Source organism: Ruegeria sp. CH2 (genome assembly GCF_056537065.1).
In genome coordinates this window covers 1-223,060 of the sequence record NZ_JBQFQV010000004.1, presented here as the reverse complement: position 1 = coordinate 223,060, position 223,060 = coordinate 1, and the positions used below count along the sequence as shown (strand labels likewise).

Annotated in this window: 231 protein-coding genes and 2 tRNA genes; 117 read left to right on the top strand and 116 right to left on the bottom strand. The window is 58.2% G+C overall.

Annotation, left to right across the window (positions count from 1 at the left end):
* Positions 1–61: 61 nt before the first annotated feature.
* The gene (locus ACR0M9_RS08855) at positions 62–511 is read left to right on the top strand and encodes a YtoQ family protein (RefSeq protein ID WP_480486567.1); all 450 of its coding nucleotides are present in this window, start codon (positions 62–64) and stop codon (positions 509–511) included.
* Between the two features lie 47 nt (positions 512–558).
* Here ACR0M9_RS08855 and ACR0M9_RS08850 read toward each other — a convergent pair whose 3' ends face one another.
* Entirely contained in the window at positions 559–1,257 is a 699-nt protein-coding gene (locus ACR0M9_RS08850) for a glutathione S-transferase family protein (protein ID WP_480483025.1), read from the bottom strand.
* Between the two features lie 142 nt (positions 1,258–1,399).
* Here ACR0M9_RS08850 and mscL point away from each other — a divergent pair, with 142 nt between their 5' ends.
* The gene (gene mscL / locus ACR0M9_RS08845) at positions 1,400–1,828 is read left to right on the top strand and encodes a large conductance mechanosensitive channel protein MscL (protein WP_480483027.1); all 429 of its coding nucleotides are present in this window, start codon (positions 1,400–1,402) and stop codon (positions 1,826–1,828) included.
* Between the two features lie 130 nt (positions 1,829–1,958).
* Positions 1,959–2,747 carry a mechanosensitive ion channel family protein gene (locus ACR0M9_RS08840; protein ID WP_480476890.1) on the top strand — a complete coding sequence of 263 codons (789 nt, stop codon included), beginning with the start codon at positions 1,959–1,961 and terminating at the stop codon, positions 2,745–2,747.
* A 161-nt stretch (positions 2,748–2,908) separates the two neighbouring features.
* Here ACR0M9_RS08840 and ald read toward each other — a convergent pair whose 3' ends face one another.
* Positions 2,909–4,027, bottom strand: a complete 1,119-nt coding sequence (gene ald / locus ACR0M9_RS08835) for an alanine dehydrogenase (RefSeq protein ID WP_480773369.1) — start codon at positions 4,025–4,027, stop codon at positions 2,909–2,911.
* A gap of 135 nt (positions 4,028–4,162) precedes the next feature.
* Between ald and ACR0M9_RS08830 the strand changes: the two genes are divergently transcribed.
* Positions 4,163–4,621: an Lrp/AsnC family transcriptional regulator gene (locus ACR0M9_RS08830; RefSeq protein ID WP_209506641.1), complete on the top strand. Its 459-nt coding sequence runs from the start codon at positions 4,163–4,165 to the stop codon at positions 4,619–4,621.
* A 3-nt stretch (positions 4,622–4,624) separates the two neighbouring features.
* Here the strand turns inward: ACR0M9_RS08830 and ACR0M9_RS08825 are convergent, their stop codons facing one another.
* Positions 4,625–5,464 (bottom strand): CPBP family intramembrane glutamic endopeptidase, encoded by an 840-nt coding sequence (locus ACR0M9_RS08825; protein WP_480773368.1) that lies wholly within the window; start codon positions 5,462–5,464, stop codon positions 4,625–4,627.
* Between the two features lie 252 nt (positions 5,465–5,716).
* Here ACR0M9_RS08825 and ppk2 point away from each other — a divergent pair, with 252 nt between their 5' ends.
* Positions 5,717–6,655, top strand: a complete 939-nt coding sequence (ppk2, locus tag ACR0M9_RS08820) for a polyphosphate kinase 2 (protein WP_267365547.1) — start codon at positions 5,717–5,719, stop codon at positions 6,653–6,655.
* A 48-nt stretch (positions 6,656–6,703) separates the two neighbouring features.
* On the opposite strand, the gene ACR0M9_RS08815 is transcribed toward ppk2, so the two are convergent.
* Both ACR0M9_RS08815 and rpsU read right to left on the bottom strand, forming a co-directional pair.
* Complete coding sequence (locus ACR0M9_RS08815) at positions 6,704–7,831, bottom strand: CAP domain-containing protein (protein ID WP_480773367.1); 1,128 nt, start codon at positions 7,829–7,831, stop codon at positions 6,704–6,706.
* Between the two features lie 297 nt (positions 7,832–8,128).
* Complete coding sequence (gene rpsU / locus ACR0M9_RS08810; protein ID WP_005614280.1) at positions 8,129–8,335, bottom strand: 30S ribosomal protein S21; 207 nt, start codon at positions 8,333–8,335, stop codon at positions 8,129–8,131.
* A 111-nt stretch (positions 8,336–8,446) separates the two neighbouring features.
* Here rpsU and ACR0M9_RS08805 point away from each other — a divergent pair, with 111 nt between their 5' ends.
* Both ACR0M9_RS08805 and ACR0M9_RS08800 read left to right on the top strand, forming a co-directional pair.
* Positions 8,447–9,139, top strand: a complete 693-nt coding sequence (locus ACR0M9_RS08805) for a COQ9 family protein (protein WP_480773366.1) — start codon at positions 8,447–8,449, stop codon at positions 9,137–9,139.
* Between the two features lie 61 nt (positions 9,140–9,200).
* The gene (locus ACR0M9_RS08800) at positions 9,201–10,187 is read left to right on the top strand and encodes an NAD(P)H-quinone oxidoreductase (protein WP_480506667.1); all 987 of its coding nucleotides are present in this window, start codon (positions 9,201–9,203) and stop codon (positions 10,185–10,187) included.
* Positions 10,188–10,217: 30 nt separating this feature from the next.
* Here the strand turns inward: ACR0M9_RS08800 and ACR0M9_RS08795 are convergent, their stop codons facing one another.
* Complete coding sequence (locus ACR0M9_RS08795; protein ID WP_480773365.1) at positions 10,218–11,075, bottom strand: DUF2189 domain-containing protein; 858 nt, start codon at positions 11,073–11,075, stop codon at positions 10,218–10,220.
* Positions 11,076–11,268: 193 nt separating this feature from the next.
* Here ACR0M9_RS08795 and ACR0M9_RS08790 point away from each other — a divergent pair, with 193 nt between their 5' ends.
* The gene (locus tag ACR0M9_RS08790; protein ID WP_480483039.1) at positions 11,269–12,252 is read left to right on the top strand and encodes a quinone oxidoreductase family protein; all 984 of its coding nucleotides are present in this window, start codon (positions 11,269–11,271) and stop codon (positions 12,250–12,252) included.
* 128 nt (positions 12,253–12,380) lie between these two features.
* On the opposite strand, the gene ACR0M9_RS08785 is transcribed toward ACR0M9_RS08790, so the two are convergent.
* From ACR0M9_RS08785 to ACR0M9_RS08750, 8 genes are all read right to left on the bottom strand, one after another.
* Complete coding sequence (locus ACR0M9_RS08785) at positions 12,381–12,857, bottom strand: YHS domain-containing (seleno)protein (RefSeq protein WP_480773364.1); 477 nt, start codon at positions 12,855–12,857, stop codon at positions 12,381–12,383.
* Between the two features lie 192 nt (positions 12,858–13,049).
* Complete coding sequence (locus ACR0M9_RS08780) at positions 13,050–13,319, bottom strand: hypothetical protein (protein ID WP_209506632.1); 270 nt, start codon at positions 13,317–13,319, stop codon at positions 13,050–13,052.
* Positions 13,316–13,921: a glycerol-3-phosphate 1-O-acyltransferase PlsY gene (gene plsY, locus ACR0M9_RS08775; protein ID WP_480773363.1), complete on the bottom strand. Its 606-nt coding sequence runs from the start codon at positions 13,919–13,921 to the stop codon at positions 13,316–13,318. The genes ACR0M9_RS08780 and plsY overlap by 4 nt, the downstream gene beginning before the upstream one ends.
* Entirely contained in the window at positions 13,921–15,201 is a 1,281-nt protein-coding gene (pyrC, locus tag ACR0M9_RS08770; RefSeq protein ID WP_480773362.1) for a dihydroorotase, read from the bottom strand. The genes plsY and pyrC overlap by 1 nt, the downstream gene beginning before the upstream one ends.
* Entirely contained in the window at positions 15,198–15,584 is a 387-nt protein-coding gene (locus ACR0M9_RS08765) for a hypothetical protein (protein WP_480506675.1), read from the bottom strand. The genes pyrC and ACR0M9_RS08765 overlap by 4 nt, the downstream gene beginning before the upstream one ends.
* Positions 15,569–16,087, bottom strand: a complete 519-nt coding sequence (locus ACR0M9_RS08760) for a hypothetical protein (protein WP_480773361.1) — start codon at positions 16,085–16,087, stop codon at positions 15,569–15,571. The genes ACR0M9_RS08765 and ACR0M9_RS08760 overlap by 16 nt, the downstream gene beginning before the upstream one ends.
* Positions 16,084–17,019, bottom strand: coding sequence for an aspartate carbamoyltransferase catalytic subunit (locus tag ACR0M9_RS08755; RefSeq protein WP_267366053.1), 936 nt, complete (start codon positions 17,017–17,019; stop codon positions 16,084–16,086). Before ACR0M9_RS08755 ends, ACR0M9_RS08760 begins: the two co-directional genes overlap by 4 nt.
* A 59-nt stretch (positions 17,020–17,078) precedes the next feature.
* On the bottom strand, positions 17,079–17,693 hold the full coding sequence (locus ACR0M9_RS08750) for a scavenger receptor class F, member 2 (RefSeq protein ID WP_480773360.1): 615 nt from the start codon (positions 17,691–17,693) through the stop codon (positions 17,079–17,081).
* A gap of 83 nt (positions 17,694–17,776) precedes the next feature.
* On the opposite strand from ACR0M9_RS08750, the gene ACR0M9_RS08745 reads away from it, so the two are divergent.
* The 6 genes from ACR0M9_RS08745 (at position 17,777) to ACR0M9_RS08720 (ending at position 25,268) form a co-directional block, all read left to right on the top strand.
* The gene (locus tag ACR0M9_RS08745) at positions 17,777–18,544 is read left to right on the top strand and encodes a uracil-DNA glycosylase (RefSeq protein ID WP_480773359.1); all 768 of its coding nucleotides are present in this window, start codon (positions 17,777–17,779) and stop codon (positions 18,542–18,544) included.
* Entirely contained in the window at positions 18,541–19,140 is a 600-nt protein-coding gene (locus ACR0M9_RS08740) for a metallophosphoesterase family protein (protein ID WP_480773358.1), read from the top strand. Before ACR0M9_RS08745 ends, ACR0M9_RS08740 begins: the two co-directional genes overlap by 4 nt.
* On the top strand, positions 19,137–19,757 hold the full coding sequence (locus ACR0M9_RS08735) for a LysE family translocator (protein ID WP_480773357.1): 621 nt from the start codon (positions 19,137–19,139) through the stop codon (positions 19,755–19,757). Before ACR0M9_RS08740 ends, ACR0M9_RS08735 begins: the two co-directional genes overlap by 4 nt.
* Positions 19,758–19,763: 6 nt before the next feature.
* Complete coding sequence (moaB, locus tag ACR0M9_RS08730) at positions 19,764–20,306, top strand: molybdenum cofactor biosynthesis protein B (protein WP_480773356.1); 543 nt, start codon at positions 19,764–19,766, stop codon at positions 20,304–20,306.
* 106 nt (positions 20,307–20,412) lie between these two features.
* Entirely contained in the window at positions 20,413–21,861 is a 1,449-nt protein-coding gene (locus tag ACR0M9_RS08725; protein WP_480486830.1) for an efflux RND transporter periplasmic adaptor subunit, read from the top strand.
* A gap of 5 nt (positions 21,862–21,866) precedes the next feature.
* The gene (locus ACR0M9_RS08720; RefSeq protein WP_480773355.1) at positions 21,867–25,268 is read left to right on the top strand and encodes an efflux RND transporter permease subunit; all 3,402 of its coding nucleotides are present in this window, start codon (positions 21,867–21,869) and stop codon (positions 25,266–25,268) included.
* On the opposite strand, the gene ACR0M9_RS08715 is transcribed toward ACR0M9_RS08720, so the two are convergent.
* The gene (locus ACR0M9_RS08715) at positions 25,265–25,684 is read right to left on the bottom strand and encodes an NUDIX hydrolase (protein ID WP_480486596.1); all 420 of its coding nucleotides are present in this window, start codon (positions 25,682–25,684) and stop codon (positions 25,265–25,267) included. The genes ACR0M9_RS08720 and ACR0M9_RS08715 overlap by 4 nt on opposite strands.
* Positions 25,685–25,688: 4 nt before the next feature.
* Complete coding sequence (locus tag ACR0M9_RS08710) at positions 25,689–26,489, bottom strand: protein-disulfide reductase DsbD domain-containing protein (RefSeq protein ID WP_480773354.1); 801 nt, start codon at positions 26,487–26,489, stop codon at positions 25,689–25,691.
* A 157-nt stretch (positions 26,490–26,646) separates the two neighbouring features.
* Between ACR0M9_RS08710 and ACR0M9_RS08705 the strand changes: the two genes are divergently transcribed.
* A complete protein-coding gene (locus tag ACR0M9_RS08705; RefSeq protein ID WP_480483069.1) occupies positions 26,647–27,201 on the top strand; it encodes a YqgE/AlgH family protein in 555 nt (184 codons plus the stop codon).
* Here ACR0M9_RS08705 and ACR0M9_RS08700 read toward each other — a convergent pair whose 3' ends face one another.
* Positions 27,202–28,152 (bottom strand): L-threonylcarbamoyladenylate synthase, encoded by a 951-nt coding sequence (locus ACR0M9_RS08700; protein WP_480773353.1) that lies wholly within the window; start codon positions 28,150–28,152, stop codon positions 27,202–27,204.
* 138 nt (positions 28,153–28,290) lie between these two features.
* Between ACR0M9_RS08700 and ACR0M9_RS08695 the strand changes: the two genes are divergently transcribed.
* The 7 genes from ACR0M9_RS08695 to ACR0M9_RS08665 all read left to right on the top strand — a co-directional run bounded on the left by ACR0M9_RS08695 (position 28,291) and on the right by ACR0M9_RS08665 (position 34,795).
* Positions 28,291–29,994, top strand: coding sequence for an acyl-CoA dehydrogenase (locus ACR0M9_RS08695; RefSeq protein WP_480483073.1), 1,704 nt, complete (start codon positions 28,291–28,293; stop codon positions 29,992–29,994).
* Positions 29,994–31,040 carry an MBL fold metallo-hydrolase gene (locus ACR0M9_RS08690; RefSeq protein ID WP_480486601.1) on the top strand — a complete coding sequence of 349 codons (1,047 nt, stop codon included), beginning with the start codon at positions 29,994–29,996 and terminating at the stop codon, positions 31,038–31,040. Before ACR0M9_RS08695 ends, ACR0M9_RS08690 begins: the two co-directional genes overlap by 1 nt.
* 4 nt (positions 31,041–31,044) lie before the next feature.
* Positions 31,045–31,497 carry a DUF6173 family protein gene (locus tag ACR0M9_RS08685; protein ID WP_267364542.1) on the top strand — a complete coding sequence of 151 codons (453 nt, stop codon included), beginning with the start codon at positions 31,045–31,047 and terminating at the stop codon, positions 31,495–31,497.
* Between the two features lie 56 nt (positions 31,498–31,553).
* Positions 31,554–33,395, top strand: a complete 1,842-nt coding sequence (locus tag ACR0M9_RS08680) for a glycerophosphodiester phosphodiesterase (protein WP_480773352.1) — start codon at positions 31,554–31,556, stop codon at positions 33,393–33,395.
* A complete protein-coding gene (locus ACR0M9_RS08675; protein WP_480773351.1) occupies positions 33,382–33,921 on the top strand; it encodes a hypothetical protein in 540 nt (179 codons plus the stop codon). The genes ACR0M9_RS08680 and ACR0M9_RS08675 overlap by 14 nt, the downstream gene beginning before the upstream one ends.
* A gap of 89 nt (positions 33,922–34,010) precedes the next feature.
* Positions 34,011–34,145, top strand: a complete 135-nt coding sequence (locus ACR0M9_RS08670) for an aa3-type cytochrome c oxidase subunit IV (protein WP_267364539.1) — start codon at positions 34,011–34,013, stop codon at positions 34,143–34,145.
* Between the two features lie 17 nt (positions 34,146–34,162).
* Entirely contained in the window at positions 34,163–34,795 is a 633-nt protein-coding gene (locus ACR0M9_RS08665) for a hypothetical protein (RefSeq protein WP_480475007.1), read from the top strand.
* Here the strand turns inward: ACR0M9_RS08665 and ACR0M9_RS08660 are convergent.
* On the bottom strand, positions 34,784–35,116 hold the full coding sequence (locus tag ACR0M9_RS08660; protein WP_267364537.1) for an AzlD domain-containing protein: 333 nt from the start codon (positions 35,114–35,116) through the stop codon (positions 34,784–34,786). The genes ACR0M9_RS08665 and ACR0M9_RS08660 overlap by 12 nt on opposite strands.
* The gene (locus ACR0M9_RS08655; protein WP_267364536.1) at positions 35,113–35,823 is read right to left on the bottom strand and encodes an AzlC family ABC transporter permease; all 711 of its coding nucleotides are present in this window, start codon (positions 35,821–35,823) and stop codon (positions 35,113–35,115) included. Before ACR0M9_RS08655 ends, ACR0M9_RS08660 begins: the two co-directional genes overlap by 4 nt.
* Between ACR0M9_RS08655 and ACR0M9_RS08650 the strand changes: the two genes are divergently transcribed.
* From ACR0M9_RS08650 to ACR0M9_RS08630, 5 genes are read left to right on the top strand one after another with little or no spacing between them, the layout of a single operon-like run.
* Positions 35,822–36,760: a formate dehydrogenase accessory sulfurtransferase FdhD gene (locus ACR0M9_RS08650; RefSeq protein WP_480773350.1), complete on the top strand. Its 939-nt coding sequence runs from the start codon at positions 35,822–35,824 to the stop codon at positions 36,758–36,760. The genes ACR0M9_RS08655 and ACR0M9_RS08650 overlap by 2 nt on opposite strands.
* Positions 36,757–37,413, top strand: a complete 657-nt coding sequence (gene mobA, locus ACR0M9_RS08645) for a molybdenum cofactor guanylyltransferase MobA (RefSeq protein WP_209506605.1) — start codon at positions 36,757–36,759, stop codon at positions 37,411–37,413. Before ACR0M9_RS08650 ends, mobA begins: the two co-directional genes overlap by 4 nt.
* The gene (mobB, locus tag ACR0M9_RS08640) at positions 37,410–37,901 is read left to right on the top strand and encodes a molybdopterin-guanine dinucleotide biosynthesis protein B (protein ID WP_209506603.1); all 492 of its coding nucleotides are present in this window, start codon (positions 37,410–37,412) and stop codon (positions 37,899–37,901) included. Before mobA ends, mobB begins: the two co-directional genes overlap by 4 nt.
* Positions 37,898–39,967 carry a molybdopterin-binding protein gene (locus ACR0M9_RS08635; protein WP_480773349.1) on the top strand — a complete coding sequence of 690 codons (2,070 nt, stop codon included), beginning with the start codon at positions 37,898–37,900 and terminating at the stop codon, positions 39,965–39,967. Before mobB ends, ACR0M9_RS08635 begins: the two co-directional genes overlap by 4 nt.
* Complete coding sequence (locus ACR0M9_RS08630) at positions 39,964–40,557, top strand: GNAT family N-acetyltransferase (RefSeq protein WP_480773348.1); 594 nt, start codon at positions 39,964–39,966, stop codon at positions 40,555–40,557. The genes ACR0M9_RS08635 and ACR0M9_RS08630 overlap by 4 nt, the downstream gene beginning before the upstream one ends.
* Here ACR0M9_RS08630 and ACR0M9_RS08625 read toward each other — a convergent pair.
* The 3 genes from ACR0M9_RS08625 to ACR0M9_RS08615 form a co-directional block, all read right to left on the bottom strand.
* Positions 40,554–41,549, bottom strand: a complete 996-nt coding sequence (locus ACR0M9_RS08625; RefSeq protein ID WP_480773347.1) for a hypothetical protein — start codon at positions 41,547–41,549, stop codon at positions 40,554–40,556. The two genes, ACR0M9_RS08630 and ACR0M9_RS08625, sit on opposite strands and share 4 nt — an antisense overlap.
* 14 nt (positions 41,550–41,563) lie before the next feature.
* Positions 41,564–42,034, bottom strand: a complete 471-nt coding sequence (gene greA, locus ACR0M9_RS08620) for a transcription elongation factor GreA (RefSeq protein WP_209506599.1) — start codon at positions 42,032–42,034, stop codon at positions 41,564–41,566.
* A 234-nt stretch (positions 42,035–42,268) separates the two neighbouring features.
* Positions 42,269–42,649 (bottom strand): VOC family protein, encoded by a 381-nt coding sequence (locus ACR0M9_RS08615; protein WP_209598670.1) that lies wholly within the window; start codon positions 42,647–42,649, stop codon positions 42,269–42,271.
* 82 nt (positions 42,650–42,731) lie between these two features.
* Between ACR0M9_RS08615 and soxR the strand changes: the two genes are divergently transcribed.
* From soxR to ACR0M9_RS08595, 4 genes are all read left to right on the top strand, one after another.
* Positions 42,732–43,187, top strand: coding sequence for a redox-sensitive transcriptional activator SoxR (soxR, locus tag ACR0M9_RS08610; RefSeq protein ID WP_209598669.1), 456 nt, complete (start codon positions 42,732–42,734; stop codon positions 43,185–43,187).
* A gap of 136 nt (positions 43,188–43,323) precedes the next feature.
* Positions 43,324–44,970 carry an electron transfer flavoprotein-ubiquinone oxidoreductase gene (locus ACR0M9_RS08605; protein WP_480773346.1) on the top strand — a complete coding sequence of 549 codons (1,647 nt, stop codon included), beginning with the start codon at positions 43,324–43,326 and terminating at the stop codon, positions 44,968–44,970.
* Between the two features lie 145 nt (positions 44,971–45,115).
* Positions 45,116–46,786 (top strand): tetratricopeptide repeat protein, encoded by a 1,671-nt coding sequence (locus ACR0M9_RS08600; RefSeq protein WP_480773399.1) that lies wholly within the window; start codon positions 45,116–45,118, stop codon positions 46,784–46,786.
* Positions 46,776–47,597: a 4-(cytidine 5'-diphospho)-2-C-methyl-D-erythritol kinase gene (locus ACR0M9_RS08595; protein ID WP_480773345.1), complete on the top strand. Its 822-nt coding sequence runs from the start codon at positions 46,776–46,778 to the stop codon at positions 47,595–47,597. The genes ACR0M9_RS08600 and ACR0M9_RS08595 overlap by 11 nt, the downstream gene beginning before the upstream one ends.
* Here the strand turns inward: ACR0M9_RS08595 and ACR0M9_RS08590 are convergent.
* Positions 47,590–48,588 (bottom strand): polyprenyl synthetase family protein, encoded by a 999-nt coding sequence (locus ACR0M9_RS08590; protein ID WP_267363260.1) that lies wholly within the window; start codon positions 48,586–48,588, stop codon positions 47,590–47,592. The genes ACR0M9_RS08595 and ACR0M9_RS08590 overlap by 8 nt on opposite strands.
* Positions 48,589–48,644: 56 nt before the next feature.
* Here ACR0M9_RS08590 and ACR0M9_RS08585 point away from each other — a divergent pair, with 56 nt between their 5' ends.
* From ACR0M9_RS08585 to ACR0M9_RS08575, 3 genes are all read left to right on the top strand, one after another.
* Complete coding sequence (locus ACR0M9_RS08585) at positions 48,645–48,860, top strand: putative signal transducing protein (RefSeq protein ID WP_050604033.1); 216 nt, start codon at positions 48,645–48,647, stop codon at positions 48,858–48,860.
* Entirely contained in the window at positions 48,857–49,621 is a 765-nt protein-coding gene (locus tag ACR0M9_RS08580) for a tRNA1(Val) (adenine(37)-N6)-methyltransferase (RefSeq protein WP_480773344.1), read from the top strand. The genes ACR0M9_RS08585 and ACR0M9_RS08580 overlap by 4 nt, the downstream gene beginning before the upstream one ends.
* 131 nt (positions 49,622–49,752) lie before the next feature.
* Positions 49,753–49,917, top strand: a complete 165-nt coding sequence (locus ACR0M9_RS08575; protein WP_083445267.1) for a YdcH family protein — start codon at positions 49,753–49,755, stop codon at positions 49,915–49,917.
* Here the strand turns inward: ACR0M9_RS08575 and yddG are convergent.
* From yddG to ACR0M9_RS08525, 10 genes are all read right to left on the bottom strand, one after another.
* Positions 49,914–50,780: an aromatic amino acid exporter YddG gene (gene yddG / locus ACR0M9_RS08570; RefSeq protein ID WP_209598665.1), complete on the bottom strand. Its 867-nt coding sequence runs from the start codon at positions 50,778–50,780 to the stop codon at positions 49,914–49,916. The two genes, ACR0M9_RS08575 and yddG, sit on opposite strands and share 4 nt — an antisense overlap.
* Positions 50,777–51,724 (bottom strand): transcriptional regulator GcvA, encoded by a 948-nt coding sequence (locus tag ACR0M9_RS08565; protein ID WP_480773343.1) that lies wholly within the window; start codon positions 51,722–51,724, stop codon positions 50,777–50,779. The genes yddG and ACR0M9_RS08565 overlap by 4 nt, the downstream gene beginning before the upstream one ends.
* 298 nt (positions 51,725–52,022) lie before the next feature.
* Positions 52,023–52,745 (bottom strand): acetoacetyl-CoA reductase, encoded by a 723-nt coding sequence (gene phbB / locus ACR0M9_RS08560; RefSeq protein WP_480773342.1) that lies wholly within the window; start codon positions 52,743–52,745, stop codon positions 52,023–52,025.
* Between the two features lie 187 nt (positions 52,746–52,932).
* A complete protein-coding gene (locus ACR0M9_RS08555) occupies positions 52,933–54,108 on the bottom strand; it encodes an acetyl-CoA C-acetyltransferase (RefSeq protein ID WP_209598663.1) in 1,176 nt (391 codons plus the stop codon).
* Positions 54,109–54,298: 190 nt separating this feature from the next.
* On the bottom strand, positions 54,299–55,132 hold the full coding sequence (locus tag ACR0M9_RS08550; protein WP_480773341.1) for an EAL domain-containing protein: 834 nt from the start codon (positions 55,130–55,132) through the stop codon (positions 54,299–54,301).
* A gap of 104 nt (positions 55,133–55,236) precedes the next feature.
* Positions 55,237–55,425, bottom strand: coding sequence for a hypothetical protein (locus tag ACR0M9_RS08545; protein WP_480585514.1), 189 nt, complete (start codon positions 55,423–55,425; stop codon positions 55,237–55,239).
* Positions 55,426–55,515: 90 nt separating this feature from the next.
* Positions 55,516–56,487: a sterol desaturase family protein gene (locus tag ACR0M9_RS08540; protein ID WP_480558781.1), complete on the bottom strand. Its 972-nt coding sequence runs from the start codon at positions 56,485–56,487 to the stop codon at positions 55,516–55,518.
* Positions 56,484–56,870 (bottom strand): hypothetical protein, encoded by a 387-nt coding sequence (locus tag ACR0M9_RS08535; protein WP_480558783.1) that lies wholly within the window; start codon positions 56,868–56,870, stop codon positions 56,484–56,486. The genes ACR0M9_RS08540 and ACR0M9_RS08535 overlap by 4 nt, the downstream gene beginning before the upstream one ends.
* Before the next feature lie 114 nt (positions 56,871–56,984).
* Entirely contained in the window at positions 56,985–57,110 is a 126-nt protein-coding gene (locus ACR0M9_RS08530; RefSeq protein WP_480558785.1) for a hypothetical protein, read from the bottom strand.
* A gap of 73 nt (positions 57,111–57,183) precedes the next feature.
* Positions 57,184–57,750, bottom strand: coding sequence for a TlpA disulfide reductase family protein (locus ACR0M9_RS08525; RefSeq protein WP_480558787.1), 567 nt, complete (start codon positions 57,748–57,750; stop codon positions 57,184–57,186).
* 21 nt (positions 57,751–57,771) lie between these two features.
* Between ACR0M9_RS08525 and argH the strand changes: the two genes are divergently transcribed.
* The 4 genes from argH to ACR0M9_RS08505 all read left to right on the top strand — a co-directional run bounded on the left by argH (position 57,772) and on the right by ACR0M9_RS08505 (position 63,507).
* Positions 57,772–59,160 (top strand): argininosuccinate lyase, encoded by a 1,389-nt coding sequence (gene argH / locus ACR0M9_RS08520; protein ID WP_480773340.1) that lies wholly within the window; start codon positions 57,772–57,774, stop codon positions 59,158–59,160.
* The gene (locus ACR0M9_RS08515; protein ID WP_209598657.1) at positions 59,157–59,357 is read left to right on the top strand and encodes an argininosuccinate lyase; all 201 of its coding nucleotides are present in this window, start codon (positions 59,157–59,159) and stop codon (positions 59,355–59,357) included. The genes argH and ACR0M9_RS08515 overlap by 4 nt, the downstream gene beginning before the upstream one ends.
* Before the next feature lie 304 nt (positions 59,358–59,661).
* Positions 59,662–60,927 (top strand): diaminopimelate decarboxylase, encoded by a 1,266-nt coding sequence (lysA, locus tag ACR0M9_RS08510; RefSeq protein ID WP_480773339.1) that lies wholly within the window; start codon positions 59,662–59,664, stop codon positions 60,925–60,927.
* 96 nt (positions 60,928–61,023) lie between these two features.
* On the top strand, positions 61,024–63,507 hold the full coding sequence (locus tag ACR0M9_RS08505) for a TIGR02302 family protein (RefSeq protein ID WP_480773398.1): 2,484 nt from the start codon (positions 61,024–61,026) through the stop codon (positions 63,505–63,507).
* Positions 63,508–63,510: 3 nt separating this feature from the next.
* Here the strand turns inward: ACR0M9_RS08505 and ACR0M9_RS08500 are convergent, their stop codons facing one another.
* Complete coding sequence (locus tag ACR0M9_RS08500; RefSeq protein ID WP_480486637.1) at positions 63,511–64,233, bottom strand: zinc-ribbon domain-containing protein; 723 nt, start codon at positions 64,231–64,233, stop codon at positions 63,511–63,513.
* Between the two features lie 182 nt (positions 64,234–64,415).
* Between ACR0M9_RS08500 and ACR0M9_RS08495 the strand changes: the two genes are divergently transcribed.
* The 4 genes from ACR0M9_RS08495 to ACR0M9_RS08480 are packed head-to-tail and all read left to right on the top strand — an operon-like array spanning position 64,416 to position 67,321.
* Positions 64,416–65,093 (top strand): cell division ATP-binding protein FtsE, encoded by a 678-nt coding sequence (locus ACR0M9_RS08495; protein ID WP_209506709.1) that lies wholly within the window; start codon positions 64,416–64,418, stop codon positions 65,091–65,093.
* The gene (locus ACR0M9_RS08490) at positions 65,090–65,989 is read left to right on the top strand and encodes a cell division protein FtsX (protein ID WP_480773338.1); all 900 of its coding nucleotides are present in this window, start codon (positions 65,090–65,092) and stop codon (positions 65,987–65,989) included. Before ACR0M9_RS08495 ends, ACR0M9_RS08490 begins: the two co-directional genes overlap by 4 nt.
* Positions 65,989–66,729 carry a lysophospholipid acyltransferase family protein gene (locus tag ACR0M9_RS08485; protein ID WP_267363220.1) on the top strand — a complete coding sequence of 247 codons (741 nt, stop codon included), beginning with the start codon at positions 65,989–65,991 and terminating at the stop codon, positions 66,727–66,729. Before ACR0M9_RS08490 ends, ACR0M9_RS08485 begins: the two co-directional genes overlap by 1 nt.
* On the top strand, positions 66,716–67,321 hold the full coding sequence (locus ACR0M9_RS08480; protein ID WP_480483127.1) for a pyridoxamine 5'-phosphate oxidase family protein: 606 nt from the start codon (positions 66,716–66,718) through the stop codon (positions 67,319–67,321). The genes ACR0M9_RS08485 and ACR0M9_RS08480 overlap by 14 nt, the downstream gene beginning before the upstream one ends.
* 19 nt (positions 67,322–67,340) lie before the next feature.
* Here ACR0M9_RS08480 and ACR0M9_RS08475 read toward each other — a convergent pair whose 3' ends face one another.
* Entirely contained in the window at positions 67,341–67,934 is a 594-nt protein-coding gene (locus ACR0M9_RS08475; RefSeq protein ID WP_480773337.1) for an NAD(P)H-dependent oxidoreductase, read from the bottom strand.
* 102 nt (positions 67,935–68,036) lie between these two features.
* Between ACR0M9_RS08475 and ACR0M9_RS08470 the strand changes: the two genes are divergently transcribed.
* Positions 68,037–68,615: a TetR/AcrR family transcriptional regulator gene (locus ACR0M9_RS08470; RefSeq protein ID WP_480773336.1), complete on the top strand. Its 579-nt coding sequence runs from the start codon at positions 68,037–68,039 to the stop codon at positions 68,613–68,615.
* 21 nt (positions 68,616–68,636) lie between these two features.
* Here the strand turns inward: ACR0M9_RS08470 and lpdA are convergent, their stop codons facing one another.
* The 11 genes from lpdA to mdh form a co-directional block, all read right to left on the bottom strand.
* Positions 68,637–70,025, bottom strand: coding sequence for a dihydrolipoyl dehydrogenase (lpdA, locus tag ACR0M9_RS08465; RefSeq protein WP_480773335.1), 1,389 nt, complete (start codon positions 70,023–70,025; stop codon positions 68,637–68,639).
* A 72-nt stretch (positions 70,026–70,097) separates the two neighbouring features.
* Complete coding sequence (locus ACR0M9_RS08460) at positions 70,098–70,367, bottom strand: hypothetical protein (RefSeq protein ID WP_480773334.1); 270 nt, start codon at positions 70,365–70,367, stop codon at positions 70,098–70,100.
* A 2-nt stretch (positions 70,368–70,369) separates the two neighbouring features.
* The gene (gene odhB / locus ACR0M9_RS08455; protein WP_480773333.1) at positions 70,370–71,875 is read right to left on the bottom strand and encodes a 2-oxoglutarate dehydrogenase complex dihydrolipoyllysine-residue succinyltransferase; all 1,506 of its coding nucleotides are present in this window, start codon (positions 71,873–71,875) and stop codon (positions 70,370–70,372) included.
* 3 nt (positions 71,876–71,878) lie between these two features.
* Positions 71,879–74,836, bottom strand: a complete 2,958-nt coding sequence (locus ACR0M9_RS08450; RefSeq protein ID WP_480773332.1) for a 2-oxoglutarate dehydrogenase E1 component — start codon at positions 74,834–74,836, stop codon at positions 71,879–71,881.
* Positions 74,833–75,375, bottom strand: a complete 543-nt coding sequence (locus tag ACR0M9_RS08445; RefSeq protein ID WP_480773331.1) for a DUF805 domain-containing protein — start codon at positions 75,373–75,375, stop codon at positions 74,833–74,835. The genes ACR0M9_RS08450 and ACR0M9_RS08445 overlap by 4 nt, the downstream gene beginning before the upstream one ends.
* Entirely contained in the window at positions 75,372–76,214 is an 843-nt protein-coding gene (locus ACR0M9_RS08440; RefSeq protein ID WP_480773330.1) for a hypothetical protein, read from the bottom strand. The genes ACR0M9_RS08445 and ACR0M9_RS08440 overlap by 4 nt, the downstream gene beginning before the upstream one ends.
* Before the next feature lie 5 nt (positions 76,215–76,219).
* Positions 76,220–77,101, bottom strand: a complete 882-nt coding sequence (gene sucD / locus ACR0M9_RS08435) for a succinate--CoA ligase subunit alpha (RefSeq protein ID WP_209506539.1) — start codon at positions 77,099–77,101, stop codon at positions 76,220–76,222.
* Positions 77,102–77,114: 13 nt separating this feature from the next.
* On the bottom strand, positions 77,115–77,942 hold the full coding sequence (locus tag ACR0M9_RS08430) for a glycosyltransferase family 25 protein (RefSeq protein ID WP_480773329.1): 828 nt from the start codon (positions 77,940–77,942) through the stop codon (positions 77,115–77,117).
* 131 nt (positions 77,943–78,073) lie between these two features.
* A complete protein-coding gene (locus ACR0M9_RS08425) occupies positions 78,074–78,607 on the bottom strand; it encodes a hypothetical protein (RefSeq protein WP_480773328.1) in 534 nt (177 codons plus the stop codon).
* Positions 78,608–78,686: 79 nt separating this feature from the next.
* A complete protein-coding gene (sucC, locus tag ACR0M9_RS08420) occupies positions 78,687–79,880 on the bottom strand; it encodes an ADP-forming succinate--CoA ligase subunit beta (protein WP_267363198.1) in 1,194 nt (397 codons plus the stop codon).
* 308 nt (positions 79,881–80,188) lie between these two features.
* The gene (gene mdh, locus ACR0M9_RS08415) at positions 80,189–81,151 is read right to left on the bottom strand and encodes a malate dehydrogenase (protein ID WP_267363196.1); all 963 of its coding nucleotides are present in this window, start codon (positions 81,149–81,151) and stop codon (positions 80,189–80,191) included.
* A gap of 161 nt (positions 81,152–81,312) precedes the next feature.
* Here mdh and ACR0M9_RS08410 point away from each other — a divergent pair, with 161 nt between their 5' ends.
* The gene (locus tag ACR0M9_RS08410; RefSeq protein WP_267363195.1) at positions 81,313–82,068 is read left to right on the top strand and encodes a sulfite exporter TauE/SafE family protein; all 756 of its coding nucleotides are present in this window, start codon (positions 81,313–81,315) and stop codon (positions 82,066–82,068) included.
* Here the strand turns inward: ACR0M9_RS08410 and ACR0M9_RS08405 are convergent, their stop codons facing one another.
* Positions 82,069–82,374, bottom strand: coding sequence for a hypothetical protein (locus ACR0M9_RS08405; RefSeq protein WP_480773327.1), 306 nt, complete (start codon positions 82,372–82,374; stop codon positions 82,069–82,071). It lies immediately after the preceding gene.
* Positions 82,375–82,543: 169 nt separating this feature from the next.
* Here ACR0M9_RS08405 and ACR0M9_RS08400 point away from each other — a divergent pair, with 169 nt between their 5' ends.
* From ACR0M9_RS08400 to ACR0M9_RS08345, 12 genes are all read left to right on the top strand, one after another.
* On the top strand, positions 82,544–83,401 hold the full coding sequence (locus tag ACR0M9_RS08400; protein WP_480773326.1) for an HpcH/HpaI aldolase/citrate lyase family protein: 858 nt from the start codon (positions 82,544–82,546) through the stop codon (positions 83,399–83,401).
* A gap of 6 nt (positions 83,402–83,407) precedes the next feature.
* The gene (locus ACR0M9_RS08395) at positions 83,408–83,962 is read left to right on the top strand and encodes an NnrU family protein (RefSeq protein ID WP_480773325.1); all 555 of its coding nucleotides are present in this window, start codon (positions 83,408–83,410) and stop codon (positions 83,960–83,962) included.
* A gap of 12 nt (positions 83,963–83,974) precedes the next feature.
* Positions 83,975–84,181, top strand: a complete 207-nt coding sequence (locus tag ACR0M9_RS08390; protein ID WP_480538983.1) for a DUF1737 domain-containing protein — start codon at positions 83,975–83,977, stop codon at positions 84,179–84,181.
* Positions 84,181–85,209, top strand: a complete 1,029-nt coding sequence (locus ACR0M9_RS08385; protein ID WP_480773324.1) for a MaoC family dehydratase — start codon at positions 84,181–84,183, stop codon at positions 85,207–85,209. Before ACR0M9_RS08390 ends, ACR0M9_RS08385 begins: the two co-directional genes overlap by 1 nt.
* 54 nt (positions 85,210–85,263) lie before the next feature.
* Positions 85,264–85,926, top strand: coding sequence for a DUF1194 domain-containing protein (locus ACR0M9_RS08380; RefSeq protein WP_480585574.1), 663 nt, complete (start codon positions 85,264–85,266; stop codon positions 85,924–85,926).
* 215 nt (positions 85,927–86,141) lie between these two features.
* Positions 86,142–86,528 (top strand): succinate dehydrogenase, cytochrome b556 subunit, encoded by a 387-nt coding sequence (sdhC, locus tag ACR0M9_RS08375; protein ID WP_267363810.1) that lies wholly within the window; start codon positions 86,142–86,144, stop codon positions 86,526–86,528.
* 13 nt (positions 86,529–86,541) lie between these two features.
* Positions 86,542–86,913, top strand: a complete 372-nt coding sequence (sdhD, locus tag ACR0M9_RS08370; protein WP_267363812.1) for a succinate dehydrogenase, hydrophobic membrane anchor protein — start codon at positions 86,542–86,544, stop codon at positions 86,911–86,913.
* Between the two features lie 18 nt (positions 86,914–86,931).
* Positions 86,932–88,737 carry a succinate dehydrogenase flavoprotein subunit gene (gene sdhA, locus ACR0M9_RS08365; protein ID WP_480773323.1) on the top strand — a complete coding sequence of 602 codons (1,806 nt, stop codon included), beginning with the start codon at positions 86,932–86,934 and terminating at the stop codon, positions 88,735–88,737.
* A gap of 96 nt (positions 88,738–88,833) precedes the next feature.
* Positions 88,834–89,460, top strand: a complete 627-nt coding sequence (locus ACR0M9_RS08360) for a sulfotransferase (RefSeq protein WP_480773322.1) — start codon at positions 88,834–88,836, stop codon at positions 89,458–89,460.
* A 31-nt stretch (positions 89,461–89,491) separates the two neighbouring features.
* Positions 89,492–90,271 (top strand): succinate dehydrogenase iron-sulfur subunit, encoded by a 780-nt coding sequence (locus ACR0M9_RS08355; protein WP_152456842.1) that lies wholly within the window; start codon positions 89,492–89,494, stop codon positions 90,269–90,271.
* Between the two features lie 122 nt (positions 90,272–90,393).
* Positions 90,394–90,534: a hypothetical protein gene (locus ACR0M9_RS08350; protein ID WP_480483162.1), complete on the top strand. Its 141-nt coding sequence runs from the start codon at positions 90,394–90,396 to the stop codon at positions 90,532–90,534.
* Positions 90,535–90,824: 290 nt separating this feature from the next.
* A complete protein-coding gene (locus ACR0M9_RS08345; RefSeq protein WP_480483164.1) occupies positions 90,825–91,688 on the top strand; it encodes an urea carboxylase-associated family protein in 864 nt (287 codons plus the stop codon).
* Between the two features lie 24 nt (positions 91,689–91,712).
* On the opposite strand, the gene deoD is transcribed toward ACR0M9_RS08345, so the two are convergent.
* The 3 genes from deoD to ACR0M9_RS08330 all read right to left on the bottom strand — a co-directional run bounded on the left by deoD (position 91,713) and on the right by ACR0M9_RS08330 (position 94,944).
* Complete coding sequence (deoD, locus tag ACR0M9_RS08340; RefSeq protein WP_480486656.1) at positions 91,713–92,423, bottom strand: purine-nucleoside phosphorylase; 711 nt, start codon at positions 92,421–92,423, stop codon at positions 91,713–91,715.
* A gap of 18 nt (positions 92,424–92,441) precedes the next feature.
* A complete protein-coding gene (locus ACR0M9_RS08335) occupies positions 92,442–92,759 on the bottom strand; it encodes an H-NS histone family protein (protein WP_480483168.1) in 318 nt (105 codons plus the stop codon).
* Positions 92,760–92,883: 124 nt separating this feature from the next.
* Positions 92,884–94,944: a methylmalonyl-CoA mutase family protein gene (locus ACR0M9_RS08330; protein ID WP_480773321.1), complete on the bottom strand. Its 2,061-nt coding sequence runs from the start codon at positions 94,942–94,944 to the stop codon at positions 92,884–92,886.
* Positions 94,945–94,995: 51 nt separating this feature from the next.
* On the opposite strand from ACR0M9_RS08330, the gene ACR0M9_RS08325 reads away from it, so the two are divergent.
* The 6 genes from ACR0M9_RS08325 (at position 94,996) to ACR0M9_RS08300 (ending at position 101,904) form a co-directional block, all read left to right on the top strand.
* Positions 94,996–96,360 carry a 1-acyl-sn-glycerol-3-phosphate acyltransferase gene (locus tag ACR0M9_RS08325; protein WP_480773320.1) on the top strand — a complete coding sequence of 455 codons (1,365 nt, stop codon included), beginning with the start codon at positions 94,996–94,998 and terminating at the stop codon, positions 96,358–96,360.
* A gap of 134 nt (positions 96,361–96,494) precedes the next feature.
* Positions 96,495–97,778 carry a crotonyl-CoA carboxylase/reductase gene (gene ccrA / locus ACR0M9_RS08320; RefSeq protein ID WP_480475116.1) on the top strand — a complete coding sequence of 428 codons (1,284 nt, stop codon included), beginning with the start codon at positions 96,495–96,497 and terminating at the stop codon, positions 97,776–97,778.
* A gap of 367 nt (positions 97,779–98,145) precedes the next feature.
* Entirely contained in the window at positions 98,146–98,865 is a 720-nt protein-coding gene (locus ACR0M9_RS08315) for a helix-turn-helix transcriptional regulator (RefSeq protein WP_209506490.1), read from the top strand.
* An 82-nt stretch (positions 98,866–98,947) separates the two neighbouring features.
* Positions 98,948–99,586, top strand: coding sequence for an acyl-homoserine-lactone synthase (locus ACR0M9_RS08310; protein WP_267363827.1), 639 nt, complete (start codon positions 98,948–98,950; stop codon positions 99,584–99,586).
* A 60-nt stretch (positions 99,587–99,646) separates the two neighbouring features.
* Positions 99,647–101,194: an ATP-dependent DNA helicase gene (locus tag ACR0M9_RS08305; RefSeq protein ID WP_480773319.1), complete on the top strand. Its 1,548-nt coding sequence runs from the start codon at positions 99,647–99,649 to the stop codon at positions 101,192–101,194.
* Positions 101,176–101,904 carry an SDR family oxidoreductase gene (locus ACR0M9_RS08300; RefSeq protein ID WP_480486666.1) on the top strand — a complete coding sequence of 243 codons (729 nt, stop codon included), beginning with the start codon at positions 101,176–101,178 and terminating at the stop codon, positions 101,902–101,904. Before ACR0M9_RS08305 ends, ACR0M9_RS08300 begins: the two co-directional genes overlap by 19 nt.
* Positions 101,905–101,907: 3 nt before the next feature.
* Here ACR0M9_RS08300 and ACR0M9_RS08295 read toward each other — a convergent pair whose 3' ends face one another.
* The 14 genes from ACR0M9_RS08295 to trpS form a co-directional block, all read right to left on the bottom strand.
* Positions 101,908–102,675, bottom strand: coding sequence for a TIGR02186 family protein (locus ACR0M9_RS08295; RefSeq protein WP_480483180.1), 768 nt, complete (start codon positions 102,673–102,675; stop codon positions 101,908–101,910).
* A 2-nt stretch (positions 102,676–102,677) separates the two neighbouring features.
* Positions 102,678–103,598: a sulfite exporter TauE/SafE family protein gene (locus tag ACR0M9_RS08290; RefSeq protein WP_480475128.1), complete on the bottom strand. Its 921-nt coding sequence runs from the start codon at positions 103,596–103,598 to the stop codon at positions 102,678–102,680.
* 91 nt (positions 103,599–103,689) lie between these two features.
* Positions 103,690–104,613 (bottom strand): sulfite exporter TauE/SafE family protein, encoded by a 924-nt coding sequence (locus tag ACR0M9_RS08285; protein ID WP_480506749.1) that lies wholly within the window; start codon positions 104,611–104,613, stop codon positions 103,690–103,692.
* A 90-nt stretch (positions 104,614–104,703) separates the two neighbouring features.
* Positions 104,704–105,672: an ABC transporter permease gene (locus ACR0M9_RS08280; protein WP_480773318.1), complete on the bottom strand. Its 969-nt coding sequence runs from the start codon at positions 105,670–105,672 to the stop codon at positions 104,704–104,706.
* Complete coding sequence (locus tag ACR0M9_RS08275) at positions 105,672–106,766, bottom strand: ABC transporter permease (protein ID WP_480773317.1); 1,095 nt, start codon at positions 106,764–106,766, stop codon at positions 105,672–105,674. The genes ACR0M9_RS08280 and ACR0M9_RS08275 overlap by 1 nt, the downstream gene beginning before the upstream one ends.
* A 1-nt stretch (position 106,767) precedes the next feature.
* Complete coding sequence (locus ACR0M9_RS08270; RefSeq protein WP_480475136.1) at positions 106,768–108,297, bottom strand: ABC transporter ATP-binding protein; 1,530 nt, start codon at positions 108,295–108,297, stop codon at positions 106,768–106,770.
* Between the two features lie 95 nt (positions 108,298–108,392).
* The gene (locus ACR0M9_RS08265; RefSeq protein WP_480483186.1) at positions 108,393–109,391 is read right to left on the bottom strand and encodes a BMP family lipoprotein; all 999 of its coding nucleotides are present in this window, start codon (positions 109,389–109,391) and stop codon (positions 108,393–108,395) included.
* 159 nt (positions 109,392–109,550) lie between these two features.
* Positions 109,551–109,964 (bottom strand): GNAT family N-acetyltransferase, encoded by a 414-nt coding sequence (locus ACR0M9_RS08260; protein ID WP_480773316.1) that lies wholly within the window; start codon positions 109,962–109,964, stop codon positions 109,551–109,553.
* Entirely contained in the window at positions 109,961–110,551 is a 591-nt protein-coding gene (gene tsaB, locus ACR0M9_RS08255; RefSeq protein ID WP_480773315.1) for a tRNA (adenosine(37)-N6)-threonylcarbamoyltransferase complex dimerization subunit type 1 TsaB, read from the bottom strand. Before tsaB ends, ACR0M9_RS08260 begins: the two co-directional genes overlap by 4 nt.
* Positions 110,541–111,104, bottom strand: coding sequence for a NifU family protein (locus ACR0M9_RS08250; RefSeq protein WP_267366253.1), 564 nt, complete (start codon positions 111,102–111,104; stop codon positions 110,541–110,543). Before ACR0M9_RS08250 ends, tsaB begins: the two co-directional genes overlap by 11 nt.
* A gap of 69 nt (positions 111,105–111,173) precedes the next feature.
* Positions 111,174–111,767 (bottom strand): DsbA family protein, encoded by a 594-nt coding sequence (locus tag ACR0M9_RS08245; protein WP_480486674.1) that lies wholly within the window; start codon positions 111,765–111,767, stop codon positions 111,174–111,176.
* Between the two features lie 9 nt (positions 111,768–111,776).
* Positions 111,777–112,232, bottom strand: a complete 456-nt coding sequence (locus ACR0M9_RS08240) for a universal stress protein (protein WP_267366250.1) — start codon at positions 112,230–112,232, stop codon at positions 111,777–111,779.
* Between the two features lie 77 nt (positions 112,233–112,309).
* Positions 112,310–113,173, bottom strand: coding sequence for a branched-chain amino acid aminotransferase (locus tag ACR0M9_RS08235; RefSeq protein ID WP_480486675.1), 864 nt, complete (start codon positions 113,171–113,173; stop codon positions 112,310–112,312).
* Between the two features lie 59 nt (positions 113,174–113,232).
* A complete protein-coding gene (gene trpS, locus ACR0M9_RS08230; RefSeq protein ID WP_480773314.1) occupies positions 113,233–114,261 on the bottom strand; it encodes a tryptophan--tRNA ligase in 1,029 nt (342 codons plus the stop codon).
* A gap of 86 nt (positions 114,262–114,347) precedes the next feature.
* On the opposite strand from trpS, the gene ACR0M9_RS08225 reads away from it, so the two are divergent.
* A complete protein-coding gene (locus tag ACR0M9_RS08225; RefSeq protein WP_480773313.1) occupies positions 114,348–115,034 on the top strand; it encodes a rhomboid family intramembrane serine protease in 687 nt (228 codons plus the stop codon).
* On the opposite strand, the gene murJ is transcribed toward ACR0M9_RS08225, so the two are convergent.
* From murJ to ACR0M9_RS08210, 3 genes are read right to left on the bottom strand one after another with little or no spacing between them, the layout of a single operon-like run.
* Positions 115,035–116,576 (bottom strand): murein biosynthesis integral membrane protein MurJ, encoded by a 1,542-nt coding sequence (gene murJ, locus ACR0M9_RS08220; RefSeq protein ID WP_480773312.1) that lies wholly within the window; start codon positions 116,574–116,576, stop codon positions 115,035–115,037.
* Entirely contained in the window at positions 116,573–119,392 is a 2,820-nt protein-coding gene (locus tag ACR0M9_RS08215) for a [protein-PII] uridylyltransferase (RefSeq protein ID WP_480773311.1), read from the bottom strand. Before ACR0M9_RS08215 ends, murJ begins: the two co-directional genes overlap by 4 nt.
* On the bottom strand, positions 119,352–120,524 hold the full coding sequence (locus ACR0M9_RS08210; RefSeq protein WP_480483206.1) for a penicillin-binding protein activator: 1,173 nt from the start codon (positions 120,522–120,524) through the stop codon (positions 119,352–119,354). Before ACR0M9_RS08210 ends, ACR0M9_RS08215 begins: the two co-directional genes overlap by 41 nt.
* A gap of 88 nt (positions 120,525–120,612) precedes the next feature.
* Between ACR0M9_RS08210 and rsmI the strand changes: the two genes are divergently transcribed.
* The 3 genes from rsmI to gshB all read left to right on the top strand — a co-directional run bounded on the left by rsmI (position 120,613) and on the right by gshB (position 122,837).
* Positions 120,613–121,470: a 16S rRNA (cytidine(1402)-2'-O)-methyltransferase gene (gene rsmI, locus ACR0M9_RS08205; protein WP_480773310.1), complete on the top strand. Its 858-nt coding sequence runs from the start codon at positions 120,613–120,615 to the stop codon at positions 121,468–121,470.
* Between the two features lies 1 nt (position 121,471).
* Entirely contained in the window at positions 121,472–121,843 is a 372-nt protein-coding gene (locus ACR0M9_RS08200) for a YraN family protein (protein WP_480538967.1), read from the top strand.
* Between the two features lie 61 nt (positions 121,844–121,904).
* Positions 121,905–122,837, top strand: coding sequence for a glutathione synthase (gene gshB, locus ACR0M9_RS08195; protein WP_480518495.1), 933 nt, complete (start codon positions 121,905–121,907; stop codon positions 122,835–122,837).
* Here the strand turns inward: gshB and ACR0M9_RS08190 are convergent.
* Genes ACR0M9_RS08190 through cobU form a run of 4 tightly spaced genes read right to left on the bottom strand, consistent with a single transcriptional unit; the run spans position 122,834 to position 126,434 of the window.
* Positions 122,834–124,348 carry a YifB family Mg chelatase-like AAA ATPase gene (locus tag ACR0M9_RS08190; protein WP_480773309.1) on the bottom strand — a complete coding sequence of 505 codons (1,515 nt, stop codon included), beginning with the start codon at positions 124,346–124,348 and terminating at the stop codon, positions 122,834–122,836. The genes gshB and ACR0M9_RS08190 overlap by 4 nt on opposite strands.
* A 46-nt stretch (positions 124,349–124,394) precedes the next feature.
* A complete protein-coding gene (locus ACR0M9_RS08185) occupies positions 124,395–125,279 on the bottom strand; it encodes a glutathione S-transferase (RefSeq protein ID WP_480773308.1) in 885 nt (294 codons plus the stop codon).
* Positions 125,280–125,337: 58 nt separating this feature from the next.
* Complete coding sequence (locus tag ACR0M9_RS08180; protein ID WP_480545917.1) at positions 125,338–125,916, bottom strand: histidine phosphatase family protein; 579 nt, start codon at positions 125,914–125,916, stop codon at positions 125,338–125,340.
* Positions 125,913–126,434, bottom strand: a complete 522-nt coding sequence (gene cobU, locus ACR0M9_RS08175; protein ID WP_480545919.1) for a bifunctional adenosylcobinamide kinase/adenosylcobinamide-phosphate guanylyltransferase — start codon at positions 126,432–126,434, stop codon at positions 125,913–125,915. Before cobU ends, ACR0M9_RS08180 begins: the two co-directional genes overlap by 4 nt.
* 100 nt (positions 126,435–126,534) lie before the next feature.
* Here cobU and ACR0M9_RS08170 point away from each other — a divergent pair, with 100 nt between their 5' ends.
* The 6 genes from ACR0M9_RS08170 (at position 126,535) to ACR0M9_RS08145 (ending at position 133,105) form a co-directional block, all read left to right on the top strand.
* Positions 126,535–127,413: an RNA polymerase factor sigma-32 gene (locus ACR0M9_RS08170; protein ID WP_267365420.1), complete on the top strand. Its 879-nt coding sequence runs from the start codon at positions 126,535–126,537 to the stop codon at positions 127,411–127,413.
* On the top strand, positions 127,410–128,234 hold the full coding sequence (locus ACR0M9_RS08165) for a ChaN family lipoprotein (RefSeq protein WP_480773307.1): 825 nt from the start codon (positions 127,410–127,412) through the stop codon (positions 128,232–128,234). The genes ACR0M9_RS08170 and ACR0M9_RS08165 overlap by 4 nt, the downstream gene beginning before the upstream one ends.
* A 63-nt stretch (positions 128,235–128,297) precedes the next feature.
* Entirely contained in the window at positions 128,298–129,494 is a 1,197-nt protein-coding gene (coaBC, locus tag ACR0M9_RS08160; protein WP_480773306.1) for a bifunctional phosphopantothenoylcysteine decarboxylase/phosphopantothenate--cysteine ligase CoaBC, read from the top strand.
* A gap of 15 nt (positions 129,495–129,509) precedes the next feature.
* Positions 129,510–129,965 (top strand): dUTP diphosphatase, encoded by a 456-nt coding sequence (dut, locus tag ACR0M9_RS08155; protein WP_480558858.1) that lies wholly within the window; start codon positions 129,510–129,512, stop codon positions 129,963–129,965.
* Positions 129,965–131,014 carry a HesA/MoeB/ThiF family protein gene (locus ACR0M9_RS08150; RefSeq protein ID WP_480773305.1) on the top strand — a complete coding sequence of 350 codons (1,050 nt, stop codon included), beginning with the start codon at positions 129,965–129,967 and terminating at the stop codon, positions 131,012–131,014. The genes dut and ACR0M9_RS08150 overlap by 1 nt, the downstream gene beginning before the upstream one ends.
* Positions 131,015–131,089: 75 nt before the next feature.
* Complete coding sequence (locus ACR0M9_RS08145) at positions 131,090–133,105, top strand: M3 family metallopeptidase (RefSeq protein ID WP_480773304.1); 2,016 nt, start codon at positions 131,090–131,092, stop codon at positions 133,103–133,105.
* 2 nt (positions 133,106–133,107) lie between these two features.
* Here the strand turns inward: ACR0M9_RS08145 and ACR0M9_RS08140 are convergent, their stop codons facing one another.
* Genes ACR0M9_RS08140 through ACR0M9_RS08115 form a run of 6 tightly spaced genes read right to left on the bottom strand, consistent with a single transcriptional unit; the run spans position 133,108 to position 139,674 of the window.
* Positions 133,108–134,040, bottom strand: a complete 933-nt coding sequence (locus ACR0M9_RS08140; protein WP_480773303.1) for a 2-hydroxyacid dehydrogenase — start codon at positions 134,038–134,040, stop codon at positions 133,108–133,110.
* A 15-nt stretch (positions 134,041–134,055) separates the two neighbouring features.
* A complete protein-coding gene (gene rodA / locus ACR0M9_RS08135; protein ID WP_209506418.1) occupies positions 134,056–135,195 on the bottom strand; it encodes a rod shape-determining protein RodA in 1,140 nt (379 codons plus the stop codon).
* Positions 135,192–137,141 (bottom strand): penicillin-binding protein 2, encoded by a 1,950-nt coding sequence (gene mrdA / locus ACR0M9_RS08130; protein ID WP_480486706.1) that lies wholly within the window; start codon positions 137,139–137,141, stop codon positions 135,192–135,194. Before mrdA ends, rodA begins: the two co-directional genes overlap by 4 nt.
* The gene (locus ACR0M9_RS08125) at positions 137,138–137,674 is read right to left on the bottom strand and encodes a rod shape-determining protein MreD (RefSeq protein ID WP_480483238.1); all 537 of its coding nucleotides are present in this window, start codon (positions 137,672–137,674) and stop codon (positions 137,138–137,140) included. The genes mrdA and ACR0M9_RS08125 overlap by 4 nt, the downstream gene beginning before the upstream one ends.
* Positions 137,667–138,569, bottom strand: a complete 903-nt coding sequence (gene mreC / locus ACR0M9_RS08120) for a rod shape-determining protein MreC (RefSeq protein ID WP_209506411.1) — start codon at positions 138,567–138,569, stop codon at positions 137,667–137,669. Before mreC ends, ACR0M9_RS08125 begins: the two co-directional genes overlap by 8 nt.
* A 58-nt stretch (positions 138,570–138,627) precedes the next feature.
* Positions 138,628–139,674 (bottom strand): rod shape-determining protein, encoded by a 1,047-nt coding sequence (locus tag ACR0M9_RS08115; protein ID WP_039523195.1) that lies wholly within the window; start codon positions 139,672–139,674, stop codon positions 138,628–138,630.
* A 155-nt stretch (positions 139,675–139,829) separates the two neighbouring features.
* Between ACR0M9_RS08115 and ACR0M9_RS08110 the strand changes: the two genes are divergently transcribed.
* Positions 139,830–140,615, top strand: coding sequence for a 23S rRNA (adenine(2030)-N(6))-methyltransferase RlmJ (locus tag ACR0M9_RS08110; RefSeq protein WP_480486707.1), 786 nt, complete (start codon positions 139,830–139,832; stop codon positions 140,613–140,615).
* A gap of 105 nt (positions 140,616–140,720) precedes the next feature.
* On the opposite strand, the gene ACR0M9_RS08105 is transcribed toward ACR0M9_RS08110, so the two are convergent.
* Positions 140,721–142,289 (bottom strand): 2-isopropylmalate synthase, encoded by a 1,569-nt coding sequence (locus ACR0M9_RS08105; RefSeq protein ID WP_267365497.1) that lies wholly within the window; start codon positions 142,287–142,289, stop codon positions 140,721–140,723.
* A gap of 290 nt (positions 142,290–142,579) precedes the next feature.
* On the opposite strand from ACR0M9_RS08105, the gene ACR0M9_RS08100 reads away from it, so the two are divergent.
* Positions 142,580–143,245 (top strand): SDR family NAD(P)-dependent oxidoreductase, encoded by a 666-nt coding sequence (locus ACR0M9_RS08100; protein WP_480773302.1) that lies wholly within the window; start codon positions 142,580–142,582, stop codon positions 143,243–143,245.
* Positions 143,246–143,249: 4 nt separating this feature from the next.
* On the opposite strand, the gene ACR0M9_RS08095 is transcribed toward ACR0M9_RS08100, so the two are convergent.
* Positions 143,250–144,800: an MORN repeat-containing protein gene (locus ACR0M9_RS08095; RefSeq protein ID WP_480773301.1), complete on the bottom strand. Its 1,551-nt coding sequence runs from the start codon at positions 144,798–144,800 to the stop codon at positions 143,250–143,252.
* 153 nt (positions 144,801–144,953) lie between these two features.
* On the opposite strand from ACR0M9_RS08095, the gene ACR0M9_RS08090 reads away from it, so the two are divergent.
* The 3 genes from ACR0M9_RS08090 (at position 144,954) to ACR0M9_RS08080 (ending at position 148,613) form a co-directional block, all read left to right on the top strand.
* Complete coding sequence (locus ACR0M9_RS08090; RefSeq protein WP_480483248.1) at positions 144,954–146,612, top strand: NAD+ synthase; 1,659 nt, start codon at positions 144,954–144,956, stop codon at positions 146,610–146,612.
* Between the two features lie 308 nt (positions 146,613–146,920).
* Positions 146,921–147,145 (top strand): hypothetical protein, encoded by a 225-nt coding sequence (locus tag ACR0M9_RS08085; RefSeq protein ID WP_480773300.1) that lies wholly within the window; start codon positions 146,921–146,923, stop codon positions 147,143–147,145.
* 136 nt (positions 147,146–147,281) lie between these two features.
* Positions 147,282–148,613: an NAD(P)/FAD-dependent oxidoreductase gene (locus tag ACR0M9_RS08080; protein ID WP_480483250.1), complete on the top strand. Its 1,332-nt coding sequence runs from the start codon at positions 147,282–147,284 to the stop codon at positions 148,611–148,613.
* 4 nt (positions 148,614–148,617) lie between these two features.
* Here ACR0M9_RS08080 and ACR0M9_RS08075 read toward each other — a convergent pair whose 3' ends face one another.
* The gene (locus ACR0M9_RS08075; RefSeq protein ID WP_480773299.1) at positions 148,618–149,550 is read right to left on the bottom strand and encodes an MBL fold metallo-hydrolase; all 933 of its coding nucleotides are present in this window, start codon (positions 149,548–149,550) and stop codon (positions 148,618–148,620) included.
* Positions 149,551–149,666: 116 nt separating this feature from the next.
* Here ACR0M9_RS08075 and ACR0M9_RS08070 point away from each other — a divergent pair, with 116 nt between their 5' ends.
* Positions 149,667–150,101, top strand: coding sequence for a DUF1801 domain-containing protein (locus ACR0M9_RS08070; protein ID WP_480773298.1), 435 nt, complete (start codon positions 149,667–149,669; stop codon positions 150,099–150,101).
* 75 nt (positions 150,102–150,176) lie between these two features.
* On the top strand, positions 150,177–151,502 hold the full coding sequence (gltX, locus tag ACR0M9_RS08065; protein ID WP_480773297.1) for a glutamate--tRNA ligase: 1,326 nt from the start codon (positions 150,177–150,179) through the stop codon (positions 151,500–151,502).
* Between the two features lie 47 nt (positions 151,503–151,549).
* On the opposite strand, the gene ACR0M9_RS08060 is transcribed toward gltX, so the two are convergent.
* Positions 151,550–152,119, bottom strand: coding sequence for a gamma-glutamylcyclotransferase family protein (locus ACR0M9_RS08060; RefSeq protein WP_480558880.1), 570 nt, complete (start codon positions 152,117–152,119; stop codon positions 151,550–151,552).
* A gap of 93 nt (positions 152,120–152,212) precedes the next feature.
* On the opposite strand from ACR0M9_RS08060, the gene ACR0M9_RS08055 reads away from it, so the two are divergent.
* Entirely contained in the window at positions 152,213–152,659 is a 447-nt protein-coding gene (locus ACR0M9_RS08055; protein ID WP_267366061.1) for an RrF2 family transcriptional regulator, read from the top strand.
* Between the two features lie 2 nt (positions 152,660–152,661).
* Here the strand turns inward: ACR0M9_RS08055 and ACR0M9_RS08050 are convergent, their stop codons facing one another.
* Positions 152,662–155,190: an ABC transporter permease gene (locus ACR0M9_RS08050; protein WP_480773296.1), complete on the bottom strand. Its 2,529-nt coding sequence runs from the start codon at positions 155,188–155,190 to the stop codon at positions 152,662–152,664.
* The gene (locus ACR0M9_RS08045) at positions 155,187–155,882 is read right to left on the bottom strand and encodes an ABC transporter ATP-binding protein (RefSeq protein ID WP_480773295.1); all 696 of its coding nucleotides are present in this window, start codon (positions 155,880–155,882) and stop codon (positions 155,187–155,189) included. The genes ACR0M9_RS08050 and ACR0M9_RS08045 overlap by 4 nt, the downstream gene beginning before the upstream one ends.
* Before the next feature lie 65 nt (positions 155,883–155,947).
* Between ACR0M9_RS08045 and ACR0M9_RS08040 the strand changes: the two genes are divergently transcribed.
* Entirely contained in the window at positions 155,948–156,574 is a 627-nt protein-coding gene (locus ACR0M9_RS08040) for an arylesterase (protein ID WP_480773397.1), read from the top strand.
* A gap of 18 nt (positions 156,575–156,592) precedes the next feature.
* On the opposite strand, the gene ACR0M9_RS08035 is transcribed toward ACR0M9_RS08040, so the two are convergent.
* Positions 156,593–157,147, bottom strand: a complete 555-nt coding sequence (locus ACR0M9_RS08035; protein ID WP_209506382.1) for a L,D-transpeptidase — start codon at positions 157,145–157,147, stop codon at positions 156,593–156,595.
* Positions 157,148–157,316: 169 nt separating this feature from the next.
* Positions 157,317–157,523, bottom strand: coding sequence for a cold-shock protein (locus ACR0M9_RS08030; protein WP_209506380.1), 207 nt, complete (start codon positions 157,521–157,523; stop codon positions 157,317–157,319).
* Positions 157,524–158,044: 521 nt separating this feature from the next.
* Here ACR0M9_RS08030 and ACR0M9_RS08025 point away from each other — a divergent pair.
* Complete coding sequence (locus tag ACR0M9_RS08025; RefSeq protein WP_480773294.1) at positions 158,045–158,482, top strand: hypothetical protein; 438 nt, start codon at positions 158,045–158,047, stop codon at positions 158,480–158,482.
* A gap of 133 nt (positions 158,483–158,615) precedes the next feature.
* On the top strand, positions 158,616–159,215 hold the full coding sequence (locus ACR0M9_RS08020) for an REP-associated tyrosine transposase (protein WP_480773293.1): 600 nt from the start codon (positions 158,616–158,618) through the stop codon (positions 159,213–159,215).
* Positions 159,216–159,400: 185 nt separating this feature from the next.
* Here the strand turns inward: ACR0M9_RS08020 and ACR0M9_RS08015 are convergent, their stop codons facing one another.
* A complete protein-coding gene (locus ACR0M9_RS08015; protein WP_480773292.1) occupies positions 159,401–160,105 on the bottom strand; it encodes a hypothetical protein in 705 nt (234 codons plus the stop codon).
* A gap of 61 nt (positions 160,106–160,166) precedes the next feature.
* On the bottom strand, positions 160,167–161,834 hold the full coding sequence (ettA, locus tag ACR0M9_RS08010; protein ID WP_010442471.1) for an energy-dependent translational throttle protein EttA: 1,668 nt from the start codon (positions 161,832–161,834) through the stop codon (positions 160,167–160,169).
* Positions 161,835–161,974: 140 nt separating this feature from the next.
* Between ettA and ACR0M9_RS08005 the strand changes: the two genes are divergently transcribed.
* The 3 genes from ACR0M9_RS08005 to dacB all read left to right on the top strand — a co-directional run bounded on the left by ACR0M9_RS08005 (position 161,975) and on the right by dacB (position 164,640).
* Positions 161,975–162,442, top strand: coding sequence for an MOSC domain-containing protein (locus tag ACR0M9_RS08005; RefSeq protein ID WP_480773291.1), 468 nt, complete (start codon positions 161,975–161,977; stop codon positions 162,440–162,442).
* 32 nt (positions 162,443–162,474) lie between these two features.
* Positions 162,475–163,095: a nicotinate-nucleotide adenylyltransferase gene (locus ACR0M9_RS08000; RefSeq protein ID WP_480773290.1), complete on the top strand. Its 621-nt coding sequence runs from the start codon at positions 162,475–162,477 to the stop codon at positions 163,093–163,095.
* 66 nt (positions 163,096–163,161) lie between these two features.
* Positions 163,162–164,640, top strand: a complete 1,479-nt coding sequence (dacB, locus tag ACR0M9_RS07995) for a D-alanyl-D-alanine carboxypeptidase/D-alanyl-D-alanine endopeptidase (RefSeq protein WP_480773289.1) — start codon at positions 163,162–163,164, stop codon at positions 164,638–164,640.
* A 29-nt stretch (positions 164,641–164,669) separates the two neighbouring features.
* Here the strand turns inward: dacB and ACR0M9_RS07990 are convergent, their stop codons facing one another.
* Positions 164,670–165,092 carry a tellurite resistance TerB family protein gene (locus ACR0M9_RS07990; RefSeq protein ID WP_209507905.1) on the bottom strand — a complete coding sequence of 141 codons (423 nt, stop codon included), beginning with the start codon at positions 165,090–165,092 and terminating at the stop codon, positions 164,670–164,672.
* A 118-nt stretch (positions 165,093–165,210) separates the two neighbouring features.
* On the bottom strand, positions 165,211–165,696 hold the full coding sequence (locus ACR0M9_RS07985) for a hypothetical protein (protein WP_480483275.1): 486 nt from the start codon (positions 165,694–165,696) through the stop codon (positions 165,211–165,213).
* A 210-nt stretch (positions 165,697–165,906) separates the two neighbouring features.
* Here ACR0M9_RS07985 and ACR0M9_RS07980 point away from each other — a divergent pair, with 210 nt between their 5' ends.
* The 6 genes from ACR0M9_RS07980 to ACR0M9_RS07955 all read left to right on the top strand — a co-directional run bounded on the left by ACR0M9_RS07980 (position 165,907) and on the right by ACR0M9_RS07955 (position 171,859).
* Positions 165,907–167,481: a lysine--tRNA ligase gene (locus ACR0M9_RS07980; RefSeq protein ID WP_480773396.1), complete on the top strand. Its 1,575-nt coding sequence runs from the start codon at positions 165,907–165,909 to the stop codon at positions 167,479–167,481.
* 48 nt (positions 167,482–167,529) lie between these two features.
* The gene (locus ACR0M9_RS07975; RefSeq protein WP_480773288.1) at positions 167,530–167,931 is read left to right on the top strand and encodes a DUF4864 domain-containing protein; all 402 of its coding nucleotides are present in this window, start codon (positions 167,530–167,532) and stop codon (positions 167,929–167,931) included.
* Positions 167,932–168,069: 138 nt separating this feature from the next.
* Entirely contained in the window at positions 168,070–170,358 is a 2,289-nt protein-coding gene (locus tag ACR0M9_RS07970) for a glycosyl hydrolase family 28-related protein (protein WP_480773287.1), read from the top strand.
* A 141-nt stretch (positions 170,359–170,499) separates the two neighbouring features.
* A complete protein-coding gene (locus ACR0M9_RS07965) occupies positions 170,500–170,826 on the top strand; it encodes an antibiotic biosynthesis monooxygenase family protein (protein WP_209507893.1) in 327 nt (108 codons plus the stop codon).
* A gap of 64 nt (positions 170,827–170,890) precedes the next feature.
* Positions 170,891–171,298, top strand: coding sequence for a universal stress protein (locus tag ACR0M9_RS07960; RefSeq protein ID WP_209507891.1), 408 nt, complete (start codon positions 170,891–170,893; stop codon positions 171,296–171,298).
* A 132-nt stretch (positions 171,299–171,430) separates the two neighbouring features.
* A complete protein-coding gene (locus ACR0M9_RS07955) occupies positions 171,431–171,859 on the top strand; it encodes an excalibur calcium-binding domain-containing protein (RefSeq protein ID WP_480773286.1) in 429 nt (142 codons plus the stop codon).
* A 21-nt stretch (positions 171,860–171,880) separates the two neighbouring features.
* On the opposite strand, the gene ACR0M9_RS07950 is transcribed toward ACR0M9_RS07955, so the two are convergent.
* Positions 171,881–172,588 carry an ORF6N domain-containing protein gene (locus ACR0M9_RS07950; RefSeq protein ID WP_480773285.1) on the bottom strand — a complete coding sequence of 236 codons (708 nt, stop codon included), beginning with the start codon at positions 172,586–172,588 and terminating at the stop codon, positions 171,881–171,883.
* A gap of 111 nt (positions 172,589–172,699) precedes the next feature.
* The gene (locus ACR0M9_RS07945) at positions 172,700–173,491 is read right to left on the bottom strand and encodes a formate/nitrite transporter family protein (RefSeq protein WP_480773284.1); all 792 of its coding nucleotides are present in this window, start codon (positions 173,489–173,491) and stop codon (positions 172,700–172,702) included.
* Positions 173,492–173,747: 256 nt separating this feature from the next.
* Between ACR0M9_RS07945 and ACR0M9_RS07940 the strand changes: the two genes are divergently transcribed.
* Positions 173,748–174,038 (top strand): antibiotic biosynthesis monooxygenase family protein, encoded by a 291-nt coding sequence (locus ACR0M9_RS07940; protein ID WP_209507883.1) that lies wholly within the window; start codon positions 173,748–173,750, stop codon positions 174,036–174,038.
* 178 nt (positions 174,039–174,216) lie between these two features.
* Here ACR0M9_RS07940 and ACR0M9_RS07935 read toward each other — a convergent pair whose 3' ends face one another.
* Positions 174,217–174,867, bottom strand: coding sequence for a hypothetical protein (locus tag ACR0M9_RS07935; protein WP_480773283.1), 651 nt, complete (start codon positions 174,865–174,867; stop codon positions 174,217–174,219).
* Between the two features lie 79 nt (positions 174,868–174,946).
* Entirely contained in the window at positions 174,947–177,133 is a 2,187-nt protein-coding gene (uvrB, locus tag ACR0M9_RS07930) for an excinuclease ABC subunit UvrB (RefSeq protein WP_480773282.1), read from the bottom strand.
* 269 nt (positions 177,134–177,402) lie between these two features.
* Between uvrB and ACR0M9_RS07925 the strand changes: the two genes are divergently transcribed.
* The 12 genes from ACR0M9_RS07925 (at position 177,403) to ACR0M9_RS07870 (ending at position 188,453) form a co-directional block, all read left to right on the top strand.
* A complete protein-coding gene (locus ACR0M9_RS07925) occupies positions 177,403–177,714 on the top strand; it encodes an ETC complex I subunit (RefSeq protein ID WP_480518575.1) in 312 nt (103 codons plus the stop codon).
* Positions 177,715–178,191, top strand: a complete 477-nt coding sequence (locus ACR0M9_RS07920) for a GNAT family N-acetyltransferase (protein ID WP_267366437.1) — start codon at positions 177,715–177,717, stop codon at positions 178,189–178,191.
* Positions 178,192–178,212: 21 nt separating this feature from the next.
* Positions 178,213–178,289 (top strand) — tRNA-Arg (locus ACR0M9_RS07915).
* Positions 178,290–178,677: 388 nt separating this feature from the next.
* A complete protein-coding gene (gene iolG / locus ACR0M9_RS07910; RefSeq protein WP_480773281.1) occupies positions 178,678–179,691 on the top strand; it encodes an inositol 2-dehydrogenase in 1,014 nt (337 codons plus the stop codon).
* Between the two features lie 124 nt (positions 179,692–179,815).
* Positions 179,816–180,736: a sugar ABC transporter substrate-binding protein gene (locus ACR0M9_RS07905; RefSeq protein WP_480625471.1), complete on the top strand. Its 921-nt coding sequence runs from the start codon at positions 179,816–179,818 to the stop codon at positions 180,734–180,736.
* A gap of 68 nt (positions 180,737–180,804) precedes the next feature.
* A complete protein-coding gene (locus ACR0M9_RS07900) occupies positions 180,805–181,911 on the top strand; it encodes an ABC transporter permease (protein WP_267364099.1) in 1,107 nt (368 codons plus the stop codon).
* Position 181,912: 1 nt separating this feature from the next.
* A complete protein-coding gene (locus ACR0M9_RS07895; RefSeq protein ID WP_267364097.1) occupies positions 181,913–182,734 on the top strand; it encodes an ATP-binding cassette domain-containing protein in 822 nt (273 codons plus the stop codon).
* A gap of 151 nt (positions 182,735–182,885) precedes the next feature.
* Positions 182,886–184,718 (top strand): 3D-(3,5/4)-trihydroxycyclohexane-1,2-dione acylhydrolase (decyclizing), encoded by a 1,833-nt coding sequence (iolD, locus tag ACR0M9_RS07890; RefSeq protein ID WP_480773280.1) that lies wholly within the window; start codon positions 182,886–182,888, stop codon positions 184,716–184,718.
* Entirely contained in the window at positions 184,715–185,614 is a 900-nt protein-coding gene (iolE, locus tag ACR0M9_RS07885; RefSeq protein WP_480773279.1) for a myo-inosose-2 dehydratase, read from the top strand. The genes iolD and iolE overlap by 4 nt, the downstream gene beginning before the upstream one ends.
* A gap of 47 nt (positions 185,615–185,661) precedes the next feature.
* Positions 185,662–186,843: a phytanoyl-CoA dioxygenase family protein gene (locus tag ACR0M9_RS07880; RefSeq protein WP_480483299.1), complete on the top strand. Its 1,182-nt coding sequence runs from the start codon at positions 185,662–185,664 to the stop codon at positions 186,841–186,843.
* A 48-nt stretch (positions 186,844–186,891) separates the two neighbouring features.
* Complete coding sequence (gene iolB / locus ACR0M9_RS07875) at positions 186,892–187,698, top strand: 5-deoxy-glucuronate isomerase (protein ID WP_480773278.1); 807 nt, start codon at positions 186,892–186,894, stop codon at positions 187,696–187,698.
* Positions 187,695–188,453: an SDR family NAD(P)-dependent oxidoreductase gene (locus ACR0M9_RS07870; RefSeq protein ID WP_480483303.1), complete on the top strand. Its 759-nt coding sequence runs from the start codon at positions 187,695–187,697 to the stop codon at positions 188,451–188,453. The genes iolB and ACR0M9_RS07870 overlap by 4 nt, the downstream gene beginning before the upstream one ends.
* Positions 188,454–188,468: 15 nt before the next feature.
* On the opposite strand, the gene ACR0M9_RS07865 is transcribed toward ACR0M9_RS07870, so the two are convergent.
* Genes ACR0M9_RS07865 through iolC form a run of 3 tightly spaced genes read right to left on the bottom strand, consistent with a single transcriptional unit; the run spans position 188,469 to position 191,119 of the window.
* Entirely contained in the window at positions 188,469–189,308 is an 840-nt protein-coding gene (locus ACR0M9_RS07865; protein ID WP_480486759.1) for a class II fructose-bisphosphate aldolase, read from the bottom strand.
* Entirely contained in the window at positions 189,305–190,141 is an 837-nt protein-coding gene (locus ACR0M9_RS07860) for a 5-deoxy-glucuronate isomerase (RefSeq protein WP_480773277.1), read from the bottom strand. The genes ACR0M9_RS07865 and ACR0M9_RS07860 overlap by 4 nt, the downstream gene beginning before the upstream one ends.
* Positions 190,142–190,150: 9 nt before the next feature.
* Complete coding sequence (iolC, locus tag ACR0M9_RS07855; protein WP_480773395.1) at positions 190,151–191,119, bottom strand: 5-dehydro-2-deoxygluconokinase; 969 nt, start codon at positions 191,117–191,119, stop codon at positions 190,151–190,153.
* A gap of 124 nt (positions 191,120–191,243) precedes the next feature.
* On the opposite strand from iolC, the gene ACR0M9_RS07850 reads away from it, so the two are divergent.
* Both ACR0M9_RS07850 and ACR0M9_RS07845 read left to right on the top strand, forming a co-directional pair.
* Positions 191,244–192,347 (top strand): Gfo/Idh/MocA family protein, encoded by a 1,104-nt coding sequence (locus ACR0M9_RS07850; protein ID WP_480773276.1) that lies wholly within the window; start codon positions 191,244–191,246, stop codon positions 192,345–192,347.
* A gap of 37 nt (positions 192,348–192,384) precedes the next feature.
* Entirely contained in the window at positions 192,385–193,518 is a 1,134-nt protein-coding gene (locus ACR0M9_RS07845; protein WP_480773275.1) for a Gfo/Idh/MocA family protein, read from the top strand.
* Here the strand turns inward: ACR0M9_RS07845 and ACR0M9_RS07840 are convergent, their stop codons facing one another.
* The 5 genes from ACR0M9_RS07840 to ACR0M9_RS07820 form a co-directional block, all read right to left on the bottom strand.
* Positions 193,519–194,517 (bottom strand): LacI family DNA-binding transcriptional regulator, encoded by a 999-nt coding sequence (locus ACR0M9_RS07840; protein ID WP_480773274.1) that lies wholly within the window; start codon positions 194,515–194,517, stop codon positions 193,519–193,521.
* 225 nt (positions 194,518–194,742) lie between these two features.
* Entirely contained in the window at positions 194,743–195,525 is a 783-nt protein-coding gene (locus ACR0M9_RS07835; RefSeq protein WP_480773273.1) for a dimethylarginine dimethylaminohydrolase family protein, read from the bottom strand.
* 3 nt (positions 195,526–195,528) lie between these two features.
* Positions 195,529–197,133, bottom strand: coding sequence for a 5-guanidino-2-oxopentanoate decarboxylase (locus ACR0M9_RS07830; RefSeq protein ID WP_480773272.1), 1,605 nt, complete (start codon positions 197,131–197,133; stop codon positions 195,529–195,531).
* Positions 197,130–198,314, bottom strand: coding sequence for a pyridoxal phosphate-dependent aminotransferase (locus tag ACR0M9_RS07825; RefSeq protein WP_480518606.1), 1,185 nt, complete (start codon positions 198,312–198,314; stop codon positions 197,130–197,132). The genes ACR0M9_RS07830 and ACR0M9_RS07825 overlap by 4 nt, the downstream gene beginning before the upstream one ends.
* Positions 198,311–198,967 (bottom strand): TetR/AcrR family transcriptional regulator, encoded by a 657-nt coding sequence (locus tag ACR0M9_RS07820; RefSeq protein ID WP_480773271.1) that lies wholly within the window; start codon positions 198,965–198,967, stop codon positions 198,311–198,313. Before ACR0M9_RS07820 ends, ACR0M9_RS07825 begins: the two co-directional genes overlap by 4 nt.
* A 77-nt stretch (positions 198,968–199,044) precedes the next feature.
* Between ACR0M9_RS07820 and ACR0M9_RS07815 the strand changes: the two genes are divergently transcribed.
* Genes ACR0M9_RS07815 through ACR0M9_RS07800 form a run of 4 tightly spaced genes read left to right on the top strand, consistent with a single transcriptional unit; the run spans position 199,045 to position 202,207 of the window.
* A complete protein-coding gene (locus ACR0M9_RS07815) occupies positions 199,045–199,842 on the top strand; it encodes an ABC transporter ATP-binding protein (RefSeq protein WP_480486771.1) in 798 nt (265 codons plus the stop codon).
* 44 nt (positions 199,843–199,886) lie between these two features.
* A complete protein-coding gene (locus ACR0M9_RS07810; RefSeq protein WP_480475308.1) occupies positions 199,887–200,651 on the top strand; it encodes a transporter substrate-binding domain-containing protein in 765 nt (254 codons plus the stop codon).
* A gap of 9 nt (positions 200,652–200,660) precedes the next feature.
* Entirely contained in the window at positions 200,661–201,413 is a 753-nt protein-coding gene (locus tag ACR0M9_RS07805; RefSeq protein WP_480475310.1) for an ABC transporter permease, read from the top strand.
* Positions 201,410–202,207, top strand: a complete 798-nt coding sequence (locus ACR0M9_RS07800; RefSeq protein WP_480773270.1) for an ABC transporter permease — start codon at positions 201,410–201,412, stop codon at positions 202,205–202,207. Before ACR0M9_RS07805 ends, ACR0M9_RS07800 begins: the two co-directional genes overlap by 4 nt.
* Positions 202,208–202,534: 327 nt before the next feature.
* On the opposite strand, the gene ACR0M9_RS07795 is transcribed toward ACR0M9_RS07800, so the two are convergent.
* From ACR0M9_RS07795 to ACR0M9_RS07780, 4 genes are all read right to left on the bottom strand, one after another.
* Positions 202,535–203,950 carry an FAD-binding oxidoreductase gene (locus ACR0M9_RS07795; RefSeq protein ID WP_480773269.1) on the bottom strand — a complete coding sequence of 472 codons (1,416 nt, stop codon included), beginning with the start codon at positions 203,948–203,950 and terminating at the stop codon, positions 202,535–202,537.
* Positions 203,951–204,053: 103 nt separating this feature from the next.
* On the bottom strand, positions 204,054–204,311 hold the full coding sequence (locus tag ACR0M9_RS07790) for a DUF4242 domain-containing protein (protein ID WP_209504668.1): 258 nt from the start codon (positions 204,309–204,311) through the stop codon (positions 204,054–204,056).
* Positions 204,312–204,337: 26 nt separating this feature from the next.
* Positions 204,338–207,934 (bottom strand): adenylate/guanylate cyclase domain-containing protein, encoded by a 3,597-nt coding sequence (locus ACR0M9_RS07785; RefSeq protein WP_480773268.1) that lies wholly within the window; start codon positions 207,932–207,934, stop codon positions 204,338–204,340.
* 146 nt (positions 207,935–208,080) lie between these two features.
* A tRNA-Val gene (locus tag ACR0M9_RS07780) sits at positions 208,081–208,156 on the bottom strand.
* A gap of 243 nt (positions 208,157–208,399) precedes the next feature.
* On the opposite strand from ACR0M9_RS07780, the gene modA reads away from it, so the two are divergent.
* The 3 genes from modA to modC are packed head-to-tail and all read left to right on the top strand — an operon-like array spanning position 208,400 to position 210,974.
* Entirely contained in the window at positions 208,400–209,179 is a 780-nt protein-coding gene (modA, locus tag ACR0M9_RS07775; protein WP_480773267.1) for a molybdate ABC transporter substrate-binding protein, read from the top strand.
* A gap of 5 nt (positions 209,180–209,184) precedes the next feature.
* Complete coding sequence (gene modB, locus ACR0M9_RS07770) at positions 209,185–209,877, top strand: molybdate ABC transporter permease subunit (RefSeq protein ID WP_209598758.1); 693 nt, start codon at positions 209,185–209,187, stop codon at positions 209,875–209,877.
* A complete protein-coding gene (gene modC, locus ACR0M9_RS07765; protein ID WP_480486811.1) occupies positions 209,874–210,974 on the top strand; it encodes a molybdenum ABC transporter ATP-binding protein in 1,101 nt (366 codons plus the stop codon). The genes modB and modC overlap by 4 nt, the downstream gene beginning before the upstream one ends.
* Before the next feature lie 2 nt (positions 210,975–210,976).
* On the opposite strand, the gene ACR0M9_RS07760 is transcribed toward modC, so the two are convergent.
* Together ACR0M9_RS07760 and ACR0M9_RS07755 are read right to left on the bottom strand one after the other, a co-directional pair.
* Entirely contained in the window at positions 210,977–211,864 is an 888-nt protein-coding gene (locus tag ACR0M9_RS07760) for a Hint domain-containing protein (protein WP_480492799.1), read from the bottom strand.
* Between the two features lie 39 nt (positions 211,865–211,903).
* Positions 211,904–212,416 carry a toxin-activating lysine-acyltransferase gene (locus ACR0M9_RS07755; RefSeq protein ID WP_209507836.1) on the bottom strand — a complete coding sequence of 171 codons (513 nt, stop codon included), beginning with the start codon at positions 212,414–212,416 and terminating at the stop codon, positions 211,904–211,906.
* 140 nt (positions 212,417–212,556) lie between these two features.
* Here ACR0M9_RS07755 and ACR0M9_RS07750 point away from each other — a divergent pair, with 140 nt between their 5' ends.
* A complete protein-coding gene (locus ACR0M9_RS07750) occupies positions 212,557–213,006 on the top strand; it encodes a hypothetical protein (protein ID WP_480773266.1) in 450 nt (149 codons plus the stop codon).
* A 3-nt stretch (positions 213,007–213,009) separates the two neighbouring features.
* On the opposite strand, the gene hemF is transcribed toward ACR0M9_RS07750, so the two are convergent.
* The 4 genes from hemF to clpS are packed head-to-tail and all read right to left on the bottom strand — an operon-like array spanning position 213,010 to position 216,089.
* A complete protein-coding gene (gene hemF, locus ACR0M9_RS07745; RefSeq protein ID WP_480773265.1) occupies positions 213,010–213,894 on the bottom strand; it encodes an oxygen-dependent coproporphyrinogen oxidase in 885 nt (294 codons plus the stop codon).
* 5 nt (positions 213,895–213,899) lie between these two features.
* Positions 213,900–214,700: an SDR family NAD(P)-dependent oxidoreductase gene (locus tag ACR0M9_RS07740; RefSeq protein WP_480773264.1), complete on the bottom strand. Its 801-nt coding sequence runs from the start codon at positions 214,698–214,700 to the stop codon at positions 213,900–213,902.
* Positions 214,701–214,737: 37 nt separating this feature from the next.
* A complete protein-coding gene (locus tag ACR0M9_RS07735; RefSeq protein WP_480773263.1) occupies positions 214,738–215,703 on the bottom strand; it encodes a class I SAM-dependent methyltransferase in 966 nt (321 codons plus the stop codon).
* 44 nt (positions 215,704–215,747) lie between these two features.
* The gene (gene clpS / locus ACR0M9_RS07730; protein ID WP_209598551.1) at positions 215,748–216,089 is read right to left on the bottom strand and encodes an ATP-dependent Clp protease adapter ClpS; all 342 of its coding nucleotides are present in this window, start codon (positions 216,087–216,089) and stop codon (positions 215,748–215,750) included.
* Between the two features lie 93 nt (positions 216,090–216,182).
* On the opposite strand from clpS, the gene ACR0M9_RS07725 reads away from it, so the two are divergent.
* Together ACR0M9_RS07725 and ACR0M9_RS07720 are read left to right on the top strand one after the other, a co-directional pair.
* Complete coding sequence (locus tag ACR0M9_RS07725; protein WP_480773262.1) at positions 216,183–216,884, top strand: HAD family hydrolase; 702 nt, start codon at positions 216,183–216,185, stop codon at positions 216,882–216,884.
* 279 nt (positions 216,885–217,163) lie between these two features.
* Positions 217,164–218,558, top strand: coding sequence for a D-alanyl-D-alanine carboxypeptidase family protein (locus ACR0M9_RS07720; protein ID WP_480773261.1), 1,395 nt, complete (start codon positions 217,164–217,166; stop codon positions 218,556–218,558).
* Between the two features lie 55 nt (positions 218,559–218,613).
* Here the strand turns inward: ACR0M9_RS07720 and ACR0M9_RS07715 are convergent, their stop codons facing one another.
* The 5 genes from ACR0M9_RS07715 to ACR0M9_RS07695 form a co-directional block, all read right to left on the bottom strand.
* A complete protein-coding gene (locus ACR0M9_RS07715) occupies positions 218,614–219,861 on the bottom strand; it encodes a hypothetical protein (protein ID WP_480773260.1) in 1,248 nt (415 codons plus the stop codon).
* Positions 219,862–220,011: 150 nt separating this feature from the next.
* The gene (locus ACR0M9_RS07710; RefSeq protein ID WP_480558938.1) at positions 220,012–220,773 is read right to left on the bottom strand and encodes a LamB/YcsF family protein; all 762 of its coding nucleotides are present in this window, start codon (positions 220,771–220,773) and stop codon (positions 220,012–220,014) included.
* Positions 220,774–220,785: 12 nt separating this feature from the next.
* Positions 220,786–221,784 (bottom strand): 5-oxoprolinase subunit C family protein, encoded by a 999-nt coding sequence (locus ACR0M9_RS07705; RefSeq protein WP_480773259.1) that lies wholly within the window; start codon positions 221,782–221,784, stop codon positions 220,786–220,788.
* Entirely contained in the window at positions 221,781–222,530 is a 750-nt protein-coding gene (locus tag ACR0M9_RS07700; RefSeq protein ID WP_480538879.1) for a 5-oxoprolinase subunit B family protein, read from the bottom strand. The genes ACR0M9_RS07705 and ACR0M9_RS07700 overlap by 4 nt, the downstream gene beginning before the upstream one ends.
* 326 nt (positions 222,531–222,856) lie before the next feature.
* A partial coding sequence (locus tag ACR0M9_RS07695) for a hypothetical protein (RefSeq protein ID WP_480492726.1) occupies positions 222,857–223,060 on the bottom strand: 204 nt, incomplete at its 5' end.

Here is a 223,060-nt window from a genome sequence, read left to right as displayed (position 1 = left end):
TTCGCGTTGGGCTTTGGGTGTTGGACCCTTAAATTGGTCGGGAACAACATCGGAGTTTGCCATGGGCCTGAACGTTTATCTTTCCGGAGAAATCCACACCGACTGGCGTGATCAGATCATCGATGGGGCGCAAGGGTTGGACGTGACCTTCAACAGCCCCGTTACCGATCACGCGGCCAGTGATGATTGTGGTGTGGCCATTCTGGGGGCCGAGCCGAACAAGTATTGGCACGACCACAAGGGAGCGATGGTCAATGCGATCCGAACCCGCAAGGGGATTGCGGATGCGGATGTTGTCGTCGTCAGGTTTGGTGACAAGTACAAACAGTGGAACGCCGCCTTTGACGCGGGTTATGCTGCAGCACTGGGCAAGTCTATCATCGTTCTGCACGGCCCGGATCATCAGCACGCGCTGAAAGAGGTTGATGCCGCCGCACTGGCCGTGGCGGAAGAACCTGCTCAGGTGGTCGAAATTCTGCGTTACGTGCTGACAGGTGCTCTGCCCGGCTGATCGATGAAAGGGGCGCCGGTTTGGCGCCCCGTTTCTTTCAACTGTTATCAGTCTCGTGCCGGTATGGCTTTGCCGCGCTGAACCGCTGGGCGTTGGAAGAAACGATCAACATAAGCGACGACATTGGAATAGCCGTCCCAATCAACGACATCCTTCGCGCCATAGAAATCCAGTGCATTCAGCCACGGGGCAAGCGCGATATCCGCGATGGAATATTCGCCCGCGATCCAGTCTTGTCCTTCCAGTTGCGTATTCACCACGTTCAGCAGGCGCTTGGCTTCGTTGATGTAACGCTCGCGCGGGCGCGGATCTTCTATCGCGCTGCCAGCGAATTTGTAGAAAAACCCGAGCTGGCCAAACATTGGCCCGATGCCGCCCATCTGAAACATCAGCCATTGGGTGATCCGGTGCTTGTCTGCTGCGGTTTGGCCAAGGAACTTGCCCGTTTTCTCGGCCAGATACAGCAGGATTGCACCGCTTTCGAACAGGGCCAGCGGTGCACCGTCGGGTCCGTTGGGGTCGATTATCGCCGGGATCTTGTTGTTCGGGTTCAGCGACAGGAACTCGGGACTTTTGACATCCGAGTCTGCCAGGGTCACCAGATGCGCCTCATAGGGCAGGCCGGTTTCCTCAAGCATGATCGAGGCTTTGACGCCGTTTGGCGTTGGATAGGAGTAGAGTTGAAGGACCTTGGGATCTTTTGCAGGCCATCTGTCGGTTACGAAAAAAGGCGCAAGTTGAGACATGGTAACTCCTGAGAAATGCCATTTGGGGAAAAATAGGGTGGCTTTCCCCTAAAAAACATACCCTTATTCATGCGTTTAACGCACAATTCCTATGCGCTCATGCGTGAACAGAAGCGTGGTCTTAGAAAACAAGAGGGATGCTATGCTGGAAGAATTCAAGACATTCATTGCCAAGGGCAATGTCATGGACATGGCGGTTGGTATCATTATCGGTGCCGCGTTTACCGCAATTGTTACCTCGTTGGTGGGCGATCTGATCAATCCGCTTATTGGATTGTTCACAGGGGGTATCGACTTTACGAACAATTACGCCGTTCTTGCAGGCGACGTGGCCGAAGGTGCCAGCCTTGAAGCGGCACGTGAAGCAGGCGCATCCGTCTTTGCCTATGGTGCCTTTATTATGGCGATCATCAATTTCCTGATCATCGCCTGGGTCGTCTTCATGTTGGTAAAAATGGTGAACAAGGTCAAAGACGCTGCCGAAGCAGAGGAAGAAGCGGTTGAAGAGGCACCCGCAGGTCCCAGCGAACTGGACATCCTGATGGAAATCCGGGACGCTTTGAAGAAGTAGGCCTGTCGTTTCGTCGCGACATCGGGCTCCGCACCAATCGCGGAGCCTGTTTTATGAGAATTGACGAACAGAAAACACGAGGAAATTCGAGATGGAACAAACCGCCGACTTGGCCGAGCAGGCGATTGGTATGGCCAATCTATACTTGCCCATTGCCTTGAATGCAGCGAAAGCTCTGATCGTTCTTGTTTTGGGTTGGATCGCCGCCCGAACGATCGCGAGTGTTGTACGCCGCCGGATCAACAAAACACCACAGATCGACCCGACACTTGGGAATTTTGCCGCCAGTGTGATCAAGTGGGCAATTCTGGCCATAGTTCTGGTCGCCGTTCTGGGGATCTTCGGGATAGAAGCCACCAGTATCGTCGCTATTCTGGGTGCTGCCTCGCTGGCTGTCGGGTTGGCACTTCAGGGTACGTTGAGTGATCTTGCGGCCGGTGTGATGTTGGTGGTTTTCCGGCCCTACAAGCTTGGACAGTATGTGGATATCGGTGGCACGGCAGGAACCGTTATGGACCTGAGCCTGTTCACGACCGAGCTTGTGACCCCCGACAACGTTCAGATCATTGTTCCAAACGGTCAGGCATGGGGGTCGATCATAACCAATTATTCAGCCCATGACACACGACGTGTCGATCTGGTGTTTGGAATTGATTACGGGGACAGCGCAGATACCGCCATGCAGATCATTCTGGATGTGGCCAAGGCCGACCAGCGCATTCACAGCGACCCTGAACCCTGGGTGCGGGTCACGAATCTGGGCGACAGCTCAGTCGATCTGACTGCGCGGCTATGGTGTGCCGCAGCCGATTACTGGGACGTCAAGTTCGAGCTTACGAAGGTGGTGAAAGAGGCGTTTGACGCCAAAGGTGTTTCGATTCCGTATCCGCATTCGGTCGAAATTCAAAAACAGGGGTGACAGCTGGCGCTCATTGTGTGGGCGAGCATTCATCCCTTCCGCGTATTGAAAAGGGCACCGCGCAGAAACGCGGTGCCCTTTTTTGTGAAAGCCGTCGGTTCGATACCGACCGCGCCACCCTGTGAATTGCCATCAACAGGCAACTTCAGGAGTGGAGGTACTTACGATTTGACCACCACATTTGGCGAAACAACATCGATGCCAAGGGCCTTGCCAACGGCATAGTATGTCAGTTTGCCAGCATGAACGTTCAGACCTTCCATCAGGTGCGGATCGTCCTGACATGCCTGTTTCCATCCTTTGTCGGCCAACGACAACATGAACGGCATTGTGGCATTGCCCAGTGCGATGGTCGAAGTGCGCGCGACAGCACCCGGCATGTTGGCAACGCAGTAATGCATGATGCCATCGACATCGTAGATCGGATCGGCATGGGTGGTGGCTTTTGACGTCTCAAAGCAACCGCCTTGGTCGATGGCGACATCCACCAGTACTGCGCCGGGTTTCATCGTCGACAGCTGAGCACGCGACACCAGTTTCGGTGCGGCTGCGCCGGGGATCAGAACAGCACCGATGACCATATCGGCGTCCTGGATCAGTTCTGCGGTCGCACCTGCTGTCGAAAACTGGTTCTTGAAAGTTCCGCCAAAGACATCGTCCAAGTAGCGCAGACGCGGCAGCGACCGATCCAGAACGGTGACATCAGCCCCCATTCCGGCGGCAATCTTGGCCGCGTGTGTCCCGACGACACCGCCGCCAATCACAACCACTTTGGCCGGGCCAACGCCGGGAACGCCACCCATCAGAACCCCACGGCCGCCATTGGCCTTCTGCAGGGTCCAGGATCCGACCTGAGGGGCCAGACGACCCGCGACCTCGGACATAGGTGCCAGCAGCGGCAGACCGCCGTTGGCATCCGTTACGGTCTCATACGCGATTGCGGTACAGCCCGACTCCAGCAGGTCATGCGTCTGATCCGGGTCCGGAGCCAGGTGCAGATAGGTGAACAGCAACTGTCCTTCACGCAGCATCTTGCGTTCAACCGCCTGCGGTTCCTTGACCTTGACGATCATGTCAGCGGTGGCAAACACCTCTTCCGCGGTGTCAATAATTTGCGCGCCTGCGGCGACATAGGCGTCATTGTCGAAGCCTGCGCCGATGCCCGCGCCGGACTCGATCAGGACTTGGTGTCCGCGAGCGACCGCTTCCTGAGCAGCATTGGGCGTCATCCCGACGCGGAATTCCTGAGGTTTGATTTCCTTGGGGCAACCGATTTTCATTGGGCTCTCCGTTCATAAGCTGCTTAAATTATGTGCATTTCGTGGCGCAATTTCTGTGAAAGAAAACGTGTCGGTAGACTTTTCTTTGGAAGAATTTCCCGTACTATTCAAAAAACTCGCAAAGGAATTGCAGGAATGAGCCTGGACACGACTGATCGAAAGATTCTGGCCGCACTTCAGAAGAATGGCAGGATGTCGAATTCGGAACTGTCTGAACAGGTCAACCTGTCTCCATCTGCGTGCCACCGCCGCGTTCAACGATTGGAGGTTGACGGCTATATCCGCAACTATGTGGCTCTGCTGGATGCGCGGAAAATGAACGTGCCTACCACCGTCTTTGTCGAGATCACGCTACAAGGCCAGGCCGAAGAGGTTCTGGATGTGTTCGAAAAGGCGGTGGCCCGAATACCAGATGTGCTGGAGTGCCATCTGATGGCCGGAACCGCAGACTACATTCTGAAGGTCGTGGCGGAAAACACAGAAGATTTCGCGCGTATCCACCGGCAATACTTGTCGCGCTTGCCTGGGGTGGCGCAGATGCAAAGTTCATTTGCGCTGCGTACCGTGTTCAAGACCACGGCCTTGCCGGTCTGACCGTCATAACGGGCCGGGATAGGTGAACAGCAGCAGGTGGGTCAGATTGAACCCGAAATGCATCGCAACAGGCACCCAAAGCCGACCGGTTGCAAAATATCCCAACCCGCACCCCAGCCCGAGAAGGGATGCGAATACCACAAGCGCGGGTCCTCCGCCGATATGCGCCAATCCAAAGAGCAGGCTGGCAGCGACCAGACCGCCTGTTGCCCCAAGGCGCAAGGTAATGGCCGACTGCAAGTAGCCGCGAAAGAACGCCTCTTCCGTAAGACAAGTCAGAAACAGGTTGGACAGGCAAAATACCAGCCACCAATAAGGGGCTGAGAGGTCCACGCGCACGGCGCGCAGCGATAGACCCAGCAGAAACAGGCCGGGCAGAATCAGAAAACCCGCTAGCAAAGGTTTTATTCTGGTCTTGATTGGGCTGTTCAGCATTCCGGGCCAAGCCAGAAGAACGGCAAAGAAGACCATGGGTTTGTCCAGATTCAGGTGCAGTGTGAAACTTGTGCTCGAGGCACTTGCCTGCACCTGATCCAGCAGTTTCAAATTGTTGAATCCTGGCAACAGATGTGCCCCCAATGCCAGGCACCACAGGATCAACAGCGTATGCCCCGCAATAGCCAGCAGACCTGTCTGGCGAGGGAGGAAGAAGGCCACGATCAGACCAAGCGCCACCGCCACGATTGCTGTCGGTGACATCAGTCCGGTAACCGAGGCGACACTGACGAACAGAACCAGCAGGGCATACGCAAGTCCGGTTCGTCGCCCCATCGCCGCGACTTGCGCTGTGATCAAGATCAGCCAGGGCCAAGTGACCGGCAATGTCGAAAAGAAATACGTCACGGCGTTCTCGTCTGAATTGTGGACCCAGTCATGCCGCACAAAAACAAGGCAATGCAAGCAACCTGAAAGCGCGTGATTGGCGCCTCGTGTCAATTCTTGTGCTTGTATCCTTTGGGCCAGACGTACAAATTCGGGTAAAAGACCATATACCCGTCCAGACCCTGATTTCCGATATAGACTGCTGCAACGGATCGGCTTCGATTTATCTGATGACATCAGGCGGTTACACAGGCCCGATATGGTTCGAACCCGATGACTGAGAAGGAGCTGATCTTGGCTTACGAGAACGATGGGGGCACCAAGAACTGGCTTGAGGCCGAATTGGAAGACACGCTGGATGAAGACTTCGAAATCGAGTTCAGCGAGCCTATGCTGTCGATGGAAGTCCGCAAAATCTATCGGGACCAGCACCCCGAAATGCTGGATCGCAAAGTCTATTTCCGAAACCTGCTGCGGTTGCAGGCCGAGTTGATCAAGGTGCAGGATTGGGTTCAGCACACTGGCGCCAAGGTTTGTATCCTGTTTGAAGGCCGTGATAGTGCGGGCAAGGGGGGCGTGATCAAACGGATCACGCAGCGCCTGAACCCCCGTGTCGCCCGTGTGGTCGCTCTGCCAGCCCCCAGTCGCCGCGAGCAGAGCCAATGGTATTTTCAACGCTACGTGCCGCATCTGCCTGCTGCGGGTGAAATCGTCTTGTTCGACCGCTCGTGGTACAACAGGGCGGGGGTTGAGCGAGTGATGGGCTTTGCGTCCGAGGATCAGGTTGAACAGTTCTTTCAGGACGTTCCCGAATTTGAACGGATGCTGGTGCGGTCAGGGATCATTCTGCTGAAATACTGGTTCTCGATCACGGATGAAGAGCAACAACTGCGGTTCCTCATGCGTATTCACGATCCGATGAAACAGTGGAAACTGTCACCGATGGATCTTGAATCCCGCATTCGCTGGGAGGCGTACACGAAGGCCAAGGAAGACATGTTGTTTCGAACCAACATACCAGAAGCACCGTGGTATATCGTTGAGGGCAATGACAAGAAACGCGAACGTCTGAATTGTATCGAGCATCTGTTGACAAGAATCCCCTACGAAGACGTGCCACAGGAAAAGGTCAATTTGCCTGACCGGCGGTACAATCCTGAATACGAGCGGCGGGTATTGCCAGACGAGCTTTACGTCCCAAAGATTTACTGAGCAACGCATGCGAGGCCGGCAGGGCCGACCTCGCACAATTTCAAGTGATCAGGCTGCATCCATCATGCAGTCATGGGTGAAGATATTGATCATGAAGACATCGCAGCCATCGTCTTCGGTCGTTTCGGTGTCGACAGGCTCAATCTCGGTCTCCGGAGTGGTATCTATGGTCGGCAGGGTATCGACATCGTCGACATCTGCCACATCAGTGCCGTCATTCATGTCGTCGCGCCAATCAAACTCGTCAAACTGCGTTTGCAGGTTTTCAAGGAAGCTGGCGATTTCATCCAGGAATGCCTGAATGTCAAAGCAGAAGGCTTCCGGCTCACCACCATCGACGACTTCAGTATCGGGCGTTTCAGGTTGCGGGTCTTCGGTTTCGGTAACGTCAGTATCCGGCGCTTCAGGTTCCGGTTCTTCAGTTTCGGTTACGTCAGTGTCCGGTGTTTCGGGTGTTGTTTCCTCGGTACCGGGGGTTTCAGGTTCCGGTTCTTCGGTCTCAGTGACGTCGGTATCAGGTGTCTCGGGGTCCGGCTCTTCCGTCTCTGTGACATCGGTGTCCGGTGTTTCGGGTGTTGGTTCCTCGGTTCCGGGGGTTTCGGTCCCAGGCTCTTCGGTCTCGGTGACGTCAGTATCCGGGGTTTCGGTTTCTGGTTCCTCGGGCTCAGCAACCTCGCCCGGTGTTGTCGGAGGAACGGGCGGGGCGTTTGTATTGCCGTTGTCCAGCATGACAGCCGCGTCGGTTGCGGCAAAGTTTTGCGTGACCATCACGGCATCGAAGCCTTGCATGTCACCGGTTTCGATCCCGATCCCGATATACTTGAAATCCGGGTTCAGGATATTGGCGCGGTGACCCGGACTGTTCATCAGGTTTTGATGCAACTGGGCGACATCGTCGCTGATACCCGGCGCGCCGCGTTCGGACTGCCATGCGATGTTTTCCCCGGTGCGCCAGCTTCCTTCAAGATCGAACCCCGCGTTTTGCATCCGCTGGGTTGCGCTGGAACCGCCTGAACCGGTGTGGCTGAAGGTGTCTGTATTCAACATCCAGGTGCTGTGATCTTCGGACGAGTCGTTCAGCTGCGTTTCAAGCTGCAGCGGGTTGAGCCCGCGGGATGTGCGCTCCTGGTTTATCAGCGCCAGCATCTCGCGTTCGTATGTACTTGCAGTCGACATATTTGCCTCCGTTTGTGTTTGTGTCCTTGCGGACGGGCTCACTTAGAGGCGGGGATGTCGGGGGCGATAGAGGGCGGTGCATATCAGGCGAGTTTTGGCGGCGCGATGCTACCGAGACGAGATTCGCTGCGCTGCAAAGCGCCGGGCAAAACACTGCCTGTACGGAATTGGCAGCTTGCCGCACAACCTGAACCACGAGTCGGCGGATTGTATCCGAGCCCTGAAACGACAAACCCCCGGGCCATGCCTCGGGGGTCGTCAAATAGTGTCATCCAAAGCTGGACGAAATCAAAGATCTTAAAGCAGACCTTCGCGCTGGGCTTTCTTGCGCGCCAGTTTACGGGCACGGCGAATCGCTTCAGCTTTCTCGCGCGCTTTTTTCTCGGACGGTTTCTCGAAATGTTGCTTGAGCTTCATTTCACGGAACACGCCTTCGCGCTGCAGCTTTTTCTTCAGGGCACGAAGCGCCTGATCGACGTTATTGTCGCGAACACTAACCTGCATGTGGTTGTCACCACCTTTCTAGATAGAGTTGCAAGGAAATTGCAGGAGTTGGCCGTATAGCAAAGCCGCCCTAACTTGTCTAGTACTGGGCCTGACAACCGGAGAACCGTCATGACCACCACATATGAAGATGCAAAACGGCAGCTTTTGGACGCGATGCTGAACCATGTTCCTTTCGACGGCTGGTCGGAAGCCAGCTTTCGCGCCTCGGTTTCCGATTGTGGTCTGGATGACGGTTTGGCACGTGCAATCTGCCCGCGTGGGGCGGTTGATCTGGCATTGGCCTTTCATGCGCGCGGCGATCAGGTGATGCTGGACCGCCTCAGGTCCGAGGACATGAGCGGGCTAAAATTCCGCGACAGGATTGCCGCTGCGGTCAGGTTCCGGTTGCAGGCTGTTGAAGACAAAGAGCTGGTGCGCCGGGGCATGACGCTGTTTTCCCTGCCAGCATATGCGGCCGATGGGGCCAAGGCGTTATGGCAAACCTGCGATCTGATCTGGGACACGCTGGGCGATACGTCGGAAGATGTGAACTGGTACACCAAACGGGCAACCTTGTCGGGGGTCTATTCCTCGACCTTGCTGTTCTGGCTGGGCGATGACAGCCCGAACCATCAGCGCACGTGGGAGTTTCTGGATCGCCGGATCGCAAATGTCATGGAGTTCGAAAAGCTCAAGGCTCAGGTGCGTGACAACCCGGTGTTGAAACCCTTTCTTGCAGTTCCGAACTGGCTGGCGGGTCAGGTGAGGGCGCCGTCCAAGATGCGGGGTGATCTGCCGGGCATGTTGAACCCCAGAAAGTAACGCGTCTTGGTGCTGGGCCTTGCCTCTGATGCCTGTTAGGCATTGGGCAAAGGAGGTGCTTATGACCCAGATGATGCGTGCTGTTGAGATCACTCAACCGGGTGGTCCCGATGTTTTGCAGCTGACCGAACGGCCTATCCCTAAGCCGGGGGCCGGACAGGTTGTATTGAAAGTGTCCTATGCCGGGGTGAACCGCCCCGATGCTTTGCAACGCGCGGGCGCTTACGATCCGCCGCCGGGCGCCAGCGACCTGCCGGGGCTTGAGGCTTCGGGCGAAGTGGTTTCAGTTGGTGCGGGGGTTGAAGGACTGTCTGTCGGCGATCGGGTCTGCGCACTGCTGCCGGGCGGAGGATATGCGGAATACGTTTCGACCCCAGCGACCCATTGTTTGCCAGTGCCTGCAGGTATGGGAATGAAAGAGGCAGCGTGTCTGCCCGAGACCTTCTTTACAGTCTGGTCCAACGTGTTCATGCGTGGCGGGTTGAAGGCAGGTGAACGCTTTTTGGTTCACGGTGGGTCCAGCGGAATTGGTACGACGGCAATCCAACTGGCCAATGCCTTTGGCGCGCGCGTTTTTGCCACGGCTGGGTCGGATGAGAAATGTGAGGCTTGCGTCAAGCTGGGCGCGGAAAAGGCGATCAACTATCGAAACGAGGATTTCGTAGCAGCCATGCGCGCCGAAGGTGGGGCAAACCTGATCCTTGATATGGTCGGCGGTGATTACATTCCGCGCAACGTCAAAGCTCTGGCCGAGGATGGGCGGCTGGTGCAAATCGCGTTTCTGCAAGGGCCTGTGGTCGAGCTGAACTTTGCCGTGATGATGGTCAAGCGTCTGACCCTGACCGGCAGCACCCTGCGCCCGCAAAGCGATCTGGCCAAGGCGCAAATCGCGCAGGACCTGCGCGAAGCTGTCTGGCCTCTTTTGGAAGCCGGAAAAGTTGCGCCCGTGATGGACAGCGAGTTTGATCTGACCGAGGCAGCCGCCGCCCATGCGCGCATGGAAAGCTCGGGCCATATTGGCAAGATTGTTCTGAAGATCGCGGGTTGAGTTTTGAATGCGCGGGCGTGTCCCGCGCGTTCACGCAACGGCTCGGCGATACAGATGCCACGTGGCATGACCCAGAACGGGCATCACCACGATAAGACCCAACAGCAGTGGCAAAGCCCCCAGGAACAAAAGCACCGCTACAATGAACCCCCAGGTCAGAATGACTCCGGGGTTGTGACGCAGCACTCTGAATGATGTCACAACAGCAACCGGTAGGCCCACTTTGCGGTCCAGCAGTAAGGGAAAACTGACCACGCTGATCGCCAGAGCGCAAAGGGCAAAAACAAACCCAACCGCAGTTCCGACAATGACCATCGCCCAGCCCGCAGAGGTCGAGAAAACCTGCGTGGCAAATGCGCTGAGCGACGCTGGAACCTCGGGGCCCATCGTGTAGGTGTGAATGCTTTGCGCCACCATTAGCCAAAGCAGCAGCAGCATTACTAGGTAAAACCCCAAAACCAGAATTGCTCCGAACGACGGCGATCGAAGCACACCAAATGCGTCCAGCCAGTGAACCTCGCTGCCCTGTTCACGTTTGCGGCTGATTTCATAGAGGCCCACGGCCGCAACAGGCCCGATCAGCGCAAAGCCTGCGACCAGAGGGGCCAGAAGCGGAACCAGATTGGCATTCAGGGCAAAGCCGAACATCAAAAGCCCGGCGATCGGATAAACCAGGACAATGAATACGACATCCGCTCGGGTTTCGAGAAAATCCTGATACCCCGCCCTCAGGCAGGCCCGTAGGTCTTGCAGGGTCAAGGTCTGCACCATTGGCACTTGCGTTGGATCTGCACTGCCAAGTTGCGAGACGCTTTCGGTGACGTGGTCACTTGTGGCGCCCAGAGCCTGGGCTGCCCAGCTGATCGGATTTCCGATTGTCTTAGCCATTTCTTCACCCTTCCCTGGCGAGACTTGCGCCGCGGAACGGATCCGGCATTCAGTTGCCCGTGGCCGGTCCAACCGGCAACGCCATACCTCAGTATAACATAAATTTGCGAAATCTGGATCAATACTCCGGCATCGGACGGATTGCCCTGTGTCACAGTCATGTTAGCTTGATGGCAGGCAAGAGGAGATCAGGATGCAGCAAACAGCGAAAACGGTTGTGATTCATGAATTTGGTGGGCCTGAGGTTCTGCGGATCGAAGACAGGCCAGTGGGCGACCCCGGTCCGGGTGAGATACGTATTCGGCATCAGGCCTGCGGGTTGAACTTCATCGATGTATATCAACGCACCGGCCTGTATCCCCTTGATCTTCCACATGCTTTAGGCATGGAAGCGGCGGGTACCGTTGAAGCGGTTGGGGAAGGGGTAACGCATCTTCAGCCGGGGCAGCGGGCCGCTTACGCCGCAGCCCCGCCCGGTGCATATTGCGAGGCGCGTGTGATGCCCGCAGCGCAGGTTTGCCCGCTACCGGATGGCATCACATTCGAAGCCGGCGCAGCGATGATGCTGAAAGGTCTGACAGTTGAATACCTGTTTCACCGGACCACACCATTGAAGCGGGGCGATACGGTTCTGTTCCATGCGGCAGCTGGCGGGGTCGGGTTGATTGCATGCCAATGGGCTAAATCCGAAGGCATCACCTTGATCGGAACGGCGGGGAGTGACGAAAAATGCAGCCTTGCCCGGTTTAACGGGGCCGCGCATTGCATCAATTACAGGTCCGAGAATTTCGCCGAACGTGTGGCTGAGATTACAAAGGGTCAGGGCGTAGACGTGGTGATGGATTCGGTTGGGGCGGACACGTTCGAAGGATCACTGGATTGCCTGAAACCGCTGGGCATGATGATTTCCTTCGGCAACGCCTCGGGCCCGGTTCCACCGTTCAACCTTGGGATTCTGGGCCAGAAAGGTTCGCTCAAGATCACCCGGCCCACGTTGTTTACACATATCGCGGACCATGCGGTGTGTCAGGCAATGTCGCGTCGCCTGTTTGGCAAAGTCGAGGGGGGTGAGGTCAAAATCCATGTCGATCAGCGCTTTGCCTTGGATCAGGTTGCTGATGCGCATCGCGCGCTTGAGGCGCGGCAAACGACCGGCAGCACAATTCTGGACCTGTAACGCAGTACCGAAACGCCATTGCCCTTAGAATTGGGATACTTGATGCGCCGGATGGGAAGGACAAGAGGTCTTCAATGACATACGGCGGCGGAAAAACCGCCGCCGCTGTGCCTGAAAAAAATCAGGTTTTACTGCGATTGCAGCTCTGCGGGAGATTTTTCAGCAATCGTTTCCCAGTTTGCGCTCGCGCTTTCGATGAAACCTGGGATGTCGCCTTCCCAGCGCTCCTGAATGTCTTTGGACAGGTTCAGATACAGCTTGTTGTCAACGATCTTCCAGTGGTTCGGGTCGCCGTCGAATTTAAAGCCCATGGCCGCGCCGAAGGCACAATAGCCGCCATATGCAGGCAGGTACGCTTCGGGGTTGGCTTCAAAGGCAGCTTTGTTTTCTTCCGACGCGAAACGGTACAGGGCCTCATCATGCAGCGCAGTGATGCGGTAATCGCCTTTTGTCGCTTCGCCAGCGGTGAAGTACGCCACCGGATCATAACCCTGCATGGCTAGACCGGTCGAGCTTGCGTTGATTTCGACGCCAGCCGCCAGTGCGGAGGTTGCCAAAGTGACAGACAGTGCCACGCCACTGATCAGAGATTTAAACTTGTTCATTGTTTCACCTTTCGTGAAATGAGCCCGTTCAGCACCGCAATAATTGCCGCCGTAAGGCCCAGATTGTTGTCCTGTGTGGCCCGTAATTGACCGTCACGATAGCGATCTGGGAAGCGGGCTGATCACGTTCAAAACAATGATTTGTGATTGTGCGCAGGTGATAGAGCCACTGTTCTTTTTTGCCGAGCCACCTCAGGCATCCGGCCTTAAGTTCAGAACAAATGCGATGACTTTGTTTGCGGGCATTTCACAGGGTCGCAGCAACGCGCCGCTTCCCATGGTCTGATACAGGTTCAGGCTGATATAGTCGGTTCCGCCTAGCTCGTGCGCGACCAGCTTGTGGGATTTACCACCCGCCATTAGTTGACGCACAACAACATAGCGCCGACCGCCGGAGGTTCCGGTGAAACTGCCCAAGGGCAGTGCAAAAAGCGCAGACAGAAATGCGCCTGATGCGGTCACGGCTTTCCGATTCTGGGTTCCGTTCCGGCCTTGATCCGCGCAACGTTCGAGCTGTGCCGCCAGTAGACAAGAAGTGTCAGAATTATCCCAAGGATAAATGTAGTCCCGTTTGTCAGCAACAGCACCCAGGTTGTGGAAAGCGCAGCGGCTGCCAGTGCACCAACCGAGGATATCCGCCAGATTGCCGCCGCGACCAGCCAGGTAAGGCAGCAGGCAACACCGACGCGCCAGTCCAGTGCCAGCCAAAGCCCCAGGAAGGTCGCCACGCCCTTGCCGCCCTTGAAGCCCAGCCAAACCGGAAAGCAATGGCCCAGAAACGCCAAAAGTGCAGCAACCTGGGCCGCATCTTCACCCGCAAAGGCACGCGCAATCAGAACGGCTGCCGCGCCCTTGCCTGCGTCAAACAGCAGGGTCAGCGCCGCAGCGGTCTTGTTGCCGGTACGCAGAACGTTGGTTGCTCCGATATTGCCGGAACCGATCTCGCGCAGATTTCCCAACCCCATGAACTTGGCCAGCAACAGGCCGAAGGGAATAGAGCCCATCAGATATCCAACCACCGCCCATTGGAGCAGTTCGCTAGTTGAGTTGTCGATTGGGGGCATCAGGGTCTCCGGAACACTTCATTACCTGCTACATAGGTCGAAATGACCTTACCTTGCATCCGCTGGCCGTCAAATGGAGTGTTCTGAGATTTCGATTTTAGTGCAAACCGATCAAGCACAAAAGGCACATCCGGGTCGAACAGAACCAGATCCGCTGGCGCGCCTTTCGACAGGCGACCGCTGTCCAGTCCAAGCCGCTTGGCCGGGTTAAGGGCCATGGCCCGAAAAAGCGTCGGCAGATCCAGCTGGCCCGCGTGATACAGGCGCAAGGCCGCGGGCAGAAGCGTTTCCAGTGCGACCGCACCCGAGGCCGCTTCTTCAAACGGCAGGCGCTTGCTTTCTTCGTCCTGAGGGGTGTGCATCGAGCTGATGATATCGATCAGCCCGGTGCGAACAGCTTCAATTACCGCTTGCCTGTCGTCTTCTGATCGCAGCGGCGGCTTGACCTTGAAGAAGGTGCGATAGTCGGCCACGTCAAGCTCGTTCAACGTCAAGTGGTGGATCGACGTCCCTGCGGTTATGTCCAGCCCATTGCGCTTGGCGCGCTCCAGTGCAGGCAGCGCCCGGGCAGTGGTGATTTGGTCGGCGTGATAGGCGGCACCGGTCATCTCCAGCAGGGCAATGTCGCGGTCCAGCCCCATCCGCTCTGCCATCGGTGACACTACGGGCAAGCCGCGCAGTGCCGCGAACTTGCCACTGGTCGCTGCGGCCCCGGCGCTCAGCCCCGGCTCTTGCGGGTGGGCTATCACAAGCGCGCCACAGGATTTCGCATAGGTCAGGGCACGGGAAAACACCTTGGTATTAGTGATGACGTGATCGCAATCGGTGAAGGCGATCGCGCCCGCGTCCATCAGAAACCCGATCTCGGTCATCTCACGCCCTTCGCGCCCTTTGGTCAGGGCAGCCATCGGCTGAACATTGACTGGCGCATCGGCCTGCGCCCGGCGTGTCGCGAATTCCAGCGTTTCCGGTGTGTCGACTGCTGGCAGAGTATCCGGTCGGGTGACAATCGTCGTGACACCGCCAGCTGCAGCAGCAAGTCCTGCTGACCGATAGCTTTCCTTATGACGTTCACCGGGTTCACAGACCTTGACGCCAATATCGATGATGCCAGGGGCGAGGCACTTGCCGTTGCACTCTACGATATGCCCTTCAGTACATGGCGCGCTTCCTTCGCCTCGGGCGGTAATCCGGCCATTGTTCACCTGCAACCAGCCAGTTGACTCTGTTCCGGCTTCGGGGTCGATCAGGCGGGCGTTGGCGAAAAGAACGGAAGTCATGGAACAGCCCTTTCGATGGCGGCCTTCGTGGCGGCGGGATCGGCCTGATACTTGATCAGGTGTTTGTCGCCGCCTTTGGTAACGACTTGGACAAAACTGCCCATGGTTTTAACCGCCTCGACCTGATTCAGCGGTACTTTGCGGGGACCGGGGCCGGTCAACAAAGTGCCGGTCATCTCCCAGTTAGCAGCCAGTTCTTCCGATGCCAGATACCACGCGCGGATGCCAATTGCGGCGAGGCCGGCGGGTGCTCCGGTCCAGACATAAGGGTTGCCGGTCAACCACAAGACAGCCATTGCACCGGCCATGGCAGCCGCCGCTAGCCATGCATTGGTGCGGATATACGCGCCCTTGTCCGGGGCAAAGACTACAGGATCAGCCATAGAATCCCTCCGGTGACCAAAAGTACTGCCAATGCCATAACAGCCGAGCCTATGCGGAGCGGTTTGTTGTCAACCGGCGCGGTTTGCGGGGCGGAGAAAGGCTTGGCACTTTCGGTTTCGATCACACCGCCGGTCCAATTGGTTGCCACTTCCGTGAAAAGACCCGTCAGGTGAAGCCGGGGATCGGGTTCAAGGGTCGTGGCCTGGTCTTTGAACGCCGCGCTGCGCAGAACCATGACCCATCCGCCGATCTGCGCCAGCGCCGCACGGTCCAACTGATCCTCGGACACGCCGCACCCTTCGTTCAGATAGCCGTAAAGCCCAAGTGCTTCGAGGTCGGATACCGGAAAAATGTCGATCTGCTCGGGGTCCAGCCCGTCGACGCCAAGCACCTGATCGGCGGCACCCGGTTCGCGCAGGAACTTTGCCTCTTCCGGGCGCATGTCCAGTGTGAACAGGCGCAGAACGCCGCGTTCATGGGGGGCGACTATCAGAGTGCTCATGCAACCTCGCGCAGGTTGCGGGCCAGAAGGTCCATGGCGGCCATGCGGACAGCGACCCCCATCTCCACCTGCTCCTGTATTACGGATCGATTGATGTCATCAGCCAGGGTTCCGTCGATCTCAACCCCGCGGTTCATTGGGCCGGGGTGCATGACGATGGCATCGGGCTTGGCCAGCGCCAGCTTTTCAGCATTCAAGCCGTAACGGTGGTAGTACTCGCGTTCTGACGGGATGAAGCCTCCGTCCATTCGTTCTTTCTGAAGGCGCAGCATCATGACCACATCGACGTCTTTGAGACCCTCGTTCATGTCGTCATAAACCTCGGCCCCGAACTCGGCGAATTGCGACGGCACGAGTGTGGGCGGGCCGATCAGACGAATGCGGTTTTCCATCTTGCCCAGCAGGATCAAATTGGATCGAGCAACACGAGAGTGCGCGACATCGCCGCAAATGGCGATGTTCAGACGGTGCAGGCGACCTTTGGCGCGGCGGATCGTCAGCGCGTCCAGCAAAGCTTGTGTCGGATGTTCATGCCGCCCGTCGCCTGCGTTCAGAACAGCGCAGTTGACCTTTTGCGCCAGCAGGTCGACCGCGCCCGAATGCGGGTGACGCACCACCAAAAGGTCGGGATGCATCGCGTTCAGGGTCAGCGCAGTGTCGATCAGCGTCTCGCCCTTTTTGATCGAACTGGCCTGCATCGCCATGTTCATCACATCTGCACCCAGACGCTTGCCAGCCAGTTCGAAGCTTGCTTGCGTTCGGGTCGAGTTTTCAAAGAACATGTTGATCTGGGTGAGCCCCGACAACACATCCGAATGCTTGGTCGACTGGCGGTTCATGTCGACATAGGTTTCGGCTAGATCGAGAATTTCGGTGATATCGGATTGCGACAGATGCTCGATGCCAAGAAGGTGACGATGGGCGAAACGCATGGGCGGGCTCCTGTCTGACAATCGGGCCGCTTATAGAAAGCCACGCGGTGCAAAGCAACCTAAGGATCAGAACCCTCTGACAGTTTTTCGCAGCCGCCTTCGGGCAGACATTGTTCACCTGGTTTGCACCATTTGCCGTATCCGCAGTCGATGGCTTTGATCGGCACGCAACCCTGATGGTCCGAGCATTTGAATCCCGGACGGCACTGCGAGCCTGTTTCTTCGCACAGGAACCATCCCGGACGGGAACACCCCCCACCCGGCAGACAGGACGAGCCGCGCGCACAAGTGCGGCCATCCTCGCATATCGTAGGAGGGGCTGTACCCGGATCTGATGTGATCCGTTCACATTCGCCGCGCCCATTGCAAAAACTGTCACCGGGGCAATCCAGACGCGATGTGCATTTGTTCACGCCTGCGGGTGCACAACGCGCTCCTCCCGCTACGCAGCGTTCAAACGGGCCGCAACTGCGCCCGCCACCGCAATAGGTGCCGCCCAGCGGTATGCAGTGCCCATCAAAGCTGCATCTTTGACCACCGGAACAACAGGTGGTGCCGCATTTGAACTGGCCCGCACGGCACTGGCCCTGTGCGTTGTGGAACGTCGCCAATGCCGGATTGCCGGTAAGCACCAGTCCAAGCCCGATCAGGAGGATTCGCAAGGTTCTGAGCATCGTTCTCTGATGGTCGGCGCGACAGAGCGACCGATCAAGCCCAATTCGCTTTCCATCAGCCCTCAGGCGGGTAAATTATCCATATGGAATCGGGCTTGGACTATTATTCTGCGCGGGCCCTGCTGGAATGGCAGGTCGAACTGGGCGTGACCGAGGCAATCGGGGACGCTCCGGTTGATCGATATTCGGTGCCGGACACTTCACCAAAACCCAAGAAGGCAGAGGTTGCGGCAGCCATCCCGTCAAAGCCCGGACAGACCGACCCGGTAACGGTTGCGCAAGCAGCGGCCAAGGGGGCGGGGTCACTGGATCAGCTGCGCGATGCGATGGAAGCTTTTGATCACTGCGAGCTGAAGCGCGGGGCGCGGCAGTTGGTTTTTGCTGATGGAACGCCCGGTGCGCGGGTGATGATCATCGGTGAGGCGCCGGGCCGCGACGAAGACCGCGAGGGCAAGCCCTTTGTCGGGCGCGCGGGCCAGTTGCTGGATCGCATGTTGGCCGCGATTGATCTGGATCGCAGGCAGAACGTCTATATCACAAACGTGCTGCCATGGCGGCCCCCACAGAACCGTGACCCAAAGCCCGAAGAAATCGGGATGATGACGCCCTTCCTGGAACGTCACGTGGCGTTGGCCCGGCCCGAGGTTCTGGTGGTGATGGGCAATATCAGCTGTCAGGCCGTTCTGGGCAAGCGCGGGATTACCCGATTGCGCGGCCAATGGGATCAGGCGATGGACCTGCCTGTGATCCCAATGTTTCATCCAGCTTATTTGCTGCGCCAGCCGCAAATGAAGCGACAGGCCTGGGCTGATCTGCTGGAGTTACAAGCCCGGCTGCGAGGTGAGTCATGAAGATCTTGGCGTTTTCCGATCTTCATATGGCGCGCAACCGCGCTGCTGATCTGGTGGCGGCCAGCGCTGATGCCGACCTGGTTATCGGCGCAGGGGATTATTGCAATATGCGGCAGGGTCTGGACGAGGCGATGCAAATGCTTTCGGGCGTTTCAGCGCCGCTGGTCCTGATACCCGGGAATGCAGAAAGCGCAGAGGATCTGGGCAAAGCTGTGCCCGAGGGTGTGCATGTTCTGCATGGAACGGGAATGACGGTGGATGGATTGCTCCTGTTCGGGCTTGGCTACGGTGTTCCACCCACACCGTTTGGTGATTGGTCCTGTGATCTGACCGAGGGTGAGGCCGCCGAACTGCTGGCGCGCTGCAGCGGAGCAGATATCTTGATTTCGCACTCACCGCCCAAGGGCCATGGGGATGTGACCTCGCAAGGCATGGCTGTGGGCTCGATCGCTGTTCGGGACGCGATCGAGCGGATACAGCCCCGTTTCACGTTTTGCGGCCATATTCACGACAGCTGGGGATATCGCGGCTCGATCGGCCGCACCCGGATCGCCAACCTTGGTCCCAAGGTAAACTGGTTCGAGGTCGCTGTATGATTGAGTTGGTAACGCTGCTTGCCTTCATTCCCGCCGCGCTGGCGCTGAACCTGACACCGGGCGCGGATATGATGTTCTGTTTCGGTCAGGGCCTGCGATCAGGTCCGCGCGCCGCAATTGCCGCAAGTGCCGGGATATCCGCGGGTGGAATGATACAGGTCCTTCTGGCTGGGCTGGGCCTCGGCGCGGCGGTTGCGGCCTTGCCATGGCTGTTCGATGTCATTCGCTGGGTTGGTGTTGCATACCTGTTGTATCTTGCCTGGGGTGCTGTTCGAAATGGCGCAGTGTCGGCCGAGACCCCCGTCAAACCGGCCCGGTTGTCCTTTCGGGATGGGATGCTTGTCAATCTGACGAACCCCAAGGTTATTCTGTTCGTTCTTGCCTTTATCCCGCAGTTTGTAGACCCGTCGCGGGGATCGGTCCTGATGCAGTTTTTGATCTTTGGCACAATCATCGGCATCGGCGGGTTCGTGGTGAACGGGCTGGTTGGTGTATTCGCCGGAAGCGCGGGGCGCCATCTGGTCTCGAATCCGCGCGCCTCACGTATTCTGGGCTGGATTACAGGGGGCATTTTTGCGGCCCTTGCGGTCCGGCTTGCCATTCTGGAAAGGGCCTGACACCACATGTCGCGCATTGACGAAACCATGGAGTTCATTCCGGTTAAGATCGCCTTACTGACTGTTTCGGATACCAGATCGATGGAAGAGGACCGCTCGGGTCAGACATTGGCGGACCGGATCGAAAAGGCGGGCCATGTTGTTGCGGATCGGAGAATAATTCGGGACGAGCGCAGACAGATTGCAGATCAGTTGCGCGCGTGGGTGGCGGACGAACAGATCGACGTCGTGATTTCGACCGGCGGCACGGGTCTGACTGGGCGCGATGTCACCGTCGAGGCGCATCGCGATGTCTATGAAAAAGAGATCGAAGCCTTTGGCACTGTCTTCACGATCATCTCGATGGAAAAGATCGGAACTTCGGCGGTGCAGTCGCGGGCGACGGGGGGCGTTGCGGGGGGGACATACCTGTTCGCCTTGCCCGGCAGCCCGGGGGCCTGCAAGGACGCGTGGGACGGTATTTTGGAAAAACAGTTCGATTATCGCCATCGCCCGTGCAATTTTGTGGAAATAATGCCCAGATTGGACGAACATCTGCGACGGAAGTAGACTGGTCATACGTTCCATTCCGTATAACCGCCTTGTGGCTTGGCATATTTCCTGATCCAGCTACATGTTGTGGACGGCAGCGTGGTGCAACCGGGGTAACTGATTGATGCGATTTCTGCGGCATAGTCTTGTCGGTATTTTTCTGGCGTTTCTGGCGCTGGCTTTGTTGTTTGTTGCCGTGCAGATGATCGTTGGGGCCGTTCAGGAGGCTTTGACGCACGATAACGCGACACCTCCCGCTCGAGAAAGGATCTTTGCTGTTTCGGTTCGGCCTGCCGAGGCGGAAACCGTCACCCCATATCTTGAAGCTTTCGGAGAGGTTCAAAGCCGCCGCAGGCTGGAGTTGCGCGCGGCGCTTGGTGGTCGCGTTGTCGCGCTGGCGGAAGACTTTGAAGATGGTGGAATTGTTGAGGCTGGCGAAGTGCTGGTTGAACTGGACCCGGCAGATGCGCAATCCGCACTGGATCGGGCCAAGTCCGACCTCTTGGACGCTCAGTTTGAAGAGCGCGATGCAGAACGCTCGTTGCTGCTGGCGCAGGACGAGCTGAAATCGGCTGAGGCTCAGGCGGAACTGCGGGAAAGGGCGTTGCAACGTCAACGCGATCTGGAATCTCGGGGCGTGGGGGCCGCCGCTAGCGTGGAAGAGGCCGAACTGGCTGCCGCAGCGGCGCAACAGGCCGTACTGGCGCGGCGTATTGCGCTGGCACAGGCTGAATCCCGTGTGGATCAGGCATCAACCCTGTTGGCCCGCGCCATGATTGCACTGGAAGCTGCGGAACGTGATCTGGGCGACATGACAATCCGGGCAGGCTTTGGCGGTACTTTAACGGATGTGACTCTTGTGGAAGGGCGGCTGGTATCGGCAAATGAAAAGCTGGCTGAACTGGTTGATCCCAACGACCTTGAGGTGGCATTTCGGGTGTCAACTGCGCAATATGTGCGGCTTCTGGATGGCGGTGATCGTCTGATCAACGCGCCGGTCACCATATCGCTCGAAGTGACAGGGACCGATCTGACCGCAATTGGCCAGATTAGTCGCGACAGCGGGTCTGCCGGTGAAGGTCAGACCGGGCGGTTGATCTATGCCCGTCTGCAAGAGGCATCGGGGTTTAAACCCGGGGATTTCGTTACGGTTTCAGTTCAGGAACAACCGCTTGCCGGAGTTTACCGGTTGCCGTCCTCGGCCCTTGATGCATCCGGAACAGTTCTGGTGCTTGGCCCTGATGACCGTTTGGAAAGCCTGCCGGTTCAACTCATCCGCCGCCAGGGGGACGAGGTTCTGCTGCGGGGCGACGGTTTGGAAGGGCGAGAGGTCGTCGTCGGGCGGACCCCCCTGCTTGGGTCAGGCGTGCGGGTGCGGCCCCTGCGGTTTGAGGCGGGTGCAGACCCCGGAATGGTCGAGCTGACGGACGAGAAACGAGCCGAACTTGTAGCTCAGGTCGAAGCGAACAGTGCGATGCCTCCGAAGGAAAAGACGCAGGTTCTAACCCGGCTGCGCGAAGCTCGTGTGCCGACGTCTTTGGTGCGCAGTATTGAAACCAGGGCTGGGGGATAAACGCCATGATGCGCGAGATACCTGGCGCGGCGGGCGGCATTCTCAGTTATTTCACGCGGCATCGGACAGTTGCCAACCTGCTGTTGCTTGTCATGCTGGTTCTTGGCGCGGCGGCAATCCCGAACATGCGGGCACAGTTCTTTCCGGACGTTATTCTGGAACGCGTCGATGTATCCGTAACCTGGGATGGTGCCGGGCCCGAGGACATGGACGCCGGGATCGTGCAGTTGCTGGAACCGGCGCTGCTGGCCGTCGAAGGGGTGACCAGTACCGAGGCCAGTTCGCACCCGGGCTGGACCCGGATCAGGCTGGAATTCGAACCCAACTGGGATGTGTCCCGCGCTGTCGAGGATGTTAGGACCGCCGTAGACGCTGTCACAGATCTGCCGGAAGACGCTGAGGAGCCCAGGATTCAACGTGGTGCGTGGCGTGATCGGGTGACGGATGTGGTGATCACGGGGCCGACCGATACTGCTCAGCTGGCGAAACTGACGGATGAGCTTATCAATCGTTTGTTCGCATCGGGTGTGACACGCACGACAATCCGGGGTGTTGCCGCACCGCGCATCGTTGTCGAGGTCACCACCGCGCAGTTGGTCGCAAACGATATCACGATGGCCGAAATCGCGGCAGCGATAGGTGCCGAAGTCAATACCGACCCCGCTGGCTATGTTGAGGGTGCGGGTGCTCTTGTCCGGGCAGGAGCTGAAAAACGCACGCCGGAACAGATCGAAGGCATCGCGCTGAGGACGAACGAAGATGGCTCCAAGCTGAAGGTTGGTGACATAGCTAGAATTTGGGTTGAAGGCGTCACCCGCGAGCGCAGCTATTATGTGGGCGACAATCCGGCCATGTCCATCAGAGTGGACCGGTCGAACCTGGGCGATGCGATAGGTATTCAGCACACGGTCGAGGACGTTGCCCGCGAGATGCAGGCCAGCCTTCCTGAAGGTGTGAGAATTGATCTGATCCGCACCCGGGCGCAAGCAATTACCGACCGGCTAAATATCCTCGTGGATAACGGGCTGATGGGGTTGGGGCTGGTTGTCATCCTGTTGTTCCTGTTTCTGAATGCGCGCATTGCCTTTTGGGTTGCTGCGGGCATTCCGGTGGCGATGTCGGCGGCGATCGCGCTGATGTATCTGGGCGGTCTGTCGCTGAACATGGTTTCCCTGTTCGGTCTGATCATCACCTTGGGGATCGTCGTAGATGACGCCATTGTCGTGGGCGAGCACGCCGATTATCGCGCACGCCGATTGGGCGAGACACCTGTGGAAGCCGCTGAGCGTGCCGCCCGGCGAATGGCAATGCCGGTTCTGGCCGCCACGGTAACGACGGTGATTGCGTTTTTCGGCCTGACGTTGGTTGGAGGGCGTTTCGGAGAACTGATCCGCGATATCCCTTTCACGGTAATCGCCGTTCTGGTTGCATCGCTGGTGGAATGCTTCCTGATCCTGCCCAACCACATGGCGCACGCAATTGCGCATTCGGCCAAGGAACACTGGTACGACCTGCCGAACCGCGTCGTCAATCGTGGCTTTCGTTGGGTTCGGGATCACTTGTTCCGCCCGCTGATCGCCTGGGTGATCTGGGCGCGTTATGTGGTCGCCGCGCTGATGATCGCCATCCTGGCCAGTCAGGTCGCATTGTTCATTCGTGGCGACGTGAACTGGCGGTTCTTCAACGCACCTGAACGCAGCTCAGTCAGCGGCGGGTTTATCATGCGCGAGGGGTCGACCCGGTCAGATACGCTTGAAATGATGCGCATTCTACAGGACGCAACCAACGAACTGGGCCGGATCTACGAAGAGCGTCATGGCCGAAATCCAATTGACTATGTCCTGGCCGAAGTTGGTGGCAATGCCGGGCGTGCGCTTGCTGCGGCTGATGGCAAGGACGGCAGTGTGCTGGGTGGTATTTCGATTGAATTGATCGACGCCGATCTGCGCCCCTATTCGAGTTTTGAGTTTGTGGGCGAGCTACAGGATTTCGTACCGCGCCACCCCAAGGTCGAAGTGATCAGCTTCCGTGGTTGGCGATCTGGCCCCGGTGGCGACGCCATCGACGTGCAGTTCTATGGCTCGGACGTAAATGTCCTGAAAGCCGCATCTGAAGATTTGCAAACCGCGCTGTCGAAGTTTCCTGAAGTCTCGGCGCTTGAGGACACTTTGGCATATGACAAGGAAGAGTTTCTTCTTGATCTGACGGCACAAGGTCAGGCGCTGGGCTTTCGGATCGAAACGCTGGGGCGGGCTTTGCGCAACCGTTTGAACGGGATTGAGGCCGCAACCTTCCCCGACGGGCCGCGCAGTGCCGAGATCCGTGTCGAACTGCCCGAAGGTGAACTGACAGCAGATTTTCTGGAACGAACTCTGATGCGTTCTCCTGACGGAGTCTATGTACCTTTGGCTGATATCGTTTCGGTCGAACGCAAGTCCGGGTTTTCGACGGTTCGGCGTGAAAACGGCCTGAGGGTGGTTTCAGTAACAGGTGACATTTCGGAAGACGATCCGGCACGGGCCGCCGAAATTGAACGCGTGATGCAGGACGAGATCCTGCCCAATATCGCAGCCGAAAGGCAGGTTGAGTGGCGCATGTCGGGTCTGAGCGAACAGGAAAACGAATTCCTGTCCGAGGCCCGCAATGGTCTGATCCTGTGCCTGACCGGTATTTACCTTGTACTGGCCTGGGTGTTTGCCAGCTGGACACGACCCCTTGTGGTCATGGCGATTATTCCCTTTGGCCTGGTCGGGGCGATTTGGGGCCATTACATCTGGGAGGTGCCACTGAGCATGTTCACGGTTGTCGGGCTGCTGGGCATGACAGGGATCATTATCAACGACTCGATCGTTTTGGTGACCACGATCGACGCATACCAGCAGGATCGCGGGTTGATTCCGTCGATTCTGGATGGCACGGCGGACAGGTTGCGACCTGTCATGCTGACCACGCTGACGACGGTTCTTGGGCTAGCGCCCTTACTATACGAAGGCTCTCAACAGGCGCAGTTCCTGAAACCGACAGTAATCACACTGGTCTACGGGCTTGGTTTCGGAATGTTGCTGGTGTTGGTACTTGTGCCTGCCTTGCTGGGAGTTCTCAATGACGTGGCACGTCCGATGACAGCCATGCGCCGCGCGGCGCGGGCCCCTGACAAGGTTGTTCGTGGCGCGTTGGCCGGAACCGGCGCGATGCTTGGGGTCTGGTTTGCCTTGACGATGATCTGGCCTGCCATCAACGGTGCACCGCTTGCCATATTACAAGGTCTTTATCCCGGTGATGATGGCATTGCCGCATTGAAAATGGGGCTGGGCGCGTTTGTTGCCGGAGCTGTGCCGATTGTGATTCTGAGCATTGCTGCCTCAGGCATGCTTTATGGTCGCCTCACGAAATCGGCAGATGCTTAAACCGCACGCAAGGCATATTCCATAAGCTCAATGACCCGCGCGCTCATGGGCAGGTTGCCCTGGCGTATCTGATCGACGGGAAACCACCGGGCATCCAATGCGTCGTCACCGGCCTTTGGCGTGCCCGAGCGATACTGGCAGGCGACCCCGACCAGCAGGTAATGGGACACGATCAGCCCATCTGGGGTTCGGCGCACAAGGTCCAGATTTTTCAGATAATGTGACGACTGCGCGATCACCGAGGTTTCTTCCAGCAATTCGCGTTGTGCCGCTTCCAATACGGTTTCACCCCATTCGACATGGCCGCCGGGAAACCCCCACAGCCCGGCGTCGGGCTGCTTGCTGCGCTGAACCAGAAGAACCTGATCCTGATGCAGAACAACGGCCAGGGCACCGATTTTTGGTGATTGGGTCATGAATTCAGCCTGCGCTGCAGCCCTGAATATCAACTGCGTGATTGGCGCCCAGAACTGTAATCCGGATTTCAGACCGATCCAGTGCAAAGGGTGTGCCCGATGCATTGATAATCTCGGCCTCGGCCACCAACGTATCACCTTGCCGTTGCGCAACCGGCTGCGACGCCCAGAGGGAGGGATTGCCGGGTTCGATCACAGCCACTTCATGACCACCTGCCGATGGCATGGTCACTCGTGCTTCGATACGCATACCATCTTTAGTCGGCGTCAGACGACAGGTGGCACTGGACACGCGAGCTTCTTGCGCGGAATAAGGGCGTTGCGCCAGTGCGGCGGCAATCGCGGGATGGCGCCCGGCATTGGCGTCGAGTGTGTGGTCAAAGCCCAGACGTTCCGGAATACAAACCTCTTTGCAAACGCCCAGATCCATTTCGCCCTGCAATCGGACCGGCTTGGCAGGGTTGCGCGGCGTAATCTCAATCGGAAGGACCAGTTGGTTCTTGTAACCGATCGACTGCAACCCGTTCTGATCGAAGACATCGGGGGCAGGCCATGTGATTTCAACACGCCCGACATTGCTTGAGCGTTTCCAGTTGATTTCCGGCGGGATGCCAGCATCTCCAGGCGCGCGCCAGTAGGTTTTCCAACCATCCTCAAGCGTCAGCTTCAAGGCGGTAAGATAAGTGCCGTTTGCAGTCCGTCCGCCATCCAGAACATCCAGCTGAACCACGCCGTCCAGACCCTGAGCGGCAACCGGGGCGGATAGATGCAGGCAAACGAGTGCGGCGACAGCAGTGTGTTTCATCGACATCTTCATCCCTCTTAAATGCGCGGCGTTGACCCGGATTCCAAGTCACGTTCTGTTCACTGGGATGAAATCCGCTAAAATACCTGTTGTTCTCTTGCCAATAGACATGCTGCGGGGCCATTGTTGAGGTGTTCTGAGAAAGAGATGGCGGCCCATGGACCTGACCGGAAAACTGTTGATTGCGATGCCCGGTATGGGAGATCCGCGATTCGACCATTCGGTGGTGTATGTGTGCAGTCATGGTGACGACGGTGCCATGGGTTTGATTGTGAACAAGCCCTCGGACCTGCGGATCAAGACTTTGCTGGGTCAACTGAACATCGCCTGCCGTGTTCCGATTGTCGGCGAACGCCTTGTGCATTTCGGTGGGCCGGTCGAGATGTCACGCGGCTTTGTCCTTCACAGCGCCGATTACGAGGCCAACCTGCATTCAATGCAGATTTCCGAGGATTTCAGCATGACGGCGACACTTGATGTGCTCGAGGATTTGGCGTCAGGCACTGGGCCGCTGAACTCGATGCTGGCGCTGGGTTATTCCGGCTGGGGGCCCGGTCAGCTTGAGGATGAAATTGCCATGAACGGCTGGCTAACCACCGAAGCAACGTCGAAACTTGTTTTCGATGTGCCCGATGATGCGAAATGGGAGGCAGCGTTGGCTTCTTTGGGCGTGGACCCGCTGACCCTTTCTGCCAGCGCGGGGCGAGCGTGATCAGCTGTCACGGGGTGCCGCCGCGCGCCGCAGCCGGTCATTGATTGCCGCCCCCAAACCCGTGTCAGGGATCGGAGAAACGGCAATCGGTCGCCCGGTTTCGTTCAGCTGATGCAGAAACGCAAACAGATTTGCCGCCGCTTCGGTCAAGTTGCCAGTGGCGGACAAGTTCAGGTCGCACTCTACCTGCCCAAATCCCAGAAACACCTCGTCACCCTGACGGGTTTTGGCATTCAAACGGACCGGAGCGTCCGGCGCATAGTGTGATTGCAACTGGCCGGGGGCGGTCAGAAGATCACCGGATTGATGCAAATGCAGTCGCGTTTTCAGCGTCTCTTCGACCTGCTCCAGCGCGATGCCACCTGGACGCAAAAGTGCAGGTTCCCCAGCCAGGCCGATGATGGTGGACTCAAGCCCGACATCGCACGGCCCGTCATCCAGAACAGCCGCAATCTTGCCGCCAAGACCCGACCAGACATGATTTGCCGTGGTCGGACTGATCTGACCCGACGGGTTTGCCGAAGGCGCTGCAACCGGGCCATCAAATTCGGCCAGCAGCGCGCGCGCTGTCGGATGTGCCGGAACGCGCACGGCCAACGTATCCAAACCTGCCGTCACCAGCGATGAAATCCCGTGCCCTTCGCGCAAGGGCAAAACCAAGGTAAGCGGACCGGGCCAAAAGGCCTGCGCCAGATGCTCGGCCTGATCTGACCATTGCACATACCGTTGCGCCGCGGCGACCGAAGCGACATGTGCGATCAGCGGATTGAAGCTGGGCCGCCCCTTGGCCTCGTAGATCGATGCCACCGCCTGCCCGTTGCGGGCATCGCCGCCCAGGCCATAGACCGTCTCGGTCGGGAAAGCGACCAGAAGGCCCTGTCGCAACATTTCTGCAGCCCGCGCGATACCGCCGGGATCCGCCGTCAATTCCTGAGTGCCGGTTGAGATCATAACTGGTGACGCCGCGTTTTGGTTGCTTGAAACATAAGGGACAGTAGGTAATTGATCCAAGCTCATACGCTTACCGGCGCTTGCCCACAATTCCAAGCCTGCCGATATGTTCTGAATTGTTAGCCTTCGAGAGTGATCATGCCCTACCGCACCCCAATTTCAGATTACCAGTTCCTGCTGGACCAAGTGGTCGGGTTCGACCAGGTCGCTGCGACGGATAAATTTGCTGATGCCAGCGGGGATGTGGTCAATGCGATCCTGACCGAAGCTGGAAAGATGTGCGAAGAGGTGATGGCCCCTCTGCAGCGCCCCGGTGATCTGGAACCTGCACGGCTTGAAAATGGCGTGCTGCGAACTTCTCCGGGATATGCAGACGGCTGGAAGGCAATTGCCGAAGGTGGCTGGATCGGGATCAGTGGTAATCCTGAATACGGGGGGATGGGGTTGCCTATGACCATCACCACGGCGGTCAACGAGATGATGAGTGCCGCCTGCCTGTCGCTGCAACTTGCACCGCTTATGTCTCAGGGCCAGATCGAGGCGTTGGAGCATCACGCCAGCGACGAATTGAAAGCGCTGTATCTGCCTAAGATGATGACGGGGGAATGGTCGGGCACCATGAACCTGACCGAAGCTCAGGCTGGATCGGATGTTGGCGCGCTGTCTGCGAAGGCTGAGCCGAACGGTGACGGGACATATTCGATCACCGGTCAAAAGATCTTCATCTCGTGGGGCGATACCGATTTCACCGAGAATGTTTGCCATCTGGTACTGGCCCGCCTTCCCGATGGGGTGCCCGGCACCAAAGGGATCTCGTTATTCCTTGTCCCCAAATTCTTGCCTGATGAAAATGGTGATCCTGGCGCGGCCAATGATCTGAAAGTGGTTTCGCTGGAACACAAGATGGGTTTGCACGGGTCGCCCACCTGCGTGATGCAATATGACAAGGCCAAAGGCTGGCTGGTGGGCGCCGAACATGGCGGTATGGCGGCCATGTTTACCATGATGAACAATGCGCGTCTGGGTGTGGGCGGACAGGGCGTGGGCGTGGCCGAAGGTGCATATCAGCACGCGGTGGCCTATGCGCTGGAACGGAAACAAGGCAAAACGCCGTCCGGGACGATCATCGATCATGCGGATGTGCGCCGTATGCTTTTGGATATGCGTGCTGATGTTTATGCAGCACGCGCGATCCTGTTGGCCAATGCGGTTGCGATCGATATGGCAGAGGCCACTGGTGACGCCGATTGGGCTGCGCGGGCCGCGCTGTTGACGCCGATCAGCAAGGCGTTTGGTACTCAGACCGGGATGCGTGTGGCTGAAACCGGGGTCCAGGTGCATGGTGGCATGGGATATATTGAGGAAACCGGCGCAGCTCAGTTCTATCGCGATGCGCGTGTCACTGCGATCTACGAGGGCACCAACGGCATTCAGGCGATGGACCTTGTTGCGCGGAAGATGATGGACGGGGGCGAGGCTGCTTCGAACTTGCTGGATGAGATTGAAGACCAGGCTGAACGCGCCCGTGCAACACTGCCTGATCTGGCGGGCCCTGTTTGGGAAGCCACCGAAACGCTGCGCGAGGCGACAGAATGGCTGGTGGCACAGGACGATATGAATAACCGCTTTGCAGGCGCAGTTGCTTATCTGCAGGCATTTGCCCGGGTGCTGGGCGGGCATTATCACCTGACCGCAGCCCTTGCCGACCCAGAGGGGCCGCGGGCGAAACTGGCGCGGTATTATATCAACGCCCTGTTGCCCGAACATACGGGCCTTTTGGCACGGGCACAGAACGGGGCGGATGACCTTTTCGCGCTGAGCACGGACGAGTTTGCAGTTTGATGGACGGGGATCACGTATTGGGGATCAGATATCCGTGGTCTGAACCGCCCGCGCAGGGCGAAGCCACCGAGATTGCCCAAGGTGTTCTCTGGATGCGGTTGCCCCTGCCTATGGCGCTGGACCATGTAAATATCTACGCACTGGACGATGGCGACAGCTGGACGGTGATCGATACGGGGCTGTCCTCGAACAAGACGCGGCGCATCTGGGAAGCATTGATGGCCGGACCTCTTGCAGGCAAGCCGATCAGGCGGGTGGTGGTGACTCACCACCATCCCGACCATGTTGGCAATGCCGGATGGTTTCAGACGGAACACGGCGCCGAGCTGGTGACAAGCCGCACCTCGTGGCTGTTTGCGCGGATGCTGACGCTGGATGTGCAGGAAACCTGGCCGCAAGAAACGCTGGGTTTCTATCGCAGCGCGGGCATGGCATCCGAAGTTTTGAACAAACGGATGGCGGACCGGCCCTTTAATTTTGCCGACACGGTCTATCCCATGCCGCTGGGTTTTACCGGGATCAAGCAGGGTGACGTGATCCGTATGGGCGGACGTGACTGGGACGTTCATATGGGCAATGGCCATGCACCGGAACACGCCACCTTCTGGAGCCGCGATGACAATCTGGTACTCAGCGGCGATCAGATCTTAAGTTCGATCAGTCCCAATCTGGGTGTCTATGCGACCGAACCCATGGCCGATCCAGTGTCAGGATGGATGGAGGCCTGTGAGAGGCTTCAGGTACTCGCCCGTCCCGATCATCTGGTTTTGGGTGGGCACAAACTGCCCTTCACGGGTCTGCCGTTGCGTATGAAGCAGCTGATTGACAACCACCATGGCGCGCTGGAACGGCTGCTGGATCATCTGGATCAGCCCAAATCTGCCGCTGACTGCTTTATGCCGCTGTTCAAACGTACAATCCGCGAGGGTGAATATGGCCTTGCGCTGGTCGAGGCGGTTGCACATGTAAATCACCTCTACCACATTGGTGCAGTAACCCGGACGCAACGCGCGGATGGGGCATGGTTGTATCAACGCAAAGGGTAGACGAATGCAGGACCAGATCGAAACCTCGGCCGAGGCCGCAGAAGCCGCAGCTTTGCCAAAGTGTTACGAGGTGCACGCCGATCCCAAAGCCGAATCCGGAAGCAAAAAACTGCCCGAGACGTTGAAAAAACCGGTGGCTAGCAAGAGCCCCGCACAATGGGCATACGAGCGGTTAATCCTGTACATCCAGAATTTCGAACAGACGCTGGACGGCGATCATGAGGTCGCGATGGGGTTCACCGGTGGCGATGCAGGTGTAATGCGGATCGAGGGGATGGGTTATTTCGACCCCGACATGATAACCTTTTACGGGTCCGACGGGACCGGAGCCCGCACGCAACTGGTGCAACATGTCAGCCAGTTGAACGTGATGTTGCGTGCGCTTCCCAAATCGGTTGAAGACAAGCCAGCCAACCGCATCGGGTTCCGCCTAGCTGCAGACCTGAAAGACAGCTGACTTGCAATTCACGTTTGCGCGCCTTTGAATGAATGTATCAGTTCGGAGGCGACCGCGTGAGCAGATATTTCCATGCCGTAACACATGCCTACGCGGGGGCCTGGGCCCGGCGTCGGGTTTTTGTGCCTATCTATATCGCTGTCCGGTTGCTGCTTGTGGCGTTGATTGCGCCAGGGGTGGCGCTGGCGGTCAATCTGGCAGTCTCTCTGTCTGACCAGACGGCCTTGACCGATCAGGACATTGCCATGTTCCTGCTGTCTCCGGTCGGGTTTATCTCGTCTGTTGTAGTTCTGAGTTTGTTTCTGCTGGCTGAGGTCTTTGTGTTCTCGGTCATGGCCGGGTCGCTGCGCATGGGCGAACAGGATCCCTGGCGTGCTGGCAGTGCGGCGCTCGCATTGATCCTGTCCCGTTTCCCGGCGTTGTTCGGATTTGCCGTGCGTTTCATCCTGCGTGTCCTGTTGCTTGCCCTGCCATTCGTGGCTGTCGCTGGCCTGATCGCTTGGTGGACGCTGACTGAATACGACATCAACTATTACCTGACCTTCCGCCCCCCCGCCTTCAAGGTGGCGGCTCTTCTGATCGGAGTGGTTGTTCTTGTACTGGCGTGGCTTTTGATCCGCCGTCTGTCGGCCTGGGCGCTGGCCCTGCATTTGGTCCTTTTCGAACGAACTGCGCCCCGAACGGCGTTTGCCCAAAGTGCGCAGAAAATGGAGGGCAAGCGCGGGCGGTTGAAGATCGAACTTGCCTTTTGGCTGGGGATGCGCCTTGTCATCGCCGCTTTGATTGCCGCAGTGGCCAGCCTTTTGTTTACTTTCGTACCCGTGCAGGACGGCGGCAACCTCAAGCTGGCCCTGACCTTCAGCTTTGTCGTCGCTGGGCTGTGGTCATTGGCGGGGCTGGTTTTGGCAGCAACGGCGCTGGGCGCGCTGGCCGTCTTGCTGGACGGGTTTTTCGATACAGACGGAAAAAAGATCGCTCACCCAGAGCCCCGGAAAATTCGGGCGCCTGTATTTGTGACAGTGGGTGCATCCCTAGCCGCGTTGGGTATTGGCCTTTGGTCAGGTCAAAGTCTGCTGGAACGTGTGCAGGCCCCGGATCATGCCGAGGTCATTGGCCACCGGGGTGCTGCGGCCTTGCGGCCGGAAAACACGATGGCCTCGGTTCTGAAAGCCATCGAGGACGGCGCGGATTGGGTTGAAATCGATGTTCAGGAATCTGCGGATGACGTGATCATCGTGGCCCATGACAGCGATTTCATGAAGCTGGCGGGTGTTAATCTGAAGGTCTGGGATGCCACAATGGCGGATGTGGCCGATATCGACATCGGCAGCTGGTTCGACCCGGAATACGCCTCGGAACGCACGCCAACTCTGCGTGATGTGCTGGAGGCGGCCAAAGGCAAGTCCAGGGTTCTTATCGAACTGAAATACTATGGCCATGATATCGATCTGGAAAACCGGGTGATCAAACTGGTGGAAGAGTTGGAGATGCAGGACGAGGTCGCCACCATGTCGTTGAAGTACCCGGCTGTCCAAAAGATGAAGAAACTGCGCCCTGACTGGCGTTCGGGTGTATTGGCGGCCACAGCCGTTGGTGATCTGTCGGGGTTGGAGGGCGAGTTTGTCGCCGTTAACGCAGGGATGGCGACGCCGGGCCTGATCCGAAAGGTTCACGATGCCGGCAAGGATATCTATGTCTGGACAGTAAACGATCCGCTGCAAATGTCTAAAATGGCGTCTATGGGCGTTGATGGTCTGATTACCGATCGCCCGGCTATGGCCAATGAGGTTCTTCGCGTGCGCGCCGAAATGGGACCGGCAGAGCGGCTGATGTTGTGGCTGGCCACGGCGTTCGGATTACAAGTCGACACCAAGGCGATGCGCGATGAAAGCCCTTAATCTGTCGCTGCTGTTACTCATCATTCCGCATGTTGCCTTGGCACAGGACTTGATGCGCCGGTTCGAAATGCCTGCCCATCGCGCCTTGATGGACCAGAGCGACGGAGCCGAGCTGCAACCATTTGAAACAGACGGGTGTTCGGGTGGGTTGTCCGCAAGCTGGCGCTGGGTGGCAAAGCAATTCCCGCAGGTTGGTGAGATTTTTGAAGAACATCCACCTTGGGAAAACTGTTGTGTGATCCACGACCGGGCATATCACAATGCTGGCGGCGCGGATTCGGCCGAGGAAAGCTATGACGCGCGTTTGGCGGCGGATGGTGCCCTGCATGCCTGTGTTGCGGCGCATGGAGATCAGTATGCCGACGAATATGCTGATCGCTACGATATGGAACCTGATCAGATCCGCACCATTCATGCGATCACTGCGGATGCCATGTATGGGGCGGTTCGTTTCGGTGGCGGGCCGTGCAGCGGCCTGCCCTGGCGGTGGGGGTTTGGGTATCCCGGATGCTCGGTCCTCAAGTAAGCGCGCCCTGCGCGCGAATGACGTGGTGACAGGCGTTTTGTTTTCCATTATCCAACAAGTCAAACACGCGAATTGGGATTCTGAGACTCATGGCTGAATACAAGCACGGCGAAATGAACATCGACGTTCAAACCAAAACTTTCAACGGTTTCATCAAAGCCACCACTTGGTGTGTGGTCGCGATCGCCTTGTTGTGCCTGTTCCTGGCAGTTTTCGCCTCGTAAGCAATTCGGGGGCGGCTTTGCTCAGGATATTGACTGCGTGCCTCGTGGCCGCAACGCTGGCTGGTTGCGCTGCATCACAGCGCCCGCAAGCGGATCAGACTGAAATTACGTCCCGCTCCTATCGCGATCCGGGGCCATCGACCCTGACCTTGTACACGATGATCAGCACCCGAACCGGTTCGGGTGCGCATACGTCGTTGATGATCAGCGGCAGTGAGCGGGTTATTTTCGACCCGGCAGGATCGTTCCGGGCGGATGTTGTACCGATCAGGAACGATGTGCTGTACGGTATTACCCCGAATGTCGAACGTGCGTATCGCAGCAGCCACGCCCGCGAAACACATTATGCGCGCATCCAGACGATCGAGGTCACTCCGCAACAGGCCGAAATTGCATTGCAACTGGCCAAGCAGATGGGCCCGGTGGCTGGTGCATTCTGTGCGAACTCTACCTCGCAGCTGTTGCAGCAGGTTCCGGGGTTCGAACAGATCACGACCACATTCTATCCGGTCAAACTGTCGGATCAGTTTGGGGCCTTGCAAGGCGTTCAAACGGCGGAGTACCGTGAAAACGACGACGCGGACCTGCAGAAGGGACTGGCGTTCAACAATGCGCGCCTGAACCAGCTGGACGCGGCTTCATCCAACTAAATACAGCAATATGTAAAGTGTTGCCGCCCCGGTAAAAATGGCCGCCAGCACGTTCTTGGTTAGAATGCCCACAGACAATGCAACCGCTGCGGCCGACATACGGGGGATATCCGGTTGTCCTTCGGTGGCTGCAGGCCAAACCACCAGCGGCGCGATCAGTGCGGGCAGGATGGCCACGGCAGTATATCGAAGGTGACGTAACAACCAGGGCGGCATCGGGCGATCACCGACGAGACCGATGAAGGTAAAGCGCAAAGCATAGCTGCCCACCGCAAGACCCGCGATGATGATCCATATTGTTGTCTGATCGATCTGGTTCATGGCGCGTTCCGCTTTAGCATCAATTCTGCCTGCGCACCGGCCATCATCCCTGCTGCGCCCGCGATCAGCAGGCCCAGATTGAACGGCACACTCACGGTCAGCAGGGCAACAACAATGGCGACCAGGGCGGCGATGACATGGGCCAGCGTACGCATCATTGGCCCAATCATCGCCAGAAAGGTGATCGGCAGGGCAAAGTCCAGCGCCCAACTTTCCGGTATTTGAGCACCCAGCACGGCACCCAGACAGGTTCCCAAAACCCACAGCGGTGTGATCGGAGTGACCGAACCCAGGAAATAGGCCATTCGCTGGGGGATCGTCAGATCAGGCTCTTTTTCGAACTGCGCGATTGAACAGGCGTAAGACTGATCAACGATCAGGTAAGCCGCACATGCTCTCTGCCACAAGGGCGCGGCACCCAGAAACGGCGTCAGTGATGCGGAATACATCGCAACCCGCAGGTTCACTGCCAGGGCTGAGATCAAAACGATGATTGTCGGCGTTTCATCCTGCAGAAGTTGCAGAGCTGTAAACTGCGCAGCGCCTGCAAAAACGGTGATGGAAAAGGCGATGGTCTGCACGATATTCAACCCGGCTTCTGTCGAGAAGACACCGAACAACAGACCAAAAGGCACAGCCACGAAGACAAACGGTGTGCCGTCGCGAAAACCTTTCCAGAAGTATGACTTGGATGTGGCAGAGGCCATGGCTAAATCCTATGGTGACGCCAGCAGCAGTATCGGTCTTGTGGAGGGGTTGCAATTGGTCACCGAAACCGACGTGTCAGACTATGTAATCGCTCCTGATCCGGGCGCGGCCCGCCTGACCCGTGCGGTCGAGGGTGTGGATCAGAATGGCGAGGTCAGCCAGATTTCAGTGGTCGAAGAGCGCCCACTGACGATCTTCCTCAACGCGCAGGAAATTGTGACGGCGATGACCATTGGCGACTATCCCGAATATCTGGCGCTGGGTTTTCTGCGAAATCAGGGCATGCTGCTGGCTAGTGATGAGATTACCCGTGTCGATTACGATGATGATCTTGAAACCGTAGTTGTCCGCACCGCACGCGCGACTTCGTACGAGGACAAGCTGAAGAAAAAGACGCGCACCAGTGGTTGCGCTGTGGGCACAGTATTCGGGGACATGATGGAGGGCCTTGAGGGCGTTCAGCTGCCGCAAGTGCAGGTGCGGACCTCGTGGCTTTACGAACTGGCGGCCAAGATCAACCGCACCCCGTCGCTGTATCTTGAAGCCGGGGCAATTCATGGGACTGTCTTGTGCCGGGAAAACCGCCCGCTGGTTTATATGGAAGACGTGGGTCGCCATAACGCTGTCGACAAGATCGCAGGCTGGATGCTGTCCGAGGGGGCGACGGCAGAGGACAAAATCCTCTATACCACCGGTCGCCTGACATCCGAGATGGTGATCAAAACGGCGATGATGGGCATTCCCGTGTTGGCGTCCCGTTCCGGATTCACCGCCTGGGGTGTTGAGATCGCGCGTGAGGTAGGCCTTACGCTGATCGGCCGGATGCGCGGACAGCGCTTTGTTTGTCTTTCCGGTGAGGAACGGTTGGTTCGTGATGTGGATCCGTCGACGGTTGTGGCCGAAGACAGGAAACACAGGCGGAAGAGTAGCCAATGAGTGATGAAAACAGGAAACCCCTCGGCGTCATCCTCGCAGGCGGGCAGGCCACCCGGATGGGCGGCGGTGACAAAGGTCTATTGCAGATTGGTGGGCAGAGCCTGCTGTCCCATGTCGTTGACCGGCTGTCTCCGCAAGTCGATGGTTTGGCCCTGAACGCAAATGGCGACCCCGAGCGTTTCAGCGATCTGACGCTACCCGTTCTGCCTGACTCGATCGAAGGCTTCGCTGGCCCTTTGGCCGGTGTTCTGGCGGGGCTCGATTGGGCGGCAGATCAGGGGGCCGACAGCATCGTAACGGCTGCCGCAGATACACCGTTCTTCCCGCGTGATCTGGTGGCGCGCCTGCAAGAGGCGGCAGCGGGGCAGGTGCATCCTCTGGTCTTGGCCACTACTCCGCGAACGGGCGACGAGGCGCTGAAATCCGGTGGGGGCAGGCGCGTCAACCGGCACCCGACCTTTGGGCTCTGGCCCGTGGCTCTGCGCGATGATCTGCGGGCGGCTCTGACGGACGGGTTGCGCAAGGTCGTGCTGTGGACTGATAAACACGACGGGCGCGAGGCTTTGTTCCAGGCTGACCCGTTTGATCCGTTCTTCAACGTCAATACGCCTGACGATTTGGACCGCGCCCGGACATTGTTGGAGCAGGTATGAGAGTCTACGGCGTCACTGGCTGGAAAAACGCAGGCAAAACAGGGCTGATGGAACGGCTGGTGGCCGAGATCACGGGGCGGGGCTTTGCCGTCTCAACCGTCAAGCACGCGCATCACGGCGTCGATGTGGATCAGCCGGGCACGGACAGTCATCGTCACCGCGTTGCTGGCGCCAGCGAGGTGTTGCTTGCGTCGGGGCAGCGCGTCGCCTTGATGCAGGAGCTGCGCGGCGCACCCGAGCCGCCATTGGGCGAACTGCTGGCGCGGCTTTCACCGGTTGATCTGGTGCTGGTTGAAGGCTTCAAGCGGGAAGGCCACCCAAAGATCGAGGCGTTTCGCGCCGAGGCGGGAAATCCTCTGATTGCGATTGAAAACGAAACTATTCGTGCCGTTGCCAGCGACACGGCGCTGGAACTGGATCGTCCGGTTTTCGACCTGAACGACACAGTCAGGATCGCGGACTTCATATTGGATGAGGTCGGTTTGTGACCCCGTTCCAGACCTTTGCCATGGTGGACTGGTCTGGTGGAAATGACACCGGACCAACGCCGCGCAAAGACGCGATCTGGGTCTGTATTGTGCGTGAAGGGCAGGCACAGGAACCTGAATACCTACGCAACCGGGCGCTTGCCGAGGCGTGGCTGGATGCCCTGATCCGCACCGAACTGAAGGCAGGTCGCCGCCTGTTTCTGGGGTTCGATTTCCCTTTTGGATACCCGAAGGGCTTTGCCCGCGCGATCACCGGAACGGATGACCCCTTGACCTTGTGGGACTGGTTCGAACAACATGTCGAGGACGGTCCGAAAACGAACAATCGTTTTGACTTGGCAGGCCGGATCAATCGACAATTCGGAGGAAGAGGCCCATTTTGGATGAATGGCCTCGGGCGTGACATTGATGGTTTGCCGCGAACCAAGACGGGCTATTCCAATCCGTTTTCCGACCGTCGTGCGGTTGAAGCCTTGGCAAAAGGCAGTTTCACCTGCTGGCAGATGGCGGGTGCAGGCGCGGTCGGTGGGCAGGTGATGATGGGGCTTCCAGTTCTGAGCAGGCTCCGCCATCGCTTTGCCGGACAAGTCGCGGTCTGGCCGTTCGAGTCGTTGGATAGACCCATCGCCTTTGTGGAAATCTGGCCGTCGCTCACCTTGGGTGCGCCACCGGACGGGCGGATCAAGGATGCTTGGCAGGTCGAACTGATCGCCTTGACTCTGTCGCGTTTGACAGAGCAGGAGTTGAAAGCGCAATTAGATGTTTCAGCGGCAGAGGAAGGCTGGATATTGGGTGTGACTCAGAAAAAGCCGAACATAGTCCCGCCACCATTGCGCAACGATTGTTTTGCGCTGCCAGCGGGTGTGGAGTGGACGCCGGTTGATGACGCCTTAGCCTATTTGCGCGACAGGTTGCATCCGATTACCTCGGTCGAGGTGGTCGCGCTGAATAAAGCGAGTGGGCGCATTCTGGCAGAAGATGTGACAGCCCAACGTTCCAACCCGCCGCAGCCGAATACAGCCGTGGATGGGTTCGGGTTCGCTGGTCCGGTTTCAGATGGGCCACAGGTCCTGCCGCTGGTCGATGGGCGTGCAGCAGCCGGTATCCCGTTCGACGGTGATGTTCCCGCGGGTCAGGCAGTGCGCGTTCTGACGGGTGCCGCGCTGCCTGACGGGGTGGATACGGTTATTCTGGAAGAGGATGTCACAGTTAAAGACGGGCATATCGCATTCCACGGCCCGCTGAAAAAGGGGGCAAATACCAGGCAAGCGGGCGAGGATGTGGCCGCAGGCGATCTGGCCCTGCCTACAGGGCGCCGATTGACACCGGCTGACCTTGCGCTGCTCACCGCTTTGGGCATTGCCGAGGTGAAGGTGCGCAAACCGCTGCGTGTCGCCGTGGTATCGACCGGCGATGAACTGATCGACGCCGGAGAGTGCGCCGGACCGGGTCAGATATTCGACGCCAACCGCCCGATGCTGTTGTCTCTGGTCGAATGGCTGGGGTTTGTACCTGTGGATATGGGGCGTGTTTCAGATGATCGGGACGCCCTGCGGGAACGGCTGGATCAGGCTGCGGAACAGGCAGATGTGATACTGACGAGTGGTGGCGCATCTGCTGGTGACGAAGACCACGTATCTGCCTTGCTGCGCCAGGCGGGGGCGATGCAACACTGGCGGATCGCCTTGAAACCCGGTCGCCCTCTGGCTTTGGGGTTGTGGTCCGGAACCCCAGTCTTTGGACTGCCCGGCAATCCCGTTGCCGCCTTGGTCTGCACCTTGATCTTTGCGCGACCGGCGCTGGGCCTGATGTCTGGCGAAGGCTGGATCGAGCCGCAAGGGTTCGAAGTGCCCGCTGCCTTTGAAAAGCGCAAGAAACCGGGCCGCCGCGAATACCTGCGCGCGCGCATACGGGAAGGCCGGGTTGAAGTCTTCAAGTCAGAAGGATCGGGCCGGATTAGCGGGCTCAGCTGGGCCGAAGGGCTGGTCGAAATAGAAGATGGTGCCCGGCATATCCAACCGGGTGATATGGTTCGGTTTATCCCGTATGGCAGTTTTGGGTTGTGAAAATCACGATCTCACGCGGTTTTTCTGATGCGGAACGCCCACTGGTGGCGACCCTGTTCTGGCAGGCATTTTCGGCGAAACTGAACAAAGTCATGGGTCCGGATGAAAAGGGGCTGGCTTTCTTCGAAACTTCGTTGAACCCGGATTTCGCGCTTGTTGCACGGGACAAGGAAAACCGGATTTTGGGGCTTGCAGGTTTCAAGACACGCGATGGTGCATTGGCCGGAGGCGGAATGTCAGACCTAGCAAAGGTCTATGGCTGGCTTGGGGCCATTTGGCGCGCCCTCATCCTCAGTATTTTGGAGCGCGAACTGAAACCCGGCGTGTTTCAGATGGATGGCATATTTGTGGCCGCGGGCTCGCGTGGCAAAGGGGTTGGTACTGCCTTGCTGGATGCCGTTAAGTGTGAAGCGCGGAAACAAAACATGTCAGTGGTTCAGCTTGACGTTATCGACACAAACCCCCGCGCCCGCGCTTTATATGAGCGCGAAGGATTTTGGCCTGTGGGGGAAGAAAAAACCGGGCCTTTAAGTTACGTGTTTGGTTTCAGCAGCGCGACCAAGATGTCTTGGATCGTTTTGCCTGATTAATCAAACGTCCCGGCCACGCGCCCCAGCAACATGAACGCCCGCGCGGTGCGGGTCTCACCCAACGCGCTCAGTTCTGCATCGCTTGCGGTGGGCTCGAACTCGGCCATCATCTTGTCGAAGCGGCGAAGAAAATGATGGGCGGCGTCGCGAAAAATGGGATCCTGTTTCATCCGCGCAGCTGTCAGCGCCAGCGAGGACCGGTCGCGTACACCCCCCAGCGAGGCGACAGCGCGACCCCGCGCGCCCTGCGCGAACTGACGCCAGATTTCGGGCCGGGCCATGTCAGGGCGCAGGTCGTCCATATAGATGCCTTCCTGGCTGAGCAGTGTAAGAACATCCTGCGAGGCTTGCACGATCTGCGCCGTCTTGCGGTCTTTCAGCGCCACGCGCAGGGCATTGAACCCTTCGGTGTCATTCTGAGTTTCCGGGAAGTTCAAGGCGCGGATAAAGATATCGGTGCTCAGCGGTGGCGCAATTTCTTCCGCAGATGTGCCCAGTTCAAGCGAGGTTTGAGCACCCGCAACGAGTGGTTTTGCAGGGGCGTAAGGGGGCGTTGTGCGCTTGGTCGAAAATGTTGCCAGCGCGCTTTCGGTTTTTCGCGTCGCGGCTGCGATCTCATCCAGTTTCTTTGCTACCGTAGGTTCGTAGGTGCTGGATGCGCGCTGCTGCTGCGCCACATAAGCCTGACGGATCGCATCAATCGCAGTTTGCAGCCGCGCGCTTTCCTCGCGCATCACGCGGCTGGCACGCATGGCAGTGGCCGCGACCCAGATCATCGCCACAGGCATGAAAACGGCCAGAAAGGTGACAACAAAACCACCGCTCTGCGCCTTATCTGGCAACACCAGAAAAACAACCGACACCACCAGCCAAATCAGGCTGAGCACCAGTGCGGCAATCTCAATCTCGGTGACAGACGGTGCCTTTGGGCGGTCATAGATGCCCAGCGAAGTCGGTCTTTCAGTTTCCGGGTCAGGTTTGGGCCCCGACATTACATGCGCTCCGGTCAGGCGTACTTGATACTCAGAATTTCATAAGAGCGCACGCCGCCAGGGGTGCGCACCTCGACACTGTCACCTTCGTCCTTGCCGATCAGGGCGCGGGCGATGGGGGATTTGATATTCAAAAGGCCGGCTTCGATATTGGCTTCATATTCGCCGACGATCTGCCACGTCTTTTCTTCGTCGGTATCCTCGTCAACCAATGTAACCTTTGCGCCAAACTTGATCGCGCCAGACAGTTTTGCCGGGTCAATTACATCCGCCAGTGACAGGATACCTTCCAGTTCCTTGATGCGACCTTCGATAAACCCCTGCTTTTCGCGGGCTGAATGATATTCGGCGTTTTCTTTCAGGTCGCCAAGTTCTCGCGCCGATGCGATGGCTTCGATGATCGCAGGGCGTTCGACGGATTTGAGGTTCTTCAGCTCAGCTGCGAGTGCGGCATTGCCCGCAGGCGTCATCGGGATCTTTTCCATACTCTCTACGTCCACGCATAAACTGACTCGCCCCGCCGCACAGAAGCGTCGGGGCGAGTCCTAGGTTGACGATTACCTGACCCAAATACCACGTGAATTGCAAGGGGTGTCAGCAGGTGCAGCGATCAATTTGCAACATTGCGCCGCTGGGATTGTTTCGGGTGTGGCCTATGGCGATGGTCCGGTTGCCCACCCTTGCACCATCGCTTTGAAGGCGTGCAGAGCCACAGCATCTCAATCATATTGAACCACTTCAAACTCGATGCCGTTGTCATCCCTGAAATAGAACCGACGCCCCGGTTCGTAATCGGCATGATTATGGGGTTCGAACCCGGCCTTGCGCACCTTGGCCTCGGTTGCATCGATATCTTCGACCAGAACACCAACATGATTCAGCCCGCCGACGATATCGTAGCTGCTTTCGACCAATGGTTTCGGCGCATCTGGTTTGTAAAGCGCAAGATAGGTGTGGGCCGATCCGACATGCACCGTGTATCCGCCTGATATTGCGGGTCCTTCCCACCGTGTTTTCCAGCCAAAGACCTGCTGCATCCAGGCGGCCGAGGCCTGTGGGTCGCTGACAGTGAAATTGGTATGTTCAAGCGTTGCCATCATGGGATCTCCTTTTTTTGGCTTGTTTCGACTCACCGTAATTTCTAAACCTAACTTTAGGTCAAGGTATTTCTTCGAGGGCGACATGGCTGTTTCAGAAGGGTTGGCAATCGGGGCATTGGCCCGACGTACGGGGTTGGCCGTTTCAGCGATCCGGTATTACGAAGCACAGGGTTTGATTGCGCCCTGGCGCAATGCGGGTGGGCAGCGACGTTACCAGCGGGCGGATATCCGGCGGCTGAGTTTTGTCATGATCGCACAGCAGTTCGGCCTGACCTTGCCTGAAATTCGCGAGGTCTTGTCGGGCTTGCCGGGAAAGCGAACACCGACACCACAAGATTGGAAAGCCATAAGCGTGCGGTTGCGCACTCATCTGGACCAGCGAATCGATACCCTGATGCGATTGCGCGACAATCTGGACGGCTGCATCGGGTGTGGGTGCCTCAGCTTGCCGAAATGCAAGCTTTATAACCCCGATGACAGGGCAAAATCCCATGGTAGCGGCCCCAGATACCTGATGGGTGATGCACCAGAGGACTGATGTGTCGAATAGCGCCCTTGTTACGCCGTGTTTCGATTGACCAAAGTCTTACTGACCATGTAATCAGCCGTGAAACAAAATTGCGCAGATCCTGCAGTGACAGCGCCAATTCGGAAAGTAAGCTAGGGAGCCCGCGATGGCCGAGATTGAACGCGAAGCAATGGAATATGACGTGGTGATCGTAGGCGCAGGTCCTGCGGGCCTGTCGGCGGCCATTCGTCTGAAACAGCTGGATGCGGATCTGAACGTTGTCGTTCTGGAAAAGGGCTCGGAAGTGGGCGCTCATATCCTGTCTGGCGCAGTTCTCGATCCCTGCGGGCTGGATGCTTTGATCCCGGATTGGAATGCTAAGGGTGCTCCGCTGAACATGCCGGTGCATGAAGACAATTTCTACATGCTGGGCGAGGCAGGTAAAATCCGCATCCCCAACTTCCCGATGCCGCCGCTGATGAACAACCATGGCAACTACATCGTTTCGATGGGCAATGTTTGCCGCTGGATGGCCGAGCAGGCCGAGGAACTGGGCGTGGAAATCTTCCCCGGCATGGCCTGTTCCGAACTGGTTTACGGCGATAACGGTGAAATCAAAGGCGTAGTGGCCGGTGTCTTTGGTCTGGAAGCGGACGGCTCTTATGGCCCCAACACCGAGCCGGGTATGGAATTGCACGGCAAATACGTTTTCCTGTCGGAAGGTGTGCGCGGCTCACTGTCCAAGGAAGTCATCGCCAAATACGACTTGTCTGCCGGCAAAGAGCCGCAGAAATACGGCGTCGGCATGAAAGAGATCTGGGAGATCGATCCGGCAAAGCACAAGGAAGGTACGGTCACGCACACAATGGGCTGGCCTCTGGGCGGCAACGCAGGCGGCGGGTCGTTCATCTATCATCTTGAAAACAATCAGGTCTATGTCGGCTTTGTGGTTCACCTGAACTACAAGAACCCGCACCTGTACCCCTACATGGAATTCCAGCGCTTCAAGCATCACCCGATGGTGGCCGAGCTGCTGAAAGGCGGCAAGCGCGTGGCTTACGGTGCCCGTGCGATCACCGAAGGCGGCCTTCAATCGATGCCCAAGCTGGTGGCACCGGGCGTGGCGCTGCTGGGCTGTTCTGCGGGCATGGTCAACGTGCCGCGCATCAAAGGCAACCACAACGCGATGCTGTCGGGCAAGGCCGCGGCTGAGGCTGCTTATGACGCGATCAAGGCTGACCGTTCAGGCGATGAGCTGACCGCTTACGAGGCCGATGTCCGCAATGGCGCAATTGGCAAGGACCTGAAGAAGGTGCGCAACGTCAAGCCGATGTGGTCCAAGTGGGGCATGATCCCTTCGCTGGTGCTGGGTGGTCTGGACATGTGGACCAACACATTGGGCTTTTCGCTCTTTGGTACGCTGGGACATGGCAAGAACGATGCCCAGTCGACCGAGGAAGCCAGCAAGCACAAGCCGATCAATTATCCCAAGCCCGATGGCACGCTGTCCTTTGACCGTCTGACCAACGTGTCCTTTGCGGCAACCAATCACGAGGAAAGCCAGCCCTGCCACCTGCGCCTGACGGACCCGGATATCCCGGTCAAGGTCAACCTGCCCAAGTTCGACGAACCGGCGCAGCGCTATTGCCCGGCAGGCGTGTACGAAATGGTCGAGGATGACAACGGTCCGCGATTCGTCATCAACTTCCAGAACTGCGTTCACTGCAAAACCTGCGACATCAAGGATCCAAGCCAGAATATCACTTGGACCACACCGCAGGGGGGCGACGGACCAAACTATCCGAACATGTAAGCAAAAAACCGGCAATGGCAGGGTCGTGAAGGCTCTGCCATTGCCTCTTGCCGACCGAAGCCCTAGCTTAACCGTCAGTCAACGATAGTAAGGCAGGATTTCGGTGGTTTCCCTGGTTCGTCGCGCGGCATTGTCCGTGCTGCTCATGTCGTCGGTCGCAGTTCCGGCCTATTCGGATTCGGGTGCCGGTTCATATCTGGCCGGGCGTCAGGCGATCTACGAAAGCGACTATTCTGCGGCGGAAAGATACTACGCCCAGGCTCTCAGGTTTGATCCGGAAAACGCGCTGCTCTTGGAAAGCGTTGTTGTCGCCCGCCTTGCGCTGGGGGAAATTGCCCGTGCTTTGCCTGTTGCAAAGCAGATCGAGGAAGCCAACCTTCCCAGTCAGGCCGCGCGCATGGCGATTTCGGCCAATTTGATTGCTGACGGCAAGTTTGACGAACTTCTGGCGCGTGACCCTGAAACGCAGGGGATCGGTCCTTTAGTTGATGGACTGATGATCGCATGGGCCCATCTGGGGCAAGGTGAAATGACAAAGGCCATGGAGCAGTTCGATGCCGTGGCCACGCAGGAAGGCCTCAGGGAATTTGCGCTGTATCACAAAGCCATGGCATTGGCCTCTATCGGCGATTTCGAAGGTGCCGAGGTGATATTTGCGGATAATAACGACGCGGTTGCGCGGTTCTCGCGTCGGGCCGCGCTGGCCCGTACAGAGGTGCTGTCACAGCTGGATCGCAACGAAGACGCCATTCGATTTCTGGACGATGTGTTTGTTTCCGGTAGCGATCCGACCATTGAAGCCTATACCGGCCAATTGACCGCGGGCGAGACGCTTCCGTTCACCCATGCGGGCTCTGCGCTGGATGGCATGGCGGAAATATTCTTTACCGTTGGTGCCGCATTGAACAGCGAGGCTTCGGCTGACTACGTCCTGCTTTACGCGCGACTGGCGAGCTTTCTGCGCCCTGACCACGTGGACGCCATTCTGCTGAGCGCGGAATTGCTGGACAAGCTGCAACAGTATGATCTGGCTGTTGCCGCCTATCGTATGGTCCCGGCAGGCAGCAATGACCACCATGCCGCAGAACTTGGACGGGCCGAAATCCTGGATAAATCCGGAAAAACCGATGCGGCCATCGAAGTTCTGCAAAACCTGGCGCTGCAAAACCCTGATTTGCCCAGCGTGCATGTTTCTCTGGCAGATCTTCAGCGTCGTCAGGAAAACTATGCGGCTGCGGTTGCCTCTTATGACACTGCGATTGCTTTGACGGACAGTCAGGCAGGTGGGAATTGGTTCCTGCACTACGCGCGCGGCATAAGCCACGAGCGGCTGAAGCAATGGGATCAGGCTGAAACCGATTTCCGCCGGGCGCTGGAGTTGAATCCGGATCAGCCGCAGGTGCTGAACTACTTGGGCTATTCTTTGGTAGAACGGAAAGAAAAGCTGGATGAAGCGCTGGACATGATCCAACGCGCGGTCGAAGCCCGCCCGGATAGCGGCTACATCGTGGACAGTCTGGGTTGGGTTCTGTTCCGTCTGGGTCGTTACGAAGAAGCGGTCGAGCATATGGAGCGCGCGGTCGAGCTGATGCCTGTTGATCCGGTCGTCAATGATCATCTGGGGGATGTCTATTGGGCTGTTGGACGTGCGCGCGAGGCCGAGTTCCAATGGAAGCGGGCGCTGTCCTTTGTTGACCCCGAAGACACAGATGGCGAGGCTGACCCAGATCGCATTCGACGCAAGATCGAGGTCGGACTAAGTGCCGTTCTGGCCGAAGAAGGTGCGGAACCTTTGAAAGTCGCAAATGGAAATTAAGGCGTTTGCGCCCGCCAAGATCAACCTGACCCTGCATGTGACCGGACGTCGTAAGGACGGTTATCACCTGTTGGATTCGTTAGTGGTTTTTGCTGATCTCGGCGATCAGTTGACATTCACACCCGGCCCCGAGCTGACTATGGACGTGAGTGGGGAGTTTGCTGAAGGCGTGCCCATGGACAGCCGTAACCTGGTCTGGAAAGCGGCCGAAGGTGTCGGTTGGACCGGGCATATCGACCTAACCAAATCTCTGCCCCACGGAGCAGGTATTGGGGGTGGGTCATCGGATGCGGCCGCCACGCTGAATATGCTGGGCGGTCTGGGCCGTGACATCCCGCCTGACCTGCCGTTGTCACTGGGGGCAGATGTGCCCGTTTGTCTCGAAAACCGGGCGATCAGAATGCAAGGCATTGGCGATCGTTTGGCGGCGGTAAACCTTCCGAACCTACCCGCACTGTTGGTCAACCCGAATGTGCCGGTGCCGACAGGAGCCGTTTTCAACGCGCTGGCGTCCCGAGACAATCCGCCGATGCCTGAGCTGGTCCCTGATTTTGAAGACGCTGAAGCCTGTGCCCTGTGGTTGCGTGGTCAACGCAATGACTTGCAGGTACCTGCCATGGTCGTTGCACGTGAGATCGAGCAGGTTCTGGACGAGTTGAACATGACCAGTCGTGTCCTTGTGACGCGTATGTCGGGGTCAGGATCAACCTGTTTTGCCCTATATCCCACAATGAAAGACGCGCATTTCGCGGCCTATGAGATCGGTGCGGCGCATCCTGACTGGTGGTGCCGTGCGACGCAGCTTAACTAAGGCGCGAGACCACGTAATCGGCCAGTTCGCGCAGCAGGCTGCGAATTTCATGATCGGGCAGAACATCCAAAGATGCCTTTGCCTTATTCGCCCAGCCCAAAGCGTCCTGCCGGGTTTTTTCCAGCGTTGCGTATTTGTCCATCAAACCCAGCGCATGATCCAGATCACCGTCCTGTTGGCGGCCTTTTTCGATCGTACGCTCCCAGAAAGCGCGTTCTTCGGGCGTGGCCTGTGCAACAGCCTTGATGACAGGCAGGGTCAGCTTTCGTTCGCGGAAATCATCGCCCACATTCTTGCCGGTTGTCTTGCTGTCCCCTTGATAATCCAGCAGGTCGTCTGCAATCTGGAATGCGATCCCCAATGCGTCACCATAATCGAACAGGGCCTTGATCTGTTCTTCCGATGCACCGGCGATCACGCCGCCCACCTCGGTCGCAGCTGAAAACAAAGCTGCCGTCTTGCCGCGCACGACCTGTAGGTAAACGCTTTCATCTGTCCGCAGGTCGGTTGCTGCGGTCATTTGCAGCACCTCGCCTTCGGCGATGGTTGCTGAGGCATTGGCCAAGATATCCAGAACCCGCAGCGAACCCGTTTCGACCATCAATTGGAAGCTGCGAGAAAACAGGTAATCACCGACCAGCACACTGGATTTATTGTCCCAAAGTAGATTTGCGGTCGGGCGTCCGCGCCGCTGCGCGCTCTCATCCACAACGTCGTCGTGCAGAAGGGTAGCGGTATGGATGAACTCGACCGTGGCAGCAAGGCGTACATGGTGCTCGCCCGAATAGCCAAAGAGCCGCGCCGCTGCCAATGTCAGCATCGGCCGCAGGCGCTTTCCGCCCGCCTCGACCAGATGCTGGGTCACTTCGGGGATACGTGGGGCATGGTCCGACGCCATCCGGGTGCGGATCAACGTATTCACAGCCTCCATTTCACCCGCCAATATATCAGCGAGGCGCTCATGCGGTTTTGAGATCATGCCGACGGTCATCATTCTCCTGATACAAGGCTCGACTTCCGCCCCGCCTTGCCCTTACATCCATCCCCATGAAAGAACTATTGCGCAGTACCGATCCGACGATCCTGGCCTTTGCATCCGCTCTCCTTGAAGGCGAGGATATAGACTGCTTTCAGATGGACGTAAATATGAGCATCCTCGAAGGTGGGATCGGAATCTTTCCCCGCCGACTGATGGTTCGCGCCGAAGACCTGACCCGTGCCGAACGTGTGATGCGCGACAATGAAATTCCGCTGGGCCGATGACCCGGTTTTCCGATAGTGAACTCAGCTGCAATGATTTCTTGGGGGGCAGGGTTCGATTGCTGCAACCTCAGTCGGGTTATCGTGCCGGGGTCGACCCGGTATTGCTTGCCGCATCCGTTCCGGCCAGCGCAGGTCAGTCCGTGTTGGAGCTGGGGTGCGGCGCAGGGGCTGCCATTCTTTGCTTGTCCTCCCGAGTGCCCGGTCTGCATCTGACAGGTATCGAGCTACAGCCTGCCTATGCGGAATTGGCCCGCAGAAATGCGGAAATCAACCGGATAGAGCTGGAAGTTGTCCAAGCTGATCTGACCGCTTTGCCTGAGGCGTTTCGGCAGCGCCAGTTCGATCACGTCATTGCGAATCCGCCCTATTATCGGGCGGGGGCGCACAGCCCTGCAAAGGATGCGGGACGAAGTGTGGCCCTGAGCGAAGACACCCAGTTGGCCGACTGGGTTGCAGTGGCTGCCAGACGCCTTGCGCCAAAAGGGTACCTGCACATGATCCAGAAAGCCGATCGACTGCCCGACATGCTGGCAGCGTGCCAGGGGTTTCTGGGATCGGTAGAGTTGTTGCCGCTAAGCCCACGGACAGGGCGAGAGGCTGAGCTGATCATTCTGCGCGCCCGCAAAGGAGGGCGTGCGGCATTTCGCCTCCACCCACCTTTGATTGTGCACACGGGTGAACGTCACGAAAAAGACGGCGAAAGCTATACGGATGCAGTTTCGGCCGTGCTCCGGAAGGCCGCTGCCCTGCCCGGGTTTTGACGACGACCGGCAATGTCCAGCCGATTTTGTCGGATTTGTTTTAGATTCTGTGCGTCTGCAGCGTGACAGGGTGGAAACGATGTGATCAACTTCTTACGTGACATTCAGACACGTATAAAAGGAGGATCGCAATGAGCGTGAGCGCACATCTGACAGAACTGAAGAAAAAGCACGAATCTCTCGGTCTAGAAGTAGAACAAGCCCAACGCTCGCCAGGCATCGATGATCTCCACATCGCCCAGCTGAAGAAACAGAAGCTCAAGCTGAAGGAAGAGATCGAGCGACTGTCTGCTTAAGATTTCAAACTGGATCGGGCCGCGATCAAGGCCCCACCGGTAATCAGAAAGGCCGCGATCGCCAGCCCCCAAGATGGGGCAGCGATCCCGGCCATCACCAAAGCAAGTGTCGACAATAACGGGGCCGCGTAAGATGAGGTTCCGAGCATTTGAATATCGCCCTGCTTTACCCCGATATCCCAGATATAAAAGGCCAGTCCAACGGGCCCGAGGCCAAGCGCCAGTACAGAAACCCACCCCAGTGTCGTGTTAGGCAGCACGGCGTCTTCTATAGCCAGATGCAGCAGACCCGAAGCCAACGCAGCCATCAGACAAAAGACCGCAACCGAACTGGTCGGTGTACCCCCCAATTTGCGCGACAGAACCGAATAGCCTGACCATGTCAGGGCGCAAAGCAAGGCCAATGCATACCCGGGTAGATGTTGCGCCTGAAAACCGGCGCTTCCGCCTCCGGTGATGATCAAAGCAGCCCCAGCAAAGCCAAGGCATGCCCCAACCAGATGACCAGCGCGAAGCCGTTCGCCCGGCAGCAGGCCGGAAAACAGAACGATAAGAAGGGGCCAGAGATAGGCAATAAGTCCGGCCTCGGCCGCAGGGGCCATACGCAGGGCCGAAAAATACAATGCGTGGTACCCGAACAGACCCAATGAACCGAACAGGTAGGTCGTCCAGGGGACTTGTTTCAACCCGCTAAACCCACCGGTTGCTGCTGTCCAGATCAACCCAAGCGCCCCACCAATCGAAAAGCAAATCGTGTTCAACAGCAAAGGTGGTGTGGGTGCAGAGCCGACGGTCAAAAGTGCCAGCAAAGCCCATAATAGTACGGCCCCAAAGCCGATGGCTGTTGCGCGCGTTTTGGTCATGATCCGGAAACCTCTTCGATCGGAATAATGTCGAACTCATCCGAAATATGCGCGGTCTTTTCAATCTCGGTCAGGAACCAATCCCGAAAGGCTGCGATCTGAGGACGTTTCTCGGCCCCCGGAAGGCACAGGAACCGGAACCGGCCCTGTGTTTCCAGCGCGACCTTGAAGGGGGCAACCAGCCGACCCTCGGTCAAGTCCTTGAGGATCATGGCGCGCCGTCCAAGGGCGACACCAACACCGGCGACAGCGGCGTCAATCGCGTGATCTGCGTTGGAAAAATGCGCCCCATGAGTGGGGGTGAAATCGATACCCACAGCGCGGAACCAGGCAGGCCAGTCGCAGGGTGGGGTCAGAAAGTTGATCGAATCGTCATGGATCAACGGTGCGTTGCGCAGGCTGTCTGGCGTGGTGAATTGTTCTGCCAGCTCCGGGGTCATGACCGGGGTCAGCCATTCCTTTCTGACAGGAACGGAATACAGCCCGTCATCGGCCGAGTTCCCGAACCGGATGGCGACGTCCACATCGTCCCGCTCCAGATCCATGTTGCGCAACGTGGCCGAGAATTTCAGATCGATTTCCGGATGCGCACGGGCAAACTCGTAAAGGCGAGGCGCCAGCCACTTTGCGGTCAGCGCCGGACCTGCGGTGACGGTCAGTCCGGTGTCATCCTCCTGCCTGCGTACGGCACGCCACGCGGCTTGCAAGGTGGCAAAGCCTTCTGCCGCGCCGGGGGCCAGGGCGCGGCCCGCATCGGTCAGTTCCACAGCGCGGTTCAGACGGCGGAACAGAGGGCGGCCCAGATGCTCCTCAAGCGATTTGATCTGAAAGGACAGGGCCGCTGGCGTCACGTGCAGCTCTTCCGCCGCTTTCGCGAAGGACATGTGCCGGGCCGCGGCATCAAAAGCCCGAAGCGCGGTAAGTGGGGGCAGATAATCACTCATAGCCAAGAAATTCTTAACTGAAGGTTCAGGAAACTTCGTTTGTCACGGCTTTAGGTGACCTTCATATTCACATCAGGTCAAGCAAAACTGAATTGAAAGGCGGCTGCCATGATCGAGATGACAACAAATCCCGCCGCCCAAGTGGCGATCCTGCGCGCTCATGAAGAGCGTGGCAAGGTGGTCCGGCAGATGTGGAATTGGGTATTGGGTTCCCGCTGATCGCAGCGCGCGCGATCTTACGGGATAAGGATGGGCCGGCCCTAATGGACCGGCCCGTTTTCACAATTCTGATTGCAGATCAGACGAAGAACTGGGCGCCGTTGGCCGAGATGGTCGAGCCGTTGATGAACTGAGATTCGTCCGAGGCCAGGAAGGTCACGCAGCGTGCAATCTCTTCTGGTTCGCCCAGACGACCGGCGGGGATCTGGCCAATAATCGATTCGCGTACCTTTTCGGGCACCGCCATCACCATCTCGGTTGCAATATAACCGGGGCAGATCGCGTTGGCCGTGATGCCTGCCCGCGCGCCTTCCTGCGCCAGAGATTTAACGATGCCCAGATCGCCCGCCTTGGTCGCAGCATAGTTCACCTGAGCGAACTGACCTTTCTGGCCGTTGATCGAGCTGATGACGATGACACGGCCAAATTTGCGCTCGCGCATGCCGGGCCAGACAGGGTGCACAGTGTTGAATACGCCGGTCAGGTTGGTGTCGATCACGTCTTTCCACTGATCGGGTGTCATTTTGTGGAAAGGTGCATCACGGGTGATGCCTGCGTTGGCGACAACGACATCGATGGGGCCAACCTCGGCCTCGACCTTTTCGATGCCCGCTTTGGATTCGTCATAATCGGCGACGTTCCACTTGTAGGTCTTGATGCCGGTTTCTTCGGTGAATTTCGCGGCGGCTTCGTCATTCCCTGCATAGGTGGCCGCAACGTTGTATCCTTCGGCTTTGAGCGCCTTGGAAATTGCTGCGCCAATGCCGCGGGAACCGCCGGTAACGAGTGCTGTACGTGCCATTTAGGACTCCTCCAATTTTAGTCGCCTTGGTAATGCTGTTACTTTGAGAGATGTTTGTGCGCAATATTGTTTCGTCATTAAGGTGTTTATTTCGGATGGCAATATCGTCGCATCTAAGGGGTACGACCCCAGTGTAACAAAAAAGGGCGTCCCATGGACGCCCTTTTCTATTTGGTTATTGGCGCACTTAGTCGCGCTCCACACACAGGGCGACACCCATGCCGCCGCCGATGCACAAGGTGGCCAGACCTTTCTTTGCGTCGCGGCGCTTCATTTCGAACAGCAGCGTGTTCAGAACGCGGCAACCTGATGCGCCGATTGGGTGGCCGATGGCAATTGCGCCGCCGTTCACGTTCACAATCGACGGATCCCAGCCCATGTCTTTGTTCACTGCGCAGGCCTGCGCGGCAAAGGCTTCGTTGGCTTCAACCAGGTCCAGATCGTCGACGGACCAACCCGCTTTTTCCAATGCCTTGCGCGAAGCGTAGATCGGGCCAACGCCCATGATCGACGGGTCCAGCCCGGCAGTTGCGTAGGACGCGATGCGCGCCAAAGGTTCGATTCCGCGCTTCTCTGCGTTTTGAGCTGACATCAGCAGGGTTGCGGCCGCGCCGTCGTTCAGGCCCGAAGCGTTTGCAGCAGTGACCGATCCGTCCTTGGTAAAGGCGGGGCGCAGCTTTGCCATGGCTTCCATTGTAGCGCCGTGGCGGATGTATTCGTCCTTGTCCATCACGATGTCACCCTTGCGGGTCTTGATGGTGAAGGGCACGATTTCGTCGACAAATTTGCCAGCTTTTTGCGCCGCCTCGGCCTTGTTCTGCGAAGCAACAGCGAATTCATCCTGCATGTCGCGGCTGATCTGCCATTTCTCGGCAACATTTTCCGCCGTCTGACCCATGTGATAACCGTTGAAGGCATCCCACAGACCATCGCGGATCATGGTGTCGATATACTTCATATCGCCCATCTTGTGACCGGCGCGCAGGGCAGCTGCGTGGGGCGACAGGGTCATGTTCTCTTGGCCACCAGCGGCGACGATGTCGGCATCGCCGAGTTGGATGTGCTGAGCGCCCAATGCGACCGCACGCAGGCCTGAGCCGCAAACCTGGTTGATGCCCCAGGCGGCACTTTCTTGCGGCAAACCAGCGTTGATATGCGCCTGCCGAGCCGGGTTCTGCCCCTGAGCCGCAGTCAGCACCTGACCCAAGATGGTTTCGCTGACTTCGCCTTTTTCAATCCCGGCGCGCTCAACAACTGCTTCCAGGACGGCCGCGCCCAGATCATGTGCGGGGGTGTTCGCAAACGAACCACTAAAGCTGCCGACACCTGTTCGTGCGGCGGATGCGATTACTACGTTGGTCATATGATCAGTCCTTTACCGTCATTGTCTGGCGGAATGTCTGACGGCGCAGGCCGAGAGTTTCCCTCTCGAAACAAGAGCGCCCCGTTATCCCCCGCTCAAGTACTTCTGCAATAGCGTAATGCTGCACTTGCAGCAACGGGCAGCTTGTCTCAGCTTGGGAAATGGCGGAAAAATGTCGATCACCCACGGGTCAACTTGCTGTTTTTGAAATTTTTTCCTGTTTCCACTGGGGCGAAACACTGGGCGCGCCAAACAAAAAGCCCTGCATGCAATCCACGCCAAATTCAAGCAAAAATGCCGCATCCTTCTGAGTTTCGACCGATTCGGCAGTGACCAGAATTTCAAACTCACGCGCTACGGCAATCAGGGCCCGCACCAAAGCCTGGTTGTCGGGGCTGTTGCTGATGCCCCTGATAAACTGACCGTCGATCTTGGCGGCGTCGAACAGAAACTCGCGAAAGTGGCGGAAACTGAAGTTGCTGGCACCAAAGTCGTCCAGCGCAAAGGCGATGCCGCGATCCTGTAGGCGGTCCATGAAGTCGACCACCAATTCCGGCACCTGCATAGCAGAACTTTCGGAGATTTCTAGGATCAGCCGTTCGCCCAGTTGCGGATCCCGTTTCAGAAACCGGTCCAGTATACCGGACCAGTTGGAATAACCGATCGAGCGGGCGGACATGTTGATCGACAGGCGGATCTGGGGGTTGTTCACCAACGTGCGCAGACCAAGTTCCAACGCGACGCAGTCGAGATCACGTCCGATCGGAGTGTTTTCAACCTGTGGCATGAACTCGCGCGCGGGGATAACGCGCCCTGTTTCATCCAATACACGAATGAAGCCTTCGTAAAACGCGATGTCATGCGGCGGGTGCGCCTGAACAACCGGCTGAAAGGCCAACCGACATTGCTTGTGCTTCACAGCATCGGTTGCCATCTGAACCACCGAACGATCCCGTGTTGACACTGCTGCATTCAAAGGGGTGTCCAACCCTTCGGGAAGATTGGTGAGCTTTTTGTTTCCCATAGGCGCAGATTCCCGTGTGTCCGGAACAGGTGTTTTGACACAGTTTCGGGGCAAACAGATGAATCTGCGGTTAAAGCGTCAGATGAAGTTGCTTATTGCGGTTTTCAGCGCGCGGAGTGCCCGGCACGGGCCAGCGACGCCGCGGCTCCGAGAAGGGCTCCTGTCGCACCCAGAATCATCAGGACAAAACCCAATGCGATCAGAGTGCCAACAAAGCTGCCGAGCGCGGCAAGCATGGCCAGCAACAGGCCAAACAACCCCACGAAGGTTGAAATGGTTGCCAAACGTTTCATGCCGCCCCTCGCTCATCTATGCGCCACATTCAATCACTGATATGGCGTGCAAAGACCGGAGTTCAAGTCTAGCGGGGCCTGACGGCTGTATCAGGCCTGTTCTGCCTGTCCTTTGGGCAGGATCTTGTCGACCTGCTCAAAACCGGGCGTTCCCCGGTCCTCGGGATGGCGAGCCAGGTGCTTGGCTTTTATCTGTTCCGAGTTGTCGCGGCTGCCGTCGTGGCTGTACCCCGGAGGCGCGAAACAATAGGCCAGACGTTGCCGTAGTGTCAGGCCGGGCTGCGTGGCGTCGTGCCAGATGCCGACCCATTCGTGAAACGCAACGCGCAAAGGGTTGAAGGTGCCGATATTGTGAACCAGCCCGTAATCGACCCGATCGTTTTCCTGTTCAGGCACAAATGTCCCGAACATCTTGTCCCAGATGATGAAAACTCCGGCGTAATTGCAATCCAGATACCGTGCGTTCCGGCCGTGATGCGCGCGATGATGGCTGGGGGTATTCATGACCGCTTCGAACCATCGGGGCATCTTGCCGATGGCCTCGGTGTGAATCCAGAACTGATAGATCAGGTTCAATCCACCGACGAACAGAACCATGGCCGGATGGAAACCCAGCAGGATCAGCGGCGCGCGAACGACCATCATGAACGTAAAGGTATAGGTCCAAGTCTGCCGCAGAGCTGTGGTCAGATTGTAGTGCTGTGAACTGTGGTGGTTGACATGGCTGGCCCAGACCCAGCGAATGCGATGCCCAAAACGGTGTACCCAGTAATAGCGAAGATCATCCAGGACAAAGCACAGAATGATAATGGGAATTGACGTGCCCAGGTCCAAAGGAGTGATCTGCCACAGCCACATGAAAAACGCATAGGCAATAAAGCCCAGCAAAAAGCCCGACGCGATGTTCCCGGCCCCCATGATCAGCGAGGTTACAGCATCGCGCGTTTCATACCGCCCGCCTTTGCCTTTGACTGCGATCCACAGGAATTCTGCCAGAATAGCAGCGATGAAAAACGGGACGGCCCATTGCACCGCATCGGGAAAGCTTACCTGGTCTGTCATGCGGGCCTCATCAAGTGTTGCCAGTGCTGGCGTTCGGTCTGGTCAAGGTGAAGAGTCGCGCGCGGGGTGCTGAAGTCGTGAAACCGAACTTCGATGCCATTGGCGGTCTCAAACCAGTCGAAGTCCTGGAGATGCCGCGCTACTGTGTCGGCGCCGAAGGACCAGATCAACCCAGCCCCGTTCTGGGTTCTTACCAGCGCCGCGTGACCGTCATGGGCGATTGTCACGTCGATCACCGTGTCTTCAGGGAAATGCCGCAGCCACTGGCGTGGCGCCGTGTCTGGCGTCAGCACGTGCAACCGCGACTTGCCTGTCAGATGCAACAATACCGTAATCCCGGCTATGCCTCCAACGACCAACACCAATAGAATTTCCAGCGGCATTCCATCCTCCTGAGCGCAGAGTGCAAAGGAGGATGGAAACTGTCAAAGGTGGCGTGACGTCAGCTGTGTTGCAAAATCAAGGCTCTGATCGCAGCCATTCGAGAAGCAGGAATACTAGTCGGAGATCGCGTAGGTTACTGGATCTCCCTTTCCCTTCTTGCGTACATCTTTGGCGGTAGCAGCATCAGCGGCTATCCAGAAATCACCCGCCATCGCGGCAATTCCTTCAATTGATTTCATAAAAATATCCTCCGGGTTGAATGCCCGAAGGATATCGCGATTCACTGAACTCGCTGACTATAAGGCTATTTCCTCAGCTTTCTGCGCCAACAAGCGTCGACACGATCGCCTTCGCGCTGTCCGAATTCCATTCGGCGTCGCCGATCAACCGCGCGATTTCCTGACCTTCGGGATTCAGAATGACCGTGATGGGCAATGCGATGATACCGAATTCGCGCGCGGCAGCCGAGCTGAGGTCCTGGTGACGCGGCAGGTTGGATATGCCATTTTCTTCGAAGAACTTCTTGATCCCTGCTGGTGAGTTGCGGCCTGTGGCAAGGGTCAGAACCTGAAACTTGTCCCCCCCGAACTCGTCCTGCAACTCGGCGATCTGAGGCATTTCTTTGCGGCAGGGGGCGCACCAGGTGGCCCAGAAGTTCAGCAGAACATACTTGCCCTCATAATCGGCCAGCGTGCCGACACCCCCGTCATCTTCCAGCTGAAACTCGATCACTTTTGCCGGTTTGGGTTCTTCATGCAGGATAAGGCGCTTCAGACTGCCTTCCCGTAAGGGGCCCAGTGTCGCGGCATCGGTTGCCAAAGCGGCATTTGCACCTAGCGCAAGGGCCATATAAAGGGGGATCAAACGAAATAGGCGCATATCAACTCCGGGTTTTCTTACATGACCGATCAATCCTCGAACCAGATGTGGGGCGGCCGCTTTGCCGCCGGTCCAGACGCGATCATGGAGGCGATCAACGCCTCGATCGGGTTCGATCAGCGGATGGCAGCCCAGGACATCGCAGGCTCGCGCGCCCATGCGGCCATGTTGGCTGCCACAGGCGTAATAAGTGATAGTGATGCGCAGGCCATTCGGGAAGGGCTGCTCACCGTTTTGTCAGAAATCCAGAGCGGCACGTTTCAGTTCTCAACAGCGTTGGAAGACATTCACATGAATGTCGAGGCGCGGCTGAAAGAGATCATTGGCGAGCCGGCAGGCCGTTTGCACACAGGGCGTTCGCGTAACGATCAGGTGGCGACGGATTTCAAACTGTGGGTCCGGGATCAGTTTGATGCGGCGGAGTCCGGTATTCTGGCCCTGATCCGCGCGCTTTTGGCGCAGGCCGAAGCAGGCGCCGATTGGGTCATGCCGGGCTTTACCCATCTGCAAACGGCGCAACCCGTAACTTGGGGCCATCATATGATGGCCTATGTCGAGATGTTTGGCCGCGACCTGTCCCGCGTCCGCGATGCGCGCGCGCGCATGAACGAATCCCCGCTGGGTGCTGCGGCGCTGGCCGGAACCTCGTTCCCCATCGACCGCCACATGACGGCACAGGCGCTGGGCTTTGACCGCCCCACCGCCAACTCGCTGGATGCTGTCAGCGATCGCGACTTTGCACTAGAATTCCTGTCGACCGCGTCGATCTGCGCCGTGCACCTGTCGCGTTTTGCCGAAGAACTGGTGATCTGGTCTTCGGCCCAGTTCCGTTTCGTGTCCCTTTCCGACCGGTTTTCCACCGGCTCGTCGATCATGCCGCAGAAAAAGAACCCGGATGCGGCGGAACTGATCCGCGCCAAGGTTGGGCGCATCTATGGGGCCAATACCGCGTTGATGATGGTGATGAAGGGCCTGCCGCTGGCCTATTCAAAGGACATGCAGGAAGACAAGGAACAGGTCTTTGATGCCGCCGACAACTGGATGCTGGCTCTGGCGGCGATGGAAGGTATGGTCAAGGACATGACCGCCAATCGCGACAGCCTTGCTGCTGCTGCGGGTTCAGGTTTCTCGACTGCAACCGATCTAGCCGACTGGCTGGTGCGGGTGCTAGGCCTGCCGTTCCGGGATGCGCATCACGTCACCGGATCGCTGGTGGCCATGGCCGAGGGCAAGGGGTGTGACCTGCCCGATCTGACTCTGGACGAAATGCAATCGGTTCATGGTGAAATCTCGGGTGACGTCTACTCTGTCCTTGGCGTCGACAATTCGGTAAACTCGCGCCAGTCCTACGGCGGTACCGCCCCCGATCAGGTGCGGGCCCAGATCGAACGATGGAAGGCAATGGTATGACAACCGCGCTACGTGCGATCCTGATTTCGGTTTCCGGCCTGGTGTTGGCCGGGTGCGGGGCTGATGGCGAGCCTGAGCAACCAATTGCCCCTCAGCCCACGGTCAGTGCCACAATCGGGGTTGGATCAAGCGGCGCGTATGTTGGTGGGGGTGTCGGCCTAAGCCGCGGACCGCTGGGCATTTATCTTGGATTCTAATCCTTTTGAATGTTGCGCCATTGGTCTCGACACCTCATGTTGGGTCCACGTATCAATCACCTGTCACGCAAAGAAATGGTACTGAAATGAGAATACTGGGACTGGTTTCTGCACTTGCGGTTTTGGCAGCTTGTGAGCCTTCGTCAGCGCGACGCCCGGAACCTGCAGCTGAACCAAAGCAATCGGGCACCGGCATTTCAATCTCGGGCTACGGCCGCGTTGGTGTTTCAACACAAAATTAAACAAGGGCGAGGGGTTCGGAATCCATTGATCCGAAGTCCTCTTATGGTCTAAGCGCGCAGGCATGGATCACTTTTTGTACCGCGACGGCGCGCTTTTCGCCGAGGACGTCCCAGTCTCCGAAATCGCAGCCGCGGTCGGAACACCGTTCTACGTCTATTCCACGGCTACATTACTGCGGCATTTCAAACTGTTCGATGACGCGTTGGACGGCACCGATCATCTGGTCTGCTACGCGATGAAAGCGGCCAGCAATCAGGCGATCCTGAAGACACTGGCGCAAGCGGGTGCGGGGATGGACGTGGTCTCGGGCGGAGAATATCTGCGGGCGAAGGCGGCTGGTGTTCCCGGTGACAAGATCGTGTTCTCAGGCGTTGGGAAAACAGCGGACGAGATACGCATGGCGCTGAGCGGTGGCATTCGCCAGTTCAATGTCGAATCCGAGCCCGAGATGGAAGTGATCAACGCCATTGCGCTTGAGCTTGGCGTGATCGCGCCGATTACCGTCAGGGTGAACCCGGATGTTGATGCCAGGACGCATGCCAAGATTGCCACGGGCAAGTCCGAGAACAAGTTTGGCATTCCGATTGCCCGCGCCTCGGAAGTTTATGCTCACGCCGCCGACCTGCCGGGGCTGGAGGTGATTGGCATCGACGTTCACATCGGCTCGCAACTGACCGAACTTGAACCGTATGAGTTGGCCTACACAAAGGTGGCCGAGCTGACCGAGCGCCTCCGCTCTGAAGGTCACAACATTAGGCGCCTCGACCTGGGCGGTGGTTTGGGCATTCCATACACCCGGTCGAACGACGCACCGCCCTTGCCGATTGAATATGGTGCGCTGGTCAAGAAAACACTGGGCCATCTGGGCTGTGAGATCGAGATTGAGCCGGGCCGCCTGATCGCGGGCAATGCCGGGATCATGGTCAGCAAGGTCATCTATGTGAAATCAGGTGAAGGTCGCGACTTTTTGATCCTTGATGGGGCGATGAACGACCTAATCCGCCCCGCAATGTACGAAGCTTACCACGATATCGTTTCGGTGCAGGAACCTGTCGCCGGTGTGGAACAGCGCCCTTACGACATTGTCGGTCCGGTCTGCGAATCCGGGGATACCTTTGCCAAGCAGCGCAATATGCCGCCGCTGAAATCGGGTGATCTGGTCGCATTTCGCAGCGCGGGTGCATACGGTGCGGTGATGTCCAGCGAATACAACACCCGCCCGTTGATCCCCGAAGTTCTGGTGAATGGCGATCAATTTGCAGTCATTCGTGAACGGCCAAGCTTTGACGAAATCATAAACCGCGATACCATACCATCGTGGCTTTGACGCGATAACCGCGCGGGCCCGTCCCGGAGGCCCGTCTTGACCAACAGAACGAACCTGCCCATTCCGCGCCTGTCCCTGTGGCTAACCCATCTCGGTATGGTGGCTGAACAGGTGCTGCGCGCGTTCTGGCCTGCGTTCTCGATTGTTCTGGCTTTGCTCGCCGCTCTGATGCTGGGGTTGCAGGATCATCTGCCCGTTGAAATTGTCTGGGGTGCTGGTGCGCTGTCGTTGATATCTTTTGGTGCAGCATCTGTCCGGGGTGTCACGAAATTCAAACTGCCGTCCCGCGCTGATGCGCTGGCGCGGCTGGATGAGGCTCTGCCCGGTCGACCGATTCAGGCTTTGCTCGATGATCAGGCAATCGGTGCCAACGATGGGGACTCGGTTGCCTTGTGGCAGGCGCACAAAGCCCGCATGGCACAGCGTGCGGCCACTGCTGAGGCTGTGAAACCAGATCTTCGGCTTGCGTCGCGCGACCCGTATGCGTTGCGCTATGCCGCTCTGCTGGCATTTGTTGTGGCGCTGATCTTTGGATCGTTGTGGCGTGTGGGTTCAGTGGCGGACATGACCCCGGGCACGGCCGTGGCTGGACAGGGTCCAACTTGGGAAGGATGGGTGGAACCCCCCAGATACACAGGTTTGCCGACCTTATATCTTGCCGACCAAACGGGGGCGGCGCTTTCTGTTCCCAAGGGCAGTCGCATCACCTTGAGACTGTACGGTGAGGTCGGCGCACATAGTCTGACCGAGAGCAGTTCTGCCAGCGGAACCGAGGCGGCAACAGACCCGGAACTGGAGTTTGTCGCCGAACGCTCGGGTCAGTTGCGCATAGATGGACCGGCGGGGCAGGACTGGTCGGTGCTGGTCATTGATGACGCGGCTCCGAAGATCGCGGTTTCCGGAACCGCCGAGTCTGAAGCGGGCGGGCAGATGAAGCTGCCATTTTCCGCCAGCGATGATTACGGCGTGGTTTCGGGCTTGGCCCGGATCGAGTTGGATCAGGCGGCGATTGACCGTCGGTACGGACTGGCGGTCGAGCCAGAGCCGCGCGAGGTGATCGAAATCGAATTACCCATGCCGATCACCGGTGACCGCGCAGATTTCACCGAAGACCTGATCGAGGATTTCTCGCAACATCCGTGGGCGCATCTGCCGGTCAGGATTACCTTGAGGGCAACAGATGCAGCGGATCAGCAAACGTCTTCGGATCCCTATGCGACGGCATTGCCAGCACGGCGCTTCTTTGATCCGCTGGCGGCAGCCGTGATTGAGCAAAGGCGCGATCTGCTTTGGTCGCGATCCAATGCGCCTCGTGTCTCGCAATTGCTGAGGGCTGTGTCGCACCGCCCTGAGGATCTGTTTCGTTCTGACACAGCCTATCTGCGTCTGCGGGTTGTTCTGAGGCGATTGGAAACTTTTCATCGATACGGGTTGAAACCCAAACAACAGGAAGAGATTGCACAAGCCCTGTGGGACCTTGCCGTGGTGATCGAGGACGGGACGCTGGCGGATGCATTGGAACGGATGCGCCGCGCGCAGGAACGTCTGACCGAGGCGATGAAGAACGGGGCCAGCGATGAAGAAATAGCGGAGTTGATGCAGGAATTGCGCGAGGCGACGCAGGATTACCTTCAGCAACTACAACGTCTGGCACAGCAAGATGGAGAAGACGGCGAACGTCAGCCCGGCCAGAATAGTGAATCTTTGCAAATGACGCAGGATGACCTGCAGCGCATGATGGACCGTATTCAGGAACTGATGGAACAAGGTCGCATGGCCGAAGCCCAGCAGGCGCTGGAAGAATTCCAGCAGATGATGGAGAACATGCGTGTAACTCAGGGTCAGGGCCAAGGGCAGCAATCCGAAGGCCAGCAGGCCATGGAAGGTCTTGCCGAAACCCTGCGCGAACAGCAGGGTCTTAGCGATCAGGCCTTTCGTGATTTGCAGGAACAATTCAACCCCGGCGCGCAATCAGGTGAAAGCCAAGGGAACGAAGGTCGCAACGGCGGGCAAGGTCGGGGGCAAAGCCACGAAGGTCAGGGCGGACAAGGTGAAGGTTCGGATCAGGCTGGAGACGGTGAGCAGGGGCAAGGCTCGCTCGCCGACCGACAGCAAGCGTTGAGAGACGAGTTGGGTCGTCAGCAACAAGGTCTCCCCGGTGTCGGCACACCCGAAGGTGACGCCGCGCGCGAGGCGCTGGATCGGGCCGGGCGCGCCATGGACGAGGCCGAGCAGGCCCTGCGTGGCGATGATCTCGCCGAAGCTATCGACCGTCAATCCGAAGCGATGGAAGCGTTGCGCGAAGGGATGCGGTCGCTGGGTGAAGCCATGGCGCAGGAACAGCAGAACCAACCAGGGCAGGGAACGCAGGACGGCGACATGCAGGCCAACAACCGCGATCCTCTGGGCCGAAACCCAGGCGCTGCGGGTTCGATTTCAACCGACGAGAACCTGTTGCAGGGCGAAGACGTTTATCGCCGGGCGCGCGAGTTGCTGGATGAAATCCGCCGTCGGACCGGTGAAACAGATCGTCCCCAGATCGAGCTGGAATACCTCAAGCGGTTGCTGGAGCGGTTCTAGCCCTTAGTTCTGCGCACCGGATCCTGCCTGAGTTTCGAGCCAGATGCGCGCCTGATCCACCAGCGACACATATGAGCTGAGCAACGGATCGGCCTGCGGTACAGCCTCGCTGATCTGGCGGGCATTCCCGTAGATCAGGTACAGAACCACGCCGATGATCAGCATCAGCGCAAAACCGCGCAAGAACCCACCGGACTTGCGAGGCGCCTGCGCCTCATCTTCTGCCGGGTCCGACCGCATGCTCGAGTTGATGGCATCGACATCCGGCAGTGCATCCTTTTGCCCGGCATCTACGGCGGTTTCCGAAGTTGCAGGGCGTTTGGGCCTGACCTTAGGTTCTGGCGGTGCTTCCAGGCCCAGATCGGGCTGGCTTTCCAGACCACCGCCTTCCTGAGCACGTAACTCCGCTTCTCGTGCGGCTTCTTCTTTCAGGATACTGGCGACTGATGGGGCAACATTTCCTGTAGATGCAGCAGGTTTTTCAACCTCTGGCGCTGATTTATCTGCGGGCTCGGCGTCCTTCTGGGCCTCGACCTCGGTGTCCGATGTATCTGCCTCAACAGGCTTGTCCTCGGGCGCGTTCGGTTCATCCGTCGGCTCGGATGGATGCTTGGCCTGAAACCAGGTCTGATCGCAGTTCGAACACTGCACATCGCGGCCTTCCTCGGGGATGACCTCGTCAGGAACTTCGTACTGCGCAGTGCAATTCGGACATGTAAGACGCATACTGCCTCCTCGGCCGGATGAAGGGCCGATAATAGTTTTTTCAGGGATGATATTCCGTTAAGACCCAACAGCAAAGGGCGTTTTCGGTTTCATGGGCCAAGTGTCACCAATTGGACTCGGTAGAGCCATTGAAACCGTCGCCATGCTCGGGCAAGAAGAGCGGCAAAATATTGGGGGCACGTGTGATCGAGCTGGAAAATGTCAGCTATACCTACGGTGGTGGCGAGTTGCTGAGCGATGTCTCGGTTCAATTGCAGCCGGGGTCGTTCCATTTTCTGACCGGGCCATCGGGGGCGGGAAAGACGACATTGCTCAAGCTGTGTTACGGGGCACTGTTACCAACCTCGGGACGTCTCAGCGTGTTTGATCAGGATATCTCGGCCCTTGATCGGGATCAGCTGGCCGTGCTGCGTCGCCGTGTTGGCGTTGTTCATCAGGATTGCCAGTTCCTTGACCATATGACGCTTGCCGAGAATGTCGCCTTGCCACTGATGGTCTCTGGGCGCGGGGAATCGTCCGGGCAAGACAATCTGACCGAACTGCTCAGCTGGGTGGGGCTTGGTGCACGTCTCGAAGCGCGGCCACCGGAATTGTCCGGCGGTGAACGTCAACGGGCGGCTCTGGCGCGCGCCGTCATCCTGTCGCCCGATGTCATATTGGCTGATGAGCCCACGGGCAATGTCGATTGGGAGATGTCGCAACGTTTGTTGCACCTGCTGGTCGAGCTGAACCGTATGGGAAAGACCGTTCTGATTGCCACCCATGACCTGAGCCTGATCCGCGCGGCAAAAAGTCATGTTCAGGCCCGTGTTTTGCGGATTTCGCAGCGAAAGCTGCATCTGGCGGGGGCAGACCTGTGACTGGGGCTGATATCCGAAACCTGCTGCGCGGCGATACCCGTGCTGACCGCGTTGTTCCGCCAACCGGCTACACCGCGCATCTGACGCTGTTTGTCGCTGGTGCCATGGCATTTCTTGCTGTTTTTGCTTTGGCTTTGTCCCTCGCCTCTGGCCGCATCGCGGATCGGTGGGCCTCGGAACTGGCGGGCGCTGCGACCTTGCGCATCAACGCACCGGCCGAGCAGCTTGCTGCCCAGACAGAAGCGGCATTGACCGTCCTCAGCCAGACGCCAGGTGTCGCCTCCGCCCGTGCGCTTAGCACAGAAGAACAGGCCGCATTGCTGGCGCCTTGGTTCGGGCCGGACCTGCCGCTGGATACTTTGCCAATCCCGCAGCTGATTGAGATCATCGAGGGCGAACCGGGACTGGATGCGCTCGGGCTGCGATTGCGATTGGGGGCTGAGGTACCGGGCGCGGTTCTGGATGATCATACGCGATGGCGCGAACCGCTGGTCGATGCAGCGATGTCCCTGCGTCGTCTGGGATGGATATCAATCCTGCTGATCGGTGGCGCGACCGCTGCGATGATTACTCTTGCGGCCAACGCATCGCTTGCGGCCAATGCGCAGATTATCGAGGTCCTGCGATTGGTTGGCGCACAGGATGGTTTCATCGCCGGTGCTTTTGTACGGCGGTTTACCTATCGCGCGTTTTTCGGCGCCTCGGTTGGTACCCTGCTGGGAATGACAGGTGTCTTGCTTTTGCCCGAAGCTTCGGACGCGGGCGGGTTTCTGACCGGAGTTGGATTTCAGGGCAAAGACTGGGTATTGCCGGTTCTTATCCCCGTCCTTGGGGCAGCCGTTGCCTTTGTTGCCACATGGGCCGCGGCCCGACGCAAGTTGAAGGAGCTTTCCTGATGTTGATGGCAATTCAGTGGGTTCGTTCCCTCATCTTCATGATTGTGATCTATGCCTGGATGCTGATCCTTGGCATCGCGTTTCTGCCTTATGCGCTGTTTTCCAAAAACGGTGCCCTGAAAGCGTGCAAAACCTACGCCAAAAGCACCATGTGGCTGGCCCGGTGGATGGTTGGTATTCGCTGTGAGGTGCGGGGCAATGCCCCAACGAATGAAGTGGTCATCGGGGCCAAACATCAGTCGTTCCTTGATATCATCATGATTTTCGACGCCATTCCGCACGGCAAGTTTATCATGAAGCGCGAGCTGTTGTTCACACCGGTCATTGGCATGTATGCACGACGCCTTGGCTGTATCCCGGTCAATCGCGGCAAGCGCGGTGCGGCTGTGGCAAAAATGGTCAAGGACGTCTCAAAAGAGTTTTCCGAACCCGGTCAGCTGGTGATCTATCCGCAGGGCACGCGTGTGGCACCGGGAGTAAAGAAACCCTACAAGGTTGGTACAGCGGTCCTGTATGAAGGCCTTGGTTTTCCATGTGTTCCGGTTGCTACGAATGCTGGCGTGTTCTGGCCCCGCACAGGCGTGATGCGTAAGCCCGGCCTTGCCATTGTAGATTTTCTGGAGCCGATCAAACCAGGTGTTGCCCGCGATGAGTTCCTCGCGCGGTTGGAGGAAGTCATCGAAACACGCTCGAACGAATTGATGCGCGAAGTGGGGTTTGATCCTGATGGAATTCATTGAAAAAGTAGAAGATCTCGAGGCGTTGTACGGAACGCCGGGTGCTGCTTCGTTGCGAAAGGTCGTTCGACACTTAACTCCGCTCTATCGCAAGTGGATTGAAGCCGCGCGCCTTTGTGTTCTCAGTACAGTTGGTCCCGAGGGTGTGGACGGAAGCCCACGTGGGGACGACGGTGCTGTTGTGCGCGAATTGAACCCAAAAACACTGGCGCTGCCTGACTGGCGGGGAAACAACCGCCTGGACAGCTTGCGCAACATTGTTCGGGACCCGCGCGTTTCGCTGATGTTCTTTGTGCCGGGTTCTGACAATGTCGTTCGGGTTAACGGAACAGCCCGATTGACCGCAGACGCGGCATTGCGCAACCAGTTCGAAAAGGCTGGCAAGGTTCCGGCGACGGTTATCGTCGTGCAGATTGACGAGATTTACAGTCAGTGCGCGCGTGCACTGATGCGCGCCCGCACTTGGACTTGTGGCGACGAAAGCAAGGACCTTCCGACGATTGGGCAGCTTTTGTCGGAGGCGTCAGAGGGTGAAGAGGGCGGCGCGCAATATGACAAAGACTGGGCTGCACGCGCCGCCAAAACAATGTGGTAGGTAGCGGACGGTTGTTCAGTCAAGCTGCGGCGGCTCCGATTCTGGACACCTTTTTGATCCAGCGATCAACGCTGCCCGGTTTGGGATAGCTTGCGCCTGCAAAGTAAGTGAATCGCGTTGGTTTGAAGCCAACAAACCCGAGGATCTGGCCCCGAACCTGTCGAATAAGCGCTTGCCTGTACATCAGGCGCATGAACCAGCCCGGCGTATCTGAGGTCAGGATAACGCGTGCCGTGCGTCCGGTCAGCATCGGGGCTGGCAGGCCAGCCATCGTCGTGTTTCGGGTGTCGAATGTCCGCCCCGGTATGAACATCCGGTCAATCAATCCCTTGAGTTTTGCAGGCAGCCCGCCCCACCACATAGGTGTGGTCAGGACCAGATGGTCGCTCCATTCGAAGTCCTGCAACACTTGTTCCAGAACCGGTTCAAGCGGCTTGAAGTCGTGATAGTTGCCCTGACCGAAATCAAAATCGAATTGCAGGTCGCTCAGATGGACTATTCGGACATCATGTCCGTTTTTGCGGGCTGCCTCGCCATAGGTTTCTGCGAATGTGCGTGACAAGCTGCTTTCTGCCGGATGTCCATCGAGGATGAGGATTTTCTTGGGGTGCATCGGGGTTCTCCTAAAAATGACCGCGGTCAGTTTATAGAATCAAAAAATGACCGCGGTCAATATTAAATTTGACCACGGTCAAAAAATGTGCGATTGGGCGTTATGCAAAAAACGATCCAGAAACGTACCATCAAGACCCGCGCCAAGCTTCTATCAGCTGCGGAAGAGGTTTTCCGACATGGCGGATATGAAGCCTTGCGGGTGGATGAAGTTGTAAAGGCCGCGGGTGTTGCCAAGGGGACCTTCTTTGCACACTTCCGCGACAAGGATGCGCTGATGGAAATCTTGATAGCGGACAAGCTGAATGCTTGCCTGGATCAGGCCCGATCCGGTACCCCACCCAAAACGGTACCAGAGATTATCGCTTCGCTGGAACCGGTCCACGAATTCATGACGTCCGAACGGTACGTGTTCGATCTGTTGATCAGATACTCGGGGGCAACGGCAATCGCAGATATTGGGCCGATTGCCTATTGTTTTGAACGGTATTTCCGGGTCGTGATGATGTGGCTTGAAACCGCAGAGGTACGCAAGGATGTACCATCCGAGCTGTTGGCAGAAGGCGTGCAGGCCTTTGCCATTCAGGCCATGTCCTTACAGTATTGCGCGCTGCATTCAGCGACAACGTTCACAGACAGACTGGAAACATATCTGGATGCATGGCTGACCCCGGCAAGCTGATCGCCGCAGGGGTCAGGGGTGTTAGCTGTGGATCGGGCCGTCTCCGCAGGCCAGGGCAGCCTCGCGCACCGCTTCGGAATACGTCGGATGCGCGTGGCAGGTGAGCGCCAGATCCTCGGCAGAAGCACCGAATTCCATCGCCACACAAACCTCGTGGATCAGATCACCTGCGCCCGGGCCGATGATATGGGCACCCAGAATGCGATCGGTTTCCCTGTCGGCCAGGATTTTGACGAAACCATCAGAGGCAAAGTTGGCTTTGGCGCGGCCATTACCCATGAACATGAACTTGCCGACCTTATAGGCACGACCCTGTTCTTTGAGCGTCGCTTCGGTTTCACCGACATTGGCAACTTCTGGCCAAGTGTAGATCACGCCCGGAATCACGCCATAGTTCACATGACCGTGCTTGCCTGCAACCTGTTCGGCAGCGGCCATTCCTTCGTCTTCGGCCTTGTGTGCCAGCATCGGGCCTTCGGTCACGTCGCCAATTGCATAGATGCCCGGCACGTTGGTCTGCCAGTCGGCACCAACCTTGATCTGACCACGTTGGGTCATCTCGACGCCCAAAGCGTCCAGCCCCAGACCATCCGAATAGGGTTTGCGGCCTGTGGCAACCAGCACAGTGTCGGCGTCGATCACATGTTCACTGTCGTCTTTGAGCAGCTTGTAGGTAACTTTGGCCTTGGTCTTGGTCGCTTCGGTTTTCTGCACCGCTGCACCCATGATAAAGGTCAGGCCCTGTTTCTTGAGAATGCGCTGGAAGGTTTTTTGCACCTCAGGGTCCATGCCCGGCGTGATCTCCTTGAGGAACTCGATCACCGTCACCTCGGCGCCCAGGCGGCTGTAAACCGATCCCAGTTCCAGCCCGATCACACCCGCGCCGATCACAACCATTTTCTTCGGGACTTTGTTCAGCGACAAAGCACCGGTTGAAGTCACGACAACCTTCTCATCAACTTCAACACCGGGCAGAGAAGATGGTTCCGATCCAGAGGCGATGATAATGTTCTTGGTCTCGTGGACCTCATCACCCACCTTGACCTGACCTGCGGCTGGGATTGATCCCCAGCCTTTCAGCCAGTCGATCTTGTTCTTCTTGAACAGAAATTCGATGCCTTTGGTGTTGCCGTCGATGACCTCGTCCTTGTAGGCCTGCATCTGCTTCCAATCGACTGAAGGCGCTTTGCCCTTCAGGCCCATCTTGGCAAAGTTATGCTCGGCCTCGTGCAGCTGATGGCTGGCATGCAGCAGCGCCTTGGAGGGAATGCAGCCCACGTTCAGGCAAGTACCGCCCAGTGTTTCGCGCCCTTCGACCACGGCGGTTTTCAAACCCAGTTGAGCGCAGCGGATCGCGCAGACATAGCCGCCGGGCCCGGCGCCGATTACGATGACGTCATAATTTGCCATTACATTCTCCTAAATCGACCGGACGTTCCGGCGCTTCCCCGACCCGATTTGGCGGGTCGGAAATAGTCATTGTCAAACAGGTTCCAGCAGCTTGATCGAGATATGGGCAATTCCGCCCCGCTCGTGATGCATCGCCAATTCTTCGGAACCAAAGAAGGCTTTGGCCTTGTCCAGGTTTGTAACCTCGAACATCGCGATGGCGTGGTCTTTTTGGTTGGGGTCGCGCCAGACATGCAGGTCGCGGATACCCGCGGCCTTGCGCATCGGTTTGTCCTCGCGGAACACTTTCAGCCAGGCGTTGAAATCGGCCACGTCGGCTTGCCAAAGGACATGCGTTGCCATGCTTACAGGTCCATCAGCAGGCGGCGCGGATCTTCCAGCGCCTCTTTCACACGAACGAGGAAGGTAACGGCACCTTTGCCATCGACAATCCGGTGGTCATAAGACAGGGCCAGATACATCATCGGGCGGATCTTGATCTCACCATTGATGACCATCGGGCGGTCCTGGATCTTGTGCATGCCCAGAATACCCGACTGAGGAGGGTTCAGGATCGGCGAGGACATCAGCGAACCATAGACACCACCGTTCGAGATGGTGAAGGTGCCACCCTGCATCTCAGCCATGCTCAGCTTGCCGTCACGGGCGCGCTTGCCCTTTTCGGCGATGGCTTTTTCGATCGCGGCAAAGGACATGCTGTCGGCATCACGGATCACGGGAACGACCAGACCCTGCGGCGTACCGGCGGCAACGCCCATATGCACGAAGTTCTTGTAGACGATGTCGGTTCCATCAATCTCGGCATTGACCTCGGGCACTTCTTTCAGCGCGTGGCAGCAGGCCTTGGTGAAGAAGGACATAAAGCCCAGACGCACACCATGCTTCTTCTCGAACTGGTCTTTGTACTGATTGCGCAGGGCCATGACCTCGGTCATGTCCACCTCGTTGTAGGTGGTCAGGATCGCAGCGGTGTTTTGTGCGTCCTTGAGACGTTTGGCAATGGTTTGGCGCAGGCGGGTCATCCGCACGCGTTCTTCGCGGGCCTCGTCCTCGGCAGCCACAGGGGCGCGTGGGGCTTGGGCCACAGGGGCGGGCGCAGCCGCCGCAGGTACCGGGGCTGAAACTGCTGCAACGGCTTTGGCTACGTCTTCCTTCATGATGCGACCGTCGCGGCCTGTTCCGGTGACCTGATCAGCCGACAGTCCGGCTTCGGCCATTGCTTTCTGGGCGGACGGTGCGTTTGCGACGTCTTTTCCGGTGCTTGTTGCTGCGGGCGCCGCCGCTGCTGCCTGTGCCGGCGCGGCTGCTGCACCAGCGGCAGCTCCGGTGATGACGGCCAGCTTGGCAGCCGCATCCACGGTCGATCCTTCTGGAGCAACGATTTCCGCAAGAACACCCGAAGTCGGTGCGGGAACTTCAACCGAGACTTTATCGGTTTCCAATTCGCACAGCATCTCATCCTGCGCGACGTTGTCGCCAACCTTCTTGAACCAGGTCGAAACGGTTGCCTCCGTCACAGACTCACCAAGTGTCGGAACCATCACGTCAACCGACCCACCTGATGCGGCAGGTGCCGCTGCCGGGGCTGCGGCTGGCGCCGGGGCTGCGCCTTCGCCCGCCGCAATCGTTGCCAGCAAGGCGTCAACACCGACGGTTTCGCCTTCGGCTGCCACGATTTCACCCATGACACCCGCTGCCGGCGAAGGAACCTCGACGGTGACCTTGTCTGTCTCCAGCTCACACAGCATCTCATCCATGGCGACCGCATCACCGGGCTTTTTGAACCAGGTTGCAACTGTGGCTTCGGTGACCGATTCGCCAAGCGTGGGAACACGAACTTCAATCGTCATCGCTTACTTTCCTTCAATGCTCAGCGCTTCGTTAACCAGCGCTTCTTGTTGGGCTTTGTGTTGGCTGGCCAGCCCCGTTGCGGGCGAGGCCGATGTGGCGCGACCGGCATAGGTCGGGCGAGTGTGTTTTGCATCGATACGGGACAGGACCCATTCGATGTTGGGTTCGATAAAGGTCCACGCACCCTGGTTCTTGGGCTCTTCCTGACACCAGACCATCTCGGCATTCTTGAACCGTTCGAGTTCGTTGATCAGTGAATGTGCCGGGAACGGATAGAATTGTTCGATCCGCATCAGGTAGATGTCGTCGATGCCACGCGCGTCGCGTTCCTCCAGCAGGTCGAAATAGACCTTGCCGGAACACATGACGACGCGCTTGATCTTGTCATCGGCCACCAGCTTGGTGTCAGAGTTGCCCTTCTGCGCGTCATCCCACAGCACCCGGTGGAAGCTGGAGCCTGTGGTGAAGTCGTCCGCCGTGCTGACGGCCAGCTTGTGACGCAGCAGCGACTTCGGTGTCACCAGGATCAGCGGTTTCCGGAAAGTACGGTGCAACTGACGGCGCAGGATGTGGAAATAGTTCGCGGGTGTCGTACAGTTCGCCACGATCCAATTGTCCTGACCGCACATTTGCAGGAACCGTTCCAGACGCGCTGACGAGTGTTCCGGGCCTTGCCCTTCAAAGCCATGCGGCAGCAGTGTGACAAGACCGGACATCCGCAGCCACTTGCTTTCGCCCGAGCTGATAAACTGGTCGAACATGATCTGCGCACCGTTGGCAAAGTCGCCGAACTGCGCCTCCCACAGAACCAGAGCGTTCGGTTCTGCTAGCGAATAGCCGTATTCGAAACCCAGCACCGCGTATTCCGACAGCATCGAGTCGATGACATCGTATTGGGATTGCCCGGCACGGATGTTGTTAAGCGGGTAATACCGTTCTTCGGTTTCCTGATGAACAAACCCAGAGTGACGCTGGCTGAAGGTGCCCCGTGTTGCATCCTGTCCGGCCAGACGCACAGGATATCCTTCGGTCAGCAACGAGCCAAACGCCAGTGCCTCGCCCGTGGCCCAGTCGAAGCCTGCACCAGTCTCGAACATCTGTTTTTTATGTTCCAGCAACCGCTCAACAGTTTTGTGCATTGCGAAATCGTCAGGAGCCTTGGTCAGCGCGGCTCCGATTTCCGCCAGTGTCTCTGCCGAGATCGCTGTTTCACCCCGGACATAATCATCCTTGTTCTTGTCCAGATGCGACCAGCGCCCATCCAGCCAGTCGGCCTTGTTGGGTTTATAGTCTTTCCCGGCCTCGAACTCGTCGTTCAGGTGGGCCTGAAAAGCGGCCTTCATATCTTCGATCTCACCCTCGGGGATCAGCCCGTCCTTGACCAGCCGCTCGGTGTACAAGGAAAGCGTAGTTTTATGGGTTTTGATCTTCTTGTACATGATCGGGTTGGTGAACATGGGCTCATCGCCCTCGTTATGGCCAAACCGGCGATAGCAGAAGATGTCCAGAACCACGTCTTTATGGAACTTCTGGCGGAACTCGGTCGCCACTTTCGCGGCGTGAACAACCGCCTCGGGGTCGTCGCCGTTCACATGGAAGATCGGGGCCTCGACCATCAGCGCGATATCGGTGGGATAGGGGCTCGAGCGGCTGAAATGCGGCGCGGTAGTGAACCCGATCTGGTTGTTCACCACGATATGCATGGTGCCGCCGGTTCTGTGCCCTTTCAGGCCTGACAGGCCAAAGCCTTCGGCCACCACACCCTGACCGGCAAAGGCCGCGTCACCGTGCAGCAAAATGGCCATGACCCTTGTGCGATCTGTATCGCCCAGTTGGTCCTGCTTGGCGCGGACCTTACCCAGAACCACCGGGTTTACCGCCTCAAGGTGAGAGGGGTTGGCGGTCAGTGACAGGTGCACACTGTTGCCATCGAATTCGCGATCGCTGGAGGCGCCGAGGTGATATTTCACGTCGCCAGAGCCATCCACGTCTTCGGGCTTGAAGCTACCGCCCTGGAATTCGTTGAAAATCGCGCGATAAGGCTTGCCCATCACGTTGGCCAGAATGTTCAGGCGACCCCGGTGCGGCATCCCGATGACGATGTCACTAAGGCCAAGCGCTCCACCGCGCTTGATGATCTGTTCCATCGCCGGGATAAGCGCCTCGCCACCGTCCAGACCGAACCGCTTGGTGCCCATGTACTTGACGTGCAGGAACTTCTCGAAACCCTCGGCCTCGACCATCTTGTTCAGGATCGCCTTGCGGCCTTCCTTGGTGAACTGGATTTCCTTGCCATAGCCCTCGATCCGCTCTTTCAGCCAGGCGGCCTCTTCCGGGTTCGAGATATGCATGTATTGCAGTGCGAAGGTGCCGCAATATGTACGTTTCACGATTTCAACGATCTGCCGCATCGAAGCGACCTGCAATCCCAGCACGTTGTCGATAAAGATCGGGCGATCCATGTCGGCATCGGTGAAACCGTAAGTCTTCGGGTCCAGCTCAGGATGTGTGCTGGCAGCACGCATGCCCAGCGGGTCCAGATCCGCGGCCAGATGGCCCCGGATGCGATAGGCCCGGATCAGCATCAGTGCTCGCAAACTGTCCAGCACGGCGCGTTTGATCTGGTCGTCGCTGACCTCAGCCCCTTTTTCAGCCGCCTTGTCCTTGATCTTCTTGCCCGCCGCTTTGGCGTCAATCTCGGCCCATTCACCAGTCAGCGCACCAGTCAGGTCGTCTGCTGGCATCGGCGGCCAGTCGGTGCGCGCCCAGGACGGGCCTTCGGCTTCGCGTTGAACATCGGGGGCATCATCGCCCATGGCATCAAAGAACGCGCCCCATGCGGCATCCACCGCACCGGGGTTCTTTGTGTATTGCGCATAAAGCTGCTCCAGATATTCGGCATTATGCCCCTGCATGAAGCTTGAGGCATGAAAGGCGGAATTGGGCGAATGTTCGGTCATAGGGCTACCTCTGTTGGGTTGGGACCGTATTGATTGGTGCCTGGCTGGCTGGGGCGTGTCAGCCACCATAGAACCAGGAGGGGCGACACCACCAGTACCAGTAGTGTCGGAAGAACGATGAGCAACGTGGCGCGGGTGAACAGGATATCTAGCCTGCCGCCATGCTGGAAATGAGAGGCCAAGCCGATACCGAAAACGAGCACAGCTCCGGCGCCAAGGATCAACAGGATCGGCAGCAGAGCATACAGCCCGCTGCGACCGGTATCGTGCATCCGCCGGAAAGCAACTGCCAGATGGGGAAAGAAGACGATCAGGCTGACGATGCCCTGCACCGGTTGCGAGGACGTGGCCGACACGGATTTGGATGTTTCGGTTTCGGTCACTGCAACTTGAGTGAAGAACTGCGCATCGATGATCCCGGCAAGGATGCTCCAGATCACGATGAACAGGAAAAAGAACCAGTATTCGGGCCGAGAGGCACGCCCTGAGAAGGTGAAGAACTTGGAGAAACAGGTGCGGATGGCGTCAGAGAAGGTCATGGCTTTTGCCTTATTGTGCGACGCCTTATGTCCAGAGTTAAGGCGGTATGAGGCGTTCTGCCGAAGGCCTCGTTGAACTCCACTTCGTCAAATCTCCAAAATCTAATTTTTGCGGGGCCGGCACCCAGATCGGGTTCTCGAAGTGGGCGATTTGTCAGTTCGACAGGCTCCCGGTCCAAATCCTGCGCGTTTACGTTGGTTTGGCCAGATGGGTATCCCCAAGTTGTCGCCGAAAGGTACCTAGACGGACCATACCCACGTTCGCGAGTTTCGCCTAGGTCCTTGATGTTAAATGCCCAGATTGCATCTCTTATTTTTTTAGTGTCATCGGTCGAAGTACTGGAATAGTTACAACCCAAACTTTCGCCGGAAGCAGTGCCGCCTTTGCGGTCAGACAGCAACAAAAATGCGATAGAGTCTTGGTCCGTCCACAACACTTCATAGTAGCCTAATTCTGCCCCTTCAGAAATTGCGTTTACGTGATCGAGAATTCCGATAGACACTCCAGTTTCTAGATCCAACTCTAGCGGGTTGTGATCCTTGTAGGTAAATGCAGGCAGTAAATATCCGTCCGCGACAATATTCAGCATTTTGTCAGTGAAGGGTGCTCGGAAAGGCATCCACCCTCTTGCATAAAACTCTTTCGCAACAGTTGCGCTATTCTCGGTCGACCAAGTGCAAAGTTCGATTACGTCCTTTGTTGGCTTGGAGAAGTCAGGCGACGCGGTCGCACTAGCTATTGAGGCGGAGTACAGGCCACCAAGAAGAAAGGCCAAAACATGCCGAAAACGAGGGAACTTCTTCCCCCGCTCCGCAAAGCCTATGCTATGGTGCGCCATCGCGCTTACCCAATCGCTTCCAGTACAGCCTCACCCAGCTGCGCCGGGCTTTCGGCCACGACGATACCGGCCGAGCGCATGGCTTCGATCTTGTCCTCGGCACCGCCTTTGCCACCGGCGACGATGGCACCTGCGTGGCCCATGCGGCGGCCCGGAGGGGCTGTGCGGCCTGCGATGAATCCTGCAACCGGCTTTTTGCGGCCTTTCTTGGCCTCATCGGCCAGGAACTGTGCGGCCTCTTCCTCGGCCGAGCCGCCGATCTCGCCAATCATGATGATCGACGTGGTCTCGTCATCTGCCAGGAACCATTCCAGCACGTCGATATGCTCAGTCCCTTTGATCGGGTCGCCGCCAATGCCCACACAGGTGGACTGGCCCAGTCCTACGTCCGTTGTCTGTTTCACGGCTTCATAAGTAAGCGTACCCGAGCGGGAAACGACACCCACGCTGCCGCGTTTGTGAATATGGCCGGGCATGATACCGATCTTGCAGGCGTCAGGCGTGATGACACCGGGGCAGTTCGGGCCAATCAGGCGCGACTTGCTGCCTTCCAGCGCGCGTTTCACCTTCATCATGTCCAGAACCGGGATACCTTCGGTGATGCAGACAATCACTTCCATCTCGGCATCAATCGCTTCGAGGATCGAATCCGCCGCGAATGGGGGCGGTACGTAGATCACCGATGCGTTGGCTTCGGTCACGTGCTTGGCCTCGTGGACCGAGTTGAACACGGGAAGGCCCAGATGCTCCATCCCGCCTTTGCCGGGGGTCACGCCGCCGACCATCTTGGTGCCATAGGCAATAGCCTGTTCGCTGTGGAATGTACCTTGCGAGCCGGTAAAGCCCTGACAGATCACTTTGGTGTTTTCATCGATGAGGACTGCCATTTTGTCCCTTTCTCTAGGCGGTGTGGGATTGATAGGGTTCAGCCGCTGGAAGAACCTGCGGCGCATAGGTGATTTTCTGAAGCGTGGCGCGACCAAGGGCCAGATCGGCCATCGTGCGCAGGCCGCTGCTGATTTCGGCGATACCGCGCCTGATTTTTTGGCGGACCAGCGGCCAGCCCGTAGGGCGTGCGCGGTGGGCACCCATCTGGATTTCGCCCGGCGCTTCGTTGCCTTGCTCGACCATCGCAGGAACCACCTGATAGACATTGACCCGACGCGCCGCAGCCGAGGCTGACGGGTTGAACAACAGGCCATCCAGCGTGATGTCATAGGGCTTTTGCGCCAGAAAGTGTTCTGCCGCTTGCCGGGTCAACGCATATGCGGCACCGCCGGGGTGGCGTGAGTGCATCAGGCGCAGTTCCCGACCCAGATGGGATGAGCTTTTGCGCTCAAGTGCGAGGAAAAGCTTTGTGCTGCGCCAGCGTTCGAACCGCACGATATCGGCATCCTCTGGCCACCAGGATGCATCGTTCAACCAATCCGCCAGTTCTGGCGACAGGAAAACATCATCCTCAAGTATCAAAGCCTGCTCCGCGCCGGAGGCGACAACGGCCTCCCACGCTTTGGCGTGACTGAGGGTGCAGGCCATGTCCTTGGTATGGAAATAACCCCAGGGTCCCTCAGACCGGCATTCACGCAGGAATTCCTCACGGGTGGCGGCGTCGCAATCAACAGCGTTGATGCGCGTTGCCGACAGGCCTGCCTTTTGCAGCTCCTGCGCCATCAAACGCGCCCGCCCGGTGGCGCGTTCTAGGCCTATGAGGAAGATGGGGATGGTCATGGGGTTACATTTCCAGTCAGATCAGGCAGTCTGTACCAACAGCGATTTGGTCCGCGAGCCGGTAGAGCCCTGACAGATCACTTTGGTATTTTCGTCGATGAGGACTGCCATTTTAGTGGCTCCTTCGCTTGCTATCTTATCTGTTGAAGTTCGATGGACGAGTATTGCTGTCCAGCGGGTTGTTTCGGAGGTTGCCCGGAGACGATGTAGACATTTCGCCCTGCAATGGGTTTGTCGGCTCTCAGCGTAGTTCTCGAAGAGCTTCTGGTCGTCTGATAAGTAGATGAACCATCGATGTGCTTTGCAGCCATCCGCTTTTGTATTTCTTCTACGTCAGTGGAAGTTAGGTTTTTCGACGCTATATAGCAGTAGTCATACTCGACCCTGCCCCTGGCTCCAAAATCAGAAGTTCTGGTTCCGGTGACTGCATAGATCCAATTCGGCTCACTGAAGAACCGAGTTCCTCCCTCGGACGTGTTAGAAATACGTTCAAGGCCTGAGTTCTCCAGCGTTTGAGTTGCTTGAGAAGGATTACCCAAGCTGGCCATGCAGACCGTTTCAAACAGCACACTCGCTTCTTCAATTGCACTGCTTCGTGTTACCGGCGCGTTCGTGCAACCAGCTAAAAGAATTGCGGTTGCCAAGGAGATCTTCTGGAAATTCATTCAATCGGCCTTTGAAAGTGATACTCATCCCGAGGACAGAGGAAGGTTTGCATTTCTGCAAATCTTCCTCCCACTCTGCTCAACCCTTAACCGCCTTCACGATCTTCTCGGCACCGTCTTTCAGGTTGTCCGCCGCGATCACGTCCAGACCCGAATTGTTGATGATCTCTTTGCCTTTCTCGACATTGGTGCCTTCCAGACGCACGACCAGCGGAACTTGCAGCCCGACCTCTTTCACCGCAGCCACCACGCCCTCTGCGATAACATCACAGCGCATGATGCCGCCGAAGATATTGACCAGAATGCCTTTGACCTGCGGGTCCGAGGTGATGATCTTGAACGCCTCGGTCACCTTCTCTTTGGTCGCACCGCCACCCACGTCGAGGAAGTTGGCAGGTTCGGCACCATACAGTTTGATGATGTCCATCGTAGCCATCGCCAGACCGGCACCGTTCACCATGCAGCCAATCTCACCATCAAGAGCGATATAGTTCAGGTCGTATTTACTGGCTTCCAGTTCCTTGGGGTCTTCCTCGGTCGTGTCGCGCAGTTCGGCGATATCCGGGTGGCGGTAGACCGCATTGCCGTCAAAGCCAACCTTGGCATCCAGCACTTTCAGGTCGCCGCTGTCGGATACGATCAGCGGGTTGATCTCGAGCATCTCCATATCCTTCTCGACGAAGGCTTTGTAGAGGATGCCCATAAGCCTGACACATTGCTTGACCTGCGCGCCCTCAAGCCCCAGCGAAAACGCGATGCGGCGACCGTGGTAGGGTTGGTAGCCGGTGGCCGGGTCAACCGAGAAGGACAGGATTTTCTCGGGCGTCGCGGCAGCAACCTCTTCGATGTCCATACCGCCTTCGGTCGAGCAGACAAACGAGATACGGCTGGTCTGACGATCTACCAGCAGAGCCAGGTACAGTTCACGCTCGATGCCGGAACCGGCTTCGATATAGATGCGGTTGACCTGCTTGCCTGCCGGACCCGTCTGATGGGTGACCAGAGTGCGCCCCAGCATCTTCTTGGCTTCTTCGGCCGCTTCCTCGACCGATTTCGTCAGCCGGACACCGCCTTTTTCACCAGCATCGGCTTCTTTGAACGAGCCTTTGCCGCGGCCACCCGCGTGAATCTGCGCCTTGACGACCCAAAGCGGCCCATCCAGTTCACCGGCTGCGGTTTTGGCTTCCTCGGCGCGCAATACGGCGCGACCATCGGAGACCGGAGCGCCGTAGCTGCGAAGAAGAGCCTTGGCCTGATATTCGTGAATGTTCATCGAAATTGTCCCGTCTGACTGCGTTTAACCGTTATAGGCGTGTCTAGCGGGTAAATTTAAAGGGTTTTTTGACCTGTGACGGGAAATTGCCGAAGATTTTCAACATTTGTGATCACGGGTTTTTAGGGTGTGATCACAAAAACTCGAGTGTCATCAATTGATTCGATAATCCTGCACAGTTTTTTGAAATCACATTCGAAAAAAGGGATTTGCGACGTTTGCGCCAACATATGCGGCCGGGTTCCGCGGTGGCAAATGAAAACCGGCCCATAATTGGGCCGGTCTCAAATTCAGATTGTCTGGCAGTTTTACGCCAGTGAACTGTCGATGCCTTTGCATGCCTCGATCAGGCCTTTCACGGCGTTGACCGAATTGTCGAAACCGGCTTGCTCGTCTTCGTTCAGCTTGATGTTTACGATGCGCTCGACGCCACCAGCGCCGATGACTGTCGGCACCCCGACATAAAGGCCGTTAACGCCTAATTCACCGCTGCAGTACGCCGCACAAGGCAGAACACGCTTCTGGTCCTTCAGATAGGCTTCGGCCATTTCGATAGCCGAAGTGGCGGGCGCGTAATAAGCCGACCCGGTTTTCAGCAGGCCTACGATTTCCGCGCCACCATCACGGGTGCGCTGTACGATGGCATCCAGCTTTTCTTGCGAGGTCCAGCCCATTTCAACCAGATCAGGCAGCGGGATACCGGCAACGGTCGAATAACGAACCGACGGCACCATGGTGTCGCCATGTCCGCCCAACACGAACGCGGTTACATCGCGCATCGAGACGTTGAACTCTTCCGACAGGAAATGCGCGAAACGTGCTGAATCCAGCACGCCAGCCATGCCGCAGACTTTGTTGTGCGGCAGGCCCGAGAATTCGCGCAGCGCCCAGACCATGGCGTCCAGCGGGTTGGTGATGCAGATCACGAACGCATCGGGCGCATGCGCTGCGATCCCTTCGCCGACCGACTTCATGACTTTCAGGTTGATGCCCAGCAGGTCATCGCGGCTCATGCCCGGTTTGCGGGCTACGCCTGCGGTCACGATGCAGACATCCGCGCCAGCGATATCGGCATAGTCGCTGGTACCTTTCATCGAAGCGTCAAAGCCTTCGGACGGGCCGGATTCGGCGATGTCGAGCGCCTTGCCCTGTGGCAATCCGTCAGCAATGTCAAACAGGACAACGTCACCCAGTTCTTTGACAGCTGCAAGATGCGCAAGCGTGCCGCCGATGTTCCCCGCGCCGATCAGCGCAATCTTGGGTCTGGCCATTTGGAATATCTCCGGTCGGTTTTGAAATCGCGGCTGTGCTAGTCGCTAAAACGGCATTAGGCAAGAGTTCTGCGACGTGGCATACAACCGCATACCGTTTGCGAGACCCCATATGGTTGCGCTAAAGGGCCTTTGAGACAAGCCAAAACCGGGACCGGTGCATGTTTGAATTAAACCTGATGTTTTTTGCAGTGGCGATCCCGGCGGTGATATTTGCGGGTATCTCAAAGGGCGGTTTCGGCTCGGGCGTGGCTTTTGCGTCATCATCGATTCTGGCCTTGATCCTAACACCCGGGCAGGCCCTTGCCCTGATGCTGCCGATTCTGATGGTGATCGATGTGGCCACTTTGGGCCCTTATTGGAAGCGGTGGAGCTGGAGGGATGCGCGCCTGCTGATCCTGGGTGCTGTACCCGGTGTGGCAATGGGGGCATGGCTTTACCGCTCAACGGATGATGACCTGCTGCGCCTGCTGATCGGCGGCATTTCGGTCGGGTTCGTGATCTGGCACATCGCACAGTCAAAAGGCTGGGTGCGCGGATTTGCCAGACGGTTGCCACCCTCCGCTGGCCTGTTTGCAGGGCTGGTCGCGGGCTTCACCAGCTTCGTCAGCCATGCCGGAGGCCCTCCAGCTGCCGTTTACCTGTTGTCCCAACGGCTGACAAAGACCGAGTTTCAAGCCAGTACGGTATTGGTTTTCTGGGTGATTAATATCGCGAAGTTTGTACCCTACGCTTATTTGGGCATGTTCACGTGGCAGACGGCATGGGCCGATATGCTGTTAACACCGTTTGCTGTTCTCGGTGCGTGGCTGGGCGTCCGCGCACATTTCATGTTGTCCGAACGCCTGTTCTTTGGAATTGCCTATGTGCTGCTAACCCTCACAGGCAGTAAACTGATCTGGGACGCACTTACATGATCAGGCGTTCGGGGGCAGCGCTTCGGCTACAGCCTCAAAAGCTTGCCCCGAAGCGACGAGGCAGGTGACCCCGTTGGGCAAGGTCACCGTGATGGTCCAACTGCCGCTTTGAGTTGAAGCAAAAAGCTCCATGACTGCGCCTTGCTGGGCCAGACCAAAGCCCCTGCGCGTTTCGCCATAAGTGTCGGTCAACCTTTTCAGCACATCCTCTCGCGGTGCGCAGTTTTGCCCCTGGGCCTGTACCTGTTGTGCCGCCAGAACCATGATCCCAAGTCCCATCGTCATCTTGAACATTGTCTTTCGCATCCCGAATCCTTTCGGTTCCCTCTGCTGGTCAGGGTGCGGCGTAGGGGCCGAAATTCAGTTAAGGCAAAGCACGTTGCGCCCTGTTTGCTGCGGTGCGGCAATTTTGGGGTTGAACTTTCCGGTAAAAAATGCCCCATTCCGCGCAACTTTATTTCAATGGGAGTGGTCCATGGATCCTCGTCAGCGCCCCTATCGTTCGGTTCTCTATATTCCTGGGTCCCGGGATAGGGCTTTGGAAAAGGCCCGCATTCTGCCGGTTGATGCAATCATCTTCGATCTGGAAGATGCGGTCGCGGCCGACGAAAAGGACAATGCGCGCGAAACGCTCAAGGCGGCTTTGGCTGCCGGAGGGTACGGGTCACGCGTCAAGATTGTCCGGATAAACGGGTTGGACACCGAATGGGGCCGTGCGGATGCCGAGGCTGCGCGCGAAATGGATGCCGACGTAGTCCTGTTGCCTAAGGTGAATTCGGCGGCTGACGTGGATGCGCTGGCTGCGATCACCGGAGATCTGCCGATCTGGGCCATGATGGAAACGCCGCGTGGAATGCTGAACGCGGCAGAAATCGCCGCGCATCCGCTGATGGCCGGATTCGTGATGGGAACAAATGATCTGGCGAAAGAGTTGCAAACCCGCTTCCGCCCAGATCGCCTGCCTATGATGTCCTCGTTAGGGCTGTGCTTGCTGGCCGCCAAGGCCGAAGGGCTGATTATCATCGACGGTGTTTACAACGCCTTCAAGGATGTCGAAGGTCTGGCTTTCGAATGTGCCCAGGGCCGTGATATGGGCTTTGATGGCAAAACGCTGATCCACCCGGCCCAGGTCGAAGTGGCAAATACTGCCTTCGCGCCATCGGATCACGAGATCGACCTAGCTCGCCGCCAGATCTCGGCCTTTGAAGAGGCCGAGGCGCTTGGCCAAGGGGTCGCCGTTGTCGATGGCAAGATTGTCGAAAATCTGCACGTTGTAACTGCCCGCGAAATTCTGGCAAAAGCAGAGGCGATATTAGCTTTGCAAGCGGGGTAGGCCAGCATGGGCTTTGTTCTTCTGATCTTGGGTGTGGCGCTGTGGTGGGGGGCGCATCTGTTCAAACGTGTGGCACCTGAACGCCGCGCCGCAATGGGTGACGCGGGTAAAGGCGCTGTTGCCCTGGCTTTGGTCGCGTCGATCCTTCTGATGATCTTCGGGTATCGCATGACCGACTTCATCCATGTTTGGGCGCCGCCAACCTTTCTGGTTCACGTCAACAACCTGTTGGTTTTGATCGCGATTTATATGATGAGCCCTGCGGGCACAAAAGGCCGGCTGCTGAACAAGCTGCGCCACCCGATGCTGGGCGGGTTCAAACTGTGGGCTTTTGCGCACCTGTTGGTGAACGGCGATCTGGCCTCGATCATCCTGTTTGGTGGCCTTCTGGTCTGGGCGGTGGTCGAAGTCATTGTAATCAACAAGTCTGAACCCGAGTGGACCCCGGCAGAGCCTGGCACTTACGGCAAGGATGCGATGTTCTTTGTGGCTTCGATCGTTCTGATGGGAATTATCGGATACATCCACGGGCTGGTTGGCCCATCTCCGTTCGGCTCATAAGGATTTGATTTGATGTCGAAACTTTATCGCTTGCTGACCGAAGAAGACACTTCGGCCTTCTGTCACAAGGTGTCCGACGCCCTGTCAAAAGGATGGGAGCTGTATGGCGACCCGGCTTACGCCTTTGATGCCAACGGCAACGTAATGCGTTGTGCGCAGGCCGTGACCAAAGAGGCCGAGGCCGACTATTCCCCCGACATGAAACTGGGACAGCAGTAATGGCGAAAACAAATCCGGGCCGATTTTTCGAGGACTATTCTGTAGGGCAGGTATTGCAGCATGCAGTACCTCGCACCGTGACCGAGGGAGAGCGCGGCTTGTATCACGCGCTTTATCCCGCACGTCACGCGCTTTACTCTTCGGACGAATTTGCCCGGGTCTGTGGGTTGCCGGAAAGCCCGATTGATGATCTGGCCGCGTTCCACATTGTGTTCGGCAAAACCGTGCCTGACATTTCCTTGAACGCGGTTGCCAATCTTGGCTATGCCGAAGGCCGTTGGTTGAAGCCCGTTTATGCTGGCGATACGCTGCGATCCGTATCAGAGGTTATCGGCCTAAAGCAGAATTCCAACGGAAAAACCGGTGTTGTCTGGGTTCGTACCCGCGGGTTGAACCAATTGGACGAGGTGGTTCTTGAATATGTGCGTTGGGTCATGGTGCGTAAGGCAAACATGGATGCACCCGCGCCCGAGACGGTTGTTCCTGATTTGAAGGCTGTACTTGATCCGCAGGACCTGACCGTGCCGGAAGGGCTCGATTTTGCAAACTACGATTTTGCCCTTGCGGGCGAGGCGCATCGCTGGGGCGATTATGAGATCGGTGAAACCATCGATCATGTGGATGGTGTCACCGTCGAAGAGGCCGAACATATGCTGGCCACACGTCTTTGGCAAAACACCGCCAAGGTGCATTACGATCTGACGTTCCGTCCGGAAGGCAGGCTCATTTATGGTGGGCATGTAATCTCGATGGCGCGGACATTGTCCTTCAATGGCCTTGCAAATGCACAGATGATTGTCGGCTTGAATGGTGGCGCCCATGCTAACCCTTGTTTTGCGGGTGATACGATCAAGTCATGGTCCGAAGTTCTGGACAAAGCGGAAACCGGGGTACCCGGCATAGGCGCTGTGCGATTGCGTTTGGTCGCGACCAAAGGCGGTGATCCGTTCAAGCTGAAGAACAAAGAAGGGCGGTACCTGCCAGACGTATTGCTGGATCTCGACTATTGGGCATTGATGCCCAAATAGGTGATCTGACGGATATGTGACGCCACGGCTTGCAAGGCGTGATAGGTTTGCACAATGAACCTGCTACGCGCGATATTGGCCAGCGTCACTCTGGCACCGGCGGCTCAGGCCTGCGATCTGGCCTTGGCTTTAGCCGTGGATGTTTCTGGTTCAGTCGATAGCAGCGAATATCGCATCCAGATGGATGGGTTGGCCGCAGGTTTGCGCGACCCGATCGTGTCCGAGGCGCTGGTGCGGGGGCAGGCGCGGCTGATGCTGGTGCAGTGGACCGGATCATCGCGCCAGCGGATCACTATTCCCTGGACCCGTATCGATAGCTTTGCCACGCTGGATCAGTTTGCAGACCAGGTTGCCGCCGATCCGCGCATCTGGCGGAATTTTTCGACGGCAATCGGTGAGGCGCTTCAAATGACCCTGAGTTCATTCGATTCGGTTTCAGACTGCCGACGGCACCTGATAGACCTGTCAGGGGACGGTGTGTCCAATGAAGGGATTGAGCCGACGCGGGTACATGCGGCCCTGCGCGCCGAGGGGATCGTTGTCAACGCGCTGGCTATTGAGGAAAGCGAACCGGATCTGACGGCGTATTTCTTTGAGAATGTCATCGTGGGCGAAGGTGCCTTTGTCGTTTCCGCCACCGGGTTCGCGGATTACCCGGAACGAATTCGCCGAAAACTGCTGCGCGAAGTGACGCAGCAAACAGCAGACCTGAAATGACGGCTTGAGAGATTCGTGATCACATCTCTTTGGCCTTGAAAACGCTAACATTGACAGCGCGGAATGTGATATGTGATCACGAGATTATTTTGTGTGATCACATATTTGAATTATCCGTGTAATTGAGCGCAATTTGATAGTTTTTGCACTCGCAGCACGTGACAGTGTCGCAAAAACCAGTAAAACGTTCGGTAGCCAACCGAAAAGGAGCCGCCATGGCCGATGTAAATCGGGGCAATCGCCCACTTTCGCCGCATCTGTCGATTTATCGCCCGCAGTTGACGTCGATCACGTCCATCCTGACGCGCATCACCGGCAACGCCCTTCTGCTCGCAGCTCTGTTGATCGTCTGGTGGTTTCTGGCCGCAGCAACTTCGCCCGAGGCGTTTGCAGTAGCGAATGGGGTAATAACCTCGATGCTTGGAGACCTTGTGATGGCGCTATCCGTTTGGGGGCTTTGGTATCACACGTTGGCCGGTGTGCGGCACCTGATCTGGGACAACGCGGTTGGTCTGGACCTTCCGACGGCGACCAAGCTGGGTTGGGCTGTTGTTATTGGATCGGTCGTCTTGACCCTTCTGACCCTTGTCCTCGTCGCGTGATTGGAGGCCTGACATGCGTTATCTGACCGACCGCAAACGCGCCGCTGGACTTGGCTCGGCGAAATCCGGCACTGCCCATTTCTGGGCGATGAAAGTCAGCTCGGTTGCTTTGCTGATCCTTGTGCCGTTGTTTGTATTTACATTTGGTCCGATCCTGGGCCAGCCATTCGAGGTCGTTCTCGACTACTACTCGCGACCTTTCCCTGCCATCGTAGCAGCACTGACGCTGGCGGTTGGCTTCAAACACTTCGCGGACGGTGCGCAGGTGATGCTTGAAGACTATGTTCACGGCACGCTTGAAAAGGTCCTGATCATTCTGTTGACTTGCCTGTCCTACGGCGCAGCAGCGGCTGGTATCTTCGCCATCGCGCGCATTGCCCTCTAATTCCCGGAGCTGAAAGAAATGGCTGCATACGAATACGAAACGCATGAATATGACGTGGTCGTTGTCGGCGCCGGTGGGGCCGGTTTGCGGGCGACGCTGGGTATGGCGGAACAGGGTCTGCGCACGGCCTGTGTGACCAAGGTTTTCCCAACCCGTTCGCACACCGTGGCGGCTCAGGGCGGAATCGCCGCGTCGTTGTCAAACATGGGCCCCGACCATTGGCAGTGGCATATGTACGACACTGTGAAAGGCTCGGATTGGCTGGGCGACACTGATGCGATGGAATACCTCGCGCGGGAAGCGCCCAAGGCTGTTTACGAACTGGAGCACTATGGCGTTCCGTTCAGCCGAACCGAAGAGGGTAAGATCTATCAACGCCCGTTTGGTGGTCACACCACTGAATTCGGCGAAGGCCCGGCAGTACAGCGCACCTGTGCCGCTGCGGACAGGACCGGCCACGCGATCCTTCATACGCTCTATGGCCAGTCGCTGAAGAACAATGCTGAGTTTTATATCGAGTACTTCGCTATCGACCTGATCATGTCCGATGACGGTCAGTGTCAGGGTGTTGTCTGCTGGAAGCTGGACGATGGCACGATGCATGTCTTCAATGCCAAGATGGTTGTGCTGGCGACCGGCGGGTATGGCCGCGCCTATTTCAGCGCGACCTCGGCCCATACCTGCACCGGTGACGGTGGCGGTATGGTGGCCCGCGCGGGCTTGGCGCTGCAGGATATGGAATTCGTCCAGTTCCACCCGACCGGCATCTACGGTTCGGGATGCCTGATCACCGAAGGTGCGCGTGGTGAGGGTGGTTACCTGACCAACTCGGAAGGTGAACGGTTCATGGAGCGGTATGCGCCCCAGTACAAGGACCTGGCACCGCGCGATTACGTCTCGCGTTCGATGACCTTGGAAATCCGCGAAGGTCGTGGTGTCGGTGCGGAGGGGGATCATATTCACCTGAACCTCAGTCACCTGCCAGCCGAGGCTTTGGCAGAACGTCTTCCCGGCATTTCGGAAAGCGCCAAGATCTTTGCCGGCGTGGATGTCACCAAGGAACCGATCCCGGTTCTGCCAACCGTGCATTACAACATGGGCGGTATCCCCACAAACTATTGGGGTGAAGTTCTGAATCCAACGGCCGAGAACCCGACAGCTGTGGTGCCGGGCCTGATGGCAGTGGGCGAGGCCGGTTGCGCCTCGGTCCACGGCGCGAACCGCTTGGGCTCGAACTCGCTGATTGACCTTGTGGTCTTTGGCCGCGCGGCGGCGATCCGGGCAGGCAAAGTCGTGGATGCGGAAGCTGCGAACCCAGTTCTGAACCAGGCATCGGTCGACAATGCCTTTGACCGGTTCGACGCGGTGCGCAATGCCAGCGGTTCCATCCCGACCGCCGAGTTGCGGCTTGAGATGCAGAAAACCATGCAAGCGGATGCTGCCGTATTCCGTACCGCCAAGACCATGGCCGAAGGCGTCGAGAAGATGACGGCAATCGCTGCCAAGATGGACGATCTGAAAGTCACCGACCGGTCGCTGGTCTGGAACAGTGACCTGATGGAAACGCTGGAATTGACCAACCTGATGCCCAACGCGCTGGCCACGATCGTCGGCGCAGAGGCGCGCAAGGAATCCCGTGGTGCCCACGCGCACGAAGATTTCTCTGCGCGTGATGATGAAAATTGGCGTGTTCATACGGTTAGCCGGGTCGAAGGCAACCAGGTCGAGCTTAGCTATCGTCCCGTGATCGTCGATCCGCTGACGACCGAAGACGAAGGTGGCATCAGCCTGAAGAAAATCGCGCCCAAGGCACGTACGTTCTAAAAGGCTCGGACAGCAGGCAATGGTGAGCAAGCGCCAAATACCCACGAAGACCGCAACGGCCATTGGCCAGCGGTCGGTCCGTGTCCGGTGCTTGTCATGACGGTCGAGGTCCTGCAATCCGGTTCAGGCGATCCCAAGATCATCCTGATCGGGCTGAACCGCTGTGCGACGACCTCGTTTCACAGGCTGTTTCAGAATAGCGGGATACCGTCGGTTCATTGGGAAGATGACCAGGGCCGAAACCTTGCGCACCGCATGTTGACCAACATAGCCATGGGGCGACGACCATTGGACGGGTTTGGAGCGGTGCGGGCCTTCACTGACATCGCTTTTGTCAGTTCGCGCTTCATGTTGGACGGGGCGCGTTTCTTCCGTGAATTGCATGCAGCTTACCCGAATGCCTATTTCTTGCTGAACACGAGGGACAGGGATGACTGGATAGCTTCGCGCGCCAACCATTCCGGTGGCGGGTATCTGGATCGGTGTTGCAAAGCCAATGGGCAGAGTGCGGATGAAGTGAAACACGGCTGGGCGCATATGTATGATGTGCACCATGCCGAGGTCGAAGCCTATTTCGACGGCAACTCGCGATTCCTGCGCTTTGATATCGACTGTGGTGATCCGCGGCGCGTTGCGGACTGGCTCGCGCCGGATTTTGACGTGAACATCGCCCATTGGGGGCATTATAACCGAGGGGCGTCCCAGCGCGCCCGGACAGGCTGAAAGGCGGCCTTGTGCTGAATGGAGAATTGACATGGTTCAACTGACCCTGCCCAAAAATTCCCGGATTACAACCGGCAAGACCTGGCCCAAGCCGGATGGCGCGACCAATGTGCGCAAGTTCCAGATTTATCGCTGGAACCCGGATGATGGTCAGAACCCCCGTGTCGATACCTACTTTGTCGATATGGACACGTGCGGGCCAATGGTTTTGGACGCGCTGATCAAGATCAAGAACGAAATCGACCCGACCCTGACATTTCGCCGATCATGCCGTGAAGGCATCTGCGGCTCGTGCGCGATGAATATCGACGGGATCAACACACTGGCCTGTATCTATGGCATGGATGAGATCAAGGGCGACGTGAAAATCTATCCGCTGCCGCATATGCCTGTGGTCAAAGATCTGATCCCTGATCTGACCCATTTTTATGCCCAGCATGCGTCGATCATGCCGTGGCTGGAAACCAAGACCAACCGCCCTGCAAAGGAGTGGAAGCAGTCGATCGAAGACCGGAAAAAGCTGGATGGTCTCTATGAGTGTGTGATGTGCGCCAGCTGCTCGACCTCGTGCCCGAGCTATTGGTGGAATGGCGATCGGTATCTTGGCCCCGCTGCTCTGTTGCACGCATACCGCTGGATCATCGACAGCCGGGATGAGGCCACGGGTGAGCGCCTGGACGAGTTGGAAGATCCGTTCAAGCTTTATCGCTGCCACACCATCATGAATTGCGCCAAGACCTGTCCCAAAGGTCTGAACCCGGCCAAGGCGATTGCCGAGATTAAAAAGATGATGGTCGAACGCGCGGTATAATCACCTGCACCGAATTGCGGCAAACGCATGTCGATCTTGCAAAATAAGGCGATGTAGCCCCGGCTGCATTGCCTTATTTTTCGCTCAGGGAGGAGTGATGAGTTTAAGTCAGGATCACTCCAATGAATGCAAACACATCCAAACAAAAAATCGACACTAAAGAAGCGCTGAAACTGCTGGAGCAGGCATGGGCCTACTACACGCCGGAACCGGTTAAAGCCGACAAAGAGCCCGAGCTGTTCGAATACGCAAACGCGGCCTGATCCAATACGACAGCCCTTGAAAAACTTCGGTCAATCGGCAAAGCAGAGGAATGCCTGTTCTTCTGCTTTTGTTGGCCGCCGGAGTGTTCGCCTATTTTTTCTGGCGGTCGCGCCATTCCACGCTGACACGGGATTGTCGTTGGCGACAGGACAGACGCCATGGCATCTGGCGGTGTAGCTTTTGTGGAGCGGCAGTCGCTGCGCCGGACCAACCTATGCGCTGTCTTAAGGCAAGTGATGGTTGAGAATAGGGCTTTTCGCGAGCCATAGAATCCGCCACTCTGCACGCCATGACCGGTTCTGAGAATACTGCCCGCCCCCCAGAAGATGCCGAAGCCCGTCGTTCGGTCGCCCCTGTCATTTGTTATCCGAACGATGCCTTGCCGCGACCAGATTTGCCCTGGATCAGATCTGTACGCCAACGGGCAGTCCAAACCGGCGAAGTCCTGGTTCCTCCGCGTGAGGCGCGCTGTTTTGATGTACCTGCCGGGCATTTCTTTCGTATCACATCGGTTGAAGGACCGCAGGTTGGCGATTTGAACCTGTGGAACCGCAATGATTTGTCCGAGCGCTTTTATTCCGGAAAAACGCGGGCTCTGCATGGCACGCACCTGACCACCGGAGAGCGGATGTGGTCCAGTTTCCCACATCTGCGGCCGATGGCCACGATCATAGCGGATACACTGGAATGGTACGGGATCGATACCCATGGGGGGTCGGTTCATGACGTGATTGGCACGCGTTGTGATCCATATACGGGCAATTTGCTGTCCGGCACGCAGTATCATCATTGCTGCCATTCCAACCTGACCCGCGCGTTGGCGGATCATCTGAATATCCCGATGGATGAGGCCGAACCCGCGGTGCACGACGTTCTGAACGTCTTCATGTGTACTGGTTTCACTCGGGATACTGGTCAGTATTTCATGAAAGCATCGCCCGTTCGCCCCGGCGACTATCTGGAATTCTTTGCCGAAATCGATCTGCTTGGCAATCTCAGCGCCTGTCCGGGTGGGGATTGCTCGTCCGAGCATTCCTCGGACACCGCCGCGTGTTATCCCTTGTTGGTCGAAACATTTGCCGCGACGGTCACAGACCTGGATGGCTGGGAAAGCCCGGCGCGCAATGGCTATGATCGCACGCACGGGCGTTAGGATCGGCGGGCACCCACCTTACTGCTAGTTGCCCGGGAATGCGGCCTGTAGCGCGATTTCCACCATGTCTCCAAAGCTGCTTTCACGTTCCGAGGATGGCAGAGCCTCTCCCGTCAGAAGGTGATCGGAAACGGTGAGAACTGCCAGAGCACGACATTTGTGGCGCGCTGCCAGGATATAGAGCTCGGCCGCCTCCATTTCGACGCCGAGAATCCCGTGACGCACCATCTGTTCGTTCAGGTCCGGGCGCTCATCATAGAAAACGTCCGAAGAATAAATCCCACCGACATGGGTAGGGGTTCCTTTGGCAGCCGCCACCTTCGCGGCCGCCTGCAACAAGCTCCAATCGGCGCAGGGCGCAAAATTCAGTTCTTTCATGATACCGCGTGACGGCGTACTCAGCGTCGTCGAAGTCATTGCCAGAATGACGTCTCGAATTTTGACACTGTCCTGCATTCCGCCACACGACCCAATTCGGATCAGGGTTTTTGCACCGTAATCGCGAATTAACTCGTTTACGTAAATGGAGAGCGAGGGCATTCCCATGCCGCTACCCTGTATCGTTACAGGATTTCCCTTCCAATTTCCGGTAAACCCAAGCATTCCCCGGACGTTATTGACCTGTTTCACATCGTCCAAAAACGTCTCGGCTGCCCATTTCGCCCGATAAGGATCTCCGGGTAATAGGACAGTGTCTGCAATTTCGCCTTTTTCAGCGCCGATATGAATTGTCATTGTTTTGATCCGCCCTGATCAGATTTCAAGATCGGAGATATCGGTACCCGCCTGCAACGCATCGTGCACCCATTTCGGCTTGCGGCCGCGACCTGTCCAGGTTTGTTCCGGATTGCCAGGATTGCGGTATTTTTCTTTTGTTTTCTTTTGCTTGGATGCGCGGGGTGCATCGCCTGAAAGTTCGGACAGCGAATACCCGAATTCTGCGGCAGCTTTTTCTGCGGCTTTCAAAGCCTCACGGCGCTCGCGTTTTTCCGCTCCTACCAAGGCTTTTTCGACATCGTCGCGCAATGCCAAAAGGTCTTTGCGCGACATCTGTTCAAGATTGAACCCCATCATTCATCTCCAAAGGATATATTTTACGGTACACTTGAGCGCGCACCGTAATTCTAGCGAATGGTTTATTCCATCCCAAATATCCAAAGCGAAGAAACGGGGAATTAAGGTTCTAAAACCTCAGTTACTCGGCTGCGAGGTTTTTGGGGTCAACCAGCGTTACAATATCGCTCATGATCGCATTAAGTTCAAAGTTTTTGGGGGTGTAAACCTTGGCTACACCCATGGCTTTCAATTTTGCGGCATCTTCATCCGGAATAATTCCGCCGACAACCACGGGAATGTGAGACAGGCCAGCCTTTTGCAGCCGATCCATTACATCTTCGACCAAAGGCAGATGGCTACCGGACAGGATCGACAACCCGATGACATGTGCGTCATCATCGCGGGCTGAGGTGACAATTTCTTCCGGGGTCAGCCGGATACCCTCATAGCTGATATCCATGCCGCAGTCGCGGGCACGGAACGCGATTTGTTCGGCGCCGTTGGAATGGCCGTCCAACCCCGGTTTTCCAACTAGGAATTTCAGGCGCCGTCCCAGTTTGTCGCTGACGGCATCAACCGCCGCGCGCAGGTCCTCCAACCCTTCGGTCTTGTTCGAGACCGAACCGGAAACGCCGGTCGGGCCACGATAAGTGCCGAAAACCTTGCGCATCTCTTCGGCCCACTCCCCGGTTGTCACACCCGCCTTGGCAGCGGCAATGGACGGCTCCATGACGTTCGCTCCTGTCTGAGCCGCCTGGCGCAACGCGGACAAGGTCGCTGTAACAGCCGCTTCGTCGCGCTCAGCCCGCCACGCGTTCAGGCGGTCGATCTGTTCCTGTTCTACCGCAGGATCAACGACCATGATGCCGCCATCTTCGGTCTGAAGGGGCGAAGCCTCGCCTTCCGTCCATTTGTTCACGCCGACGACCACAGTTTCGTTGCGTTCGATCCGGTTCAGACGTTCAGCGTTGGAATCCACAAGGCGGGATTTCATATACTCGATTGATGCAACCGCACCGCCCATCGCATCCAGATTCGCAAGCTCTGCCCGCGCGCCTGCTTTCAATTCTTCGACCTTGCCATCAACGGCAGGGTTGCCATCGAACAGGTCATCGAATTCCAACAGGTCAGTTTCATAGGCCAGAATCTGCTGCATCCGCATGGACCATTGCTGGTCCCAGGGGCGTGGCAGGCCAAGCGCCTCGTTCCAGGCAGGCAACTGCACCGCACGGGCGCGTGCATTCTTCGACAGGGTTACGGCCAGCATCTCGATCAGGATGCGGTAGACATTGTTCTCAGGTTGTTGCTCGGTCAGCCCCAGAGAGTTCACCTGCACACCATAGCGGAAGCGGCGGAACTTTGGGTTCTCGACACCATATCGCTGTTGCAGGATTTCGTCCCAAAGATCGACAAATGCGCGCATTTTGCACATTTCAGTGACAAAGCGGATACCAGCATTCACAAAAAAGGAAATCCGGCCGCAAAGCGCGGGGAAATCCTCGGCAGGTACTCGTGGGCGCAATTCGTCCAGCACGGCGATGGCTGTTGCCAGCGCATAAGCAAGTTCTTGTTCCGGTGTCGCGCCAGCCTCTTGCAAATGATAGGAACACACATTCATCGGGTTCCACTTGGGGGCATTGGAATAGCAATACTCGGCCACGTCCGCGATCATCTTCAGCGACGGTTTTGGCGGACAGACATAAGTGCCCCGGCTCAGATACTCCTTGATCAGGTCGTTCTGGACTGTGCCCTGCAACTTGGAAATGTCAGCGCCTTGTTCCTCGGCTGCGGCGATGTAAAGGGCAAGCAACCAAGGGGCGGTCGCGTTGATCGTCATTGACGTGTTCATCTGTTCCAGCGGAATCTGATCGAACAAAACCCGCATATCGCCCAGATGGCAGACGGGCACCCCGACCTTGCCAACTTCGCCACGTGCCAACGTGTGGTCACTGTCATATCCGGTCTGGGTGGGCAGATCGAAGGCTACCGAAAGACCGGTTTGCCCTTTGGCGAGGTTGCCACGATATAGCGCGTTCGAGGCCTTGGCGGTAGAATGACCGGCATAGGTCCGGATGAGCCAGGGGCGATCTTTCTGCATCTGCGTCATGAAGGGGCCTCGCGTTTCGGTGGGCAATAAAATTACGTCTATGGGTTCTAAAGCGCAATTTTCGGGACAAGTCAATTCGCTGCGTTGCGGCATCCTGCAATTGTTCAGATTGTGAGCAGCTGCGATTGGTGGCAAGGTGCGGCTATGACGCAAACCGTGGAACTTCCGCTTTGGCTTTTTGTGCTGATCGTGGTCTTTGCCATGGTTACTTTCGCTTCACATTTCCTGTTCCCGTCAGTCCGATGGTTCTTCCGCCGTCGGTTGGAACGTGCCGTGGCGCGTTTGAACCAGCGCCTGCAACGTCCGATCCAACCGTTCAAGCTGGCCCGTCGGCACGACATGATTCAACGGCTGATTTATGATCCACAGGTCGGTAAAGCGGTCCAGCATCACGCCCTTGAAACCGGAATACCCGAAGCCGTCGCATCCGAACAAGCACGCCGCTATGCCCGCGAAATCGTGCCGTCCTTTTCCGCCTTCGCCTATTTCAGTTTTGCGATCCGTTTGGCCCGGCTGCTAAGCAACACGTTCTACGAGGTGCGGCTTAGCTACGAAGACGAAGACTCGGTCAGGACCATCGACCCTGATGCAACCGTTGTTTTTGTGATGAACCACAGAAGCAACATGGACTATGTGTTGGTTACATATCTGGCGGCCCCGCATTCTGCTTTATCCTACGCGGTAGGAGAATGGGCTCGGGTTTGGCCGCTCAGCCGGTTGATCCGTGCAATGGGTGCTTACTTTATCCGGCGCAAGTCAGGCAGCGAGCTCTACCGGCAGGTTTTGTCCACCTATGTGCGCCATGCGACCGAAGCCGGTGTGACGCAAGCCATGTTTCCAGAAGGTGGTTTAAGCCTGACAGGAGCGCTCGCCCGCCCAAAGCTTGGATTGCTCAAGTACATAATGGATGGGACGACGTCGCAGGGGCGTGATGTTGTATTCGTTCCCGTCGCTTTGAATTATGATCGCGTGCTTGAAGACACCATTCTGACCCGCGCGGCGTTGGGAACAGAACGTCGTTTCCGGGCGCGGATCGGGGTCATCACGCGTTGGATTCTCAAACAGATCTGGCGGCGAGTGATCGGGCGCTACAAGCGGTTTGGGCTGGCATCGGTCCGGTACGGGCTGCCGATTTCTCTGAAAGAGTTCCGGGCCGAGGGTAGTGACGACATGATGACCGATCTGGCGCGTACATTGATGCAGCGTATCCAGAACGCGATCCCGTTGGTCCCGGCCCCTGCGGCCTGTTTGCTGATACGTGACAATGGGCCGATGGCGGAACAGGAACTGCGGTCCTCTATTCAGGCGATGATGGAACGCGACGGTAAGCAGACCCAAGACAATGCATTGGCCATATCAAGCGCATTGGACCAGTTGATTGAACGACGGATACTCAAGCGGCAGGGGCATATTCTTTCTGCATCTGGGCAACGCGGTGATCTGCTGGAGTATTATGCAGCATCTGTACCGGTGGCAGCGCGCCTCCTTGATTCTGCGGATGCAAAATAATTTCTGCAACTGCTGGGTCATAAAATTACAAATTTGCATCAAAAACGGTTGCAATATTTCGCGATGGCCAATATTTCATCTGATAAAGCGCGCGATTCTGCGTCGCGGCAAAAGTATTGAAAAAGGAGGCCAGCATGGCTTTGGACACCGAAACCGGTATCGCGTCGTATGAGGCACCCGAAAAAGACCTCTATGAAATGGGTGAGATCCCTCCGATGGGATATGTCCCGAAACAAATGTACGCCTGGGCCATCCGAAAGGAACGCCATGGCGAGCCAAACACTGCGATGCAGCAGGAAGTGGTCGATGTACCCACGCTGGACAGCAATGAGGTGCTTGTTCTGGTGATGGCTGCAGGCGTTAATTACAACGGTGTCTGGGCTGCACTGGGCCAGCCGATCAGCCCCTTTGATGGCCATAAGGCACCGTACCATGTCGCGGGTTCTGATGCATCGGGTATCGTCTGGGCCGTTGGTGACAAGGTCAAGCGGTGGAAGGTTGGCGACGAAGTTGTCATCCACTGCAACCAGGACGATGGCGACGACGAAGAATGCAACGGCGGCGACCCAATGTATTCGACCAGCCAGCGGATCTGGGGCTATGAAACACCTGACGGCTCATTCAGCCAGTTCACACGCGTGCAGGCTCAGCAGTTGATGCCGCGCCCCAAGCACCTGACTTGGGAAGAAGCGGCCTGCTACACGCTGACACTCGCGACAGCTTATCGTATGCTGTTTGGTCACGAACCGCATGACCTGAAACCGGGTCAGAACGTTCTGGTCTGGGGTGCCTCGGGCGGTCTGGGATCTTATGCAATCCAGTTGATCAACACAGCCGGGGCAAACGCGATCGGGGTGATCTCGGACGAAAGCAAGCGTGATTTCGTCATGGGTCTGGGCGCAAAGGGGGTTCTGAACCGCCGCGACTTTAATTGCTGGGGTCAACTGCCCACGGTCAATACGCCCGAATACGCCGAGTGGTTCAAAGAGGCCCGCAAATTCGGCAAGGCAATCTGGGACATCACCGGCAAGGGCAACAATGTCGACATGGTGTTCGAGCATCCGGGCGAGAGCACCTTCCCGGTCTCGACTTTCGTGGTGAAAAAAGGCGGCATGGTTGTGATTTGTGCGGGGACGTCCGGGTTCAACTGCACATTCGATGTGCGTTACATGTGGATGCACCAGAAACGCCTGCAGGGTTCGCATTTTGCCCATCTGAAACAGGCGGCGGCGGCGAACAAGCTGATGGTCGAGCGCCGCCTGGATCCCTGTATGTCCGAGGTGTTTGCCTGGAACGACCTACCGGAAGCACATATGAAAATGCTGCGGAATGAACACAAGCCGGGCAACATGTCTGTGCTTGTTCAGGCGCCGCGTACCGGGCTGCGCACTCTCGAAGAAGTTTTGGACGCAGGCTGATAAAGTTAAGGACGTTAGACAAAAACCACCCGCGAATCGCACTGCCGGTTCGCGGGTGGTTTGCTGTTTGCAGACCTTTTTCATGGTTTCAAATGCTTGCGATTCTTACTCCCGCTATTTTTGGGGAGTAGAAACCGGTGAATAGGTCGAAAAAGATCATACATGTTATGGTTGTGTTAACGCTTCGTTAACTGTTTCAGAGAGACCCTGATGGCGCAAAATGAGTGGATATTGGACGTACTATCGGACCTCAATGCGTTCGCCGTTGCGAATGGGTTGAGCGCGCTTGCAGAACAGCTTGATGATACAAGACTGATTGCCGCGGCCGAGATTGCGTCCCTGAAGAACGAGGCACGGGCGCCCGCGGATGGGAACGAAAACCGATTTGGGGCAAATCCTACAGGATTTGGAAAACACCAGCACGCTTGAAGAGCTCAGCATCGTTGCCGAGTGTCTGCGAGACACTTTGAAGGTCGCACATCTGACATATCATTGGGTTGACGGCGCGGGGGACCAATACGGCTATACGACCTACTCAGACGCCTGGGACGAACGATACAGGGAAAAAAACTATCATCGTATCGACCCTGTAATTCTGGGGTGTTTCCAGCGATTTCACCCAGTTGACTGGAAGTCTCTGGACTGGTCCAGCAAGGTGGCCAAATCATTCCTTCAGGATGCCCACGACCATGGGGTCGGCAATCAGGGATACTCGATCCCGATCCGAGGGCCAAACGGTCAGTTCGCTCTTTTTACCGTTAACCACAGCTGCGACGATCAAACCTGGCAGACCTTCATCTCGACCTACGGGCGTGAGTTGATTCTTGTTGCGCACTACATCAACCGCAAAGCGCTGGAGTTTGAAAAGGACAGGCAACCGGATGCCACGCGCGGCCTGTCACCCCGTGAAATCGACGCCATTACCCTTTTGGCACTGGGTTACAGCCGTGCTCAGGTGGCGCATTCCCTGTCGATTTCCGAACACACGCTACGCGTTTACATTGAAAGCGCCCGATCGAAACTCGGAGCCCTTAACACGACCCACGCAATCGCAACGGCACTCAGCCGGGGATTAATAGTGGTTTAAGGGCAGAGCGTACTCAAAACGCAATATTAACCACGACTCTGTACCCCCTTCGTTCCTGCACAGGACGACAAGGGGAAAAGTCATGTTGCGTTATCTATATGCCGATGAGTTACACAGATTTCCGACTCTGGCTGAGGGGATGTTCAAGGATCGCGCAGATCAGTTCAAAACCCGGTTGGGGTGGGATGTCCATGTCAACAAAAAAGGAGAAGAGCGGGATGAGTACGACGACCTCAACCCGCTTTATGTCATCTGGGAAGAACCGGATGGCAGCCATGGCGGGTCGATGCGGGTATTGCCGACAACAGGCCGGGTAATGATCAATGAGGTGTTTGGGCATCTCAACGGCGGCAAGCCGATTTGCAGCCCGCTGATCTGGGAGGTGACCCGGTTCTGCCTGTCCCGCACAGCCAGCCCGCACACTGCCGGGGCCATCATGCTAAGCGGGGGCGAGATGATGGAAGGCTTTGGCCTGACGCATATTGCCGGTGTTTTTGATGCCCGTATGATCCGGATCTATCGTCTGATCGGGTCGTCCCCCGAGGTTCTTGGAACCCAAGGCAAAGGGCGTGACCAGATCTCGGTTGGGTTGTGGCCCTATTCAGCGGATGATTGCAACCGCGTGGCTGAACGGGCAGGCATCCCGCGTGAGCTTTCGCGCATGTGGTTCAAGGCGGCTTTCGGGCGATCCAAACTGCACCGATTTGCCTTGTCTGCCTAAGGACCGGAAAACGCAATTCCGCATCTGGTGATGGTTGGCGCGGCCCTGTAGGGTCGCGCCATGTCTTTGCCCAACGTGACCTTCTCAGATGATCAGGCCGCCGCGTATGACAGCATCGCTGAGATGCTGCGCTCAGCCGGTGTCGACCTGGAGGACGATGCCCTTCTGAAACTGCCGGGGGCAGGGAAGTCTGGCGTGATGGCTGTCATCGGCAAGGCCGGGTCCGGCAAAACGTTGCTACTGGCCGAACTTTACAAAGCGCTGGCGGAGACCGGCGTTCAGGTCGTGTCCGGCGATTACGAAAGCCGGAAATCCAGAGACAAGCGCAGCCTTGCCATTCTGGCCCCCACGAACAAGGCCGCAAGTGTTCTGCGCCTTCGCGGTGTTCCGGCAACTACTATTCACCGCATCCTTTATACGCCGGTTTATGACCCGGAATACGAGCGTATCGCCGAGTGGCTGGCCGGAAATGATGAGCGTCCCGAGATCGAAGGTCTGACAGACGAAGCTTTGGACCGTGCTGCTGCGTTTTATCATAACAACAAATCGATACCCGGAGCGCTGGCCGCAGCCGGATTGCGCGGTTCAGATTTCATTACCGGTTGGAAACGCCGTGAGGAACCGCTGGATATCGGGTTTGTCGATGAGGCGTCGATGCTGGATGATCGTCAGTTCGAGGACCTGAAAGAGATATTCCCGACCCTTCTACTGTTCGGTGATCCCGCACAGCTGGCTCCGGTCAATCAGTCCGGCAGCATGGTGTTTGAAGCCTTGCCCGAACCGCGAAAGCTGACGCTTCAGCGTGTGCATCGGCAGGATGCAGATAACCCGATCCTGGATCTGGCGCACGCTCTTGCCGATCCGTCGATGGGATTTGAAGAATTTGAACGTCTGGTCGAAGACACTGCCCGGCGGGATGACAGGGTCGTTTGGGGGCAGCGGGTCGAAGTTGATCTGATGGCGCGCAGCCCGGTTCTGGTCTGGCGCAACGCCACGCGCATTCGTTTGATACAGGCGTTCAGGCAGGTTCATGGTGCACCGGATACGGAGCTTTTGGAAGGCGAGCCGCTGATCTGCGACGGGATCGAGTTGCCGTTGAAGCACCGCAAGAAGCGGTTGGATCTTGAGGCGCGCGGCCTGATCAAAGGAGCCCAGGTTGTTTATCTTGGTCCCGGTCGCAAACCGGGGTTTTCGCGCTTGCATGTGATGGGGGCCGAAGACCCTCAGGTCAGTGCTGCATCGATTGTCCAGATCGAAAAACCGGATGAGGAAGAGCCCTTCATTCCTTTTGCTGCCCGCATGGGGGCGACGTTTTTGCACGGGGCTGCGGTGACTATACATAAGGCACAAGGATCACAGTGGGACACGGTTCAGGTGTTTGCCCCTGACATTTACGCCGCGGCCCGTATGGGCCGTTCCGAGGCCGGGCAACCTTTGTGGAAGCGTTTGGCTTATGTTGCGATTACCCGCGCACAAGAGCGTTTGATCTGGGTGGTCCGTAACCGGCTGTCGAAACCCACCCACCCGTTGCAGATTGATGATTTGCGCGCGGTCCCCGCAGTTTCACTCACACTGGAGACAGAAGAGACATGGGTTCCATCATCGTAACTGGTGCAAGCTCTGGCATAGGTCGGGCCACCGCCGAGCTTTTTCTGGTGCAGGGCTGGACGGTCGGGTTGCTGGCGCGCAGCGCGGACAAGCTGAATGCCCTCGCGCAGGAATACCCGGCGGCCATAGCATTACCCGCAGATGTGACCGACCCGGACGCCGTCAAACAGGCGTTCCACGCCTTCATGGATCGGACAGGGCGACTTGATGTTCTGTTTAACAACGCTGGTATTTTTGCCCGCGGCGGCACAGTCGACGAAATCGCGCTGGACGATTGGTATCAAACCGTCAACGTCAACCTGAACGGTATGTTTCTATGCGCGCGCGAGGCCTTTGGGATCATGCGTCATCAAAGCCCGCAGGGCGGGCGGATCATCAATAACGGCTCGATTGCTGCGCATGTTCCGCGCCCGAATTCTGTACATTATTCGGCGACCAAACATGCCATTACCGGGCTGACGCGCAGCCTTTCACTGGATGGGCGATCCTTTGGAATTGCATGTGGTCAGATCGATATCGGCAATGCACGCACGCAGATGGTTCAGGATCTGGTGGATGCGGCGCAGGCGGCAGGCCAGACGCCGGACCCAACCATGGCGGTTGAAGATGCCGCGCGTTCCGTTCTGCATATGGCCACCCTGCCGCCCGAGGCGAATGTGCAGTTCATGACGGTCATGGCCACGACCATGCCCTATATCGGCAGGGGGTGAGTGTCAGTTTTCCCGCAACAGTCGGAACGCTGTCGACGCGCCCCAACCCGCGGCAATTGCGATAACCAATGACATCAGCCCGTACCAAACGGGTTGCTGACGGGACATATTGTACAGAAACCGCTCCAACCCGACTTTGCGGACATCGATTTTGGTTTCGTATTGCGATACAACCTCTCCTCCGCGGGTCAGGAAGATCCGAGCTGAGTAATCCCCTTCGGTCAGGTCCGCAGGCATGTCAATTGACGTCCGGAACAAGGTTTGTTCGTCCACGGCCACAGTGTTCTCGCGGATGGAATACAGCTGTTCAGATTCACGGATACGGATCACGGCATCTGCAAAATCCTGAGCACCACGGATGTGCATCGCCGCTCCGACCGACCGGATCGCGCGTTCGATCGAAATGCGGTGACGCAGGTCTTCGGTATCGGTCAGAATTTGATCCAACGGTTCGCTGGTGGCAACTGCGTAGAAACTTGGTGCCAGGTCGACCAGAACGCTATCGGTGTTTACCCAAATCCCAAGCTTTCGCTCTTTGCGGCGAACCGTTACGGGCTCGGACGGGCCTGCAACCGCTACAATAACCGCGACTGGTGGGCCTGGCGGAATGGGTGATTCCCGTTTGATGGCCCCGAAAATGAGGATCTCAGACCCGTCAAAGTCGGCAGTGATCGCAACACGATCCTGGCTGAGGCCCAGGACGACCTGCTCTTCATCGGCTGCGGCGGGCAGGCAGAACAGGCACAAAGCGGCAAAGACATAGCGCAGCATTCTTAATGCCCCCCGCTGTTGCCAAGCGAATAAAGCTCGGATGGTTCAAGAAGCAAATCAAGGGCCAGCTTGCCGCAGACGACCAGAACCAGCGCCGCCAACAGAACGCGTAGTTGTTCTGCCGGCATGCGCGAACCGATTACGGTTCCGATCTGGGCGCCAATGACGCCCCCGACCAGCAGCAAAACCGCCAGGACAATGTCCACTGTATAGTTGGTGGTCGCGTGCAGCATCGTGGTAAATGCGGTTACGAAGATGATCTGAAACAACGATGTGCCGACAACGACTTTCGTGGGCATTCCCAGCAGGTAAATCATCGCCGGGACCATGATGAAGCCGCCACCGACCCCCATAATCGCGGACAAGACCCCGACGCTTAGACCAACTACAACCGGTGGAATGACCGAGATATAAAGACCTGATGTGCGAAAGCGCATCTTGAAGGGCATCGAATGAACCCAGCCACGTTGGCGGCGCTTGGCTGGAGCTGCCCCGCCTTTCTTGGCTTTGCGCAGCGCCCTCAGGCTTTCGATGAACATCAGGCTGCCAATGATACCAAGGAAGACCACGTAACAAAGGGTTACCAGAAGGTCGACCTGGCCCAGGCTTTTTAGATAGTTAAAGACAACAACGCCCAATGCAGCCCCGACTAGACCGCCTGTCAACAAAACCGTACCCATCTTGAGGTCAACGGTCTTTCGTCGAAAATGGGCCAGCACCCCGGAAAAGGACGATGCAACAATCTGATTGGCCTCTGTCGCAACCGCAACAGCCGGTGGTATGCCAATGAAAAACAGCAGCGGCGTCATGAGAAACCCGCCGCCGACCCCGAACATCCCCGACAGAATTCCAACCATTCCACCCAGACCAAGGAGTAGAAATGCATTTACCGAGACTTCGGCTATGGGCAGGTAAATATGCATGATACCGTCACTTTGCGCTGGGTCTTGGCTTGCCTTCTATCAAACTCGAATTCAAGAGCGGTTATTGTCGCGTGGTACGGGGAAAACAACATCATACCCCTCCAGGCTCTGCCAGAGAAAAGATCTCCAACGGCGGCAATAGAAGGTCAAATCCGATCTTTCCGGCAACGCCTATGACCAGCAACGCCAACAAAATGCGCAGCTGTTCGGCTTTCAGACGTGCACCGATCTGCGTCCCCAATTGCGCGCCCAGAACGCCGCCAAGCAACAAGAACAGGGCAAGCACTATGTCGACGCTGAAATTTGTCGACGCATGTATCATGGTTGTGAAACCGGCGACGAAAATGATCTGGAACAGGGATGTCCCGATAACCACTTTTGTCGGAATGCCAAGAACATAGATCATCGCGGGTACCATGATGAACCCGCCGCCGACACCCATGATCGCCGACAGGATGCCAACACCAAACCCGACCAGTGCAGGTGGTATGACCGAGATGTACAGGCTTGATGCCCGAAACCGCATCTTGAAGGGCAGTGCGTGAACCCATGTGCGCTGGCGTCGCTTGGGGGCAGGTTGATTCCCGGACTTTCTGGCTTTTCGGATGGCGGCAAGGCTTTCAATGAACATCAGGGTTCCGATGGCCCCCAGAAACACGACATAGCAAATCTGTACAGCCAGATCGACCTGTCCGAGATGCTTGAGAAAATTGAAAACCACCATACCCAGGGCCGCGCCAAACAACCCTCCGGTCAGCAGAACGCTTCCCATTTTTAGGTCCACGGTCTTGCGCCTGAGATGCGCCAGCAATCCCGAAATAGAAGAGGCGACAACCTGATTGGCCGATGTGGCCACGGCAACCGCCGGGGGAATGCCGATAAAAAACAGCAGCGGAGTGATCAAAAATCCTCCGCCGACCCCGAACATGCCAGATAAAACACCGACGACCCCACCGATCCCCAACAGCAGGAATGGGCTGACAGAAACTTCGGCTATGGGAAGGTATACGTGCATACCCTCTTAGAACGGTTGCGGCATGCAAAATCAACTCTGCATGCCGCCTTGCAGCGAACAGGACCGAAACTCATTTCGGAACTGGCCTTATTAGCGCTCCTTGATGTAGGGCTCTCCGCCTGCACGCGGTGGTACGGCCTTGCCAACAAACCCGGCCAGAATAACGACTGTCAGAATATAGGGCAGGGCATCCATCACCTGGACCGGAATCACTATGCCGCCAAAATCGATGTTCTGGAACCGAAGTGCTACGGCCTGAAGCAGGCCAAACAGCAAACAGGCCCACATGGCGTGCCACGGGCGCCATTTGGCAAAGATCAGGGCAGCCAGTGCAATAAAGCCGCGACCAGCGGTCATTTCCTTGACGAACCCAGCCTGCAAAGCCGTTGCCAGGTAAGCACCTGCAATACCACAAAGTACACCACAGATCGCGACGGCTGCGAAGCGCAGGCCAACCACGGACACGCCTGCTGTGTCGACCGCTGCCGGGTTTTCACCCACAGCTCGCAGGCGCAGGCCGAACCGTGTGCGGAAGAGCACCCACCATGTCGCTGGGACCATCAGGAATGCGACATAGACAAGGATGGAATGGCCTGAGAGCAGTTCGGAATAGATCGGGCCGACAATCGGAACCCCTCCGAGCGCGTCGGAAAATGGAAAATTGATAGGCTCGAACCGGCCGCCACCAAAGAGCGAGGGCGTGCGACCGCCCTGCTGGAACCAGCTTTGGGCGACAAGCACCGTCAGGCCCGAGGCAAGAAAGTTGATGGCGACACCCGAGATCAGCTGGTTGCCCCGGAAGGTTATCGATGCCAACCCGTGCAGTCCTGACAGCACCAGTGACGATCCGATACCAGCCAGCAGGCCCAGCCAGACTGACCCTGTAACCGCCGCGACAGCCGCAGAAAAGAACGCGGCTACCAGCATCTTACCTTCCAGCCCGATGTCGAAAATGCCAGCCCGTTCCGAATACAGACCGGCCAAACAGGCCAGCAAAAGCGGCGTGGAAAGGCGGATGGTCGAATCCAGAACCTGGATGAGGGTTACAAAGAAGTCCATTACTCTGCCCTCTTCCGCATACCAAGGAACAGTTTCTCAAGCGGCATCCGTACCATGTTGTCCAGTGCCCCAGTGAACAGGATCACCAGCGCCTGAATGACCACGATCAGTTCGCGGGGGATCGATGCCCACAGTGCCAGCTCGGCCCCGCCCTGATACAGGAACCCGAACAAAAGCGCGGCCAGCAATACGCCGAAAGGATGTGATCGCCCCATAAGGGCCACTGCAATCCCGATGAACCCAGCACCCTCGGTCGAGTTCAGGACAAGGCGCTCCGCCTCGCCCATGACGTTGTTGATGGCCATCAGACCTGCCAGCGCACCCGAGATCAGCATCGCAACAATGGTAATGCGAACCGGCGAGATGCCGGCATAGACCGCGCCGGTTTCTGAGTGGCCGTAAGCACGGATTTCATAGCCCAGCCGGGTCCGCCAGATCAGCGCCCAGACGACGACACAGGCCAGCAAAGCGATGAAGAACGTAATGTTTACCGGAGCCCCCCGGAACACCACGTTTTCTGCGGTCGAGAACATTGACTGGAAAGTTGGCAGATGGACGGATTCGGGGAACCGTGCGGTTGCCGGGTCCTGCGACCCTTGCGGGCGCATGACATTGACCAGCATGTAGTTCAGAAAGGCAGCGGCAATGAAATTGAACATGATCGTGGTAATCACGATATGGCTGCCGCGCTTGGCCTGAAGGTAGGCTGGGATAGCGGCCCAAAACGCACCGAACAGCATTGATGCCGCGCAGGCCGCAAGCAATGCAATGCTCCAATGCGGCCAGTCGACGTACAGGCAAACCATGGCCACCCCAAGACCGCCCAACATCGCCTGACCTTCGCCACCAATGTTGAACAAGCGGGCGTGGAATGCGACGGCGACCGCAAGGCCGGTAAACATGAAGTTTGTCGCGTAATAGAGCGTATAGCCCCAGCCATAGGTTGACCCCAACGCGCCTGTAACCATCAGCTTAACAGCTTCGACGGGGTTTTCTCCGATGGCGAGGATGACTAGCGCAGACAGGAAAGCGGCCAGCAACAGACTGATCAGCGGGATCAGAACGACATCGGCCCATTTAGGCATTTTTTCCATCCTACGCGGCCTCTCCTGCAACACCGGCCATCAGCAGGCCAAGTTCTTTTTCATCTGTTTCGCTGGGCAGGCGTTCGCCCATGATATGCCCGTCGAACATCACTGCGATCCGGTCGGACAGCGAGAAGATCTCTTCCAACTCAACCGAAACCAGCAGGATCGCCTTGCCTTGGTCGCGCAGGGCAACGATCTGCTTGTGAATGAACTCGATCGCACCAATATCAACGCCACGTGTCGGCTGGCCGACCAGCAGCAGGTCAGGGTTTCGCTCGATTTCGCGGGCAACGACGATTTTCTGCTGGTTCCCGCCCGAAAAGCTCTTGGCGGCAAGCCAAGGATCCGGTGGCCGAACATCGAATTTCTCGATCTTGGCTTCGGTATCAGCGCGCAGCGCGGAATTGTCCATGAACAGGCCACGCTGATAAGCGGGGTCCCGGTGATAGCCAAAGGCCACGTTCTCCCACGCGTGGAAATCCATAATCAGGCCTTCGCGCTGACGGTCTTCGGGCACATGCGCGATGCGCTGTGCACGACGCGCCTGACCGTCTGATCCGGCACCGCTTAGTGCCAGCGGTTCGCCATTCAGCTTGATCGAGCCTTGTCCCGGACGCATCCCGCCCAGAACCTCTAGCAACTCCGACTGTCCATTGCCCGCCACACCGGCAATGCCAACGATCTCACCGGCACGAACGGTCAGGTCGATACCTTTAACCCGTTCAACACCAGCGGAATCAAAAACGCTCAGCTTTTCGATCTCAAGGATGGGTTTGCCCGGCGTCGCAGGCACCTTGTCGACTTGCAGCAAAACCTTACGGCCTACCATCAGTTCGGCCAGTTCTTCAGGGCTGGTGTCTGAAGTTTTCACCGTAGCCGTCATCTGCCCACGGCGCATGACCGAAACGGTATCGGTGTTTTCCATGATTTCGCGCAGCTTGTGGGTGATCACGATGATCGTTTTCCCTTCGGCTCGCAGACGATCCAGGATACGGAACAGCTGGTCAGCCTCTGCCGGGGTCAGAACGCCAGTCGGTTCATCCAGAATCAGAATCTCGGCCTTGCGATACAATGCCTTCAAAATTTCGACACGCTGCTGCATCCCCACACCGATCTCATCAATGCGTTTGTCGGGGTCAACGAACAGTTCGTATTCTTCTTCCAGTTCTTTCAGTTCTTTGCGGGCCTTGGCCAGAGACGGAGCCAGAAGGCCGCCATCTTCGGCACCCAGAACGATGTTTTCCAGAACAGTGAAATTCTCCACCAGCTTGAAGTGCTGAAACACCATCCCGATGCCCGAGGCGATAGCCGCCTGGCTGTCAGGGATTTCGGTCTTTGTTCCGTTGATCCAAATTTCACCTTTGTCGGCTTTGTAAAAGCCGTAGAGGATGCTCATCAGCGTGGATTTTCCCGCACCGTTTTCACCGATGATCCCATGGATCGTACCGGGGGCGACGCTGATTGAGATGTCTTTGTTGGCCTGAACCGGCCCAAAGGATTTGGAAATCCCTTTGAGCTCAATGGCGGGGACGGTCATGTCTTACCCTCAACTGCCGAAAAGCCCATCCGGCAGGTGGCACGGATGGCAGAGTGGATGGCAGGGCGGAAGGGTTCCTTCCGCCCCGCGCGGTATCAGAACTGCAGTGCGGGGCAGCTGTCGTTCTCGTAATAGCTGACAACGGTGATATCGCCGTTGATGATGGCTTTGCGGGCTTCTTCCACCGCATCGTTCATTTGGGCCGAAACAAGTTCTTTGTTGTTATCGTCCATGGCGACGCCAACACCTTCCTCGGCCAGACCCATTGTGAACACGCCGGTTTCTACGGCGTCACCTGCTTTCATCGCGTCATACACCGCGACGTCCACACGCTTCAGCATCGACGTCAGGACCTTGCCCGGATGCAGGTGGTTCTGGTTGCTGTCCACGCCGATCGACAGGATGCCTTCGTCAGCTGCCGTTTGCAGAACGCCTACACCTGTACCACCAGCCGCGGCATAGATCACGTCAGCACCCTGGCTGATCTGTGCTTTTGTAAGTTCCGAACCTTTTACAGGATCGTTCCACGCCGCAGGGGTAGTGCCGGTCATGTTGGCGACAACATTGATGTCCGGGTTCACGGCTTTGGCGCCTTGTGCGTATCCGCAGCCAAAGTGGCGGATCAGCGGAATGTCCATACCGCCGATGAAGCCAACGGTGCCCGATTTCGATGCCATCGCTGCCATCATGCCAACCAGGTACGATCCTTCATGCTCGGCAAAGCCGATCTGGCGGATGTTGGGGATGTCCAGCCAGTTCACGTCGACGGCCACGAATTTGGTTTCAGGATAGTCACCTGCAACGGCCGACAATGGATCAGCCATACCAAAGCCCATGGTGATGATCGGGTTGGCACCTGATTCTGCGAAACGGCGCAGAGCCTGTTCGCGCTGTGCTTCCGACTGGATCTCGATCTCGCGGTATTCGCCGCCGGTCTCATCGGCCCAACGCTGCGCGCCATTATATGCGGCTTCGTTGAAAGATTTGTCGAACTTGCCGCCCAGGTCAAAGATCAGCGCCGGTTCAGCGAAAGCTGCACCTGCGGTCAGAGCGACAGCAGCGGCAGCACCCATCAAGGATTTCATCAGGGTCATTTAAGTCTCCCATTTTTTTTTGTTGGCACGAAGTCAGATTAGCCCCGTTTACCCACTTTTAGCGAGCATAAGTGTTGTGATGGCGGGAATTAAGGACGTTTGCAACCGTCATGGTCAATTGATTTCTGACCAAATGGTCTAAAAAATCTTTGGTTGCCGTTAGGGCAGTGGGCGTTCCATCACAAGAGCATCGATATTTGGGCCTGTTTTTCTGGAATAATACCCCTTGCGCCGACCGCACTGGCGATACCCGCATTGCCCATACAGCGCGATTGCTGCAACATTGTCGGCAGCCACGTCCAGAAAAGCGCGGTTTGCCTGCAAAGTGACTGCCCGGTCGTGCCAGTTGCGCATGGTCTGAAACCCGAGACCTTGTCTTTGAAACGCGGGGTGAGTCGCAATCGTCAGCAACTCTGCCTCACCCGCGATCACCTGAAACAGGGCAAAGCAACGGGCATCCCCAACGCAGTCAGTGAACCGGTTCTCCAAAAGGCTGGCGAATTCATCGGCAGTCCAGGGGCGTGACTGGGTGAATGCCGCTGCATGTGTCGCTGCCATCTCGTAAGGCGTCATTGGTCCAGTAACACAGGCGGCACATCTCGGGACGGGGCTGCGTCCGCAGGTCTGACATATAGCGGGGCCGGAGGTGCACTGACCTTGCGCCATCGTCTTGCGGCATGTCTGGCAACGGCTTGTACCTGCAATGCGGGATCGGAGCAGACATAAAAAGGCCCATGCTGTTCGGCCTCGTCCCTGGGCAAAAGGCAAGGGCCGGTTCCGGGAAGTTGTACATACACCTGTTCGCGCGGCGCAGGGATGGCTGGTAGCTGTCCCTCTTCTGCCAGTTCAATCAGAGCATCGAATCCAGAAACGCCCACCGCCGGGACGCCAAGGCCCAAGGCAAGGCCCCGGGCGGCAGAGACCGAGATGCGTATACCCGTGAAATTGCCGGGCCCAATCCCAACACCGATAGCGTCCAGATCGGCCCATACGCAACCGGCCTCGGTCAGCACTTCTTGCAGCAAGGGCATCAATCGTTCGGCTTGACCCCGCGACATGCCTTCGACACGGGATACTGCGATCACACCGCCACGCAACAAAGCGGCCGCGCAATGCGCGGCCGATGTATCAAATGCCAGGATCGTCGGGTCAGACGGCAACTGGGCGAACCTCAGTCACTTCGGGGATGTAATGGCGCAGCAGGTTTTCGATACCCATCTTCAGTGTCAGGGTTGATGACGGGCACCCCGCGCAGGCACCTTGCATGTGCAGGTAGACGATGCCGCGATCAAAACCATGAAAGGTGATGTCGCCACCATCCTGTGCCACGGCCGGGCGCACGCGGCTGTCCAGCAGGTCTTTGATCTGGTTGACGATTTCTGCATCTTCTCCGGTATGTTCGGCATGACCCGAGGCCGCTGCCGCGTCGGCACCCATGACGGGCTGGCCGGATTGATAATGCTCCATCACTGCGCCAAGAATTGCAGGTTTGATGTGATCCCATTGAACATCGTCGGATTTGGTCACCGTGACAAAGTCGTTTCCAAAGAACACACCGGTCACGCCGTTTACGGCAAAGATTCGTTTGGCCAATGGGGACTTGTCACCAGCCTCGGCTGTCGGGAAATCCGCGGTTCCAGCCTCAAGAACCGTTTGGCCGGGCAGAAATTTCAACGTGGCCGGGTTTGGGGTGGATTCGGTCTGGATGAACATGAGGCAGCTCCGTCTGAGGTGTTTCTGATATGCGCTCAGGGGTCGGAGAAGTCAATATTTGGAACGATTCTAAATTGTGACCGCGTAACGAATCGCGTCATCCAGCCGGTCATCCCCCCAAAACAGCTCTGTTCCTGCCACGAAAGTCGGTGCGCCGAACAGGTCAAGTGCTTTTGCGCGCGCGGATTGCTCGAACAGCGCAGCCTTGATGCTCGGATCTTTTGCGCGATTTATCACTGCCGCAGGCAGACCCGCCATCTTCAGGCAATCCTCAAGCACGTCTTCGTCAGAGATGTCCCTCCCGCCCCCGAATTCAGCGCTGAAGACAGCCTTTGCGAAGGAAGCCCGTTCTTCGCGATGCGCAAGGGCCAGAGCCAGGCGCGCTGCGGTGAGGGAGTTTTGCGGGAACGGGTCAGGCCGAACCAACGGCAGCCCTCGTGCGCCGCAAAGACGTTCCATGTCGCGCCACATATAGCGCCCTTTGGCCGGATACAGGTTGAACGGTGACGTGCGCCATCCCTGATCCGCGAAAATCGGACCCAACAGAAAAGGCTGCCAGTCGACCGGGACGCCTTTGTCCTGCGCAGCCTGTTCGATCCGCATCGCGCTGAGATAGGAATAGGTCGAGGCGAAGTCGAACCAGAACTGCAACGTCTTCGCCATGTTCGATCCTCAGGTGATTTCTTCCAACTTTTCCTTGCTCAGGTCACCTGGAACAATCGTGATCGGGATCGGTAGGCTGCCAGAGTTTTTTGTGAGCTGGGTTACCAGCGGACCGGGGCCTTTCTTGTCAGTCCCCGCCCCAAGAACAAGAACGCCGATCTCAGGGTCAGACTGAACGTGTTCGATGATCTGCGGCACCGGATCACCTTCGCGAATGGCCAGTTCAGGTTCTACGTTCTGTTTGTCGCGCATCCATTTGGCGAAGACTTCGAAATGGGCATGGATACGTTCCCGGGCTTCTTCGCGCATGGTTTCGGCAACACCGATCCAGTGATTGAACTCGTCCGGCGGAATAACCGACAAGATCGTCACTCCGCCACCTGTATGCGCGGCACGCATCGCGGCGAACCGCATTGCGTTCAGGCATTCACGGCTGTCATCCAGAACAACTAAGAACTTACGCATGGGTGTCCTCTTCAATTTTAAGGGATCATGCCCGAGCGTTTGCGTGCTGGCAACTCGGACACGTTCATGTCGATGTACTAGCGTTCGCTTGCAGCCCAGTCCCAGTAAAGTGTGCGGGCACGGCGGGCAATGGGACCAACCTGAAACTGTGTGTCTTCCAGCGCAGTTACCGATGTGATCTTGCTCATATTGCCGGACATGAAAACCTCATCCGCCTGGTGAAAATCCTCGAAACCCAAGACCGTTTCATGAACTGTAACACCATCCTCGCGCAGATTCTTGATATGTCGCGCCCGCGTGATCCCTGCCAAAAATGTGCCGTTGGGGATCGGGGTAAAGACCTCGCCATCCTTGACCATGAAGATGTTGGCCGTTGCCGTTTCGGCCACATTGCCCATCGCGTCAGCGACCAGAGCGTTCGAGAATCCTTTGGAGCGTGCCTCTTGCAACATGCGCGCATTGTTGGGGTAAAGGCACCCGGCCTTGGCATTGACCACAGCCGATTCCAGTACCGGGCGACGGAATCGCGTGGTCGACAGCGTGGCCGAAGCCGTTTCTGGTGCCATTGGGATTTCTTCCAGACAGATGGCAAACCCTGTGCTGTTTTCCTGCGGAACGATTGCCGTGCTATCGCCGTCAATGCCCCAATACATCGGGCGGATATAGACAGCCGTGTCAGGGCTGTAGGCTTGCAACCCTTCATGTACCAATTCGACCATCTGCTCGGTTGTCATGGTCGGTGTCAGCATCAGGGCTTCGGCGGACCGGTTCACCCGGGCGCAATGCGCGTGCAGATCAGGGGCCAACCCGTCGAAATAACGGGCGCCGTCAAAGACCGAAGACCCTAGCCACGACCCGTGATCCGCTGCGCGCATGATGGGAGTATCCCCGTCATGCCATTGGCCTTGGAAATAGGTCCGGATGTTTTTGCCGGTTGCCATGACGCCCTCCTGTGGTTCAGGCAGACCCTAGGAGGGCGTCAGGCGAAGGTCCAGTGCATTCAGCGTGATGCTGATCCGACCATACCGACGATTTCATAGGTCTTTTGCAGGATCGGAGCGGCGATCTGACGCGCGCGCTCGGCTCCGTGAGCCAGAATCCGGTCAATCTCGGCCTGTTCCCCCATAAGACGCGACATCTCAGTCGAGATTGGGGCCAGCTTGGCGACTGCCAGATCAGCCAACATCGGTTTGAAATCACCGAACTGCTTGCCCCCAATTTCGGCCAGAACCTGGTCGATGCTCTGGTCGCTGAGTGCTGCGTAAATATTGACCAGATTGCGCGCTTCCGGGCGGCCCTCCAGACCTTCGACATCCGACGGCAAAGCGTCAGGGTCGGTCTTGGCCTTGCGGATTTTCTTGGCGATCGCATCGGCATCATCGGTCAGGTTGATCCGGCTCATGTCCGAGGGGTCGGACTTTGACATCTTCTTGGACCCATCCCGCAAGCTCATGACCCTTGTGGCTGACCCTTCGATCACCGGCTCGGTGATGGGAAAGAAATCGACGCCAAAATCGTTGTTGAATTTTATGGCGATGTCGCGGGTCAACTCCAGATGCTGTTTCTGGTCTTCTCCAACTGGCACATGGGTTGCGTGATAGATCAGAATATCGGCTGCCATCAGAGCAGGGTAGGCAAACAGGCCAAGCGAAGCGTTCTGCTGGTTTTTGCCCGCCTTGTCCTTCCACTGGGTCATGCGCTGCATCCAACCCATGCGCGCGACACAGTTGAATATCCAGGCCAGTTGCGCGTGTTCCGGCACCTGACTTTGGTTGAACAAGATTGATTTTTCCGGGTTTAGACCGGAAGCGATGTAACCGGCACAAAGCTCCCGCGTTGCATGCTGCAACTCGGTTGGGTCTTGCCAGACGGTGATCGCGTGCAGATCGACCATGCAATAGATAGTCTCAAATTCCTCGCTCTGCATTCTCACCCAGTTCCGAAGCGCCCCGAGATAGTTGCCGAGATGCAAATTGCCCGAAGGCTGCGCACCGGAAAACACGCGTGGCGTGAATTGGGACTCAGTCATCAAAGGGAACTCCTGTCTGGAAAAATCAGCCCCCGTCGCTTACCCATGAGGCAAAGGGACGTCAACAGCCGCGAAAGGCCAGCCCAATGAGCAGTGAGCATTACACACCGCCTGTGAACCCTCTGCCACCTGCTGTGGTGGCGTTGGTTCTGTTCATCATCGGGATAGAAATTGCCTTCACGCTGGGATCACGCGGGCTGGTCGGAGGGCCAACAGCGGTGGGCTGGCGGCTGGATGCGATCCAGCATTACGCGTTCTCGGCGGATATTTTCGACTGGATGGTTCTGAACGGGCGCTGGCCATTCGAACATGTCATCCGCTTCGTGACCTACCCCTTTGTATCCGCCAATTTCACCCAGGCGATTTTCGTCTGTGTTTTCGTGCTGGCGATGGGCAAAATGGTTGGCGAAGTGTTCGGCGGTTTCCCAATGCTGCTGATTTTTGTCGTGTCGGGCATTGGCGGCGCATTGGCCTACGCCGTGTTACTGGACCCGCGCTATCCGCTGATCGGAGGGTTCCCGCCTGTGTACGGTCTGATCGGCGCATTTACGTGGTTGTTGTGGCGCAAACTGTCACTTGTAGGTGCAAACCAAGCACGGGCATTTCAATTGATTGCCGTCCTTATGGGCATACAATTTCTTTTCGGCCTGATCTTTGGTGGCAACTGGGAATGGGTTGCTGATCTGGGTGGGTTTGCCACCGGTTTTGGCTTGTCTTTTCTTGTTGCACCGGGCGCTTGGTCCCGGATCGTAGGACGCATTCGCCGGGATTGATCAGGACCGGCGCAGGGCGTGTTTGAACTCCGACAGTTTGAAAGCGCCGAAGATATGGCCCAAAAGGAAATATGAGACGGCAGCGACCATGATCAGGACCAGCAGTGCCAGATAGCGCCAGCCGGGAACATCCAATGCCCACCCGAACAGGTAGAGCGCTGCGTATAAGATCGCGCCCATCCCAAGCGAAGCGGCGACAATCCGGCCTGCGCGCTTTTTGAACCGGACATCAAAGCGCGCCTCTTCACCCATACGTCGTGCGCCGAAAGCCAGTAGCACCACCATCGCCCACCCCGCAGTCGATGCGGCAATTGCTGGCGCGATCCAGCCCACCAGTGGAAACAGACCAAACGCCAGAGCTGCGTTCACGATCATCGCAACAACCGCGTAGTGAAACGGGGAACGTGTATCCTCGCGCGCAAAGAACAGCGGTTGCAGCAATTTTTGCAACATGAAGGCCGGAAGCCCGACCCCGTAGATGGCAACCGCAAGGGCCGTGGCGGCCGTATCCTCGGGGCCGAACTGACCACGTTCGAACAGCACCGATACGAGGGGGGTTGGCATAACCACGAAGGCCACAGTCGAAGGCAGCGTCAGCAGCAGTGTGAACTCACCGGCCCGGGAAAAGGCATTGCGTGCGCCCTCTTTGTCCTCCGCACGCAAACGGCGGGACAGGTCCGGCAACAAGACTATGCCGACAGCAATGCCTACAACACCCAAAGGCAACTGGTAGAGCCTGTCTGCGGCAAAAAGCCAGCTGACGGCATTTTCGGTTTTCGATGCAACCAATTGCCCGACAACGAGATTAACCTGTGTGACCCCCATCGCCAGCGCGGCCGGGACCGCGATACGTACCATCCGTCGCATTTCAGGCGTCAGGCGCGGCATGCTGGGGCGGATGCGGATGTCGGCGCGTTCGGTTGCGATCCAGACCAGCGCCAGCTGCGCGACACCGGCCACTGGAATGACAGGGATCAACCACCGGATCACCTCGCCGCCGGACATGGCACCGGCAATCAGGGCGGTGCAAGCGAAGATGTTCAGCAGAACAGGTGCGGCTGCCGCCGCCGCGAACCGCCCGGTTGCATTCAGAACGCCTGAAAACAAGGCAGCCAGAGACATGAACAGGATGTATGGAAACACAACATATCCATAGTCCACCGCCAGATCGAACCGTTCATCGCCGTAAAACCCTTCGGCGGTCAGCCACACCAGACCGGGCATGAAAACCATGGCCAGCCCGACCAGCGCAAGAACAGCCACGGCCAGAAGATTGAATGCGTCCTGCGCAAAACCCTGAGGGTTTTCGTCTGCTTCCAGTCGTTTGGTAAACATCGGCACAAAGGCCGCGTTAAATGCCCCCTCGGCGAAAAAGCGGCGGAACATGTTGGGCAGGCGAAAGGCAGCAACAAAGGCATCCATCACTGGGCCCGGTCCGATATAGGCCGTCAGCAGTATTTCCCGCAGAAACCCCAGAATTCGGCTGGCGAGCGTCCAGAAGCCGACCGTGAACAAGCCCGAGAACAAGCGTATTTGCTTCATGAGGCCGCACGCTCGGCGCCTTCGGTGATTGCCGTGCGCAGCTTCGCCTCAAGTCCGCGCTGCTTGCTTTCCGAGTAATACTTCAAGCCGAACATGTCCTTGACGTAGAACGTATCGACCACCTGCTCGCCATAGGTCGCAATCACGGCATTGGCGATATACACGTTCGCCGCGGCCAGGGTCCGGGTCAGGTCAAACAGCAGGCCGGGGCGGTCGCGTGTGTCTACTTCGATGATCGTGTAGATTTCAGAGCCCTCATTGTCGAACGTGATATGTGTTGGCACGTTGAAAGCGCGTTCGCGTTTCTTGATCTTGTCACGTGACTTCAGTGCTTCCTTGGCGACGACTTCACCGCGCAGGGTCTTGTGAATCATCTGCGTCAGGCGTGGAAGGCGCGATGCCTCGAACGGGTGCCCCTCGGCGTCCTGTATCCAGAACGCGTCCGTTACGTAGCCGTCTTTGGTGGTGTAGCTGCGGGCATCGACGACATTCGCGCCGACCAAGGCCAGTGCCCCGGCGATGCGGGCAAAAATACCGGGGTGATCGCCCATAGCGAAACAGGCCCGCGTCGCATCACGGTCTTCATCAGGTTGCAGGCGAATTTCCATCGCGCCGGGGTCGCCGCTTTGTTCCAGCGCGTGCAGCATCTCGGCAAACTCGATATGCGTCGCAAGATTCAGGCCCTGCCAATACGGGGCGTAGTGGCGCCCGGTCTCGACCTTGAGGTCAGCCTTGGACCAGTTGTCCAAAGCGCGGCGCAGCGCTGTTTTGGCCTCGGCCCCCCGATTTGCCCGGTTCAGATCTTCCATACCGGTTTCCAGTGCACGCTTTGTTTCAGCATGCAGGGCGCGCAGCAGAGTGGCCTTCCAGTTGTTCCAGGTGGTCGGGCCAACGCCGCGAATGTCGCAAACCGTCAGAACCGTCAGCAGATCCAGCCGTTTGGTTGTCTGAACGGCCTTGGCAAAATCGCGCACTGTCCGAGGGTCGGAGATATCGCGTTTTTGGGCCATATCGGACATTAGCAAGTGATAGCGCACCAGCCATTCGACGGTTTCGGAGTCCGATTTGTTCAGGCCGAGCCGAGGCGCCACCTTGCGCGCGATCTGCGCCCCCAGAATCGAGTGATCTTCGGGGCGACCTTTCGCAATGTCATGAAGAAGAAGCGCGACATACAGCACCTTTCGGTTCACCCCGCCTTTCAGAATCGATGACGCCAGAGGCAGGGATTCGACCAGCTCTCCGCGTTCGATCTGGGCAAGATTGACGATGCATTGGATCGTATGCTCGTCCACCGTATAGCTGTGATACATATTGAACTGCATCATCGCCACGATATGCTCGAACTCGGGCAGGAAAGCGGACAGTACGCCCAGCTCGTTCATCCTTCGCAATGCGCGTTCTGGGTTGCCGTGTTTCAACATCAGATCCAGGAAAATGCGCTGGGCTTCCTTGTCGCCGCGCATCTCGTCATCGATCAGATGTAGGTTCGCGCTGACCAGCCGCATAGCATCGGGATGGATCAGCATACCTGTCCGCAAACCTTCTTCGAACAGGCGCAGCAGGTTCACTTTGTCGGATAGAAATTTTTCAGGTTCCACCAGATCCAGACGGCCGTGAACCACCTTGTAACCTGCCTTGACCCGTCGACGTCTGCGAAAAATGCGCTCCAGCAACGGCGCACCTTTCATATGCAGCGATTCGAGTTTGGTCAGGAAGATGCGCGTCAACTCACCCACGCGGGTGGCTTCGCGGAAATACCGCTGCATGAACACTTCGACCGCGCGACGCCCGGCGCGGTCCTCGTACCCCATGCGTGCGGCGACCTCGACCTGCATGTCAAAGGTAAGCTGCTCGGTCGCGCGACCGGTGACTAGATGCAGGTGCGAGCGTACAGCCCAAAGGAACTCTTCGGCCTGAACGAAGGTCTTGAACTCTTCGGGGGTGAACAAGCCTAAAGGCACCAGTTCGGCCACGTCCTGAACGCCATAGATATATTTCGCGATCCAGTAGAGGGATTGCAGGTCACGCAGGCCGCCTTTGCCTTCCTTCACGTTGGGTTCGACCATGTAACGCTCGCCTTGTTTGTGGTGGCGTTCGTCACGTTCGTGCAACTTGGCTTCGATGAACTCGCGTTCGGTTCCCTTGAACAGTTCGTCTTTCAGCCTTCGGTCCAACCCGTCCGCCAGTGCCTTGTCACCGGCCAGATAGCGTTGCTCCAACATCGCTGTGCGGATCGTGAAATCCTCGGCACCCAACCGCAGACAATCTTTGATCGTGCGTGACGAATGCCCGACCTTAAGCCGCAAATCCCACAGGATATAAAGCATCGACTCGATGACGCTCTCGGCCCATGCGGTGATCTTGTAGGGGGTGAGGAACAGCAGGTCGACATCTGAAAACGGCGCCATTTCCCCACGCCCGTAACCGCCAACAGCCAGAACGGCGATCTTTTCACCTTGGGTGGGTGTTGCAAGCGGATGCAGGCGTGTGCTTGAGACCAGCATCGCCGTCCCAACCAGTTGATCCGTCAGGTACGTATATGAGCGCGTGAGTGCGCGCGCGTCGAAAGGACGTTCGCCAAATGCCTCTGCAATGGCCGCGCGGCCAGACTTTTGAGCCTCGCGCAGAATGCGCACCGTCTCGGACCGCATTTTGGTGTTGTCCGGGCAGACCTCAAAGGCCTGAGCCAGTGCATCATTGACGGCAGTGCTGTCGAAGATGTCTCCGGCGGGGCAGATCAACGCGCTTTCGGGCACGTTGATCGCGCCCGTCAGATCAGAAACCGGCACCAGAGAAGCTTTGTGGGGCAGGGTCAATCACAACCACCTGTTTGTTCTGGATCGTGGCAACGGCCAGACCGCGTTCGTTGGTGCCGTCCGGGCGTAGGCGGAAGATGCCGCCAACACCCTGGAAACCGGCGTTCTGCGTCAGGGCCGAAGCGGTCAGGGCGTCTGATTTGCCCTGGCTGACCAAGGCACCAATTGCGGCGATGCCGTCATAGGCCAAGCCGCTGATCGGGTGCGGTGCTTCGCCGTAGGTTGCGTTGTAACGCTGACGGTAGGCTTGTGCCTTGGACGGGTCAGGCAGCGCAAACCACCCCCCCTGAACCCCCGGAAGCTCCAGAGTTTGCGGAGGGATATCCCAACGTGTCAGGCCAATGAATTGCGTGGTTGCCGGAGAAACACCGGCCTCTGGCAGCAATTGCGAGAACAGCGGCAATGCCCCCGCCGTGGTCGCCGTCAGGAAGATCGAATCCGCGCCCGTCGAATCGACAGTGGCCTTGATCGTGGGAACCGCATTGATGACGCCCTGTTGCGACCGGTCGTATGCGACGGTCCCTGCATTGTTGACCCGGCTGTTCGCTATGGCATTGGCGATTGCGGACCGGCCCAGTTGTCCTGCGGCGTCGTTGCTGTGCACGACCACCGTGTTGACCTTGCCTTGACTGCCCGCATAATTCACCAGCCGGTTGGCCGTGTTGTCAAAGGTCGGGCCCAATACAAAGACGTTGCCGCCTGCAATGCTGGCGTTGTTTGAAAACGAAAGAACGTTGACGTTCTTGCTCAGCACCGCCAATCCGGCAGCATTCGCTGCCTGGGCATATACCGGACCAATGATGATTTTTGCCCCGTCCGCAACAGCCTGCTGTGCAACGGCTGTCGCCGTGTTCGGGTTTCCGGCCGTGTCATAAACGCGTAAGTCGATCTGGACATTTGGCAAATCCGACATCGCAAGCCGCGCAGCATTCTCAAGGCTTTGCGCCAGCGCTGCATCACCAGATTGCGCAGATCCTCTGGGAACCAGCAAGGCGACAGGAACCGGCTTCGCGGTATTGATCGAGGGACCTCCGCCAAGACCACCTGGTTCACAGGCAGCAAGAAACGCTGCGGTCGTCAGGGCAGCGGCGACTTTCGCCAGCTTGCTTACGGGCTTGCAAACGGTAAACATCTAAATGAAAACTCCCTGATCCGGCGGCTGCGAATGCTTCTGTTCTGTTGAGCCGCGATAATAAACGTCACGCTGTGAGGGTCCAGCTTTGAATTTCCAAAAGATCAAGTTGGCTGCGGGCCTGTATTTTGTTGCCACTCCGATTGGAACAGCACGCGACATTACGCTCAGGGCCTTGGATGTTTTGGCCTCAGCCGATGTGATTGCGGCAGAAGACACCCGCAGTTTACGTCGCTTGATGGAAATACATGGCATCCCGCTGGAAGGCCGGCGAATCCAAGCCTATCACGACCACAGCGGCGCAGGCGCACGCGGCAAGATCATGGAGGCGCTGGCGCAAGGGCAATCGGTGGCCTACGCGTCCGAAGCAGGAATGCCGCTAATTGCCGATCCGGGCTATGATTTGGGCAAGCAGGCCGCCGAAGCCGGGTATACCGTGACCTGCGCCCCGGGCGCGTCTGCCGTTGTAACGGCCCTGACGTTGGCGGGGCTTCCCACGGACGCCTTCTTTTTTGCAGGCTTCCTTCCCAACGCATCCAAAGCACGCCGCACCCGTATCGAGGCGTTGAAGGACATCCCCGGCACATTGGTATTCTACGAATCTCCGAAACGCGTTGCCGCCTGTCTGTCAGACTTGGCTGAATGCCTGGGGCCTGAACGGCAGGCCGCGCTTTGTCGAGAGCTGACGAAAAAGTTTGAGGAGGTCCGCCGCGGCAGCCTGTCCGAACTGGCAGAGGAGTATCGGGACAAGACCGTCAAGGGTGAGATCGTCCTGCTGGTGGACCGCGGTCATTCGCAAAGTGTTAACGAATCCGATCTAGAAGAAGCTTTGAAACGAGCTTTGGAAAATCACTCAGTTCGGGATGCAGCGGATCTTGTATCGGAAATGTACGACCTGCCGCGCCGACCGATTTATCAGAAAGCATTGAAATTGGGCAAGGGATGACATGGGGCGGCGTGAACGACAGGGTTCGATCTCTTACCACGCCGGAAAGGCCGCAGAGTCACAGGTCGCCGCAGATTACGAGCGTCGGGGCTTTGCCATAGCGCATCGTCGCTGGCGGGGCGCTGGCGGAGAGATCGACCTGATTGCACGCGACGGCGACGGGCTTGTGTTCATCGAAGTTAAAAAAAGCACCAGCTTTGAAAAGGCCGCTGCCCGGATCAGCCGCAAGCAGATCGAACGGATTTACGCCTCTGCCGCGCAGTTCTTGGAAAACGAGCCGGACGGGCAGCTGACAAACGTGCGCTTTGACGCGGCGCTTGTGGATGGTTCTGGCGCGGTTCAAATCATCGAAAACGCCTTTGGTTTTGGTTAAGCCCCATTGAACCCACAGGCGTGCTGGTCCATGTATCTGGCGGGAAACTGAGGGACATGCCATGAAAATCGCCTTTCAAATGGACCCGATCGGGGCCGTGGATATCAACGCCGACAGTTCATTCCGTCTGGCGGAAGAGGCACAGGCGCGCGGGCATTCTTTGTTTTTCTACGGTCCGGATCACTTGGCCTATCAGCAGGGTCGCATCACCGCGCGAGGTCACGACATGACCGTGCAAAGGGTTGCCGGAGATCCTGCGGTTCTGGGCCCCGAACGTGAGGTGGATCTGGCCGATTTCGATGTCGTCTGGCTGCGTCAGGACCCGCCTTTTGACATGCATTACATCACGTCCACGCATTTGCTGGATCGTCTCAAGGGGCAGACGCTTGTCGTCAACGATCCGTTCTGGGTGCGCAATTACCCGGAAAAGCTGCTGGTGCTGGATTTCCCCGAACTGACCCCGCCAACAACGATTGCGCGCGACTTGCAGACGATCAAGGCGTTCAAGGAAAAGCACGGCGATATCATCCTCAAACCGCTTTACGGGAACGGCGGCGCGGGTGTGTTCCGGCTTGATGCCAATGACCGCAACTTGACTTCCTTGCATGAGCTGTTCACCGGATTCTCGCGCGAACCTTTGATCGTGCAGAAATTCCTGCCGGATGTCAGCAATGGCGACAAACGGGTGATCCTGGTGGATGGCGAAGCGGTCGGCGCGATTAACCGTGTACCAGCCGAAGGCGAAACGCGGTCGAACATGCATGTTGGCGGACGTCCGGAAAAGATCGGCTTGTCCGAACGCGATCTTGAGATCTGCGCGGCGATTGGACCTTTGCTGAAGGAAAAGGGTCAGGTCTTTGTCGGAATTGACGTTATTGGCGACTATTTGACCGAGATTAACGTGACTTCACCGACTGGCATTCAAGAGCTGGAACGGTTTGATGGCGTAAATATTGCGGAAAAGATCTGGCAAGCCATCGAGGCCAGGCTTTAGGCCATAACCCGGGCAGAGATGCGAAAACTCAGTGCCTCGGCCACGTGTGGGCGGCGGATATCGGTCGCGCCGTCCAGATCGGCGATGGTGCGCGCCACCCTCAGGATTCTATGGAAAGCCCGGGCTGACAGGCCGAACCGATCCGCAGCTTTCAACAGCAGTTCTTTTCCTTCGGCATCGGGCGTGGCGATCTCTTCCAGTATTTTGCCTTCTGCGTCAGCGTTTTGTCGTAACTCCGGCGTGTCACGAAACCGGTCTGCCTGTATGGCACGCGCCCTTTCGACACGTGCTGCAACCGTCGCCGAACTGTCGCCCGAAGGGGGCAGATCAAGGTCAATAAAGCCCACGGGCGGAACTTCGATCCGCAGATCGAACCTGTCCATCAAAGGGCCCGAGATTCGGTTCAGGTAATCTTCGCCACATCCCGGTGCCCGCGAACAGGCACGGGACGGATCGGTCAGATAGCCGCATTTGCAAGGGTTGGCGGCGGCCACCAGCATGAAACGACATGGGTATTTCACATGGGCGTTCGCGCGCGCCACCATGACTTCGCCGGTTTCAATGGGTTGCCGCAGGGTTTCCAGAACGGTGCGTGGAAATTCGGGGAATTCATCCATGAACAGCACACCATTATGGGCCAATGAGATTTCGCCCGGTTTGGCCCCTTTCCCGCCACCAACTATGGCCGCCACCGAGGCCGTGTGGTGCGGTTCGCGGAACGGGCGAGTGCGGTTTATTCCGCCTTCATCCAGTAACCCGCATAGCGATTGGATCATCGATGTTTCCAGGGCTTCCACGGCTGTAAGCGGCGGTAGAATTCCGGGAAGCCGCGCCGCCAGCATGGATTTGCCCGATCCCGGCGTGCCGATCATGATCAGATGGTGACGTCCGGCGGCGGCGATTTCCAGGGCGCGTTTGGCGCGCTCCTGCCCTTTCACATCGCGCAGGTCGCGGTTGGACGGTGTCAGGTTCACTTCGCCGGGTTGTGCCGCTGGCAAAGGGGATTGACCTGAGAAATGGCGCACGACCTCTCCAAGCGATCCGGCACCGATCACCTGAGTGGCATCGACCCAGGCCGCCTCGGCGCTGGAGGCGCGCGGACAAAGCAAAGCGCGGTCTTCTGACGCGGCCGTCATCGCGGCGGGCAAAGCACCAACAACGGGCACCAGAGAACCGTCGAGTGACAACTCCCCCAATGCAACGGTGCTTTCCGCGGCATCGGCAGGGATGATGTCGAGCGCGGACAAAAGCGCGACCGCGATGGGCAGGTCGAAATGGCTGCCTTCTTTAGGAAGGTCGGCGGGGGACAGGTTGATGGTGATCCGCTTGGACGGCAGCGCAATGGCCATCGCGTTCAGCGCGCTGCGGACGCGGTCACGCGCCTCGGACACGGCTTTGTCGGGCAGGCCCACGATGGAAAAGGCTGGCAGTCCGGGTGAGACTGCGCATTGCACCTCGACCGGGCGGGCATCAACGCCTTGAAAAGCAACGGTGTGGGCGCGGGCGACCATGGCAGTCCTGTTTTGGTTAACAGGACGTTGCTGCCACGGTTCTGGTTTAAGAGTCGTTAACGGCTGCGCGCATGGCCGCGAATTTGGGCCATGCTTCGGGGTCGGCCACAGTTTTGTTCCGGCAGAATGGGTTGCAGAACCCCCAGCATTGCCCGTCAAGCTCCAGGAAATCGGTGACAGGCTTGCCGGAATACGGGCAGGCGGCGTTGATTGACGGACCACCTGAAACCGGCTTCGCAGCAGAAACACCCCCGACTGGCCAAGGGCCGGACGGCAAATCCTGCGCGTAGGGGAAGGTGTCGTACTCAACGGTCAATCCCATGGCGCGCCACTGTCTGACGATGCGATCAGAGAGCAATTCCAAGCAATAAGCCCGGTTCACCTCTGACACCGGCAGCCCATATCCGACGATCCGCGCTGCTACAGGTGTGTAGAAGACGTCTGCCAGTGAATAGGCACCAAATAACGGGCCTTGGTCTGCCCCTGACACGCTCCGCGCATGTGCCCAGAGTGTTTCAACCCGCTCAAGGTCTGACAAAGTCGCCCCAGATGGCGCGAAGCCTTGCCACACGTTGCGCAGCTGCATGGCGCATTCTCCGCGCAGGGCGCTGAATCCGGCTACCATTTCGGCGCATAGCCAGCGGGCGGTTGCCCGGGCAGCGGCATCCGAAGGCCACAACCCGGCATCGGGGTGGCGTTCGGCCAGGGTTTCGGCCATCGCCAGGCTTTCCCCCACAACCGTTCCATCCGGCAGGCGCAAGGCGGGAACAAGGCGGGCAGGGGCCAGCGGTTCCATGTCTTGCGCCATAGTGCCGGAATAGAGGCCGATCATGTGGCTGCGATAGGGCAGGTTGAATTTCTCAAGCATCAACCAGCCGCGCATTGACCAGCTGGAGAAGAGGCGATCGCCGATATAAAGGTCATAAGTCATGCGCGGACGATGCCTCAGCTTTGCGGACCGGTAAATCAGTGATTTGTGTTGGACCTGTTCACGGAAGGTGATTGATCGACCCGACAGTCCACGCCCCGCCGTTGACAGCGATATCCGTCACCGAAAGGTTGTCGATCCGATGCGCAAAGGTCTGCTGCCCGTCCAGACCAAGGGCGCGCTGCACTTGTGTCAGGATCACGCCGAAATGCGCGACGATCACCAGATTGCGGCCCGTATGCGCGGACATAAGCGCGTCGATCGCGGAATCGACCCGGTCGCGGACCTCATTCCAGCTTTCACCTTGCGGTGGGCGGACATCACCGGGGTTGTCCCAATAGGCAAAAGCCAGCTCGGGGTCTTCGGCTTCAATCTCGGCAAACCCGCGAAGCTCCCACCGACCGAAATGGATTTCCCGCAGGTCCGGGTGATGTGGCAGACGGCGACGCTGGCCTTGAATGGCAGAAGCAGTGTCAATTGCACGCGACAGGTCGGACGAAATCACAAGTGCATCGGATGGCAAATGGTCGTGCAGGCGCTTCAGTGCTGCTGTATCGCTTAGATCAGCAGGCAGATCGGACCAGCCAACCATCGTCTTTGCATGCGTGGGCCCGTGGCGAACAAGATGCAGTCGCGTCACGGCAGCTGCCCTTTCAGGACCAACGGCAACCCCGCGGTCACCTGGATCACCAGTTTAGCCTGCGCCGCAAGTGCAATGTTCAGCCGGCCCTGCGCTTCGCGAAAGCGGCGGGCAAGCGCGTTATCCGGAACAATACCGTGCCCGACTTCGTTCGACACGATCACAATCTGCGCGGGGCATGCACGCAGGGCCTTTAGCAGGTCAGTTTGGACTGCGCCCAGATCGGTTTCGGCCAGCAAGTGATTGCTGAGCCACATGGTGGCGCAATCGACCAGACACACCTGATCCGAGGACAGGCTGGACAGCACCGGCCTCAGGTCAAGGGGCTCTTCAATCGTGGTCCAACCGCCGCCCCGCTGTACCAAATGGCGATCAACCTTCTGCCGCATCTCGTCATCAAACACTTGTGATGTCGCTAGGTAAACTCGATTTTTCCCTGTGGAAACAACGAGGTTCTCGGCAAATGCCGACTTGCCCGAAGCAGCTCCGCCCAGAATTAAGGTTAAATCTGACGCCACAGTACTTACCTAAAGATGATCCAATTGGTGCTGTTTTGCGTATCGGTCATAGGTCGGCATGGCAAGCCCGGCCAACGCCTGCAAATCAGGGGAGAGGTTTATGGCACTGGACAACGCGACAGATTTTTCGATGTCCCGGCAAGCGATGAAGGCCGAGTTGCTGGATGCTGAAACGGAACTGAGGCTGGCCTATGCCTGGCGTGACCAGCGTGATGAACAGGCGCTGCACCGCCTGATCACAGCGTATATGCGGCTGGCAATTTCGATGGCGGCCAAGTTCAAACGCTATGGCGCGCCGATGAATGACCTTATCCAGGAGGCCGGTCTGGGTTTGATGAAGGCCGCAGACAAGTTCGACCCTGATCGTGGGGTGCGGTTTTCGACTTATGCGGTGTGGTGGATTAAGGCGAGCATTCAGGATTATGTGATGCGGAACTGGTCCATGGTGCGAACGGGGTCCACCTCGGCGCAGAAATCGCTGTTTTTCAACATGCGTCGGGTTCAGGCCCGGCTGGAACGCGAGGCCGCGACCGAAGGTCTTGAACTGGATCGCCACCAGTTGCATCAGATGATCGCCACAGAGATTGGCGTTCCTCTGCGCGATGTGGAACTGATGGAAGGTCGGCTGTCAGGGTCGGATTTTTCCCTGAACGCGGTGCAATCCGCCGACGAAGACGGGCGTGAATGGATCGATGCGCTGGAAGATGAACGCGAACAGGCCGCCGAAGCAGTTGAACACACCCACGACACCGAACAGTTGCGCCAGTGGTTGCTGATCGCGATGAACGCACTGAATGACCGCGAGCGGTTCATTGTGCGCGAACGCAAACTGCGCGAGCCTGCGCGGACACTGGAGAGTCTCGGCGTCGAGTTGGGACTGTCCAAGGAGCGGGTGCGACAGCTTGAGGCCGCAGCGTTCGCAAAAATGCGCAAGAACCTTGAAGCCCAGTCGAACGAGGTGCAACACTTCATCGCATGAAACAGCTTGCGATTCTTGCGTGTGTTCTGGGCCTTACGGTTGCAGCAGCGCGACCCGGACTGGCGGAAGATCTTATTTCTGATGATGCGGCTCTCGCGATGCGGGATGCAGATGTGGTAATTCTGGGAGAGGTTCACGACAATCCCCGCCACCACCTCATTCAAGCCGAAGCGATAAAGGAAATCTCACCCTCGGCCGTTGTCTGGGAGATGGTCACCGAAGAAGGCGCGCAACGGCTGGCGCAAAAAGCGGTGTCCAACCCGGAAGAGTTGAGCCGTATTCTGCAATGGGCAGAAAGTGGTTGGCCACCGCTCAGGCTGTATTATCCGGTGTTTAAGGCCTCCGGCGCGCCGGTTTATGGGGCCATGGTGCCGCGTGCTGCTGCGCGGGGCGCGATGGAACGCGGGGCCGCCACGGCGCTGGGTGCAGACGCGGCGCGCTATGGTTTGACTGTGCCGCTGACGCCCGAGGAGCAGGCGGCGCGCGAGGCGGATCAAATGGCCGCGCATTGCGATGCTCTCCCGCCGGAAATGTTACCCCAGATGGTCGCGATCCAGCGTTTGCGCGATGCGGTTCTGGCCCGTGCGGTGATGCGCGCGATGGAAGAAACCGGCGGCCCGGTTGCCGTGATCACTGGGAACGGACATGCGCGCAAAGACCGAGGTATCCCGACATTTCTTGAACGCCTTCAACCCGGGTGGAAGGTGGTCTCGGTCGGACAGTCCGAGGACAACATCATCGACGGTGACTTTGATATCGTAATCGATAGCCCCACAGTTGAGCGTGAAGACCCCTGTGCGGCGTTTCAGGTTCAGAATTAATCGCTGGAACAACCTGCTGGGCTTGCCTAATGTCGGGGCCGACCGGGACAGGAAGGGCTGAACATGCTGTCATCCAAACGCATTCTGCTGATCATCGGCGGCGGCATCGCGGCCTACAAATCGCTGGACCTGATCCGCAGGCTGCGTGAACGCGGCGCAGCTGTGACGCCTGTGCTGACGCGTGCGGCAGAGGAATTTGTAACACCTCTGTCCGTGTCTGCACTTGCCTCAGAAAAGGTCTATGGCGATCTGTTCGATCTGACCGCCGAGGCCGAGATGGGTCATATCCAGCTGTCACGCTCTGCCGATCTGATCGTCGTGGCCCCCGCAACGGCGGACCTGATGGGCAAGATGGCCGGGGGGTTGGCAAATGACCTGGCATCGACCCTTCTGATGGCGACAGACACGCCTGTTCTGTGTGCGCCCGCGATGAATGTACGCATGTGGGAACACCCGGCGACACAACGCAACCTGATGCAGCTTCAAGCGGATGGCGTGCGCTTTGTTGGCCCAAACGAAGGTGATATGGCCTGCGGTGAATATGGGCCGGGACGCATGTCGGAACCGCTGGAAATCGTCGCGGCGGTTGAGGCGCAGCTTGCGGCAGGACCCTTGGTAGGAAAGCGCGTGCTGGTAACTTCGGGCCCGACGCATGAGCCGATTGATCCGGTCCGGTATATCGCGAACCGCTCTTCCGGGGCGCAGGGCTCGGCCGTGGCACAGGCGCTTGCGGATTTGGGGGCCGAGGTGATCTTTGTCACGGGCCCCGCAGACGTACCGCCACCGGCGGGTGTGCAGGTCGTGCCGGTCGAGACCGCGCAACAGATGTCGGACGCGGTTGATGCGGCGCTTCCCGTCGATGCGGGCGTGTTTGCGGCTGCGGTGGCAGATTGGCGCGTGGCCAGTGCGTCGGACAAGAAACTGAAGAAAAGTCGCGACGGTCTGCCGGTTCTGGAATTTGCCGAGAACCCCGACATTCTCAAACGCGTCTCGCGGATGGAAAATGGGCGCCCACCTTTGGTTGTCGGCTTTGCGGCCGAGACCGATGACGTGATTGAACACGCCACCGCCAAGCGACTGCGCAAAGGCTGTGACTGGATTGTCGCCAACGATGTCAGCCCTTCCACCGGGATCATGGGCGGGTCCGAGAATGCGGTTATCCTGATCTCGGACAGCGGAGTCGAGGAATGGCCGCGTATGGGCAAGGCTGAGGTTGCGCGGAGGTTGGCAAGCAGGATCGCAGACGCGTTGGCGGGTTGAAGGAAAGGCAAAACCATGGTTGCAATTCGAGTGATCCGCGAAGACGGGGCAGACCCCGCCGTGGCGCTTCCGTCCTACGAAACTGTGGGTGCTGCTGGCGCGGACGTGCGTGCCAACTTGCCCGAGGGGGTTTCGATTATGCTGGAGCCCGGACAGCGGGCGCTTGTGCCGACCGGTCTGCGCATTGAAATCCCGCAGGGATACGAGGTTCAGGTCCGTCCCCGCTCGGGCCTTGCACTGAAACATGGGATCACGCTGCCCAATACGCCGGGCACTATTGACAGTGACTATCGCGGACCTTTGGGGGTGATCGTGATGAATGCCGGTCAGGAACCGTTCGAGATTGCTCATGGCGATCGTATCGCGCAGCTGGTAGTTGCCCCTGTTGTGCAGGCGGCATTCGAACTGGCTGAGGCATTGGGTGAAACAGATCGCGGGGCTGGTGGTTTCGGCTCGACCGGGCGCGGCTGATGCTGCTGGTTCTTGTTCTGGCAGCTGGGCTATGGGGCGTCGGCTATATCGCGGGCGCGTCAAAAACCGCGCGTGTGGTGTCGGTGAGTGTGTTGTTGGTCGGGGTGATCCTGTCTCATCTGATCTTTCCGGATGGGCATCCCCTGCGCGAAGCAACCGGTGGGTCCGCGGCACTGTGGCTGATCCTTGCAGGTTTCGCGGCCATCGTTTTGCTATATGGCCGTGTGCTGAAGGCCCTGCGCAACCGCGCAGTACAAGCCTCCAAGCCGGAATCTACCATGCCCTCTGACCGTTTCACTGAAACCGAGCTGAACCGGTATGCCCGCCACATCGTGCTGCGCGAATTGGGCGGGCCGGGTCAGAAAAAGTTGAAACAAGCCCGTGTTCTGGTGATCGGTGCAGGAGGTTTGGGCGCCCCGGCGCTGCAATACCTAGCGGCCGCAGGTGTGGGTACAATCGGGGTCATTGACGACGACATAGTCGAGAATGCGAACCTGCAGCGGCAGGTGATCCACCGCGATGCAGATATTGATATGCCCAAGGTCTTTTCCGCCCAGCAAGCGATGGAGGCGCAGAACCCGAATGTGGTAGTTCTGCCCTTTCATCGCAGATTGGGCGATGAAATCGCGGCAGAACTTTTTGCCGACTTCGATCTGATCCTTGACGGTACGGATAATTTTGAGACCCGCTATCTGGCCAACCGGACTGCCGCCGCGCTGGGCAAGCCACTGATTTCGGGGGCCTTGTCGCAGTGGGAAGGGCAGCTCAGCGTGTTTGACCCAGCCAATGGCAGCCCGTGCTACCAGTGTATCTTTCCCGAAGCCCCGGCCCCCGGTCTGGCCCCGTCCTGTTCCGAGGCCGGTGTGATTGGCCCGTTGCCGGGTGTTGTTGGATCGATGATGGCGGTTGAGGCGATAAAGGTGATCACGGGCGCTGGCATGGCGCTGCGGGGCGAGATGCTGATCTACGACGCCCTATACGGTGAAAGCCGCAAGATCACGCTGACCCGCCGTGCCGATTGCCCCATTTGCGGTGCCGCAAGCAATTAACCTTTCTTAACGTGGGCTGGGGGTTCTGGAACACCCGGCCATGGCGAACTAGCTATAGGGTCAAAGGAGATCCGCATGACCAACCCGATCCTGTCCGACTGGACCACCCCATTCGAAATAGCCCCTTTCGCCGATATTTCGGACGAAGATTTTGCACCGGCTTTGGATCAGGCGATGACTGCGCATAACGCGCAGATCGACGCGATTGCAGCAAATGCAGAGGCCCCTACTTTCGCGAACACGGTGGAAGCCCTTGAGGCTGCGGGCGAGCAGCTGGACAAGGTTCTGTCGGTCTTCTTCACTGTTGCAGGCGCAGACAGCAACCCCAAGCGGGAAGAGTTGCAGCGCGCGTTTTCCCCCAAGTTGTCGGCCCATTTCTCGGGAATTTCCTCGAACAAGGCGCTGTTTGAACGCGTTGCCGACCTTTGGGCGCGGCGCGAAAACCTGAACCTGACCGAGGAGCAGGCACGCGTTCTGATGCTGACCCATCGAGGATTTGTTCGTGCAGGCGCGGCGTTGGACGGGGACGAAGACGCTCGTATGCAAGAAATCAAGTCGCGCCTAGCCTCATTGGGGACATCCTTTACCCAGAACCTGCTGGCGGATGAGCGGGATTGGTTCATGGATCTGACCGAACAAGATCTGCAGGGCCTGCCGGATTTCGTTGTGAATGCGGCGCGCGCTGCTGGTGCGGAAAAGGGCGCCGTGGGGCCGGTTGTTACCCTCTCCCGGTCGCTGATCGTGCCGTTTCTTCAGTTTTCACCCCGTAGGGATCTGCGCGAAAAAGCCTATCGCGCCTGGGCTGCCCGCGGGGCGAATGGTGGCGAGACCGACAATCGCGACATCGCGGCTGAGATTCTGGGCTTGCGTGAGGAACGCGCCAAGCTGTTGGGCTATGACAACTTCGCCGATTACAAGCTGGAAACTGAAATGGCTCGTACTCCGGACCGGGTACGTGAGTTGTTGATGCAGGTGTGGGAACCTGCCAAGGCCCGCGCCGATGCGGACGCGGAAATCCTGACCCGGATGATGCAGAAAGACGGTGTCAACGGCCCGCTGGAAGCATGGGACTGGCGCTATTACGCTGAAAAGCGGCGCAAGGCGGAACATGATCTGGATGAGGCGGAACTGAAACCCTACCTGCAACTGGACCGGATGATCGAGGCATCGTTTGCTTGTGCAAACCGCCTGTTCGGGCTGGAATTCAAGCCTTTGAACGTGCCGCTTTATCACCCGGATTGCCGCGCGTGGGAAGTTACGCGCAACGGTCGGCATGTCGCCGTGTTCATCGGTGACTACTTTGCACGAGGGTCCAAGCGGTCAGGTGCCTGGTGCAGCGCGATGCGGGCACAGGCCAGATTCCCGAAAGAACAGGCACCGATTGTCATCAATGTCTGCAACTTCGCCAAGGGTGATCCGGCGCTGCTGTCTTATGACGATGCACGCACCCTGTTCCACGAATTTGGCCATGCATTGCACCAGATGCTGTCCAATGTGACCTATGAAAGCATCTCGGGCACCTCTGTTGCGCGCGATTTTGTCGAACTGCCCAGCCAGCTTTATGAACACTGGCTGGAAGTGCCCGAAGTTCTGGCCGAGTTCGCCACCCATGCCGAAACGGGCGAACCGATGCCGAAGGAGATGCTTGAAAAAGTGCTGAATGCCGCCAATTTCGACCAGGGGTTCCAGACGGTGGAATATGTCGCCTCGGCCCTTGTCGATCTGGCCTTCCACGATGGCGACGCCCCGGCAGACCCGATGGCAAAACAGGACGAACTTCTTGCCGGGTTGGGGATGCCGAAAGCCATTGGAATGCGCCATGCCACGCCCCACTTTGCGCATGTTTTCGCAGGCGATGGCTATAGCTCGGGCTACTACAGCTATATGTGGTCCGAGGTGATGGATGCTGACGCCTTTGCCGCCTTCGAAGAAGCAGGTGGTGCCTTTGATCCTGAACGGGCCAAAGCGCTGGAAGACAATATCTTGTCCACCGGCGGTTCGCGCGAGGCAGAGGATCTGTATCTGGCGTTCCGGGGACGATTGCCGGGCGTGGATGCCCTGTTGAAAGGCCGCGGTCTGATTGCGGCGTGACGTCAGTAGCCCAGCGTGCGGTCGACCAGGTGCACAAAGGGCTCGCCGGATTCCCCGCGCCGGATGTTTTCGCAAATGACCTGTGCGGCAGTGACCGGGCGGGTCTCGGACGCGATATGCGGGGTCACGGTGACATTCGGATGCGCCCAATAGGGGTGATCGGCGGGCAAGGGCTCGACACGGAACACATCCAGCGTTGCGTGGCCCACCTGGCCCGAGTTCAGGGCATCCAATAGCGCATCATCATCAATCAGCGGCCCGCGTCCCGGGTTGATGATCCGCGCACCTTTGGGAAGCAGGGCCATCGTTTCCGCATTCAGCGCGTTTTCAGTGGCAGGTGTATCGGGCAGCAACAAGACTACGATTTCGGCATGAGAAAGCGCCTGGCGCAGCCCTTCGGCACCATGCAGGCAGGTTACACCGGGGATGTCCTTGGCTGTACGGCTCCAGCCTAAGACCCGAAACTCAAGCGCGGTCAGCGCGCGGGCCACGGCTTCGCCCAATGCTCCAAGCCCCAGAATACAAACGTTGCGCTCTTGCGCCAGCGGCGGGATATCTGGGGTCCAGACACCGTCCTGTACCGTGATGTGCCGGTCCATCCCCAGATGGTAGCGCAGAACGTGGCCAACCACCCACTCGATCATGCCTTGCGTCAGACCGTGATCCACCATCCGCGCCAATGGAACGGTCAGTGTTTCGTTACCCACGATTTTTTCGACCCCGGCCCAAAGGCTCAGCACCGCTTTCAGGCGCGTGAAAGGTCTGAAATCCTGTACCCCTCCGTTTGGGGCATAAACAACATAATCGACCTGATCCGGTTCGAACTCGGTTCCTAGCTGGACGTCAAGACCCGCCTCATCAAGATATTGTGTCAGCAGCGGCTGATACACCGGCCAAAGGGCAGGGCGTGCGGAAAACAGGACGTTCACAGACATCAGAGCCCTTTCAGATCAACGGGGGCGGTGAATATGGGCGCTTTGGACGATGCCAAAGGCTGCCATCAGAACCAGCATGGCCGAGCCACCATAGCTGACCATTGGCAGTGGTACACCCACGACAGGGGCCATACCCATTACCATCGACATGTTGACGGCGAAAAACAGGAAGAAGTTCAACGCGATACCCAGCGTGACCAGAGATGAAAACCGGTCCTTGGTTGCCAGGGCCGTGACCATGCAGAAAACCAGAATCAAGGCATAAAGGGTCAACAGGGTCGTTCCCCCGACAAATCCGAACTCTTCGGCCAACGTCGTGAAAATGAAATCGGTATGCTTCTCGGGCAGGAAGTTCAGGCGGGACTGCGTGCCTTGCATGAAACCACGCCCGTTCCATCCCCCGGACCCCAAGGCAATCTTGGACTGGGTAATGTGGTATCCGGCCCCCAATGGGTCGGTGGACGGGTCCAGAAAGGTGTCGATGCGCCGAAACTGATAGTCCTTCAATAATTGCCAGTCGGTCCCACGGCTGTTGAACACAGCGGCGATCAGGCCCACGACAGCAGCAATAACGGCGGCAAAATAGGCCCAGTGAACCCCTGCCAGAAACATCAACCCACCTCCTGCGGCCAGAAGCAGGATGGATGTGCCAAGATCGGGCTGTTTCAGAACCAGCAAGGTAGGCAGGATGATCAGGACAACCGGGATAAGAACCCAAAGCGGACGAGACGTTTTGTGCGAGGGAAGCCAGTCGTAATAAGCTGCAAGCAACATGACCAGCGTGACTTTCATGACCTCTGAGGGTTGCAGGCGCATAAACCCAAGGTCGATCCAGCGCTGCGCACCCATGCCGATGGTGCCGAACAGTTCGACAAATACCAGCAAAGCCACCGAGCCGAGATAGGCCAGCACCGACATGTTGCGCCAGAACCAAATCGGAACCAGTGCGATGATGAACATCACTGTCAGGCCAAGCCCGAAACGTTCCATTTGCGGCTCGGCCCAGGGCGTCCACGAACCGCCCGCAACAGAATACAGCATCAGAAAGCCCGCGCTGGCGGTGCTGATCAGCAGCAACGTCAGCGGCCAGTTCATATACAGGAACTTGCGAAACCCCGACGGCGTGGATTTGACGGCATATTCAAGATAGCTCATGCACGGTCCTTTCCATCCGGTCGCGCCTTGGGGCGCTTGTCACCCTCCAGCCGTTTTTGCTGTTCCTTGATGCGTTCGCGGTCGGCGACGGGGTAGGCTTCAAGCGGCGGTGTGCCGTCATAAAGAGCTTGCAGCATGATGTCGCGTGCAACCGGGGCTGCGGCTGTGGACCCGCCGCCGCCATGCTCAACAACCACGGCCACGGCGTATTTTGGGTTGTCATACGGTGCAAAGCAAACGAACAGCGCGTGGTCGCGACGCTCCCACGGCAAGTCCTCGTTTCGGATCACGCCTGCGGCCCGTTCTGCTTTGGTGATGTTTCGAACCTGGCTGGTTCCGGTTTTCCCCGCCATCCGGAACTCATCCGCGATGATGCGGCTTCGATATGCCGTTCCCCGCCTGTCATTCGAGACCGAGAACATGGCCTTGCGGACCTGTTCCAGATTGTAAGAATTAAGGCCCAGTGGTTCTCCGGCGCCCGAGGGTTGTTCAACACCGTCGATCGAGCGTACCAGGCGCGGCGTGACTGCGCGACCGGTGGCGATGCGGGCTGCCATTACAGCCAGTTGCAACGGCGAAGCCAGCATGAAGCCCTGACCGATGGACGCGTTGGCCGTATCGCCCACAAGCCACTCCTGACCGTGCGTGCGCCGCTTCCATTCCTGATTGGGAGCCAGCCCATCTGCCACCGCCGACATCGGGATGTCATGCTTGACCCCCAGTCCCAATGTGCGGGCCATGTCGGAGATCTTGTCGATGCCAACCCGCAGAGCCACGTCATAGTAATAGACATCGCAGCTGCGTTTCAGCGAGAGGTTGAGGTCAACCGTCCCGTGCCCACCACGCTTCCAGCAATGGAAGCGACGGCTGCCGACCTTCAGGTGTCCGGGGCAGTACACGGTGTTGCCGGGAGAGACTACGCCAGCTTCCAACGCGGCCAGCGCGGTGACCATCTTGAAGGTCGATCCCGGAGGATAAGTTCCTTGCACGGATTTATTCGCCAGAGGGCGGTACTTGTCTTCTGTCAATGCCCGGTAATCGGCGACCGAAATGCCACGTACAAACAGGTTCGGATCAAAACTGGGTGCCGAGGCGACCGCACGCAAGTCACCGGTTTCGCAGTCTATGACAACTGCGGCTGCACTTTCGCCTGCCAGTCGCGCCTGTGCATATTGTTGCAGATCAGCGTCGATGGACAGTTGCAGGTCTGCGCCGGGTTGTCCTTCCTGCCGGTCAAGCTCGCGCATGACGCGGCCCGTCGCGTTGACCTCGACCCGCTTTGCACCGGCCTTGCCGCGCAGTTCGATTTCCTGCTTGGCCTCAAGGCCAACCTTTCCAATCTGGAACCTTGGAATGCGCAATACCGGCTCAGGGTCTTCTATCTTGCTGAGGTCATAGTCGCTGACCGGGCCAACATAGCCGACGATATGTGCGAAATCCTCGTATCGTGGGTATTGCCGTGTCAGGCCGACCTCGGGCGTTACGCCCGGCAGCGCCGGAGCATTGACCGCAACCTTCGAGATATCCTCCCACGTAACCTGATCCGCCAGCGTCACCGGCAGAAACGGAGCCGAGCGGCGCATTTCAGTCCTGGCGCGCTCGATCTCATCTTCGTTCAGAGGGATCAGTTCCGACAGTTTGGCGATGACTTTTTCCACGTCATCGGCGTCTTCACGCACGATGACGATGCGATAGGAAGGTGAGTTCTGGCCGATGATCTGGCCGTTCCGGTCATAGATACGCCCACGGGTCGGCGGGATAAGCCGGATGTTGATACGGTTTTCTTCGGCCAACAGGCGGTATTCGTCGGCCTGTTCGACCTGCATGAACCGCATTCGTGCCGCCAGACCGCCTATGAACACCGCCTGTAGACCACCCAGCAACAGCGCTCTGCGTGGCAGGCGCTTATAGGCAAGGCCCTGGGATTTGGGTTTACGCTGTTTCATGCCCGGCTTCCCACAGCGCTGACATCAGCAGCGGATATGCGGCGAACCCCCAACGCGCTTTGGCTAAGCAGCACGACCAACGGGTAGACAGCGACCGTCAGCACAAGCTGAATCACGACCGGCCCCAATGCGGCCTGTTGCACGGACATCACCGATAGTACGACCCTGTTCATCAAAATGACCGCCGTGATCACAATGCCGACAGACATCCATTCTCCGGCAAATCCCGCATCCCTCATACCCAACGCCGCTGACCGCAAATAGGCCGACCCGACTACGGTCAGCGCTGCCAAAAGGCCCGGTGGACGTTGCAGTAGAAAGTCGGCCATCAGCATGACAAGCGCAACCAATACAGTCGGGACGTAATCGGGCCGTCGCAACACCCAGGCAAAAGTCAGGGCAATCAGGACGTCGGGAAAAGGCCAGCGATCGGGTTGAGCGTCCAACGGCAACAGATGCAGAAACAGCACAGCAAAAGCCAGCAAGGCATAAAGGCTGCGCATGGCCCAGATTTGCGAGGCCGGTCTATCCATCGCTGACCTCATCCGGGGTCAGCGCCGCCTCTGGGCGGGTGGGGCCTACGATACTGCCCGGATCCTGAATGGGCGGAGCCGAGTGAAACCGCAGAACCCTGAGAAATTCGAGCCTTTCGAAATCTGCCGACAGGCGGACCCGCAGGCGCCCCCCGGGATCTGCCGCGATTTGACCGATCAACAGGCCCGCAGGAAACACGCCACCATCACCCGAAGTGATCACACGGTCCCCGGGGCGAACCAGCTCGCGGTTTTCAAGAAACTCCACCGCGGGCGCGGGGTTGTTGTCGCCTTTGATCAGCGCGGTCTGGCCAGAAGGTTGAATGGTTGCGGGAATCGCGCTGGTGGCATCCGTCACAAGGATCACGCGTGCCGTGTCAGGGCCAACACCTGATATCCTGCCGACCAGGCCAATGCCGTCCATCGTGGCCCATCCATCCACGATCCCGTCACGCTCTCCGACATTCAGCAGAACGGATTGCCGGAATGGCGACCCGCTGTCGGCCATGACAACGCCGGTGATATAAGTCAGACGCGGGTCAAGGCGGACATTGTTCAAATCCAGCAGTCGCGCGTTTTCCTGTTCAAGCTGCAAAGCAGCCTCTTTCCAGGCGCGCATCAGGCGCAGTTCGCTACGCAGTTCCCGGTTCTGCTCGCTCAGGCGCTGATAGCTTTGGAAGTCACGCACCAGATTGACGGCGGCAGTCACGGGGACCATGGCCCATTCCATCGACGGTACAACCGTATCCACGATCCGCGCGCGGAACCGTTCAACGCGCGGGCTGTCGATGCGCCACAGAAGGAAGATACCAAGCAGGCACAGCACAACAATCCCCAGCAACAAACGTCGCAGGGGGGTCGTGTACTCATCGCGCTGTGATCGGTCTTTTGCCACAGGTTACCTTCCCGTGCTGCTCGCGCCGATATAACCCTATCTTCCGAGGGTGCGCGCCTTAGCTTTCGTAGTCAATCGCGTGGCGCAGCTGTTTTTCATATTCCAGTGCTTTGCCGGTGCCCAAAGCCACACAATTCAGGCTTTCGTCCGCAATGGATACCGCCAGGCCGGTCTGTTCGCGTAGGGCCAGGTCCAAATCGCCCAGCAGCGCGCCGCCGCCGGTCAGCATCACACCACGGTCGACAATGTCCGCAGCCAAATCGGGGGGCGTTGTCTCAAGCGCGGTCATAACCGCCTCGCAGATCTGTTGCACGGGCTCTGACAGCGCTTCGGCCACCTGGGCCTGGCTGATCTCGATTTCCTTGGGCACGCCGTTCAACAGATCACGCCCCCGGATATGCATCGACTGACCGCGCCCGTCGTCGGGCATGCGGGCGGTACCAATGGTTGTCTTGATGCGTTCAGCCGTGGATTCACCTACCAGCAGGTTCTGCTGGCGACGCAGGTAGGAAATGATGGCCTCGTCCATCCGGTCACCACCAACGCGGACCGAACGGGCATAGACAATGTCTCCCAACGACAGAACAGCAACCTCGGTAGTGCCCCCGCCAATATCAACAACCATGTTGCCGGTCGGGTCGGTGATCGGCATGCCGGCCCCGATTGCGGCCGCAATCGGTTCGGCAATCAGGCCCGCGCGACGGGCACCTGCTGACAGGACCGACTGCCGAATTGCACGTTTTTCGACCGGGGTTGCGCCATGAGGAACGCAGACAATGATCTTGGGTTTCGAGAAGGTCGAGCGTTTGTGCACCTTGCGGATGAAGTGCTTGATCATTTCTTCGGCAGTATCAAAATCCGCGATCACACCTTCGCGCATGGGGCGGATGGCTTCGATCGAACCGGGCGTCCGACCCAGCATCAGCTTGGCATCTTCGCCAACTGCCAGAACTTTCTTCACACCGTCCTTGACGTGGTAGGCCACAACCGAAGGTTCAGACAGGATGACACCGCGCCCCTTGACGTAAACCAGCGTGTTTGCTGTTCCAAGGTCGATAGCCATGTCCGCTGTGAACAGGCCGCCCAGATTGCCAAAGATCCCCATGTTTTCCCTGATCCTGTAATGTCGGTTTTCTACTGCCCGCGACTCGACGGTTCCGGGACGGATGACTTATAGGGTGCCATCACGCCCGGTAAAAGGGCTGATTCCGCGACAATCAGCACCTTTCCGCCTTATTGAATGGGACTTTAGAAGGCAAAATGCTCTCTTATCAACACATTTACCACGCCGGGAATCTGGCGGATGTCCAAAAGCACGCTTTACTGGCGTGGGTGCTGGATTATCTGACACGCAAGGACAAGCCGCTCAGCTATATCGAAACGCATTCCGGGCGTGGGTTGTATCGGTTGGATGCAGACGAATCCATTCGGACAGGAGAGGCAGAGGCAGGGATCGGTCGCGCACAGCGGGAAGGGTGGTTCGGGCCCGACCACCCGATGGCGCAGGTCCTGAAGCAGGTAGAGGCCCGGTACGGCGACATGGCCTATCCAGGATCGCCGATGATTGCTGCGACTATGTTGCGGGAACAGGACAGTTTGCACCTCGCGGAACTGCACCCACAGGAATTTGCGGCCCTGTCGTTGGCGATGTCGCCGTTTGGGGCGAAAGTCTATCAGCAGGATGGGTTCGATCTGGCGCAGTCCTTGCTGCCTCCAGCTCCGCGCCGGGGCATGATGCTGATTGACCCCAGTTACGAGGTGAAAGCCGATTATGACCGCTTGCCCGGCATTATCGCCAAGCTGCACCGCAAGTGGAATGTGGGCGTGATTGCCCTTTGGTACCCGATCCTGACGGACAATCGACATGCTGGGATGACTGCGGCTCTCAAATCGCGAAACTACCCCAAAGCAATTTGCCACGAAGTGACATTCCCGCCTGCGCGTGAGGGGCACCGGATGATTGGGTCAGGTATGTTTGTTGTGAACGCGCCGTTCTGTATCGGCGACGAAATGAACCGCCTTTCCAAGCTTTTCGCGCAGCTTTAGCAGCAGACGAGATGCTGGTCGGGATAAAGCACCCAATCCATCACCGTGGGTCGTGTTGGATTTTCCGGGCAACCAAACTTGCGGTTGCCCGGATGATTTATGCAATCACGTCAGGTCTTTATAGCTGATCTCGCGCGCATCCGCGCCTGGTCCAGCTTTTTCACGGCGCACAATCAGGCGGTTGAGAGCGTGGATATAAGCCTTAGCTGACGCCACGACGGTGTCGGTGTTTGCCGACTGGCCGGTTGCGATCATTCCATCCTCTTCCAGGCGCACGGAAACCGTCGCCTGTGCGTCCGTGCCCTCGGTTACGGCATGAACCTGATAAAGCTGAAGGCGTGCCGTGTTGGGATAAATCGCACGGATCGCCTTAAAGGTCGCATCCACCGGGCCGTCGCCATGTTCAGTGGCGGTTTTGTCCACGCCTTCAACCTCCAGCTCGACCGTCGATTCCGCCTGACCACCCGTGCCGCAAGTCACCTTCATCGAAACCAGTTGCAGGTGGTCGTCAGCCTCGTCCAGCGTCATCAGTGCAATGAGATCGTCGTCGAACACCTCTTTCTTGCGATCTGCCAGATCCTTGAACCGGACAAAGATATCCTTGAGCTGGTTGTCGCCCACCTCAAACCCCAGCGTTTCGAGCTTGTCGCGCAAGGCTGCGCGGCCCGAATGTTTGCCAAGCGGCAAGGATGTTCCCGAAAGACCAATGTCCTCAGGACGCATGATTTCAAAGTTTTCGCGGTTTTTCAGCATCCCGTCCTGATGGATGCCACTTTCATGGGCAAAAGCGTTCTTGCCGACAATTGCCTTATTGAACTGCACCGGAAAGCCCGAGACCGTCGCAACCCGACGCGAGATGTGCATGATCTTGGTGGTGTCGATGCCAGTGTGCCACGGCATGATATCGTTGCGCGTGCGCAGTGCCATGACAACTTCTTCCAGCGCCGTGTTGCCAGCGCGTTCGCCCAGACCGTTGATGGTGCATTCAATCTGGCGGGCACCACCTGCCACAGCGGCCAGCGAGTTCGCGGTCGCCATGCCAAGGTCATTGTGGCAGTGGGTGGCAAAGATCACGTCATCCGCCCCCGGCACCGTTTCGATCAGACGCTTGATCAGGTCCGCGCTTTCTACCGGAGCGGTATAGCCCACCGTATCCGGGATGTTGATCGTGGTTGCCCCGGCCTTAATTGCGATCTCGATCACCCGGCACAGGTAATCCCATTCGGTTCGGGTCGCGTCCATCGGAGACCACTGCACGTTTTCGCACAAGTTGCGCGCGTGGCTGACCGTTTCGTGGATCTTGTCTGCCATCTCGTCCATCGTCAGGTTCGGGATGGCGCGGTGCAGCGGCGAAGTGCCGATGAATGTGTGAATGCGGTTTTTCTCAGCGTGTTTTACCGCCTCCCAGCAGCGGTCGATATCGGCAAAATTTGCGCGGGCCAGACCGCAGATACGGCTGTTCTTTGACCGCTGTGCAATTTCGGTCACAGCCTTGAAATCGCCTTCGGACGCGATGGGGAAACCGGCCTCGATGATATCGACGCCCATGTCGTCCAGCAGCTCGGCGATTTCGAGCTTTTCGTCATGGGTCATGGTGGCGCCGGGGCTCTGCTCGCCGTCGCGCAAAGTGGTATCGAAGATCAAGACGCGGTCTTGGTCGGTCACGTTGGTCATGGGGTTCTCTTTCTTCTTCTGTCCTAAAGCCTATGGCGCGCTGGCGTCCTCCTCTGAGCGGGCGCGCCGGATGGCACGCTCAGAGGCGGATTAGGATCAGTAGGCCACGCAGCGACGCACCGCGAAGGGCGGTGTCGACACAAGGGATATCTGCGCGGTTGATCATGGGATTGAGGTTATACAGAGCCCGCCGGGAATGAAAAGAACCAATTTGCAATACGCGAACTTCTGGCAACTGCCCTTGTTTCGACCGCCTTGATTGTTTGCACAGCGCCGCTAGCTGATCATGGATGGAAACTGCATTGATAATTGGTGCTTCTGGCGGGATAGGCGCAGCTGTTACCGGACGGCTGGTTGAGCAGGGCGTTTCGGTCACGCGTTTGTCCCGGTCGGAGGACGGCTTTGACCTGACCGATCCGGACGGGGTGATGCTGAAGCTTGAAAACCTACCAGGTCAGTTTGATCTGATTCTGGTGGCTTCGGGCGCCTTGGAGATAAACGGCGCAGTGCCAGAAAAAACCCTTCGGGCGATTTCAGCCAAAGCCATGATGGATCAGTTTGCGTTGAATGCCGTTGGTCCGGCATTGGTGCTAAGCCACGCGTATCATCTGTTGCCGCGACAAAGACGATCTGTATTCGCGGTGCTGTCGGCGCGGGTGGGATCAATCGGGGATAATCGAACAGGCGGCTGGATCAGCTACCGTGCGGCCAAGGCAGCGGTCAATCAGGTCGTCCGTACTGCCGCGATTGAATTGGCCCGAACACATAAACAGGCGATTTGCGTCGCCATTCACCCCGGCACAGTAAAAACAGAGTTCACGAAGAAATACCTGGGTCGTCATCCTGCCGTCGAACCTGAAGCAGCCGCCGATAACCTGTTGAACGTGATACGCGGGTTAACGCTCGCTGATACAGGAGGGTTCTATGATTGGGCCGGTAAGCGGGTCCCGTGGTGAGCCTTCACCCGTCCGAGGTTCCGGTTGCCTCAGTATTTGCATCAGGGTTGGGTTGCGGGGCAGGGGTGTCAGCGTCGCTCTGCTGGTCCGAGGTCTGATCTGGCAACACGCCGTTTTCCCAGACACCGGTTTCCTCCTGGCCGTTGGCATAGCGCATCGTCCCACTGCCCTGCCGTTTGTTGTCGACAAAGCTGCCCTCATACACGTCCCCGTTCGAGTAGGTGGCGGTACCCACGCCGTTGATTTTTCCGTCCGACCAGTCGCCCGTATACTTGAACCCGGCAGGGGTTGCGATTTCCCCTTTGCCGTGCCGTTTTCCGTTCAGGAAATCGCCGGTATATACCGTGCCATCGGAATAGGTCGCCTTGCCTTTGCCCTGACGCACGCCTTCAACCCAGTCGCCGTCATATACCGAGCCATCTGCGCGCGTAACGACACCCTTGCCGTGGCTTTGTGCGTTTTTGAATTGGCCTTTGTAGATCATACCATTGGGATAGGTGGCCGTGCCCTGACCCTCGATAACACCCGCGATCCATTCGCCTTCATAGGTCGATCCGTCCGGATAGGTGATGCTGCCGTTTCCTTCGGCCAGATCGGCAACAAAATCGCCGACATAGACAGAGCCATCCGGATAGGTCACTTCGCCAAGACCTTCAATCTGCCCGGCGTTCCAGTCGCCGGTATACACAAAGCCGTCCGTTCCGGTGAACGTTCCTTTGCCGTGGCGACGGTCGTCGACAAAATCGCCTTCGTACACATCCCCTTGGGCGTGGGTCACTTTGCCCTTGCCGTGGCGGCGCCCTTCTAGAAGCTCGCCTTCGTACACATCCCCTTGGGCGTGGGTCACTTTGCCCTTGCCGTGGCGGCGCCCTTCTAGAAGCTCGCCTTCGTATACGTCACCGTTGGAGTAGGTCAGGTTACCCATCCCGGTGATCTGGTCCCCGGACCAATCCCCTGAATACACCATCCCGTCTGGCATCGTCTGCGTGCCGGTGCCATCGCGCATGCCTGCGCTGACGTCGCCCTCGTAAACGCTGCCATCGGCATAGGTGATCCTGGCCTTGCCCTGCCGCTCGCCGTCGACCCAGTCGCCATCATAGATGTATCCGTCGGGAAAACTCAGCACGCCCTTGCCATGTCGCTGGGCGTTCCTGAATTTACCCTCATAGCGCGTGCCGTTCGCGAATTCAGCGATGCCGGTGCCGTTGATTGACCCGTTGGACCAATCGCCCTCGTAGCTGCTGCCATTGGCATAGATGATCTTGCCGCGCCCTTCGGGCTGACCTTTGGCGAACATGCCTTCGTAGACTGACCCGTCGGGGTAGTGTGTCGTACCCTGACCCTGAATTTCGCCTTCTACCCATTGCCCGGTGTATTCAAATCCGTTCGGCAGCCGATACGTTCCTGTCCCGTGCCGCAACCCGTTCTCATAAGTGCCTTCATAGACACCGCCAACTTCATCATCCTTGACGATGACGGTCCCGTCCTGCGCGAAAGCAGTGGCCGCTGTCAGGCTCATCCCCGCCGCCAAAATTGAGTTTCGGATCACGTTCATTTCTGGTCCTGTCTGCCCGGTCGTCGCTGGTGATATCTCTTTCGCAAAACTAAGGTACCGTTGCGGGCAGAGCAACGGCTTTTGCCGCATTGGTCTTTTACTCGCGCGGTGATCTGCTAAATGGCAATAGGACTTACGAGGCAAGAGGGCAGCATGGCCGACCGTTTCCGCATCACTCTGGCGCAACTGAACCCGACCGTTGGCGATATCGAAGGCAACGCGGCCAAGGCCGTTGCGGCATGGGAGCAAGGCAAGGCAGCGGGCGCGGATCTGGTGGCCTTCCCCGAGATGTTCATCACCGGCTACAACACGCAGGATCTGGTTCTCAAACCGGTATTCCACCGCGCAGCCATGGCTGCGGTCGAAGCGCTGGCCGCAAAATGCGCTGAAGGTCCTGCAATCGCCATTGGTGGCCCCTGGGTCGATGATGGAAAGCTGTACAACGCATACCTGATCCTGAAGGGTGGCCGGATCACCAGCAAGGTTCTGAAGCACCACTTGCCGAATGAGACGGTGTTCGACGAAGTGCGCTTGTATGATGCGGGTCCATTGGGTGGGCCGTATTCGGTAGGGAATTTCCGGATTGGCAGCCCGATCTGCGAAGACAGCTGGCACCCGGACGTGGCAGAAACGCTGGAGGAAACCGGGGCCGAGTTTTTGTTGATCCCCAACGGGTCGCCTTATTTTCGGGATAAATACGATGTGCGACTGAACCATATGGTCGCGCGCGTGGTCGAAACCGGCCTGCCGCTGATCTACTTGAATATGGTTGGCGGGCAGGATGATCAGGTCTTTGACGGTGCCAGCTTTGGCCTGAACCCGGGCGGGGAACTGGCGTTCCGGATGCCTGTTTTTGACGAACTGCTCTCGCAAGTCGATCTTGAGCGCGGCGAAGACGGCTGGCGGATCGCATCAGGTGAAATCGTGCCTCAACCGGATGAGTGGGAGCAGGATTATCGCGCGATGGTGCAGTCCCTTCGCGACTACATGGGGAAAACGGGATTCAAAAAGGCGCTGCTGGGCTTGTCCGGCGGGGTCGATTCCGCGCTGGTCGCGACCATTGCGGTCGATGCCATCGGGGCCGAAAATGTCCGCTGCGTGATGCTGCCGTCGGAATACACCAGTCAGGCCTCGCTTGACGATGCCGAGGCGGTCGCCAAAGCGCTGGGCGTGCATTATGACTACGTGCCGATCTCGGACAGCCGCGCAGCCGTCACCAGCACTTTGGCACCGCTGTTTGCAGGGCTGGATGAAGGGTTGACCGAAGAAAACATTCAATCCCGCCTGCGCGGGTTGCTGTTGATGGCGATCTCGAACAAGTTCGGCGAAATGCTGTTGACCACCGGCAACAAATCCGAGGTCGCCGTGGGCTATGCCACGATCTATGGCGACATGAACGGCGGCTATAATCCGATCAAGGATCTGTACAAGACCCGTGTGTTCGAAACCTGCCGCTGGCGCAATGCCAATCACCGAGACTGGATGATGGGCCCTGCAGGCGAAGTGATCCGTCCCTCTGTCATCGACAAACCGCCCAGTGCGGAACTGCGCGAAGATCAGAAAGACAGCGATAGCCTGCCGGATTACCCGGTGCTGGACGGAATACTTGAGATCCTGGTCGATCAGGACGGATCGATCGCAGACTGTGTCGCCGCCGGGTACAACGAAGCAGATGCACAGCGGGTCGAACATCTGGTCTATATCAGCGAGTATAAACGGTTCCAGTCCGCCCCCGGCACGCGCCTGAGCAACCGCGCGTTCTGGCTGGACCGGCGGTATCCGATTGTGAATCGCTGGCGTGATCGCCCCTGATTGCCGCAATTCGTGCGCTGAATTGGAAACAGTAAAGTTTTCCTTCCTTTGATTGTTTTCCGATTGCTCGTTATGGGCCTGCCACGGGCGCTAAAACCGGCCTCTGACTTGTTGTGACGCCAACTTTCTGCCACATTTTAGCTTGAAAATTGCCCTATGTGGGGCGGGTGCGACGCAATTCTCAAAGTCGCGAGTTGATTTTGATGAAGTGTGACGCATCCGGGGTTGGATGTCTGAGTAAATGGTTTGGTTTTGACATGTATGAGGAATATCAAGGATCGCATCATGCTCTTTTGAAACGGCGGACGATGGAATCTCCGCCGCAGGAGCTGGATGAGGAAAAGCTGGAAGCGGCGATTGCCGGTGTCCTGAATGAACAGCGGCTGTCCGACGAACAGGCAGCGGCGTCGCTTCGGGCTGAGTTTCCAAGCTTGTTGCCGCAGAAGGACGTAACCGCGCAGACCGTGCAAAAAGACAACGGATTGACCGCGAAGCTGCGTCAGAAATGGGCGGAACTGTCCGGCGCAGCGTGATGTGCTGAGGATTTTCGTTGCCATTGGCGTCTGGGCCACAGGCGTAAAAATAGTGCCGACGTTGTGACAATTCGTGTTGCCAAACTTCTGGGTCTTGGTCCCCATACGGGTTCAGGCGACAGAGTATTGCGTATTTATGACGGCACCAAAACCGAACCCCGTAGAATCCGATCTTGCCCTTCCCAAATCTGTTGATGTTGTCGTTGTTGGCGGCGGCATAATCGGCGTTTCAACCGCGCTGGAACTGGCTGAACGCGGCGCTTCCGTCCTTTTGTGCGAAAAGGGGCAGATTGCAGCTGAACAAAGCTCGCGCAATTGGGGGTGGGTGCGTTTGGGCATGCGTGACCCCCGCGAAATTCCCCTGATGCAAGAGGCGTTGCGGATCTGGCAGACCCTTGATGCCCGCCTGGATGGCAATACCGGCTATGCGCAATCCGGCATTCTTTTCGGCGCGTCCGGCAAGCGGGGAGAAGTCAACCTGAAGCGTTGGATGTGCCATGTGGAAGGATTGCAGACCGGGGCAAAAATGGTGTCGGGACGCGAGTTGGCAGAGTTGTTGCACGGGCACGAAACCGGCCTGACATCTGCTCTGTACATGCCGCAGGACGGGCGGGCTGAACCGCAATGGGCCGCCCCGGCCATTGCCGAAGCCGCACGTCGTCTAGGTGCTGTGATCATGACAGGCTGCGCTGTGCGAAGTGTGGACATTCAGGATGGGCGTATTGCTGGTGTATTCACCGAACGCGGCAAGGTCGCCTGCGGGCGCGTGGTTTTGGCGGGGGGTGCGTGGTCGCGTCTGTTTGCGGGTAATGCAGGTATCAACCTGCCGCAGCTTAAGGTTCTGAACACAGTTCTGCGGACCTCTCCGGTGAAAGATGGGCCCGAAACTGCGCTATGGTCGGATGATTTTGCAATCCGAAAGCGCGCAGACGGCGGGCACACCATCGCGTCCGGGCATCAGAACACGGTTGATATCGTGCCAGACAGTTTCCGGCTGGGGTTGCAGTTTCGTTTTGCCTTTGCGCAGGAATGGAAATCCCTGCGTTTTCGCTGGTCAAAACAGTGGGCTATCGAGGCCCGTCAGAACAGAAAATGGTTGCCGACCGACGTGACCCCGTTCGAGCTGTGCCGGGTTTTGGATCCTGAACCTTCGCAGAAGTTTTTGCGACAAGCCTGGGCCAGTGCACGAAAAGGGTTCCCTGCCTTGCAGGACAGTGAAATCGTCCAAAGTTGGGCGGGTATGATTGATGTTACCCCCGACGCCATTCCCGTAATCTCGGGCGTGGATGACATGCCGGGTATGTATATCGCCACGGGCTTTTCCGGCCACGGCTTTGGCATCGGGCCCGGCGCCGGCCGCCTGACGGCTGACCTTGTCACTGATTCAACCCCTTGTGTGGATCCGACCGCGTTCCGCCTGTCTCGGTTCACCGACGGCTCAAAGGTGCGACCGGATCCGGGTTACTAGGGGCTTAGCCCATCATCTGATAGCTGACCGGAACAAAGCGGAAGCCCTCGCCTCGTTTCTCGACAAAGCCCGCGGCAGGGAAGGGCATGTGATAGCCGACCATCGGCACCTTGTCGGCTGCCAGCATGCCAAGAACATTACGGCGCGCGGCTGTCGCGGCGGCCTTGTCCATGTCAAACCGAACCTCCCATTCCGGATGGGCAAAGGACCACACGTAATGGTTGGCCAAATCCGCTGTCAGCAGAAGGCGCTGTCCGTTGCTCTCCAGATGATAGACCGTATGGCCCGGAGTATGGCCGTGGGCCGCAACCGCAGTTATGCCCGATGCCACTTGCTCTCCATCACCGATAAAGCTCATCTTCTCGGCCAGCGGCGTGACTTTTGCGGCCACAAGATCACCGACATTGTTTCCGGCCTCTTGCGCGGACCAGAAATCGTATTCCGTTGCCGAGGTCACATAGCGTGCGTTGGAAAAGGTCGGTGCGCCATCCGTTGTCATGCCGCCAATATGGTCTGGATGCATATGGGTCAGCACGACAACGTCGATCTGATCCGGGCTGACACCTGCATCGGCCAAAGCGGCTTGAATGCCGCCTTGTCCCAGACCGGTGTCGAACAACACCAGTTCCGATCCGGTGTTGACCAGTGAGGGGGTAAAAAAGAACTGGGCGGTGTCGGCGGGAATAAAGTTCTCTGCCGAAACCTTTGCAAAGTCTTCATCAGACGCGCCACCGCCAAAGATATCCTTGGCGCCGTCGCGCGGCAGGCTGCCATCCAGCAGGGTCGTGACGGTAAAGTCGCCGACCTTGAAGGATTTGGCGATGGTCGAGTTGGCCTTGGCGTCAGAGCCTGCGGCCAAAACCGGCGCTGCTGCCGTGGCAAACGGCAAGGCGGCAGCAGTTCCCAAGGCGGCACGGCGCGTAAGTTTGATTGTCATTATCGTTCTCCCTGTCAGAACACCTTTAGAAAAACTAGAACGTTGTGAGATTCTGACCAGATGTTACGACATCCACGTAGGGTGCATGGATGAACAATACGTGTTAATTTTTGTTCATGTCGCGATCGCAGAACAAAACCGTTCCAACAGATCAAAGTGTAGAAGACTTCCTTAATTCGGTCCAATCAGAACGTCGGGCCGAGGAGGCGCGCGCTCTGGATGAACTGTTTCGGGCCACCACCGGGTTTGATCCGGTCATGTGGGGCCCGTCGATGATAGGGTATGGCCGTTATCACTATCGCTACGCCTCGGGCCGAGAGGGCGATTTTCTTGCAACCGGATTTTCCCCGCGCAAGTCGGCGCTGGTGATCTATATCATGCCGGGTTACGCGGATTTTAGCGGCATTCTTGCCCGGTTGGGCAAGCACAAGCTGGGAAAGTCCTGCCTGTATGTGAACACGCTGGCGGATATCGACATGCAGATTCTGTCGGAACTCATCCGCGCCGGGTTGGACGACCTTGGCAGGATATGGCCCGTGGAACCGCGTTGAATCACCTGATGGATCAAGCGGCGGCTGGACAAAAACGCGCCCATGTGACAAGAGCCGCGCCAACAGGAGACACCCATGACAACCACCCGTTTTGCCCCGTCGCCCACCGGTTACATCCATGTGGGCAACCTGCGCACCGCCCTGATGAACTATCTGATCGCCCGCAAGGCGGGTGGTACGTTCATCCTGCGCATCGATGACACCGACCCCGAACGCTCGAAAGAGGAATATGTCGATGCCATCAAACAGGATCTTGAATGGCTGGGTTTGCACTGGGATCGTGTCGAGCGTCAATCCGAGCGTTTGGACCGCTACGCCGAAGCGGCTGACAAGTTGCGCGCGATGGGGCGGTTCTATGAAGCGTTTGAGACGCCGACCGAGCTGGACCTGAAGCGCAAGAAACAGCTGAACATGGGCAAGCCGCCGGTTTATGACCGCGCCGCGCTGAACCTGTCGGATGCCGAGAAGGATGCCTTGCGCGCGGAACGTGGCAACGGTGTCTGGCGTTTCAAGCTGGATCACGAACGGATCGAGTGGACCGACGGAATTCTGGGCGACATTTCGATCGATGCGGCCTCGGTCTCTGATCCGGTGCTGATCCGAGGTGATGGGCAGGTTCTTTATACGATTGCGTCGGTGGTGGATGACACCGAAATGGGCGTGACAGATGTCGTGCGCGGCTCGGACCACGTGACCAACACTGCGACCCAGATTCAGATCATCAATGCACTGGGCGGGGATTGCCCGCGCTTTGCGCATCACTCGCTGCTGACCGGCCCGCAGGGCGAAGCACTGTCGAAACGCCTTGGTACGCTGGCCCTGCGCGATCTGCGTGAACAGGGTGTGCAGCCGATGGCATTGCTGAGCCTGATGGCGCGTCTGGGTTCGTCCGATCCGGTCGAGCTGCGCTCGGATATGGCCGAGTTGATCGACGGCTTTGACGTGAGCCGGTTTGGTGCCGCGCCGACCAAGTTCGACGTGCAGGACCTGTTCCCGCTGACCGCCAAATACCTGCAATCTCTGCCGCTGGCGAATGTGGCCGGTGCTGTCGCGGATGCCGGAGTGCCAGCCGAACTGGCTGAACCGTTCTGGGCCATGGCGCGGGAAAACATCACTACTTTGGCCGACCTCAAAAGGTGGTGGGATCTGTGCCGCGATGGTGCCGAGCCGTTGGTTGCGGATGAAGATCGCGAATTCATCGCTCAGGCCATGTCGCTGCTGCCCGAGGGCCCGTTTGATGGCGACACCTGGGGGGCCTGGACCAATGCCGTGAAAGAGGCGACAGGCCGCAAGGGGAAAGGTCTGTTCATGCCGCTGCGCAAGGCGTTGACCGGTGCAGAGCGTGGCCCGGAAATGGCTGCGTTGCTGCCATTGCTGCAGGTGATCCGCGCGCGCGGGTAAACCGCTACTATTCCAGCATAAAGGGTCGTGCCCAAGCGTGGCCCTTTTTATTCCGGCTGTTCAATCCGGGCCGACAAACTGGTCAGGCGGTCATCGACAAAATCACGCTCAGCAGGTTTGAGTTGCTGGTGGCGCGGATAGCGCGGCTCGGCGCGATCATTCAAGATCGGGGCGTTCCAGCCGGTTGTCGTCTCAAAGAAACGATCCGCTCCGTCTTCTCCGAACGCCCGCAAGTAACCCTGAACAACAACATCGATGTAGCTGAGTAGCAGGGGGTGGTGGTTGCTGGGCTCGTTATGCCGATCCTGCGGGACGGCGTAGACCGCAATTTCAACTTCATGTGTCAGTGGATGTGAAATCGAATGCGTCGCAGGAATTCGGTCGTACGCCCATTCCCGTTCATCCAGTGCGGCCCAGTCGTTCTTTGGGACATGCGCGATCATTCCCTCAATTTCAGACTCCGGGTCTGGGACAGCTGTCAGGAACGCGACCGGACGCAGATCGGTATGACGCCATGCGCGTTTCCAACCCTTCAGCTTTGCCGGGCGGGGGTCGGGGAAATCATGTGTGGCGAGGTTCACAAGGCTTCCATAGCCAAAGAAATAGGGGTCGGCCATGCGAGAGGTGTCCTTTGGGTCGATTGATGTATGTCAAACCGCTTTTTTCCGCGACATGCAATAAGGCTTCATCTTTTATTCAGGGAGGCCTTCATGCGGATTACCAAACGGACGAATATCGCTGTGCGCCTGTTGATGTATTGCGCCGCACACCCGGACCGGCTGGTCACCAAAGCCGAGATCGCCGAAGTCTGCAACATCTCGGAAAACCATCTGGCTCAGGTGATCAACCAGTTAAGCCAGTTGAATTACCTGAGCACTCAGCGCGGCCGCAACGGCGGTATGTCGTTGGCGCGTCCGGCAAGCCAAATCCGGATCGGCGCGGTGTTCAGGCACGTCGAAGGGGCCTTGCCCATCGCCGAGTGTTTTGCGGATGCGGACAACACCTGTCCTTTGACCGATGCCTGTAGGCTGCGGCTGGCATTGCAGGATGCGGCGGAAGTTTTCTATGCATCTCTGGACGAAGTGTCGTTGGATGCGCTGGTTTGTGACAACGACCCGTTGCTGAAGCTGTTGCAGCCCGTGGCCTGCGTACGCTGACCTTAGTCGCTGGCCCGCAAAATGCGGGCTGGCCGGGCAGAGAGAGGGCGCAGCGCGAATGCGAAACCTGCGCAGAGCGTGACGCCGACACCGGCCAGAACGATGCCAAAGGCCGAAGACCAGATCACGGTAAAACCTGTGTCGAAGATGTAGGTGGCCACAGCCCATCCGCCCAGGATGCCAACCAGCAAGGCGACGCAGCCCGCTGCGGCGCCCAGCAGGACCGAGCGTAGTCCAAAACTGCGCAGGATGCGGCCACGGTCAGCCCCCAGCGTCTTGAGGATTGCCGCCTCGTATCTGCGGGCGGGTTCGCCGGTGGCTGCCGCCCCGATCAGCACCAGGAATCCTGTCAACAAAGACACGCCCGCGCCATACGAGGTTGCGGCGGCGATCCCTGCCAAAAGGCCCGAAACACGGTCAATTGCGTCGCGCACACGGATGGCCGTGATGTTCGGGAACTGGCCTGCAAGATCTCGCAGAATGGCGGCCTCGGCCTGTTCTTCTGCATATACCGTCGCAATAAAGCTGTGTGGCGCACCCGCCAGTGCCGACGGGTTCATCGACATGACAAAACCCATACCCGCTGTGGAAAAATCCACCTCTCGGGTTGAGGTCAGCTCTGCGGTGATATCCCGCCCCAGGATGTTGACAGTTACCTGATCGCCCAGTTTCAGACCCATCTCTTCGGCCTCTTCGGCTGCAAAGCTGATCTGTGGTGCGCCAGAATAATCCTCTGCCCACCACTCCCCCGCTGTCACCCGTGCATTTGCCGGGGGGCGGGCTGAATAGGTGACGCCGCGATCTCCCTCCAGAACCCAATGATCTCCGGCCACCTCGCGCGCAGGGCGACCGTTTATCTGGGTGATGATGCCCCGCAGCATTGGTGCGCTTTCAATGCGGCTGACAGCAGGATCGGTTTGCAGCCGTTCGGTAAAACCGGGCATCTGGTCATTTTGAATATCGACAAAGAAGTATGAGGGCGCGACATCCGGCAGATTGCCGGAGATCGCATTGCGCAGCGTGCCGTCAATCTGCCCAACCGCCGCCAGCACTGACAAACCTAGACCAAGTGACAAAACCACTGACCCCGCACCCTCACGCGGATCAGAGATGGCGGACAAAGCCCATCGCAGGGCAGGGCGGCCCCGCGCCAAAGGTGTCCCAGCCCGTGCCAGTTTGCGAATGGCATAGGCTGCGAGCGCCAGCAGGATCAGTGCGCCCGCAAGTCCGCCGCTGGTCCACAGGGTTAGGCGCGTTGAGCCGCTGAACCAGGACGCAATCGCGATCAGGGACGCCAATCCAATCCCGCTTGCCACGACGTAAATTGCGCGTGGGACGGGACGAGCTGCGGTCAGCGCATCGCGAAACAGGGTTGCGGCGCGCACATCTTCGGTTCTGGCCAGCGGCCAGAGCGTGAACAGAAACGCTGTCAGCAGGCCATAAAGCGCAGCCTCGATCAGCGGTTGCGGATACAGAGAAAACACTGCTGGAACCGGCAACCGGTTTTCCAGCAGCGGCGCCAGCAAAAGCGGAGCCATCCCGCCCAGTACCAGCCCAATTACAATGCCAGTCAGGGACAGCACCCCGATCTGAATCATGTAAGTTTGAAAAATGGTGGAGCGATCCGCCCCCAATGTCCGCAATGTCGCAATGGTTTCCGTTTTCTGGCTCAGATAGGCCCGTACGGCGGCGGACACACCGATGCCACCAACGGCAAGCCCCGACAACCCGACAAGGACCAGAAAGGCACTCAGGCGGTTGACGAATTCCGATATGCCCGGCGCGCCGTTGCGCGCATCGCTCCAGCGCATCCCCGAGCCTTCAAGCGCCGCGCTGGCACGTGCGGCCACCTCCGACAGGTTCGTGTCATGGGGCAAGGTCAGCCGGTACCTGGTCGAAAAAAGCGTTCCGGGTTCCAGAAGGCCAGATGCCTGCAACGCTTGGGTACGCACCATTGTACGTGGCCCCAAGGCAAAACCAGCCGCGGCGCTGTCGGGTTCATTCCGAAGTGCGGCCATCAGAATGAACTCTTGCGTGCCAAGCGCGAAATGATCACCGACCGACAAACCAAGCCGATCTATCAGTACGGGTTCCATAACGGCACCGGGTAATCCGGACTTGCCGTTCAGGGCGTCGTCCAGAGTGATATCCGGTTTCAGTTTGACCGATCCGATGAGCGGGTAAGCCTTATCGACGGATTTGATCTGGGTCAACGCACGTTCCGGCCCGGAGTCGCGGGGCACAACCGCCATCGAGCGGAAATCGACGATCTCTGACACCTGCTCGGATGACTGCTGCATCCAGCTGCGTTCAACCTCAGTAGCAAAACGATAGGTGAACTCAAGCTCGGCATCGCCGCCCAGCAGGGATGCGCCTTCACGGGTCAGCCCGGTCTGAATCGCCTGACTCACCGATCCGACGGCTGCGATGGCTGCGACGCCCAAGGCCAGACAGGCCAGAAAGATGCGAAACCCGCGCAGGCCCCCGCGCAGCTCTCGACGGGCCAGCCGCGCGGCAAGCCGAAGGCTCATTCTGCGGCCTCCTGCCGTATCTCGTCGGCAATCCTGCCGTCGCGCAGCCGGATCACCCGGTCACATCGTTCAGCCAGTGAACGGCTGTGCGTCACAAGAACCAACGTCGCTTCATATTTACGCCGAAGCCCGAACAGCAGATCAACGATCGCGGCACCGTTTGTCTCGTCCAGGTTCCCGGTCGGTTCGTCCGCCAGCAAGATCTTGGGGCGTGGTGCCGATGCGCGCGCCAAGGCAACTCGTTGCTGCTCGCCACCCGACAACTGTGCTGGGTAATGATCGCGGCGATGCGATAATCCCACGGCATTCAGTTCAGTTTCGGCCCGGTCGAACGCATCTTTGTGCCCTGCCAGTTCCAGTGGTGTCGCCACGTTTTCCAACGCGGTCATCGTTGGGATCAGGTGGAAATTCTGAAACACCACGCCCATGTTGTCGCGCCGAAACCGCGCCAGGGCGTCCTCGTCCATGCTTGTCAAATTCTGATCCAAGGCCAAGATTTGACCGCTTGTTGCCTGTTCCAACCCACCCATCAGCATCAACAGCGACGATTTTCCCGACCCCGATGGCCCGATCAGCCCCAGCGTTTCCCCCCTGTTCACGGTCAATGTAATGTCATGCAAAATATCGACCCGCCCGGCATTGCCATCCAGCGATAAAGCGGCATTCTGAAGAGCGAGAACAGCAGGCGTCATGGGTCTTCCCGATAAAGGAGCGGTTTTTGGGATATGGAGTGATCACCGTATTGCGCAAGGTTTTGATGGCAAGCCCATTTGTGTTCTGCGGTTTTGCGGCCACAGCCGAACAGGTGGCGATTGCAGCCCTTGGGGATTCGCTGACGCAAGGCTACGGGCTGGTGGAAGAGAACGGGTTTGTTCCCCAGCTTGACCGTTGGCTACAGGCGCAGGACGCAGATGTCCGGGTTATCAACGCCGGTGTCTCGGGCGATACAACGGCGGGTGGTGCCGCACGGGTGCAATGGACCCTGACACCCGATGTGGACGGAATGATCGTTGCCTTAGGCGGGAATGACGTGTTGCGCGGGATCGATCCTGCTGTTTCGCAAGCCAATCTGCGCAAGATCCTTGAGGTTGCACGCGATGCGAAGGTTCCTGTCTTGTTGATCGGAATGCAGGCGCCGGGCAACTACGGCGCTGAATACAAGCGGGCATTCGATGGCATGTACCCTGCGCTGGCGCAGGAGTTTGAAGTCCTGTTTTACAGTAGTTTCTTCGAGGGGCTTGCAGCGGAGGGCGACCCTGGGGCCGTGTCGCACTTCATGCAGTCGGACGGCATTCATCCAAATGCGGCAGGGGTGGCGAAGATCGTCGACGCAATGGGTCCGTCCGTGCTGCAACTCGTGACGCAGGCGGGCGGGGAAGGTTAGCCATCCCCGTGATAGCGATCAGACGACCGTAACAACCGTTCCGATGGGGACCCGGTTATACAGATCGATGACATGTTCATTCAGCATTCGAATGCACCCGTTTGACACCGCCCTGCCTATGGTTTGTGGCTGTGTCGTGCCGTGGATTCGGAAATAGGTATCGACACCGTTCTGGAACAAATACATCGCGCGCGCGCCGAGGGGGTTATCCCCACCTCCCGGCTGGACATAGTCATTGTCCTTGAATTTTGCGTAGGCCACCGGATCGCGTTGGATCATCTCTTGGGTCGGGCGCCAGGTCGGCCATTCCTTCTTCACATCGATGGTAGCGGTGCCGGTGAATTCCAGACCAGCCTTGCCGACGCCGCAGCCATAGCGGATCGCTTTGCGTGGTTCGGTGACATAGTAAAGATAGAATGAACGGGGGGCGACCAGCAGCTGCCCGGGCAGGAACTGCTTTTTGATGCGCACGAACTGCGGTGTCGGATCATACTCGACCGCTTTCTTGGCGCTGGCGATGCCCGGCAGCAGCGTGGCCGCTGTTCCGGCCAGAAAAACTCGGCGTGTAAACATCGAAACCCTCATCAATTGACCAATGAAACCTAAGAACCAGTTTCATCATGATATGTTATTTGGTCAATTCTGGGGCAAGCATCACGCATCCGTGATGTGATCAATCGGCCACCTGAAACGGCAGCGGTTGAACAAAAGGGTGAGGAATTTCCCTCACCCTTTCAAGAGCTTATGCAAGCTGGATGTTGTCGGCGCTCTCGCGGCCGTCACGACCCGAACGCAGTTCGTACGTGACTTTCTGGTTGTCGGCCAGACCGGTCAGGCCCGAGCGTTCGACGGACGAGATGTGGACGAAGATGTCCTTGCCGCCATCTTCGGGCGCAATAAAGCCGTAGCCTTTGGTGGTGTTGAACCATTTTACGGTGCCTGCTGGCATATCCGTGTCTCCTGTTTGGTGCTGCCCACGGAGTTGCGGCAGCCTGGCGTCGTAGGTCTGGATCGATAGACTGAGCGCCGTAGAAGGAGACAGTAGGTCGAAATAGAAAAACGTTAGCACCTTGCATATGGCATTGAGGTAAGCCTGTGGCAAGAGTGGTTTGTACGGATTGTACAGGGGTCAGAGGGCAGAAAGCCCAATTTGTACAAGAATCCGCTGACGGGTTTGACGCCGTTTGATGGCATCCCGGGTGCTCTGATCACCCTGTCTGTTGATACGCGACGGTAGTGAAAAACCCGGACCCACACTTTTCCGGTCGGCCATGCGGAGCGGTCACCGCGTGCCATACCTGCGCGGGAGAGTGACACTTTTCTTGGTTGCAGGCACGTGGTCAGGACCAGTGTCATTCTGGCCGGTTGCGCGGGGGGTCTTCTCACAACCGACGGTTTTTATTCATTAATCACTATGTTTGGAAATTTCGCTATCCGGTGCTATACTATTTGGCAGCTGTGGGGGCGGATATGAAAGTTGTCTGTACGATAACCTTGTTGTGCTGGGCCGGAGCCGCGCAGGCCCTGACTGTTCCGTTTGGGACAGAGGGTTCGATGCCGGGCGCGCGTGAAGGCGGGTTCAAATTCGACAACATGTTCGAAGTTGAACACGAGTTGAAGACACCTGTCTTTGCGAAGGAGGACCCGCGCCGTAAGGAAAGACGTCCTCGTTTGGCTGAACGTGGAAGGCCGAAGCATTGGCTGGAGGTTTTGGCTGAACGGACGGAGGTCGAGGAGGACTCCGGGCCCGAATTCTGCGAGCTGTGGTGCAATGAGCCAGGGTCCGAAGAAACGCCGGTGGACGTGAACGTCTCCGCCGTGCCGCTTCCGGCCAGTTGGCTGCTGCTGGTTGGGGCGCTGACAGGGCTGTTCGGCGTCGGACGGCTGCGTGGCAACCGGTTCGGGTAAGCGCTGCACCTGCAATCAACCTTGAATGCTGTGATATGGGGCACCGGGTGTTGGTGGACCTGTCGTCCTGCGACGGTTGCCTGCAAAGGCGCGTGTTAACCACTTGGTAGTCATACCTGCGCCACCTTGGCGCATGAGTGATTATCGCCGCGTCGGCATTCCCGGAGCCAGATATTTCTTTACGGTGTCGCTGGCCGACCGGTCATCGGACCTGTTGACCCGCGAGGTCGCACATCTGCGCGGGGCTTTTGCCGAAGCGCAGCGGGAGCGTCCGTTTTGGTGTGATGCGTTTGTGGTGTTGCCGGATCATCTGCACGCGGTGTGGACCTTGCCGCCGGGCGATGCGGATTATTCCACGCGGTGGGGTGCGATCAAAGCGCGGTTCACCATGCGCGTGAACAAGACAAACCGTAGGCCGGGCTTCAGCCCAGCACCCGAACCCACGCATCTACCTGTTGTTACCTCTGGCAGATATGCCGGGCTGAAGCCCGGCCTACGGGCCAACAAACGCGAAGGGGCGGTTTGGCAGCGTCGGTTTTGGGAGCATACCATTCGTGACGAACGGGATTATCGCAATCATATGGCCTATTGTTGGGGAAATCCGGTCAAGCACGGGTTGGTGGCCCGCCCGACCGATTGGCCGTATTCGTCGATCCATCGCGATATCCGTGCGGGCCGGGTTGATCCGGAATGGAGCGGCGGTGTGACGGACGGCGCATTCGGAGAGCCGTGATACAAAGAACACCCCCCGTAGGCCGGGCTTCAGCCCGGCATCCACCATTCCCCTCAGAGCGATTGAAGGGTTTTGAGGCCATTCATCGGCGGATTTTGGTAAAGGCGTGGGTGTTTCGAGTGGTGCCGGGCTGAAGCCCGGCCTACCAGTTGGCGTCAGGGGTGCGAGTGCTCATCTTATGGTCGCTACGTTTGTTTTGTACCGCCGTTAGAATTTGAGAGTCGTCGAAAAACCCCCAATGTTAGAACTATGTCGGATAGCATTACTTGAACCATTGCAAGGCTCGCCAACAAACCTGACCCAAGGGCGACCCATGTCACCAAAGACGACACATTTTGGTTTTGGGTAATTGCGTAATAAGAATAAAAAATTGCATACAATGGGATAGCATAAGTTATTATCACTCCCATGTATTTGACAATCGCGTACATCCACGAACTCATAAGTAAAATTGATTTCCTGTTTTTGAATCTCAAACGTGTAATTACAGATATAGGCCCAACGCGAAGAAGCGTTGGGTATGACATAATGTCAAAAAATTGCCGTTGAGTAACAATCGACGTGTCTGGGTCGACAATTTGATCAATCGCTTTGTGTGCTAAGTCATATGCCAGCATCGCATTCGCCCGAGCTGAGCTATAAGAAACGGCCAAAGCGCACATCGTGAAGAATGCCAAGACGTCGAACAGCCCTTTCTCAACAATTCCGAGTCCGAAAGGAAGTGATTTTGTTATCACCACCCCGTCCTCAGAAAGCTGCGTTTCTGGTAAGACGACAACAGCCAGAACTGTAACTAGGGATAGCCACAATCGATTAGATAGCTTCGCATACAAGCTAAACCCATCCGCGAGATCTTTTACAACTTGTTTTGCACCTTCTGTCTCGGTCAACTCTGAGAACCTACTATTAGCTTTCAAGACTCATCTCTAAATAACACTATTACTGCGGCTGCTACCGCGCAAACTTCTTATGCTTCAACCGCTTGGGCTCCAGCGCGTCCGGTCCGAGCCTCCGCTTTTTGTCCTCTTCGTAATCCTCGAAGTTGCCCTCGAACCATTCCACATGGGCGTCGCCCTCGAACGCCAGAATATGCGTACAAATCCGGTCGAGGAAGAAACGGTCGTGTGAGATGACGACGGCGCAGCCGGCGAAATCGACCAGCGCGTCTTCCAGTGCGCGCAGGGTTTCGACGTCGAGGTCGTTGGTGGGTTCGTCCAGCAGCAGGACGTTGCCGCCCTCTTTCAGCAGGCGGGCCATGTGGACGCGGTTGCGCTCACCGCCTGACAACAGCGAGACCTTTTTCTGCTGGTCGCCGCCCTTGAAGTTGAAGGACGAGCAATAGGCGCGGGAGTTGACCTGCGCGTCGCCCAGCTGAATGATCTCGGCGCCGCCGGTGATCGCCTCCCACACGGTGTCGTTGTCTTTCAGGTCGTCGCGGGACTGGTCGACATAAGACAGCTCGACCGTGTCGCCCAGCGTGATGGTGCCGCTGTCGGGCTGTTCCTGACCGGTGAGCATCTTGAACAGCGTCGATTTACCGGCACCGTTGGGGCCGATGACGCCGACGATGCCGCCGGGGGGCAGGGCGAAGTCCAGCCCTTCGATCAGTTGCTTGTCGCCCATGTGTTTCGACAGGCCCTCGACCTCGATCACCTTGCCGCCAAGGCGCTGGCCGTTGGGGATGACGATCTGGGCGCGGGTCAGCTTTTCACGTTCGGACTGTTCGGCCAGCTCGTTATAGGCGTTGATCCGGGCCTTGGATTTGGCCTGACGGGCCTTCTGGCCCTGACGCATCCATTCCAGTTCGCGCTGCAGGGTTTTCTGCTTGGACTTGTCCTCGCGGGCTTCCTGCTCCAGCCGTTTGGCCTTTTGTTCCAGCCATGCGGAATAGTTGCCTTCGTACGGAATGCCGCGGCCGCGGTCGAGTTCGAGGATCCAGCCGGTGATATCATCCAGGAAGTAACGGTCGTGGGTGACGATCAGGATGGTACCCTTGTAGTCGATCAGGTGCTGTTGCAGCCATGCGATGGTCTCGGCGTCCAGGTGGTTGGTCGGTTCATCCAGGAGCAGCATGTCGGGCGCTTCGAGCAGCAGCTTGCAGAGCGCCACGCGGCGTTTCTCACCGCCCGAGAGGTTGGCGATGTTGGCATCGTCCGGCGGGCAGCGCAGCGCTTCCATGCTGACGTCGATCTGGCTGTCGAGGTCCCAGAGGTTTTCCGCGTCGATCGCGTCCTGCAGGGTGGTCATTTCCTCCATCAGCTCGTCCGAGTAATTCTCGGCGATCTCCATGGCGATCTCGTTGAAGCGGTCGACCTTGGCCTTTTTCGCGGCCACGCCCAGCATCACGTTTTCGCGGACGGTGAGCGATTCATCCAGCTGCGGTTCCTGCGGCAGATAGCCGACCTTGGCGCCCTCAGCCGCCCAAGCTTCGCCAGTGAAGTCGGTGTCGAGGCCGGCCATGATCTTCATCAGCGTCGATTTACCGGCGCCGTTGACGCCGACAACACCGATTTTCACGCCGGGCAAAAAGCTGAGGTGGATGTTTTCAAAGCACTTCTTGCCACCGGGATAGGTCTTGGAGACACCCTGCATGTGGTAGACATATTGATAGGCGGCCATGTCGCGTCCTCTGGGTCGGGAATTTGGGTTGAAACGCTGGATATCCGAGCGGGGCGGGCGGGGCAAGCTGGTGGTTTTGTGAATTTCGTCCCGTATCTGCATGGGCTAGGTTTGCCGGGCTGTATGAAGGGCATGAAGTAGTGGAACTGGCGGAACTGATATCAGGCTGGGCGCAGCCAGGACGTGTCGAATGGATAGGCGTCCGGCCCGAGCGGCGGGTTGGGGTGGAGGTGGTGAGGGAGGCGGTGGTCTCGGCCGATGGGCTGGAAGGCGACCGGGGCCATGCGGGCAAGCGGGCGGTTTCTCTGATCCAGCAGGAGCATTTGGCGGCGATTGGGTCTTATCTGGGGCGGGGGCCGGTTGCGCCCGAAATCCTGCGGCGCAATCTGGTGGTTTCGGGGATCAACCTTGCCGCGCTCAAGGGGCGTGAGGTGCAGGTGGGCGAGGCCGTTTTGCGCTTTACCGTGATCTGTGCACCGTGCAGCCGGATGGAAGAGGCGCTGGGCAAGGGCGGCTATTCTGCCGTGCGGGGGCATGGGGGATGGTGTGCCGAAGTTGTCAGGCCGGGGCGGGTTGCGCTGGGCGACGCCGTGCAACCGATTGATTGACAACGCGGCCCGGTTCTGAACATCAGCAGGTTATGGAGCGGTATGACATCCCATACGCGCGGCCCGGGCAGGTCGTTGGGCTGTTCGGCGGGTCATTCGATCCGCCGCATCGGGGCCATGTGCATGTAACGCGTGAGGCGATGAAGGCCTTTGGGCTGGATCGGGTGTGGTGGCTGGTGTCACCGGGCAATCCGTTGAAAGAGCGGGGGCCTGCGCCGATTGCGCGGCGGATGGCGGCGGCGCGGCAGGTGATGCAGCATCCGAAGGTGGATGTGACGGATATCGAGGCGCTGGTCGGCACGCGGGCGACTGCGGACACTCTGACAGCGCTCAGGCGGCTTTACCCGCAGGTACGGTTTGTCTGGCTGATGGGCGCGGATAATCTGGCGCAGTTTCATCGCTGGAAAGACTGGCGGCTGATCATGGACACTGTGCCGGTGGGCGTGGTGGCGCGGCCGGGCGAGCGGATCTCGGCCCGGATGTCACCTGCGGCGCGGGTCTATGCGAAGTACCGGATCGACGGGCAGGCGCGGCACCTTTTGGGGCAGGCACTGGCCCCGGCGTGGTGTTTCGTGAACGTGCCGATGATCGATGTAAGTTCGACCGAACTCCGGACGCGCGGCGAATGGGGCGCAGAAGTGTTGCCGGAATAGCCCCAACGGGCGCATAATCTAACACAGTGGTTGTGTGCTTTTGATCTGTGGGATTTTAATTCGGCTATGGCTGGTCGTTTTTCACGTCGTTTGTTTCTGGGGGGATTGGGGGCGTCCCTGATCCCGGCAGCGGGCCTTGCGCAGGCGCCGCTTGTATCGCTGAGACCGCAGGCGCGTGGGGTCATATTAAGCGGTGCCGAGCGATTGGTGGCCGCAGCAGGCCTGAAAGGCGAAGTTGTGTTTGCGGTTGCGGATGTGGCGACCGGGGCGCAACTGGAAGTGTTTGGTGAGGGCGCAAGTCTGCCCCCGGCCAGCGTTGGAAAGGCAATGACCGCGCTTTATGCGCTGGATGTTCTGGGGCCGGAACACCGGTTCGAGACTCGGCTGGTGGCGGATGGCCGGATCGAGAACGGCGTTCTGCACGGCGATTTGATTCTGGTTGGGGGCGGCGACCCGCTGCTGGATACGGATGCGCTGGCCGCGATGGCGGCCAATTTGCGCGAGGCCGGGATTATCGAAGTGCGCGGCGCGTTCAAGGTTTATGACGGGGCGTTGCCTTATGTGTTCAGCATCGATCCCGAACAGCCGGATCATGTGGGCTATAGCCCGGCTGTCAGCGGCATTTCCCTGAACTTCAATCGTGTCCATTTTGAATGGAAACGCGCAGGCAATGGCTATGACATAACCATGGATGCCCGCAGTGAGCGTTATGTGCCTGCAGTGGATGTCTCGGCCATGCGGGTCGAGGATCGCAGCCTGCCGATCTATACCTATCAGGCAAGCGCGCGGCAGGATCGCTGGACCGTGGCCAAGGGCGCGTTGGGCAATGGCGGGGCCCGCTGGTTGCCGGTGCGCAAGCCCGCTTTGTACGCGGGTGATGTGTTTCGCACCTTGGCGCGGTCGAACGGGATCGTTTTGAAGCGTGTTCAGGTGACACACCAGAGCGTGCGGGGTGTTGATCTTGTGGTGCATCGCAGCGACAGTTTGGACCATGTCCTGCGCGGGATGCTGAAATACTCGACCAACCTGACGGCCGAGATGGTCGGGCTGGCCGCGACCAGGGCGCGCGGTGTTGACCCGCACACCCTGGCGGAATCAGCAGCCGAGATGAACCGGTGGGCCGCCAGTCGTTTCGGCGTGACCGGGATCGCCATGGTCGATCATTCGGGACTGAGCGATGCCTCGCGCATGGTACCGGCGGATTTGGTTGCGGCCCTTGTTGCAACACAGAAATCGGGGATGTTGCGACCCCTGATGAAACCTTTTGCACTGACCGACCGGGACGGGCGGCCCGTCAAGAACCACCCAATCAAGGTTGATGCCAAGACAGGGACATTGAACTTTGTATCCGGGTTGGGCGGTTTCCTGACAACTGCGGACGGGGTCGATCTGGCATTCGCGATATTCACCGCCGACGTGGACCATCGCGCAACGATCCCACGCGCGCAGCGTGAGCGCCCGGATGGCGCACGCAGCTGGAACAGCAGATCACGGAAATTGCAGCGCGCCTTGCTGGAGCGCTGGGGATCACTTTACGGAAGCTGAAACCTGAAACCGGCCTGAAGCAGCGGGCGTCAGACGGTGTGGCGCGCCCTAGCCCCGCGCTCGATCGCGGCCGCGTGCAGGCGGTCGATGTTCAGCTCGTACCGGATTTCTTCCAGCAGGCGCAGTTCGGATTCGGCCAGCGTTCCGTCAGCGGCGGCGACGTCACAGGCCAGAGCATAGGCCGTTTCGTTCAGGCGTTCGGGCAGGTTGTCCCGGATCAGGCCAAACAGCGCATCCAGCCCGTCTTCCTGTTCGAACAGGTCAAACACGACCTGCGACACGTGGCGCATCCGGTCGATGTCGTACCCGGCGAAAACCGGCAACATGTTCACGGCGACCTCGATCTTGACCAGCTCGGCGGTTCGGATGGTTTCGTCGGAGGCCGAGATCGCAACCATGATCGCCACAAGGCAATCCTGTGGGGACATCGGGTGGGGAACTTGCTCGGTCATTCGGGGCATCCTGCTTGGGTGTTTCTGATCGCGCACGATATGAGGGGGGGCGGTGAGGTTCAACACCTAGCTCGTGATTTGAGGCGGAAAAGCAGGTTCTGGGGGTTAGGAATTCTGTTTAACCCCGGTCGGGCATAACCCGGAGGTGCCGGAGCATGGTTTTCTCTGAAGCATTTTTGTGGTCAATCCGTGCGAGATAGTTCTGTGCCCGCTCAACCGGGTCATATCTGTACTGGTCGGGGCCAAGAAACTTGCGTGCATTCAGATCTGCGGTACTCAGAAGGTCGAAATTCACCAGTTCCAGCCAGCAATTCCACCCTTCATCATATTCGCCGGCCCAATTGTTCGTGTAATACCTGACAAGCCGGTTCCGGATCGTATACCCGTGGCAATCGAACGCGAGCAAGCCATTGGTGACGTAAATGTGGCTTCCGGCAAACCCTTCGGCAGGGACAATTCTTTCTGCATAAAAACCGGGCAGAGGCGACATCTTCAGATAGACGCCAGCGAGTATGTGGCAGGCGCCATTGCCGAAGAATATACGGTCCGGAAGCGCCCACCTGCGCTCGGGGTCTTTCTTAACACCGGGTTTCATTCTGTACATGAGTTGCTTTCGCGCCTGGACGTGGAGGAAGAAGGGTCGTGTGCCTATTGGGAAAACTGACAGTCCTTGCGGGGTGGCGCCAGTGATCTGGTGCCGCAGGATCGCGAAAAGTGTTGCCTGTCATTGACTCATGCTGCACTGGCACAATAGGAGGGGCCGGTCGGGTTGCGTGGTGCAGCCGCGACCGTTTCCCCAATGGAGCACATTGAAATGTCTGAACTGCGCGAAACCGCGATGTCGTCCAAGGCCTGGCCCTTTGAAGAGGCGCGCCGGTTGCTCAAACGCTATCAGAAAGGTGCTCCGGAAAAGGGGTATGTGCTGTTTGAAACCGGATATGGCCCGTCGGGCCTGCCGCATATCGGCACGTTCGGCGAGGTGGCGCGGACCACGATGGTCAAGCGTGCCTTTGAGGCGCTGTCGGACATCCCGACCAAGCTGATCTGTTTTTCGGACGATCTGGACGGGATGCGCAAGGTTCCCAGTAACGTGCCGAACCCCGAGGCGTTGGAAGAGCATTTGCAGCGCCCGCTGACCTCGGTTCCTGATCCGTTTGGCGAGTATGACAGCTTTGGCGAGCACAACAACGCGATGCTGCGCCGGTTCCTTGATACCTTTGGGTTTGAATACGAGTTCTATTCGGCGCGAGACTTTTATCGCTCGGGCCAGTTCGACGAGATTCTGAAGCGTGCGGTTGAACGCTATGACGACGTGATGGCCATCATGTTGAAAAGCCTGCGGGAAGAACGCCAGCAGACCTATTCGATCTTCCTGCCGATCCACCCGGAAACCGGGCGGGTTCTGTATGTGCCGATGAAAAAAGTCTGCGCCGAGACCTACACCGTCACCTTCGATGATGAAGACGGTAAGGAATGGACCGTTCCCGTCACTGGCGGCAAGGTGAAGCTGCAATGGAAGCCGGATTTCGGGGCACGCTGGGCGGCACTGGGCGTTGATTTCGAGATGTACGGCAAGGAACACGCGACCAACGAAAAGATCTATGACGGGATCTGCCGGGCCTTGGGTGGACGCGCGCCCGAGCATTTCAGCTATGAGCTGTTTCTGGACGAGAACGGACAGAAGATTTCGAAATCGTCGGGCAATGGTGTCTCGATCGACGAATGGCTGACCTATGCGCCGACTGAGTCGCTGGCTTATTTCATGTACCAAAAGCCCAAGACGGCCAAGCGGATGCATTTCGACGTGATACCGAAAGCCTATGATGAGTATCATCAGCAGCTGCGCGCCTATCCGGGGCAGGACCTGAAGGCGCAGTTGAACAACCCGGTCTGGCATATTCACGGCGGTGACGTGCCGGAGTCGACCCTGATCGTTCCCTTTGCGATGCTGCTGAATCTGGCATCGGTTTCCGGTGCCGAAGACAAGGAGGCGCTGTGGGGCTTTATTCGCCGCTATGCGCCCGAGGCAACGGCAGAGAGCCATCCCGATCTGGACAAGGCAGCCGGTTTCGCCGTGCGGTACTTCAACGATTTCGTCAAGCCGACGCGCAAGCATCGCGCGCCGACGGATCAGGAGCGCGAGGCGCTGGAAGCGCTGAAGGCGGCGCTTGAGGCATATGATGGCCCGACCGAAGATGAAGCGTTGCAATCGGTGGTCTATGCCATCGGCCGCGAGCGGTTTGATCCAATGAAAGGGTGGTTCTCGGCGCTTTATGAGGTGCTGCTGGGGGCCTCGCAAGGGCCGCGTTTCGGGGGCTTTATCGCGCTTTACGGCGTGCCCGAGACCATCGCGCTGATCGACAAGGCACTGGCCGGAGAGCTGGTCTGATTTGACCTGAACCGGCATGGGGCTATCCTTGGAACAGGAGGTGGCCCCATGCGTCGACTACTGCTTGCATTATCCCTGTGCGCCGGGCTGGTGTCAGGCGCATTTGCGCAGAGTGCCGAGATCGAGGCCAATATCGCGGCGCAGATACAGGCCTTCCGAGCGGATGACTTTGCGACCGCCTTCACCTTTGCCAGCCCCAACATCCAGCGTCTGTTCCGAAACCCCGACAATTTCGGCGCGATGGTGCGCAATGGCTATCCCATGGTCTGGCGTCCTGCCGATGTGCGTTTTCTGGAACTGCGCGAGGTTGACGGCGCGCTGTGGCAGAAGGTGATGATTACGGACGGTAACGGGCGGGTGCATCTTCTGGACTATCAGATGATCCCGCTGACGGAAGGCTGGAAGATCAACGGGGTGCAACTGTTGGGTGCGGCTGACCCTGCGGCCTGAGGCAACACCACCGTCACGGTGAGATGAACCGTGGTTAATTCCTTTTCGATATCCAGACTGTCGCGTTCGGGGCGGACCTGAACACGGGGTTTGAACGCGTCGCCGGATTTGCGCGGCGCGATTGGGAAAGGGTTTTCAATGAACAAGGCAATCACCGACGGCATCGTGTTCATGCCGCCTCAATTCGCGAATGGTCTGACCGTCTGGTCTGCGGGGGACGGAACGCCCGGGTCGCCCACATATGGCGGGTCCGGCACCGGGGTATTTGTTCCGGCGGATGCGGATTTTGCCGGTTGTCTTGAGATCCTGAAGGTCAACACAACCCAGCAATTGCGTTACATGGGGCAGACGCCGATCCTGCCCGGTTGCTATTTGCAGATCAAAGCCCGGGTCAAGGCGATCAGCGGCCCGTTGCCGTCGGTGCGCATTGCAGCCTGGGCCGGTGGCGCGGGTGATGTGCATGTGGCCGGTGTTGTGGAACAGGGGCCGGCCACCCAGCTGTCGGGCTATGGCACCGTTCACGAGATCACCGCGATTGTCGGCACTGGCCAGCGCCCGGGCGTGGACATGCCCTGGGGGCTGGCTGCCCTTTACGGGCATTTCGGCCTGGATATCGAAGGGGCCAACGGCGCGCTGGTGCGCGTCGATGATCTTGAGATCACCGATGTCACCGGGTTCTTTCTGCGCGAGATGATCAGCCTGGTCGATGTGCGCGACTTTGGTGCCGTTGGTGACGGTGTGACGGATGACTCGGTTGCGTTTGAGGCGGCGGATCAGGCCGCCGGTGGCCGCCGGGTCTTTGTTCCGCAAGGCAGCTATCACCTTGCGGAGAACACCAGCATCGATGCGGAAATTGAATTCGAAGGCACCGTCACCATGCCGGATGACAAGATGCTGTTGCTGACCAAGGATTTCCATCTGCCCGCATATATCGAGGCGTTCGGAGATGAGGAGCTGGCCTTCAAGAAGGCGTTTCAGGCTCTGCTGAACAATTCGGATCATGACTCGCTGGATCTGGGCGGGCGCAAGATTTCCGTTTCCGCGCCGATCGACATGGCCGCTGCGGTTCCCAACAAGCAAAGCGGCTTTTCCACGCGGCGCGTGATCCGTAACGGGCAGTTCGATGTCAAAAGCGGTACCGCCTGGGACACCGAAACCTTCACCTCTGTCGCCACCTATGACCCGTCGGACAAGACACGCCTGACCAATGTCGCCAATGTGGCCAATATTCCGGTAGGATCGCTGGTTGAGGGCAGTGGTGTCGGGCGTGAGGTTTATGTGCGCTCGAAGAACATAGGTGCCGGTGAGATAACCCTGAGTGCGCCCATCTATGACGCCGCCGGTACCCAGACCTTTACCTTTCAGTCGTTCAAATACCTGCTGGATTTCAGCGGTTTCGATACGTTGCGGAAATTCGGCATGGAACAGATCGAGTTTCAGTGCAACAGCCGGTGCAGCGGCATTCGTCTGGCGGCCTCGGGCAGCACATTTTCGTTGAAGGACTGTTTTATCAGTCGCCCGAAGGATCGGGGACTGACCTCGACCGCGACGGGGTGCAAGGGGCTGCTGATCGACAATTGCCAGTTCTTGTCCTCAGAAGAAGCGCTTGACGTGACGGACCGGAATTCCATCGGGCTGAACACCAACTCGAACGATGTGAAGCTGCGTCACAATCGGGCGGTACGGTTCAAGCATTTTGCCGTTCTGGGCGGCGGTACCAACTTGGTTCTGGGCAACCATTTCTTCCAGGGCGATGGCATCCCGCAAGGGGTCCGCACCGCAGGGCTGATCATGATCGGCACCTACAACACCTCGACCATTGCCGAGAACTATGTCGACAACTGCTTTATCGAATGGACCAATGAACGCGATGCGGCACCCAACTATACCAGTGGATTCTCGTTCAGTTCGATGAGCATCACGGACAATATCTTTTTCTCAAGCGATGCACCGGCCTGGTTCAGTTATATCATCATCCGCCCCTATGGCGCTGGCCATTACCTGAATGGCGTGACGGTGACCGGCAACAAGTTCCGCGCCACCAGCGGTTCGATTGAGCGGGCGGAACGGGTCGATACGTCTTTTGCCGATCTGGACAATAACAGGCATTCGAACGTGACCTACCACAACAATACCTATCACGGGATTGGCAAGAGATCCTCGAACCCGCTGCGCGTCCGCAGCCAGCAGAACTCGGTTGCGAATATCTGGGCGGTTTCGGCAAACGGGGAATTGCCATTTGGCGGCAAGGCGCGCGGCTGCGACGGGGTCACTGCCATCGGGTCGCTGACCGGGGTGTTCAACAACCTTGTCTATTCGGCCCCTCATGTTCTGACCGAACAGGGGGTCAGTGGCGACAGTCTTATTCTGCGCTGGCCGGATCACCTGAAAGGCGAAGTCTCGGTCACGATGCGCATGGAGCGTTGAAACAGCGGCTGGCCGCCCAATCCGGGGTGGCCAGCCGCCTGATAAACGGGCGCAGAAAAGCGCCGATTGGCGCATCGGCAAGGAAATAGGCGACGTTTCAATCTGATGTGCTAGGCTTGGGGAAAGAAATGGAGAATCCCGATGCCGAAAATCGCCAAAAACGCCAGTGTTCAGACAGTTATCACCACGTTTGAAATGACGCCCGGCACCTGTCAGGACCTTTTGGAAGCGCTGACCGACGCCTATTCCGAGTTCATCTCGAAGCAGCCCGGCTTTGTTTCTGCGGGGCTTCATGTGAATGATGCGCAAACCCGGATTGCCAACTATTCGCAATGGCAACGTCGCGAGGATTTCCTGGCCATGCTGCGGACCCCCGAGATGCGCGACCGCAACCGCAAGATCAACGAGCTGTGCAAGAGCTTTGAGCCGGTCATGTATGACGTTGCAGAGACATTTGGCTCTACCTGACCTGAATCAAAGCCTGCGGTGCATGTCTGTTTCAAAGTAAGTCTGCAAAACGGAGGCGCATGCTATGTATCACAACATTCTCGTTCCGATCTCTTTCGATGCCGAAAGAGATACGTCCGGGCCGTTGAAACTGGCCCGGGTTCTGGCCACGCCGGACGCGCAGGTCACATTGCTGCATGTGGTTGAGCATATTCCGAATTATGCAATCTCGTACATGCCGGCGGAATATCTGTCCGAGGCCCGAAAGGCGATTCAGTCAGAGCTTGATACGCTGGCGTCGCAATTGCCGAATGCCACGGGCGTGGTGGTCGAAGGGCACTCCGGCCGGACCATTCTGGATTGGGCCGAGGCGCATCACCCGGACCTGATCATCGTGGCCTCGCACCGGCCGGGGATGCAGGATCTGCTGCTGGGGTCAACCGCGTCCCATATCGTACGCCACGCCCCTTGCGCGGTACATGTGGTCCGGTAACGGTCGGACATCACCGGCAGTAAGCAAAATTGTGCCTGTGCGGGCGGTGGTTTTGGGCCGGGCCAGATTTTTTGAACCCGGTGGAACTGAGTTGCCTCGGCTTTGCCACATATTGCCCTTATGGGTCGGGGCATGTTGTTCAAGAAACCCTCGCAGGAAGCACCTGATCTGAACCCGCGCTCGGCCAGACGACACCAGCGCGCCGAGGCGGCGCGGCGGCAGGCGCTGTCCCCGCTGCGAGTCCTGATCATGGTTCTGCTGCTGCCGCTGACGACCGTGCTGATTGCCACGGGCGTCTTTCTGCGCACCTCGGGCTATGAGCGGGACGAGGCGGTGATCCACCTGATCGCGCTGGCGGGGTGTGATGCGACACAGGCCATGGGGATCGGTCCGTTCCGCGCTGGGCAGCCGGGCTATCATGAGCGCAACGACCCGGATGGTGACGGGGTGGCCTGCGGGTATGCCGAGCTGGAGCTGCCACGCGCGACCACCGTGCAGGCGCAGGACCAGCCAAAGCCGCGCGAACGGTCGGTGGGAAGCGCCAAGTTCGTGCGCCCCTGATTTTCGGGGGGCGGGAAGGGGCTAGCCTTTCATCGCCTGTAGCAATTCCAACAACCCTTTGCGATCGTCGTCACTGGCATAATCGCCGGTGGCCAGCCGTTCGGCGATACGCAGGCGCAGGCGTTCCTGTTGAGTGCGGACCTCTTCCCCGGCGGTTTCGGCCAGCGTCTTCATGATCACGGCCACGGCCTGTTGGCGCTTGGTGGTGGGGTTGGCGATATAATCGACAAGGCTCTGCTGGCCGGAATCGAGGATGTTTTCGGCCAGTTCGCGCAGTTGGTCGCCATTGGGCAGCAGCGGGGCGGGTGCATCCTCGGGCGGCAGGATTTCCGGCAGGTTGCGCGGAACCTCGGCCAGAGCGTTCGCGCCATCAACAAAGGCTTCGGTGATCATCCGCGTGATCTTGATCGCGCGCGGGTCCTTGAACAGGGCCGAGGCGATGGCCACGCCGTAATCGGTATAGACCCACGGATTGACCCGCCGCCCGCCGCGGCCTTTGGGTTTTGAAATCACATTCTGTGATTGCAAATCAGCGACCTCGGCATCGGTCAGCTGAAAGCGGTAGCCCTCGAACAGGTCGGTGTTGCGCGACACCGCCTGATTGAAGGCACTGACGGATTTTCCGTAGAACTGCGCCAGATCCTCGGCCAGCACCACACGGGTGCCGCGCACCCTGTGAATGGCGCTTTGCACCTCATGCGCGCTGGGCAGGTTTTTCGGGTTCGTCATGGCAGCCGTTTGGAATCACAATTTGTGATTTCAAACGTGGAGGAGGGTGGGGCGGGGTGCAAGTTTGAAATGCCGGGGTTTGCCGCGTCCCTGATCGGATGGTGGGCGTGTTCATTGGGGTATCTTGCGCAGATAGGCAAAGCGATAAGCGAGCGCGACGCCGCCTGCGCCGCCGACAATATTGCCGATCGTGACCCAGAACAGGTTGCCCATGGCCGCGCCAAAACCGAGGTCGGCACCGGCAAGCGCGCCCTGCGGCAGCAGGTACATATTGGCGACCGAATGTTCGAGCCCCAAGAGGACAAACGCCGCTATGGGCCAGAGTACCGCCATGATCTTGCCCGCCGCTGTTCTGGCCGCGAAGCTCAGCCAGACGGCAAGGCAGACCAACGCGTTGCACAGAACGCCGCGGGCAAACGCCTGGGTGGCAGAGAGGTCGGCCTTGCCATTTGCGATTGCTGATGCGGTGGCCCCCATGGGCCCGTCCAGCAAACCGGTTGCAGCGACGGCCAGAGCCAGCGCGATAGACCCGACCAAATTCCCAAGGTACACGAGCCCCCAGTTGCGCAGCAGGGCGCGCGGCGAGATTTTCCGATCCACCGCCGCGATGGTCATCAGGGCGTTACCGGTGAACAGCTCGGCCCCGCCGACGATCACAAGGATCAGGCCCAGCGAGAACACGACGCCACCCAGAAAGCGGGCCGGTCCAAACCCCGGGTCAACGCCGGTCATGACCATGGTGAAGGCGGCCCCGCCGAAACCGATGAACACACCCGCGAGTATCGCCAGAGTCAGCGTCTGACCGACCGTGAGATGTGCCTTGGCAACACCAGCGGTTTCAACCAGCTCGGCGATCTGGGCTGGTTTGTAGGCGTCAATTCCGGTTGGGTTCTGTGTTTGCATGGGACCCACTTTGCCGACGCATTCGTGGTGCGGCATTGATTGGGATCAAGCATCCATCGGTGCAAAAACAACCGCACTGGGGGCGAGGCTGCAACCCTGAAGGGACAGCCACCCGGATGCAGTGCGGTGTATGGTTGAAAATCGGCGCAAATCGCCGGTATCAATGCGAGATTTCGGACTGCCGTGCTAGAGTACGCGCGGCGGGGCCGTTCCGGCCGTGTTACATGGCAATTTTGCCAGACGACGGAGGAAAGTGATGTTTGCACGAATTACCCAATACAAAATGAAGCCCGGTACGCGCGAGGCGGCGACGGCGAAGATGAATGAATTGAAATCCGACATCATGGGTATGCCCGGCATGCACAGCTTTACCAACGTGATGAACGAGGATGGTTCAGGCTATGTGATCTCGGTGGTCGAAAGCGAGGCGACCTCGAACGCAAACGCACCCAAAGTGGCCGAGTTGTGGGGCCATTTCGCCGAATTCATGGAAGGCCCACCGACGCCGGTTGGGTACGACGTGATTGCCCATTGGGATAAGGGGTAGCGGTTAGGGCGGGGATAGACCCGCCCTTTCTTTTATTTGGAGAGAACAGCGATTTGGACCTCATGTGGTCTGGCCAGGGTGTTCGGGTTCGTCATGGCAACCGCTTGGAAACACAATTTGTGAATTCAAACGTGGAGCAGTGCGCGCTGGGCTGCAAGGGTGGAGTGTGGGATGTGACTTACCTACTCAGGCAAACGCTCATAACTCTTTCCCTAGTATCACCGCCGTAACGGGTGTTGGACGGCAGTGCGATCCAGTCTCTGTGCCGATAACTCCAAAGAAACGGCCAATTCTCGCTGTTACACGCGACGCCATGTGGGGACTGGTAACCGTCGGAGCGTTCTCGAATGGACTTGAACAAAGACGAACGTTCTATGATGCGTAACTCGGATGCTTTCGCGTATCTTTTCATTTGCCATTGCACTTGCAGGCTTTGCAACGCGACCGGACCTATCACTGTAAGCATTGCGCCAACAATAATAGTCGGTATTTTTGCCTTGCCCGGCATGATCGCAGCGGCTGCGGCCACCAAAAACAGTAAAATCAACGCCGCAAAGAAAAAAACAAAAAGTCTCGCGGTTAAAGCATCTCCCAGTAAAAATAGGATTGAGGCGGGCCATACAGCGAGCGCCAGCATTCGTAAGCCGCTAAAGCTCGAATCTACTCCAAGTCCCCAGATGATCATCAAAAGGAGCACGAACCATAGCATTGATATACTTCTGCCGGGCGACGCTTCGCGCCATCCTGCGAGCACACTTACCCATACCCAAACCATTGCTAGGAGTGAAATTGTTCCGAGCAGTCCAACTACAATAAGAAGCGTGATCAAAAAACTTTCCTAAACCGATTGTCTAAGAAGATAGATTTCCTGCTTTGAGGCAAATTGCAACCGTCAGTTGCGTTTTAACCTACCTCTTCCGCCGCTTAACATTCCCACCCCTTTGCCCCGGCCGTCCAGCCGTAGACCGCCCACGCGATTTCACGGCATCTTCCGAGGCTTTCTCGACCGCCCATTGGCGGGCCATGGGGTCGTCGGCGATGGCCAGATCGACCGCTTCCAGGCGTTTGATTTCATCGCGGATGTTAGCGGCCTCTTCGAATTCCAGGTTCTCGGCGGCTTTGCGCATCTGGTCGCGCAGCCCGTTCAGGTGCGCCTCGAGATTGGCACCGTGCATCGGTTTGTCGATGGTGGCGGTGACGCGGTTCATGTCCACGTCGCCCTCATAAAGCCCGGCCAGAACATCCTCGACATTCTTTTTCACGGTCGCGGGCGTGATGCCGTGTTCCTCGTTATAGGCCATCTGCTTGGCGCGGCGGCGGTCGGTTTCGGCCAGCGCGCGTTCCATCGAACCGGTGATCTTGTCGGCATACATGATCACCCGGCCATCGGCGTTGCGCGCGGCGCGGCCGATGGTCTGGACCAGCGAGGTCTCGGACCGCAGAAAGCCTTCCTTGTCGGCGTCCAGAATGGCGACCAGCCCACATTCGGGAATGTCGAGCCCTTCACGCAGCAGGTTGATGCCGACCAGCACGTCGAACGCGCCCAGACGCAGGTCGCGCAAAATCTCGATCCGTTCCAGCGTGTCGATATCGGAATGCATGTAGCGCACCTTGATACCCTGTTCGTGCAGGTATTCGGTCAGATCCTCGGCCATGCGTTTGGTCAGCGTCGTGACCAATGTGCGATAGCCATCGGCGGCGACCTTGCGCACCTCGTCCAGCAGGTCGTCGACCTGCATCGACACGGGGCGGATTTCGACCTGCGGGTCCAGCAGGCCGGTGGGGCGGATCACCTGTTCGGTGAAGACGCCGCCGGTCTGGTCCAGCTCCCACGCGGCGGGGGTGGCCGAGACGAAGACGGATTGCGGGCGCATGGCATCCCATTCCTCGAACTTCAGGGGCCGGTTGTCCATGCAGGACGGCAGGCGGAACCCGTGTTCGGCCAGCGTGAACTTGCGCCGGTAGTCGCCCCGGTACATGCCGCCGATCTGCGGCACGCTGACATGGGATTCGTCGGCAAAGACAATGGCGTTGTCGGGGATGAATTCGAACAGGGTCGGGGGCGGCTCGCCCGGCGCGCGGCCGGTCAGATAGCGCGAATAGTTCTCGATCCCGTTGCAGACGCCGGTGGCCTCGAGCATTTCCAGATCGAAATTGGTGCGCTGTTCCAGCCGCTGCGCCTCGAGCAGTTTGCCTTCGCCGACCAGCTGGTCGAGGCGCGTCCGCAGTTCTTTTTTGATCCCGATGATGGCCTGCTGCATCGTCGGTTTCGGCGTCACGTAGTGGGAGTTCGCATAGACCCGGATATGGTCCATCGTGTCGGTTTTTTCGCCGGTCAACGGGTCGAATTCGGTGACCTGTTCCAGTTCCTCGCCGAAGAAGGACAGTTTCCAGGCGCGGTCTTCGAGGTGGGCGGGCCAGATTTCCAAACTGTCGCCCCGCACCCGGAACGAGCCGCGCTGAAACCCCTGATCGTTACGGCGGTATTGCTGGGCCACCAGATCGGCCATCACCTGCCGCTGGTCGTATTCGTGACCGACCTTCAGATCCTGCGTCATCGCCCCGTAGGTTTCGACCGAGCCGATACCGTAGATGCAGCTGACCGAGGCGACGATGATCACGTCATCGCGTTCCAGCAACGCCCGCGTGGCCGAGTGGCGCATCCGGTCGATCTGTTCGTTGATCTGGGATTCTTTTTCTATGTAGGTGTCAGAGCGCGGCACATAGGCTTCGGGTTGGTAATAGTCGTAATAGGACACGAAATATTCCACCGAGTTTTCGGGGAAGAAGCCCTTGAATTCACCGTATAGCTGCGCGGCGAGCGTTTTGTTGGGGGCCAGGATGATGGCGGGGCGCTGGGTTTCCTCGATCACCTTGGCCATGGTGAAGGTCTTGCCCGTTCCGGTCGCGCCCAGCAGCACCTGATCGCGTTCCCCGTCCAGCACGCCGCCCGCCAATTCCTTGATCGCCGTGGGCTGATCGCCCGCCGGATTGAATTCGGTATGCATCACGAATTGCCTGCCGCCTTCCAGTTTCAGGCGGGCGCGCACGTCTTCGGCGGTCAATTGGGTCTTGTCGGAATGGGCGTATGGCATAGGCAGGCTCCGGGCGTCAGGCCCTTACATTTGTTCTTATTTTGTCCAACTGCAAGGGCCGATCCGAATTCATTGCGCGCAATGCGGTCTGAGACTGTGCGGGGGTGAGATGGTGTAATGTTCTTGCGTTTGTTTGGCGCGATCCTATCCCAGCCTGATGACAGTTTCTGGCATGAGTTCGCGGGCGAGGGCCGCGACAATTGCAATCTTGCCCCCGGGCGCGCTCTGACGCATAAACGGGCTCAGCCAAGTGAGTACGGAGAGGCGACATGCGCGCACGGATTTACCAGCCCGCAAGAAATGCGATGACCTCGGGGATGGCCAAGACCCGCAAATGGGTTCTGGAATACGCCCCGGCCTCGGCGCGCGAGGTTGATCCGCTGATGGGCTGGACGTCGTCCAGCGACACGCAGGCTCAGGTGCGCCTGAAGTTCGACACGAGGGAAGAGGCGCTGGATTATGCCAAGGCCCACGGTATCGATGCTGAGGTCAGCGAGCCGCACAAGCGCAAACCCAATCTGCGTGCGCGGGGCTATGGCGAGAATTTCGCAACCGACCGGCGTGCCCCCTGGACGCACTGAATGATCGAAATCCGAGAGGCTGACCCGACATCGGACGTATTGCGCCCGATTGTCGATGCGCATTTTGCCCATGGTGAAACCGCGGGACCCGCGGAAAGCAACCACACGATGGATGCTGAAGCCTTGGCCGGGCCGGGGGTGCGGTTCTGGGCCATTTTTGACGGACAGCAGCCATTGGGATGCGGTGCGCTGAAAGCGCTGCCCGATGGAACCGCCGAAGTAAAATCAGTGCATATTCTGGCGCAGGCAAGAGGGCGCGGGCTGGCGCGCGTGCTGATGGTGCATCTGGCTGAACAGGCCGGCGCAGAGGGGTGCGAGGCTTTGGTTCTTGAGACCGGGGCGAGCCATCTTCGCGAATATGATGCCGCCCGCAAGCTGTATGAGTCGCTGGGATATTCCTATTGCGGGCCTATCTTTGGATATGTTGATGATCCCAACAGCGCATTCATGCGCTTGCCTCTTGAACCCCGCGGGTAAAAACCGCAAGAAGGGCGCAGCGGTCCCTTAGCTCAACTGGATAGAGCAGCTGACTTCTAATCAGCAGGTTGAGGGTTCGAGTCCTTCAGGGATCGCCATTTGCAAACCAGATCTATACCGGACATGCGCCTGCTTTGGTCGGCGCGTCGTGATTTTGTGGCTGTTTGGTGTGGTATGAGGGGCTGGACGAGGGGGTCATGCCAGCCCCTCTAAGGGGGTCACAGAGTGGTAGTATGTGTTCCTTACGTACAATCTAACGTGATTCACCGTGCGGCGATATTGGGGGATTCCCGTAGGTTGGCATTTGCGCGGAAATATGCGTGTCAGGCAGTGCAATCCTGTTGAGATCAGACCGGGTTTTTGCGCGGTATTCGTGTTGAGGCTGTAGAAGCCGCTGGCAAATCCGGGGGTGATGCAAAAAATATATTGCAACCGGTTGCAAAGAAAATCATTGTTACGCACAACAACAAGATTCGGGAGAGCTGCATGTTGAGGGTCGGATTGCTGGGTGCCGGGCGTATTGGGCGCGTTCATGCGCAGGCCATATCTTCCCATCCGGGGAGCAGGCTGTGTGCGATATCCGATGCGCTGCCCGAGGCGGCGAACAGCCTCGCGGATGAATATGGGGCCGAGGCACGCAGTTCAGAAGAAATTATCGCTGATCCCGAAATTGACGCGGTTCTGATTGCAACGCCGACGGATACGCATTCCGACCTGATCGAGGCGGCCACGGGCGCTGGCAAAGCCGTTCTGTGCGAAAAGCCCGTCGATCTGAGCCTTCAGAGGGCACAGGACTGTCTGAGCGCCGTAGCGGGGCGCGGCAAACCTGTCATGATCGGGTTTAACCGGCGGTTCGATCCTAATTTTGCGGCTTTGAAGGCCGGTTTGGACGCAGGTGAAATCGGCAAGGCCGAACTGTTGTCGATCACGTCATTTGACCCGGCCCCGCCACCGGTCAGCTACGTAAAAGTGTCCGGAGGACTGTTTCGGGACATGATGATCCACGATTTCGACATGGCGAACTTTCTGATGGGGGATGTGCCCCAGACCGTCACAGCGGTGGGATCGTCGCTTGTGGATGCAGAGATCGGCGCAGCAGGCGATGTGGACACGGCCGTGGTCACAATGACTTACGCAGACGGCCGGATTGCGGTCATCAAGAACTCGCGCCGGGCGGCCTATGGGTATGACCAGCGGGTCGAGTTGCTGGGCTCGGAAGGGTTGTTGCAGGCGCATAACATGCTGGAAAACACCGTCGTGAAATCGACGGCAAATGGCGTTGTGGGCGCGAAGCCGACTTATTTCTTTCTGGAACGCTACATGCCGGCCTACCGCGTGGAATGGGCCGCATTTGTTGATGCTGTCGGCGGCGGTTCCGACGTTCCCGTCACGTTGCAGGATGGTGTGGCGGCGCTGGCGATGGCCGAGGCCGCGACCCTGTCAGCGCAGACGGGAATGCCCGTCCGGATGGAGGAAATTTTGAAACCGGTTGCAAAATGACCAAAATTCTTCAAACTAACGACAGCTCGGCCCTGAGCCGCAGCCACTGAGATTCGGCACAGCCGGATGATTGGGGCCGGTACCCCAACAGAAGATCAGACTGAACCAATGGGAGGAAACTGAAATGAAGAAATTCGTTAAAGGTGCACTTGCCGCGGGGGCACTGGCCCTGGCGACGCCTGCTCTTGCGCAGGACATCGTGGTCGTATCGCATGGCCAGGCCAATGACGCATTCTGGAACGTCGTGAAGAACGGTGTTGAGCAGGCTGGCAAGGATGTCGGTGTGAATGTGGAATACCGCGCGCCGGAAACCTTCGACATGGTGGCCATGTCGCAGCTGATCGACGCTGCCGTGAACCAGGAGCCCGATGGCCTGATCGTTTCGATCCCGGATGCGGATGCGCTTGGCCCGTCAATCGAACGCGCCGTTGCCGCAGGCATCCCGGTGATCTCGATCAACTCGGGGTCGGATGTGTCGAAACAGCTGGGTGCGTTGCTGCACGTGGGTCAGGACGAGTTTGACGCCGGGAAAGCTGCGGGCGAACAACTGGCTTCGATGGGGGGCAAAACCGCGATCTGTGTGAACCACGAAGTGGGCAACGTTGCGCTGGACCTGCGTTGTGCAGGTTTCGCGGAAGGCTTTGGCGGCGATGTCGAAGTTCTGCCGACCTCGAACGATCCGTCGGAAATCGAGTCGAAAGTCTCGGCTGCTCTGGCTGCAAATGAAGCCGTCGATACGGTTATGGCGCTGGGTGCAAGCTCGGCCGGAGAGCCGACTGTTGCCGCTGTCAAAGCATCGGGCCGTGACGTGAATGTTGCGTCCTTCGACCTGTCGGCCAACTTCCTGCAATCGATTGCGGATGGCGACGCGGCCTTTGCCATTGATCAGCAGCAGTATCTGCAAGGGTATCTGTCGGTGAACTTCATGGGCCTGCACGCCAAATACGGCCTGATGCCCGGTGGTAATGTTCCTTCGGGTCCGAACCTGATCACTCAGGACAAGGCCGCGCAGGTGATCGAGCTGTCCGCGCAGGGCATCCGCTGATCCATACCGCAACCTGAACAAAACGGGGCGGCGCGTTGGCGCCGTTCCCACCCAAGTGGGAGGAAACGATGAGTGACTCAGCGCAAATCGCCGGGGACGAAAGGGTCAAGAAAGAACCTTTCATGACCAAGCTCATGAAACGGCCCGAACTCGGTGCGATGGCGGGCGTCGTTCTGGTGGTCATCTTCTTTGCCATCACAGCAGACGATTCGATGTTTACCCTGGCCGGGGTCATGAACTTCATGACACCTGCGGCACAGCTGGGCATTCTGGCAATCGGTGCGGCCCTTCTGATGATCGGCGGCGAGTTTGATTTGTCCATCGGTTCAATGGTGGCGTTTGCGGGACTGTTTTTCGGCGTCTGTGTGGTGACATGGCAGTTGCCACTGATCATTGCGATCCCCATGACATTTGTATTCGCGGCATTCGTCGGGGCAGTAAACGGAAATATCGTCATAAGATCCGGCCTGCCGTCCTTTATCGTGACGCTGGCTTTCCTGTTCATTCTGCGCGGTCTGTCGTTGGTTGGCCTCAAGGCGGCGACCGGAGGATCGACCCAGTTGCGCGGTGTGCGTGACGTGGTTGAAAACGACTGGCTGGCGCCGTTCTTTTCGGGAGAAGCCTTTGGCAGCCTGTTTGCCTGGCTGGCGGCCAACGGCATGATTGACACCTTCAAAAGCGGAGCACCCAAGGTGCCCGGCGTACCGGTCGAAATCCTGTGGTTCATCGTGCTGGCATTGGCAGCCACCTACGTGTTGCTGCGGACCCCTGCCGGAAACTGGATTTTCGCGGCGGGCGGTGACAGCACTGCGGCATCGAATTCAGGTGTTCCCGTGAGCAAGATCAAGGTGTCCCTGTTCATGCTGACCGCCTGCTGTGCTGCACTTGTTGCCATCATTACGGTGATCGACGCGGGCTCGACCGACGCGCGGCGCGGTTTCCAGAAAGAATTCGAGGCGATCATCGCCGCCGTGATCGGAGGTTGCCTGCTGACGGGCGGATATGGCTCGGCCATCGGGGCGTTCTTTGGGTCGATCATCTTTGGCATGGTTGTCATCGGACTGACCTATACGGATTTCGATCAGGACTGGTTCCAGGTGTTCCTGGGCGCGATGCTGCTGATTGCCGTTCTGTTCAACAACGCGATCCGCAAACGCGTAACCGGGGAGCGCTGATATGACCGAAGATACCAAGTTCCACCACGGCGATGCGGCGGGCGATCAGGCCCCCATCGTGGAAATGAAGGATATCGAGAAGCACTTTGGCAACATCATCGCATTGGCGGGCGTCAGTTTTGACGTCAAACCGGGTGAATGCCACTGTTTGCTGGGCGATAACGGCGCGGGTAAGTCGACCTTCATCAAGACCATGTCCGGGGTACATAAACCCACCAAGGGCGAGATCTTTTTCGAGGGCAGGCCACTGCATTTCGACACCCCTCGGGATGCGATGGAGGCAGGCATCGCGACCGTGTTCCAGGATCTGGCGATGATCCCGCTGATGAGCGTCACGCGCAACTTTTTCATGGGGCGCGAGCCGACCAAGGGTAAGGGTCTGCTGAAGCGGTTCGATGTTGAACACGCAAATGAGGTCTGCATGGAAGAGATGCGCAAGATGGGCATCAACCTGCGTGGACCGGATCAGGCCGTTGGCACCCTGTCTGGGGGGGAACGGCAGACCGTCGCCATTGCCCGCGCCGTGTATTTCGGTGCCAAGATTCTGATCTTGGACGAACCGACCTCGGCCCTTGGTGTGCGCCAGACCTCGAACGTTCTGGCCACCATCGACAAGGTGCGAAGTCAGGGCGTCGGCGTGGTTTTCATCAGCCACAACGTGCGTCACGCGTTGGCAGTGGGCGACAGGTTCACCGTTTTGAACCGGGGCAAGACGCTGGGCACAGCAACGCGTGGCGAGATCACGCCAGAGCAGTTGCAGGACCTGATGGCAGGCGGTCAGGAAATGGCCGAGCTTGAGGGATCGCTGGGCGGCACGGTTTAAAGTACAGAATTTGGATGTCCCAATGGGGCATCCATCGAGCGGTGGCACGTGACGCCACTCTGTTTTCAGGCTTTGATACAAAAGCTGGCACCTTCGCAAATGAGAAAACCCGCAGGCCGCCAAAGGCGGAGCTGAGTTGAAAGGGATCATGATGAGCAAGACAGTCCGACTGACCGCGGCGCAAGCTCTGGTGCGCTATCTGGGCGCGCAGATGAACGAGGCCGGAGAGCCCTTTATCGCAGGTGTCTGGGCGATTTTCGGCCATGGCAATGTGGCTGGTTTGGGCGAGGCGCTGCACGGTGTGAAAGACAGCCTGCCCACCTATCGCGGTCATAACGAACAAACGATGGCACATTGTGCGATTGCCTATGCCAAGCAGTTGGGGCGCAGGCGGGCGATGGCGGTCACTTCGTCCATCGGGCCGGGGGCCACCAACATGGTTACCGCTGCTGCGCTGGCCCATGTGAACCGCCTGCCGGTTTTGTTGCTGCCCGGTGACGTGTTCGCCACGCGTGGACCCGACCCGGTTTTGCAGCAACCCGAAGTGTTCTCGGACGGAACTATTAGTGCGAATGACTGTTTCAGACCGGTCAGCCGCTATTTCGACCGCATCACCCGGCCGGAGCACCTGTTGACGGCGCTGCCGCGTGCCTTCCGCACCATGACGGACCCGGCGGATTGCGGTCCGGTGACGCTGGCCTTTTGTCAGGACGTGCAGGCCGAGGCTTATGACTATCCCGTTAGCTTTTTTGAGCCGCGCGTCTGGTATCAGCGCCGCATTCGTCCGGATGAAGGTGAATTGGCACGGGCCGTGGCCGCAATCAAGGCAGCCAGGCGCCCTGTGATCGTGGCCGGGGGTGGCGTACATTATTCGGACGCGACCGCCGCGTTGCAGCGCTTTGCCGAGGCGCACAACGTGCCGGTGGCCGAGACGCAGGCGGGAAAATCCGCGCTGGCCTGGGATCACCCCCTGAACCTTGGTCCGATTGGCGTCACAGGCGGTGAGCCTGCCAATGATATCTGCGCCGAGGCTGATCTGGTGCTGGGCGTCGGCACCCGCTTTCAGGATTTCACCACCGGGTCCTGGGGATTGTTCGAAAACCCCGAGCGGGAGTTGATCAGCCTGAACACCGCCGCCTATGACGCGGCAAAGCACGGCGCGATGCCGCTGCAGGCTGACGCCCGCGTTGGGCTGGGTGACCTGAGCGGTGCGTTGGGCGGTTACCGCGCGCCTGATATGCCCGCGACGCTGAAGTCGGAATGGTTTGCCAAGGTCGATGCGTTGACCGACGCGCCCGCGGACAGCAATGCACTTCCCACGGATATGCAGGTGATTGGTGCCGTGCAGCGGGCGGCCAATGAAAACACCGTTGCCATGTGTGCCGCAGGCACGATGCCGGGTGAGCTGCACAAGCTGTGGAAGGCACCGCGCCCCGGTGCTTATCATATGGAATATGGCTTCAGCTGCATGGGGTATGAGATCGCCGGTGCCATGGGCATCAAGATGGCCCAGCCCGACCGCGACGTGATCTGCTTTACCGGCGACGGCACTTACATGATGGCGAATTCCGAAATGGCGACGGCGGCGATGATGGGGATTTCGTTCACCGTTGTGGTCACCGACAATCGCGGCTTTGGCTGCATCAACCGTTTGCAGATGGGAACCGGCGGGGCCGAGTTTAACAACCTGCTGGATCACGCAATCGGCGGTGAAAATTCGGTGATCGACTTTGCCAAACATGCCGAAGCAATGGGGGCGACGGCGGTCAAGGTCAGCTCGATCGCCGAGCTTGAGGAGGCACTGGCCAAACGTGGCGAGGTCAAAGGCCCCTATGTGGTGGTGATCGACACCGACCCGTACCCATCGACCGAATATGGCGGAACGTGGTGGGAAGTGGCGGTGCCCGAGGTCAGCATCCGCCCGGAAGTAAACGAAAAACGTGCGGCCTATGAGGTCGCCATCAAGGAAAGAAACACGAAATGAGCGTGAAGATCGGTATCTCTCCGATTGCCTGGCAGAATGACGATTTGCCGGACCTGACCGCAGCCTACACGATGGAGCAGGCGCTTAAAGAAGCGCGCGAGATCGGCTATACCGGTGTCGAGCGTGGCCAGCGGATGCCCGGCGACACCGAAGGGTTGCGCGCCTATCTGGATGCCAGTGACATCGCGCTGTGCGGCGGCTGGTGCTCGGGTAGTACTCTGGTCAATGACCTGGACGCCGAAATCGCCATCGTGCGTGAACAGGTCGAACAGTTTGTTGCGCTGAACAGCCCCTGCATCGTTTACGCCGAGTGTTCAAATACCGTTCAGGGGCAGATCGGAACGCCGGTCAATGACCGCCCGAAGCTGTCCAAAGACGATGTGTTGGCCTATGCGGGCAAACTGACCGAGCTTGCCAAATGGATGGCAGATCAGGGTATGCCGATGGCCTATCACCATCACATGGGCACGATCATCGAAAGCGAAGAGGATGTGAACTGGTTGATGGAGGGTTCCGGCCCCGAATTGAGCTTGTGCTTCGATACGGGCCATCTGCTGTTTGGTGGCGGCGACGTGATGGCCACACTGAACCGTTGGGGCGACCGTGTGCACCATGTCCACTTCAAGGATATCCGCCCGGACATCGTGCGGGACACGCGCGAGAACAATCGCAGCTTTCTGGATGCGGTGATCGCCGGCGCGTTCACCGTGCCGGGTGATGGGTGCATCGACTTTCAGGCCGTAGCCAACGCGTTGAAAGCAATGGATTACAGCGGCTGGATCGTGGTCGAGGCCGAGCAGGACCCCGCCAAGGCGCCGCCCTATGAGTACTCCAAATTGGGCTATGACCACATCGTCGAGGTTTGCGGCAAGGCAGGGTTGGAGATCACCGTTTAATCACCGCCCCTCGGGGCAACACCGAAGCCATGAAAGAGGAGTTTGTCATGGTACATCAAGAACTTGGATACGTCGGCTATTTTGACCGGGAATCCTGCGATCTGGATGAGTTCAAGGTGTTGACCTCGCAAAACCTGACAACCGGTGCGGTGCCTCATGCCGCATCGGTGCAAAAGAACGTTCCGATCTATGATATGCACGCCCTGCGCCCGGCGCTGGAGAATGCGGATCAAAGAAAAGCACTGCTGGCAGAATGGGCAGGCGTGTTGGACAAATCTGCGGGTGTGATCGTTCTAAAAGGCGCATTTGCGGATACGTCCGTGATCGACCGGGCGACCGCTGTGTTCCATCAGATCATCGAGGAAGAACGTCAGGGCGGGGCCGGGGAAGGTGACCACTTCGCGGCCTCGGGCGCGAATGACCGGATATGGAACGCATTGCAGAAACAGTGCTTGCGCGATCCCGAGGGCTTTGCGCTCTATTTCGGGAATGTGGCCATTGCAGCGGCTTGCGAGGCGTGGCTGGGGCCGAACTATCAAATGACCGCGCAAATCAATCAGGTGCGCCCCGGCGGCAAGGCACAGCAGGCGCATCGGGATTATCATCTGGGCTTTCAAACCGCCGACAGCGCCGCCCGGTATCCGGCCCATGCCCATCTGGTGACGGCTTCGCTGACCTTGCAGGGGGCGGTTGCGCATTGCGATATGCCCGTGGAAAGCGGCCCAACCAAACTGCTGCCGTTTTCGCAGCTTTATGCGCCGGGATATCTCGCCTTCCATGACGCGGCACACCGGGCGTTTTTCGAAGAGAACTACATTCAGTTGCCCCTTGAAAAGGGGGATGCGGTGTTCTTCAACCCGGCGCTGTTTCACGCTGCCGGGGAAAACAGCAGTGCGGATATTCAGCGGATGGCGAACCTGTTGCAGGTCTCGTCTGCCTTCGGTCGTGCGATGGAGATGGTTGACCGGCAGTCCATGTCGCAGGCGGTGTTTCCGTCGCTGGCCGCCCTGAAACAACGGGGGGCGCTGAGTGCGCCAGAGCTGATTGCGGCGATTGCCGCAACGGCTGAGGGCTATCCGTTCCCGACCAATCTGGACACCGACCCGCCGATTGGTGGCAATGCGCCCGAAAGCCAGGCTGACATATTGCACCGGGCCGTATCGGAAGGGTGGGCCGAGGCCCGACTGTCCGAGGCGCTTTCGGCCCTGCAAACACGGCAAGCGGCCTGAGGGCGATACAGGCGGGCCGTTTAGGCCCGCCCAATAAGGAGAACAAGAATGGCAGACCTGCTGAAGAAGCCTATTGGAACCCGTGGCAAGGTACATGACATCACCCCGGACAGTGCCGGATGGCGATATGTGGGTTTTGGGCTGTATCATCTGCAAGCGGACGACAGGGCGGCCGAGGCGACAGGAGACCGCGAGATCATTCTGGTGATGGTCGAAGGCAAGGCACGGATCACCGGGGCCGGTCAGGACTGGGGTGTATTGGGCGACCGGATGAACGTGTTCGAAAAGACACCGCCGCATAGCCTGTATCTGCCCAACGGAACCGAGTGGGAGGCTGTGGCGGAAACCGACTGCGTTGTGGCGGTGTGCTCGGCCCCGGGTAAGGGCGGCCACAAAGCGCGCCGGATCGGGCCGGATGGCATCACGCTGACCGAACGCGGCAAGGGTGTGAATACGCGGTATATCAACAATATCGCGATGGAGAACGAGGATTATGCCGACAGTCTGCTGGTGACTGAGGTCTTTACGCCCAATGGGCACTGGTCCTCTTACCCCAGTCATCGACATGATGAGGACGATTTTCCCCGCATCACCTATCTGGAAGAGACGTATTACCACCGCCTCAACCCGGCCAACGGGTTCGGAATTCAGCGGGTTTATACCGATGATGGCCAGTTGGATGAGACGATGGCTGTCTCCGATGGCGATGTTGTGATCGTTCCGCGTGGCCATCACCCTTGCGGCGCGCCCTATGGGTTTGAGATGTATTATCTGAACGTCATGGCGGGCCCGCTGCGCAAATGGCGGTTTGCCCTGGCCCCCGAGGTCGAATGGATCATGGAGCGTGACGGATGAGCCAAGACTTCGCCAATTACCCTAGCCTTGCGGGCAAAACGGTTATCATCACCGGCGGGGCCGGGGGAATTGGTGCGGAAACCGTTCGCGCCTTTGCCGCGCAAGGGGCGAAGGTCGGGTTTCTGGATATCAATGCGGATGCGGGCCATGCTCTGCTGGCGGACTTGGACGGTGAACACGCCTTTGCGCAATGTGACCTGCGCGATATCGAAGGGACGCGGGCTGCGCTGGAGCAACTGGTCGAGGAGCTGGGCGAGGCGGATGTGCTGGTCAACAACGCCGCCCAGGATGACCGCCACGACTGGCGCGAGGTGACGCCGGACTATTGGGATGAGCGGATGGCGACCAATATCCGCCATATGTTCTTTGCCATTCAGGCTGTGGCCCCGGGTATGATCGCCAAGGGCGCAGGTTCGATCGTCAACATAGGATCGAATTCCTGGTGGGAGGCCGGGGCAGGTTTTCCGGCCTATGCCACCGCCAAATCGGCGGTGCATGGCCTGACCCGCACCATGGCGCGCGAATTGGGCGATCACCGCATTCGTGTGAACACGGTGGTGCCGGGCTGGATCATGACCGAGCGCCAGAAAGACCTGTGGGTCACGCCCGAGGCGCTGGCCAAACAGGTGGACCGTCAATGCCTGCCCGATCCGATAGAGCCTGTCTATGTCGCGCGCATGGTTCTGTTTCTGGCCTCGGACGACGCCGCCATGTGCAGCGCGGGCAACTTCATGGTCGAGGGCGGCTCGATCTGAAGGAGAAAGCGCGCGTTAGCGTTGCGGGGGTGCACCAAAGGCACGGATGACCATGCGCGCGGCGGCTTCGACCGGATCATGGGTTTCTTTCAGGATGGTCACGCGGTCAAACCGTTCGGGATCGCGATTGACAGCGTCTCGCAGGGCACTGCCGAAGGCCATGCGCAGCTCGGTCCCGATGTTGAATTTGCAGATTGAGGTTTCGCGGGACAGCTTCATGCGCTGATCTACCGGCACGCCCGACCCGCCATGAATGACCAGAGGCACTGTGGTCAAGGCGTCGATCTCGGCGATGCGGGCTTCGTCCAGACCGCCTTCCTTGTTTTGTTGCAGGTGGACGTTGCCGACCGATATCGCCATCGCATCCACACCGCTTTCACGTGCGAACTGGGCCGCTTCTGTCGGGTCGGTGCCGTTCGATCCTTCACCGCCCGAGTACCCGACAAAACCAATCTCGCCTTCGCAGGAAATCCCTGCCGCATGGGCCATCTCGGCAATTGCGGCAGTTTCATCGATGTTTTGCTGCAAGGGCTTGCGCGATCCGTCGAACATCAGGGACGTAAAACCGCTGTCGAGCGCGATCTTGCAGTCTTCGAACGTATAGCCGTGGTCCAGATGCGCCACGACGGGTACCGAGGCGTTTTCGGCCAGATACCGGAACATCTTGCCCAGGACCGGCAGCGGAGTGTGGTCGCGGCAGCTGGGTCCGGCTTGCAGGATCACGGGCGCATTCTCGGCCTCGGCCGCGGCCACATAGGCGCGCATATCTTCCCAGCCGAGTGTGACCAGCCCGCCCACGGCATAGCCCTTTTCATAAGCGGGTTGCAGGACGTCTTTCAGCGTGACGAGGGTCATTTGAATTTCGCAATCATGTCTTTGATGCCGGGAATGGTCTCGATCTGATAGGCATGTGTGGGCTGGAAATACTGCACCAGAGAACGCTGGGTCAGGCCGCCGAGGATGGTGAAATAATACATCTCGTACCCCGGCAAAACGCAGCAGGGGTGATAACCCTTGTCGATGCAAACGGTCGATCCATCCACGATGTGATAGGCGTCGCCCGGCTGGTTATCTTCGCGCTGAAGCATCTGTAGACCCGAGCCCCAGTTGGGCTTGAACCGGAAGTTATAGGTCTCGTCGTGACGGGTCTCGTCCGGCAGGCGGTTGGTGTCGTGCTTGTGGCTGGGAAAGCCCGACCAGCCGCCCTGACCGACGGTGAACAGCTCACTCACCAATAGGCGGCCAACCTTGTCGTGTTGCTTTTGGCCAAGGATGTGTTTGATTTTGCGGTGGGTTTTGGTGTCGTCGCTGCCATATTGCACAAGGTCGTGTTCGCGCACATCGAACGGGTCCAGCACCTTGTCGTATTTCGCACCGGCAATGAACACCTCGGTCGCGTCAGAAACGCAGACCATCTGTACCTTTGCGCCGACGGGCACATAGACGCCCTCGGGCTCGCCATCCCAGACATCTTCGCCCCGGTTGCCCAGACTGGGGAAGGAAACGCCTTCGACATCCACATCGACGCTGCCGGTTGCAGGGACGATGCAGGTCTCGTAGCCCGGCACCTGGTATTCGAACGCCTCGCCTTTTTTCAGTTTGACGATGTTGAAATAGTTCAGCGGAACGGTCGGATCACCGGCGTCAACGATGGGCTTGTTCTGATTGTCATAGGGCGCGATATGCATGGGATACTCCTATGTGGTCGGGCCTGGATGAGAGGCGAGGAACGCGTTCAGTTCGGGGGTCGTCGGCATGGCGGGGGCGCAGCCGGGTTTGGAAACGACAATGGATGCGCAGGCGGAACCGCGCATCACCGAGTCTTTCAGCGAGTGCCCCGCCGCGATCGAAGCCAGAAGCCCTGCCATGAAACTGTCACCAGCCCCGACTGGCTTGATGGCGTCCACTGGGTAGATCCCGGTTCTGATTTCCTGCCCATCCGCCAGCGTCACGGCGCCTTTTTCGCCCATCTTGTAAATGACAACCCGGCCCGGTTTCCTGGCGAGGTCCTGTGCCTTGGCAAAGCCCTTTTCCAGACCTCCGGCCATGAACCCGAACTCTTCATCATTGCCGACAATCAGGTCACAGGCTTCGCCCGCACGGGACAGAACGTCAGCGGCAATTTCTGGCGACGGCCAGCTGTAGGGACGGTAATCAACATCGAATATGATCGGAAGACCAGCTTTGCGCGCGTTTTCAAACCCTCGGAACGTGGCGCTGCGCGAGGGTTCGGATGCAAAGACGGTGCCGGCCGAGATCAGGGCCGAGAAGGATGAGTAATCAACCCTGTCCACATCCGCGTCAGTAACCTGAAAATCGACCGCACCGTTGCGGTAGATGACATTCTGGAAATTCTCGGTCCGGCTTTCATACAGGGCCAGAGAGGTGCGGTACTCGCCCCCCAACACGCGGATATAAGCGGTGTCTACCCCGTAATGCTGCAACCGGTTGAGGCAGAATCGACCAATTGCATCGTCCGAGATGGAGGTGATCAAGGATGCCTGACTGCCCAGCTTGACCAGACCGGCACAGATATTCGCGGACGAGCCGCCAAGATCTGCATGGAACGTATCGGCCTCTTCGCTTTTGACACCGACCGGGTCTGCGTAAAGGTCCATACCCGCACGCCCCAGAACGGCAAAGCTGTTTCCTTTGATACCCTCCATCAAAGCGCTCACGTCATGTCCTCCGGCAAAGTGGGGTGGGCAAAGTTTGGACCTTGCGTTGAATCGATTCACACGATACTGATTTTGCAACCGGTTGCAAACACAATGTGCGAGGCCAAGGCAGATGCCTGAAATCGGAGTGGGAATCGTGGGTGGCGGTTATATGGGCAAGGCCCATTCCGTTGCCATGTCGGCCGTCGGTGCGGTGTTCAACACGGCGTTGCGCCCCCGGCTTGAGGTCATCTGCGCGTCGAGCCCGGACAGTGCCGAACGCTACCGGGCGGCCTATGGGTTTCAGAGGGCGACCGATGACTGGTGCATGTTGGTTGAAGACCCCAGGGTCGAGGCAATCGTTATCGCCTCGCCTCAGTCAACACATCGTCAGATTGCCGAAGCAGCTTTTGCCTTGGGTAAACCGGTCTTGTGCGAGAAACCATTGGGTGCATCGCTTGAAGACAGTCGGGCGATGGTTGCCGCGGCAGAGGCTTCGGGGGCGGTGAACATGGTGGGGTTCAACTATATCCGCACACCCGCCAGCCAATATGCCCGCCAGTTGATTGCCGATGGCGCGATTGGTGACATCACGTGGTTCCGGGGCGAGCATACCGAGGATTTCTATGCAGATCCGCAGGCCCCGGCCACCTGGCGCACAACCGGTAGGGCCAATGGCACAATCGGCGATCTTGCCCCGCATATGGTCAACGGCGCATTGGCGCTGATCGGGCCCATTGCGCAGGTGATGGCCGATGTTGAGACCGTTCACAAAACCCGCCCCGGTGGTGAGGTAACAAATGACGACCATGCCCAGATGATGTGTCGGTTTGAAAACGGGGTGATGGGAAACCTGTATTTCAGCCGCGTCGCGACGGGTCGGAAAATGGGCTATGCCTATGAAATCTCGGGCACAAAAGGCGCGCTCCGGTTCGATCAGGAGGACCAGAACGCGCTGTGGCTGTACAAGCGCGAAGGGCCCGAAGCCGCGCGCGGGTTCACCAAGATCCTGACCGGCCCCGCGCACCCGGATTATGAGCCCTTCTGTCAGGGTCCGGGTCATGGAACCGGCTATCAGGACCAGATCATCATCGAGGCCAAGGACTTTCTACAGGCCATCCACACCGGCGAGGCGATCTGGCCCACGTTCCGCGACGGGCATGAGGTCAACCGCGTGCTGGCCGCTGCGCTGGCCTCGTCCGATCAGCGGCAGTGGCAGGACATCAGCGATTTCTGATCGCTCTACGTGACAATTCCAATGAGAGACAATGACCATGGCTAAGTTGAGATGGGGCATGATCGGGGGTGGTGAAGGCAGCCAGATTGGTCCTGCACACCGCCTTGGGGCGCAGGCGGACGGGTTGTTCGAATTTGCAGCTGGCGCGCTGGATCACCGACCCGAGGTGGGCCGCGAATACGCGCAGCGATTGGGTGTTGCTGCCGATCGTGCCTATGGTGACTGGCAAGAGATGCTGGCGGGCGAAAAAGACCGCGAGGATCGGGTTGATCTGGTAACCATCGCGACGCCCAACTCGACCCATTTTGAGATTACCAAGGCCTATCTTGAGGCAGGTTTTAACGTGTTGTGTGAAAAGCCGATGACCATGACGGTGGAAGAGGGCGAAGAGATTGTGCGCGTGGCCGAAGCCTCGGGCAGGATCTGTGCGGTGAACTACTGTTACTCTGCCTATCCGATGGTGCGTCAGGCCCGTGCAATGGTGCGCGCAGGCGATATCGGCAAGGTGCGTCTGGTGGTGACCAATTTCAGCCACGGTCATCATGGCGACGCCACAGATGCGGATAATCCGCGCGTGCGCTGGCGCTATGACCCAGCGATGGCCGGTGTTTCGGGGCAGTTTGCCGATTGCGGCATCCATGCGTTGCACATGGCCAGTTTCATCTGTGACGATCAGGTGAAAACCCTGTCTGCCGACATGGCTTCGACCATCGCCAGCCGTGAGTTGGAAGATGATGCAATGATCAATTTCCGGATGGAGGGCGGCACGGTTGGGCGCCTGTGGACATCATCAGTGGCGATCGGGCGGCAGCATGGCTTTGACATTCAGGTCTTTGGCGAAACCGGTGGGCTGCGCTGGGCATCCGAACAGCCCAACCAGTTGATCTATACTCCGGTCGGGGGGCGTACTCAGATCATCGAAAAGGGTGAGGGCGGTTTGCACGACGAGGTGCAACGCCTGTCGCGTGTCGCCATAGCGCACCCCGAGGGGTTCCCGCTGGCGGTCGCCAACATCTATTGCGATCTGGCGGATGCGATCCGCGGTGAAAGACGCGACGGTCTGCCCGGTGCGGCAGATGGGCTGCGGTCCATTGCGGCCGTTCACGCGGCTGTTGCATCGGGCAAGGCCGATGGCGTATGGAAGGACGCGCGGCCGCCGATGTTTCGCTGATCAGGGGCGGGGCCGCAATGTGCCCCGTTCGATCACCCGGCAGGGGAAAATGCGGGCCTCGGGATAGCGCTGAGGCTCTTTCAGCATCTCGACAACCAGATCGACGGATGAGGTGATGATCTGCTTGATCGGCTGGTGGATCGTTGTCAGGTTAACGCTTTCCCAGCGCGACATTTCCATGTCGTTCAGTCCGATAATTCCAATGTCCTGACCGGGTTTCAGCCCATGATCAGCCAGTGCGGACAATGCGCCTACAGACAGGATGTCATCGCCGCAGAAATACGCCTCGGACGGGGAGTTGGCCAACAGGCGCAACATTTCGGCGCGGCCGGCCTCGAAGGAATAAGCCCCTGCGAAACAATGACTTAATTCGATATCGGGATGATCTGCCAATTCTTCCATGAACCCGCGATACCGGTCGAGTGCCGAGGTTGCATCTTTGGGCCCGCCCAGATAGCCGACACGCCTGTATCCGCGCGCCAAAAGCTCGCGCGCGGCCATGCGCCCGCATTCGACATTGTCGATTCCCACCACATGCACTTCGGGCGAGGTGGCCGAGCGACCGAACGTGTGCACCACCGGTACGCCCGCATCGTGAAACGCCTTGGCAAAGCTGGGCGGCAGCGTCGAAGAGGCAACGATGGCCGCGTCAACCGAATACTGGCGCAGCATGCGGACCGAGTTTGCGGGCTCGGTCTCGTCCGTCAGGTTCACGATCAAAGGACGCAGCCCGCGTTCCTGCAAGGCGCGGGTAAACTGATCGAACACCTCAAGAAAAATCGGGTTGTGAAAGTTGTTCGAAATCAACCCGATCAGTTTTGTGCGCCCGGTGGTCAGGGACGAGGCGAGGGCGTTGGGACTGTAGCCAAGCTCTCGCGCGGCCTTTTCAACTTTGCTGCGTGTTTTCGCAGAGACCGAGGCGCCTTCGGTAAAGGTGCGCGACACGGCAGATCGCGATACACCGGCCAAGGCGGCGACGTCTTTCAGGGTCACGCTCACGCAGTGCGGCTCCGGTCGTTGATGGTCAGAGATATCAAGGTGTTTTGCATCAGAGATTCATTATGCACCATCGCAAAAGTCTTGCAACCGGTTGCAGGTCGCACTAGGCGGACGAGATCATCGCCGGCCACCTATGTTTATGAGCGAATGGCGGGAAAGGAAAGACCGGTACAGGCGACGGGTTTCGCAAGAAACACCAAGGATCGAACGCTACCGGTTACGCCCTTAGAACCTTAACGAAAGGCAGGACATTCCTCCGTCCAGCTTTGCGCAGTCGGTGTTGTCGATTTCTACGACCTCATACCCTTCGCGATCCAACATCTCAGCGGTGCGTGGGAAGCCAGCGGCCATCAGCACCAGATTGTTGAAGCGGATCGCATTGGCGGCAGCTTCCTCTCCGTCCGCAACATGCAGCACCCGGTAGCCCTCAAAACAGCCCGATGCATCCAGCCGTCGGGTCGACAGTATTGTCTCGGCGTCCATCAGCGAACAATCTGTCTTGAAGTGTAGGACGCCCTCGGGCGTGAAAACTTCGCGCAGTTTGTGCCCCCACTCCGAGGTGATTTTCGCCAGCTCGGCGACACCTTCCGCGTCAGTCCGGTCTGACCGGCCCACCAGAATTTCTCGACCGGTAACAAGGATATCTCCACCCTCGACATGGCCGGGTCCCTGAATTTCCAGAACCGTGTCGTAGCAGTCGCGAAGGGTCGGCGCCATTTCAGCCACTTCACCCATCCGCGAAGGTGCGCCGGGCCGCATCAATATCGCACCTTGCGGCAGGCAAAGGGCTGTATCCTCGACAAATTGCGCGTCGGGAAACGCGTTCAGGGGATCCAGTTCGATCACCTCTGCTCCGGTGCTTTTCAGTGCTGCCACATATGCCTTATGCGCCGCTGTCATCCCGTCGAAATCCGGGTTTCCGATATCTTCTGCACGCAACCCGCCTGCAATAGTCGGAGCCGGACGGCGGGTGATGGCGCGGGAAAACTCAAAGGTTGGGTCTGACATGTTTCAATCTTTCTGAGCTGCGAATTTCGGAGCGGTGACTTCGATCATTACCGGCCCGTTCTGGGCGGCAGTTTGGCGCAATGCCTGCGCGACAGCCTGCGGTTCAGCTGGAACCGAAGCGAATGGAATACCGTATGACTTGGCCGTCGCTGAAAAATCGGGGGGCGAGGGATCACATCCTATGACTGTCACGCCCGCATCCTGCATTGACGTGGCAATTTCCTGGTATCCGTGATTGTTCCAGATCACGAAGGTGACCGGCAGGTCTTCGTCGACCGCGGCCATAATTTCAGGCAGAGAAAACTGCGCGCCCCCATCGCCCGCGATGCATATTACACGTGCCGTGGGATCGGCGACCGAAGCGCCGATGGCTGCGGGGATTCCATAGCCCAGCGCGCCGTACCCGGTTGCCGCGTTAAACCAGCCTCCGGCCCGGTCGTGATCGTAGAAAAGATTGCCGGCATAGATTGGTTGCGTGGAGTCTCCGACCATCAGGGTGTTCGGGACCGCAGAACGCATTGCGTTGAGGATTTCCACCTGTTTGCGATAGTCTGGACCAATTTCCGCCCAGGCGGCGTCACGTGTTTTGCCTGCACGTTCCGCGCCATCGCTTTGCTTTGGCTTGTGCGGCAAGGCGTCAACCAGCGCTGATACAGCCAAGTTGACGTCACCTTGAATGATGAGCGCTGCCTCATGTCGCGCCAGTTGCCCGCCACATTGATCAACCCGTATCAACCCTGACATTTTGGCAATTTGGCCGGTGGCATACATATCATAGTCGGTTGGGCCCAGCTCGGTTCCCAGTGCAAGGACGCAATCGGCGCTTTCTATCAAGCCGCGTACGGCGTTCAGGCTGGGGCTTGCCGGAACAGTCAGCGGATGCCTGTGCATCAGGCCGCGCGCGTTGACCGTTTGCACCACGGGCGCATCGAGAGCTTCGGCCAGGGCCTGCAATCCAGCCTCGGAACGTTTTGCGCCGCCGCCCGCCAGAATGACAACGTTCTTCGCTTTGGCCAGTTGCTGTGCGGCTTGTGTAATCAAAGCCGGGTCAATCGGAGAGGCTGAGACAAGCGGTTCGACCTGTGTTTCCTGATAATCAGCCGCTGCGATATCCAACGGAACTTCGATATGCACCGGTCCGGATCGACCGTTGGCGAGGGTGTGGAACACGCGGTCCAAGACCGGGTCCAGAGCGTTGGTGGCGGAAACTTGTTCGGACAGCAACGCAACGGTCCTGGCCAGTCCCAACTGGTCTGGCAATTCATGCAGATGCCCTAAACCCCTGCCAAGAGATGCGGTTTTGTTGACACCGGACACCACCAGCATCGGTATTGAATCCGCGCGGGCCTGCGCCATCGGCGTCAATGTATTGGTCAATCCAGGCCCGGTGATCACAAAGGCCACACCCGGTTTGCCTGACACGCGCGCATAGCCGTCGGCCATAAACCCTGCACCCTGTTCGTGTCTGGGTGTAACGTGACGAATGCCCGAGCCTGCAAGCCCGCGGTAAAGCTCGACCGTATGAACGCCCGGAATTCCGAACACGCAGGTCACATCCTTTTGGCGAAGCCTTGCAACCAATGCTTCGCCCACGGTCATTTCACTCATGCAACCTCGCGTGATTTTCTGTTGGCGTGGTCGATGATGCGAGAGACCGCAGTGGCAAAGTTGGTGTCACTGATCGTCAGGGCCACTCGCACCCAGTCTTTCAAGCTGTCCCCAAAGGCGGAACCCGGCATGACAGCCACCCCGGTCTGCAACAGGTCCCAGGCATAGGCTTCGCCGTCCAACCCGGTGGCGGAGACGTTGATCATGGCGAACATTCCCGCCTGAGGCCGGTGAACGGTCAGATCCGTTTCTGCTTCGAGGCGATCAGCCAAAAGCGTGGCGCGCGCCGAAAAACGGGCGGCCATGCCGGAGGCAACCTCGGACCCGTCGCGGATCGCCTTTTCAGTCATATCGGCGATAAAGGGCTGATTGCCGAAAAGCATGGTCTCGGAATAGGGCAGTAGCGCTTCGCAAAACGCGGCTGGCCCGACACACCAGCCACTGCGGAACCCCGGCGCGGCATGTGATTTCGAGATGGATGATACGCCTATGACACGATCCGCCAGTTCCGGGTCTGCCAGTGGCGACACAAATCTGGCCCCGTCAAAGATCAGTTCTTCATAGACCTCGTCCGAGATAATCCACAAATCATGCGCAATCGCGAGCTGTCCGATCTCGGCTAGCTCCTCGGCGGTCAGGATCGCGCCCGTTGGGTTGTGTGGCGTGGTCAGAAGAATGGCGCGGCTGCGCGGTGTTACGCGTACGGCGATATCTTTGGCCTGCATGCGAAACCCGTGTTCCGGGCGCAGCGGTACGGGCACCATTTCCGCCCCAGAAGCACGCACGACCCCTTCGTAGGTTGCATACATCGGATCACCGACCAGAACTTCGTCACCGGCCTCGGCAACGCCGGCCATGGCAGCGAACAATGCGGTCTGCGTTCCGGGAAAGCACAGAAAATTCTCGGGCCCGAAAACGCGTCCGCGGGAAGCCGAGTAACGGGCGGAAAGCGCGTCAAGCAAGCCAGCTTCGCCACGGCCATTGGAGTAGCCCGTTCGCTGGGCCCGTAGTGAGGTTACGGTGGCTTCGACCAGCGCGTCCGGCACCGGCACGTCCGGTTCACCTATCGTCATTTCGACGATGTCCGCTCCGGCCTTAATAAGGTCGCGCGCTTTCAGATGTACGCCCCATTTGGCGCCACCCAAGCCCGCTAACCGTTCTGTCACAGATGTGGTCTTCATGGTTGTTCCACCTCTTTGATCAATGAGATACCGACGATAGCACTGACTGAATCCAATCCGATCTGCGCCAATTGACCTTCGGAAAACGCATCTGGAAGCGCACCGCCTTCCAGCCAAAGACCGTCGATAACCGCGTTACAGGCAATGGCCAGTTGCGCCGCTTGCGACGCGGTGACGGGACGCCCGGTTTCTTGCAATGCGGCGACGATCAGCTTTTCAAGGTGATCCCGGAAATAGTTATAGGTTTGCTGGTGAATGCGTTGCATTTTCGGATCTCGCTGCACCTTGTTCAGGAAGCCGGCCCACAAGGCCACAGCGCTTGGATCAACGATTGGCGGTCGCAGCGACGCATCAACGAAGTTGGTCAACTGAGATACTGCGCTGCCTTTCCCTGACGACGCAGCTGTCTGATCGGTCAGCGTATTCATGTGATGTTCGTACGCGGCCTGAACCAGTTCCTCCTTGGATGAGAAATAGTGCCGGATCAGCCCTTGGGTCACGTTCGCACGGGCCGAGATCTGACGCACAGTGGCCCCCCGAACACCCATCTCGGCGATCAGGTCCAAAGTCGCCAGGATCAGCGCCTCGCGCCGAAACTCGGCAGATTCACGTGTAAATTTACGGCTGTCGTCCTGCACGTCCGGGTCATCCATGGTACGGAATTATTATACACTTGCATAATTGCGAGATTCGAGGCTTACTGCAAGCTGAAATCAGAAGATTCTTGGATATGGACACAGCCAAAGCAGCATCACCCGCACGCGAAACAACCACGTCTGACGAGGCGATAAGGGTTGAGGACCTGCACAAGTCTTTCGGCACGCTGGAGGTTTTGAAAGGTGTCTCGTTGACAGCGAACAAGGGCGATGTCGTTGCCATCATTGGGGGTTCGGGCTCGGGCAAATCCACCATGCTGCGCTGTATCAACTTTCTGGAAACACCAAGCTCGGGAAAGATCACCATCGGCGGTGAGCTGGTTGAAATGCATGCCGACGGCAGCCCCTCGAACCGCCGCCAGATTGAACGTATCCGTACGCGGCTTGCGATGGTTTTCCAGCAGTTCAACCTGTGGACACATCGCACACTTTTGGAAAACGTGATCGAGGTACCGGTACATGTCCTTAAGGTACCAAGGGCCGAAGCTGTCGCGCGGGCGCATGACCTGCTGAAAAGGGTGGGGCTTGGTGACAAGGCCGACACCTATCCGGCCTATCTTTCAGGCGGTCAGCAACAGCGCGCCGCCATCGCACGCGCGCTTGCGGTGGATCCTTCGGTAATGCTTTTCGATGAGCCAACTTCAGCGCTTGACCCAGAGCTTGTCGGCGAGGTTCTGACCGTGATCCGGGATCTTGCAGCGGAAGGGCGCACCATGCTGCTTGTGACCCATGAAATGAAGTTTGCGCGCGAAGTCGCGAACCATGTCGTCTATCTTTTCGAGGGCCGCATTGAAGAGCAGGGTCCACCTGCCGAGGTCTTCGGAAATCCAAAATCAGAACGATTGAAGCAGTTCCTCAGCTCGGTCGCCTGATCCACTACAAAAAACAACAAAATAAACCTAAAGGGAGTAACAAAATGAACGTCAAAAAACTGCTCGCGTCCGGTCTTGCCGCCGCTGTCCTTTCGGCTGGTGTTGCCAGTGCAGAAGAGGTCAAGATCGGCATCGCGGCTGAGCCTTATCCGCCCTTCGCGTCGCTGGACAGTTCAGGCAACTGGGTTGGTTGGGAGATCGACGTCATCAATGCAGTTTGCGCCGCTGCCGAACTTGACTGTGTTATCACGCCGGTGGCCTGGGACGGTATCATCCCTTCGCTGACGGGGCAGCAGATCGACGCCATCATGGCCTCGATGTCGATCACCGAGGAGCGGTTGAAAACCATTGATTTCAGCGATCCTTATTACAACACACCTGCGGTTATCGTTGCCGATAAATCGATGGATATCGAAGCAACCCCGGAATCGCTGGCGGGTAAAGTCATTGGCATTCAGGCTTCGACGATCCACCAAGCCTATGCGCAGGAATACTTCAAGGATTCCGAACTGCGCGTATATCAAACTCAGGATGAGGCCAATCAGGACCTGTTTGCGGGTCGGATCGACGCCACACAAGCTGACAGCATTGCGATGGCCGATTTTGTGAATTCGGATGCCGGTGCTTGCTGCGAAATCAAAGGTGCCGTGAAGGACGATCCCGCCATTTTGGGGCGTGGTGTCGGTGCGGGCGTTCGTAAAGGGCAGGATGACCTGCTTGCGGCGTTGAACAAGGGCATCGCGGCAATTCTTGCCGATGGCACGCATGAGAAGATCACGTCGAACTATTTCTCGACCAGCATCTACTAAGCCGTTGCCGTGACCGGATTTCTGGAATCACTTGGTTTGGCGCAGAGCGCAGAGCTTCTGTCGCTCTCGCCGCCGGGGTGGGGGGCCAATCTGCTACGCGGATTGTCCCACTCCTTGCAGATCGCTTTTGGCGCATATGCACTGGGCCTCGTGATCGGATTGTTCGGAGCGTATGGCAAACTTTACGGCGGGAAGGTCACGCGCGACCTTCTTGCCATTTACACGACCGTGATCCGGGCCGTGCCGGAACTGGTCCTGATCCTGATCCTGTATTACGTGGGATCCGATATTATCAACAAAATATCTGCTGCCATGGGTGGTGGCCGGGTTGAGATCAACGGCGTTGCCGCAGGCATTTGGGTGCTGGGCGTCGTTCAGGGCGCGTATGCGACCGAGATTCTGCGCGGCGCCATTCAGGCGGTTCCGCCCGGTCAGATCGAAGCGGCGAAATCCTACGGAATGCCGGCCTTCATGACCATGCGGCGCGTCACGATCCCCGCCATGATGAGCTTCGCCGTACCTGGTCTGGCCAACCTGTGGCTGATTGCAACCAAAGACACAGCATTGCTGGCTGTAGTCGGTTTTAACGAGCTGACGTTGGAAACGCGCCAGGCGGCCAGCAGCACGCGGGCCTACTTCACCTTTTTCTTGGCGGCGGGCTTCCTTTATCTGATGGTTACGCTGTTTTCGGGTGGGATCTTTGCGCGGATTGAGAAATGGGCCCGTCGCGGCCAACCCGCTCTGAACGGAGGCAGCAGATGATCGACCTCAGATCTCTGATGCAACCTCATCGTATCGTGATGATGCTGATCTTTGCCGGGATCGCGGTTTGGTGCGCGATGACATTGCGGTGGGACTGGATACCCAATTATGCGCCGCTTGCATTGAAGGGTATCTGGACCACGCTTTGGTTGCTGGTTGTCACGATCGTTCTTGGATTTTTACTGGCTGTACCGCTTGGATTAGCGCAGGCCGTTGGGCCATGGTATCTTGCGGCACCCGCCAAGGCGTTCTGTACCATCATTCGCGGCACACCGCTACTTTTGCAGCTTTGGTTGCTGTATTATGGCCTCGGCTCTCTGTTTCCGCAGTTTCCATGGATACGATCGTCTGATCTTTGGCCGTACCTGCGTCAGGCTTGGCCCTATGCGGTGCTGGCGTTGACACTTTCTTATGCGGGTTATGAAGGCGAGGTCATGCGCGGAGCCTTCAAGGGCGTTGCCAAAGGACAGCTGGAGGCGGCCAAGGCATTTGGTATGCCAAGGCTGACGATGTTTCGCCGCATCTGGTTACCGCAGGCAATCCGCAATGTTCTGCCGACTTTGGGCGGTGAAACTATCCTGCAATTAAAGGCAACACCGCTGGTCGCCACAATAACCGTGGTTGATATCTATGCCGTGTCGTCCCGTGTGCGTGCCGATACGTTTATCGTCTACGAACCGCTTATCCTGTTGGCTGTATTCTACATTCTCGTAGCGGGCGTAATTGCTTTGGTGTTCCACTGGCTCGAGGTGAAGGTTCTGGGAACCGGACGCCGCAATGGGCTTGTCGGATAGTTTCGGCCAGTAGTCGAAAGAAACTTGCCCCGCGAATTTCGAGGCGGTTATTCGATGAATTGTTCTTAGCGACCCAGATTGCAGGCTTAAGCGTAAAACAGGTGTTTGAAGCGGGATCAGGGACGTCGGTTCGGTCGCGCCCCGCAAGTTCAACGCTCTAAGGATACAGCATCTAGGGTAGCTGCACGACAAGAGGGCATGAGTGCCAGCGCGGCCATAGGTGAGAGGAACCGCTTGGCGCGATAGCCGAACAGCGAGAAAAATTGAGTGGTGCTAAGACAGCGGTCCCAACATCAATGCAGTTCGGGAATTGCCACTCTGGTTGTCTTACGTTGGTAGAATATTGTGGTTCATCCTGAACAAGTTGGTGGGATCGTACTTTCCTTTGATCTTGGACAGCTTTTCGCCGTTCACTCCATAAGCGCCTTTCATGTGATCGGATTGGTCTTCAGGCATGAAGTTCACATAGGCACTGCCTGTTGAGTACGGTTTCATCTGTTCGTACAGCTGGCGTGCCCAACCGATGCAGGTGTCATCCTTGTCAGGGTCTTCCCATCGCGTGTGGACATTCATGATGAAATGCGCAGATCTTTGTGGGTAGGCGGTAGAAGCGGGCTCAACGCGGGCCATCGCGCCACCGACATGAGCAATGAATACCTCGCAGGCGGGATCAGGAAGGGTGGAAATCGCGTCCAGCAGGTCCGTGATGGCGGCCGGGGGCAGCGTGTTGAAGTCATGACTTTTCCAATAGTTGCGGACGCCCGGCGACAACAGGGGATCAAAAGCCGCTTGCCAGTCCACGAACCTGTGCGGTGAAATGACATCCACAATCGGCTCACCCAGCGCGCGCAAGGCCGACATCGCTTTTTCACCTTCATCCATCGGGCCGCTGTAACACGCTGCGAAAATCAGCACTTCGCGCCCGTGCCACTCTTCCGGCAGGAACGGGAGCGGCGGCGCTTTTCGCATCACGCTCCAGACGGTGAGCTCATCGGGGGACGTGTCCGCAATGGCCACAAATTCGGAAAGCAATTCTGGTGCCTTTTCGATCGGGTGCACGATCAGGCCGGACAGGACATCCGGCCCAAGATCATGCAACTGGAATTCGAATGAGGTAACGACACCGAAGTTTCCGCCACCACCACGAATGGCCCAGAAAAGTTCCGGGTGGCTCGTGGATGATGCGGTGACAATCGCGCCATCCGCTGTGACAACTTCTGCCGACAGAAGGTTGTCGATTGTCATGCCGAATTTCCGGGTCGTCCAGCCGAAACCGCCGCCCAGGGTCAGCCCGGCGATGCCGGTGGTCGAATTGATGCCTGTGGGGACGACAAGACCATGGGCCTGTGTTTCGCGATCAACGTCTCCAAGCAACGCACCGGGTGCAACGCGGACAGTTTTGCGGGCAGGGTCCACGTGAACCGAACGCATCTGGGACAGGTCCAGCATGACGGCCTTGTCCGCGACGGCGTGCCCTGCAATCTGGTGTCCACCTGATCGAACGGTCATCATGAGGCCTGCTTGTCGGACGAAGTTTATTGCCTTCTGGACATCGCTTGCCCCCATCGCACGGATCACGAAGGCGGGGTAACGCTCGAACATGCTGTTCCAGGTAATCCTGGCTTCTTCATATTCCGGGGTTCCCCGCAGGTAGACCCCGCCGCGCAGTGAGGCATCTAGCGCGTCCAAATCGCCTTGATCCACAGTCGCGATACGTCCGTCGAGTGCTTTCAGGTCAAACATGCTTAGGCCTCCCTTGTTTCAGGAAAGGTTTCGCGCACGGCTGCCTCGTGAATTTGTTATTGCCCTGAGAAGGGGATACTTGGTTGTGGGGGAAAGCTGGTCGTCAGGCAAATATTCCCGGATCGATCCGATCTACCGGCGTGATGACATCGGCAGGAATGTTTAGACGCTCGGCCGCTTTTCGCAGGCTTTCTTCATCCGGGGCTTCGTAAAGGCAGTATGTTTTGCGCTTATCTGCGCTGAGGAAGGAAAAGATCCATTCAATGCCGACTTCGTCGTTGATTTCTTTGATGTGAATTTTGTCGTTGTCGCTGATATTCAGCTGCTCGGCAAAATTCCGTTCAATGATGTATCGTGGCATTATGCCCCCCAAGCATTTTCCGGGCCTTAACTGGCTACCCCTTCGAGCTTTGACTTAAGGGAAACCATACTCAATTTCTGTGATATTGCCAACGCTTCCCCTTCCAGTTGAAACGCCAGTTCCAAATCGCTGGGGCGGCCCTGTTGTCTGAGTGCGGATGCATACGCTGCCTTGCAATGCGCAATCCATGGCGGGCAATTCATCCTCGTGTCAATCTCGATGGCTTTCCGGAACATCTTCCCGGCAATTTCCCAGTCTTTCAGCACCGTTGCCAGGTTCCCCAAGCGTCGGGCTGCGGCACCTGTGCAGACTGTGGTTGCCCCTGCGGTGATCGTCAGGTCCTCGTAGGGTTGCAGCATACCGTAAAGCGTCTGGGCATGATCCGGATGCCCGACTGCCACACAGATGTCGGCAAGATAGGACAGTGTTGTTGAATACATGGCATCTGGCGGCAGGTCGAAGCCGTTTTCCGCCATTTCATTCAGTATTTTTTCGGCGGGTTCCGTGTACCCCAGTTCGGCTGCGATAAGGCCAAAACCCGGCTTCCACGATATGTCTTCGGGGCTGTCGGTCATCAGTTTCTTGATCACAGGCGCGACCTCGTGCAGGCGGTTCTGCTCGCGGCGGATGGTGAACATCTGAACGCCGAAAACGCCCTCGACATGTTCGCCGTGCGTTTTTCGGCCGATCTTGACCGCTTCGGTGGCGTGCTTTTCAGCCTGAACAAAGTCGCCGTCCATGATTGCAACCATGGCGCGTGCGTGTTTCTGAACCCAATAGAGTTGCAGATGATTGTCCTTTTCGGAAATCGCAGTCAGCAATTCGAGTGAGTTGTCCATCAGGTCGCGGTCGGCCATTTCAGCACCGACAAACAGGCTGAGCGTCCGGTCGCGGCCCTGATCAATGGTGCCAAGCTTTTCTGCGACCCGATGCATGGCATCCAGGTTTTCACGCCAATGGCGCGCCTCTCGCCCGTTGCGCGCGATGAATGGCGCCCCAAAATGCATCATCATTACCGAAAACTGGGATTTATGATCCCCAAGCTTCGCTGCCAGTTCCATGGATTGCTGACCAAAGCGGGTGCCTTCGGAAAACTGGCCGACAAACATATACGCCCGTGCTAGTTGGCTCATCAACCGGCACCGCCTGACTTCGTCACTGTCAGACAGGTCTTTCAGCGCCTTTTCACAAAGGTCAATGGCCTCGTGATGTCGCTTGCTTGTCATCATGCACGAGTCAGCAAAATGATTGGCTGCATCGGCTGACAACTGCACATTGTGGAGTTTCCGTGCAGCGTTAGATGCACTTTTCAGAACCGCCATCGCCTCGGACAACTGACCCTGGCTGTCATGGCTGCGGCCAACCAGGATCATGCCCCTGACCATTTCCGGGCTGGTTTCCGAGTTCAGACGCTTAGCCGCTTTGAGCGTCTCCTGGGCATTGGTCATCGCTTCCTGGCTGGCTGACCGGGCCAATGCCATTTCAGCCGCAGCTTCCCATTTGTCGAATGCGGCGCGCCAATCTTCTGCTTCTGACAGATGGCGGGCCACCAGTTCGGGGCGGCGATCGATTTCAGCTGATCGCATCGCGATCAGTGCGCGGGCAACGTTTGAATGTTGCTGCCTGCGGGTAGAGCTCAGCATGGATTGATATGCCGTATCGCGGATAAGGGCATGGCGGAACACAAAATGCCCGCGGTTGTTTCCGCTTTCAAAGATCAGTCCCGTTCGCGACAGTTCTTCGAGGCGAAGATTGATATCCGCGCGTTCCAGCCCCATCGCGGCCCTTAACAAATCTGGTTCAAATTCCCGCCCAATGACCGACCCCGTCAACGCGACCTGTTTGGCCTCGGGCGAAACTGCATCAAGCCGCGCCATCAAGGCGCCCTTCAGCGAGGATGGTATGCGGACTTGTCCCTGTTCATCAGCATTCACGATCGCCTGGGTCAATTCTTCGACAAACAGGGGCACACCGTCCGTTTTTTCGATGATTGTCGCGATCAAGGCATCGTCCGGGTCCTTGCCAGTGATATTGCGGACCAGATCCGAGACATCAGCAGAACCGAACCGGCGCAGCAGGAGTGTTTGAACATGCGTGTCCCCGTCATCGCGGGCCAGGTCCCACCCAGGTCTGTGGGTCATCAGGACCATCAGGGGAAGATCGGTACAAATCGCCTTGACCCGCTCCAGCAGGGCTTGCGTCGAGGGATCGATCCAATGTGCATCCTCAACACACAGAATAACCGGGCGTACACTTGCCCGGACCTGCACCGCATGGATCAGGGTTTGGATCGTTATGTCGCGTTGCTCCTGCGGCGACATCTCGAGAACTTCACGAGCCAGCGCGCTGCGCGGCGCAACCAGCGCTGCAAAGACAGGCAGAACCTGTTCCCAGTCCAGACCTTCCCGGCCTTCCAGCAGCTTCCTGACATGTTCCAGAATTTGATTGTCGTCAAAATCCGGTTCAACGCCCGCATCCTGTGAAATTCGCTGGGTGACCGGATGAAAGGGGCTGCTGGTCAGATAGGGCGAGCAGTTCAGCCTTATCACATCGGCTTGTCCGGTTGCTGTAACGTCCGCAAGAAACCCCTCAGTCAGGCGCGACTTTCCAATCCCCGCCTCCCCCGACAGCAGAACGACCTCACCATGACCGTTTTGGGCACGTTGCCACGATTGCAACAGGATACCCTTTTCGTAGTCCCGGCCAATCATGGTGCTGCCAGCGTCATCCTTGTATGACGCGCGAAACCGGCTTTCCGCGCTGCGTTCCGATACGACCTTCAACAAGGTCCGAGGGTCTTTGAAACCCTTCAACTGAGTTGATCCAAGGGTCTCGAACTCGAATATCCGGTGCAAGGCGGCTTCGGTTTCTTCTGCAGACAAAACCACCGAGTTTGGCAGGGCGTGTTCCTGTATCCGCGCCGCCAGATTGACCGCCGGCCCGGTCATGGCACCTTCTTCGTACGAGTTTTCGCCGATCGTGTCACCGACCACGACATCGCCGCTGGCAATACCCAGTCTGGCTGACAAACGCTCACCGTCAGGGGCGTTGAGCTCTTCAACCCGACGGACGCACTCAAGCCCCGCCTTTATCGCGCGAATGGCGTGATCTTCGTAGGCTGTTGGCCAGCCGAAAAACACAAGAAGACCGTCGCCAAGATATTTCGCGACATAGCCACCATACCTGCTCACTGCCCCCGCGACGGTATCCTGATAGTTCTGTAGCAGATCCCGCATGTCTTCGGGATCAAATCGGTTGGTCAACTCCGTCGAGCCGACCAGATCAGCGAACAAGACTGTCAGATGACGCCGCTCAGCCGCAGGTGCGATGGGCTTTTTTGCTGGTGCAGCTTCGCCATGCACATCATCAAGGGCGGATGGCTGAGTTTTCTCGCTGGTTGGCTCCCCTGCGGCTGGCGCTGATGAAGACAGGCGCCCAGAGCCAACCAAATCCTGAACCGCCGCAAGGATGATCTTTCGGTGACCAAGGCTTACCCCAAGCTCTTTCAGGTCGTCGCCTGTCAGCAATGGCAAAACCCGCGCATCAATGTCGTTTTCCGCAAAGGCACTTGCGTACTGACCCAATCCGAGGTCGTTTAGCCACGTGTCCATTTCAACCGACATATCCGGATCATGCTGAGATACGTGTCACTAATCAAGAAAACGCTATTTACTCAGCGGGGCGATCAATGCGCAGCGGACACAGTTTCACGCGCAGCACAGCAAAATGTGCCAGTCACGTAAGACCTTGATAAATTGTGGGGAAAGGATGGTGGGTGATGAGAGACTCGAACTCCCGACATCTTCGGTGTAAACGAAGCGCTCTACCAACTGAGCTAATCACCCGTGACGCTGCATGTAGCCAAGCCAGCGGGCGGGCGCAAGAGGGTCTGTGAGATTTTTATTCCGCGATGGGTTGCGGATAGGAAATGCCGCCCTCAACAACGCCAGCCTCGGTGAGCATGGGCTTATGAGGCAGGTCTGCGTGGGTTTCAGGCGTGTGGTCTGGAAAAGATCAAAGGCGCTTGCAAGAGCCCTATGGCCTCCGATATGCCCGAAGAGACTGCAACTTTCCGGTCGGGAGCACACATGATCCTACCCTTCGCCTGCCGTATCTGGATGGTGGCACTGGTCCTTGGCGCATTTGTGCTGGCTCCGGTTCGGGCCGGGGCAGAAGGGGTTTTGGTTTTCGCCGCGGCCAGTCTCAAGACCGCTTTGGACGAAATCGCAACGGAATACACAGAGCGGACGGGGCAGGATGTCACCGTGTCTTACGCGGCGTCTTCGGTACTGGCGCGGCAGATTCAGCAGGGTGCGCCTGCGGACGTGTTCATCTCGGCCAATGCCGACTGGATGGATTTTCTGGAACAGCAGGGCTTGCTGCGGCCAGGGACACGGTCGGATTTGCTGGGCAACAGTCTGGTTCTGATCGGCGCTGCGGGGCGTCCTGTTCTGGGCGACATTCGGGTGGTTCATGACCTCAGGGCCGAGCTGGGCGAAGGCTTTCTGGCCATGGCGCTGGTCGATGCGGTGCCCGCCGGTATCTACGGCAAGGCGGCTTTGCAGGGGCTGAACCTGTGGGGGGCGGTGCAGGACCGAGTGGCACAAACCGACAATGTGCGCGCTGCGCTGGCCCTTGTGGCAACGGGTGCTGCGCCTCTGGGGATCGTCTATCGATCGGATGCGCAGGCGGAACAGCGGGTCAGTGTTGTGGCCAGTATTCCCAACGACCTGCACCCTCCGATCATCTATCCGGCGGCGATGACAGGTAATGCCACGGGTGCGGCGCGGGCTTTTCTGGATCATCTGCACAGCGATGCGGCTTTGGCTATTTTTCAGGAGCAGGGATTTTCCTTGCCGGGCGGGTGATCGCGTTGGAGTGGTTGGGCCCCGCTGAAGTCGAAGCGCTGAAGCTGTCGCTGCGCGTGTCATTCTGGGCGACGCTGGCGACTTTGCCGGTCGGGATTTTCGTGGCCTACATTCTGGCCCGCTGGCGGTTCCCCGGGCGGCAGGTTCTGAATGGTCTGGTGCATTTACCTTTGATCCTGCCGCCGGTTGTGACGGGGTATCTGCTGTTGCTGACCTTCGGCATTCAGGGGCCGTTGGGGCGGTTCTTGGCCGAGTTCGGCATTGTGGTTGCCTTTCGCTGGACTGGGGCCGCGCTGGCCGCTGGTATCATGGCGTTTCCGCTGATGGTCCGGGCGATACGTCTGTCGATCGAGGCGGTGGACCCGAAGCTGGAACAGGCGGGGGCGACGCTGGGGGCGTCGCGGCCTATGGTGTTTCTGACCGTGACCTTGCCGATGATCCTGCCCGGTGTCATCGCCGGGGCCATTCTGGCCTTTGCCAAGGCCATGGGTGAGTTTGGGGCCACGATTACATTCGTTTCGAATATTCCGGGCCAGACGCAGACATTACCATCGGCTGTATACGCCTTCTTGCAGGTGCCGGGGGGCGAGGCTGCTGCAACGCGGCTGGTCCTGATCTCGATCGTCATCGCCATGGGCGCGCTATTGCTGTCGGAATATGTGGGACGGCGCGCTGCCGCGCGGGTGGCCGGATCATGAGCCTGTCCGTTCGCTTGCATCATCAGCTGCCGGGGATCGATCTGGAGGTCAGTTTTGACGCGCCACCCGGTGTGACCGTGCTGTTTGGGCGTTCCGGGTCGGGCAAGACCACGATTGTCAACGCGGTGGCCGGATTGCTGCGGCCGCGCGCGGGCAGGGTGGCCGTGGATGACTGGGTGTTGTTTGACACCGATAGGGGGCATTGGCTGCCACCGCACCGGCGGCGGTTGGGCTATATTTTTCAGGAGGGGCGGTTGTTCCCGCATCTGACCGTGCGCCAGAACCTTGCCTATGGCCGCTGGTTCGCCCCCAAAAGCGCGCGGCGTGAAGACCCGGAAAAGGTCATCGAGATGCTGGGGATCGGCCACCTTCTGAATCGCCGTCCAGCCGGGTTGTCAGGAGGCGAAAAACAGCGCGTGTCGATAGGCAGGGCGTTGCTGGCCAGCCCGCGACTGATCCTTGCAGATGAACCGCTTGCGGCGCTGGACGAGGCCCGCAAGGCGGAGATCCTGCCCTATTTCGAGCGTCTCAGGGATGAGGTGTCTGTCCCGATCCTGTATGTGACCCACTCAGCCGACGAGGTGGCCCGTCTGGCCACATCGGTTGTCGCTTTGCAGGATGGCAGGGTCGTCCGCCATGGCCCCGCGTCCGAGGTTCTGTCGGATCCGTCCGTGGCGCCCGCAGGTGTGCGCGCGGTCGGGGCCGTGTTGGAAGTGCAGGTGCACCAGCACCACGCTGACGGGTTGACCGAGCTGAACGCAAATGGCGCGCGTCTGTTTCTGCCACGTATCGGGCAGGAGGTCGGCGCGCATCTGCGAATTCGCATTCCGGCGCAAGAGGTGATCCTGTCCGTCCAAAAGCCCGAGGGTCTGTCGGCATTGAACGTGCTCAGCGGGACGGTCGACTCGATCCGGTCGGGTGAAGGTCCCGGAGCGATCGTGTCGGTCAGGACACTGGCTGGGACTGTTCTTGCACGGGTCACGCGCCGGTCAGTTGCGGCGTTGAACTTGCAGCCGGGCAGCACGTGCCATGCCGTGATCAAGACGGTTGCACTGGCCCCGCAGAATGTCGGTGGCCGTATCGGGACTGGCACCTGACCTCAGGCAAGTGCGCGGGCTTCGTGTTCCAGCAGGATAAGGCGCGCGGCGCGCCCAAACCCCTGATGGCCAGAGGAGGGACGGTCGGGAAATATGGCGGCCAGTTCCTGGAGCGCGTCGGATGAAAGGGTATGTAGCGCCTCTTCCCCCAGAAACAGGCTTTCTGCCTGTGCCCCATCCGCCGAGAGGATTTCGTGCCGATCCAGCAGGATGTGAAGATACTCGACCGTTTCAACCGAGGTATCGAGCCCTATTCCGGGCCATCTGCACAGGTGCTTGGCGGCAACCAGCGCTTCGGTGGTTCCGAAAAGCAGTTCGACCCGGGGGCCTTTCACCAGAATACGGTGCTGCTGAGACACCAGAAGATCCCGCGAGGGTGTGTTGGATCCCAGACTGCTTGCCGAGATGCGAACGGGCCACATTGCGGGTTCATTGCGTAATCGGTCGGGTGGGATCGTGCTGCTTTCGATCCAGCGAACAGGTTGCAACCCGTGATCGGCTGTCGCCACCTTGTCCCCGACCTTCAGGGTCTCTATGGCGCGGGGGCCGTTTTCGGCCTCGATCAGGGTTCCGGCTACGAAACACACGCCTTCGATCCGGATGACCACCTCTACCGGGTCCGGGGAGCCGGTAAACGGAAGTGTAATCGGACCGGCTTGCGTTGTTCCCGAGACACTGATGAAGAAGGAATCAAAAACAACTTCACCATTGTCGAGGCTGTCGAAAAACGTCGGATCGACCGTATAGGTCCACTCACCGGTATTTGGGTCGATCGTGGCTGTACCGTTGGCAGGGGGTGTCGCAATTGTCCAGGTTTGGGTGAGCGGTGTAAAGTTTCCGTTGTTCAGCGTGGGTTGCCCCATCGCCACATTGGGTGGGGACCCGGTCACGTTGCCGGTCAATTCACCTGTGATCGGAACTGAAACCAACTAGACCTCGCCTTGTTGCAGCATCCGCTCAAATTCCTTCTTTCGGTACAGGCGCATATGAACCTCGCCTGCATCGTCCCGTGTCCATTCGACAATCCGGTTGCGTGTCATGTCGCTGTCCATTCGGTTGGTGCGCACGCGCGGATGCGGGATCTCTTGCTTGAGGATATCAACAATCTGGCTGGTCTGTCCAAACGGCGCGACAAGGTCGATGATCCAGAAGGAAGACCCGCTGGTAAAATCCTTGTCTGTCAGTGACGTTTCTTTCACCGCATAGCGATATTCGGCGTCGGGGCTGAGACCGGCAAAAGTGACGAATCCGCGGGGAAAGCCATTTTGCCTGAAGATCTGGTATTGGCCCAGACGGAACGGGGTTTCGAACGCATAAAGAACTTGTGCAAGGTTACGTTTCTGGTGCGTTTTTGTCAGACCCGCGAGATAGAACATCGCCCCCAGATCCGCATATTTCTCGGGTGGGAAATCGAACCAGTCTTTTGGAAAACTCTTGTTCAACGGAACTGCCGACAGTTTGATGCGTTATTAATTCTTTCGGGTAGTGTACTTGTTTCCGGCGATATGAATAGTGGAATTTCCCCGGATAACTGTGCCGGCGCAGCTGGTTTGCCCCACTTTACTCGCAGGGTGTCGTGGTTATGCTATCGGTATTGGTGCCATCGTTTTGGGATATCTGGATCATGCGTTTTCTCAAGCCATTCATCACTGCCACACTTGTTTTAGCGCCAGCGGTGGCTGGGGCGGTGGGGTTCGGCCTGTCAGTCCGGCCGCAGTTCCGAACCGAGATCACGCCCTTGCCGGACGGGGTTTACGAAGTAAAGGCTGTCGGTTCATCCGCGCCGGTCAATTATTGGTGCGGGATCGGAGATTATGCCATTCGCACACTGGGCGTTCCGAACTCGCAGAGGATCTATATCTGGCGGGCGTATGAACCCGGCGTGCGAACGGTGCAATTTTCCATGACTCCGCCGCCGGGGGCCGATACGAAACCCGGCTATTCGATCACGGTCAAGAAAGTCGGAGCAAACATGTCGGCGGTGTCGGCGCAGAACTATTGCTACGACAATTTCATCATGGACCCGTTCTGATCGTCAGACCCATTTTGCCATCGGAGGCAGGCTCATCAGAACGGCATCCGGGTCATGCCCGGTTTCCAGACCGAATTTTGTGCCCCGGTCATAGACGAGGTTGTATTCCGCATAAAGGCCGCGATGCACCAGTTGGGTGGTCTTGTCCGCTTCTGAGAAGTTCTGAACGCGGCGCTTTTCAACCAAGGGAAGGAAGGCGGGCAGAAAGGCCCTGCCAATATCCTGTGTCAGGGCAAAATCCGCCTGCCAGTCACCGGTGCAATAGTCGTCCATGAAGATCCCGCCGACGCCACGCGCGCGTTTGCGGTGAGGGATATAGAAATACTCGTCAGCCCATTCCTTGAGGCGCGGGTAATGGGCGGGTCCGTGCGGGTCCAGATGCGCCTTTTGCGTGGCATGGAAATGCGCGGTGTCCTCGTCATACTCGATGCAGGGGTTGAGGTCCGAGCCGCCACCGAACCACCAGGCATGGGGTGTCCAGAACATGCGTGTATTCATGTGGACCGCCGGGGCACGGGGGTTCTGCATATGGGCCACAAGGCTGATACCCGACGCCCAGAAGCGCGGGTCTTCGGTCATTCCGGGGATGCCTTTGCGCGCCGCCATCGCTTGTTGCGCACGTTCGCCCAGCGTGCCGTAGACAGTCGAGACATTGACACCAACCTTTTCAAACACACGCCCGCCGCGCATGACCGACATCAGCCCGCCGCCCGCGTCTGACCCATCGTCCGACTGGCGTTTGGTTTCCTTGACCTCGAACCGACCGGGTGCGGCATCGGCAAACGGCCCGTCGGTGTGGCTGTCTTCAAGGGCTTCGAACGCTGCAACGATGTCATCGCGCAATTGGCGAAACCAGGCGGAGGCGGTAGATTTTTCTGTTTCGAACATGGGTCTTAATGTGCAGGGGCTGCGACCGGGTCAAGCAGGGTACGGCCACCATCGATTGTCAGGATCTGTCCGGTGACGAAACCAGCTGCATCAGACGCAAGATATTGCGCGGTTTCCGTCAGTTCCGTGGCCGAGGCGATGCGGGCCAAGGGCGTGTGCTTTTCGATATCGACGCGGTAGTCGCGATTGTCCTTGAGGGTCGATTGTAGCGATGCGCTCATGACCGAACCCAGCGCAATCGAGTTGACGCGGATACGTTTCGGAGCCAGCGCAACCGCAAGGGACCGGGTCAGCTGATCCAGCGCTGCGGTCGAGACGGAATAGGCCATCAGATCGGGGTGGGTCCGCCGGGCCGCGATCGAGGACAGGTTGATGATCGTCCCCGCCGGGCTTTCGACATCGCCGTCGGCCTGTTTGATCATGCGCTTTGCAACCAGCTGGCTGAGCCGCAGGGCGGGCATCAGGTTCTGGTTCAGCAGGGTGCGCATCGAATCGTCATCCGGATCCAGCGGATCAGACGGGATCACCTGCCGTGCGCCGTTGACCAGAATATCCACCTGGTCGAACGCATCCAGCGTCGCAGATAACAGGTTGGCTATGGTCAGCTTTTCGCGCAGATCGCCCGCAAAGTACCGGATATTGCTGCCTTCGGCCTGTTCTCCAAGCTCGTCGATCAGGCGTTTTTCATCTATGTCGGCAAACATGACATTTGCGCCCGCATCCGCGAAATGCCGCCCGATGGCCAGGCCGATGCCACTGGCCCCGCCCGTAACGATTGCTGTCTTGCCAGCGATGGAAAAGGACATCCGAATCCTCCTGAATTGGGGCGCAGGTTAACGGGCCTTAACGCCGAGGGCGAGAGGCCTGGAATACCTTGAACCGGTTGTCGCCGGCAATTTCACCGACCTGAGCGAAATGTTCGTTCAGTGTAGCTTCGTAAGGAAGGTGCCGGTTGGCGACCATCCAAAGGGTTCCGTTGCGTGTCAGATTGCGGGCGGCGGAGGTTATAAACCCTTGCCCCAAGGTGGGATCCGCGCTGCGAGACGTGTGGAATGGCGGGTTCATCACAACGGTGTCGATAGGTTCCGGGGCGGTCCAGGATACGGCATCGCTCCAGTGGAAATGCGCCTGGGATTGAGTAACATTAAGCCGCGCGCAGGTCAGGGCCGCATGGTCAGCTTCGACCAGATGCAGCGAGGTTATCCCGCCGCGCTTCAGGATTTCCGCAGACAGATACCCCCATCCCGCACCCAGATCGGCCACGCAGGAGCCAAGCCGGTCAGGCAGAGTCTTCAGCAACAGGGCCGAGGCAGGATCAATCCCGTCCGCTGAAAACACACCCGGTGCCGTGTGGTATCCGCCAACCATCTGCTGTTTCGGCGCGGCCCAGTCCGCAAAGGCCTGATCATCGGCCTGAAACCAGAAAATCTTGCCATGTGCTTTGGAAAGCGGTCCCTCGACCGGAACCCGCTTGCGCACATCCTTCAAAATGCTGTCCACACCGTCCGTCTTGGCACCGTCGATGACAACCAGGCCGTTCGCCCGCGCACAGGCCTGCTGAATGAGCGACCGGGCCAGTGCCTTGGCGCGGGGCAGAAAGACAATGGCGTCCTGACAGGGGCCATCTGCGTCGGGCACCGTTTCAAAACCCTGCGCGGCGAAATGGTCGTGAAATGGTTTGAAGGGCTGCACAACTTGTGCGCCGCCCGCCAGCGCAGACAGATCATGGTCGGGCGTGGGGCAGATCACGCTAAGAGGGGGGGACAGTGTCAGGCCGTTTTGCAGGGCAAGTTCCAGACGAGGGGACATGGGCAATTCCGGCTGAGAGAGGCGCGCGCGTCAGGCCAAAGGCCTTACTCTTCGCGTTCCATTGTGCATTGCAAAGGGTGCTGGTGCCGGCGGGCAAAATCCATCACCTGACCAACTTTGGTCTCGGCAATTTCGTGGCTGAAAACACCGACTACGGCCACGCCTTTCTTGTGAACGGTCAGCATGATCTCGAACGCCTGCGCATGGGTCATGCCGAAGAAGCGTTCAAGCACATGCACCACAAACTCCATCGGTGTATAATCGTCGTTCAGCAACAGGACCTTGTATAAAGGCGGACGCTTGGTTTTTGGGCGTGTCTGTACCAGGACGGACGCGTCACTGTCGTCGTCCGGCTTGTCAGACATCATCCAGATCATTTCAAGCATCGTGTGCAACTGTCCGATTCAGGCTTGGGGTTTATCTTGGCGCTTATATAACGTGTGCATGGCTGGTGAAAAGAGCAAGCGGACGTAAACGGGATGACGACCAAGCTGACGACAATCGGGTTTGATGCAGACGACACCCTTTGGCATAACGAACGGTTTTTTCAGCTGACGCAGGCTCGTTTTGCTGAACTCTTGGCCGATCATGCCGATCGTGATCACCTGATGGACCGTCTTCTTGCGGCAGAAAAACGCAACATTCAGCGCTATGGGTATGGCATCAAGGGATTTGTCCTGTCGATGATCGAGACGGCGATCGAAGTCACCGAAAGCCGCGTTCCGGCCTGGGTCATCCGGCAGCTGATCGAAGCGGGGCAAGAGATGCTGGCCCATCCGATCGAGCTGTTACCCCATGCCCGCGAGGCCGTCGAAGGTGTTGCCGATGCGTATCGGGTTATCCTGATCACCAAGGGCGACTTGATCGATCAGGAACGCAAACTGGCCCAGTCCGGGCTGGGTGATCTGTTCGATGGTGTGGAAATCGTTTCCGAAAAGACGCCCGAAACCTATCGGTTCGTGTTCGACCGTCATGGTGATGGCCCGACTGCCGCAATGATGATCGGCAATTCGATGCGGTCAGATGTCGTAGCCCCGATTCAGGCCGGGTGCTGGGGTGTCTACGTGCCCCACGGTCTGGTCTGGGAGGTGGAACATGCAGAAGCCCCGGTCGAAAGCCCCCGATTCCGCGAGTTAAGGGATTTGGGTGATCTGGCCGATCTGTTGCGCGACCTGAAGTGATGTTGCCTTTTCGCCTCAGTTTCACATAAACCCTGCCGCAACCGGGCGCAGTTTTGCCTTTATCGCGCATCTGGTGGTTCTGACGGGAAAATTCGCAAGATATAGCCTCAGCCCAGACGCAAAACGAAACTGCGAAAACCTCAGCTTTCGGTTTATTTCATTGGGTCGCTGTGATAGCCTTGGAGACAATAAAATAAATATTGCTGACCGGGAAAACCCGGCAGCGTGAGGCAGACAGAGGCAAAGATCGTGCAGATTCGGCGGACAGTTCCGGCCCGAATGGGCTTTTTCCTTATAGCGTTGCTATGTGTGCTGGCGTTTGCGCCGCTCAGGTCAATGGCGGCGCCTTATGCAGCTATGGTGATTGACGCCCGAACTGGCGAGGTGCTGCATTCACGAAATGCGGATGCGCGGCTGCACCCGGCCTCGCTGACCAAGATGATGACGCTCTATATCGCGTTTGAGGCAGTGCGAAACGGCGAAATCACACTGGATACACCCGTTCGGATTACCCAGAAGGCGGCGGCCGAGCCCCCGTCGAAGCTGGGCCTGCGCGCGGGCCAGACGATTGCGTTCCGCTATCTGATCCGCGCCGCTGCGGTAAAATCGGCCAACGACGCGGCCACGGCGATCGGCATTGCCATCAGTGGCTCGGAAGCAGCCTTTGCCCGCCGTATGACCCGAACCGCCAAAGCAATGGGAATGAGCCGCACGACCTTCAAGAATGCGCATGGTCTGACTGAGGCAGGGCACCTGTCCAGCGCGCGTGACATGACCACGCTGGGACGGCATCTGCTATATGATTACCCGCAGTATTATAACCTGTTCTCGCGCCAATCGACGGATGCCGGTATCAAGACTGTTCCCAACACCAACCGCCGCCTACTGGCGGCCTATAAAGGTGCGGACGGAATAAAGACCGGATACACACGTGCGGCGGGGTTCAACCTGGTGGCGTCGGCCAAACGCAAGGATGAGCGTATCATCGCAACTGTCTTTGGTGGTAAATCCGGGGCGTCGCGGAACGCCAAGGTTGCGGAATTGCTGGATTTGGGGTTTCGCCGTGCCCCGTCTCGTGCACCTATCCGCAAACCTGAGCGCCCGGTCTATGCGGGCAATGTCGGGCTGGGGGGCGATACCCAAGTTGCAGCGCTGAGCGGAGCACCGAAATCCAGCCTGCGCCCGCTTGGGCGCCCGAGTGCCACAACACAGGTTGCCAGTGCGGTCGCGGTCGTGGCAGACCAGAACAGCGACCGTATCAGCAGCGGCATTGCCGCAGCGATTGCCGAAGCGGATATTGCTCCAACCGCCCCGCCGGTTGAAACGTCGGACACCCGCCCGGCATTGCGCCCGGACAATCTGGTGCTGGCCTCGACCGAGCCCGCCAGCCCTCCAGAGCCCGAGCAGGAAGTGATTACCCGCCTGTCCTCGTCCGGTGGGCATCTGTGGGGGGTCAATGTGGGCCGCTACACCACACGATATGAGGCCGAGAAGATCCTGCTGAAAACGGCGCTGTCGGAAATGACTACGCTGGATGGCAGTCTGCGCAAGGTCAGTCAGAGCTCGCGCGGATTTGATGCGACATTCCAGGGCATGACGCGGGAACAGGCCGATCTGGCGTGTCGTCGTCTGCAAGCCCGCAATGTCACCTGTTTCATGATCGGGCCATCATAAGGTCCGGCATAATCTCTCCTGTTGGGTCTGGGCTGCGGTCATCCGCGGCCCTTTTTTAATCGAAGACGTGACCGTGCTGATATTGCTCGTCCTGTCCCGCAGCGGCGGTCAGGGCGGCGACATTGTCCTTGGTGAAGAACCCGTCATACTTGTGACACCGCTCGATATATTCGGTGATCAGAAGCGTATTCTGCGAGTGTTTCGAGAAAATCTGTTTCAGGTTCGGGTCGTCTTTGCATTCGCCCACCACATGGGCCAGGAACGGCACGCCCTTGTCCTTCAGCGTGTTCACGACAAAGTCGACATTCTTTTCCCCGGCACCATGGTCGCCATCCTTGATCTCGACGGCCATGTGATGCAGGCGACGGCCAAAATTGCGCACAAAATCCTCGGTCGGCATCGGCAGCTTGGCGAATGAGTTGACGAAGGACGGCGTGTTGTTGGCGGTGAAAACCTTGGCCGGAGATTTCTTGTCATCGTCCACATTGGCGTTGCGGTTCACATTGGTGGACGAGTTCATGTCGAAGATGTTGTAAGCCCCCCAGAAATAGTAGGGCACCATGGTCAGGAATTCGAGGATCGCATCCTCGCGCTCACCCGCCAGCACGCGGGTCGCCAGATGATCGATGCCCAGCATCAAAGGCGCGATTTTGCTGTCCGATCCGAACGCGGCTGCCTGATCCAGCCGGGCCTGTTCCGCGTTACTCAGCAACACGCGATCACCAAGACCGAGGCTGTCTGTGTCATTGAAATCATGTGTCGAATACCCGACCCGGTTGCAGGTGAAATCGGACGGGGTCGTGAAGCGGAAGCCGCCCAATGTGTAGAACGGGTTTTCTGTGTCTCCCGCATATTCGAAGCGGATATTCTGATCCTCAAGCGTCCGGGTCAGCGCCTTCAGATCGCTGGCGCCGAAAACCTCGCCAACATACCGCGTTTGCGGCGTGTTGCGGGCCAGCGGGTACATGCGATTGATGCGGGGAATGAAGTCTTCGAAACCGGGGCTGAGCGGGGCCATCACGATCAGCGCGGGATAATCGGGATGCGAATGCAGGACCGAAAATTTGTGGGTCTGCCCCAGATAGCTGGCGGTGTGGCGATAGGGTGTCATCACGTAAAGCTCGACCAGCGTATCGAACAGCGCGCCGGTTTCGACCTGCATACAGATCGCGCGCATTGGCCCGACCTGATCGGCAATTCCCGAGCTTGTCCGGCGCTCGTAGATTTTCGGCAGGTATTCCGCAAAGAAGTCCGAGTTCTTCTTGTCGCCCCGGGGTTGATAGGACATCAGATCAAAGGACATTCGACTACCTCCGTGCACGAAGCCCTGACTGCAGCAAGGCATCGCTTGAAATTGTGGTTTTCAGAACATGTGCTTGCCCGCCATGCTAGGCGCTGAGACCTGTGCGGGCAACAGTCGTGAAATTGGGTTGCTGACGTTAACGCATGATGTTCAGCGGGTGAATTTCGTCACCTCGACACTTCCCCCGATCAGGCTTTCGCGAACTGAGCGGGCAATCTGAACGGCAGTTGGACCATCCCCGTGCAGGCAGATCGTGTCGATGGACGTTTCCAGCCGCTTGCCGCTTTCGGTGATGATCGCACCTTCGCGGACCATGTTCAGGATGCGAGGTCCGGCGACGTCGGCGTCGTGGATGACGGCGCCGGGCAGGCTGCGATCAACCAGTGTTCCGTCGTCGTTATATGCACGGTCGGCGAAAATCTCGCCCACCCAATTGCACCCGAGTTCACGCACGGCCTCTTCCTGTTTTGTCGCGGCCAGCACCATGACGATGATATCGGGATCAACATCCAGTGCACCCTGATAACAGGCGTGCGCCATATTGATATCGGCTGAACACATATTGGCCAGCGCCCCGTGCAGTTTCAGGTGCCGTACCTTGGTACCAACCGCCGTGGCCATGCCGATTGCGGCCCCCAACTGATACCGGACCAGATTGCACAGGTTGTCATGGGGCAGCTTCATGTTCCGCCGGCCAAACCCCTGCAGATCTGGAAAGCCGGGATGCGCGCCGATGCCTACGTCGTTTTCGGCCGCCAGTTTCATCGTTGATGCCATCACATCCGGATCACCGGCATGAAACCCACAGGCGATGTTGGCCGAGGTGATGATTTTCAACAGGCTTTCGTCATCGCCCATTTTCCAGGGACCAAAGCTTTCCCCCATATCGGCATTCAGATCGACGCTTGGCATTGGCACATCTCCTTAGTCGGTGGCAGAGATCACTCCGCCGATCAATTGGTAGGACAACAGGTCCGGTATGTCATGGGGATCACGCACCAGTGCCTCGACTTTTGAGGGCAGGCGCGCAAGGTCTGACAGGAACGCTTTGTGCATTTCTTCAGCCTGTTCCATGCTGACAAATTCGAACCGGATGTCGCCGCCTGCGGGTGTCTGTGCCGCGCGGGACATATCGCATGGCAGAACGGTCGCGATACGAGGGTACCCGCCCGTGGTCTGACATTCCGGCAACAGGATGAACGGATCGCCAGTGCCGGTCATCTGGATATCGCCGGGGGTGATCACCTCGGACAGGATATTCAGCTGGCCCGAGGCGGCAAAGCCGTCACCGTCGCTGTCCACCTGCATGCCCATCCGGTTGGCGCGTGCGCCGCGCCGGAAATTGGTTTGGGCAAACCGTTCAAGCGTCGCGCCGTCAAACAAAGATGTCTGAAAACTGGCAACCACATGCAGCACCCCGCCCGAAAACCGCTCGACAGCAGCCAGTTTCATCCCGCTGTTGCCTGCATCCGGTCCACAGGTCAGCCTGTCACCCTGCTGTAACGCCCGGCCAATCCGCGCTGTCAGATGGGTGGAGCGGGACCCCAGAAAAACCTCGGCATCAATACCGCCGCCCAGATGCAGATAGCCGTAGTTTCCAGCCAGCGTCGCCCCGATGACCAGCCTTTGCCCGGCGCTCAGTTGGTGCGAGGCGTTCCAGGCGACAGGGCTGCCATCAATGCTGGCCTGCATTCGTGCGCCAGTCAGGGCGATGCGCGTGTTATGCGTCGCCTCGAACTCGCCTCCCATCCCGGCCATCTCCAGCGCCGCAAGGTTTGGGCTTTGATCCAGCAACGCCGCCCCTTCATGCAAGGCCAGAATATCCGCGGCCCCTGATCGGGACAGCCCCTGATCCAGAAAACCTGTGCGCCCCTGATCCTGAATGGTGCAGGCCGGGCCAATCCGGTGGACGATCAGGCTCATGGCGCGATCTCCTCACAGGTTGCGCCGCCTGTGCCGTCCTCGTTGTTGACTCTGATGTGTTCCAGAACGTCGCGGGAAACGGGCTCGAACAACAGTTCATCGCCAGGTCTAAGGGTAAAGGCCTCGACCCTTTCGGGACGGAAACACCGAAAGGCGGTCTGCCCGATATGCCGCCACCCGGTTGGCGTCGGCCCGGAAAACAGAACAAATTGCGAGATCGCCAGAACCAGAGCCCCTTCCGGCACCATGGGGGTCAGGCTTTGCAGCCGGGGAATGTTGAATTCGGGTCCCAGAGGCCCAAGATAAGGCTGCCCCGGAGCGAAGCCGATGGTCAGAACCCGCACGCGGGATTGTCCAAGCCGACGTATTGCTTCTTCCGGTGACAGGCCGGCAGCAGCGGCGGCATCGTCAAGCTGGGGCGCAAGGTCGGTCCCGTAAACCGTCGGAACGCGCCACAACCTGCGACCCGCGGGCAGGGGTGTAGTGTACCAGTCCTTCTGGTCAACCAGATCCCGAAGCTTTTGCAGCATCTTCTGATGAGAGATGCGCTGCGTGTCGAACCGAACAAAGGCCGAGCCCAGGGAGGCTGACGACTCGGTCACCTCATCCCAGTGCAGACGATCGACTTCAGACCGAAACGCCAGTGCTGCCCGGTTCGCGGTGTCGGTCATCCTATCCGCAAAGGTCACCAGCGCGCCGTCAAATCCGACGGTTCTGACCAAAGGAAACTGAATGTTGCGCGCCATTGCTGATCTGCTTTCGGATCGAAGAGTGAATTGGTGGAACCTGACCGCATCTTTAGGCGATGCGCAAGACAGGGCGTTCAATAGCGGACATCGTGCCTGTTCCGTCCACATCCCGGCAGGGAGCGACCCGCAGTATTAGGCGTCCGGCGGGGGTGAGAGGTTTTTGACCGGATTCTGGCCGCAGTTCCGACTCGTTTTCCCGTTTCGAGTCGCCCTGACTTGTATCTTGAAATCGCGGAGTCTCTATATCTTGTGTCGGCCCATTTTGTCTCATGGGGCTTGCCAGTCAGATCGTGCCCAAAAGTACCCGGACAGAAGGGTGGAGGTCAATTTTGAATGAATGTAAGCCGTTGAAGTAAAACAATAAACAAAGAAAATTCAAAAAAAAGACCAATAACGTCATTTTCCGCTTGCGGGTTTTGAGAGTAATACTTAGAACCCCCTTCACCGGCGCAACTGAGGTTGGCCTGACGGACTGGAAAGACGGTTGAGACGCGCCGGAGAGACGGTGGGCATCTGAGGTTGAGGTT

Bases quoted from the DNA above. Each gene is read 5' to 3' on its own strand.
- ACR0M9_RS07845 (WP_480773275.1), top strand. From the start codon at position 192,385: ATGGCTAAGTTGAGATGGGGCATGATCGGGGGTGGTGAAGGCAGCCAG.
- ACR0M9_RS08655 (WP_267364536.1), bottom strand. From the start codon at position 35,823: ATGGCCTCTGCCACATCCAAGTCATACTTCTGGAAAGGTTTTCGCGAC.
- ACR0M9_RS08295 (WP_480483180.1), bottom strand. From the start codon at position 102,675: ATGCTGCGCTATGTCTTTGCCGCTTTGTGCCTGTTCTGCCTGCCCGCC.
- ACR0M9_RS08700 (WP_480773353.1), bottom strand. From the start codon at position 28,152: ATGATCTCAACCGGCACTCAGGAATTGACGGCGGATCCCGGCGGTATC.
- ACR0M9_RS08110 (WP_480486707.1), top strand. From the start codon at position 139,830: ATGCTCTCTTATCAACACATTTACCACGCCGGGAATCTGGCGGATGTC.
- ACR0M9_RS08345 (WP_480483164.1), top strand. From the start codon at position 90,825: ATGACCGGTTCTGAGAATACTGCCCGCCCCCCAGAAGATGCCGAAGCC.
- ACR0M9_RS08430 (WP_480773329.1), bottom strand. From the start codon at position 77,942: ATGACCATCCCCATCTTCCTCATAGGCCTAGAACGCGCCACCGGGCGG.
- ACR0M9_RS08690 (WP_480486601.1), top strand. From the start codon at position 29,994: ATGGACGGGGATCACGTATTGGGGATCAGATATCCGTGGTCTGAACCG.
- ACR0M9_RS07990 (WP_209507905.1), bottom strand. From the start codon at position 165,092: ATGACCGAGCAAGTTCCCCACCCGATGTCCCCACAGGATTGCCTTGTG.
- ACR0M9_RS08785 (WP_480773364.1), bottom strand. From the start codon at position 12,857: ATGAACAAGTTTAAATCTCTGATCAGTGGCGTGGCACTGTCTGTCACT.
- ACR0M9_RS08045 (WP_480773295.1), bottom strand. From the start codon at position 155,882: ATGACGCCTGCTGTTCTCGCTCTTCAGAATGCCGCTTTATCGCTGGAT.
- ACR0M9_RS08115 (WP_039523195.1), bottom strand. From the start codon at position 139,674: ATGGGGATCTTTGGCAATCTGGGCGGCCTGTTCACAGCGGACATGGCT.
- ACR0M9_RS08670 (WP_267364539.1), top strand. From the start codon at position 34,011: ATGGCTGAATACAAGCACGGCGAAATGAACATCGACGTTCAAACCAAA.
- ettA (WP_010442471.1), bottom strand. From the start codon at position 161,834: ATGGCCGCCTATCAATATGTCTACCACATGCAGGGTGTCTCCAAGACC.
- soxR (WP_209598669.1), top strand. From the start codon at position 42,732: ATGGCTGTTTCAGAAGGGTTGGCAATCGGGGCATTGGCCCGACGTACG.
- ACR0M9_RS08235 (WP_480486675.1), bottom strand. From the start codon at position 113,173: ATGGCAACCGGCAAAAACATCCGGACCTATTTCCAAGGCCAATGGCAT.
- ACR0M9_RS08625 (WP_480773347.1), bottom strand. From the start codon at position 41,549: ATGTCGGGGCCCAAACCTGACCCGGAAACTGAAAGACCGACTTCGCTG.
- sucD (WP_209506539.1), bottom strand. From the start codon at position 77,101: ATGGCAGTCCTCATCGATGAAAACACCAAAGTGATCTGTCAGGGCTTT.
- trpS (WP_480773314.1), bottom strand. From the start codon at position 114,261: ATGACTGAGTCCCAATTCACGCCACGCGTGTTTTCCGGTGCGCAGCCT.
- ACR0M9_RS08485 (WP_267363220.1), top strand. From the start codon at position 65,989: ATGTTGATGGCAATTCAGTGGGTTCGTTCCCTCATCTTCATGATTGTG.
- ACR0M9_RS07785 (WP_480773268.1), bottom strand. From the start codon at position 207,934: ATGTCGGTTGAAATGGACACGTGGCTAAACGACCTCGGATTGGGTCAG.
- dut (WP_480558858.1), top strand. From the start codon at position 129,510: ATGGTTGCAATTCGAGTGATCCGCGAAGACGGGGCAGACCCCGCCGTG.
- ACR0M9_RS08200 (WP_480538967.1), top strand. From the start codon at position 121,472: ATGGGGCGGCGTGAACGACAGGGTTCGATCTCTTACCACGCCGGAAAG.
- ACR0M9_RS08445 (WP_480773331.1), bottom strand. From the start codon at position 75,375: ATGACCTTCTCTGACGCCATCCGCACCTGTTTCTCCAAGTTCTTCACC.
- ACR0M9_RS08355 (WP_152456842.1), top strand. From the start codon at position 89,492: ATGGTTCAACTGACCCTGCCCAAAAATTCCCGGATTACAACCGGCAAG.
- ACR0M9_RS08190 (WP_480773309.1), bottom strand. From the start codon at position 124,348: ATGGTCGCCCGCGCCCACACCGTTGCTTTTCAAGGCGTTGATGCCCGC.
- argH (WP_480773340.1), top strand. From the start codon at position 57,772: ATGACCGATCAATCCTCGAACCAGATGTGGGGCGGCCGCTTTGCCGCC.
- ACR0M9_RS08125 (WP_480483238.1), bottom strand. From the start codon at position 137,674: ATGGATAGACCGGCCTCGCAAATCTGGGCCATGCGCAGCCTTTATGCC.
- ACR0M9_RS08350 (WP_480483162.1), top strand. From the start codon at position 90,394: ATGAATGCAAACACATCCAAACAAAAAATCGACACTAAAGAAGCGCTG.
- ACR0M9_RS08040 (WP_480773397.1), top strand. From the start codon at position 155,948: ATGGCAAGCCCATTTGTGTTCTGCGGTTTTGCGGCCACAGCCGAACAG.
- ACR0M9_RS07980 (WP_480773396.1), top strand. From the start codon at position 165,907: ATGTCTGAACTGCGCGAAACCGCGATGTCGTCCAAGGCCTGGCCCTTT.
- ACR0M9_RS08675 (WP_480773351.1), top strand. From the start codon at position 33,382: ATGAAAGCCCTTAATCTGTCGCTGCTGTTACTCATCATTCCGCATGTT.
- hemF (WP_480773265.1), bottom strand. From the start codon at position 213,894: ATGTTCGAAACAGAAAAATCTACCGCCTCCGCCTGGTTTCGCCAATTG.
- ACR0M9_RS08760 (WP_480773361.1), bottom strand. From the start codon at position 16,087: ATGAGCACTCTGATAGTCGCCCCCCATGAACGCGGCGTTCTGCGCCTG.
- deoD (WP_480486656.1), bottom strand. From the start codon at position 92,423: ATGACAATTCATATCGGCGCTGAAAAAGGCGAAATTGCAGACACTGTC.
- ACR0M9_RS07880 (WP_480483299.1), top strand. From the start codon at position 185,662: ATGGTACATCAAGAACTTGGATACGTCGGCTATTTTGACCGGGAATCC.
- ACR0M9_RS08745 (WP_480773359.1), top strand. From the start codon at position 17,777: ATGGAATCGGGCTTGGACTATTATTCTGCGCGGGCCCTGCTGGAATGG.
- ACR0M9_RS08795 (WP_480773365.1), bottom strand. From the start codon at position 11,075: ATGGCTAAGACAATCGGAAATCCGATCAGCTGGGCAGCCCAGGCTCTG.
- ACR0M9_RS08800 (WP_480506667.1), top strand. From the start codon at position 9,201: ATGACCCAGATGATGCGTGCTGTTGAGATCACTCAACCGGGTGGTCCC.
- greA (WP_209506599.1), bottom strand. From the start codon at position 42,034: ATGGAAAAGATCCCGATGACGCCTGCGGGCAATGCCGCACTCGCAGCT.
- ACR0M9_RS08145 (WP_480773304.1), top strand. From the start codon at position 131,090: ATGACCAACCCGATCCTGTCCGACTGGACCACCCCATTCGAAATAGCC.
- ACR0M9_RS08210 (WP_480483206.1), bottom strand. From the start codon at position 120,524: ATGTTTACCGTTTGCAAGCCCGTAAGCAAGCTGGCGAAAGTCGCCGCT.
- odhB (WP_480773333.1), bottom strand. From the start codon at position 71,875: ATGACGATTGAAGTTCGTGTTCCCACGCTTGGCGAATCGGTCACCGAA.
- ACR0M9_RS08590 (WP_267363260.1), bottom strand. From the start codon at position 48,588: ATGACCGTCGGCATGATCTCAAAACCGCATGAGCGCCTCGCTGATATA.
- ACR0M9_RS08575 (WP_083445267.1), top strand. From the start codon at position 49,753: ATGAGCGTGAGCGCACATCTGACAGAACTGAAGAAAAAGCACGAATCT.
- ACR0M9_RS08265 (WP_480483186.1), bottom strand. From the start codon at position 109,391: ATGACCCTGATGAAATCCTTGATGGGTGCTGCCGCTGCTGTCGCTCTG.
- pyrC (WP_480773362.1), bottom strand. From the start codon at position 15,201: ATGACTTCCGTTCTTTTCGCCAACGCCCGCCTGATCGACCCCGAAGCC.
- ACR0M9_RS08095 (WP_480773301.1), bottom strand. From the start codon at position 144,800: ATGAACGTGATCCGAAACTCAATTTTGGCGGCGGGGATGAGCCTGACA.
- mobB (WP_209506603.1), top strand. From the start codon at position 37,410: ATGAGAGTCTACGGCGTCACTGGCTGGAAAAACGCAGGCAAAACAGGG.
- ACR0M9_RS07965 (WP_209507893.1), top strand. From the start codon at position 170,500: ATGCCGAAAATCGCCAAAAACGCCAGTGTTCAGACAGTTATCACCACG.
- ACR0M9_RS08765 (WP_480506675.1), bottom strand. From the start codon at position 15,584: ATGGCTGATCCTGTAGTCTTTGCCCCGGACAAGGGCGCGTATATCCGC.
- ACR0M9_RS08650 (WP_480773350.1), top strand. From the start codon at position 35,822: ATGGCTAAATCCTATGGTGACGCCAGCAGCAGTATCGGTCTTGTGGAG.
- ACR0M9_RS08855 (WP_480486567.1), top strand. From the start codon at position 62: ATGGGCCTGAACGTTTATCTTTCCGGAGAAATCCACACCGACTGGCGT.
- ACR0M9_RS07700 (WP_480538879.1), bottom strand. From the start codon at position 222,530: ATGGCGCGCAACATTCAGTTTCCTTTGGTCAGAACCGTCGGATTTGAC.
- ACR0M9_RS07740 (WP_480773264.1), bottom strand. From the start codon at position 214,700: ATGTCCTTTTCCATCGCTGGCAAGACAGCAATCGTTACGGGCGGGGCC.
- moaB (WP_480773356.1), top strand. From the start codon at position 19,764: ATGTCGCGCATTGACGAAACCATGGAGTTCATTCCGGTTAAGATCGCC.
- ACR0M9_RS08480 (WP_480483127.1), top strand. From the start codon at position 66,716: ATGGAATTCATTGAAAAAGTAGAAGATCTCGAGGCGTTGTACGGAACG.
- ACR0M9_RS08315 (WP_209506490.1), top strand. From the start codon at position 98,146: ATGGGAACGAAAACCGATTTGGGGCAAATCCTACAGGATTTGGAAAAC.
- ACR0M9_RS07940 (WP_209507883.1), top strand. From the start codon at position 173,748: ATGTTTGCACGAATTACCCAATACAAAATGAAGCCCGGTACGCGCGAG.
- ACR0M9_RS08140 (WP_480773303.1), bottom strand. From the start codon at position 134,040: ATGTCTGTGAACGTCCTGTTTTCCGCACGCCCTGCCCTTTGGCCGGTG.
- rpsU (WP_005614280.1), bottom strand. From the start codon at position 8,335: ATGCAGGTTAGTGTTCGCGACAATAACGTCGATCAGGCGCTTCGTGCC.
- ACR0M9_RS08030 (WP_209506380.1), bottom strand. From the start codon at position 157,523: ATGCCAGCAGGCACCGTAAAATGGTTCAACACCACCAAAGGCTACGGC.
- ACR0M9_RS07750 (WP_480773266.1), top strand. From the start codon at position 212,557: ATGCTATCGGTATTGGTGCCATCGTTTTGGGATATCTGGATCATGCGT.
- ACR0M9_RS08735 (WP_480773357.1), top strand. From the start codon at position 19,137: ATGATTGAGTTGGTAACGCTGCTTGCCTTCATTCCCGCCGCGCTGGCG.
- ACR0M9_RS07710 (WP_480558938.1), bottom strand. From the start codon at position 220,773: ATGCCAAGCGTCGATCTGAATGCCGATATGGGGGAAAGCTTTGGTCCC.
- ACR0M9_RS08710 (WP_480773354.1), bottom strand. From the start codon at position 26,489: ATGAAACACACTGCTGTCGCCGCACTCGTTTGCCTGCATCTATCCGCC.
- ACR0M9_RS08275 (WP_480773317.1), bottom strand. From the start codon at position 106,766: ATGGAAAAAATGCCTAAATGGGCCGATGTCGTTCTGATCCCGCTGATC.
- ACR0M9_RS08555 (WP_209598663.1), bottom strand. From the start codon at position 54,108: ATGACCAACGTAGTAATCGCATCCGCCGCACGAACAGGTGTCGGCAGC.
- ACR0M9_RS08660 (WP_267364537.1), bottom strand. From the start codon at position 35,116: ATGAACCAGATCGATCAGACAACAATATGGATCATCATCGCGGGTCTT.
- ACR0M9_RS08060 (WP_480558880.1), bottom strand. From the start codon at position 152,119: ATGGCCGACCCCTATTTCTTTGGCTATGGAAGCCTTGTGAACCTCGCC.
- ACR0M9_RS08545 (WP_480585514.1), bottom strand. From the start codon at position 55,425: ATGAAACGTTTGGCAACCATTTCAACCTTCGTGGGGTTGTTTGGCCTG.
- ACR0M9_RS08850 (WP_480483025.1), bottom strand. From the start codon at position 1,257: ATGTCTCAACTTGCGCCTTTTTTCGTAACCGACAGATGGCCTGCAAAA.
- ACR0M9_RS08025 (WP_480773294.1), top strand. From the start codon at position 158,045: ATGAAAGTTGTCTGTACGATAACCTTGTTGTGCTGGGCCGGAGCCGCG.
- ACR0M9_RS07725 (WP_480773262.1), top strand. From the start codon at position 216,183: ATGACGACCAAGCTGACGACAATCGGGTTTGATGCAGACGACACCCTT.
- coaBC (WP_480773306.1), top strand. From the start codon at position 128,298: ATGCTGTCATCCAAACGCATTCTGCTGATCATCGGCGGCGGCATCGCG.
- ACR0M9_RS07975 (WP_480773288.1), top strand. From the start codon at position 167,530: ATGCGTCGACTACTGCTTGCATTATCCCTGTGCGCCGGGCTGGTGTCA.
- mdh (WP_267363196.1), bottom strand. From the start codon at position 81,151: ATGGCCAGACCCAAGATTGCGCTGATCGGCGCGGGGAACATCGGCGGC.
- ACR0M9_RS07865 (WP_480486759.1), bottom strand. From the start codon at position 189,308: ATGACCCTCGTCACGCTGAAAGACGTCCTGCAACCCGCTTATGAAAAG.
- ACR0M9_RS07850 (WP_480773276.1), top strand. From the start codon at position 191,244: ATGCCTGAAATCGGAGTGGGAATCGTGGGTGGCGGTTATATGGGCAAG.
- rodA (WP_209506418.1), bottom strand. From the start codon at position 135,195: ATGAGCTATCTTGAATATGCCGTCAAATCCACGCCGTCGGGGTTTCGC.
- ACR0M9_RS07705 (WP_480773259.1), bottom strand. From the start codon at position 221,784: ATGAGCCTGATCGTCCACCGGATTGGCCCGGCCTGCACCATTCAGGAT.
- ACR0M9_RS07985 (WP_480483275.1), bottom strand. From the start codon at position 165,696: ATGTACAGAATGAAACCCGGTGTTAAGAAAGACCCCGAGCGCAGGTGG.
- ACR0M9_RS07860 (WP_480773277.1), bottom strand. From the start codon at position 190,141: ATGCATATCGCGCCCTATGACAATCAGAACAAGCCCATCGTTGACGCC.
- ACR0M9_RS07830 (WP_480773272.1), bottom strand. From the start codon at position 197,133: ATGAGTGAAATGACCGTGGGCGAAGCATTGGTTGCAAGGCTTCGCCAA.
- modA (WP_480773267.1), top strand. From the start codon at position 208,400: ATGATCCTACCCTTCGCCTGCCGTATCTGGATGGTGGCACTGGTCCTT.
- ACR0M9_RS08830 (WP_209506641.1), top strand. From the start codon at position 4,163: ATGAGCCTGGACACGACTGATCGAAAGATTCTGGCCGCACTTCAGAAG.
- mscL (WP_480483027.1), top strand. From the start codon at position 1,400: ATGCTGGAAGAATTCAAGACATTCATTGCCAAGGGCAATGTCATGGAC.
- uvrB (WP_480773282.1), bottom strand. From the start codon at position 177,133: ATGCCATACGCCCATTCCGACAAGACCCAATTGACCGCCGAAGACGTG.
- ACR0M9_RS08440 (WP_480773330.1), bottom strand. From the start codon at position 76,214: ATGGCGCACCATAGCATAGGCTTTGCGGAGCGGGGGAAGAAGTTCCCT.
- murJ (WP_480773312.1), bottom strand. From the start codon at position 116,576: ATGAAGCAAATACGCTTGTTCTCGGGCTTGTTCACGGTCGGCTTCTGG.
- ACR0M9_RS08695 (WP_480483073.1), top strand. From the start codon at position 28,291: ATGCCCTACCGCACCCCAATTTCAGATTACCAGTTCCTGCTGGACCAA.
- ACR0M9_RS08075 (WP_480773299.1), bottom strand. From the start codon at position 149,550: ATGACAATCAAACTTACGCGCCGTGCCGCCTTGGGAACTGCTGCCGCC.
- ACR0M9_RS08580 (WP_480773344.1), top strand. From the start codon at position 48,857: ATGACCCGGTTTTCCGATAGTGAACTCAGCTGCAATGATTTCTTGGGG.
- ACR0M9_RS08600 (WP_480773399.1), top strand. From the start codon at position 45,116: ATGTCGTCGGTCGCAGTTCCGGCCTATTCGGATTCGGGTGCCGGTTCA.
- ACR0M9_RS08755 (WP_267366053.1), bottom strand. From the start codon at position 17,019: ATGCGTTTCGCCCATCGTCACCTTCTTGGCATCGAGCATCTGTCGCAA.
- ACR0M9_RS08405 (WP_480773327.1), bottom strand. From the start codon at position 82,374: ATGCGAAAGACAATGTTCAAGATGACGATGGGACTTGGGATCATGGTT.
- ACR0M9_RS08055 (WP_267366061.1), top strand. From the start codon at position 152,213: ATGCGGATTACCAAACGGACGAATATCGCTGTGCGCCTGTTGATGTAT.
- ACR0M9_RS07900 (WP_267364099.1), top strand. From the start codon at position 180,805: ATGAGTGACTCAGCGCAAATCGCCGGGGACGAAAGGGTCAAGAAAGAA.
- sdhA (WP_480773323.1), top strand. From the start codon at position 86,932: ATGGCTGCATACGAATACGAAACGCATGAATATGACGTGGTCGTTGTC.
- ACR0M9_RS08720 (WP_480773355.1), top strand. From the start codon at position 21,867: ATGATGCGCGAGATACCTGGCGCGGCGGGCGGCATTCTCAGTTATTTC.
- ACR0M9_RS08280 (WP_480773318.1), bottom strand. From the start codon at position 105,672: ATGGACTTCTTTGTAACCCTCATCCAGGTTCTGGATTCGACCATCCGC.
- ACR0M9_RS08100 (WP_480773302.1), top strand. From the start codon at position 142,580: ATGGAAACTGCATTGATAATTGGTGCTTCTGGCGGGATAGGCGCAGCT.
- ACR0M9_RS08310 (WP_267363827.1), top strand. From the start codon at position 98,948: ATGTTGCGTTATCTATATGCCGATGAGTTACACAGATTTCCGACTCTG.
- ACR0M9_RS07790 (WP_209504668.1), bottom strand. From the start codon at position 204,311: ATGCCACGATACATCATTGAACGGAATTTTGCCGAGCAGCTGAATATC.
- ACR0M9_RS08260 (WP_480773316.1), bottom strand. From the start codon at position 109,964: ATGACGCCTTACGAGATGGCAGCGACACATGCAGCGGCATTCACCCAG.
- ACR0M9_RS08595 (WP_480773345.1), top strand. From the start codon at position 46,776: ATGGAAATTAAGGCGTTTGCGCCCGCCAAGATCAACCTGACCCTGCAT.
- ACR0M9_RS08105 (WP_267365497.1), bottom strand. From the start codon at position 142,289: ATGACCAACGTGACCGACCAAGACCGCGTCTTGATCTTCGATACCACT.
- dacB (WP_480773289.1), top strand. From the start codon at position 163,162: ATGGCTGGTCGTTTTTCACGTCGTTTGTTTCTGGGGGGATTGGGGGCG.
- ACR0M9_RS08470 (WP_480773336.1), top strand. From the start codon at position 68,037: ATGCAAAAAACGATCCAGAAACGTACCATCAAGACCCGCGCCAAGCTT.
- modC (WP_480486811.1), top strand. From the start codon at position 209,874: ATGAGCCTGTCCGTTCGCTTGCATCATCAGCTGCCGGGGATCGATCTG.
- ACR0M9_RS08525 (WP_480558787.1), bottom strand. From the start codon at position 57,750: ATGCGCCTATTTCGTTTGATCCCCCTTTATATGGCCCTTGCGCTAGGT.
- ACR0M9_RS07820 (WP_480773271.1), bottom strand. From the start codon at position 198,967: ATGGATGACCCGGACGTGCAGGACGACAGCCGTAAATTTACACGTGAA.
- ACR0M9_RS08530 (WP_480558785.1), bottom strand. From the start codon at position 57,110: ATGAAATCAATTGAAGGAATTGCCGCGATGGCGGGTGATTTCTGGATA.
- ccrA (WP_480475116.1), top strand. From the start codon at position 96,495: ATGGCTTTGGACACCGAAACCGGTATCGCGTCGTATGAGGCACCCGAA.
- ACR0M9_RS08150 (WP_480773305.1), top strand. From the start codon at position 129,965: ATGCTGCTGGTTCTTGTTCTGGCAGCTGGGCTATGGGGCGTCGGCTAT.
- ACR0M9_RS07955 (WP_480773286.1), top strand. From the start codon at position 171,431: ATGTTGTTCAAGAAACCCTCGCAGGAAGCACCTGATCTGAACCCGCGC.
- ACR0M9_RS08815 (WP_480773367.1), bottom strand. From the start codon at position 7,831: ATGTCGACTGCAAGTACATACGAACGCGAGATGCTGGCGCTGATAAAC.
- ACR0M9_RS08050 (WP_480773296.1), bottom strand. From the start codon at position 155,190: ATGAGCCTTCGGCTTGCCGCGCGGCTGGCCCGTCGAGAGCTGCGCGGG.
- ACR0M9_RS08000 (WP_480773290.1), top strand. From the start codon at position 162,475: ATGGAGCGGTATGACATCCCATACGCGCGGCCCGGGCAGGTCGTTGGG.
- ACR0M9_RS08290 (WP_480475128.1), bottom strand. From the start codon at position 103,598: ATGCATATTTACCTGCCCATAGCCGAAGTCTCGGTAAATGCATTTCTA.
- ACR0M9_RS08020 (WP_480773293.1), top strand. From the start codon at position 158,616: ATGAGTGATTATCGCCGCGTCGGCATTCCCGGAGCCAGATATTTCTTT.
- ACR0M9_RS07795 (WP_480773269.1), bottom strand. From the start codon at position 203,950: ATGTTTGACCTGAAAGCACTCGACGGACGTATCGCGACTGTGGATCAA.
- ACR0M9_RS07950 (WP_480773285.1), bottom strand. From the start codon at position 172,588: ATGACGAACCCGAAAAACCTGCCCAGCGCGCATGAGGTGCAAAGCGCC.
- ACR0M9_RS08325 (WP_480773320.1), top strand. From the start codon at position 94,996: ATGACGCAAACCGTGGAACTTCCGCTTTGGCTTTTTGTGCTGATCGTG.
- ACR0M9_RS08225 (WP_480773313.1), top strand. From the start codon at position 114,348: ATGAGCAGTGAGCATTACACACCGCCTGTGAACCCTCTGCCACCTGCT.
- ACR0M9_RS08400 (WP_480773326.1), top strand. From the start codon at position 82,544: ATGGATCCTCGTCAGCGCCCCTATCGTTCGGTTCTCTATATTCCTGGG.
- ACR0M9_RS08505 (WP_480773398.1), top strand. From the start codon at position 61,024: ATGGTGGCTGAACAGGTGCTGCGCGCGTTCTGGCCTGCGTTCTCGATT.
- ACR0M9_RS08300 (WP_480486666.1), top strand. From the start codon at position 101,176: ATGGGTTCCATCATCGTAACTGGTGCAAGCTCTGGCATAGGTCGGGCC.
- ACR0M9_RS08605 (WP_480773346.1), top strand. From the start codon at position 43,324: ATGGCCGAGATTGAACGCGAAGCAATGGAATATGACGTGGTGATCGTA.
- ACR0M9_RS08395 (WP_480773325.1), top strand. From the start codon at position 83,408: ATGGGCTTTGTTCTTCTGATCTTGGGTGTGGCGCTGTGGTGGGGGGCG.
- sucC (WP_267363198.1), bottom strand. From the start codon at position 79,880: ATGAACATTCACGAATATCAGGCCAAGGCTCTTCTTCGCAGCTACGGC.
- ACR0M9_RS08705 (WP_480483069.1), top strand. From the start codon at position 26,647: ATGGACCTGACCGGAAAACTGTTGATTGCGATGCCCGGTATGGGAGAT.
- ACR0M9_RS08450 (WP_480773332.1), bottom strand. From the start codon at position 74,836: ATGACCGAACATTCGCCCAATTCCGCCTTTCATGCCTCAAGCTTCATG.
- ACR0M9_RS08385 (WP_480773324.1), top strand. From the start codon at position 84,181: ATGGCGAAAACAAATCCGGGCCGATTTTTCGAGGACTATTCTGTAGGG.
- ACR0M9_RS08185 (WP_480773308.1), bottom strand. From the start codon at position 125,279: ATGACTTATGACCTTTATATCGGCGATCGCCTCTTCTCCAGCTGGTCA.
- ACR0M9_RS08685 (WP_267364542.1), top strand. From the start codon at position 31,045: ATGCAGGACCAGATCGAAACCTCGGCCGAGGCCGCAGAAGCCGCAGCT.
- gshB (WP_480518495.1), top strand. From the start codon at position 121,905: ATGAAAATCGCCTTTCAAATGGACCCGATCGGGGCCGTGGATATCAAC.
- ACR0M9_RS08725 (WP_480486830.1), top strand. From the start codon at position 20,413: ATGCGATTTCTGCGGCATAGTCTTGTCGGTATTTTTCTGGCGTTTCTG.
- ACR0M9_RS08170 (WP_267365420.1), top strand. From the start codon at position 126,535: ATGGCACTGGACAACGCGACAGATTTTTCGATGTCCCGGCAAGCGATG.
- ACR0M9_RS07970 (WP_480773287.1), top strand. From the start codon at position 168,070: ATGAACAAGGCAATCACCGACGGCATCGTGTTCATGCCGCCTCAATTC.
- ACR0M9_RS08035 (WP_209506382.1), bottom strand. From the start codon at position 157,147: ATGTTTACACGCCGAGTTTTTCTGGCCGGAACAGCGGCCACGCTGCTG.
- ACR0M9_RS08090 (WP_480483248.1), top strand. From the start codon at position 144,954: ATGGCCGACCGTTTCCGCATCACTCTGGCGCAACTGAACCCGACCGTT.
- iolB (WP_480773278.1), top strand. From the start codon at position 186,892: ATGGCAGACCTGCTGAAGAAGCCTATTGGAACCCGTGGCAAGGTACAT.
- ACR0M9_RS08270 (WP_480475136.1), bottom strand. From the start codon at position 108,297: ATGACCGTCCCCGCCATTGAGCTCAAAGGGATTTCCAAATCCTTTGGG.
- ACR0M9_RS08840 (WP_480476890.1), top strand. From the start codon at position 1,959: ATGGCCAATCTATACTTGCCCATTGCCTTGAATGCAGCGAAAGCTCTG.
- ACR0M9_RS08245 (WP_480486674.1), bottom strand. From the start codon at position 111,767: ATGGCGAAGACGTTGCAGTTCTGGTTCGACTTCGCCTCGACCTATTCC.
- ACR0M9_RS08425 (WP_480773328.1), bottom strand. From the start codon at position 78,607: ATGAATTTCCAGAAGATCTCCTTGGCAACCGCAATTCTTTTAGCTGGT.
- ACR0M9_RS08410 (WP_267363195.1), top strand. From the start codon at position 81,313: ATGTTTGAATTAAACCTGATGTTTTTTGCAGTGGCGATCCCGGCGGTG.
- phbB (WP_480773342.1), bottom strand. From the start codon at position 52,745: ATGGCACGTACAGCACTCGTTACCGGCGGTTCCCGCGGCATTGGCGCA.
- ACR0M9_RS07835 (WP_480773273.1), bottom strand. From the start codon at position 195,525: ATGTCAGACCCAACCTTTGAGTTTTCCCGCGCCATCACCCGCCGTCCG.
- ACR0M9_RS08540 (WP_480558781.1), bottom strand. From the start codon at position 56,487: ATGACAGACCAGGTAAGCTTTCCCGATGCGGTGCAATGGGCCGTCCCG.
- ACR0M9_RS08740 (WP_480773358.1), top strand. From the start codon at position 18,541: ATGAAGATCTTGGCGTTTTCCGATCTTCATATGGCGCGCAACCGCGCT.
- ACR0M9_RS08330 (WP_480773321.1), bottom strand. From the start codon at position 94,944: ATGCCGCAACGCAGCGAATTGACTTGTCCCGAAAATTGCGCTTTAGAA.
- ACR0M9_RS08360 (WP_480773322.1), top strand. From the start codon at position 88,834: ATGACGGTCGAGGTCCTGCAATCCGGTTCAGGCGATCCCAAGATCATC.
- ACR0M9_RS08285 (WP_480506749.1), bottom strand. From the start codon at position 104,613: ATGCACGTATACCTTCCCATAGCCGAAGTTTCTGTCAGCCCATTCCTG.
- ACR0M9_RS08460 (WP_480773334.1), bottom strand. From the start codon at position 70,367: ATGGCAACGCATGTCCTTTGGCAAGCCGACGTGGCCGATTTCAACGCC.
- ACR0M9_RS07810 (WP_480475308.1), top strand. From the start codon at position 199,887: ATGAACGTCAAAAAACTGCTCGCGTCCGGTCTTGCCGCCGCTGTCCTT.
- iolC (WP_480773395.1), bottom strand. From the start codon at position 191,119: ATGGAGGGTATCAAAGGAAACAGCTTTGCCGTTCTGGGGCGTGCGGGT.
- ACR0M9_RS07720 (WP_480773261.1), top strand. From the start codon at position 217,164: ATGGGCTTTTTCCTTATAGCGTTGCTATGTGTGCTGGCGTTTGCGCCG.
- gltX (WP_480773297.1), top strand. From the start codon at position 150,177: ATGACAACCACCCGTTTTGCCCCGTCGCCCACCGGTTACATCCATGTG.
- ACR0M9_RS08380 (WP_480585574.1), top strand. From the start codon at position 85,264: ATGAACCTGCTACGCGCGATATTGGCCAGCGTCACTCTGGCACCGGCG.
- ACR0M9_RS08535 (WP_480558783.1), bottom strand. From the start codon at position 56,870: ATGCCGCTGGAAATTCTATTGGTGTTGGTCGTTGGAGGCATAGCCGGG.
- ACR0M9_RS08550 (WP_480773341.1), bottom strand. From the start codon at position 55,132: ATGGGAAACAAAAAGCTCACCAATCTTCCCGAAGGGTTGGACACCCCT.
- ACR0M9_RS08070 (WP_480773298.1), top strand. From the start codon at position 149,667: ATGTCGCGATCGCAGAACAAAACCGTTCCAACAGATCAAAGTGTAGAA.
- ACR0M9_RS07945 (WP_480773284.1), bottom strand. From the start codon at position 173,491: ATGCAAACACAGAACCCAACCGGAATTGACGCCTACAAACCAGCCCAG.
- lysA (WP_480773339.1), top strand. From the start codon at position 59,662: ATGGATCACTTTTTGTACCGCGACGGCGCGCTTTTCGCCGAGGACGTC.
- ACR0M9_RS08305 (WP_480773319.1), top strand. From the start codon at position 99,647: ATGTCTTTGCCCAACGTGACCTTCTCAGATGATCAGGCCGCCGCGTAT.
- ACR0M9_RS08715 (WP_480486596.1), bottom strand. From the start codon at position 25,684: ATGACCCAATCACCAAAAATCGGTGCCCTGGCCGTTGTTCTGCATCAG.
- ACR0M9_RS07920 (WP_267366437.1), top strand. From the start codon at position 177,715: ATGATCGAAATCCGAGAGGCTGACCCGACATCGGACGTATTGCGCCCG.
- ACR0M9_RS07895 (WP_267364097.1), top strand. From the start codon at position 181,913: ATGACCGAAGATACCAAGTTCCACCACGGCGATGCGGCGGGCGATCAG.
- mobA (WP_209506605.1), top strand. From the start codon at position 36,757: ATGAGTGATGAAAACAGGAAACCCCTCGGCGTCATCCTCGCAGGCGGG.
- ACR0M9_RS07905 (WP_480625471.1), top strand. From the start codon at position 179,816: ATGAAGAAATTCGTTAAAGGTGCACTTGCCGCGGGGGCACTGGCCCTG.
- ACR0M9_RS08080 (WP_480483250.1), top strand. From the start codon at position 147,282: ATGACGGCACCAAAACCGAACCCCGTAGAATCCGATCTTGCCCTTCCC.
- ACR0M9_RS07960 (WP_209507891.1), top strand. From the start codon at position 170,891: ATGTATCACAACATTCTCGTTCCGATCTCTTTCGATGCCGAAAGAGAT.
- yddG (WP_209598665.1), bottom strand. From the start codon at position 50,780: ATGACCAAAACGCGCGCAACAGCCATCGGCTTTGGGGCCGTACTATTA.
- ACR0M9_RS08085 (WP_480773300.1), top strand. From the start codon at position 146,921: ATGGAATCTCCGCCGCAGGAGCTGGATGAGGAAAAGCTGGAAGCGGCG.
- ACR0M9_RS08805 (WP_480773366.1), top strand. From the start codon at position 8,447: ATGACCACCACATATGAAGATGCAAAACGGCAGCTTTTGGACGCGATG.
- ACR0M9_RS08615 (WP_209598670.1), bottom strand. From the start codon at position 42,649: ATGATGGCAACGCTTGAACATACCAATTTCACTGTCAGCGACCCACAG.
- ACR0M9_RS07715 (WP_480773260.1), bottom strand. From the start codon at position 219,861: ATGTCCTTTGATCTGATGTCCTATCAACCCCGGGGCGACAAGAAGAAC.
- ACR0M9_RS07815 (WP_480486771.1), top strand. From the start codon at position 199,045: ATGGACACAGCCAAAGCAGCATCACCCGCACGCGAAACAACCACGTCT.
- iolG (WP_480773281.1), top strand. From the start codon at position 178,678: ATGTTGAGGGTCGGATTGCTGGGTGCCGGGCGTATTGGGCGCGTTCAT.
- sdhC (WP_267363810.1), top strand. From the start codon at position 86,142: ATGGCCGATGTAAATCGGGGCAATCGCCCACTTTCGCCGCATCTGTCG.
- mrdA (WP_480486706.1), bottom strand. From the start codon at position 137,141: ATGAAACAGCGTAAACCCAAATCCCAGGGCCTTGCCTATAAGCGCCTG.
- iolE (WP_480773279.1), top strand. From the start codon at position 184,715: ATGAGCGTGAAGATCGGTATCTCTCCGATTGCCTGGCAGAATGACGAT.
- ald (WP_480773369.1), bottom strand. From the start codon at position 4,027: ATGAAAATCGGTTGCCCCAAGGAAATCAAACCTCAGGAATTCCGCGTC.
- ppk2 (WP_267365547.1), top strand. From the start codon at position 5,717: ATGACTGAGAAGGAGCTGATCTTGGCTTACGAGAACGATGGGGGCACC.
- ACR0M9_RS08390 (WP_480538983.1), top strand. From the start codon at position 83,975: ATGTCGAAACTTTATCGCTTGCTGACCGAAGAAGACACTTCGGCCTTC.
- ACR0M9_RS08585 (WP_050604033.1), top strand. From the start codon at position 48,645: ATGAAAGAACTATTGCGCAGTACCGATCCGACGATCCTGGCCTTTGCA.
- ACR0M9_RS07735 (WP_480773263.1), bottom strand. From the start codon at position 215,703: ATGTCCCCTCGTCTGGAACTTGCCCTGCAAAACGGCCTGACACTGTCC.
- ACR0M9_RS08750 (WP_480773360.1), bottom strand. From the start codon at position 17,693: ATGCTCAGAACCTTGCGAATCCTCCTGATCGGGCTTGGACTGGTGCTT.
- ACR0M9_RS08250 (WP_267366253.1), bottom strand. From the start codon at position 111,104: ATGTTCATCCAGACCGAATCCACCCCAAACCCGGCCACGTTGAAATTT.
- plsY (WP_480773363.1), bottom strand. From the start codon at position 13,921: ATGCCCCCAATCGACAACTCAACTAGCGAACTGCTCCAATGGGCGGTG.
- lpdA (WP_480773335.1), bottom strand. From the start codon at position 70,025: ATGGCAAATTATGACGTCATCGTAATCGGCGCCGGGCCCGGCGGCTAT.
- sdhD (WP_267363812.1), top strand. From the start codon at position 86,542: ATGCGTTATCTGACCGACCGCAAACGCGCCGCTGGACTTGGCTCGGCG.
- ACR0M9_RS07825 (WP_480518606.1), bottom strand. From the start codon at position 198,314: ATGAAGACCACATCTGTGACAGAACGGTTAGCGGGCTTGGGTGGCGCC.
- ACR0M9_RS07870 (WP_480483303.1), top strand. From the start codon at position 187,695: ATGAGCCAAGACTTCGCCAATTACCCTAGCCTTGCGGGCAAAACGGTT.
- ACR0M9_RS08240 (WP_267366250.1), bottom strand. From the start codon at position 112,232: ATGCGTAAGTTCTTAGTTGTTCTGGATGACAGCCGTGAATGCCTGAAC.
- ACR0M9_RS08475 (WP_480773337.1), bottom strand. From the start codon at position 67,934: ATGCACCCCAAGAAAATCCTCATCCTCGATGGACATCCGGCAGAAAGC.
- ACR0M9_RS07800 (WP_480773270.1), top strand. From the start codon at position 201,410: ATGATCGACCTCAGATCTCTGATGCAACCTCATCGTATCGTGATGATG.
- ACR0M9_RS07925 (WP_480518575.1), top strand. From the start codon at position 177,403: ATGCGCGCACGGATTTACCAGCCCGCAAGAAATGCGATGACCTCGGGG.
- clpS (WP_209598551.1), bottom strand. From the start codon at position 216,089: ATGCTTGAAATGATCTGGATGATGTCTGACAAGCCGGACGACGACAGT.
- ACR0M9_RS08515 (WP_209598657.1), top strand. From the start codon at position 59,157: ATGACAACCGCGCTACGTGCGATCCTGATTTCGGTTTCCGGCCTGGTG.
- ACR0M9_RS08165 (WP_480773307.1), top strand. From the start codon at position 127,410: ATGAAACAGCTTGCGATTCTTGCGTGTGTTCTGGGCCTTACGGTTGCA.
- ACR0M9_RS08790 (WP_480483039.1), top strand. From the start codon at position 11,269: ATGCAGCAAACAGCGAAAACGGTTGTGATTCATGAATTTGGTGGGCCT.
- iolD (WP_480773280.1), top strand. From the start codon at position 182,886: ATGAGCAAGACAGTCCGACTGACCGCGGCGCAAGCTCTGGTGCGCTAT.
- ACR0M9_RS08565 (WP_480773343.1), bottom strand. From the start codon at position 51,724: ATGAGTGATTATCTGCCCCCACTTACCGCGCTTCGGGCTTTTGATGCC.
- ACR0M9_RS08335 (WP_480483168.1), bottom strand. From the start codon at position 92,759: ATGGGGTTCAATCTTGAACAGATGTCGCGCAAAGACCTTTTGGCATTG.
- ACR0M9_RS08500 (WP_480486637.1), bottom strand. From the start codon at position 64,233: ATGCGTCTTACATGTCCGAATTGCACTGCGCAGTACGAAGTTCCTGAC.